The organism is Halalkalibacillus halophilus DSM 18494, assembly GCF_000423105.1.
Classification (GTDB): Bacteria; Bacillota; Bacilli; order Bacillales; family Alkalibacillaceae; genus Halalkalibacillus; species Halalkalibacillus halophilus.
Map to the genome: position 1 here is coordinate 1 of NZ_AUHI01000006.1, position 199548 is coordinate 199548.

The following is a 199548-nucleotide window of genomic DNA, read 5'->3' on the forward strand; positions in this document are numbered from 1 at the left end:
TTTCATAACAGTCTAGTAAATACTCATACACTGGTTTATCAACCTTTTCTTCATCAATATCCAATTGAAATGAAAAACCTATTTTCATAAAAAGATAAACAATTACAAATAAATCAATGGATTTAAACAGCACAATATCAGTATTTTTATAGTTTGAAATAATTGGATTAAGTTCAAACTGGTTCGCGAATTTGTTAAAAATGAATTGGATACTTTCTTCTATAGAGCTGGAATCATAACCTAATGGACTTTCCCATTCCATTTCTTCAATCAAATCTTTCGTGAATAGCTGCTTATCTTTTATAAAGTAATTCAAACCATGGAGAGAAGTTGAAATAAAAACTGGTGATTTAGTAACAACAAAAACTGGAATCTCTTCACTGTATTCAATTAGTAAGTTCTTCAACTCCATTTGCTCCTTAGGACTAAGATATGACTCTGGGTACATATAGAAGATTATTTTCCTCCCTTTAGTCACTATTTCAAGGTGTTTTTTAACAATTGGAAGCAAAATTTTGTTTTGATGCAAAAAATTATTTGTAACTCCTTGGTTATTTACTAGACCCATATCAATTTCTAACATTTTCATAAATGTATCTATTGTAAAGTCTTTGCTACGTATTGGGTACTCTAGTAAAGCTTGTTCAACTAAATCTTCAATTAAGGTATTAATCGTATTAAGGTACCCATCTGTTTCGATGTTATTTAACAAATCATGTTTAATTTGATTTTTTGTGTAAGACTTTGCTCCAAGGCTTATTTCTGCTAACAATAAATCATTTGATAACTTAAATGCCACCACTTGGTGATGGTTGATTTCTTCATAGTCATTTCCTACATCTTTTATGTGCATAACATCTTTCACTTTTGATCGTGGTTGCAAATAATCATTTAATACATTAATTAGATTTGTTTCATTTGAGGTATAGTTTACAAATAATGAACTATAATTAGCTATATTCAAATCATATCTCTCATCTTCAAAGTCAATTTTCCAATGATCTTGCATACAATCACCTCTAAAATTCTATCGTCCTGTTTTCTCCTAATATTTCAATATTCCGATCCTCTTCACCGACTAAAATTTTCATATTCTCAAATTGTTTTTCCGTAATAATCATAGAACGGATGTGACCATCTTTTGGTAAAAACCTCTTAACTTGATTTACAGTTCCTTGTGCCGCTTCTTTATTTATACAAGACTTTATATAAATGGAGTATTGCATCATCAAAAATCCCTGTCTAATAAGATTTTTACGAAACTTAGTATACGTTCTTACTTGAGCTTTTGTTTCGACTGGCAAATCGAACATAATCATTATTCTCACGAATCTATGACTCATACAACATAAATTTTTCTATACTCGGTAGTTTTAATTTATTAGATTCGCCAGTTTCAAAAAACTCAAATAGTGAATTAATAGAAATTTCGATTGCCCTAATAACTGTATGAGACTTTTGATCAATTAGTATTCTTGCATGCAATAAATTTATTAATTTAATTCTATAATCTTTAGTTAAATAATTTTCTGGAGGATTTTTAATCACAAAGTAATCCACTATAGGTCGAAAAGGTTCAATTAAATCAGATGCAAGGTTATTCGGATTTCTCGTTCCTATATGGTGCACACCAAGACCAGGTATTAATCCTTTTGCCACAATGGTCCGAGCAATTGCTGAATGCAAGATAGCATAACCGTAGTTCAATGCGGCATTTTCAATGAAGTCATCGTTATCTCGACTATAACCATCTGCAAAAAAACTATTGAAGTAGATTCTTGCAGCTTGCCCTTCCGAGTTATGTTGATCGCCTGTGACAACAGACTCTTTCAAAGCTATTAATTTTTCCACTCGACTCTTTTCCACTAAACTTTTCCTCATGACCAACATTTGATTATAAATTTTTTGTTTTATAATATTCTTCCAAGCTTCATCTTTTTCTTCTTCTGTCCACTTCAATTGTTTCATCATTTGTTGATGTTGACCAAAATGACCTGAGACTGGTTGTATAATGCATTCCGGGAGATAGTGCTGATTACATAATAAGACTAGAATGTTATTTCTCGATAACTCAACCATCAACCGGGTTGTTAGTTTACTAGAGAGGTCTTCTATAACTAAAGCAAAGATATCTCTGAGTGGGATTTTCACATCTAAATCCCCTTGAACTACTCTTAAGTTGTCTAGTTGCAAAGATAATTGATCAACCTTTGTGACATGTACAACTCTCCATCCCATAACATCAGACCTTTAAATTTATTTTTGATACATACTTTTAAACTTTTCAACCGAGTTAAAGTATACATTACCTAACACATCTGTATGAATCTTAATAAATTCATTTGTGTTTTTACTAATCCCTTTATAAATACGATTTTGTTTAATCTCATTTCTTTCAGCATAGTCCTTGTAATGATAATTAATTTTATTCATTTCTATCCTGTTTCCTTCATCATGATTAACCCCAATTAATCTAAAGTATTCTCCGTTAATTTTACATACATCATTTTTATAAAGTGAGAATACAAAGCCATCTTTGTTTGCAATTTTTTTATTAATAAGCTTTTGTAAATAAACATCATTGTTTATTCTGTAATTTTCTTTTTCTTCTATTAAATCTTTATAGGAAACGGTAACAAACTTATAAACACCATCATCTTCATAAACATCCATTCTGAAAGGTTTCAACGAAAGATTCACTACTTTTTTATCCTTAGTGTTAAATTTATGTGATACATCTTTATGCTCTTTTAAGCTATTACCATAATACTTAACACTTTTAATAATAGGTCCATTTCCTTTTTTGCTATATTTCCTTAAATATTCACCTGTCTCCTCATACATTTTATGAAGTGGGTTTTTTGCATCTGAATATTGTTCTATCGCACGTTCTATTTTTTTGTATGTCTGGGGATCGTGATGGTACATCAAAAGTTTTGTAGGGTCTTTTTTAATTTGTTTTACTAATTTGTCTTGGTCTTTATCATACAAATCCTTGATCTTTTCAATAACAAACTCCTTATCATCTACTTTTCTAGTAGAATAAAGTGTATCGTTCATTAATTGACGATTTGGTTTCATATCAACCTTGTGGGAATATTTATAATTCGGATAGTTTTTTATAGCCTTTACCTTATCCATTCTCTCTGTAAAAGAATTAACAAAAGTTTTCTCTTCTAGTATTTCCCCGGTTTCTTTATCAATGGTTTTTTCTTCACCATTTTTACCTTCTGTTAATAGGATGTTATGTTTCTTCAATTCCCGTTGATGTTGAAAAAGGTATCCTGCCATCGCAACAATTAACGCGTCCTCCGCATGGTGCTTGAAATCTGCCCCCCTGTCTTTTTTGAAATCCCAGGTTTTCCTTAAGAAATCTGTAAAAGCTCCATTAATTGCTTTAACTTTGACATCTTTATTATTTTCGCTAAAGAAAGTTGTTAATAAGGTTAATAACCCTCTTGTCGCATACCTTGTATCTACTAGATTCCGGTTTATAAATTCTTTCTGAATATCATATTTATTGATATCTCGTTCCTCTAATAAGTATTCCACTTTCTTTTTAGGCATTTTGTCTCTCGATTTTGCAAGTTGTAAGACATGAGATTTATATTTTTCATAAGATACATGCCCTTTTCCACTACTGAGGTATTGGTATGGAGTTTCATTACCTTTCTTCTGATTTTCTTCTGTGTGCACGAGCACCTTATTCTTCTGAGAATCATCGAAAGAAACAGAACGAGGTAAGATATGATCAATTTCATAATTAGTAGGGTTAGATAACAAATCTTCAATCTGGATTGGCTTTAATGAATACATGCACAATCCATCTTGTATGTGCCATAAGCGTAATTTATTAAACATACCTTTTTTAGGTTCTAGGTCTTTTGATTCTAACTTTTCCATAACAGCTTCATTAACTGCCCTGTTCTTCTTATTTAATTCTTTTAAGAAATTCTTTTTGTCATCGCTAGAATTCTCTCTAGCTAACTCTATGACGATTTCCTTTGGCTCTCCATATTGTTTTCTTATTTCATTAACTATTCGAATGGATTGTTTAAATGACCTTTTTACAACAGGGGAAAGAATCCACTCGTCTAAATGATGAAAAGGTATATATTTTTTACCTTCCAGTTTAATTTTCTTTGGTTTAATGCCGTTCTCAGTAAACAGTTGCATTTGGTTCTTTGGTGTGGCCCATAAGTCTGGTATTACTTGATGAATCAGTTTCAAACTAAGGGAGTGAGTTTGACTATAACTAGATAACTCGCTAATTGATTCGATATCAACTTTGTTTAAAGGTAAATCTAATTTTTCTAATTCTTCTTTTATATCACTAGGTGTTTGGTAAATTGTTAAAATCTCTGCGATCTCATCTAAAGCATCTTCGTCTTCTAACACTTCTTTTTTATCCGTAATTCCTAACAGGTCATGATAAATCTTCAAAGGTGTAAATTCAGCAGTTCCTTTGGAGGTAACTCGATACCCCTTAATATCATCTTCTTTGAGTTCAAGAACCTTAGCAATCTTATTCAATTTAGGACTCTTATACTTTTTAAAAACTTTCTCTACAAGTTCTTCCTTTTCTTCCGTTGATAACTTGTGATCTTCATCTCTAGTCAATACTAGATTGTTTAAATCATTCAATACATTAAACAACTGAGCAGAATAAGCTTCTTTAACTGATCGTAACTCTTCAGGGTAATAGCTACATCGACCCATCATTTGTTCATACCACTTCTGACGATCTTGCTCCCATCCGTATTCACTCCCAAATCCTGGGCCTTCATAATATTCTCTTCTTTTTTCAATCAATTCTAAATATTGGTCAATAAATTCATCTGTGACTTTTGAATGATACTTTTGTTGAATGGACAATAACTGCCTAGCCTCTGCGACATAATCCGAGGTCTTAAAGCGGTTCCGATGCCCCCTAACTTCACCTTCGTTTTCCAACCTATTTAATTGAACCTCACAAACATATTGATTCTTTAATGCCTTTGCATTTTGGTTTAGTTGATCTTTTGTTGAAAGCTCATTTCCTCCGGTTTCATCTTCAGCTACTTCAACATTATGTATCCCTCTCCTTTTACCTAGATGTAATAGGGCTTGGGATAGCTCTTCTTCTGAAAGTTTTTCGGTTAGTCCTTTTACTCTAATATGGTATGGTGTTTCTTCGGCATTAGCCTTATCTTGATTAGTTGGTAAATTTGCATTAGACAATAACATTTTAATTCTTTCCAACCGATGACGTCGTCTTCTTAATAATCTTCTCGCTCCACGAAATCCTCTTCTACCCGTATTATTATTAACGTCCGCTTCAGGGAAGAGTCTGACACCTGAATCAATAATGTTCTGGTCCTCATCAACTAAGCCCCAACCAACAGAACCAATTCCAATATCCAAACCTAACGTGTAGTTATTTTCGAACTGTTTCATTCCAATTCCTCCCCTTATTGTATAAGGTTAATTATATCTGAATTTTCAACAAATTTCTAGAAAAAATAAAAGAGCCTGCCAAAGATGGCAGACTCTTTTGGATCCTTAATTGGATCAAATCCGGTACAGAGACCTTATTTTAGCAGGTTCTGTGACCTTAATTATGAATGTAACTTCATCTTACAATAACTTTCTATACTTGTCAAACTATTCTTTTAATTAAACCCTCTGCCGCTTCAACCGCAACGAATTCGATACGACACTTACTGAACTAAACGCCATAGCCGCCCCTGCGACCCATGGAGCTAGTAGACCAAGTGCTGCGATTGGAATTCCTGCGCTGTTATATGCGAGTGCCCAGAATAAGTTTTGGCGAATGTTTCGCATGGTTTTTTTACTTAGTTTGATTGCTTTTGGTATATTGTTTAGATCTCCACTAACTAACGTGATATCTGCCGCTTCGATCGCTACATCTGTTCCGCTACCGATGGCAATTCCGATATCTGCGATTGCTAGTGCTGGTGCGTCGTTAATTCCGTCTCCAACCATTGCGACTTTCTTACCTTCTTTTTGAAGCTTCTCTACTTGGTCTGCTTTGTTCTGAGGTAATACTTCCGCAAATACATTTGATTCTGGTAAACCTACTTGTTTTGCGACAGCTCTAGCTGTGCGCGTATTGTCGCCTGTGACCATATAGACGTCAATGCCACTTTCTCGTAACGTAGCGATTGCTTCTTTGGAAGTTTGTTTCACTGTGTCTGCAATTGCGATGATAAATCTCAACTGTCCACCAATTGTTGCTAAAACAGCTGTTTTTCCTTCTTCTTCAAAGGTTTGTAGCTGTGATTCTGCTTCTGATACGTCTACGTTTTGTTCGATCATTAATTTACGTGTTCCAATTAATAGTTTCTTATCTTCCACATCTGCTACAATTCCATGACCTGAAACTGCTTCAAAGTTTTCCGTCTGTTTCACTTCTAAGTTGTGTTCTGTTGCATAGGCAACAATTGCTTCTGCCAATGGGTGCTCTGATTTCTTTTCTGCAGCAGCCACATAAGAGAAGTCACTTTCTTCACCGCTTAGTGTCACCACATCTGTTACGCGTGGCTTCCCTTCTGTAATCGTACCCGTTTTATCTAAAAGTACTGCCTCAATTGCTTGGGTTCCTTCTAGATACTCGCCACCTTTAAATAAGATTCCATTTTCTGCTCCTCTTCCGGACCCTACCATAATGGAAGTTGGCGTTGCTAAACCTAGCGCACACGGACATGCGATTACTAATACTGCAATAGAAGCTACAAGTGCAGATCCCCAAACACCAGGGTCTACTAAGAAAAACCAAACACTGAATGTCACTATGGCTATAACCACAACGATCGGCACGAAAATCCCGGAAATACGGTCCGCCATTCGCTGAATCGGAGCTTTAGAACCTTGTGCGTCCTCTACAATCTTAATGATTCCTGCAAGTGCTGTATCCTTGCCGACTTTTTCAGCTACCATTGTAATGGTTCCATTCTTATTTATGGTTGATCCGATTACTTTATCGTTTGAAACTTTATCCACAGGTATCGCTTCACCCGTAATCATTGATTCATCAATGGAAGTAGAGCCGTCAACTACCATACCGTCGACCGGTATTTTTTCTCCCGGCTTCACAATAATATGGTCTCCTTCGAGCACTTCTTCAATTGCAATCTGTTGTTCTATACCATCTCTAATCACAGTTGCTTCTTTTGCTTGTAAATTCACTAATTTAGAGATTGCAGCGGTAGTACGCCCTTTCGCCATTGCTTCCAAATACTTACCTAAAACAACTAGCGTAATCAAGATCGCACTTGTTTCAAAATACAACTCCGCATGCATCACTTGACCTGTTTGCCACAAGATCGACTGCACTAAGCTGTAGAAAAATGCTGCGGACGTACCACCTGCAACTAACACGTCCATATTGGCACTTTTATTTGCAAGCGAACGATAGGCACCTTTGTAAAACTGCCAACCTATATAAAATTGAACAATCGCTGCTAAGACAAACTGCGTCCAAGGATATTCAATCCATGCTGGAGCCGAGATATTCACATCAAACGGTATATGGCTGAGCATTGTCAAAAGCAATGGAGATGCTAAAATAGCAGAAATTATAAATTTGTTGCGTTGCTTTTGAATTTCTTTTTCCTTATTCGTCGACTTTTCTTCCCGGTCTTTCTTTACCATCGCTTCAAAGCCCATTTTCTTCACGCGAGCTTGCACTTCTTCAATAGATACCAACCCGGGGGTATATGTCACAGTTCCTGACTCTGTCGCTAAGTTAATATTTGCCTGATTAATTCCCGACATTCGAGATAGACCTTTTTCAATTCTCGTCGAACAAGCGGCACATGTCATTCCTTGAATATCTAGCTCCACTTGCTCCTGTTTCACGCCATACCCCAATTTATCAATTCTTTCGACTAAATCATCCGTCGTTACTTGGTCTTCATCATATTTAACATCCGCTCGCTCCATGGATAAGTTAACATTTGCTTCCACGCCATCCATCTTGTTGAGTACTTTTTCAATCCGTGTGGAACAAGCAGCACATGTCATACCAGTAACTTGTAACCTTGTTTCCTTCATAGTAAAATACCCCCTCTCTATTTAGTGAATTGCCTTACGACTTTCATTAATTCATCCATGTATGCTTCGCCGTCGCCCTCTTCAGCAGCTTTAGAAACACACATTTTCGCGTGGCGTTCCATCATAGAATAACCTACTTTTTCTAACGCATTATTTACTGCCGATATTTGTACGAGTACATCTACACAATACCGATCTTCTTCAATCATTTTTTGTAATCCACGTACTTGGCCTTCGATCCGTTTCAACCTATTTAGCATTTGATCTTTTTCCGTGTTTGTACGAGGCACTACTGGCTCTTCATCCATTACAAGCTTCATATCATCCTTGTTTTCATTAAATTCATCACTCATAACGAGCACCTACTTTCATTTTTTGCTTCTAAATATACTATACCCCCCTATAGTATATTTGTAAAGCTTTTCGGTTGTTAATGAAATTTATAAAATTAATTGGTATTTTTATGGTAAACTAAAAACAACAGAAAGGCAGATGTATACATAGTGGAATACTACAAATCTATTCATAAAAATAAACGAATGAGAGCTTGGTTTTTATGGGTTCTTCCAATAATGTTACTTTCAACTTTTCTTTTCATATTGTTACCAGTAGAATACCACAGGCTCCCTACTTTTCTTCCAATAGCAGCGATCATACTCTTTTTGGGGTGGATTCTGTTTCAAAAAATCCAAAGGGGCGTGAATATTTAATGAAGATATTAATGGTTCTCCTTTTTACTATTTTTTTGGCAGCGTGTAGTCAGCCAAAGTACGAAAAAGAAGATGTTGTAGCAATCTTAGATGGGGAAGAGATAACTGCTGAGGAAGTGCTTTGGCAGTATCCTTTAAATGATGAGCAGTCAGAGGAACATATTAAAAACTATTTGAAAGAAGAAATACTAGTTAAGGAAGCGATCGAAAGAGGTATAACCGTATCTGAACAAGAAATTGAAGAAAGCAAACAAGCGATGGCACCAGAAGCTGATGTTGAGATGCGGTATGAAATCCATAGTGAGGAAAACGACTTTTATGATAATCAAGCTGATACATTAGATGTATCTCCTATAACCTTTTATGAAATTTGGGAAGATAGGATATATACAAATCAATTGTACATTGATGAATACATTAATGAATTATTTGGTGAGCCAGAAGACGATAAGGGAGAGCAATGGGGACGAAATATAGATAACCACGTCGATGATTTGTACGATGAATATCTAGAAGAAGGGAGATTAATACTTAAGATTGAATGAGATATATAATTTCATATATAATAAAACACCAAAATACATCCGCGTAATTTGGTGTTTATTTTGTTACTGATTATTATGTGATTTGATCTTTTTTCCGAGTAGATTTACTTGTTAAGATTAACCCGATCCATAATCCAAATCCTCCGATAAAAATAACGGTAAACGAGGAGATCGCTATAAACATTTCACCAGTTGCAAGTCCCGCCATCATTCCAGTGAATAAGGCAAAAAGCATTGCCCCCACTGCTAAAGAATATAAACCTGCTCTTACTTTATTCATCGAATATAACTTCGTAGTTTCTCTAGTTAATAAGCTGTAAGTTAAAACAATTGCACCAGCTACCGCAAAGATACCCGTCCCCGGTACTGCTACTGGCTCAATTTCCATAAACATCATCCCGATTGACATCAGTACACCAAATAGAATAAGCATAGAACCTATCACAATCCCACCGATGGAAACTCGATTCGTCATCGAAGTATACACATGTTGTTTCGCTTCATCTTTTCCATGTTCGCGCATATCATCTACCAGTCCACTTAAGTCTCCCATAGAAACTTTTGCTTCTTTAAAAGCTTCCTCTTCGGTCATCCCTTTCGCCTGATAATCTTTGATTCGCTCTTCCATATTCGTACGTAATTCCTGTTTCAGATCATGTAATTGTTGACTTGCTCCAACGTCTTTGAATAAGTCATCTACATACTTCTTCACTTCTTTATTCACGTCCATCTGGATCCCCTCCTGTTATTAATTGATTTAATATATCCTTTGCGACTTCCCACTCTTTACGATTTTCTTCGTATTTCTCGATGCCGTTTTCGGTAATTCGGTAATACTTTCTTCTTCCACCCTGCGTTTCATCACCCCAATAAGAAGTTATTAGTCCATCTTTCTCTAGTCTTCTAAATGCTGTATATAATGTCGCTTCTTTTAGTTCATATTGCTGATCACTCAAATCGATAATGCGTTTATAAATTTCATAGCCATAACTATCACCTTGTCTAAGAACATTCAAAATAATCGTGACGGTATTCCCTCTAATCAAGTCGGTTGAAATTTTACCTGACACTTACCTCACCTCCTGAAATATATCATATACCACATTACTTCATCTGTCAAAGTAATATGTCCGGAATTTTTATTTTTTACATGAAACCTTTTGTGAGAAGAGCTTTTTTTGCCGGCAACACCTCTCCTATGCCGGCAAACTCATGCTGTTCACCTGTAAATACTATTTATTGCCGGCAACGACCGCACTTTACCTGAATCGAAGTAGTTTACGCCCGTATCGTCCTCTCCTCCGCCCGAATCCTCTTCTTTACAACACATTCAAAAAAATGTAACTCATGGTACAAAAAAAAGAGCACATTCCTTATCGGAAAATGCTCTACCTAACCCGCTAACATTCGCAAGATAAATTATCAAACTGAGACAGCTTTGAAGTGTTTTAAGTATACAAACTCATGCCTAGCAATACACCCACAATAAGACCAATTATTCCTACCCCTATCAACACGGAACCTTGTTTATCAACTTCATAATCTCTTTTTAAAACAATTCCCATACAAATAGCAACTGGTCCAAGAAAAATAGGAAAAAAACCAAATGATAATACTGCTGATAACCAACCAATAGTTAAAAGTATGACTTTACCATTCTTCTCTTCTTCGATCTTGTATCCCCCCTAAAATAATTCTTTCAATATTCTTCTTTAATGAGAAGTTAAATAACGTTCTTAACACATTTTACCATATTAATACCAATTATCCTTATAATTTTTTGATTAGTCTGCTATTTCATATGAAAAAAGTTCAGTTAAGGGTACAATTTGTTTTGTACACCAAAACTGAACTACTTAAAATAAATAGAATGGCTTGCAAATCCACGATGATTAAAACGTATAGTTAAGGCTGATAAATTTACGGTTTACCATGCCTTTCATTGCATATTTAACCCCTTCGAACCCATAACCAGAGTCATTTCTCCCACCGTATGGCATATGATCGAAACGTAAGGTTGGTAAGTCATTTACGAGAACTTGGCCTACGTCTAGCTCATGGCCAAAGGTGATTGCTTGGCTTAAGTTTTGTGTGAAAATCCCTGCACTCAATCCGTATTTCGTATCGTTCATTTCCATGAGTGCTTGTTCTCCATTTTTCACTGTGTTAATTATAACTACTGGTCCAAACACTTCTTCTGATAATATTTTTGCTTCTTTCGGAACATCTACAACAACAGTTGGCTCTATTCCATATTCGTGTTTCTTGCCACCAGTCACAATTTTCGCACCTTGTTCTTCCGCTTCTTTTAACCAATCTAAGATCCGCATCTGGGATTCCTCATCAATTAAAGCAGATACATCTGTTTCCTTATCTAAAGGGTCGCCGTACTTCAGATTTACGGTTTGTTTTTTAAATTCCTCCACAAATGATTCTGCAATATCTTCGTGCACATAAATCCGCTGCGTACTGATACAGACTTGTCCGTTAAATGCATATGCACCAACGACAGCCTTCCCAGCAATATCCTCTACTCGGTCCTTTTGTGTCGTATCTACATATACGGCAGAATTGTTCCCAAGCTCTAATGTCATTTTCTTCAGTCCAGCATCTTCTTTTAATTTCTTCCCTACTTCTGGGCTGCCGGTAAATGTTATCTTTTTAACTGCTTCACTTTCTAGTAGCACCTTACCTAAGGTTGACCCGTCACCTGTAATAACTTGAAATCCATCTTCCGGAAAGCCTGCCTGAATTACCGCTTCTCTTAGTAGAAAGCTTGAAAGTGGTGTTTTCTTAGCTGGTTTCACAATGATTGTATTCCCCGTCCCAATCGCTGGTCCCACTTTATGAGAAACCAAGTTAATCGGAAAATTAAACGGGGTGATCGCACCAATTACGCCAACAGGCTGATAAATTGTATAAGCGTCACGACCTTCTCCGTTCGGTGCAGCATCTAATCGAATCGTTTCCCCTTCCAGTTTCCTTGCTTCGATCGCGGAAAATTTAAATGTTTCCACGGTGCGATCGACTTCTGCCTCAACAAACTTCAAAGGTTTTGCAGATTCTTTTGCCATCGTTTCTGCAAACAACGTTTTATTTTCTGCGATAATTTCACTCGCACGGTCTAATATTTCTGAGCGTTCGTGTGAAGTCATGCTTTTCGTCTGTTTAAATGCCTGGTCCGCTTTTTCAATTGCTTGCTTCATTTGTTCCTCATTACACGTAGGCAACTCGCCAATCTTCTCACGAGTATGCGGGTTCATTACAGAAAAGCTATCTACTGTATCTTCAAAAAGTTCATTAATATAATTTTGATAATCTAACATGCTTTCACTCCTTTTTGTGCTTCTATTATCTATATTCCACGAAAATACAATTTTCTAACCTTTATTAGGCTTACCTTCCCATTCTGCATAAAATTCCGATAAAAAATCTTCCATATAAGCATGCCGCTTCTCAGCAATACGCCTAGCTTCATCGGTATGCATCGAATCTTTCAATGTTAATAATTTTTCATAAAAATGTGTAATGGCGCTAGAAGAATCTTCTTGCTCAGGATGATGAATGATATGTCCTTTTGAGCCCGCATACATAAACGTCCGGGCGATTCCTATTGCTCCGATCGCATCCAATCGATCGGCATCTTGAACGATTTTTCCTTCAAGCGTTTCTGGAATCATACCTTTTCGAAAGGAGATTGAATGAATGATGGATAATATTGCTTCAATATCAGACAATGAAATGTCATGTTCCCTTAAATAGAGTTCCACTTGTTGAGACGCTACTTCTGTTGAATCTACTATTTTGTCATCGATTAAATCATGTAATAAAGCACCCATCGTTGTCATAAAGTAATTAGCGGACTCCACTTTGCAAATATGCTGAGCCATTTGAGTTACCCGTTCAATGTGCCACCAGTCATGCCCAGTCCCTTCATTCTCAAGCTTATTTCGGACGAATTTTTTTGTGCTATTTACTATTTCTTCTTGTTCCAAGACGATCCCTCATTCCTTAAGGTTTACAAACTCTTATATATTTATTATTCTATAAGTATATCAAAACTGCATAACCGATTAATCACTAGGGGAGCTACTGTAACGTGGCTGAGAAGGCATCGCCTGACCCTTACTACCCGATCTGGATAATACTAGCGTGGGGAAGTGTAGTCTAGCTGAAGAATTATTCATTTAATGATAAAAAGCGAAACTGCATTCCCTCGGGAGTGCAGTTTTTTTATTAGCTCTGTTATAGTTTAATGTTGACTTTATTCAGTAAACTTCATATTGAGGAGAAGCGCGTGAAGCGGAGACGCCTGAGGGATCAGCGCAGCGCGAAAATCCATTTTTCCGGAATGATAATGGAGGAAAAATTAGTTGAGTGCAAGCCCCTAGGCAAGCTTCCGCTTCTAAGCGATTCGACAATATCAACCAACAATAGGCTTTAACAGAGAATTTATATTAAATAAAAAAATTTAGGAGGAGATTTTCATGACAGAAGTATGTGGAACAAGCAGAATCGCGGGGTGCCAATTTACATTATTTCCAATGAGTGATCAATTCGTTGACATCATTTTATCCTCGCTTGAAGAAGTAGATTCATCCAAGGTTTGGAAAGACACAGACGATGTTACCACCTGTGTTCGCGGAAAAATGGTGCATGTATTTGACGTCGTTAAAGCGATTTATTTACATGCAGCTAAAACTGGTGAACACGTTGCAATGAGCGGAACATTTTCCATCGGTTGTCCAGGAGACAATGAAGCGGACGTGTATATGGATGAAACAGACCAAGCAATTAACAAAGAAAAATCAGATACGATTTCTCAACCTGCAGGGTGCAAGTTTTCCCTATATCCAATGGGAAGAGAAGATTATATGGACAAAATTTACGAACAGATCGACCTTTCCAAAGCACGTGGAGTCGAAGTATCGGCGTCTCACTATGCAACTCGTTTAGATGGAGAAGTGAACGATATTTTCAATGCACTTGAAGAGTCTTTTGTGAAGGTTCAAGAAAAAGTGTCTCATGTAACGATGACATTTACGATTTCAGCAAACAGTCCATCAACAAAAAAATAAAAGGAGTCTAAAATAACATGACAAACCAATGGAAATTAAAAGAGATTGTTTTGATGTCGATTTTAGGTGTTGTTTTTGCGGCGATTTATTTACTGTTTTTCTTTTTCGGGCAAACGTTACGAAATGTGCTCATGCCATTTGGTCTCGGGGAGTTCGGTTATGAGATTATCTTCGGGATATGGTTTATTGTTTCGATTATAGCCGCGTATATTATACGGAAACCCGGTGTGGCGTTCACTTCTGAAGTGATCGCTGGGGTTGTTCAAGTACTCATGGGAAGCCCAGCAGGACCGATGCTTATCCTTACAGCTATGGTCCAAGGTGCAGGTGCTGAATTTGCCTTTGCTATTACAAAATGGCGGGATTACCGATTACGTATCCTTGTGTTGGCTGGTGTATTCGCAGCTGTCTTCAGTTTTGCATGGCACCTATATTCTTCCGGTAACATCACCCTTGCAGCTTGGTTAATCGTTGCTACCTTTATAGTCCGTGTCATCAGTGGAGCACTACTTGCAGGAGTATTAGGAAAATGGATTAGTGACCAACTAGCAAAAACAGGGGTCCTTCGTGGATATGCTCTTGGTAAGGAGATGCAAGAGGAACGTGAACGCGATGCAGCATAAAGTAAAAACAGGTTCCCCACTTTTAGAAGTGAAAGGTCTAAGCTTTTCCTATGAAAAAAAGGAAGCCCCTGTATTAAATCAACTAAACTTTCAGATCAATCAAGACGAATTTGTATTATTAATGGGTGCTAGCGGATCTGGAAAAAGTACGGTCTCGCTTTGTTTAAACGGGTTATACCCTGAAGCAGTAGAGGGTTTTCAATCTGGAGATATTTATTTTGAAGGTAAGCACATCGAATCGTTACCGAAAGGCGAGATCAATAAACAAATCGGCATTGTTTTCCAAGATCCTGAAAGCCAGTTTTGTATGATTAAAGTAGAAGATGAACTCGCTTTTACCCTTGAAAATAGAAATGTACCCACAGAAGAAATGGCAGAGAAAATCGATCATGTATTAAACCTTGTGAACATGAAAGCGTACAAACATGTTGCCATTCATGAATTATCTGGAGGTCAAAAGCAAAAGATTGCTTTGGCCTCCGTCTTATTGCTTGAGCCCACTCTATTAATTTTAGACGAACCGACAGCTAATCTGGACCCAGTATCTAGTTTAGAGTTCGTGAAGCTCATAAGGAATATTAGAGAGGAACATCAACTTTCCGTACTATTAATTGAGCACCAAGTAGACGATTGGCTTGAGGATATAAGTCGTGTGTTGCTTTTAGATCAACGAGGTTCGATTATCTTAGCTGATACACCAAACTCTGTTTTTCAATCAAATAAAAGTCTCATAGAAGAATTAGGTTTATTTATTCCCAGAGTTTATCAAAAGAAAAAAGAAAGCTTGCCTATAGCAGTTGCACAGACTTCAAAGGAAAACTGTTTACGATTAAACCAAGTTGCCTTTAAAAGGTGGAAAAAAGAAATTTTCAAAGAGGTAAATCTTACGCTGCAAAAAGACGAATTCGTAGCGATTGTCGGAGAAAATGGTGCTGGAAAATCAACTTTACTCCAACTGATGGCTGGTCTTTTAAAGCCTGCTGCTGGAGAAGTTTCTTTCTTAAACACGCCATTATCCAAATGGAAAGAGCAACAACTACGCAAACATCTAGGGTTTGTATTCCAAAACCCAGAGCACCAATTCATAACAGATACTGTTTATGACGAAATTAGTTTCGGAATGACGTTAAATGAAATCGATCCACAAACCATGAAAAAACGTACGGAAGATTTAATGGAGCACTTTCATTTAACAGCTCATAAATGGAAAAATCCTTTTTCATTAAGTGGCGGTCAAAAAAGACGACTAAGTGTTGCGACCATGCTGGATGAAACACCAGACCTCTTATTATTTGATGAGCCTACATTTGGCCAAGATGCAAAAACGTCTGAGGAATTAATGCGAATCATTCAGCAGATTCAGGCGAATGGAACAACGATTGTTTTTGTCACACACGATATGGAACTGGTTGATCAGTATTGTAAACGCGTAATTGTGTTAAATGATTTTTCTATCGCATTAGATGGTCGCCCAGAGGAATTGTGGGAACAAACTGAGCTATTAAAACAAGCACGATTAAGACCTCCAGCAAGATTAGAAGCTACTGAAAAAGTAGGTGCTACTCCATGATCGAACAACTTAATCCTACTTTAAAGGCATTTACCATTCTTGTTCCTGGTGTGTTATTAGGTTTAATGTTTGATATTTTCACGCCGCTTTTTTATTTAGTGTTTGTCATTTTAGTAACCTTTTTGTTCTCTAACATCTCGATGAAGAAATGGCTTCTCATATTTACACCCTTTGTTTTATTAGCAATTGGCTTTGCATGGATGCGGATGCTATACACGCGAGAATCGTTTGCTGGTGGTGAAGTGTTATTTAGTATTTGGCAATTTGACGTTACAACCGGAAGCGTGATGATTGCGATTAGTTTAGGACTCCGCTCCCTATGCTTTGTTGCTCTTTCTTTATTATTTATTTTAACTACAGACTCTACTAAATTTATGCTTAGTCTTATGCAACAATTGAAAATCAGTCCAAAAATTACGTATGGCGTGCTAGCTGGCTATCGCTTCTTACCTACATTCAGACACGAACTACAAGTATTACGTCAAGCACACCGTATTCGTGGGGTTGGAAGAGCACGTGGGATTAAGGGGAGAATTATTCAATTTAAACGTTACTCCATCCCTTTATTGGCTAATGCGATTCGAAAGGCAGAGCGTGTAGCGATCGCAATGGAATCAAAAGGGTTCACTGGAGAAAAAGAAAGGACATATTACCACCCAATGAAAGTTGGAAAGCGAGACTGGGTCTTCTTCTCTACAATGGTCGGTATGTTTTTCTTTATAGTTATTTTATCCTACTCTTTTGGATATTTAAATGTGTTTGGTAATCAATTCTAACTATATAAAATGTTATTTTTCAGAATTTTCGACAAACATCTATTCTTTGCAGGAATAAAGTATGATATAATTTCTTTAATTAACCTGTAAGGGGTGAGGTATATGGCGATGCTCAATGACCTATTAGTGAATATTTGTATTCTCATCACCTTTATCTTTGTATGGCATCAAGTCTTTCGAAAAATGCCCTTAACCTCTCAGTCTCCGCTTTGGATTAAGACGGCAGATGGTGCAATCGCAGGTCTATTAGGAATTATATTAATGCATTATAGTATTGTTATAAATGATATAACCATACTTGACTTAAGGCATGTACCAGTTGCAATTGTTGCTTTTTACGGTGGGGTTTTCCCTCCATTAGTTGCAGCATTTGTAATTACAGTTGGTCGCTACGCCATAGATATTAATTTCTCTTCCCATGTTGCTATGTTCATGATGCTATTTATAGCAATTGGGGTTGGGTTAATAGCAAAGTACATGATGATTGGTGCTTGGAAGAAATGGTTCATCATGCTCATTTATGCACAAGCAATCTTCTCCCTAGCATTTTATGTCGTTTCAAGCGATTATTCACTTGTATTTGGGACAGCTTTATTGCATGTGTTAATCACCCTGATCGGTGGAACATTAGCATTTTATTTCGTGCGTTATATTAAAAGAAATAGTGAATTATTTTTCCAATACCGTGACTTTTCTCGTAAAGACCCATTAACTGGCCTGTATAATGTTAGAGCTTTTCATCACTTTTATGAAAGTTTTTTAGCAAATGCAAAAATTAAAGGGACTCCATTTGTATTGCTACTTTTAGATATCGATCATTTTAAACAAGTGAACGATCAATATGGACATATTGCAGGAGATGAAATCTTAAAGCAACTTTCCTCTTTAATTGAAGAAATTGCTGGTCCAGAAGCAGTTGTTGCTAGAAATGGTGGCGAAGAATTCTCCGTTATGTACACTGGGATGGAGTTCTCTGATGTAGAAATGATTGCTGAAAGTATTCGATTGCAAGTGGAACAGCATGAGTTTACCTTACCTAACGAGACGCATCTTTCCATCACGGTATCAATCGGGGTGGCACAATATCAAAGTGATTTTCAAGAAGACTTTGAATTATACAAGTATGCTGACCACGCTTTATACCAAGCAAAAGAAACAGGACGGAATCAAACAATTCGGCTATTAGAAGAAATGGAATTGCATGTTCCACAATACGAAACGATTGAATACAAATAAAATAATTAATAACTCTTGACTTTTTTATAAACTTTAGATTATGATATGAATCAAATCAAAAACGGATTGGCATAGATGAAGAGGAGTACTTTGATGGAAGACTTCAGAGAGCTAGTGGTTGCTGTGAACTAGCGTCGACGATCAAAGGAATGGACTTCTGAGCCTCTAGTCTAACGTAACTTAGTTACTAGTATGACTGGCGAACGTCTCATCGTTACAAGAGACACATATTAGAGCAACTTGCTCCGATATGATTAAAGTGGGCTGATTAGTCAGTCAACGAAGGTGGTACCACGGGTTTCCCGTCCTTTTTATAGGACAGGAAACCCTTTTTTTGTACCTTAAATGCCAGTTTGATAACAATAAACACACATTTAAATAGATTAAATCGTTGAGTAAGAGAAGTAAGTATATAGGTGATTCGTTTCAGAGAGCTAACGATGGTGTGAAGTTAGTACGAATCCATATACTGAATGGACTTACGAGAGGATTCCTGAATTACAGTAAGGAATCTCGGGTTTCCACCGTTACCAGGATAGGATATAGGATAGGGTCTCCCCTTTAAAATTACCAATGCATTCCCCCTCTTCCCGTATCCGATTCAAGTGGGAAGGCTTAACCGTCTTCCAACAGAGGTGGCACCGCGACCCGTTCGTCCTCTACATACGCAGTTACGTATGTAGAGGACTTTTTTAATTTTATAGGTTATATCAAAAGTTTGCACATAGTTGTTGTATTGTGATTCGCGAAGGTGGCGACTCCTGTGGGATAGCACGAGTCTCGAGGCCCCGCAGGAAGTGCATTTCTTCCGAGGAGACTTGAGCCGTGCCCACGGAAAGCGTCCGCCAAAGCGAAACACAATTACAACAACGGACCTTAATAGTGCTTTAAACCCAAGGAGGAAATGTATATGAATCAGTTATTGCTTAAATTAACAGAAGGCCAAGAGCTTACGCATAAAGAGATGAAAGAAGTTACCCATAGACTATTAGCACAAGATACAACAAGTAGTGAAATCGCAGCAGTATTAACAGCCTTAAGAGTCCGTGGAGAAAGCGTTTCGGAAATCACAGCAATCGTAGAAGTACTAAGAGAAAAAGCAATGCCCGTACAAACAAATCTACCAGATATCATGGATAACTGCGGCACAGGTGGTGATGGGGTACACAGCTTTAACATCAGTACAATTTCTGCGTTTGTGTTAGCAGGTGCCGGCATTAAAGTCGCTAAACACGGGAACCGGAGCGTCTCTAGTCAAACCGGGAGTGCGGATGTGTTAGAAGAACTAGGAATTGCCTTGGATTTTGATGGCCTAGAAGTGGAACAGTTACTACAGTCCAATGGAATCGCCTTTTTATTTGCACCTCATGTACATCAACAGTTAAAACCAATCATGCAGGTACGAAAAACGTTAGGTGTCCCGACCATATTTAATTTAATCGGTCCGTTAACCAATCCTGTAAGCCTTCGCACTCAGTTTCTCGGTGTGTATAGACGGGACATGATAGAACAAATGGCTTCCGTCCTACACGAGTTAGGCCGTGAACGTGCAGTCGTTGTGAACGGGGCTGGATACATGGATGAAGCGTCCTTAGCCGGTGACAACCACCTCGTCTTATTAAATAAAGGTGTGCAAGAAAGATTCACGATTCACCCGCATGATGTTGGGCTCAACACTTATCCGAATGAAGCAATTAAGGGGGGCAACGCGAAAGATAATGCGGCAATCCTGTTAGATGTATTAAGTGGGAAAGAAAGTCCATTTTTCGAAACCGTATTATTCAATGCGGGAATTGGAATTTTTGCTAATGGGAAAGCGGAAACGGTACAACAAGGAGTCCATTTAGCGAGAAAAAGTATCAAGTCAGGAAATGCTTATCAATGTTTTGAAAACTTAGTCGAATACAGTAAGGAACGTAAAAGAAAGGGTGCAATCGGATGAGTGAAACTATTTTACAAAAGATCTTAGAAGTGAAAAAACTAGAAGTAGAAAAGTTAAGCGAAGAATCTTTTGATACGCAAAACAGGAAGAATGCTAGTAAAGCGAATCAACTTTATCAAAGTCTCAAGGATCCCTCCTATCTTTCTGTTATTGCTGAAATTAAGCGAGCTTCTCCTTCAAAAGGAGATATAAATATCCATATGGACCCCGCCCAGCAAGGCAAGCACTATGAAGATAGTGGTGCAAATGCCATTTCGGTGTTAACTGACCATTCATTCTTTAAAGGATCTTTTGATGACTTAGCCATTGTTTCCAAAACTACTAATGTACCTATTTTATGTAAAGATTTTATTATCGACCCCATTCAAATAGAAAAAGCAAAAGTATCCGGCGCAAATGTCATTCTTCTTATTGTGGCAGCATTACCTGAAGCTAAATTAAAAATGCTTTACGATACTGCATTAAAGCACGATTTAGAGGTAATTGTCGAGGTACACAATGAAGAGGAATTAGAGACAGCTTTAAAGATCAACCCAGATATTATTGGCATTAACAATCGTGATTTGAAAACGTTTGAAACGAATTTAAAAACTACTGCTACCTTAATAGAACACATTTCAAATGACCACATTGCCGTGATTAGTGAAAGTGGTATTCAAGATCAAGCGGATGCACGTACAGTACAGCAGTATGGAGCAGACGGAATACTTGTCGGGGAGAGTTTAATGAGAAGTGATTCCATACCAACCGCAATTCATGAAATGAAGCACGGCAATCAGGAAAGTAGGTGAGTTTATTATGACAAAAGTTAAGATTTGTGGCATTCAAAACACCCATGAAGCAAAAGATGCAGTTCGTGCTGGAGCTGATCTAGTGGGGTTTGTATTTGCAGAAAGTAAACGCAAGATCACACCAGAAAATGCACAAGAAATTGCCGCTTCTATTCCTAATCATGTTCAAAAAGTAGGTGTATTTGTAAACGAAAGCCCGGATGCCATTCATAAAATTGCTGAACAGGTTCCTTTAGATTACGTTCAGTTGCATGGAGACGAGACTATAGAAGATTCTAGCCAACTAAAAATTCCATTTATAAAAGTGGTTTCCCTAAAGGAAGAACTTTCTTCCGAGACAGTCCCTCTCGATCCATTAGCTTCTTACCATCTGCTAGATAGCGCAAAAGGTCCTTATCGAGGTGGCAATGGAACGACTTTCAACTGGGAGCTAATCAGTCAAACAAATATCCCGCTAGAAAGCCTAATGATCGCAGGAGGACTAAACGAAAATAATATTCAAAATCTGTTACAACGTGTCACGCCCGCTATAGTAGATGTGTCGAGTGGGGTTGAAACGGACGGTCGAAAAGACTCTACAAAAGTAAAACAATTCATTAAACGAGTAAAGGAGATGAAAGAATGACATATGAACAACCAACTAAACAAGGACAATTTGGAGTCTATGGCGGTCAGTATGTGCCAGAGACGTTAATGGAAGCAGTGAATGAACTGGAGCAAGCATATGAAGAAGCAAAAAATGATGATGCATTCAATAAAGAACTAAATCACCTATTAAGTACTTTCGTTGGAAGGTCTACTCCATTGTATTTTGCTAAAAACCTAACCGAAAAAGTCGGTGGTGCGAAAATTTACTTGAAAAGAGAAGATCTAAACCACACAGGTGCCCATAAAATAAACAATACCACTGGTCAGGCTCTATTAGCTGCAAAGATGGGCAAACGAAAAGTGGTAGCTGAAACTGGCGCAGGCCAACATGGGGTAGCGACCGCAACTGTCTGTTCTTTACTAGATTTAGAATGTGTGATCTTTATGGGTGCAGAAGACATGCGAAGGCAGAAACTTAACGTTTTTCGAATGGAGTTACTCGGCGCAAAAGTGATTGGCGTAGAACAGGGTACAGCAACACTTAAAGATGCTGTTAATGAAGCTTTACGCTATTGGGTTTCTAATATTGAAGATACGCACTATATTATGGGCTCTGTATTAGGCCCTCACCCATTTCCCGTAATGGTGAGAGATTTCCAAAGTGTCATTGGTACAGAAACGAAGGAACAACATATAGAGTTAGAAGGAAGTTTACCCGATGCAGTCGTTGCTTGTGTTGGTGGAGGAAGTAATGCCATGGGTATGTTCTATCCGTTTATTAACGACACAGACGTCAAACTATACGGAGTAGAAGCCGCTGGAGACGGTATAGAAACAAAACAACATGCAGCTACATTAACCAAGGGAACTGCTGGAGTGTTACATGGCTCAATGATGTATGTTCTACAAGATGCGTTCGGTCAAATCCAAGGAGCCCACTCGATCTCAGCAGGTTTGGATTATCCAGGAGTTGGGCCAGAGCATAGTTATTTGAAAGATATTGAACGAGTCACTTACAGAGCTGTTACGAATGAAGAAGCTTTGGACGCCTTTCAACAACTCGCAAAATTAGAAGGCATTATCCCTGCACTTGAGAGCTCTCACGCAGTAGTTGAAGCGATGAAGATTGCAGAAACGATGGAAGAAGAGCAATCATTAGTAATTTGCTTATCTGGGCGCGGCGATAAAGATGTAGAAACCGTTCGCGATCACTTAAAAAAGGAGGAATAATCATGCCAACTGTACACACACATGGTAAGGAGTATTTAGATACTATTTTTCACAATCACCTCAAACAAAATAAGAAGCTATTTGTGCCTTACATTATGGCGGGAGATGGAGGAATGGACCAGTTCATTGAAAATCTCCAATTTTTAGATCAAGCTGGTGCATCTGCAATCGAAGTAGGAATTCCTTTCTCAGACCCTGTTGCAGATGGGCCAACGATACAAGAAGCTGGGAAAAGAGCATTAGAGGATAACGTGACCCTTCCTGCAATCCTTGCTATAATAAAAGAACACAGATCAACAATTCAAGCTCCGATCATTTTTATGAGCTATTTAAATCCTATTTTGCAATATGGATTAGATATATTTATGAAAGATGCGAAGGATGCGGGGATCGATGGATTTATTATTCCAGACCTCCCATTTGAACAACAGTCACTTATTCAACCTCATCTTGATGAAAATGAATTAGCACTAATCCAAATCGTCTCCCTTACAAGTTCCACGCAGCGACTTCAAACGATTGCAGAAGCGTCACAAGGATTTCTATACGCCGTTACAGTAAATGGGATTACAGGCTCTCGGGACACTTTTGAGTCCACCTTGGAGCAACATTTTGCTCAACTTAAGAAATATAGCAACGTTCCAGTCCTTGCAGGATTCGGAATTTCAACACCTGAACACGTGAAGCAACTTTCCCAATATGCAGATGGAACTGTTGTTGGGAGTAAAATTATTGAACTGTTACAAACAAAGGATTTTCAATCAATAAAAGAATTAATCCAAGCGAAAGGCGAAGTATAAAACACCTGGAGAGATTGCATGAGTGAATTAATCATATTATTTTTTATAGGAATTGTAGCTACTATTTTCGGCACATTAGCTGGAGGCGGCGGGTTAGTTAGTCTTCCAGCTATGCTTGCTTTAGGTATTCCCGTTCACTCAGCAATCGGTGCCAATAAAGTTACCAACTCGATCAGCTCTTTTTTCAGTTTTCTACTCGTGTATAGACAAAAAGGCGTGACAATACAAGAGGGAATAAAAATCATTCCCATTAGCTTGGCTGGAGGGATTGCTGGTGGTCTCATAGCCTCCTCCATCCCAGCTAATGTTATGTACATACTTGCCCTAAGCTTACTCCTTTTTGCTTTCTTATTTTCATTTATTAGCAAAGGAACATTTGATGGAACGAACCATTTTCAGTTAAAAAGAAAAGGAACACCCCTTTTATTTGGTATTGGGATCTATGACGGAATGTTTGGCCCAGGTCAAGGAACGCTTATGTTCTATGTATTTTCTTATATGAAAATAGCCTATTACCGAGCTGTCGGACTGATGCGAATTGCGACCTTTGCAAGTTGCTTTGGAGCAGCAATAAGCTTCATTTCAGCTGGTCACATTATTTGGTCCATTACTGGGGTTCTAATCGTAGGCTCGTTAATCGGAGCAAAAATCGGAGTAGGATTAGCCGGAAAAATTAACCCTCATCAAGTTCAAATCCTATTGCGGATCGTGACTGCACTATTAATTCTTTACATCTTTACAAATGAATTCATACTCTAAATTGATGGAGGTTTTCTTATGTCAAAAGACGAACAGTTTCAGTATTTATTTACTCGTTTAAAAACAACACTTCAACAATACGAACATAACCTCGTCGTAAAAAAGGATGATGAATCTACTTATTATTTAGATTCGCCGAAAGATAACCCAATCAATGGTTCCCCCCACTTCTTTGCGTCTGTTTCTATAAAAAAGAACTACGTTAGCTTTCATTTAATGCCTGTTTATTATTACCCAGCTTTATTAGAACAAATTTCTCCTGAACTTAAAAAAAGAATGCAAGGAAAATCCTGCTTCAATTTTAAAAAGCATGACGAAGTGGTCTTAAGTGAATTAGAAGAATTAACGCATTCAAGCTATGAAAAGTTTAAGCAGGAAGAGATTATTTAATTACTTCTAAAGCCTAATAAATAAGGCATGATGCCAAATGACTTCATGCCTTAAATCGTTATTCTTCGTCTGTTTCCTCTTTCTCTATACGATCCCAATAAAAATGAACCAAATTCTCTTCAAAATCTGCTTCCACGTCAAAGTAACTAACTTCCGTACTCTCTATTTCTAAGTAAGTCAGGATTTCTTGCATCATGATATGAATAGATCTTTCTGCAGATAAATTAATTTCTCCTACCATTTCTTCGATAATTTCAGAGTGGTTATCATTTTCTTCTCCATAGGAACCTTCTATTTCAGCACCTTCACCTGAATAACTAAAATTCCAAGGGTCCTCTTCTTCAAAAAATTCCATTTGAAGATTAAATGTTTCTAGATTTCCATTCTCTTCTTCAGGCATACTGTTTATCTTAAAACCAAGCGTTTCTTCATTTTCGTAACTTGATTCATTATAAAATGTCTCAATTAACCCTTGAGAAAAATTCATCGCAGATAGAGATTCCTGCATCATAAAGCGAAGCGGCCTCATTTCATTTACAGACATATAAATTCGAATTTCTTCTAATTCAGCCCTTGCTTCTTCATCGGTTCTTTCTTCTAACAGGCCATTTACCGACCTAATTTCATAAATATTTTCTTCTATATCATAAACATAAATATATTCCGTATCGGAGGAGTAGTTCATTTGAAGTTGATAACTTGTCATGGAACCTCTTTCCATTTCTCGTCGAGATTCTTCTTCCTCTAACTGCTGCATAAGTTCCGGAATAACACTTTCTTCCGTTTCTTCCTCTTCTGATTCGACAGATTCATCTTGATCCGTGTTTTCTTGGTCCGCATTTTCTTCCACACGATCCGTACATGCAGTAAAAATAATAGGTAAAATAATAACAATTACAAGGATTAAGCTAAACTTCTTCATACTAGTCCCCCTTTCTTATAAAACTACATTAAAGTATTCCCTAAATCAAACACCTAAAAACGTACGGATATTCAAAAAAATGATAAATCATTACCATTTTTATGGTATTATAAGTTCATACATATGCTGGGGGTATAATAAATGAAAAAGAATTGGATTGGTCCATTACTTATTGTTGGGGTAGTTGTTTGTTTTATGGTAGTAACATCTATTTCTACAGATGGTCCAGAGGCAGAGTCTGAGCTTGGGGATTACCTTGAAGCCATAGAGCTACTTGATCCGGAAATGAGTCCTGAAGAAGTAATACATCTATTAGGAGAACCGCAACAAGATGAGAACTTTTATTCTACTGCTTACATTTATTATTTTGGAACAGATGAAGAGACCGATTTATCAGACCCTTATTTAGGCGCGGTTTACGTTGCATTAGAAGAGGGTAAACTTGATGCCGCTCTTGTGATTAATTGGAACGGAAAAGAGATTTCACAATTGAATGGTTATCATTACGATCCTGAGGAAGAAGCTATCATCGTGCATAATTCCCACTCTTTAGATCCAAATAATAGAAATGGAAATGTTGACTGGCCAACAGAAAGAGTGGAGCATGAACCATTAGATTCTCACACATTGTTTAACGAGCTACTTAACAGAGAAATTGTCCACGGTGCGATCTATTTAATTGAAACGATAGAGCAAGAAAGTTTTATAGTAGCAGAAAAATATAATGGTGAATTTTTTCTTCAGGAAGTTGACGACCATATTTTAGGGTACGTTTTGGGTGAGGAAAGAATCGATATTAGTTTGAAAGAAAATAACTCTCAACAAACTCAAGTTGAATTTTTAGAACAGAAAGACATTACACTCCATTTAGATCAAGGTGAAAATGAAGAAGAAGAAATGAATGACTTCATCGATACGGATTATACTTTTGCCGTTCAAGATAGCAACGGAGAAGATGTCATCCAGCAAATCGAGCAAATCAATATGATGCTTGATAACCGCTACTAACATAAAAGCGCACAGGGTTTATATTGAAGTTCCCTCGAATATATACCCTGTGCGTTATGTATTTTAATAAAAAATTCTGCCTTTTTTCTTTTGTTTCTTCATCATAAGGCTTCCAATTACTAAGACAATTACTCCTAACTGCCAAAAAACCCGCTCTGGCGCTTCAAAAAGTGTATATTGAAGGAAATCCAATACGGATGAAAAGTCATACCCTGGATAAATAAACAGAATAGGGATCACTCCTGCAAGTACCCCCACAACACCTACTATAATTAAGATCTTAGCAAACAATTTCAATGTAACTCCTCCGAGTAAAAAGAAAATTCAAACACTTATCTTTTTTAGCACAATATCACACTTTTCTGAAACTTACAATAGCAATGTGGAAATTCCATACAAAAGTTCATATAAAAAAGAAGCTACCCTGTTGGATAACTTCTATTTATTATGACTCCTCCGTTAATAGGAATTCCGTAATCGACTCGATTAACCCTTCACTTAAAGGCAAGGTAGGATCTTGATACGTTGATATATTTCCCTCTCTACTTTCAGGAGCATCTTTTAGCACATGATTCATTTCATCAAATTCCATATAATTTGCATTTGGCTGAGCTTCAACTAATTGTTCCGCATCCTCTAGTGAAACTTGTAAGTCGCGTCCACCTTGAATAACTAAAAGATCTTTTTGTAAATCTGCGACCACTTCATTCGGATGATGAGCCATCCAACTGATCAAAAATGGTTGAATGTCCCCTCGGAAAGTGGCGTGTAATTCAAGGCTTACCTCACTTACTGTTTGCCCATCCTTTAATTGTTCAATAATCGATTCTGCTTCTGCTAGTTCCTCGCCACTAAGTTCTTCTTCCATTTGTTCATACAACACTTCATCAATCGAACGACCAGCTCCAGCAAGTGAGACCACCTTAGACACATTTGATTGTTCAGCAGCTAACATACTCACAAGTGCTCCCTGACTATGACCAATAAGATAAATGTCCGTGAATCGGTCATCTTCTTCTAAAAGGTCCACCCAAGAAATAGCATCAGACACAAAGTGGTGGAAACGTAAATTTTGCTCGGAAATTAGAGCTTCCGCATTCTCTTTTACACCTCTTTTGCTGTAACGCAAGCTTGCAATGCCTTCTTCTGCTAACCCTTCTGCTATCATACGCAAACTATCATTATTACCACCAGCACCATTACCATTACGATCAGTAGGTCCTGACCCAGGTATAATGATTGCTACGGGACTAGGTTCCTCATCTACTTCAAGCAATTCACCTCGAAGTTCTCCATAATTCGTTTCTACAGAAAGGAATTCATCTTCTGCTTCTTCTTCATCCAATTCTTCACGTTCTCCGCGCACGACGTTGAATGGGAACGTTTGACTTTGTTGATTAAAAATCCCTTCAATTACTTCCTCATCTTCTATTAGTTCCCCTTCAAAATGTATATATTGATTAGGGTGATCCATTTCAAAAGAGATCTCGTTTTCATCCACTTCAAGCTCGCTAAGTGGGTAGTTCTCCAAATCCTGAGCAGGAATATGAATGAAACCACGAAGCTCTTCTTCGTCGTCATAATTTATTGTTATATCAATTTCTAACTCCTGATTCGGCACTTGGATGACTCCATGCCAATCATCGATAAACTTTTCAGATGCTAATTGTTCCTCTTCCTCCTCCTCAGATTCCTCTTCAGGATCTTCTTCAGGAGCAGACTCTGGATCATCATCTGAACATGCTACCATAACCAAAATTATAAGCATCCCGAATAATAATAATTTTTTCATCTCATCACCTATTTTAAATAATAATAACTACAAAGAACCAGATAATCATCATCGTGATTATAATAAATTTCGCGAAAGCTCCACTTAAAAATCCTAAAAAGGACCCAATAGAAGCCTGTACAGCCTCATCAAACGTTCTTCGTTGCATCAACTCTGTAATAAACACCGCAACAACCGGTACTATTAATATACCGAAAGGAGGAAAAATGAATGACCCAACAATAACTCCAATTGCTGCTACCCATTCCCCACGTTTGGAACCTCCATAACGTTTCACAAAGTAACTATTTGCAATAATATCAGCAACGATAACTATAATTGTTAATACGGCCATTGCTGTCCAAAACATCCAAGTCAGTTCATCCCCATTAATTGCAAAGTGATAAACTAAAAATCCTCCCCATAATACAAGAGGTGCAGGTATGATTGGAAAAATTATTCCTGCATAACTACCAATAAAAAGTGCTACAACAATAAGCCACCATATTACTTCCATCTATGATCCTCCAAATAATTCCGCAAGTATTCTTACTTTATATGTTATCACGTTTTACAATATTAAGCTTGCACAATTGTTCCGAATAATGTTAGAAATTGTTCATACAATTCAAACGCAAACGGATTCCTTTAAAAAACCGTTCGTGCTATAATATTGTATGGATAATAAAGATTCTAGGAGGATACACAATTGGGTAAAAGAATACTATTTTTCCTATTAACAAATATTCTAGTTCTAACAACGATTGTTGTTGTATGGAGTATCATTAGTACTTATTTCGGTCTTGGAGGAATTCAGGACGGTTCAGGACCTTACGGAATTAACTTACTTTCATTAGCAATATTCAGTATTTTAGTTGGTTTTGCCGGTTCCTTTATCTCCCTTGCCATGTCACGTTGGATGGCAAAGAAAATGATGAAGGTACAAGTGCTAGACCCGAACGAAAACTTATCTACAGCAGAACGTCAGCTAGTAGAACGCGTTCATAGACTTTCACGCTCAGCTGGTCTTATGCATATGCCAGAAGTGGGAATCTACAATTCAAAAGAAGTAAATGCTTTTGCTACTGGTCCATCTAAAAAACGCTCTTTAGTTGCCGTTTCAAGCGGTTTACTACAAAGCATGGACGATGACGCGGTAGAGGGTGTGCTCGCACACGAAGTTGCTCACGTATCGAATGGTGACATGGTAACGATGACGTTACTGCAAGGTGTCGTCAACACGTTCGTTGTCTTCTTCTCTCGTATCGCAGCGATTATCGTTTCAAACTTTGTAAGAGCGGAAATGCGTTTCATCGTTCAAATTGTCGCGATTATCGTATTCCAAATTTTATTCTCTATCTTAGGAAGCATCGTTGTGATGGGTTACTCTCGTTACCGCGAGTTCCACGCAGACCGCGGCGGAGCAGATCTTGCTGGGAAAGATAAAATGGCACACGCGTTACGTTCATTGCAAAACCAAGTAGCTAATATGGATGATCGTACAGACGATAGTGCGGTTCAAACATTGAAAATCAATAACAAAGGTGGAATGGCGAGATTATTCTCCTCTCACCCACCACTTGAAGAACGCATTCGTCGTTTAGAAGCTAAATAAAATAGGTAAAGGGTGGCGAGACAATCATTTCGCCACCCTTTTTTTATTTTTTCTTAATAGTCTATAACTTAATTCGTACGCCGCTCCATCAAATTAATCCCTACACCCATTAACAGCACTCCAATTAACAATAGAATGGCTAACGAATGTAAAACATCTGAGAGCTGTTCCCCAAACATAGATACACTTTTCAATGCATCCATCGCATACGTAACCGGTATAAACTGAGAAATCGTTAGCATGATTTCATTTTGTACTGCTTCCATTGGCCAAAAGGCGCCACCAATCATTGCCATACTTACCGTGATAATCGGTACGACAGCATTTAATTGTTCTAAGGAACTTACCAATCCGAGAATTAACATTCCTAAAGCAACGATCGTAAATACAAAACAAGCTACAATCAGTATAATCACAGGTAACCTGGCCCCTAACTCAAAATCAAAGAAGTAGTAAAATACACTAAAGATCAAAGCAATCTGGGTAAATCCTAATAAAAATGCAAAGCTCATATAGGAAGTATAAACATGAATTTTCCTAACTGGAGATAAGATAATTCGATCTAATGTACCTGTACGTTTTTCCGTTGCAATTTTAGATAAGCTAAAGATAATTGTGTACATGGCGAAGAATAAACTCATTCCAAATAAAGACTGTAATTGTTGATTATATCCCGTATCTTCAGCTGACTCATTTGCCGATTGCGCATTTACAGCTACCGGTGGGGAGGCTAACTCTTCCTGGATATCTTCTCGTAAACCTTGGTAATCCGTTTGTTCTTCCACATAAGTCAGCCGATTTTCTTTCATAAAGATGGGTTGCACCACTTGTGCTAATAGCATCGACTGTTCATTTTCAGCAAGAGTAAGGAGTTTGTAGTTATTTTCCTCAACCGACAAAGCCAAACTTTCATTACCAAGCGCAACATCCTCGGTTGCCTCAGATTCGGACACTTCTTCAAAAGAGTAACCATTAATTTCATTCAACCGCTCTAACCAAGTCGCTTTTTCTTCCTGACTCAATTGTTCATCAAAAACCGTCGGAACCTGAACCGAATTTTGGACATTGAATCCGCTCATTGCGAAAATAAATGCGAAAGTCATTAACGTCATTGCTAAAAACAAAATCGGTTCTTTCAAAACCCTCTGCCATTGCAGTAAAAACAATGCTTTCATTTAACCCACCTTCTTTCCGGGAAAGACTAACAAACTAATACAAAGGAAGAGCACAGATAATCCTACAAGTTTCCATAATAATGGAGTAATAAATTGAAGTGACAATCCTTGTGTCCACTGTAAAAATGCATTTAACGCAATTCCATTAGGTACCCAATTTCCAATTTCACTAATAACACTTGAGATCTGCGAAGTTGGGAAAAAGCTCCCGCCTACAAAAGCTAAAATACTAACAATACCAAATGAGAATATATTTGAAATCACTTCACTTTCCCCGCGCATCGATACTGCAGTAAGTAATGCAGCGATCGTGCCTACACAAAAAGCAAATAGAATAGTAATTAAGCCAACTCCTGCCCATTGCTCCATCCCTCGAATCGTAAATCCTGACAAAAAGGTTGAGGCAATGGTTATTAAAAACATCATTTGTAAGAACACCAGAATGGTTGTCGATCCAACTTTCCCAAGTAAATATTTTAATGGATGCTGTCCAGATAAAATAATCCGGTGAAATACGTGATAGTGATTTTCTAAATAAGCTTTACTAGAAATGGTTGAGGCAACATACAAAGCGAACATGACAGCCATCCCAAAAGCGTAATATTGAATAGAGGACAAAGGGTCTTGGTCCGTTACCGATTCTAACCCACCTAAATTCGAATTAGGCTGCTGCTCCATCATCGCAATAGCATCTTCACCCACAATTTGACTGATGGCTAACTCCATATTAAATTGCTCTGTTATTTGTACAACGACGTCTTCAAAAATAGTAGATAAAAACTGATTCTCGGTGCCGTGTTGAATTGTGATTTCTCCACCATCACCTTCATCTAAAATTCCTTTTTGAAGGACATCATAGGTGAATTCATCTGGAAATGTCAGAACCGCTGCTACTTCTTCCTCTTCTAATGCATCCTGAGCTTCTGACTTGCTAACGTATTCTACAGTGAGCATTTCTGCTAAATCCCCTGATTCAAACGCCGACTGGTAGATTTGAATAGGCTCAGCCTCGCTTAAGCTATCTGTTAATGAATCACGGTCTATGGTTGCTCCTGCCGATTCTAAATCATCAATGATCTGTTCGACCCCTGCATCCGCATCATCTTCCATGACAACAGCTACACGTAAATCTAAGTCACCTATGTCGCCTGCCATCATGCCCCTTAATGCAAACCCTAATATTACCGTAAGAATTAATGGCATTAGCAGTAAAACTAATAATTCCGTCCGATCTCTTACTAATACCGTCATGTCTTTTTTCAAAAATGGAAGCATCCGGTCCACCCCCTAGTCCCTTAATTTTCTTCCTGTAAGATGTAAAAACACATCTTCTAATGTCGGAACTTGAATATTAGCACTAACTATTTGAACCTCTTCAGATTCTGCTATGTTAAAAATTGATCCTAATAAGCGGCTCCCCTTAGGAACAATTAATTTTAACGAAGTGTCGTTTTCAATTACTTGCAGCACACCATCTAGGTTCTTCATTCGTTCAGTAAAAGATTGCTTGCTTTGGTCTAATGTCAGTAATACCGTCTCTTCACTTGATAAAATACTAATTAATTCTTGCTTTGTTCCTGTTGCAATAACTTTTCCGTGATCCATGATATAAATTCGGTCACATAATCTTTCTACTTCTTCCATGTAGTGACTCGTATATAGAACGGTCATACCTTTTTCTGTATTCAATCTCCGGACCATTTCCAGAATATGATTCCTAGATTGTGGATCGATCCCAACAGTTGGTTCATCCATAATAATGATTTGCGGGTCATGAATTAACGCTACTGCAATATTAATTCGTCGCTTCATTCCACCCGAATATTTCGAGACTTGCTCATTTTTTCTTTCTTCCAGGCCAACGATATCTAATACACTAGTAATTTTTAATTCCAACTCTTTTCCTTTCAAACCATAAAGCTTTCCAAAGAATTTCAGATTTTCATAAGCTGATAATTCAGGGTATAAAGCAATATCCTGTGGCACTACACCTAGTACATTCCTAATCTTATTTGGTTTTTTCAACACATTTTCGCCGTTCCATTTCACGTCGCCTGAAGTAGGGTCCATCAAAGTAGAAATCATCGAAATAGCTGTTGATTTACCAGCCCCATTCGGACCTAATAACCCCACCGATTCCCCTTCTTCTAAATAGAGATTAATATCATCTACAGCTACGTTCTTCTTAAATACCTTCCGTAATCCGACCGCTTCTAACATTTTAAAACCTCCCATTCCGATTAATTATATGTTCATCATAAAAAAATAAAGCCAGTGCGAACACTGCCTTCCGTCACTAACTTTATAAATCACCCATGACCTTAGTCACTTTTTAAACAATTTGATGTTTAATTGCGAAAATCGCAAGCTGGGTTCGATCCCTTAGTTCTAATTTATCTAACAGTACACTAATGTGATTTTTCACAGTACCAATAGATAGCGCCAATTCACTTGCGATTTCCTTATTACTTTTCCCTTCACCGATCTTCTTTAATATATCCATCTCTCTCTTAGTTACATTTTTAAGTTCCTCTTTTGAATGCTTTTGACGTTGGTCCATTAATTTAGGAATCACTTTCGCCGCTACTTCCCCTTGGATATGAAGGCCACCCTGCAAACAACTTTTAATCGATTTAATTAAAGAGCTCGCATCAGCATCCTTTAACATATAACCATGTGCGCCAATTCTCAGCGCCTCTAAGACATACTCATCGTCATTAAACGTCGTAAGCATTAACACTTTCATATTTGGCCATCTGTTCAATATTAATTCCGCAGCTTTTAACCCGTCCATCTCAGGCATACGAATATCTAAAATCGCAATATCAAACCATTGCTTTTCACATAATGCTATTGCTTCTTTTCCATTTCGTGCGATCCCCGTAACTTCAAGCTCTTCATCTGTTTCAATCATCATTTTCAAACCTTCTACTACAAGCGACTGGTCTTCAGCTAACAATACACGAGTCAACGTTCTCCACTCCTTTCTACTAAAGGTAAAGTTCCACGTACAATAAATTGATTTTGGTAGACTAAAAGGTCTAAAGTTCCACCAGATTGTTTCACTCTTTCTCTCATTGAAGTCAGCCCATAGCCTTCTCGAAAAGTAAATTGCTCCCTTACCGGGTTACTTATTTCAAACCGAAAAACACGTTCCCCAGGAGACTCAAATACTATATTCGCTTCACGCTCTTTACTGTGGCGCATCACATTGGTTAACGCTTCTTGAACTGCCCTATACGTTGTAACGGTCTGCTCCACATCCAAGTCAGCTGAAAAAGCGCGATTTTTAATCGAGAAATTGATTCGAATGAAGTTTTCCGCCTCAAGCTTTCGAATTAACCGGATGATTGCAGACAAGCCACCTACTTCTTCCTGACTCATTGCCTTAACAGCGTTTCTCGTCTCGTCTAAGCTTTGCTTGGCAAGTTCCTTTAACAAACGTATATCTTCGGTGTCTTGTTTGAGACGAAGTACTTCGATTTGCATTAACAGACTCGTTAATTTGTGACCGACCCTGTCGTGAATCTCTCTACCAATATGAGTGCGTTCCTCTTGTCTCACGTGCGTTTCATTAGAAGATACCGTTCTTTTCAACCTGCGATATTCATCCAATAAAGCCTCATGCCTGGACGATAAGTCTTCCCATTTTCCTTTTAAAATAAATGCAAGGATAAATAAGGTGCTTAGAACCACGATATAAAAGCTCGTAAACACAAACGATAAATTAGAAGTTAAAAATAATCCCCCTGCTGAAATAATTGATAGGGAAATAAAATAAAACTTTGGCAATCGAAAACCTGCTTCTGCAGCTATATATGTAAAAATAATCAATACGTATGGATTCGTACTTTCGCCTTGCGAAGTTGAAAATGTAAACCAAGTCAGTAATGCAGCGAGACTTAATAATATGAATATAGCAACTTTTTGATTATTAAATAATGAAATGAGGAAAATTACCGCAAAGAATGCAGCACTCGCAAACCACGTACTATAACCCACTTCTGCAAAGCTGCCATTGCTCGTATGCAATCCAAGTCCCCAGCTCACAAATAGAATACTTAGCCAAACCCATATTAAATGACGCAATTCCAATCACCAACTACCATTTTCTTTTATCATAACATTGATTATACCAAAAAATTCCCCTAAAAAATAAACTGCCTCCACGTGGAAGGCAGTTTGCGATTTTACCAAATCCACAAAGCTATTAACGTCGCTACAACTAAGCCCACAATTACAGGCAAAAAGTTTTTCCTTGCTAGTTCCATAACGGAAACACCACAGAAACCAGCCACCGCAACTAAAGAAGACCACGCAACCAGTGTACCTCCACCAGTCCAGATCGAACCTAGCTGCCCAATCGCGGCAAGCGTTGTTGCGTCAACTGTACCAACAGCCAGCGCTTCTGAAAGGGCGCCAGTTAAAGGCAAACCGGAAAACCCGGATCCATCTAATCCCGTAATAATTCCGATTAAAAGAATACCGAAAGCGGTCAAGAATGCACTTTCAGGAATCGCCGTTTGACCAGCTTCTACAAGGTCAAACAAGAATGCTGGTGGCGTTTCTTCTAAGGACAAAATGCTACCAGAAAACTCACCACTTCCTAAGAAAAAGAATCCCGCAATCGGAATAACAGGACCCATTGCTTTAAAGGCAAACACGAATCCATTCGTAATATGCTCCCCAATACGGTCAAGTGCATTAATCTTACCAAAAGCAATCGATGCCAGTGCAAGTAATAATACAGCAACTCCACCAATTAATGCAGCCCCGTCGCCGCCTTCAAATCCTCCAGATCTGCCACCATCAATCTTAGTGAAGATCATGAAAATCATTATCGCTAACATTGCAATTGGAACAATCACTGCAAAGACATGCTTCCACTTTTCATTAGAGGGAACGAGTTCTGTCTTAACTTCCTCTTGCCCAGGTAGTTTCTTTAATTCCACTAGATTTAAAGGATTATTTGATTTACGTATTTTCTTACGGTACATAGCGTAAACGATCCCTAACGCCACTCCACCAGTTATCAAAGATAATACCAGTGCTTGATCAGCAATAGCTCCTGCATCTAACCCTGTTGTAGAGGCGCTTAAAGTTGGAGCAACCTGCATGATATAATCACTTGATAAAGCCATCCCTTGACCCGCAAGTGCCACAACCATTGCAGCCGCCATAATTGGTAGTCCAGCCTTAACTGCAGCAGGCACAAGCAAAGCACATATTAATGGAACAGCTGGTGTCGGCCAGAAGAACAAAGATATAACAAAAGTAACACTAAGCAAAATCACAAAAGCCACATGACCATTTGTCATAAACTTTTGTATCGGGGCGATCATCTGCTGATCTGCTCCTAAATCTTTTAGCGAATGAAGTAATGCGACCATAAAAGTTATAATAAGGAAAATGCTAAATAGTTCAGTAGCTGCTGTCATATTCGCATTAAATACTGCCGTAAATCCGATCACTAAGCTACCCGTATGAACCCAGGCAACCAAAAACGTCCCAACGAGTGTTGGTAAAACGACACCCTTTCTTAAAATCATCGTTACAATTACAGCTATAGTAACAAAGGCATATAACCCATGCGCAAACGTTAAATCCATTTTGATGCCACCTCCCTGTGACATCATATGACGTTTGTTGTAAAAGGGTGTTTGCCTAAGTAACAAAGTGTTTTGCGATTTTGAGTCGGGTCGCATCATCATTCGGCAATTCCTATGTAGACTTCCTAATTAAATGATTCACGTTCGCTTTAAAACAACTAAAAAACCATATAACTTAATAACTAAGTTATATGGTTACCTATTAATGTCCTTCTTGTTCTTCTATATACGCTTGTTCTTCCTCTTTGGTCATAACTCCAGTAGCTTTACCTATTGTGCCACCTTGCATGTTCCATATGATATTGTGATCGACATCTGCTTGAGAGAAATCTCCAGCTTTCCACCGTTCTAAGATATCACGATATTCTTCTTCGTTCTCCCCTACATCTACTTGGTCGAGTCCATTTAATAGCCATTCAATTCGTCGGTCCGTAATTAAATAGAAACCCCACTTTTCATCAGCGTGAATCTTTTGGTGTGACATCCCGTGTATGTATTCTTGAAAATGACGATTGGCTAACTCGTCTTGCTCTGTAGTCCCACCAAATGGATTTAAGCCTTCCTCTTCATATCTCTCTACATCTTCTTCACTTTCGAAGGTCTCGGCTTGTTCTCTGTTCGCTACTAGGTCTTCCTCTTCCGTATCCTCCTGCATAGCATCATTGCCAAATAAGACATGGTAACCATACCACCCACCGTAACTAACCGCACCCACCACAACAATGGTTAGAATGATAAGTGAGCTTTTAAGAATTTTCGACATCCAATCCCCCTAGTATTTTACTAGGTTTATTTTCCCACACAAAAATACTTATTTCAAATAATTACATATTAAACCAATAATAGTTACATTGTTTCAAAAAAATAAAGCCCTTCTAGTAAGGGCTTTATTCCACATTAGTTACTTTTAAACTAATTCGATTAATTTTGAGATTAATTTTTCGTATCTATTAACTTCCGCTTCTGGAAGCACTAAATTATCATGTTCATCGAAAAGATCTCCTGCACTACTAACTAGTACGCGAGGTTGTGGTGGCACATGAACATTCAAGTGACTTAGTACTTCACGAAGGTGCAATTGCGCTTGAATGGTTCCACTATTTCCAGGGGTCGCTCCAACAATTCCAGCAACTTTACCACTGATCGAATTATTTCCACCTGGCCTCGTTAACCAATCGATGCCATTTTTCAGCACTCCTGGGAAAGAACCATTATATTGTGGTGTCGCGAATAAAACGATATCAGCAGACTCCACTTTTTCTTTGAAATTAGCTACTACTTCCGGTAAAGGGTTTTCCTCATCCTCATTAAATACTGGCACCTGCTTATAATCAACATATTCAAAACTTGCATTTTCAGGTAGGAAATCCTCTGCTCTTTCCAAAAGCTTTTTATTTACAGAATCCTCTCTTAAACTACCACTAATTCCGATTATTTTAATTGATTTTGACATCTAATCTTCCTCTCTAATCTATGTAGACAATACCTATCGTAAAAAAGATTGTCTTTCTAATCAAGAATTACGCATTCTTCTAACTATAACTACTCCTATGCCGGCAAAACAGTTTATACACCCGTATTACAGTTCCTTTGCCGGCATACCGAGCCATCCACCCGATTGGAGCTTCCAACCGCCCGAAAACATGTGCCGTTCGCCCGAATCACAACCCTCTTCGCCGGAAAGCAATTTCTTCATAGTCATCTAATGAAAAAACAAGGGGATTAATCCCCTTGTTTTTAGTGAGCCTTCATCTTTCGAATAAATTCCCATGCTTCTGAAAAATCTTCTTCTGTATAATTCTGCTTACTTTTTACGGTGAGAACTTTTTCCTCTACTTCTTCTTGCGTAAATTCTTCGAAATATAACATCGTAGATACAAGTTCTAAGAATTTAGAGCTTTTAGAGTCCATCTCCTCCATCAGCCCTGTCATATCTGATACACCTACGTCCGCTTCTGCTAGAAAACCTTCTCCTTGCTCGGTTAGGTAGTAACGATATTGAAAATAACCTTTTTCCTTTTCTTTCGCTTCGCCTATGAACCCGAGATTGCATAGTTCTTCTATACGCGTTGACAGTTCTTCAGAATAAGGTCCGTAAAAATGAAAAGAATATCTTTCGGAAAATGGGAAGCCGGATTTCTTTAAGATATACACCATCTTCTGCAACCTTTTTCGCCCCACGATTTCGTTTGCTTGTTTAAAGAACGCCATCAATTTCGCGTGATCCTCAAGCATGATTCCATCCCCTTTACCCTTTTAAAATTTCAAGTATACGTTGTTTCGCTTTCGAGTCATCTGGAAGCTCATGAATTAGATCTTTGGCATAATAAAGTTTGTGATCTGTCCGCTTCTTACCTGAGATTGCCTCTACAATTTCAGACTGTCTTGATAACTCTTTCAACTCACCACTCGGCAATTGCAAATGAATTGGAAGCCTTTCCTCTTCTTCCCCTGGTCGGTAAAAATCATAAGGTAAGTCGGAAGAAGAATCCATTTCTAAATAATAACTAGGATCAATTCCTGCTTCTATGAAACTCTCTTTTAAATCCATCAATTCACGGTACTGTGTCCCTGGGTTAAATTCTATATATTTAAATAAATCTCTATTAATAAACCGGCGACATAAATCAGCTAGAATTTCATCCGATTCTTCTTGCCACGTATGAAAATAATACATTACCACATTCTCATCGAGTTTTAAATAGTCCTTCAAGCTTACATCTTTGTGGAAGAAACTCTCAAAATGCTTAGGCTCAAATTCGAATGCATAATCGGAGGAGAAAAAAAGATCTCTAGCTCGATGAAGAATTTTTGAAAGGATCACTTCTGCACTTCTTGTCACAGGATGAAAATAAACTTGCCAATACATTTGATAACGACTCATAATATAATCTTCTACTGCATGCATACCACTTTCTTTAATTACTACTTGATCTTCTTTCGGCCGCATCACACGTAAAATACGCTCCATGTCAAAATGACCGTAGCTAACTCCAGTAAAATATGCATCTCGCTGTAAATAATCCATTCGATCGGCATCAATCTGACTTGATATAAGACTTACCACCAATTTATTGGAGTACGTTTTATGAATGACATCCGCCACATCTTGCGGAAACTGGTCACTTACTTTTCTTAATATCTGATTCACTTCCGTATCACCTAAAATAATTGCTCTCGTGAAATCTTCATGGTCCAAATCAAACACTTTTTCAAAGGAATGAGAATAAGGTCCATGGCCGAGATCATGTAGGAGGGCAGCACATAAACAAAGAATACGTTCCTCTTCATCCCAGTAGGTTTGGCCTTTAAAATTCTCTAAGATTCTTCTAACAATTTCATAGACACCTAATGAATGGTTAAAACGACTATGTTCTGCTCCGTGAAAAGTGTAAAACGTGGTACCAAGCTGTTTAATTCTTCTTAGTCGTTGGAACTCTGCGGTACTTACCAAATCCCAAATAATTCGATCACGAACATGTATGTAACGATGTACGGGGTCTTTGAATACCTTTTCTTCATCCAGTTTTTCATCCTGATAAGCCATGTTTACAGCCCTTTCTTCTTTCACGCCATTAGTTACCTATATTATATCTGTTTCGACAATTGAATAAAAGCATGTACACAAAATCACTTTCTCCAATCGCTAAGGATACTCTCCGCTTCTTTTAAAGTCACCTTTTTAAAACGAACAAGTCCCCCAGGTGGTAATTGAGCGAGTTTATAATGATCAACTGTGATGACGGTGCCTAACGTGGCATACCCACCAGTCGTTTGACGATCGGCTAATAAGATCATCGGCTGACCACTAGAGGGTACTTGAATCGTACCAAACGTAGTCACATTGGACACAATATCTGCCCCATCGAGATGCTTCAGTTGTTCTCCCGCTTCTAATACACAGCCCATGCGATCTCCCTTTTTCATCACATATTCAGCTTGATAAAAATAATCTATTGATGGTGCTGTAAATTTATCTGCATATGGACTTTCTATTACTCTTAAAGTAACTTCTTTTGTGTAAGTTGGAATATCTTCTATACTAGCTTTGTATTGAGCAATACCATTTGATTGAGATGCTACATGAATGACCTCTCCAGATTCTAACCGTTTACCAAATCCACCTCGTTCATAGGTTGATTGGCTTTCTAAGTACACTGGTGATTTCACCCCACCTGCAATACAGATATAAGCTCTCACCCCAGCCTTTGGTTGATTAAAGGTTAGTACTTGTCCTTGTTCAACATGTAGTAGGGCATATCTTTCCACGTCCTCACCATCTAACTGAACAGACAAGTCTGCCCCGGTGATTACTATCTCTAATGAATCTAAACATTCCAACTCTGCCCCTGAATAGGTTACCTCTAGTCCTGCAGCATGATCTTCATTACCCACCATTCGATTTCCTAAAATGAGCGCATACCGATCCAATGCTCCGGAAACTGGTACACCAATATCCTGATATCCTACCCTACCTAGGTCTTGAATTGTAAGCATTAATCCTGGTTCTATAACTTTTATAGCTCCATCGCTCATAGTAAACACTCCCAAGCTATTTTAAATGGATTTTATTGATATTCCTTGTTCCTTCAAGTAGTTTTTCACTTCATTTACTTGGTTTACAACATCTTCTCCATCCCCATGAAAACAAATCGTATCCGCATAAAGGTTAATGACACTTCCATCAACTGTGCTTACCTGTCCTTTGGTTACTATATCAAGCACTTGTTGTTGAATATGTTCGCGCTTTGTTAGAACCGAATTACTTTCACTTCTTGGACTTAAAAAACCTTCTCGCGTATAGGTTCTGTCTGCAAATGCCTCTGAAGCAACATTTAATCCTACTTTTTTTCCTGCTTTTAATAACTCACTATTCGCAAGCCCATAAAGCAATAATTCCCCATTATAATCATAGATTGCCTCAGCTATAGCTTCTGCTACTGCACTATCTTTTGCGGCCTGATTATAAAGTGCTCCGTGTGGCTTCACATGGTGTAAGGGCCAATCCGATACTTTCGCAAAACCATCGATCGCACCTACCTGATAGATCATCATATGGTATATCTCTTTTGGTTTCATATCGATTACTCTGCGTCCAAACCCCAAAAGGTCCTGGTACCCCGGGTGAGCACCAATTTGAACTTCATTTTCTTTAGCTAGATGAATTGTTTCAGGAATCGTCATGAAATCGCCTGCATGAAATCCACAGGCGATATTTGCAGAAGTAATTACTTTCATCAATCGTTCATCATCGCCCATTTGATAAGGTCCAAAACTCTCTCCTAAATCTGCATTTATATCAATTTTCATTACCGGACCTCCTCTGTCTTTAATTGGTATACACCACTTTTCACTTTCGATTCGATCATGTGAAAATCCGTTAAACTTACTGCTTGAAATTGCAACTGGTCCCCAATAGAAAATAAAGAAGGCTGTTCCGCATTCGCTTGAAATAAATTAATAGGAGTTTTCCCAATGATATTCCATCCCCCTGGAGAATCAATCGGGTATACTCCTGTTTGAGACCCAGCAATACCAACACTCCCTGCCTCGACATTTCCTCTTGGTTCTTCTAATCTTTCCGTTGCAATCGTTTCGTCCAGCCCTCCAACATAAGGAAATCCAGGTAAGAAACCAATCATATATACGGTATATACAACATTTGTGTGTTTTTTAATTACATCTTGCTCACTTAAATAATTTGTTTTTGCCACACGCGCCAAGTCCGGTGCCAGCACTTTTTCGTAACAAACCGGTAAGACGACTCGTTTATTTGCAGAAGGAACCGTTTTAGGTACTTGTTGTAACTTTTCTTCTAATTTAGACTTCATCGTTTCGTACGTTATCACTCGCCAATCGAAGTATACAGCTACGGAGTGATAACTAGGTACAACCTCAATTATATTTTCCAATTGATCTTCTATTAAATGATAATAGCAAGCTTTAACTTTTGCATGCGTTTCAAGGGAAATCGTATGGCCAAAAGTTATGCTTATGCCTTGATCACCAATGGGGCTAAATGTAGGTTTCATATTTGCCTCCTCCTTTACATATCTACATACAACTTAGGCAAACTCGAATAGACTGTATAAGGTCTTGTTGGGACCAACTAGATAGATTAGACTGTGTAACTGCAATCTCATGTGATGCCGGAATATGGATAAAACCTGATGGAATCTCAGGAGACTGACTTTTAGCATAAGTGAGACCTTGGTACATCACGTTATTACATAAATATGTACCTGCAGAATCGGAAATAGCTGCAGGAAACCCTGCTTCTTTTAGTTTCGTAACCATGTCTCTAATTGGTAAAGAGGAGAAAATGCCATCTGGCCCATTCTCTTCTATCTTTTCTCCACCTGGAATATATCCAGTATTATCAGCTGCCCCACCATCATTACAATTAACGGCAATCCTTTCAGGTGTAATTCTATTTCTTCCTCCCGCTAAGCCTAATGATATAATTGCATCTGGCTTTTCCTGATCTATTGCCTGTAATAGTTCCTTACCACTCGACGAGAAATCAACACTTAACGTTCTAGAGACGACTTTATATTCCCCAAACACTTGTCCATCTAGAGCTTTACTAATTTCCATAGTTGGATTAACCTTAAAATCTAAAAATGGCTCGAAGCTTGTAAGTAATAATTTTTTCAAAACAATTCCTCCCATTTATTATTACCATTATTCTAACATGAACGATCCTCCCTAACTTCCTTCTCATCTGCTATAATGAGAGCAGTTTAATAAAAGAGGTCAGATGATAATGAAACATCAACTATTACAAACAAATAAAATTCGCTTAATTGACCATAGTAAGCCAGAAGAAGCCGAGATCATATCTTCCTTTGCTACAGACGATGCACTATGCCTATCTGTCAGTGAAACAAAGCAATTAACTATGCGCTATTGGGTTCACCGCCCAACGATTGTTCTTGGTATCCCTGATAGTAGACTCCCTTATTTATCAGAAGGGACAAGCTATTTAAAAGAATTAGGGTATGAGGTGATGGTTCGCAATTCCGGAGGGTTAGCTGTTGTATTAGATAAAGGGATTTTAAATATCTCGTTAATATTCGCTGATTCCAAATCCTACAACCTACACGACGGATACGATGCGATGGTTGATTTTATTGATTTCGTATTTAGCGATATGGGGTTAAAAATAGAAGCTTATGAAATCACAGCCTCCTATTGTCCGGGGAGCTATGACTTGAGTGTAGATGGTAAAAAGTTCGCTGGTATTTCGCAAAGAAGGGTTAAAAATGGATCAGCCGTTCAGATTTATTTATGTGTAGAAGGTTCTGGCTCGGAGCGGGCCAATCATTTAAAAGCTTTCTATCAAAAATCGCTGAAAAACTCCACTACAAAGTTTACTTATCCAACGATAGATCCTTCTGTCATGATTTCCTTAGAAGAGCTAACCAATCAATCATTTTCTGTGCAAGAGACCATCGATATGATCGAGAGGAAACTAGAAGGACATGAGGTCAAGCTTAAAAAAGACGAATTAACGGAGAAAGAGTTTGCATGGTTTGAACAACGCTTAAAGTTAATGAATAAACGGAACCAGCACATTTAACAAAACGTTCAAACCCATTTTCCTTAATAACCGTATAGGCTTATGTTATATTAGGTAGTGGAGATTTGTATTGACAATGAAGGAGTGACATAACATGGCAGAAGCGGTTGAAACCTTAGATGGTTGGTATGTCCTACATGATTTTAGAACTGTTGATTGGACAGCCTGGAAAAAAGCCTCTAACGAAGAACGCGAACAAGCAATTAGTGAACTAAATCATTTAATGGCTTCTTGGGAAGATGTGGAAGCAGACAAACAAGGTAGCTTTGGATTTTATACGATTATTGGGCATAAAGCAGATTTAATGTTTATGAACCTTCGCCCTACGATGGATGAACTAACTGACCTAGAACGTTCGTTAGATAAAACAAAAATGGCTGAGTTTTTTCATAAAACATATTCCTACGCATCTATTGTTGAACTTTCAACATACATGGCACAAGGAAAAGACCCAGAAACAGACCCGGAGATTCAAGCACGCTTGAAACCAATCCTTCCTAAATGGGATCATGTTTGTTTCTACCCTATGGATAAACGCCGCCAAGGGAACGACAATTGGTACTCCGAATCTATGGAGACTCGTGGTAAGCTAATGTACTCCCATGGGATGACGGGACGCAAATACGCAGGTAAAGTACGACAAATCATCTCAGGAAGTATTGGTTTGGACGATTGGGAATGGGGCGTAACACTGTACGCACACGATATGCTACAATTCAAGAAACTTATTTACGAAATGAGATTTGATGAAGTAAGTGCACGCTTTGCTGAATTCGGATCATTCTACATTGGGCATCGTAAAGAAAGAGAACAACTAGAAGCAATTATGCAAATTTAAGTTATTATAAGCTAAACCGTTGGGAATTGGTTTAGCTTTTTCTTATCACTATTAAAGGGGAATGGCTATGTTCGAATATATATACCTAACTGCAATCGCATGGTTTCTTGGCTTTTTTCCTTTAACTGAAATCTATATTGCGATTCCTACTTCGATGATTATGGGACTAGATTCTGTATCTGCTGTGATTTGGGCGAGCATTGGAAACTTTCTCCCTATCCCACTCATTGTTTATTTCTACGATTCACTCATGAAATGGGAACCACTTGGTGTGTGGATGCGAAAACTTTCTAATAATCGTTACCGAGAAAAAATCGAACAAAATGGCTTTATCATGATTCTTCTCCTCACTCCAATCATTGGAGGCTGGGCAGTCGGTGTGATTGGTAGGGCAATTGGATTAACCAAATACAAATTATTTCTGTCCTCAGCTGTTAGCATTTTTTTCTACGGCATTATAATCGCATTCCTCACCTCTTATGGAATTGATTTCTTTAGATAACTAATCCATTACTTAATCATATTTTATGACCTCCCTCATATATATGAAATAGTGATGGATTTTCTTATGAGGTGGTGATTGTTTGGCAGTAATAGCAAGTACAGATGCTCAAGTTAGAGAACTCGCTCGATTAATGCGAGCGGAAGCTGAAGGAGAAGGTCAACTAGGAATGTTGCTAGTAGGAAATGTAGGTGTGAACCGCGTTATTGCAGATTGCCTTGACTTTGAAGATATCAGATCTCTTCCAGATATGATCTATCAATCACCTGGAGGTTTTGAAGCTACACAGGAATCCTACTTCTATCAGCGAGCACGCGAAAAAGATATTCGTTTAGCCAGAAGGAATATAGCTGGGGAACGATTTGACCCAGCAGAAAATGCTTTATGGTTCTTTATGCCAGAAGGACCATGTCCACCTCAATGGTATGGTCAATGGAATATCGGAAGATTTAAATCACATTGTTTTTACAATCCACTACCCGCTGACTGTCCAAATGTTTATTAATAAACTTGAAATAATTTAGGGAGGTCGATTTCTGTTGAGTAATTCGAATGAAAAAAATCAACAAGATCAACGTAATTCTGAACCAAAAAGAACAGCATCACCACAAGGAAAGGCAATACATCAGCCGGCAAGAGAACCATACCGGCCAGCGACACCACCAAAAAACTACTACCCAAATGACAAGGGGCCAACCCAACGAGCGAATGGACCAATGTATGCAAATCCACAACATAACAATGCCCCACATCAGCAATCACCATATCAAATGAACAATCAACACCAGCCCAAACAGAATTATTCAAATATGCAAACTAGTCCTTACCAGCAACAACCCAACTACATGAACAATTCTAATCCATACGGTATGCCTCAAGGGATGGGCAATCCATCTGCGATGCCGCAAAATCAAAATTGGCAAGGTGGACCATCTGGATATCCAAGTCAACCACCTACAGGAATGCAACCTATGATGGGTGGGGGAATGCCTAGTGGAGGATTACCAAGAGAAAGAAGTTATATTGAAAATATTTTACGACTGAATCGAGGAAAGAACGCAACAGTTTACATGACTTTTGAAAACAATGACCAATGGAATGCGGAAGTGTTTACAGGAATTATTGAAGAAGCAGGTAAAGACCATATCGTTTTAGCAGATCCCGAAACAGGAACTTGGTATTTACTATTAATGATTTATTTAGATTACATTACATTCAATGAAGAAATTGAATATGAATACCCGTTTAACGGATAGTTTTTTTAGAAGCTAACATTATTTGTTAGCTTCTTTTTTATTTTCTCACCCTTTTCATAACATAGAGCGATTATAGAAGTAAGAAATATTTCTTAATATTATTCACAAATAGCGTTTAAATGGCAATTTTTGCTTTTTTAAAACATATTTCAATTAAAAATGAGATTTAATTGGGATACCGCATTAAATTACGCCATGTGACACAGATCTACTTATTCACTATATTTAAACAAGCGCTTCTAATTGTTGGCCGGCCTCCATTAAAGGAGGATAAACGTTGAAAGTAAAATCAAATGAATACAAGAAATACGATGATTTTCAAGAATTACTATCAGATTATAATAAGATGATTCATTATCAAATCCATAGACTAGGAGTTCGAGATTATTATGGAGAGTTTTATCAAGAAGGCGTTACAGCTTTATGGGAAGCACACGAAAAATATGGTGATCATGAGACTTTCCCCAAATTAGCAACCATGTACATTCGTAATAGAATGATTGACTTAATTAGAAAGAAAAAGAAATACGAAGAATCAGAAGTAATGGAATCATTAATCTCTGACACCCCTGTACATAACAGTCAAATAGAGAGCTTTGATCCTTTATTTTGGAAAACCGTTCATCGTCATTTATCTGCAAAACAATGGATCTTCGTAAGAAAAAGAATTATTGAGGGATATTCTATTAAAGAAATAGCGGAAATGGAAAACACTACTGCTGATGCTGTAAAAGGTTGGGGAAAAGAAGTAAAGCGAAAGTTAAAGCCTATTATGAGTGACTTTATTTAACGTGTCCCTTGAAGTACTAGAGCTAATCGGTCTACAGGATGATGTGAAATCGACCTTTAAACCGTTAAAAACAAACCGCCTCCACGCTACAATAGAGTTATCATGAAACGGAGGCGATTTAAGATGTTTTTAGAACCTATGGTAAAAGAGGTTATGATTAAAGATCTTCAAGACAAATATATTTCAGCTTACTCACTAAAAGGCTACAAAAAATCTATTAAAAGAAAAAGATCTTGGAGAAAAATGCTGAAAAGAGCAGCATTTCATCTTCCTAATAAGCAAAACAAAAACACAAAAGAAGTAGCTTAAAGGGGGTATGAAAATGAGTTTCTCTCGAATTCTAGTAGAGTAAAAAAACGTTTAACATGTAGATGTTATGCGTTTTTTTATATTCAAACAAATTATTTGAATTTTCTAACTAAATATTTATAATTAGAGTAATACAGCTTCACTATAAAAGGAAGGTGTGGTCATCTTGAAGAAGTCTCATCTATTAAACTTAACTGCAATTGGACTTATTTCTGCTGCTACCTTGATTTCCATTTACCTTTATTTAAAGTTGCGTACCCCGCTTCAAATCCCATCTGTTTTAATAGATTTAAATTTATTTCACTAGAAAGCTTGTTTTGCTGTGTCCATCTTTATTTTTATAAACTTCTAAGATAGCTGGTATGGCTGTTTTTAATTCTTCCACATGCGAGATGATTCCTATCATTCTTCCCGACTTTTGTAAGTCGATCAAAGTGTCTACTGCCTTGTGTAATGATTCTTGGTCCAATGAGCCAAACCCTTCATCTATAAACATCATTTCAATTGAAACTCCACCTTGAAAGCTTTGTATCACATCAGACATACCTAATGCCAAACTTAATGCAGCATTAAACTTTTCACCACCGGATAGTGATTTTACATCCCGAGCTAATCCTGTATAAGCATCATAAATATCTAAACCTAGACCACTTTGCTTACCGCGGGTTTCTTGACGATCGCTTCTTTGTAGATGGAATTGTCCACTTGAAAGCTGTTGTAAGCGAATATTTGCAGATTCTATAATTTGCTCTAAATATTCTATTTGTAAGTATCTTTCAAATGAAACTTTTAATTGGTTCTGACCTCTTACTAAGTCATACAAATCTGTAATTTGAGCAACCTTTTCCTCTGACTCCGTAATATTGTCATTGATTTCGCTTAACTTTGAAAACAGTCTTGTAGCTTCTTTTCGCTTTTGCTTAAGACTATTGTATTCGCTTAGTAATTGCTCATACTTGTTTTCTTCCTGTTGTATTTTTTCCTTCAAACTTACTAGATCTATTTCTTGTGAATCCTTTAGTTCTATTTTCAGTTCCTTAATACGTAAAGTGAGTTGTTGAACTTCGCTATGGTATTCACTAATTTGTTGTTTTGCTTCATTCAATTCTTCCAGACTAATCTTAGCATTTTGGTAATCTTCTTCTGATCTGAATTCACTTTCCTCTAATACTTGTTTCCAGTTACTTTCTTCAGTCTGCTTTTTTTCTTCTGCTTTTATCAACTGTTCTTCGACATTCTTAAGGTTGGTAGAGACTTGTATATAATTTCGTTCTGCCGCCTGTAAATCTTTTTGAGCTGCTTTCCATTGTTCTTCTAACTGCTTATAAGTTTCTTCCTTGTTATGAAGCTCGTCTTTTATATAAGTTATAGAGTGTTCTTTCTCAGGTATATCTTCTTGTAATTTTTCTTTTCCGTTAATTAGAATTTGTAATTCTGTTGATACTTTATTCGCTTCCTCTTTCCATTCATCCTTTACTTTGCGTGCTTCGTCCAATTTTCCATTTGTTTCTTCCAGTTTCACTCTTAAATTCTTTAATTTAATTTCTTTTTCTTCCAGTGATTCTACATATGTTCTTAACTCTTTACCTTCATTACATAGATTTTTGTAATCTTCTGCTAAATTTTCTTGTTCTAAATTATAGGGCTTTATTTGATCCCATTGTTTACTTACTTTTTCTTTACTTACTTTCAAGTTGGCTTGTATTTGTTTATACGTCTCAAACTTCTTATTCATATCTCCTTGTAGCTGGTCTAATTCTGACTTACTAGGTATCTGGTGATTAGAAGAAGCCTTCTTAGGATGTTCCAAACTCCCACAGACCGGGCAGTTTTCACCAGTATGCAAATGTTCTGCTAATATGGTTGCCTGGCCATCGAACCAGCTTTTCAATTGATCATCATACCGTTCTTTTGCAGCTACATATATTTTTTCTGTTTCTATTTGTGAAATTTCTAATTCATCACTTTCTTGTTGATACTTCAAGTAATCCCTAATTAATTTTGCTAACTCAACTTTTTCATCCAATTTCTTCTGAAGAGATTTAAGTGGTTCAACTTCTTTTTCATGCACGGCAATTTCGTTTAATAAACTTGTCCTTTGATTTGATTCATTTAAAAGCTCTGATTCCTTTTCATCCAGTTTAATCCTCACTTTTTGATCTCTCGCCTGTTGTTCTTTTATTTTCTCTTCATAATCGTTTAACTCTTTTACTTTAGGAATCAATTCTTTCAATTTCTGTACTTGAACTTTTATTTCCTCACGCTCTGGTTCGCGTTTCTCTTCTTTTTTGTATATTTCAAGTAAATTGTCATGACGATTTTTTGCTTCTTCATTTGCTTCTTTAAGTGACTTTAATTCCAAATTCAATTCTTGCGCAACTTTGCGACGCTCTTTTAAATTAGTTTCATGCACTTTTAATAGGGTTGCGCGTTCTGCAAGCAAAACCTTCTTTTCTAGTTCTGAAATATGATGACTCTCTTGTTCAAGCTGCTTCAATCTTGTTTCCTTCTTATTCAACTCGTCGAACTGATCATTTCTATATTTACCTTGATTATAAGCATCATTAAGCTCATTTATTTTCTGTTTGTTTTTTTGTAATTGATTCTCCGTTTTCTCCTGCTCTATAAGTATGTCATCAGATAATTTACTCGTTTCCGATAAAATACTTTTCCAATTTTTATTGTTTTCTTGACTCATTATCTTTAGTGGAGATTCGTCATTTTCTATGAGTTTTGACGTAATCTCATTTAATATTAAACTCCGCTCATTTCTCTGGTTTTCGAATGTCTTTTCCTGGTCATCCTTTTTCGTTTTCAACCGCTCTATCATATGTCTGAATGGCTCTGTTTTAAAAATCTTCCGCAAAATCTGTTCTTTGTTTTCCGTTTCTGAGGTGAGTAATTTACGAAATTCCCCTTGTGGGAGCATGACAATTTGTATAAATTGATCTTTTGTTAAACCAATTAACTTTTCTACTTTCTCTTTCACATCGTTCTTGCTTTGACGATCTACACACGGAATTTCTTTCCCTTCTTTTAGTTGCATAAATTCAATTTTTTCACCTGTTGGTGTTTTGTTCCCTTTTTTAACATGACCTTGTTGTCTAAATAATTTATATGTACAACCATGCAGTTCAAACGTTAATTCAGCACTCGTATTAACGTCATCGTCAGCAAAATCACTTCGAAGTAATTTGGACTCTCCACGGTCTTCGCCACTAGCTGATCCATACAAGGCATAAGCAATGCCATCGAAAATGGAGGTTTTTCCTGCACCAGTATTACCTGAAATCACAAATAGTCTTTGTCCTTCAAGGTTTGAGAAATCAATCGTTTCTTGATCTTTATAAGGACCAAAGGCGGTTAAAGTTAGTTTTAAAGGTTTCACGGTAATCTCCTTTCTCTTGCTTATTTATATTGTTCTTCATGGAGCACATCATGAAGAACTTCTTCAATTAATTTCTCTGAATCGGCAGGAGCTTCAGCCTGATTGACTTCTTTATAGAAACTGCGAAATAGTTCTAAGTGATTCATTTGATCTCTTCTTTTTGTTACATCATTATTAGAGGTATCCAGTCTGTTTATAGGTTTCCTTTCCACATGTAATGCGTTTGGATATATTGCACGTACTTTTTCCATAGGATAAAGTACAGTATGTTCATTCAATAACCTAATAAAAACATAGTCTTCACTAGGATCATGATTCTGGATTTCTTCAATAGTTGCCTCGACAACTCTAAGGTCATGTTTTGGCTCCAGCAATCTTCGTTCTACATCTACTTCTCCCTTTTCATTGAGATTAACAATCAAGAAACCTTTATTATGTTTTTCTTCTGAAATGGAGTACTTCAGAGGAGAACCAGCATATCTGATCTTCTCAATTCCAAGGTGGTGCGCTTGGTGCAGGTGACCTAGTGCCGTGTAATGGAACCCCTCAAACAAACGAGCGTCGACATGTTCCGCTCCCCCTATGGCAAGTGGCCTTTCTGAATCACTTGTATTTTCTTTTTCTTCCCCGTGAGGTGTTGCAAACAAGTGACCAACCATTACATTCCTTACATTTTCCGATATATTTTCTTTAATCTTCTCTGTTATTTTCAATGCAGCTTGGTTATGATTTTTAATCGTGGAATCATCAAATATGCTTCTGATCACACTAGGATCACAAAACGGAACCAAATGGAAATGAACTTCTCCAAACTGATCATTTAAGATGACTGGTTCCATTTCAGTTGAAAGTTGTCCAACTAAGTGCAACCCATTATCTTTTAGTATTTTGCTAGCAAAGTGCAATCTGCTTGGACTATCATGATTTCCTGCAATTGCGACAACTGGAATATTCCTTTTTAAAACAATAGCTGCTAAAACTTCATCTAATAGCTCTACTGCTTCTGTTGGCGGTACCGCTCTATCGTACAAATCCCCTGCAATAATTATCACATCAGGTTTTTCTTCATCGATCGCTTCGATGAATCGATCTAGAATAAATCGCTGGTCTTCGGTCATGTAAACTCCTTGCACAAGCTTACCTAGGTGCCAATCAGCAGTATGAAATATCTTCATTTTATACACCTCTTTATAGAATCTACTTAAAGTATGGATTGTTTTACAAGTAGTTACAATGGGGAGTTTTTAAATAGTTGAGCATAGTGGATTTTAATCGAATGTTTGTTCGCTTTTTAATATTTTATCACGCTCTAACAGTATTGTCTAGTCCAATTTTTTAACTATTCTTTTATTCTGAAAATTTTAACAAGATGAAAAACTGAAAGCGGTTTTATTGTCAGAAAGTTTTATATAATTAAAATCTTTTTACACAAAGAAACTATTTTTCATATTTTAAGAACAAATTGTTTACAAATGCATATAATGTGGGTATACTACAATATGGAAACACATTAAGGGAGGCGAAATACATGTTTGATCATCAATTAATTCGTCAAGCAATCATTGAAGATAAACAGCGAGAATATATTCAGAACCGCAAACAAGATAAGAAAAAATCCGGTAATTCATTCTTGCAGTTTTTAAAAGTTCTTTAATACATTCATGATAAAGTCATCTAAAGATATAAAAAGGGATTCAGCTATATTGGCTGAATCCCTTTTGTTTTTTCCTTATAACAAGAAAGAATATTAATTAAATTTTCCCGATCTTAAAAAGCGATCTATATATACTGCGGTCTTTGCTTTATAATGCAATTCTGTATGGCTAAATGGAAGTACTTTAAAATCTTTTAACCCTTCATAAAAAACAGACTCAACTTCTACGATCCCATCATTTTCCCCTTTAATAATTCTCCCTAAAGGTCTATTAGAAACGTTACCTGCAATTGCTCCGATTTCCACACCAGTATCATCACGAAACTCGATGTTTTCTAAGTATTCTCTACTTAAAGAACGAACTGTTTTAAAAACAGTCGTATATCCTTTTACTCTATTAGCAAAATCGGCTAATTGACTTCCTCTATTGGGGGTTCCTAATAATACTGCTCTACCAATTTTCTCAATATGATTCGTTTCTGATAAAAGTTTTCGAATGACAAGACCACCTGTGCTATGACCGACTAAGTGCACCTTTTCATCTGGCTCCATTTCTGAATTGACTACACCGTTAACAATTTCATCTAATATGGAGACAGTTAAATCAAATTCTCTGAATGTCAGTGGCAGATCAGGTGTATAACTCTTATATCCTAATTCTTGCATATAAGCAGCTAGGGGCAGCATATCTTTGTCATTTCTTAAGAATCCATGAACTAAGATTGTTTTCATCTGCCCACTCCTTTCTTGACTAAATGTATCCTAATCACTAGAAACTATACCCGTTCCTTTTGATCCTCTAACTTAACATTATATTAGTATATTAATAGGATCGCAAAAGTGTTACTTAAAAAGCAAATAAAATATGATATGCTTATATTAGGAGGGGTTGAAATGTTTTATCCGTCTAAGAAAGATATATTATTTACGGGGTTACTCTATGGTATTGCAATCTTCGCTTTAGTATGGTCATTCATGTATAGTGACTTATTTTCACAAATCGTAAGTGTGCTTTTTACTATAGCAATTGTATGGCTATGGTTCTCAACAAGTTACCGAATTGATGGGGAACATATACATATAAAATACGGGCCTTATAAAAGAAAAGTTCCTATCTATGATATTGAAAAAATTCGTCTTGTAAAATCTATCACTGTCGCTCCTGCTCTAGCGATCGATCGTATTGAAATCACTTATGGATTCGACTACCGTGTAATAACTATTTCACCTAAATCTAAAGATGATTTTGTTAGACAGTTATTTGCTCGAAATCCAGAAATAAAAATGGGAAAATAGTAAAAAGGCTTCTTACCAGGTTAACCTGATAAGAAGCCTTTCCTTATTTCTTCACAACATAGGATGTTAATTCTTTAATTTTTCCTTCTTTATGCTTATTCAACTTATACACATCACAGAAGCCATATGTTTTCACTTCATCACTTCCGGCATGCTTTACCTTAATAGTTCCATCTACAGAAGCTTCTAACCCATGCGTGATGGTATGGTGGATTTCAAGTTCAAAATGACTAGAATCTCCCATGTTAGATAATGCCTCTTTCAAATCTTCCTTGCCTTCAATGGTGTCTTGACCAACCATCGTCCATGTAACATCATCTGTTACACTTTCTAAAATGAATTCGATATTTCCAGTCATGAATGCCTTATTAAATTCTTTAAAAAACTCTGCCTTTGGGTTGTTCATTACAGCTCTCCTCCTTCATTTTCTGTTAAGTCTTTCTGTTCCTTTTTACGAATATGCTCCATATAAATCGCTAATCCGAGTCCAATAATACAAATGATACCCGCTAAGAAGAAAGACGCGTTCACACCTCTTAATTCCCCAGCGACACCTTCACTTGGAACTGCTAGCGTTACCATAATCGTAACCATTAACGCAGTACTGATTGCACCTGACATTTGCCTTAACGTATTATTCATAGCTGATCCATGCGAAATTAATCTTTCTGGCAGTTCGTTTAATCCTGCTGTAGTAGCAGGCATCATTACCATTGCTACACCGAGCATTCTAAAAGCATTAACTGTCGCTAAATAAGTGAAGCTCGTATCAGGAGTTAAAACCGTAAACAAGAATGTAGAAACGATTAACAAGGTTAATCCAGTATACAATAACCATTTTGGTCCATAACGATCAAACAATCGACCAGTGATTGGATTCATCGTACCCATTAGAACAGCTCCTGGAAGCAACATCAGTCCTGCCTCAAACGCTGTAAACCCGAGCGAATTTTGCATCATCAATGGCAAAATAATTGCGCCACCAATCATGGAAAAGAAAGCAACCATACCAATACCAGTTGTGATCGCAAAAATCTTATATTTAAAAATACGAAATTCTAAGATAGGTTCTCGAAGCTTGAATTGGCGATCAATAAATACAAATAACGTAATCGCACCGATGATTAATGACCCGTATACTTCTAAATGTGTCCATCCTAAGTTTCCTGCAACACTGAATCCATAAAGTAAGCCACCAAAACCAATCGTCGATAAAATAATCGATAAATAATCTACCTTTGGAAAGTTACGCTTCGTTACATTCTTCAAAATTATATAAGCAACGATTAAATCTATGATTGCGATTGGTAAAATCACATAGAATAAACTTCTCCATACAAATTGTTCTACTAACCAACCTGATAGAGTAGGACCAATTGCTGGTGCAAATGCAATCACCAACCCAAACGTCCCCATAACTGTTCCTCTTTTTTCTATAGGGAAAATCAAGAAGATGATCGTTTGCATTAATGGTAAGATAATTCCCGCACCAGCTGCTTGTAGTACTCTCCCACCTAGTAATACAGAGAAGTTAGGGGCAATGGCACAGACAAGTGTTCCAATCGTAAAGGACATCATTGCTGTTAAAAATAAGGCTCGTGTCGTAAATCTCCCAATTAATAAGGCAGTAACAGGAATCATGACTCCGTTAACTAACATAAAAATGGATTGCAGCCACTGGGCAGTAGATTCGTCTATCTCAAGATCTCGCATCATATGTGGTAATGCTGTTCCTAGTAGTGTTTGGTTAAGTATTGCAACAAAAGCCCCTGACATCAACACAATCATCAGAGGCACTCGTTTTATTGGTTCAGATCGTTCTTCTTGATCTTCACTAGGTTCTTGCGCCATAGTTTGCCTTCTTTCTTAGGAAGTTCAGAGTTGTGTTAGGAATAAAATAGATTGGCTAGAAATGGTTTCATCAATGTAGTCATTTTGATCCATAAACGTGAAAATGCCGTACGTGATAAACGCCATTATAATCACAATAATAATTATAAAAAAAACGATTTTCTTTCCATCGAAATTTGAATTCAAGGTGATGCCTCCAATTTGAACATGATTACTTTATTATACGCTTTTCAAAAAGGTAAGAAAAATAATATGAAATGTATTTATTTCTTTCTGTTAAATTTACTTCCAGAGCTTTTTTTTCGTAATCTAGAAAGACGATCAGCGGTGGATGATTTCGCCTCTTTTGTCTTTTCATAATTGATTTCGTATTTGGTTGGACGATCATTTTCAAAAGTTACTACTAACCAATCTCCTTCCTTATGTTCAGGAGGTAGCTGCTCAGAAGGAACAATTAACTCTTTCTCTTCTTCCTCTATTAATATTACTGCTTTCATATTGTCTTCCACGCGATCAATTACACCATGTTTACGTTCCATTTAATCACCTACACATGCTATATTTTCATCCAAGATATCACCTATTCGACCATCGCCTATTCCGTTGATTCTAGTCATATGATTCACTTGATCAAATGGGCGTAATTCAATTATTTGATTAGCCCGATCTGGTCCAATATGGGTGATTGTTTGTAATTCTTCAACCGACGCCTCATTAATATTTATACATGATTCTGTTTCAGGAGAATCCTCCGGGGGTTCATTATTCGTTTCTTCCCCACCTGTACCAGGAATCACGTCCCCTTCATGCTGCGTGGTTAAGTCGATAGAATCTCCGTCTGTTATAACAGAAATGGTGCCATGCACATCTGTTCCATAAACCTCTAGATCTCTTGCTAATACATCATCTATCACTTCTTCATGCGGGTGACCATAACTATTATTTGCGCCAGCAGAATAAATAACAATCGAGGGATCAACAACATTTAAAAATTCAGATGTATTTGACGTGCTAGAACCATGATGCCCAAGTTGAAAAACATCTGCATTTAAAGGTGCTTCACGGTTAACCATTTCACGTTCTCCTGCTGCTTCTACATCACCTGTAAATAGGAAGGAACTATCTTCTAGGCTAATTTTAACGGATATCGAGTCATCGTTATAATCCCCGGTTAATGACTCCGGGTGAAGCACCTCTACTTCTAACCCATTTAAATCATAACTTTCCCCTGCACGCGGTTCATGATAATTTGCCTGACTTTCTTCTATTGCTGCCAACGCTCGGTCGTATGTTTGCGATGCCCCTTCATTTCCCGTTAACCAAACTTCTTCTACAGTAAATTGTTGAATGACTTGGTTAAGTTGTCCGATATGATCTGCATGGACATGCGTTCCAATGAGTAGATCTATAATTTCTATATCATAATCATTTAGGTAATAAGATAAATCCTCGCTTTGCCAATCCCCGGTATCTATTAAGATATGACTTTCTTCTCCGTCATTCTCATAGTTTAGTAACGTCGCATCAGCTTGTCCAACATCTAGAAAATGTACTTCTAAAGACGCATCTTCTATTGTAGATGAGGTTTCTGAGTTGGTTTTAGATTGGTTATTCTCTGCTTGGTCTTCGTTCTCTATTTCAGGTTTTGATTTGCTCGGGACATCTTGATCGGAATTTCCGAAATCTTGAGTGTCGCCTTCATCCCCTGCCCCACAGGCAACCAGTACGAGAAGTAAACTCGTTAAAATAACAAATAAATAGCTTCTTCTCACCTTCATCCACCTCCTCATGCTTTATAATACTCTATTATGACTTACTTTTAAAATCGAAAAAGACTTAAGTTGATGATCAACTCAAGTCTTTTTATCTTCGTAAATTTTGTACCATTTTAATGATAGGGGTGGATACTACTTCGGATTCCAATTCTTTTAAATCTTTATGATAGAACGTAAATGTATTTCTCCCTTTTTGTTTTGCGAAATACATCGCTTGATCTGCTTGGTCAATTAGCTCATGTAGATCCTCTGACTCACTAGGGTACATGGTTATTCCAATGCTCGGCGCAATCGACACTTCATGTTCTTTGATTATTGCAGGCTCTAATAGTAACTCTGTTATCCTGCGAGCTACCTCTTCTGCATATTGACGAGTAATATCTTCTAACACAATAATAAACTCATCGCCACCGTGCCTTGCTACAAAGTCCTCTTCACGTAAGCTTTTTCCAAACCTTTTAGCCACAATTTGTAGTAATAGGTCCCCAACTTTGTGACCTAACTGATCGTTTATTTTTTTAAATCCATCTAGATCAATAAAAAATACCGCTAACTCTTTATCTTTCCGTTCCATACGGGCAATGGCTTTTTTCATATGAAGCTCCAGTGATTTACGATTCGGTAACTGTGTCAGCTCATCAAAATACGCCATATGCTTTAGTTGTAATTCCAGATGTCTTCTTTCTGTAATATCTCTGGAAATCAACAGTATATTTTCTGGAACGATCACTGATGATGTTTGGTTTTCAGTTGACATAACTGGAGAGCCTTTAATACCTAACCAAACGTAACAGCCTTCTTTTGTTTTTACCCGTACTTCTATTTGTTGAGAAATACCTGTCATTAAAATATCATCATACAAACGATGCAATTGACCTTCGTCGTCTTCATGAACAAATTCTGAAGTATTACTGCTTTGCACTTCTTCTTGTGTAAATCCTAATAAACTTTCATGTGAAGGAGATGCATACGTGATTTGACCTTGCTTATTCACAATTACCACTAAGTCATTCATGTGATTCGCTATCATTTCGTAATGACGTTGTGTTATATCAAGTTGTGCTTCAATTTCTTTTCTTTTCGTTATATCCCGGTCAATCGTTAAAATGCTTTTTTCGCCATTAAATGTAATAGGGACCCCTATCGACTCTACTTCTATTATTCTTCCATCCAGTGTTTTCAATTTTTGTTCTACTGGTTCGGGTACGACACCTTCTTGGTGGAAAGCTAGTAAATGTTCATAACCCTTTTCAATAAATTCGTAAATTGACTTCCCTAGAATTTCAGAAGATTGAGATCCACCTAATAACTGTGCACCTTGGTCATTTGTATAAATAACTATGTTATCACGCTGCACAATAACTGCATCTGGAGAGAGCTCGATAATTTTACGATATTGATCTTCGCTTTCCTTTAACTCGTTTTTCGCTTTTTCCCTTTCAATAATACTCTTCTTCATATTTTCTAAAAGATAGTAGACAATCGGAGCTACTATTAATAATAAAAATAAAAGATCAAATATAACTGGCCAAATACCATTCAATAACGTTTCATTAAATATATAATAATCAATAATGTAACCAAAGAATTGACCAACAAATAACAGTGCTAGAATAACTAGAAAAGCACTGCTAATAGATTGATTTAGTTTATTTTTGATAAATTTATGTCTCATTGATTTCACCTTTTACAATCATTCATTTACACTACTTAAGAACTAGGTCTAATGTTACAAATACCCTAATTGATCTCATTCAAACATGTTAGTGTGTAGAACTTTGAACAAGGTATGTTTTGAAACTAGAAACACGTTTATAGAAGAATTGTACGAGTGGCCCAATTCCAAAAGCAATGATGAATGTCCCTACTCCAATCGGACCGCCAATAATAAACGCGATAATCAATATCACAATCTCGATACTTGATTTAGAAAACGCTAAACTTTTACCAGTTCTGTAGTGCACCGCCATCATTAAGTTATCTATAGGATTTTTGGCATAATTGAATTGTAAATACATCGCAATCCCTGCACCCATACACATAATCCCAAATGTTAATAAAGCAGTTCTAAGCACTAAATCACTTAATATGACACCATCAAAAACTATCAATACCCAAAAGTCGATAAAAATACCAATAAGAAAAATCGTTATAATTGCAGAGAAATCAAACTTTTCCCTAAGCAAATAACTATTTAAAATTATTAGTAAGATCCCGACGATAAAGATCCATGAACCTACAGTTAATCCGAGTAGTTCAAATAGGCCTACGAATAAAGCGTCCCATGCGCCCACTCCTAGATCCGATAATATTAACATGGAAATACCGAATGATAACGTTGCCATACCTAAGAGATAAAATACAACGGAAAAAGTTAAATCTTTCATTTGCTACACCTATACTTTCTACTATTATGTAATGAACCTTCATATCTTATCATGCGAGTATTTGACCAACAATATATTTGCATTAATTGAGATGGAATTGTCATGATATTAGATAATATTACAAGTTCCTTCAAACAATATAGTAGGAAAAGTCGTCCATTGTACTTTCTTTTGTTAAACTATCATTATATATGATTTAGGAGGTTTTTATGATGCGAATTATTTCCATTGAACCAACACCAAGTCCTTATTCAATGAAAATTAATATAGATGAAAGTTTAGCTGACGGAGTGACGGAAAGTTTTCAAGCAACAGATGATTTAACAGATACCCCTACCTACGCGCAAAAGCTGCTTCAAATTGAAGGGGTAAAAGAATTGTATCGAGTCATTGATTTTATCGCGCTAGAAAGAAATCCTAAGGTAGAGTGGGAATTAATCCTTCCAAAAGTTAAAGAAGTAATGGATACTGCAGAAGAAGTAGACCCTACCTCGGAAAAACAACCTGCAGAAGTAGAGGATGGCTATGGGGAAATCCACGTTTTCATCCAAATGTTTAGGCAAATTCCGATGCAAGTCAAATTAGAGCAAAATGAAAATGAACAGCGTTTCGGCCTGGCTAATCGTTTCACCGAAGCTGCTATGGAGGCTTCTAAAGATGGGGCTAACATGCTTGAAGAACGTAAATGGACCGAACAAGACGTAAGATATGGTGAAATGGAAGAAGTAGGACAGGTCGTTGTAGATGAAATAGAAGCTACTTATAATGATACTAGATTAAGTACACTTGTGAAGCTTGCTCAATCAGGAGAAAAGGCTGGACAACAATCTGGCAAGGTTCAAGAGAAATTGACCTTTGAAAAACTAGAACTAGATAATTGGAAAGAACGATACGCAGCATTAGATCGTATGCCCGACCCTACTTTGGACGACCTTGAGATTTTAGGAAAAGCTTTAGAAGATGAAAAAATGTCGATCCGAAGACTAGCGACAGCATATCTTGGTATGATCGAGTCGCCTCAGACCTTACCTTATTTATATAAGGCTTTAGAGGACCGGACTGTCACTGTTAGACGTACAGCTGGCGATTGCTTATCTGACCTCGGTTATAAAGAGGCTATTCCAAATATGATAGATACTCTAGACGACAAAAGTAGGATTGTTCGCTGGAGAGCTGCTATGTTTTTATATGAATACGGGGATGAAACAGCATTACCAGCTCTTGAGAAGGCACTAGAAGATCCTGAATTTGAAGTACGGATGCAAGCGAAAATGGCTTTAGCTAGAATAAAAGAAGGCCAAGAAGCACAAGGATCCATTTGGAAACAGATGACGGAAATGACGAATAAGAAAAACCAGGAGGAATAATTATGCATCAAGTAAGAGAGATCCAATCAGATGAACTAAGACAAAAAATAATTCTGGAACAGCAGGCTTATACAGCATATGCTGCTGAAAGCGATGAAGAAATTGATAAAGCACTAAAAAAAGAAAAAGAAGCTTTAAAAGAAATTGAAGGCCTTCATGCATACGGGGTATTTGAAGGGTCTCAGCTAATCGGCTCGATGTCGCTGTTAGATTTTCAGATGAACATCTTTGGATCCTATTTACCTGTTGGTGGGTTAAGTGATGTAGCTGTCGATTTGCTGCATAAAAAACGTCGCGTAGCTAAATCACTAGTTGATTATTACTTGGAGCATTACGACCGCCAAGGATATGCGCTAACTGCTTTATATGCTTTCAGACCGGACTTTTATTACCAAATGGGCTTTGGATACGCTGCCAAGAAAGATGTTTATACGGTATCACCATCTGCGTTCCCAAACTTTGGGGAAAAGTCGGACTTAACCTATGTCTCTAAAGATGAAGAACAAATGCTTCTTGATTGTTATCATCGTTATGCAGACAAGCATCATGGCGTTATGAAAAAAGTCCCTTTCCAATATAAAAGGACCTTTGAGAAGTTCGGCATAAAAATCGTCGGTGTGAAAAAAAATGGTCAATTAACTGGTTATGCTATTTTTTCTTTCAAAAAGCGCGAAATCAATAACAGCTTATCAAACAACATGACCATTCATGAATTTGTATACAATGATAAAGATGCACTGCAACAATTATCAACATTTTTCCATTCGCAAAAAGACCAAATCAACCGAATTACTTTTCCAACTCAAGATCCCTGGATGCATCACTTTTTCTCCGATCCGCGTGATGGGACAGATGAAATGTTACCGTTCGTTTATCATCAGACGAACCAATCAGGCGTTGGGTTTATGTACCGAATCATCAATGTTAAACGTCTATTTACGCAGTTAAGTAAGCATAACTTTAACAACATGACGCACACGGTTACCTTTAAAGTCAATGACACCATGTACCCTGCCAACGCAGGTGACGTCACTGTTGCGTTTAAAAACGGTAAGCCAACCGTCGTAAATGGTGCAAAAGCAGATACGGAAATTACGATTGATATTGCTGATCTGACTAGTCTTGTATTAGGCGTTGTTGGGTTTAATAAACTTCATTTGTACGGAAAAACTACCGTTTCAAATGAAGACCATGTCGATACGATTGATAAATTGTTTTTCGCTAAAGAGCAGCCAATTACGCTTACTAATTTTTAATATCATTTCTTTTGAATAAGAAAGAAAGTGGAGGACTCAAGGGTGTTTCGAAACTTTGAAAAACCTTTGAGACCATCTCCACCATTCCATTATTCTATTTCATGAATTTGAACTGCATCACCAGCTGCATTCACTTCTAAACTTTCCGGAACCCTTAACACCACTGCATTTGGGTATAAATCATCATACTCTCTTCTTATTAAATTACTTCCACTTATTCCATTAGAAATAAAACGATTGGTGTAACTTTTCTCAAAGGAATATTTCGATATGCTAATTTCATTAGGTAAATTAATTTGTAATCGGCCACCTGAAATAATCATTTCCCCGATTTCTGGGTATTTTTCATTCATTTCATAAGGTCCTAACATCACTTTGGAGGGAACAAACACTTGAAGGACAAGTTGCTCTTCTTGCCCCTCACTTCTTTGAATGAAAATAGTTGTATTAAAATGATGATTGCCTGATACTTCAATTATTAACTCTTCTTGAGCATAATCTATGCGTTTTTCCTGTTGAAGATCAACTCCATCTAACTGTGCAAAGTCTAATGTCTCTCCCCCAAACCCTTGTGCATCTCTTATCTTTTCTGTTGCTTCTTTCAAATCACCTAAAGTTTCACTCGCTTCCTTACCACTTGCATGGTTCACAACACTAAAATACACTATAGACCCTATAAATAAAATAGTTATAAAAGTGTAAAGCAAGAAGACGTCAGATTTTTGTCTTATTTTCGAAGAAGTATATTTTTCTCTTCTCTTAAATAAATAGTTTATAATTAATCCAATTAAAATTAATACCAAAATAGGTAGGATGGATGCCATGATCTCTAACCTCATTTCTTCACCTCTCTACTAGCAGTGTAAAAGATTGTTGCTCCGAACAAAAAAGCACTTGTGAGAGTTATTTTGATTATAAATAGTAGCAAATTGTTTTCTAGAAAATAAAAGCTAGCTACCTTTGAAATTGGTGTAGCAAAACTTATCATGAATAAACCAAATAAAACGACTGGTATGATTACTTTTAATAAAATATGAATGGAAGCTAAATGCCAAATAAAGTAAGTAAATGCACCCGCAAACAATAAGTACATAAAAATCACTAGTACACTGATAATCGTCTCAAAGAACGTATATGCCTCAATGATTGCCACACTTTCTGATCCAAATATTAAATAATAGCTCGCTTTCAATGTAAATTCCGCCATCACAGTTGTTATCGTCGCAATAAAACTAACGATCACTAAAAAGCCGCCATTAGCAAGGTGACTCGTCGTTCGACTGGAAACAAAAGTATGATCCATATCTATTGTTGACGTACGTATAATACCTACGGTGACCGCGATCATCCATGCTACTGTAAAGAAAAAAATAATATCTCCAGTAATCATACTAATATTTAAATTAAAGACACCTCTAGTAGTGCCAGAACTCCCGGTACCTTGAAAGGAGATAAACATCGCAAATAATTGGATAAAAACTAACGTTGTAAATAAACCACTGAAAACGCTTAGTTTAAATCTAATTTGCTTCTTCACATTATCCCAGTGGTTAACTTCTGTTAAATACATCGTCGATCCCTCCTTTTTTGCTTGTTGTCAGGTACATCGTTAAATCTGCTGATGCCACACTAGAAGTCGCTAGCCCTTCCTGATTAATGTACTGTAGCTCGGCGGTGGTTAAATCATTATTAATAACAACATATTGTTGCTCTGAGGAAATTTCTCGTTTATAAATTACTTCTCTTTTTTCTATAAGTTGGGTTAACTTAGATGATGACCCCGTGATCCCAATAGTATAAGACTGCAATTGATCGATAGAAGAGTGTAGTTGGACTTTCCCATTATCCATCAACAGAATATTTTCTAAGAAATCTTCTAACTCATTAAAAAGGTGTGTAGATATAATGATCGTACGAGGATGAGCTATATAGTCCTTTAAGATAGTTCGGTAAAATTCTTGTCGCACTGCATAATCCATCCCAGTAGTAGGTTCATCAAAAATCGTTAAGGGGCATCTTGCTGCAATTCCTATGATTGTTTGAAAAGTCATTTTCCTTCCTTTAGAAAGCGATTGTACTTGTTCATCACTGTGAAATTCATGATATTGAAACAGCTTGAGAGCAAGCTCGTGGTTCCAATTCGTATAAAAAGATTTTGCGAAATCTAGGATATTAGATAGTGGAACATCTTGAGGCAGGGTCATATAATCATCAACATAAATGGCATTGGCAGAAACCTTTAAAGAATTAAAGGGATTTTCTTCAAACACTCTCACAGAACCGCTAGAGGGCTTAAAATATCCCATAATAGTTTTAAGTAATGTTGTTTTACCAGCACCATTTCTTCCAATCAACCCCGTAATCGTGTTCTCTTCAATCGTGAAAGTTACATCATCAACTGCAGCAAATTTTTTATACCGCTTTGTTAGATTCTCGCATTGAATAGCTTTCAATTTTATTCACCCTTTCTCACTTCATCTAATAATCTAATTAATTCCTCTCGACTCACATTTAAGTAATCCGCTTCTTTTACAACATCCTCGATCAAATGCTTAAGATTCTCACTTTTTCGCTTTTCTAAAATGATGGATTTAGCTTCCGAAGTCACGAACATGCCTAGCCCTCTTTTTTTGTATACAATTTGATAATCAGCAAGAAGATTAAGTCCTTTGGCTGCTGTAGCTGGATTTATATTTAGTAAATCGGCCAATTGATATTGGGAATATATTTTGTCATCTGCTTTCAAATTATCATTTAGTATTTCTGTTTCTAACCATTCCGAAATCTGGACGTAGATTGGTTTCATGCTATTCGGATTAAGGACCATTCATTCTCACCTGCCTACTTTATGTAAGTCAGTGCATTAGTGATGTAATGCACTAGTTTTATTTTAGTATAGCACGTCATTTCCAAAAGTAAATATAAATATTAAAAAGCACTTTCACCGGATGGCGAAAGTGCTTTTATGGAGCTGGTAACCTAAGTGTTTTCCAATTGGTTTTTATTATATTTTATACTGACTAACCAATTGGTTTAGCTCTTCTGCTAATTTAGAAAGGTCATCTGCACTAGCAGATACTTCTTCCATGGAACTTGAAGATTCTTCTACAGAGGCTGATGTTTGTTCTACACCTGCTGCTGATTCTTCTGAGATCGATGCAATCTCTTCAATAGCTGTATTCATTTCTTGACTATCATTTGCTATTTCCGTTAGGTTCACTGTTACGTCTTGGATATTTGTTGCCATACCTTGGACGGCTTCTTTAATTTGTGCAAACGTTCCTTCCGTTGTTTGCATGCTTGCTGTTCCTTTTTCCACTTCATCGTACCCTGATTGTAGAGCACTAGTTACTGCTGTTGATTCTCTTTGTATGCCATCGACAATATTTGTGATGTCTGAGATCGAATCACCGACTTGTTCAGCTAGTTTTCTAACTTCATCCGCGACTACAGCAAAGCCTTTACCGTGTTCGCCAGCTCTTGCTGCTTCAATGGCAGCATTTAATGCAAGTAGATTGGTTTGTTCCGCTATGTCTTTAATCACTTTTACTAATTTTGAAATTTCTTGTGACTGTTGATCAAGTCCAGTTACTTTTTCAACTGCGTCCCGTACAATTCGATCAATCGCCTGCATCTGTTGAACCGATTCGGTCATTATTTCACTACCATTATTCGTTTGAGTTAATACTTGTGAAGAGGTTTCATAAACTTCTCCACCTCTTGTGTTTGCTATGTTAACCTTTTCTGTAAAGCTACCCATTTTCTCAGAAAGCTCACTCGCATGATTTGCTTGAGATTCTGATCCAGATGAAAGTTCTTGCATCGTGCTTGCTATTTGTTGAGATCCTGATTTCACTTCATCCGAGCTTTGGGTTAATTCTTCACTCTGGGCTGATACAGATTGAGAAACGTCACGAATTTTTGTTAACATTTGACGGTTCTGTTCCGTCATATCATTCGTTGACTCTACTAATTGACCAATCTCGTCATTCGTCTTTTTCTCTAGGGGTTCTTGACTTAAGTCACCCTCGGAAACGGCTTTCATTCGATTCATTACTTGTTTAATTGGATTGGTAATCATATTTGCCATGGCTAAGGCGATTACAATTCCTAAAACTAATACTAACCCTGAAATCGCAAGTCCAATCCACATAATCATATTTCCTGCATTAATCGCATCTTGCCCAGTTTGACTAATAATGTCTCGTCGTTCTGCTGCTACACTTTCAAAACCATCCATAATCTCTCTTGCTTCCGTTTGGGCATCTTGCCTTAACATTTGACTAGCAACGGTTTCGTTTCCATTATCATACGCTACAAAGATTTCTTCCGTAATTAATTGCTCCCACTCTTCACTACGAGTAATCAGCTCTTGTAATTCTTGTGAGTTGGTTGCAGATAATATGTATTCTTCATGAGCGATACTACTTTCTGTATACATATCAAATCGTTCTTTAAGTTCTTCATCACCATACAGCACATATGCTCTTGCAAGTGCTATTCGTTGAGCCATATTAAAGGCTAATCCCTCGTCCGCTTCCATTAATGGTAATTCTTCATTTACAATTTCGTCTGTGTCATTATTGATTGTATTAACCGCATAAAAGTTAAATGCTCCTAAAGTTAATACTAAAAATATCACACTTAAAAAGCCCGCTAAAATTTTTGCGCGCACACTTTTCAACGCTAACTTCTTTTTCATCTTCTTCCTCCTAATTATGTGAATCTAAGTTGAAAAAACATATTATACAATGTTTAATTCTTCAAAGTGAATCACTCGGTCTAAATCTAGTAATACTAATAACTTCTCTTCGTAATGAGCGACACCAGTTATGTATTCCTTATGCACACCTGAAATCATCCCAGGTGGTTCTTCAATTTCATCATCATTAAGGTCTATCACTTCTGTTGCACGATCTACTATTGTTCCAACTTGTTCTTGGTCAATAGTTAAGATGAGCACGCGTGTATCTGCTTGTTGTTCTGTCGTACCCATTTCTAATTTTTCTTTTAGGTCTATCACAGGTGTAATTTTCCCGCGTAACTCGAAAATTCCTTTCATGGATACTGGCATTTGTGGCATTGATGTAAGTTCAGGAACCTTCTCAATCGAACGGACTTGTTGAATATTAATCGCAAATCGTTCATTATTTAACTGAAAAACGATATATTTAGAAGTAGCTTCCATGTTGGTCCTCCTTTCCTTGTTATTAACTTAAAAGCACATGCCTCTTTTCTTATTATCGACAATTCTGTACATATTTTTACCTAAATCTTTATAACTAATTTGAATGAGGTGTATTTATGAAAATTTTCATTGACGCAGATGCCTGTCCAGTAACTAATGTCGTAATAGAAGAAGCATTTAAGCGGGATATTTTAGTAACTCTTGTGAAAAGCTATGCCCATTTTTCACCAAATGATCAACAGCCAGGTGTAGAAACAATTTATGTAGACTCCGCTTCTGAAGCTGCAGATTATAAATTAATCGCATTAGTAAAACAGGGGGACATGATTATCACGCAAGACTACGGTTTAGCCTCATTAGGATTAAATAAAGGCTGTCATGTGCTTCATCATAAAGGTTTTGTATACACGCACGATAATATTGACCAACTATTACAGTCGCGCTATCTAAGTGCAATGGCAAGAAAAAGCGGTCAACGCACAAAAGGTCCTAAGGCGTTTACCAACCAGGATCAAGAAAAATTTCGCAACAAGTTAATAGAAGTTTTGGAACCATAAAATTAGACCCGTTCAGCGCTTACGCCAAACGGGTCTTCCACAGAGTTGATCAGTTCTACAAATTCTTTCCTTAGCGTCAGTATTGAAATTTGTAACGGCTTATCAGACTTAATATTACTTTATCGAACTTTACGGCTGCTTTATCAGACTTAATTTTTCTTTAATGAACTTCGTAGCTACTTTTCCAACTTTCCACTTTTAAAATTACGTCACTCTTTTTCTATCCACAAATAATTTTAGTTTCGGTAAAGGATTTTATATTGATCCCACCATGGATAGGCTTGTTCGATTTGGCCGGCTAGTTGGAATAGGAGGCTTTCACTTCCTAGTGGTCCAGTAAATTGCATTCCAACCGGCAAGCCGTTCTCAGACCAATGAACAGGGACACTCATCGATGGTTGGCCGCTAATATTGGTAAGTGGTGTGAAACTACAGTAATCAATGAAATTTCGGTAGAATGCATCTTCACTTGTATGATTAGCTTCTCCAGTTTTTAAAGGTAATTTATTTAGCACTGGTGAGAGTAGTAGGTCGTACTGTTCATGTAGTGCGATTAGTTTTTGTGAAGCAAAGTATAACTTAACTCTAGCTTCTTCATACTGTTGTGCAGACATTTCTTCCCCTCTACGAAGCACCATCTCAGATAGCTTTTCCAAGTTTTCAGAAGAGGGTTTCACTTGCATCATTTGGGCTAGGTGTTTGATTACAACGGAGCCAGATCCCATCCAGACATCAATAAAACTTTTGGCGAATTCATCTAGGTTAAAATCTACTTTTACTTCCTCGACTTCATGTCCGAGTTTCTCTAACATTGCTACTGTCTTCGCATGGGCTTTTTTAGTTTCTGAATCTACATACGCTTGGCCATTCCAATCGATTGTAGTAGCAATCTTTAACTTGTAAAAAGGCCTGTTAATCGCGTCAACATAGCTTTCTTCACCCGAAACACTTGGATATAACTCATATGGCCCCTTCCCTTTTAATGCATCTAATAACGTTGCACTATCACGAACCGATTTCGTAACAGCATGACTGGTTGCAATCTGATTTACGTATGGAGAATATGGGAGTAATCCTCTTGATGGCTTCAACCCAAATAAACCAGTACAAGAGGCTGGGATTCGAATCGAACCTCCACCGTCACTTGCATGTGCAAACGGCACCATACCTGCTACTACGGCTGCTGCTGCTCCACCGCTGGAACCGCCTGGTGAAAATGCATGATTCCACGGATTCAAAGTTGGACCAAACAATTCAGGTTCTGTTGTTGGCAGGAAGCCGAACTCTGGTGTGTTAGTTTTACCAAGAAACACTAAGCCTGCTTTTCTAAACCGTTCCACAATCAGATCATCTGCTTCCGCGACATAATTCTGTTGTAATTTAGACCCATTTGTATAAGGATGGCCTTTTACTGGATTCAGATCTTTTACCGCGAAAGGAAGACCTCGCAGTGGCCCTGTTTGGGTGGCATTTTCCCCTGTTTGTGCACGTGCTTCTTCAAACATCGTGTGGACAAAAGCATTGATTTTCGGATTTAATTTTTCTATTTGACCGATATAATGTTCTACCACTTCTTCTTGTGTTATTTCCCTTTGGTCTATTAACCCTTTTAGTCCTGTTGCATCATAGTTTGCAAACATCGAATATCTCCTTTACTCCGTTTTGTCTACTACTTCTTGTAAGTTGTAAAGTGTTCGTCCACCTTTTCCAGTCACTGTTTCAGCTAATTGCATGGAATGAAGGATTGCTTCTTCTGTTGCCTCTACGGTAGCTTCGAAGGCTTGGTCAAGGTCTGCTTCCGGTATACTATGTAAAATGTTCAATCCTTCTTCCTCACCTTTGCCCTTGTTCGCTGTTGAGAAACCAATTGCGAGATCACCGCTACCATTGCCTAAAAAGGAGCCTGTACGACTTAAACCCACTCCTGTGCGCTTAATGATTCGATTCAGCTGGCTTTGAGTTACCGGTAAATCAGTTGCAACAACCATGATGATGGAACCTTGCTCGCTTTCTGATTCCAATATTTCTAATGATTTTTTCAAACGCTCACCGATAGGGTCTCCATTCATCACAAATGAAGAGAGCTTTCCGAAATTGGTTAAGGTTAAAATTCCAATTGTATAATCCCCATGCGAATAAGACACAATTCGCGAACTGGATCCAACTCCGCCTTTTAAATCGAAACACTTCATGCCTCTTCCTGCACCCACACTGCCCTCTTCAAAATCCGCGCTCGCATTGTAGAGTGCTTCTATTACATGGTCTGATTTAATATTCATTTTACGAATGTTGTTTAAACTCATATCATTACATTCAGCAACAACCGGATTCACTGTGCCAGTTGTTTCGCCAATCTCTGGATTTGAATGCAGCATATAGGTAGTTAGCCCTCGGTAACAGTCTCCTACACTTAACGTATTCGTTAATATAATCGGAGTTTCTAATGTTCCTAGCTCATCTATTTGAATCAATCCGGTTGTCTTTCCAAATCCATTGAAGACATGACTAGATGCAATGACTTTTTCTTTAAATATGTTTCCTTGATGGGGTTTAATCGCTGTGACGCCTGTTTGAACTTCCCCATCGTTTAAAGTAACATTTCCCACAGTAACACCATGTACATCGGTGATTTTATTGTGTTTTCCTCGTTTGAATGAACCTATTTGAATACAGTCTTTTTTCAGCATGCTGCCTCCACACCTCTAATTCCAACCATTTTCTTTTAGTTTCGCGATTGCTTCAATTCGATTGCTTACTTCTAATTTATCAAAAATTACAGAGATATAATTTCTGACAGTACCATACGTTAGGTATAAAGACGCTGCAATTTCTTTTGTGCTCTTGCCTTCTGCGATCAGTTGAAGAACTTCAAGCTCACGCGCAGTCAATGGGTTCGCGTCTTCATAAGCGAGATCAATTAATTCTGGGGCATACACACGCCTTCCATTTCTAATCGTTCGAATCGCATGTGCCAATTCATCACTGGGACTATCTTTAAGTAAATAACCATAAACCCCAGCCTCTCGTGCGCGGTTAAAATACCCCGATCTTGCAAACGTCGTTAAAATGATTACTTGGCACGGGTGATCTTTTAAATTCTCCGCAGCTTCTAAGCCAGTTTTAATCGGCATCTCGATATCCATAATACAAATATCCGGTTGTAATTCTTCTACCAGAGCTAACGCTTCTTGGCCGTTCTGTGCTTTTCCTACCACTTCCAAATCGTCTTCCAAATCAAGCAATGACCCTAAAGCGCCCAGCAACATCCCCTGGTCCTCCGCTAAAACAATGCGAATCATGCTTCTCCCTCCACTTGTTGTGACTTTAATATTTTCGGTATGGAAATAAGAACTTTAAATCCTTCCTCACGATCAATGGAAAGTGTTCCATTAACGAAGTCCAAACGTTCTCGCATACCACGCAATCCATTTTCCTTTTCTAGTACGGACCCTGGTGTCTTACCAATTCCATTATCACTAATTTCAACTTTTAAACCATCTGTAGCTTCATCTATGATTACTTTACAAGTTGATGCCTGGCTATGTTTTACAACATTCGTTACGGATTCTTTTAAACACATACAGACTATGTCTTCTACTAACGTTGGGGTTTCTAATAATTGCTGATCTCCTTGAAGGTCAAGCGTGATCTCTGCTGCGTTTAGAATCTTTGAAACATGAATGAGTTCATCTTCTAGTTTGGCACCCCTCATGTTTGTAACCATCTCCCGCACTTCTTTTAAAGCCGTACGGGCCGTTTGATTAATGTCGTCTAGTTCTACTTGCGCTTTATCTGTATCTTTCACGATTAATTTACTTGCCAAATCACTTTTCAAACCGATCATAGAAAGTTTTTGTCCTAGTGTATCGTGGAGGTCGCGAGCGATTCGTTGACGTTCTTCAAATACAAGAAGTTCAGAGATTTTCTCATTGGCGAATCGAAGCTCCCCTTCCAACTTTTCACGTTTGATTCGGTTATATGTATTTATAGGTAATAGAATAACCCCTAAAATAGTGATCATAATAAACGGAAGTTGTGCGTAAAACATTTCGGTTTGTGTATAAAAGCTACCGTATACAGCCCCTATTGTTGTTGTTAAGTGGATAATATAAAGTGTTAGAAATCCTGATTTCTTTTGGACATTACCTATGAAATACGCTAAAAATAACGACACATACACATAACCATAAAATAAGGTCATTCCTATACTAATAACCATTTTAATCGATGCCCACACATAAACAGACCAACCATCAGACAAGAAGGATAGTCGATAAGCTAAAAAAAATGTAAGAATCAATACAATTCCTAACACAATTTCAATGGTTGAGTTTGACCTAAAAATAAAGAAAAACGGAAGAAAACTAAAGATAATCCATACATATATATTTAAACTTAAATTTCTCGGAATAATATTGAACCAATTTTGCATCTTGTTGTCCCACCAATCTTGACTTGTCACTTTATCATAACACTAATTCACACAGCATAATAAAAACTGCGCCTCCATTAGTTAATGTTTTAACATGGAGGCGCAGTTCAAATAGTTATTGATTATTGGATTGCTTGTCGATCTTTTATTAAGTGACGAATTGCTTTAAAACTAACAAATGTCTTTTTGTTTTCATCATATAACCGGAAACGAATCGATTTTAAACTCGTTTTAAGTGTAATGGTAGTTGCATCTTGAAGTGGTGGCGTCTTTTCGTGTACCTGTTCCAAATTATAATTAGGTACTTTTGGGCTGAGATGGTGAACATGGTGGTAACCAATATTCCCTGTCAACCATTGCAACACACGTGGTAGTTTATAATATGAACTACCGTCAATTGCTGCCTGGACATAATCCCATTCACTCTCATCTTCAAAGTACGAATCTTCAAATTGGTGTTGGACATAAAATAACCAAATACCAAGAGAGCCTGATACGAACAAGATAATTCCTTGAATAATCGCAAACGCCGGTAAACCTACTAGCCAGATCATTGCTAGAGAGAGTGCTACGATCGCAATATTTGTAAGATACGTATTTTTACGTTCTTTCTTTTTGGCATCCTTACGATTCATTCGATTAGTAATAAAGAACATATAAATCGGGCCGAAGCCGAACATTACAAGTGGATTTCTGTATAAGCGGTATTGCAGTCGCTTGAATGGAGAAGATTTAACGTATTCTTCCACCGTCATAATCCATACATCCCCTGTTCCACGCTTATTCAAATTACTACTTGTAGCGTGGTGGATCGCATGCTCTCTTTTCCATTTTTCAAAAGGAAACATCGTGAGGATCCCTGTTATCGTTCCAACCGTGTTATTTAATTTTCTATTTTTATAAAATGAACCATGACAACAATCATGGAAAATAATAAATATTCTAATGACGAAACCTGCTGCCACAATTGCAAGAGGTACAGTTAACCACACGGACAGACTTAAACTGAAATAAGCAAGTGTCCATAAGATTAAAAATGGTGGTAGGGTATTTAATAGCTGCTTTGTGCTAGCTTGTGCATCCGCATCTTCGAATGGCTTAATTTTCTTTTTCAATTCCATTAATTTTGCATTTGCCATAAGATCACCTCTAATATGTAAATCATTTTTAGTATGCGCTGAATTACTCTAAGTATAAGGGGATTTAAAATTAGTACCTAGTCATGAATGTCAGAACTATCACATGACAAATGTCACATTTATTCACATGTGGTTCTTTAAATGTTCAAAAATCACGGCCGAATTCAAGCAACGTTATGATATATTTTGATTAGTACAAATAAAGGAGTTTTTATAGATGAAAAAATTAATACCATTTATTTTATTCATTAGCATGATGCTACTTGCTGCTTGTGGAGATGAGGACACGGAAGAAAGTTCTGAAGCTGATTCCCTAACTCCATTAGAAGCAGAAGTTTTAATTGATGAAGAACTCGAAGTTGGGGAAGCTTCCTTAGAAGTACGCGTAACCCACGGCGACGAGCAGGTAGAAGATGCCAACGAAGTAATGTTTGAAGTATGGGAAAATGGGCAGAAAGATGCTAGTGAAATGTTAGAAGCTGAGCATACAGAAGAAGGCATTTATCAAGTAGACTACTCATTTGAAACAGACGGGATTTATCATGTTCAACCACATGTGACCGCTCGCGACCAACATGTCATGCCGCGACATGATATTGCAGTTGGCGATGCTAATCTAGAAGATATGGGCGAAGTAGAAGAAACGCATGATATGGACGACATGGACGATGAGGATCACAGTCATGACGACGAAGATGATCATTAATATGTATAAAAGGAGATGCAGCGTTTATGCTACATCTCCTTTTTATTTACCCTTGTAAATTGACACCTGGGTTCGATATATTTGAAAGGGCTTCGCCTGCTTCATTTCGGTAAATATCTTGTCTAGCAAGGTCCCCGATCGATAACATCCCAACGAGTTGTCCATTTTCTACTATTGGAAGTCGTCTTACTTGATGTTGCGCCATAATTTGAGCTGCTTGATGTACATCCATTCCAGCCTCACACGTGGTCAATTGATCGCTCATGCAATTTCCAATTGGACAGTCCGCTTGGAAACCTTGTGCAGTTGCTCTTAACGTAATATCACGATCCGTAAGAATACCTCTTAACTCTCCATTTTCCACTACTGGTATTGCACCAATATCATGTTGTGCCATAAGTGTTGCCGCTTCTTGGACAGTTTGGTTCGGTGTCACACTCAATACATTATTCGCCATCAGCTCACGAATTTGTTGATTCATTATGCATTCCTCCTTAACAATTCTCTTTTTATCATGCGCAAATTAATTTATATTATGTTATTTGTAACAAGTATTTGCTTCCACTTACATAAAATGCAGTGGAAGGGGGATTTATTATGAACTATGATGATACGCTAAGCGAATGGAACAAACATCCACCCTCTAACCTGGTGGACGATTTACTACATGCACTAACTATAGAAAATAATGCGATCGAACAATACACTAAACTAGCTGATATAGCTCCTAATAAAATAATTCAGGATCAGATTCTTCTTATAAAAGGTGCTGAAACGATTCATTATCGTCACTTTTCTCATTTTTACACACAAATGACTGGCGAAATTTACACACCGCAAATCCCCCTGGATATATCCACTTCTTATACGGAAAGCTTGCACGATGCATTTAAAGAAAAACAGAATACCGTGACGTTCTATTATGATTTAGCTGAACGCTCTAACAATCCATATGTAAAAGAGAAGTTTAGGCGAGCAGCAGTAGATGAACAAAATCATGCGGTATGGCTTTTGTATTTTTTGAATCATAGTTAAGTGGGGATAAGTGGATATTTCTAGATATAATAGGCGTTTCGTGATATGCGGATACTTTTCTGGAAATAAGTACAAGTATTCTGGATATCCTTTCGACTTTTCTTGATATATTTTAAAGCTCGTGGATAAGACTAATTATTTCTGGATATATGCCAACAATTCTGGATATCCTCCCTGACGATCACTACCTACGCGAACATAAAAAACACTTCCCAAAACGCGTTTCAGGAAGTGTTTGCCTATGTTCTATCCTTTCAAGTCTCTCCTAGCAAATAAAATCAAGCCAATGACCATAAAAATCAACGCTTCGATCGTCAAGCCGCCCCAAGCTAGCCACGAGAAATCTTCTATTGGATATTCTGAGATATACGAAAATGGGGAGAACCATTCTACCCATTCAGGTAATTGCAATAAGTTACCTAGATACACCAGTGCAAAGGTGTATCCGAGGTAAAGCCAGACAAACCCTTTCCATTTCCCAATCCCCACAAATAACACAGCAACACCGATCATCATCCAAGTAGCCGGCATGTAATTGATCAATGCTAAATAAATCTCTGAAAAAGTCACTCCACCATCAGTTGTTGAAATTCCAGCTACAGCCATTCCGATCCCAGCTAGTGACAACATAATAAAACTTGTGAGAAATGCAATCGAGATATATGTTAGAAAGATTTTCGTCTTGGAGATTGAACCTGCATAAATTGATTCCAGTCGGTTAGCCTTCTCTTCTTTAGAAAGTCGAAAAACTGCTTGAATCATTGGAATTGTTGCGAAAATAGCAATGATTACTGCTAAATATGCGACGAACTGATGGATGAGATTACCTGCACCAGCTCCGTCAAGTATTTGTCGCATCACTTCAATTTCAGCAACATACGTCTCTGTTTCAGAAAGCACAGCTCCGTAAGTCCCTCCGAAAATAAATAATGCTACACCCCAAGAGATGATTTGGGTTCTTTGAAGTCTAAGGGAAAAGCCAAATGGAGTTTGCAAAAAGGAAGATGCCCCGTCCTTTCCAGCTTTCGTCGGTAGAAAACCTGCCTCTGAATCGCGAATCGCATGTAAATAAAAAGCGATGACCATTATAACTACAGCTACACCTAAAGTAAGAAAAATCGTCCACCAATAATTATTTACATATACTTGTGACTCAAGAATCCACCCAAACGGAGAGAACCACGAGATCGTTTCATTAGTGACATCTCCAATTGCTCTTGTTAAATAGGCAATGCCCAATATTGCAAACGCAAGCCCGACAGTTCCTCGAGAAGTTTCTGCAAGTTGGGAAGTCAAAGCAGTAATCGCCATGAAAAATATCCCCGTTGTTGCTAAAGCAGCGCCATATAGAAATGACCCTTCCATTCCAACACTTTCTACTCCTAATGCAGATAGTAAAGCTCCCAATAATATCCCTAACACGAAGTAACTTATTGATAATAAGAGCATCGTAGCAGTCAAACTAGCTAGGCGACCGGTTGGTAACGCTCGAATTAATTCCAGCCTCCCGATCTCTTCATCTTCTCTCGTATGCCTAGCGACTAGAAGAATGCTCATTACCCCAACCACTAAAGCTGTCATGGCTAACATTTGGTGAGCCAAAATTGCTCCAAGTGTATAATCTTCTATGCCATAAACTTTTCCTAACAAAGCAATCATCGCAGGATTAACTAATGTTTCAACGATTTGCTGGCGCTCTGCTGCAGTCGGATAAACGTTTTGAAAAGCAACTAGAGAGAGGATGGTTGCAGCAATAAATGAAACGATCCAAATAGGAATACGGATTCGATCTCTTTTGGCCTGTAAACGCAGTATCGTACCCGTTCGATGCCACCACGCATGAATCATCTCACTTCACCACCTGTATCATAGTGACGCATGAATAAATCTTCTAATTTAGGCGGAGCGCTTTCTATCTTTAAGACTCCGAAAGTAGAAAGGGAACGCATAACATCATCTAATTTTTCTGTATCTACTTGAAACGCGTATCCGTCTCCCTCTTGCTCAAATTCATGAACGCCATCCTGATCTGAAAGGTCCATCTCTTTGCTCGTTTCTACATATAGATGCGTACGAGTTAAATGGCGCAATTCACTTAAGGAACCACTTTCAATAATTGTTCCATTTCGAATGATCCCAATGGTGTCACACAATCGTTCCACCTCAGATAATATATGACTAGAAAGAAGCACACTCTTCCCTTCCTTCTTAGCTTCCATAATCAAATTTTGAAACGTTCTTTCCATTAAGGGGTCTAATCCTGACGTTGGTTCATCTAAAATATAAAGGTCCGCATCCGCTGCAAAAGCAGCGACCAATGCCACCTTTTGTCTGTTTCCTTTAGAATAGGTGCCGCACTTCTTCGTTGGGTCTAATTGAAATCTTTTAATTAATTCTTGTTTACGATCTTGGTCCACTTGGTCGCCTCTTAAACGGATAAAGTAATCAATCACTTCTCCACCCGTAAGATTTGGCCAAAGATTTACATCACCTGGAACATAAGCGATCCGTTTATGAATCGAAACCGCGTCTGTCCAGGCATCTTCGCCAAAGATCTCAACGTTTCCACTACTCGCTTTTAAAATTCCAAGAATTATTCTTATCGTTGTCGATTTACCAGCACCATTTGGACCAATAAACCCAAAGATCTCTCCTTCTTTCACCTCAAAATCTACTCCGCCCAAAGCTTGAAAATCACCAAAATTCTTTTCCACTTTGTTAACTTTTAATACCGCCATCTTCATACCCCCTATTTATAAAAGCTAGTTCGCAACACATTTAAATATTCATCAAACTCTTTCAAGTATGGTTCTAGATCTATTTCCGTCATCTTCTTTCCTTCTAGACGAGCGCTTAAATTTTGTTGATATCCTTCCATGGACCATTGAATCAATTGCAGTGCTTTATCTGCATCAACATCATCACGAAATAAGGAAAAATCTATATTTTTATAAATACTTTCATAAGCTACCGCCCGCATTTCCTTTATGCGCCTTCTTATGTCTTCTGGCATTTGATCATCAGCAACAAGTAAGACGGTCCCTAAGAAATTAAACATATGCGGATGATTGGAGAAAAACTCCATCTTAAGTAAAGATGTTTGTTTAAAGCGTTTAATAAAATCTCTTTCCTCCATGTTTAACTTCTCAATGAACTGCTTTTTCATCTTATGAAAACTATAGTTAATCAAATAATGGTACAACTCTTGTTTATTATTAAAGTAGTAAAATAACATCCCTTTACCAATTCCAGCTTGCTTAACAATAGCGTTGGTGGAGGCCTGGTCATACCCCTGAGAGCCGAATTCCTCTAAGGCAGCATTAATAATTCTAGATTGCTTTTCTTCGGTTAGGTTTTTAAACGGTTTTGGCATATGCAACCCTCTTATCAAATATAATTAGACCATGTTGGTCGACTTCATTATATAACTTTAGACCAGTGTGGTCAACTTTTATTTTTGTAATTTTTAACCTGAAAATTTATAAAATATGGTATGATGAAGTTGTAATAATTTAGGGAGGGAATACAGATGATCCGAAAGTTAATAATGGTAGTGTTAATCGCTACATTAGCAATTCTTGCAGCATGCGGAGGAGAAAGCCGCACGAACCAAGAAGTAGTAGTTGATTCTTTTGATAATGTATTAGAAGCAGAAAGTTATGAAGCTTTTTCCACCATTGATCTTAATTTAGATATGGATTCTAGCGACCCTTTTATGGGACCTTACATTCAAATGATTAATGATATGGATTTATCAATGTCGCAAATCTATGACAAGGAACGCGAAATGCAACAAGCAACCTTGCATGTAGAAGCAAGCATGGCACCAATGACATTTAATATCGACATACCTTTTTTACAAAATATGAATACACAGATGATGTACGTAGAAACAGATAGCTTAATGGAAAACTTCGGAGCATTTTTAGGCTTGCCATCAGAGGCTGAAGGAAAATTACTTGAGATTGATGTAAATGAATTGGATGACGAGCTGGCTAGTATGGACCAACAAGACATCAATAACCGTGTGCAAGCCATTACAAAAGATATTCTTCAAAATAAAGACGAAGAAGACTTTGAAGAAGGGGAAGACGGTCAATATATTGTTCACTTCCACGAAGAAGACATCCGTGAATTGCTTGACCGTATTATGAGAGAATTTGATGAAGTTTCTAACGAAGAATTAGAACAAGCGCAAGCAGACTTAGATGAAGCTTTCGACCATGTAACGTTCAATCAATTTGAAGTACACACAACTGTAGATGGCGATACAATTGAAAGCCAGGCAGTACATGTAGATGCAACGATGGACGATAACGGGGAAGAGTTCAACTTTGCTTTCTCCATGGACACCACATATGAGAATATGAATGGCGATGTAGAGTTCACCATTGACCCTGAGAATGCAGACACCATGACAATGGAAGAATTTGAAGAACTAATGATGGAATCAATGGGCTCCATGCAAGGATTCTAAAATAGGTCCAGAAGCAACTTAGGTATTATGCCTAAGTTGCTTTTTATTTTGACCACAGGTAGGTGACATGCTTTAGGTTTAATGAAACGATATTTCGGATATTTAATGATTAGAAGGAGGTTTTTATAATGGCTAAAAAAGTATTAATGGTTGTCACAAACCATGCAACAATAACAGATGATCACAAAACAGGATTATGGTTAGAAGAATTTGCAGCACCTCATTCCGTATTTAAAGAACAAGGATATGATATAACAGTAAGAAGTATTTCAGGTGGAGAAGTTCCACTTGATCCTAATAGTGTAGAAAGTGAAGATGATTGGAAAGAAGCGCAAGATCTATTGAAGGATACGAAAAAACTTTCAAAAGATGAAGCGGAAGGATACGACGCAGTATTCCTACCTGGTGGACATGGTACCATGTTCGATTTTCCAGATAGCAATGACCTTAAATATGTCTTACAAACATTCGCAGAAGATCGCAGAGTAATTGGCTCTGTTTGTCACGGACCTGCAGGGTTAGTGAACGTTATGTATCGTAACGGTGTATCCATTGTAGATGGAAAAACGGTTACGGCGTTCACAGATGATGAAGAAAAAGAAATGCAGTTAGATAGCTATATGCCGTTCATGTTAGAAACAACATTGAAACAGCGTGGCGCTATCTTTGAACGTGGCGACAACTGGGCTGATTTCGCTGTAAGAGATGGATATCTTGTAACTGGTCAGAACCCACAATCAAGTAAATCTGCTGCACAAAAAGTAATTGAAGCATTAGAGGAATAAATTATACGAAGAAAAGTTCGGGCTATTGATGCCCGAACTTTTTTTAATCTAATGTGAACTCAACGGCCAGGTAATACCTCTCATAGTCACCAGGCTCTTTGATATCTAGGATATCTTTTACAATACGATAATCACCTGAATCCAGACTACCATATAGCCACTCCCAATCCACCTTCCACTCACTAGTACCATTGGGTTCCAATCCATATCCGATATCATTGAACCCATAATCCCCATCAATTGTAATTGGAACTTGCACCCAATGATCTTCTACCTTTTTTTCCAGAGAAAAATATTCTCCATAGGTATATCCTTGTTCACGCGAATTCTCTAATATTACGGTTAACCCAATGGCGGAAACCGTCCCCTCTTTAACATGCATCGTAACCCCATCAAGGGTGTTAACATCTTCGTATTCTGTTGGTTCCCATTCTGTTTCGTCATTTGAAGTATTATTAGAAGTTCCACATCCCGATATGAATAACAAACTCAACATGACACCTAATATAAAAGTAGTTTTTCCCATAGCAACTTCTCCTTTACAATGAGACGTATCATTTCTAATATAGTGTCATTTGGAGCTATAATTACTCTTTTAATGAATAAAACTTCGAATAGGATGATTTCACTTATTCCAATAGAAAAGTGTATGAGTTTCCTCATTATATGCTAAAATGACATTACTCACCTTACTAGGTAAAGGAGCAGCTTATATGAACCTGGATTTCATCACCCAATATATCAGTTTAAACGAACTAATAAATATAGGCATCGCATTTGCTATTATTTTATTTGTACTATTTCTAAGAAAAATATTCACTAAGTATATATTTTACTTCTTTAAAAGATTAGCAAAAAAAGCAAAGTCTGAATTGCTCGATTACATATTCGATGCATTCGAAAAACCTATCAGATGGTTATTAATGATTATCGGGATTTATATAGCAGCATATTACTTCCCTTACCTTAACCAACAATCTGAATTATTCACAAGTTTAATCAAAGTATTTATTATTGTCGTATTCACTTGGGGTGCGTTTAACTTAGCATCGAGTTCTTCTTTGCTATTAATGAAAGTAAATGAAAAAATCAATTTTAAAATTGATCAAATACTCATCCCCTTCCTCTCTAAAGCTATACGGTTTGTAGTCATCGCAATCAGCTTAACCATCATTCTTCAAGAATTTGAATATGATGTATCTGGTTTTATTGCTGGTCTCGGCTTAGGAGGTTTGGCATTCGCGTTGGCTGCACAAGAAGTGATCAAAAACTTCTTTGGTGGGATCGTCATTATCACAGAGAAGCCATTTACGATTGATGATTGGATTGAAACTCCTAGTGTGGAAGGGATTGTCGAAGATATTTCCTTTAGAAGCACTATTGTTAGAACGTTTTCAGAATCACTTGTAACGATTCCAAATGCGACTCTTTCAAATGAGCCTATCACGAATTGGAGTGAGATGGGTCGAAGAAGAATTTACTTTGAACTAGGTGTGGAATACATTACTCCAAGGGAAAAATTAGAATCAGCCGTTTCAAACATTCGTGAAATGCTTGAAAATAATGATGACATTCACCCAGAGACTCTGCTTGTTCGTTTTCATAACTACAATGAAGGCAGTTTAGATATTATGATTTACTGCTTTACGCACACTATTGCTTGGGAAGAATGGATGGCTGTAAAAGAAGAAGTGAACTATAATGTAATGGACATATTAGAGAAAGAAGGCGTCTCCATTGCCTTCCCAACACGAAAGCTTTTCTTAGATGCAGAGGATTCTGTTTGGCAGAAAACTCAAGACACATTAAAATCAGATAACCCTGAAGAATAAAAATGCCACCCATTATGTGAAAAAATCATACACATAATGGGTGGTTTTAATTATAGCTTACTTAAAACAGTCGCAATCTCTTCGTCACCTGATAGTAAGTCAAAGTCTTTATTAATTGTATTCTTTTCATCAAGTGCAGCTACTAATGTCTTTGCTACATCTGATCTTGAGATTTGACCCATTCCTAGGTCTTTTGCTGCCTGGATTTTCCCAGTCGCTTCATCGTTTGTTAGTCCGCCGGGGCGAACGATTGTGTGAGATAGTTTACTATCTAATAAAACTTCATCTGCATAATGTTTTGCTACATAATAATGTTTAATCTGTTCATTCCAATTGTCTCGATTGTGAGCTTGAAGCGCACTAACAATTAAAAATCTCTCTACGCCCGCTTTTTCTGCGGCATGAACCATTTTTATTGCACCATCTAGGTCAATTAATAATGTCTTATCTGCTCCAGTACCCCCCCCAGAGCCTGCAGCAAAGATAACTGCTTCACAACCTTTAGCCGCTTCTGCTAAATGATCAACAGAACCTTCTAAATCTGCTACGGTTGTTTCTATAGATTCTTTTTTGAATTTATCTGCTTGATCCTTGTCACGAATCATCGCAAGTGGGCTATGATTATTATTTTCTTTTAATAATGTTGCTACTTGGCTTCCTATTTGTCCATTTGCTCCAACAACTAGTACTCTCATTTCATAACACTCCTTCTGTTAATAATCTTTCACATTAAAATTATTTCACAAAAATGACTTGCATTCAAAGATCCTGTTTGAGATTCACTCAACACACAAAAGCCCAAGAACAAAATCGTTCTCGAGCTTCTATTCTTCTTTTAATACTGTATAAACCGCTAGTCTCTCTTCGTGATCTTGAGTTTCGTGATTGTATAAACCTGTACATGTTAACACGTTTAATCTTTTATCATTTGAAGGACCAAATATTTCTCGTATAGGTGCATCATCAGCAGGATAAGATTCAATCTTTTCCACTTCAAAAACGAGGATTTCTCCACTTAAGCCAGTAATTTCAATCTCATCACCAGGCTGTAACTCTTTCAAGTCAAAAAAGACAGCTGGACCAGTATAATCATCTACATGTCCTGCTAAAACTGCATTCCCTTGTGCCCCAGGAGAACGACCCGGCTCAAACCAAGCAACTTCATACCCATTATCAGGTACGACCATTTGCTTTTGTTCATTTAGTCCTGTTGAAATAATTGGTGCATCTACCGAGATCGCAGGTATAGAAATTCTTGCTGGAATGATTGCCGTATCTTTCTCACTATTATCTATTTCCTGTTCTTCTTGTTTATAAACAAATCGTTTCATTTCCGGTTGGGAGAAGCTTAACTTGTTCTCACTAATTGTATACTCTTCCCTCTCTTGCGCCTGAATGGAAGATAAGATGGCAGAAGCCCCTCCTAAAATTAGGAGGAGCGAAACAACCATCAAAGCATTGAATTTTTTCATCTTTATGATTGGTATGCGTTTCTACGTTTAATGGAAATACCAGCAAGCGCAAGACCAAACATAAGAGTTGCAAGACCAGCTACTAACGTCATGTTCATACCAGTCGAAGCACCACCTAGGCCAGTCTGTGGCATTTCACCTGGTGCCATCGTATAGTCTTCTAAAACAAGGACTTCAAGATTTTCTGCGTTGTTAATTGCGAAAACACTATAAACTGTATTTTCTTCTAGTGTAGTTCCTGATAAATCAAGCACCTGTGTTCCGTCTTCTGTACGGATTTCTAAATCATACGTGTCAGCATCTAACTCTTGATAGTCCGTTACAGAAGGGAAAGTAGCTCCAGCAAATAGCGCGTCTCCGCCAATTAATCCTACATCAACTGTCGGTGCATCTGGTGAAAAGTGACCCACTCTTACTTTTGTCATTCCTTCTGTTACTTCCATCGAATCTTCAGCTACTTGTAAATCTAAGTTCTCTAATTCTCCAACAGCTGCAACAGTGTAAGCCCATCCAGCTTCAACCGATAAAGTTGTTGAAATAACTGGATCACTATCACCATAAGTACCAGCAGCATAGATTTCAACTTCATGATCTCCTGCAGGTAAATTCAGGTAATCAGTAGCGTCTGAGAAGGCAGCACCTTCAACCGCAGCCTCACCATTTACATAAACATCAACCTCAGGTGCATCTGGTGAAGCATGTACAACTCGAACCATAGCATCATCTGAATCATGATCGTCTGCAGCTACCCCCGCTCCAAACACAGTGAACACAAACACAGCAACAATCAACAATGAAAAAATCTTCTTCACTCAATCCATCCCCTTTTTGTATAGTATTTGTATAACTATTATAAAGGATACCCGGTTAATTACTTTTGAAACCTTTTTTAGTACATTTTTTTAATTTTTATTAATAAAAAGATATAAAAAGTTGCTACACCAACGATTCCGACATGATGAATCCATGGAAAAATAATTAGACCTAACATCATTACGAAGGATGAAACAAGTAACCCGACACCTACTTTTATCGATTTAAAATAACAGCCTAAACCCAACAAAATAAAACTAATTGGAAAACCTAGCGATAAAACCCCGATTGGGAGCAGAAAATTTTTGGTCGCCAATAGTTCAGGCTCTGGATTCACTATTTCAGCTAAGTAGAGTAAAGATACAAATTGACTGATCATTAGGAAGGGAGTAGAAATCCACAAGGTATAAAACGAAATTTCTATAAGGAGGTTACGATTATTTTCAAGTTTTCTAAATAGCCAGATTGAACTGATCATCATTAGTACAAGTGAAAACAGTAAGATATATACTAATAAAGGATTGGATGAACCTGTTCTCCCACTTTCATTAAAGCCGATGAGAGCTGGCACCATGAATAAAAATGCTCCAAATATTCCTATTCTCTGTAAAACATCATTCATAATGTATCACCTTTGTATAATTATTTGTTTGTATTTACTATATCATATAGAAGAAAAGCTAGTCCCTTATAGAGACTAGCTTTTCTGGTTATTGCTTCCATTTCTCTGTAAACCGATCTACAAACAATGCAATGGCTCCGTCTCCGGTTACGTTTGCAGCTGTTCCAAAGCTATCTTGTGCCATATAAAGCGCAATCATCAAACCAATTGCCGCTTCTGAAAATCCAAGCATAGATGATAGTACTCCAATCGCAGCCATAATTGCTCCACCAGGAACACCAGGTGCTGCGATCATGATTACTCCAAGCATCATGATAACTGGTAGCATCTCCAAAAAGGATGGAATGCTATAACCATCTAGTACAGCCATCACAGCAACTGTACAGCTGACAATCGTGATCACACTACCTGACAAGTGTATGGTAGCACTAAGCGGAACACTAAAATCAGCTACATGGCCTCTTACATTGTTTTGTTTCGACTGTTTAAGTGTGACAGGAATAGTGGCAGCACTACTCATCGTTCCTAAACCTGTAAAATATGCTGGGAGCATGGTTTTCATTAACGTAAATGGATTTCTTCCTACAAAGGCACCTGCCGCGGTGTATTGTAACGTAATCCATGCCCAGTGCGTAGCGATTGCGACAACTAATACAACTCCAAATACTTGAAGGGTATCAAAGACCGTTCCTTCTTCCGCTAAACCAGCAAATATTCCTGCGATATAATACGGAAGTAATGGGATAATTACTTTTAATATAACTAATTCTACAATTGCTTTACCCTCGTCAAAAGCAGGAATTAACGTTTTGCTTTCTAGCTTTGCCATAGCAATTCCAAATGTGAAAGCTAAGACAAGAGCTGTAATTACACCCATTAGAGGGTCAATCTCTAAGTCCAGAAAGCTTGTTAATCCCTCTCCCTCTTCTGGGGCTGCTCCTTCTGATGCTAAGTAAGGCATAATAAAAGTCGCTATGAAGAAAGCGGCTATACCTGCTAAAATCGTCGAAGCATAAGCAGTACCAACAGTTAAACCTACTAACTTCCCTGATTCTTTTCCTAACTTTGAAACACCAGAAGCAATGAAAAATAATATAATTAGCGGAATCATAAATTCAATAAATTGCCCAAACACTGATTCAAATGTAACAAATAAGCGTGTGAGCCACTCAATACCAGTTAAGCCTACAATAATACCTAAAATAATACCTGCAATTAATTTTAATATAAGTTTCAATCTAGCAACTCCTCACTCATGATGTTTAGATATAATCGCTATGTTATTACTCTTTTCAGAAAAGAGCAATAATCTGTAGATAAGTTTGAATTTTGCAATAATATCAAATTCGTATAGATGGGAGTTTTATCTATTTTTTATCGAGATATTCGCTTCTTTGGACCTAAAATCTACCCCTTGATAATACACATCTTTTACTAATACATTTGGACCTAAACATTTCGCCACCGGACAATGGCAGTTAATGGACTGGGCGAGCTTGGTTTTTTGAAAGCGGTCAAACGCATTAAGCATTGATGTATTTTCAACATTCCCTAAGCTTGGCTCATCCCCGAAGTCAGTGACAGTTATTTCGCCGTTGAATATATTAACATTTAAACGCGATCTACCATCAGGGTCATTTCTCACGGTTACATTCTTAGCATCATCTAACTTCTTTAGTAACTGAAGTTCTTGTTCAGAATTACTACAAGGATAAAATGGTAACGTTCCAAATAGCATCCATAACTCCTGATCTCGATAGTTCAGTAACCTCTCGATCCCATCCTGCATTTCTTCAAGCGTCAACGTCTGTAAATCACTTGCAAAATCTACTGGATACATCGGGTGAATCTCATGCCTAGCACACTTCATTTCACGAATATGTTCATGAATTTCCTCTAAATGAGGATAGGTTCTTTTATTTAACATTGTTTCAGCAGAAACCATCACACCTGCCTCAGATAAGCGTTTGCTGTTTTCTACCATGCGGTCAAAATACTTTACACGATTTTCATAACTCGGTTTTCGTTCCATTAATGCAAAGCCCGTTTCCGCAAATTCTTCCGCAGTGCCCCAATTATGAGAAATATGTAATACATCCAAGTAAGGAACAATTGCTTCATATTTGTTATAAGGTAACGTTAGATTCGAATTTATCTGAGTTCTTACCCCACGTTCATGAGCATACTTCAAAAGTGGCACCACGTATTGATCTACGGATTTTTTCGATAGCATCGGTTCTCCACCCGTAATACTCAATGTTCGTAGATTCGGAATTTCTTCTAACCTGGAAATAAATACTTCAAGGGGTAAAGCATCAGGATCCTTCTGAACTAAAGTCTCCCCAACCGCACAATGGCGACAGCGCATATTGCACAGATGCGTTGTCGTAAATTCTACATTGGTCAAAGTCATTTCACCAAAATCTTCAACATCCCTGTAAACTTCCCATGGATCATTCTCAGGAGATAGTTTTTCTTTATGTATATTCATACTTTATACCTCATTTCTACAAACCACCTATCACAGTTTAACATATAGGCAGACTAAGTATGAATGCAGATTCAAGGTAGAAAAAAATAATGACAGCCAGTTCGGCTGTCATTAACATATTTTAGGACGGAGAAGGGCAATCATTTGAGTAATACTCTTCGATAATACTCATATCAGAATGCGGGATTTCCTCACCTTTAATAATTTGAGAGTCATTAATACAGCCACCAGTGAAAAGAACTAAGTCCCCTTCACCTGATAATTCAAGTGCTCTTCTAACTCCCTCTCCACGAGTAAGTGTGCGGTGTATATGAGGTGAAGTAGGATTTAAAAATCCAGTCAATACTTGATCCACGATGCGGTTAGGATCCAAATAGCCCGGATGATCTACTGTAACCACAATTTCTTCTGCTTTACCTTCTATTACCCTTGCCATTTTAGGCATTTTGTTAAAGTCACGAATTCCAATTCCTGCAATCATTATTATTAAACGATTATAGTCTAACTTTTTTACTTCTTCTAATAATCGTGTCAAAGCAACAGGTGTGTGAGCATAATCCAGGATTACCGTTTGATTCTGTGGCTTACGAACCACTTGAAACCTTCCTTCAGGTATTTCTAAAGTTGGCAACACTTCTAATATATCTTCTAATTTGAAATCTAAATGTAAGGCAGCGCCGATTGCAGATAATACATTTGCTACATTATAGTCACCGTGTACCGGTGCAAACACTTCACATGTTTGTCCTTTAAAAGAAAGGTTAAAAGTACTTCCAAGTTCACTCACATCAATGTCACCAGCAACCAAGTCCGCTTGCTCATTACCATATATGCTGTAGGTGATCAATGGCCCTTGATATCTCCTAAGGATATCTTCTGCCATACCCTCATCATCTATATTAACTACAGCTGCTTTTGTTTGATCAAATAAACGAAGCTTACATTGTCTATAATGATCTAATGTTCCATGGTACTCTAAATGTTCTTCTGAAAGGTTGGTATGAATAGCTACATCATACTCTATTCCGTCCACCCGGTACTGATCAAGCGCTATTGAAGATACTTCCATCACCGCAGCTTCATTACCTGCATCTAACAATTGTCTTCCGATGCGATAAACGTCTAATGACTCTGGAGTAGTCGGAGTGCTTTTTTTGTATTGTAATTTTTCGTTGTGAGACCATATTCCAGTCGTACCGATCGAACCGGTTGGCATATTGAGAAGTGTGAGTAAGGATCTTACATATCCAGCTACTGTAGTTTTCCCATTAGTACCTGTTACGCCTATAGAATATAACTTTTCATACGGTTCTTTATAGACATGCTTCGCCAGACGGGCCATCGATTGTCTAATATTTTCAACAACGATAAATGTAATATACGTAAAGGTTTCACTATATGTTTGTAGCGTTTGGTGATCTGTACCAACAATCGTGGTCGCACCAGAATCAATTGCTTCCTGTATGAAGGCATGTCCATCACTAGTTTCACCTTTTATACAAAAGAATGCTGAAGAAGTTTGAACTCGTTCAGAGTGGAAGCTAAGGTCCACGACATGTTGACTCTTTGGGCCCCATAGATGCTTTATATTAAGTTGTTGTACATTGTTGAATGTAATTTCCATGGTTTTTCCCCGCTTTTAAGTCTATATTAATCGACTATTTTCGACATTATTATAATATATATCAGTATGTTTAATTTACCACAATATTCGTTGCTCAAAACATTTATTTGGTGGTCAATATCTGGCAAATCACTTTATTCCTTTATCAGGGAGAAATGTAAGCGATTAAAAAACCCTCTTAACCAACTAAATGATTAAGAGGTTTGAACCATTTTTACGCGTGTGATTTTTCTTCGTTTTCTATTGCTTGAAGCTTCTCTTGTACTTGTTTCTCGGTTAATGTGTATTCTTCAATGTAACGATTACGAGGATGATTACGACATTCTTTCGAACAACTTCTTAGGTAAAAATGTTCATTTTCTTCAGAACACAAAATTTGTTCATTACAATCAGGGTTGGCGCAATTAACATATCGCTCACATGGCTCCCCTGTAAAGTAATCTTTTCCAACGATTTTATGTTCTTTTTGGTTAATTGGGACTGTAATTCGTTCATCGAACACATAACACTGTCCATCCCATAACTCCCCTTGAACTTCAGGGTCCTTCCCATAGGAAACAATGCCACCATGTAATTGACCCACATCCTCAAAACCTTCTTCCTTGAGCCAACCAGAGAATTTTTCACAACGAATGCCACCGGTGCAATATGTTAATACTCGTTTCCCTTCGAGCATTTCCTTATTTTCTTTCACCCATTCCGGTAAGTCTCGGAAATTTCTGATGTCTGGACGAATCGCTCCACGGAAATGACCAATATCATATTCGTAGTCGTTTCTAGCATCTAAAACGACTGTGTCTTCCTTTTGTAACTCTTTATAGAAGTCTTTTGGTTCTAGATACTCTCCCGTGACTTCATTGGGATTAATATCAGCCTCTTCCAAACTTAAGTTTACAATTTCAGAACGATGACGAACGTGCATTTTCTTGAAAGCGTGCTCTTCTGCTTCATCAATTTTAAAAGTCATATCAGCAAAGCGAGGGTCCGCCTGTAATGCCTCCATATACTTATTTGTTTGTTCAACTGTTCCTGAAACGGTACCGTTAATTCCTTCTTCCGCAACAAGAATACGTCCTTTTAAGCCTAATTCTGAGCAAAATTGTAAGTGCTCTTCACGAAACGTTTCCGGATCATCGATCGTTACGTATTTGTAATATAGCAACACTCTGTAATCCATATTTCTAACCACCTTGCTTATATATTTAAACTTTATTTATTATCGAAATCAACACTGTATTATACAATAGAATGACACATCCTTCAACGTTCCGACTTTTATATTCAACAGTTTGTCACAAGTTTAGAAATGGTTTGAACTGGGAAGTTTCACAACACTAAGTTAAAATACTGTAAAGGAGTGATTTGTATGGACAAAGACATTCAACAATCTTTTGATAACCTTCAATCGAACGACGCTGACTTGCGTTATCAAGCTTACTTATACTTACACGAAGTGACGGAAAATCCGGTTAATTGGGCTTATGAAGTATGGGATGATTTAGTCGCCGATTTTAAACATAAAAACAATCATCGCCGGGCTATTGCAACTCAATTAATCGTTCAACTAGCAAAAAGTGATCCTGACCAACTAATTTTTAATGATTTCCCAAAATTAATGGAAGTAACGAAGGATGAAAAATTCGTTACTGCTAGGCATACCATACAAGCCTTGTGGAAAGTCGGCATTGAAAGTAAAGAGCATCAACAATTAGTACTTAATCATACAGAACAACGATTCAAAGACTGCGAAGGGGAAAAAAACCATACTTTAATTCGATATGATTTAATAGTAGGTTTACGAAACTTGTACAATGAAGTGGAAGATGAAGAAATTAAAGAACGTGCAGAAGCATTAATGGAGCTAGAGACCGACGAAAAATACCAGAAAAAGTATAAGAAGGAATGGAAGTAACGAACTTGAGCCCACCATTTGCGTGGGCAATTTATATACTTAAAGGCGGTACAATTATGAAACAAGTACATAGCGAAATCCTTACATTTAAGGGCACTCATTTTGACTTTGGTAAATATAACGGAGAGCAGTTAAAGAAGTCATTAACTACGTATAACCGAAAAAAACATTGGAAAATAAGACGTCCTCGCTTTCAGATCGATGTGAAAGAAGCTGAAAAGCAATTCAAACAATTTGTACCCGCAATGTGGGATGAAATTCTTGGATTAAGTGAAGGACTACAGCAGCCTTTAGAGGAAGTTTTAAAAGACTACGGCGGCTACCGTGTCGAAATTGACCGCAGTGGTTGTTCAGTCATGATGGAACCTACATTCATGATTCGAAATTATGATTATCAGCCACAAACATATGAGGGGCGTTTCAGTTTATTTCAGCCTACGGATGCAGGTTTCGCATCGATCGGACCAAGCTCTCGTATCACTGGACGAATGGACGGTATGAATGAAAAAGGATTAGCAATGGCATACAACTTCACCCACAGGAAAAGTCCTGAAAGTGGATTTGTATGCTATATGATTGGAAGAATGATCTTAAATTCCTGTTCATCTGTGGAAGAAGCGATTGATTTGTTGAAAGAAATACCACATAGAAACGCATTCAGTTATATGGTGATGGACACTACAGGAAAAAGATATGTCATTGAAGCCGGTCCAAGGGGAGTAGCTGCTCGAGAAGCCACTGTATGCACAAACCACTATGAAATTTTAACAGCTGAAAATAGAAACCATCTTGGAGACTCCCATAAGCGTATGGAAACAATTGAGAATAATCGATATACAGGCATTAGCGGAGAGGAAGCTTTCCGAATGCTGAACGACACAGACGGAGGAGTATTCTCTAAAAAATACAAGGGTTGGGCTGGAACCATTCATACATCAGCCTATTTCCCTCAAGAACTTCAAGTTTGGTTCGCAATCGGCGGCGATCAAACGCCTAGAGTGTTTGACTTTAAAAAATGGTTAGCCGGAGAATCTATCTCGAGTAAATATATTTACGGAGAAGTCGATACAACCTTACCTTTTGCGCATATGGATTAGGGGTCGAAGCGGGCTGAATCCTGATTGGACACTTTGATTCGAGAGCGCAATCCAGTCATAACAAGAAAAATGGATCTTTATCCAGAAAAGCCGCTCGATATCCAGAATTCTCCTTGTTTATCCACGAGAATTTTTTTATATCCAGAAATATGAGCAGGATATCCAGAACCCTCTCATATATATCCATAAAAAGTAATCTTTATCCAGAAAACTCACTTTATATCCAGAAATCTCTTATGTCCTCCATAGTAACTTTTAATTGTATAAAAAATCTGCCATAGAATACAGTTCTATGGCAGATTTTTTCCTTACTTATTGTAATCCTTCATGTAATAATTTTGACAAGGGCTCGTAATCGGTTGGTGATTTGATCATGACTTCGAGCATTTCGTCGCCATTGAAGCAATTCCAGTCGATTTTCCATCCGGCGTATAAGGCAAGTAAGCGGATAAACTCTCTGATTGTCCTTCCGTTCCCTTCTCGAAAAGGGTGGAGTGCGTTTAGTTCGGCCATGAAAAAAGCAGCTCGTTCACAAAACGTATCTAGGGGTAAATTGCTTAAATAGCATTCTTCTTTTAATTGATTAAATATTTGAGTTGCTGCGGGGATGATAAATGGTGCAGCTGCAAAGGAGAATGAACCTTTCGCCAAGTTTTCGGTGCGAATCTTTCCTACGAAAGGGTAAATATCTTGAAAAATATGAAAATGTATCGCTTTTAAATGTGTTAAATCAAATTCACCTTCTAAAGGGTGATGCTCTAATTCCATTAATCGATTCGTCGTTAATATACCTTCCACTAAATCGAGTTTTTCCTGTTCCTTTAAGTCAAAATAATTTACCAACACATCCGAATTAGGATACAACGAAGATGATTGATAATCAGTCATTTTTATATACCTGCCATGCGCAAAGCTTTATTTCTAAATTCTTCATTCGAAATGGCTCCTGATTGTCTTTTCATAATCAATTTCTCCATTTGTTCTGTAACTTCAAAGCCCTCCATCTCTACGGATGCTTTTGCGGACCTAAAATACTTTTGCAACTCAGCAGTCATATAATCCACCTTTCTCAAACCTAATACTCTTTCTCTATTATACCATATTTCAGGGGATAAATCCTTTATGTAGCAGTACTTCATACTCATTTTTATATATAAAAATTTATAAAATGTTTACGTTTTATAAAAATAGGGGAATTTAAATACCAACAGTTCAAAAGGATGGTGTTAAATATGCTTCGTACAATTTTAATGGTTATTGGTGCGATTGTTGTTATCAGTTGGATTATTACAATGCTATAATACGTTATCATATTTTAAAGAGCCCCCTAATATTAGGTGGGCTCTTTTGCTGTATGCACAACTTGAAACTCTTCGCATACTACCGGCATTGTTTCTTCAAAGGACCGATCAATTTCTTTTAATGCTTTCTCCCAAAACTCTTGATGGGCTTCACGCCAATACTTCAAGCTTCCGTCCCCTTCTCCTTCTCTTGCTGCGAAGGATTCCGTTACTTGGTTAAAAGGACGAATGGAAACAGAAATTGTTTGAATGATACATCCTGCCACACCTTCTGCATCCGTAACGATTGAATAGTCTCCTACTTTAGGTAATGGTTCGTCGAAATGTTCATATTCCCAGTAGGCAGATGCCGTCGCTCGTTTTTTTCCTTGTAAAACAAGCTCTAGTAATTCATCTGCCATTTCTTCGCCGGCACCAAATGCGAATACTTCTTTTAACTCCGGACGTTGAGAGACTTTCGTATGCTTCACAAAATCATTCCATAAATATTCTACAGATGGCTCCGTCATCATCATCGCTCCGTTCTCTTATTTTTTCTTAAAAAATTCTTCCGCTTCTTGTAAGTATCGATCTTCTCCAGGCATCAGCTCAAAATCTTCCACAATTGCTTCTACAGGACAAACCGAAACACATGCACCACAGTTTATACAGACGTCGGGATCTATATAAAATTGGTCTTTTCCTTCTTCGATGCAATCGACTGGACAGACTTCGACACACTCTCCTGCCTTTTCCGACTGACACGGACTTGTAATTACAAATGCCATTAGATCCCTCCTATTGATTATTCTATTATTTCGTATCCATTATGTATTCGCAATAGTTTCGATTTTATTACTTCAAGATATAAACATCTTTATATTTCATTGCAAGTAAAAGGCTTCTTTATTGACTTCGCTCCCCTCCGAAGATACAGTTATATATATGAGTATATGACCGTAGCACAATAGATGGTTGAGGTGGTGAAGAAAATTGAATCATACATTTGATAATGACCGTCCGATTTTCATTCAAATAAGAGATCGTATTGAGGATCAAATCGTTAACAATCAATTACTTGAAGAAGAACAGGCCCCATCGACAAATCAATTAGTAAATTTTTATAACATTAATCATGTAACTGCAGCAAAAGGAATCAATCAATTAGTTGATGAAGGTATTTTGTATAAAAAGCGTGGCATTGGTACCTTTGTAAACAAAGGAGCAAAATCAAACCTAATTAACAAACGAAAACGAGCATTTGTTGACGATTACATCACACCAATGGTTCAAGAGGCAAATCACTTAGAATTCACTGAAGCGGAACTAATAGACTTAATTAAACATACACAGAGGAGTGATGCCAAATGAGCGATATATTAACACTGCAAAACGTAAGCTTAAAATATGAAAATGACTTTTCGATTAAAAATATCAACTTAGAGTTTGAAACAGGTAAAATTTATGGACTGTTAGGAAGAAATGGTGCAGGAAAAACTTCGCTTTTGTCGTTAATGGCTTCTTTTCAACCAAAGTCTGGCGGCTTAATTAAGATGAATGACGAGAACATTTTTGAAAACCCAAATGCCATGCAACATATTTCTCTCATTTATGATAAGGATTACCGAGAAGAATCCACGAAGGTTGAGCAGTTCTTGAAATTCGAAGAGCGCTATCGCCCCTACTATGACCCTGATTATGCAGATTATCTAATTAAGAAATTCAGTCTTCCTGTAGATCAGCCTTTAAATAAACTTTCGAAAGGGATGCAGTCCACTTTCAATGTTATCATCGGTTTAGCTAGTCGAACGCCTCTTACCATTTTCGATGAATCTTATTTAGGGATGGACGCACCTACTCGAGAAATTTTTTATGAAGAACTTTTAGAAGACCAGGCAAATCATCCGAGAATTATCATTGTTTCTACACACTTAGTATCTGAAACGGACCATTTGTTTGATGAAGTGATCATTCTTCACCAAGGTGAAATATTACTTCAAGAGTCTTACGATAACTTACTTATTAAAGGAACTTCTGTCACGGGTGCTACAGAAACCGTAGATGCGTTTATTCAAGACCGTAGAATAATTCATGAAAAACAGCTCGCTGGCTCTAAAACGGCAATTATATTTGAAAGATTAACGTATGATGAACGTACATTAGCAAAAGAACAAGGATTGAAGACTGGTAAAGTAAATTTACAAGAATTATTCACTCACCTGACTAAGGAGGGGGAAAAAGAGCATGAGTCGTGATCGTATGGTATTTATTGATTTGTTCAAGGAACAGCTAAAATGGTCTGTCTGGTTCCTTGCTATCATATTCACTTTGAGAATCATTCACCTTGGCATTATATTAATCTTTGATGAAGGTGGATCCACATTAGGTGGGTTCTTAAACTTTTCCCACCAATCAGCTAAGATTTATATGTTAATCGTTGGAATAGTAGCTTTATTTGTATTCTTAACTTATGCTGTACAACACGGTATTACCCGTATGGAATATATAAAAGGTGGTGCACTGGCGGCTATCGCATTATCCTTAGCTTTAGCATTCATATCCATGGTATTCGCCGGAAGTGAGTATTTATTAGTTTGGCTCACAGGGTTGTCGATTGATGTGCATACCGACTCCCTACTCGGGGTGAACGCAAATTGGCTTGTTTTATTCTTCATATATACGATTAGTGTTTTACTTTATTATCTCCTCGGTTGGTTGATTGCTTCTGGTTTCTATCATTCCCCGAGAAGAGGTTTTTGGTATATTGCATTAGCAATTGGATTATTATTTATTGATGACTTCATGTGGGGGACGCAAGTGACTTTGTTTGCCTTATCATTTAGTTGGGCATCTGTCCCGTGGATAGTCTCCATCGCTGTTTCAATTCTGATCATCTTATTTACAGGCTGGGTGATCAAGCAAACATTAAAAAACATTACAATTAAAATGTAAGACGGAAAGACGGGTTTCTAAACAGTTAGAAATTCGTCTTTTTACGACAATAATTTTCAAAATTTTTAAACATTTATGGTATGATTAAAAGTATCTATATTAGTTGAATTTCCTTTTAATACATCCAAAGAAAGCGAGGAAAAAGTTGTGTTTAAAAATTATGATCCTAGTAAATTTTACGATGAAATGCTTGAAAGCACGGAAAAGCCTAAAAACCATTACAAATCTTTTTACAATATTTTAGCTAACTTTTCAAACCATGAACTATACGAAAAACATGAAGTCGCACAACTTAGCTTCTTAAGACAAGGCATCACATTTACCGTTTATAGTGGAGAACAAAGTACGGAAAGAACCATGCCATTTGATTTTCTACCAGTAATTATTCCTACAGATGAATGGTCACGTGTCGAAAAAGGCATGGTTCAACGAGTAAAAGCGTTAAATTTATTTCTAGAAGATGTCTATCACGACCAGCACATCTTAGATGACGGGATCGTGCCAAGAGATTTAATAGAAAATAACCCTTACTACTACCAACAACAGGCAGCTGGGATCAAGATTCCTTTAGATAACCATATTTTCTTAGCAGGGATTGATCTGATTAAGGATGAACACGGGGAATACCGTGTACTAGAAGATAATTTGCGAAACCCCTCTGGCCTCTCTTACGTTTATCAAAATCGATTTGTCATGAGACGTGTTTTCCCTGAATTTTTTAATCAACATCAAATTCGTACGTTAGAACATCAAATGTCGTTATTACATGATAGTTTAAAGAGCCATGTACCTGACCATTCAGAGTCTCCACACAATCCAACCATGGTATTACTCACACCAGGCCAGTACAATTCCGCCTACTATGACCATGTATTTTTAGCACAACAAATGGGAATCGAATTGGTTGAAGGAAGAGATTTACTCGTACGAGATGACGTTGTATATATGAAAACGATTCACGGATTACAACGTGTAGATATTATTTACCGGAGAATTGATGATGATTATCTAGACCCAGAAGCGTTTAAGCCTGAATCTATGCTAGGTGTAAACGGACTTCTGAAAGCATATCACAAGAAAAATGTCGCTATTTTAAACGGGATAGGAAATGGTGTGGCAGATGATAAAGCCATTTATGCATATGTACCAGCAATCATCAAATATTATTTGGATGAAGAGCCTATTTTGAAAAATGTAGAAACGTATTTACTAGAAGAAGAACAGTCACGCAACTATGTCTTAGAAAATCTCGAGAAGTTAGTTGTCAAAAATGTAGGTGCTTCTGGTGGGTATGACATGTTGATCGGACCGCATGCTTCTGAACATGAGATTGAAAGTTTTAGAAAGAAAATTATAGAAGAACCACATCAATACATCGCCCAACCGACGATTAAACTGTCCCGTATGCCTGCGTTTCAAAATAACAAATTCTACCCTTGTCATATTGACCTAAGAGTTTTTGTAATGAGTGGGGAGAAAACGAAAGTGCTTCCTGGTGGCTTGTCTCGAGTAGCGCTAAAAGAAGGATCGCTTGTTGTAAATTCCAGCCAAGGTGGCGGTGGAAAAGATACATGGGTAATAAAAGAAGGAGGCGAATAGGATGTTAAGCCGTGTTGCAGACTCACTATATTGGATGGCCAAAAATATTGAGCGTGCAGAAAATAACTCGAGAATTATCTCTACACGTTTAATAAATGTTTTGGAAGCGGATGACTCTGAAGTAATCGCAAATAGAGATTGGGGAGAAATCATTGATATCTGCTCCTCATTTGACGATTATGTCGCTACTGACTATACACAAAATCCCGATACAGTCATTCAGTACTTGGCTTTTCAATTAGAAAATCCAAATGCTTTACTTAAATCAATTGAAGTAGCTCGGGAAAACGCCAAATCAACAAGAGAAATCATCCCTTCTGAATTATTCGAAACATTAAATGACTGTTATTGGGCGAGCAAGCAAGTAGATGATAAACAATGGAATTATAAAGATGTAGATCAACTTCTGAAGCAAATCATACAAACATCCTTCACGACTCAAGGAATTATTGAGTCCTCTTTAACTAGGGATGATAGTTATGCGTTCATTCAAATCGGGAAATGGTTAGAAAGAGCAGAGAAAACATCTCGAATCCTCACCATGATGTGCGAAAAGATGATGGAAGACCACGTGCAACCGACAGAAAAGTTTTATTACGAATGCTTACGAATATTACAGTTCGTCAACGGACACGAAGCGTTTTTAAAGAAATATCCACCTTCCATCAAAAGCGCAGACGTTTTAGAATTTTTAATAGTGGATAATTCTTTTCCAAGATCAATTTTATATTGTATTGAACATGTACAAGATGAAATATCTACAATGGAAGACGGTCAGGTATCCATTTATTCGGAAGCATTATTTACCATTTTAGAAAAAGCTACGGATGATTTAGCCAGCATTTCTACACATGATGCCACAATGTTAGAGCTGTTCGATTTCTTACAGAAGTTCCAAGGACATTGTAATCAGATTGGCGAAATTTTCTCTAAAACATATTATTTAGTAGACCCATCATTATCTGAGTCTTATCAAAATCAGTCCTAGGGAAGGAAGACCAACATGAAGTACCAAATAGAACATATCAACAAATTCCACTACGAAAACAACGTCGACCAAAGCATGAACCATATACGATTAAAGCCTAAAACGGACGAATGCCAGCGACTACTCACTTATCGCACGGACATATCTCCTGAGTCTGTAATCAAAGAATATGTCGACTTGTGGGGAAATACAGTGGAAACCTTTTTCATACCGGAAATGCACGATAAGTTGGAAGTGAAAACTAGTTCCGTTGTCAGTATCCAGCGAAGCCCCTTTATTCATAGAGTCGAATATTCGCCAGAAATGCGTAATATTTATCATTCTAAGCTATTTCGCGACCATTACCTTGCCTATTTAAACCAAACATCCTACACCTACTTGGAACAGGAACAAGTAGACAAGGTTGTAAATATAGTAGGTGATAATTCGAACCCCGTGGAGTTCGCTTTAAATGTGATGAATTATGTGTATACAAACTACGCATATGATACAGAGGCCACACATGTAAATACGTTCGCTCAAGAGGGAATCGACCTTCACGGGGGCGTGTGCCAAGACTTTGCCCACGTCATGATTGGCATACTACGTGCTAATCTCATCCCTGCTAGATATGTCAGTGGGTACTTATATGTTGGGGAAGACTCTGCCCTTGTAGGGGATGCAGCAACACACGCGTGGGTAGAAGTAATGGTTCCCGGTATTGGCTGGTGTGGACTAGATCCGACCAATAATGTAGAAGCACTCGAAAACCATATCCGCGTAGGAACAGGTAGAGATTACAATGACGTAAGTCCCGTGCAAGGCGTTTATCGTGGTGGCGGCCAAACATTGGATGTAAAAGTAAGTTGTACGTTGTTAGAATCATAAGAAAAGCCGTAACAGCTTTTGATCAGCTGTTACGGCTTTTTTCTGTAGGTTGATATATTTTCACGGGCGCTGATATATTTCGAGATCGGTTGATATATCTTCGCGACCGCTGATATATTCCGAGGTCGGTTGATATATCCTCACGACCGCTGATATTTTCCGAGATCGGTTGATATATCTTCTTGACCGTTGATATATTTCGAGGTCGGTTGATATATTTTCACGGGCGCTGATATATTCTTGTGGACACTGATATATCCTCGTGGGCGCTGATATCTCCGCTGGAACGCTGATATATTCTCGCGGACGCTGATATATTCTCGCGAGCGCTGATATCTCTTCGTGAGTGCTGATATTTTCCGATGTCGGTTGATATATCCCCACGACCGTTGATATTTTCCGATTACAGCTGATATCCTTCGCGGGGACCCTCGCTAATTGTCACCCTCTAATCTAACTCCCCGTGGAAATAATCCAATTCTTGAATATAGGATTCTTTGATATCTGCTACAACTTCTTTTGACACTTTTTCCGTATATAAAAAATAGACGAGGTTACGTCGGTTATCCATTTTCAACCAGGTGCGAACGTTCTGTATAAAGGGGCGATTGTGGAGGTATTTAACTGCCTCTCTTCGGTTATATTTTTCACCTATTTCTTCCTCGGCAATTTCTTCGATCACGGTAAATGCATGTTCTACTGTCATCTCAAAGAAATGGATAAATCCCGCTCGTTCTAAATCACTTTTCAAAGCGTCTCCTTCATATTTCTTCAACAAATAATAGCTTTGCTCGAACTTATCAAACTGTTCTTTTAATCGTCCTTTTAGTACATAGCTCATTTTTAGTGCTCCTTCATCAAACGATTTAAATCGTTCCATAGATAAATCAATAGGCGTTGTTCTGTACCCGCGATGTTAATTTCTTTTTCCTCATAGAGTTCTGCTCCGAGTTTTTCGTAAAACTGTTTGGACTGATTATCATCAAGCACTTCCACAAAGGCTTTTGTATAGTTTAGGTCCCTCAACCTCCCAAACAATGTTTTGGTTAATTGCTTTCCTATCCCTTCTCCTTGAACGTTTTGTAATAGATAAATCGCAGTGAGGTCTCCTGCACCTTCTACTTGGTTCTCATCTCTCTTACCTCCGCAGACAAACCCGACTACTTCCCCACCCTTTTCATATACAAAAATATGATTGTTGGGATCAGCAATATTTGCGGTCCAAATCTTTTCACGGTGTTCATAGGATAGTTTTTCTAAGAAGGTAGAAGGTAGTATGTCTTTGTATGTAGTTTTCCAGCTGTCCACATGAACTTTTGCTATCGATTGCGCATCTTCTTGATTTGCTTCCCTAATCATCAGACGTCCCCCTCATCATCTTAATAATCCCCATTCTATCTATTCCTACTTCAAATGAAAAGTTAAAGCAATTTTCACAATTATAGATTCCTTTATTTTCTATTATGTTAAACTGAAATTACTAGTACATAAGTAAGGTAGGGGTCGTATGAAAGCATTTATTATAGCTTTAATAATCGGAATTTTTTTATTATCTACTCCATTTATTATTTGGTTCATGCAAAGTGATGAACAACTAGACGTTTTAGTTTTAAATAAAACGGTACCAGATGAATCTTACCGCGAACACCAAGGATTATATTGGTTGTTGAATCACAGTAAATACACCCCATCTGATAAAGAACGGTACGAAATGAATAATGATTATTACGGATTTTTTCCGGACGAGGAAGCAGAAGCCTATAGCACCCGATCACTACCTAACGAAATAACCGATACCGATTTAATTTATATTGCTGACACTTATGGGGTTAGTGCGTCTGATTTAGCATGGGAAGATTCTTCGGACGATCAGAACGAGTTAATTTACGGAGGATTACAAGAAGAGGAATGGCAGACGATTGAAAATAGAATCAACTCTACTCCTACTGACCTTGTGATGGAATTCAATTCCTTTGCCTCTCCAACTCACGAAAATGTCCGAGAGCAAGTAACCGACTTCCTACAATTGGATTGGACGGGGTGGACCGGAAGATACTTTCAAGAATTACATCCATCTGAGTCAGAGGTACCTGCTTGGATTGTCGAACGATATGAAAGCAATCAACAAAGCTGGGATTACCAAGGGGAAGGGTATATTCTTGTGGATGATGCTACCGAGGATGTCATCGTATTATCTCAAGAAAAAGGAGGCTTAAACGATTCTAAACTTCATATGGAGTTCACCAGTGCAGGAGAAGAATTATTGGGTGTGAAAGATTCAACGGCTTATCAATATTGGTTTGATATTGTGGAACCGGAACATGAGGAGCAAACGATGGCTACTTTTTCTCTTAATGTGACAGATGAAGGAGACGATTTGCTTAAAGAAAACAATCTTCCACATGAGTTTCCGGCAGTATTGCATCACCAAAAACAGGATTCTAACATTTACTATTTTGCAGGAGATTTTGTAGACCTTGAAAACATTCCTACTGTGTACCAATATGCAGGTTTAGATACCATTCGCTCGCTTCTGTCCTTTGAATTTATCAATCCCCAGACTAGCTTTTTCTGGAAGACCTATAGACCGATGATGGAAAATATTTTGGCAAAAGCCAGTGAGACTCAAATGGATGTGGATGAGGTGAGTACAACAGAGACGAACAATCAAGCCCAATTAAATGACAACAAGTATCCATCAAGAATTGCAGGAGAACATTTTGAGGTTTATCAAAACGGGGAATGGAAAGATCTAACTATTAAAGGTGTTAATTTAGGGATGGGCAAACCTGGCGCATTTCCGGGACAGGCTGCGATTTCAAAAGAGGAATATGAACGATGGTTTCAACAAATCGGACAGATGAATGCTAATGCAATTCGCGTTTACACCTTACATCCTCCAGCATTTTATGAAGCTTTACTAGAATATAACCAGTCAGCAGACAATCCAATCTATGTCTTCCATGGTGTCTGGATTGATGAGGAACCTTTAGAGGAAACTCTCGATGCTTTTCAACCTGAAAGTACGGAAACCTTTCAAAAAGAAATGAGAAATATTGTTCAAGCAATGCACGGGGATGCTACGATCGATCCTCAGCCTGGGCATGCTTCTGGGCACTACCATGCAGACATATCCCCCTATGTTATTGGTTGGATTATTGGGATAGAATGGTACCCATTTATGGTAGAACATATGTCGGAAGCGTATGCTGATCTAGGCGATTTCGACGGTAAGTATATGTACACAGACAATGCAAACCCAATGGAATATTGGTTAGCTGAGCAATTCGACTATCTGATGGATTATGAAGTAGAAAACTACCAGTCGATGCGGCCATTAAGCTTCACAAATTGGGTAACCACAGATAATATCGACCAACCTGCTGAACCATTAGAACAAGAAGACCTTGCAACGGTGGATCCTAACCATATCCACACGAAAGAAGAAGCTTCCGAAATTGGAATGTTTGCTTCCTATCACGTATATCCATATTATCCAGATTTCTTAAACTTGGAAGAAAAGTATACGGAGCATATTGACCACCGAGGAGAAAGAAATAATTATGCAGGATATCTTGAAGATCTTAAATCAATACACGATATTCCGATTTTGATAGCCGAGTTTGGGATTCCTGCATCAAGAGGCATTACACACAAAAATCCATTTGGTTGGAATCAAGGATTTATTTCAGAAGCGCAGCAAGGTCAAATTGTGAGTCGTTTATATGAGGATATTCTAGAACAAGATATGCTCGGTGGATTGATTTTCACCTGGCAAGATGAATGGTTTAAACGAACATGGAACACAATGGATTATGATAATCCAGATCGAAGGCCTTTTTGGTCCAATGCTCAAACAAATGAACAACACTTTGGCTTAATGAGTTTTGACCGTTTGAAAGTAAAATTAAACGGCCAAGACGATTGGGATTCTGGTGATGAATTGTATTCTAACTCAAGGGATATGGTAAGGACTTTTACCGCTGATCACGATGAACGTTATCTTTATTTAAAATTCGAACTAGAAGATGCAGTTGAAGAAATTTTTAAAGACCATTCGTTGGAAACTCATTTTAGTATTCGTTCCAATGGGGGAGTGGAAATTTCTGATGAAATCGACTTCCTATCCGACTTCCGATTAACGCTAAACGGAATGGATGGAAAGCTAGAAGCGGCTGGTGATTATGATTCGTTCTACTATGATTATACCGAACGTCTCGATATGTTTGAATCAACGGAAGAAGAAATGAACCAAAAAGAAGAAAGCTTTCACCCGTTACGCCTTGCTTTAAATAAGGGATTAGTTCGTCCTGACACAGGAGAAGAACTCCCCTTCGAATATGTAGAAACAGGGGAATTGAAATATGGCATAGGTGACCCAGATCACGAAGCTTATGATTCTTTATCTGATTATTATTACGAAGATAAAATCATTGAAATAAGAATTCCTTGGATGATGCTTAATGCAAGAGATCCAAGTCAATTAGAATTCATTGGTGATATGTGGTCGGAAGGAATCGAAGCCTCCATTGAAATAGAAGGAATTGATCTGGTTACCGTTTTTCAAAATCAATCTTCAAATGAAGTTTCTTTCGTATCTCCTGTTGCAACATACACATGGGAGAAGTGGGATGATCCTCAATATCAGGAAAGACTCAAGCAAAGTTATGACTATATTCAGAAACTGTTTTCTGATGTGGAATAAGATAAAAAGTAGCCCATCACATAGATGATGAGCTACTTTTTTGTATTACTTCTTATCATTTTTATACTGCATATACACTACTTGGGTAACAAGGAAATCTTCCATTCCATATTTGCCATCTGTTCCACCTAAACCAGATTTACGCATGCCGGCATGATACCCTTGAACCGCTTCGAAATTTTCACGATTGACGAACGTTTCTCCGAATTTCAGTTCATTAACAACTCGCATTGCTTCATTTAAATCATCTGTATAAACAGACGACGTTAAACCAAATTCTGTGTCGTTTCCTTTTTCAATCGCTTCATCTAAGGTTTTAAAGGTGTCGATCGGGATTACGGGGCCGAATATTTCTTCTCTCATAATATCCATATCATGTGTCACGTTAGTTAAGATTGTTGGTTCATAGAAGAAACCTTTATCTTTCGAAGCTCGCTTACCTCCTGTGACAACCTTTGCTCCTTGATCTACTGCCTCATTCACCATCTTTTCTACTTCTTCTAAGCGGTCCGCACTAACTAATGGCCCAACATCCGCTTCTTTATTTTCACGCGGATTATCGATGGTTAAAGCTCTAAACTTCTCTTCTAGCTTATTTACTAAGTCATCTTTTAAACTTTCATGCACGTACACTCTTTCTGCGTTTGTACATGCCTGTCCATTATTGGCAAGTCGTGATGTGACAATGCTATCTACTGCTACTTCTAAATCTGCATGTTGCGTGACGATCGCTGGTGCCTTTCCTCCTAGTTCTAAATTTACTTTTGTAATATTTTGAGCTGCTGCTTCCATTACTTTGGTTCCTGCTGGTACGCTTCCTGTCATAGAAATCATCTGCACTTTTGAATGACTTGCTAAAGCATTACCTATTTCAGAACCTGTTCCAGTGATGAGATTATAAACACCTTTAGGAATTTCATCCATCGAGTCAATTATTTTCGTGAATTCCATTGCCGTATTTGGGGTTTGTTGACTCGGCTTCAAGACAATCGTACAACCTGTCACCAAAGCTGTCGCAACTTTACGCGCCAAAATGAAAACAGGGAAATTCCATGGAACTATTCCTGCTACGACACCAATCGGCTTTTTATAAATAAAAATGTTTTCATTCTCACGATCACTCGGTACCACATCGCCTTCGATTCGACGAGCCCATTCGGACATGTAACGGAAATAATCAATCGCAAGGTCTACTTCTCCACTTGCAAGCTCGTAGTCCTTACCTTGTTCCTCTTGAAGTAAATCGATAAAAGTTTCACGATTTTCTTCAATTTTATCACCTAACTTACGAACAATCTGACCACGTTCAATATTAGGGGTTAATTCCCACCCTTTTTGAGCTGCTTCTGCCGCTTCAACTGCTCGGTCAACGTCTGCCTCATTACATTTCGGGGTCCTCGAAATCACTTCTTCTGTTGCAGGATTTATAATATCAATCCATTCATCGTTTTCAGAATCTACGTACTTACCATTTATATATATTTGATGTTGCTTCACAATTATCTACCTCCATTTTCTATATCCATCTTATTCCACCAAAATCGATTAACTAAACGAAAGTAAGAAATAAACTTTGCTTACAATAATATATTTTGTATATAAATTTTTTTCTGTGTTAAAATTAATAGGTTAATAAAAAGGATGGATAAACATGAGTTTAAAAAATGAAGTAAATAAACGAAAAACATTCGCGATTATTTCGCACCCCGATGCTGGTAAAACAACGTTAACGGAACAAATTATTGTATTCGGTAATTTGATACGTTCAGCAGGTACCGTGAAAGCGAAGAAGTCCGGTAAATTCGCAACGTCAGACTGGATGGAGATTGAAAAACAACGTGGAATCTCTGTCACCTCAAGTGTGATGAACTTTCCTTATAAAGATTTTCAAGTGAATATTCTCGATACTCCTGGTCACGACGATTTCAGTGAAGACACCTACCGTACATTAACTGCCGTGGATAGTGTGGTCATGATTTTAGATGCAACAAAAGGGATCGAAACGCAAACGAAGAAGCTATTTAAAGTTTGTCGGATGCGCGGAATTCCAATCTTCACCTTCATTAATAAAATGGACCGAATTGGGAAAGAACCATTTGATTTATTGGAAGAAATCGAAGAAGTATTAGATATCAAAACCTATCCAATGAACTGGCCAGCAGGGATGGGTAAAGAATTCTTAGGTGTATTTGACCGACAAAATGACCAGTTTGTTAAGTTTAATCATAGTGAAGAAGAAACCTATATTCCAAATCAGGAACTAACAGCCGAGAACTATCCAGACCTAGTCAACCAGCCTGACTTCACCTCTGCCCAAGGGGAGCTAGATTTACTCGAAGAAGCTGGGGATGATTTAGATATAGATACTGTATTGGACGGGGAACAAACGCCTGTATTCTTCGGTAGCGCCTTAGCACCATTTGGAGTACAAACATTTTTCGATACATTTATCCATATGGCTCCTTCTCCAACACCAAGAAAAACACAGACTTCTGTTGTGCAACCTGAAGAAGAATCTTTGTCTGGATTTATCTTTAAAATCCAAGCCAATATGAACCCGCAGCACCGTGACCGAATCGCATTTATGCGTGTGTGTTCGGGTAAATTCGAACGTGGCATGAGCGTGCAACTCGCTCGCACTGGTAAAATCATCAACTTATCACAGTCCCAACAATTCGTTGCTTCTTCTAGAGATACAATTGAAGAAGCGTATGCTGGAGATATTATCGGGATTTATGACCCGAATATTTATCGAATCGGGGACACCTTAGTAGAAGGGAAAGCCGATTTTGAATTTGATGAATTACCAAAATTCCCACCAGAAATGTACAAACGTGTCGCCCCGAAGAATGCCATGGCTGGGAAGCAGTTCAACAAAGGAATCGAGCAGCTCGTACAAGAAGGTGCGATTCAATTATTTAAACAACATCAAACACATTCATTAATTATTGGCGCGGTTGGGGAACTCCAGTTTGAAGTATTCAAATACCGTATGGAAAATGAGTACAATTGTGAAGTAACCCTTGATTCTATGGGAGAACGTGTTCCTAGGTGGCTTAAATCGGACCAAGTAGATCAAAGCCTATTCGATAACACAAATATTTTATGCGTGGATCGTGAAGGTCAATTTGTAGTCCTATTTAAATCAGCCTTTAACGAACGCTGGTTTAAGGATAAGAATCCAGACATTGAACTGATCGACCTCATGCAACAGTAAGCATATGTGCGTAGAATGATGGTTTCTGGATAAAGCGAGTGATTTCTGGATAAATGCTTGAATTTCTGGATATAATTGTGACTATTCTGGATATCCTCTCGACTTTTCTGGATAAGTTAAAATTCTCGTGGATAAGCTACTGCTTTTCTGGATATCACACTACTTTTGTGGATATAATTTTTATAAAAGCCGAACTTCTTTTTAAAAAGGAGTTCGGCTTTTTGTATTAGTTATTCATTTGATTTTGACTTTGACCGTTTTGCTGACCTTGACCAGTCATACCAGTAATCATCGGCATAACTTGTTGAAGTTGACCGCCTTTACCAGTCATCATACTGTAGGTCGCAGCACCAATTCCAATCGAAGCAATCATCGGAATCCATTGAATATTTTTCCCTTGCATATCCTCACATCCTTTTCTTTTACTCGTTCCTTAGTATTTAATTCACACACAAATTTATGACCCTAAATAATTTCCAATTAAAATTCTCATGAAATTCTAATCTTCTCATCAGAGGAAATTCATTTAAGCGAGGTATTCTATAATTGAACAAACAGGAACGGAGAGGTGAACAATAGTGAAAAAATTATTATTTATTTTAGTTGCAGCGCTATTTTTAGCGGCTTGCGGTACAGATGTTGAATCAGAGGAAGATACAACAGGTAACCAAGCAGATCAAGAAACAGAAGAACAGACAAACAATGAAGAGGAAAACAACACCGAAGAACCCTCTTCTGAAGAAGCAGATGAGAACGAAGAAGCATCAGAAAATGAAGAAACAACTTCAAATGAAAACCAGGAAGCTTCTGGCGATTACGATGTGAGTAGTGTTCACGAATTCGACCTTCAAATCGAATTTACAGATGATACAGAATGGGAATATGAGTATGAGCGTAACGATATGGAAGATACAGAAATCGAAAAAGACGGTAAAGAAACTGTAAAAGGAGAAGCCGCAGCAGAAGAAATTGAGTCTTTAATGGCTGAATTCAACATCACTACTGACAGAACATTAGTGGAAATGAAAGAAGAGGTATTGGCAGCATTAAACCTTTCCCAAGATGAGGTAGAAGATTTCGATCTAGAAATCAAATTTGAATCAGGCGAAGAAATCGTATTTGACCATGAATCTGTTCAAAATGAAAATCAAGGAAATGTTAGAGAATTCGACATGGACATTGACTTCTTCTCAGGAGACGACTGGGAATATGAATACGAAGCAGACGATCAAGAAGCCGAGATTGAACGTGGAAACGAAGAGATTGAAGGTTCAGCTGCTATGACTGAAATCGAGGAATTACTAAGTAACATCTCGATCACAATGGACCGCTCCATCCAAGAAATGAAGCAAGAAGTTCTAAATGCACTTGATGTAAATGAAGATGACGTCAAAGACTTTGATATAGATGTAGAATATGAAAATGGCGAAACAGTTAAATTTAAACATGATGTAGAATAACGAGGAAAGCTTCCGCTTATATATGGCGGAAGCTTTTTTAGTTGCAGGTCTATCAGTTGTTAGGGCGCTCTATCAGTCGTTAGCACGTTCCAATCAGTTGTTAATTTCCCCTATCAGTCGTTAGCGCGTTCCAATCAGTCGTTAAATTCCCCTATCAGTCGTCAGCGCGTTCCAATCAGTTGTTAAATTCCTCTATCAGTCGTCACGAACCTTATCGATCGTTAGTCCAACTTCCGACGATAACCATTATATAACCAGGCAGCGACTATTCCGAGTAAAACTGCTGTAGACAATGGCACAACCCATAACAAATCAGATCCGACAATAAATTCAATGAATAGAACCACAACAGAAATGACTGGTGCCATCACATAATATCCCTTAGCATTATAAAACCAGCCATATGGGAAAAAGTGCGCCCCAACAATAATTGCGAAGAATACAACCGCTTGTTCAGGACTGACGGAAATCGCCCAAACGATTACCGGAAAATACATTAATTGAGCAACATTCAGAATCACTCCCAAATTCGCAAATGGGTTATTCTCCAATTTCCAATCCGCTTTCATGACACTCGAAAATAAAATCGCTAAAGGAAACATTAATCCTGTTGAAAATAACATCGCTATATTTTGGGTATGTAAATCAAGTGGCAATAAGAAAATTACAGTAACAATCGACCATATGATAATAGCAGCTAGTATGAAAGGGATGCCATTTTTCCCGCGTATGCTTAAATCTTTTCTAATTTCATTTAAATCGTTAAAAGATTGACTCACTTCAAGCTCCCCCTCCATCTATGGACTTTCTTCTTTCTCATCATCCTCGTCTGGATCATAAACCGTTTTTCCAATAGCAGGTAAGGCACACATCAACGCTAAAAATGCATAAACCCATATGGGAAAGCTCAATAAATGACCGCCTAATTCACCAATAGAAATACTGGAATAATAATATACTTGATAAGCAAGTTGTATAATCAAATATGTAACAATAGTTCCAACTGGCGCGACCCACCAACTACGTTTATACAGATAAAACGCTAATACACCTGCAACGATTGAGCACAGCGGAATAATTACCAAGAACAATATAAAACCCATTGAAAAACCTCCAATTAGCTCAGACGTTTATTTTCTTTCTGTTTGAACCAATACCTAATCCCTCTACCTGCATACGGTTCATCTTGAAACCTTGGAATCACATGTAGATGAGCATGTCCTATATGTTGTCCTGCCACACTTCCACTGTTCCAACCTATGTTATAACCATCCGGCTGATGTTTTTGGTCCAAATGTTTCTTTACTTCTTGCAACAAGTCATAAGTCGCAATCCACTCTTCTTTCGTTAACTCAAATGGGGTAGCTCCATGATGTACCGGTACAATTAAACCTGAACCTTCTAAAACACCTTGGGGAATCTGAACAAAACGACAGAATTTATTTTCTAAAACAACACGCTGGTCGTTCCGTAATTCTATGTCGCAAAGTACACAATCTTTCATAATCCTCACCCTTACTGATATTCGTTCGACACCGTTCCTTGATGAAAACTCATTTGCCATTGTCCGTTATTATGTTTCCAAATCGATGTACGTAAGGTTTCAACTTGGCGTTCCTCGTCCCATACTTTAAAATGACAAATTACACATTCTGTAGATAGTTCCTTCACTGTATAATCCAACATCTTTAAATGACGAGGTCCAACTCCACCAGGTTTCAAGCATTCTTTCTTCCCAAATACCTTTCCAGAGCTTCCGTATTCCAAAAAATCTTCAGCAAGCAGTTGGTCAAGCTTCTTTAAATCCGTCCTCACTTCAGGGGATAAAAGCTGTTGTTCTAAGTCTTTAATGTGTTTCGAAAAAGATTGATCCATAATCCTACCCTCCTAACGCCACAATTGTTTGTGAGATTAATGTATATACAATTGGAATAACAATTAGCACAAAAGCAACTGCTAGAGCTCTACCAGTGAATTTCTTAGATAACTGTTCTCCGCTACCTTGAAATCCAAAGCGTGTGAATTGAATCTTGTTTTGATCAATCAAAAACACCAAAATAATTGCTCCCAAATAACGTAGCTGTCCAATTGTATCCCGGTTCACACCGAACTTTTCATATATGTATAAAGTGGTTCCCACAAAAAAAGTACCTATAATAAATAACACTACACTATATCTAAGAAAGTGAAGGGCTTTTTTCAACTTTTACAACTCCTTACGTTTCATCATAATATTTTTTGAAGTTTGAATTTAATACTGCAATCGCAAATAACAAAGTAAAAACGAGCATGGTAATGGCTAAGAAACCGATCGTCTGACGAAGCGGAATGAAGTCACCTACCACACCTACACCTAGCACGAATAGTACTTGTAGCGCACTTTGGATCAGTTGAAAAATACTAGTCACACGCCCCATGACGTTCACAGGAATATTATTTTGATAAAAGGTGGTTATTCCTGCATTTAAAAAGACTAAAAAGAAACCTAATATGACAAAACCAACCGTGATGGAAAGAAAGGACCACGAAAAGGCATAGATCACGTAACCGATAGAGCTTAGTACAACTCCAATCACGATCATAAACCGTAGCGAAATATAATTAGTGATCATCGCAAGTATAACTCCGCCTGTAACGGAACCAACCCCAGTAATACTTACTACTAAACTATACTCCGTTTCGGACAAGCCTATTACACGTTGGGTGAAAACCACTTCTTGAGCATCCATCGCAAAGGTAAAAATCATAATAAATATAAAACTTGAGTAAATAACGGTAATGTACTTATATTTGTTCATAAATGCTATTACTACCGTGAAGTCTTTCCTAACTTGAGAAAAAGTTAAGTTTGGAATCGTTGCCTTATCAATTTTTTCTTGTTCAGGAAGCTTATTTAGCAATACAGCTGCAAGAACGAAAAATACCGCATTAACTCATAACGTCACATCTGTATTCGTAAGGTAAATTAATCCCCCACCAATCGCAGGACCTATAATAAATGCCCCGGACGTCGCAAAGGATCGTATGGAGTTGAATCTTTTACGCTGCTCTTTTGGTATTAACATAGTTATGTACGTAGTGGAAGAAGGACCAAAGAAAGCCTTCGCTACACTCAATAGGACAAGTAATATGTAAATCGCTATGATATTTGGTGCAAAAGGGATTAAAAAGATAAAAAAGCTCCGAAATAAATATGTATAAATCATAATCGAACGCTTACTTCGATAATCGATATAGCTTCCAGTCCAAAACTTTAAAATAATATTTGTCAACGGACCGATTATCCACAAAGCAGCAACAGCAGCTGCCGATCCAGTAAGTTGATAAACGATAATATTTATTGCTACTAAATAAATAAAATCACCAAAACTAGCAATTCCAATTGAAGATAATAAAATTAGCGGGTTTTTCCATTCGTTTTTAGCTTTCAAACAGACTCCCCCTAACCTCACATTTCGAAAATTTCGACAGTATAATTGTACCACTTTTGTGTTGCATAATCAGTACCATTTATACGCAAGCTTATTTTGAGTTTTAAATAAGGTTGGAGATGAATAAATTATGTCTGATATTCTCCCTATAAAGTTCGATACTCCTGAATTATGTCTGATTTCCTCATCTTAAAGTTCAATACTTCTATATTATGTCTGATTTCCTCCTAATAAGGTTGGATAACTTTAAATTAAGTCCGATTCCCACCCAACAAAGTTCGATATCTTCATATTAAGTCTGATACTTTCCTCATGAAAACGAATAAATATCTATACGTCCCAATAAATTGTGACGATCATTGATCCACCTGGATAATATTCCATGAATAAGTAAGTTAAAAATCACTCAAATTAGGGAACGGATAGGCATGTTAGATTTTGAGGAGACAATATATTATGAGTAATCAAAATAAAAAATCGGAAGAACAGTATTCCAATCCACAAAATATTATTACGATTGTCTTTTTCCTGATTACGGTTGCTCTAGCTTATGGAGCTTACCATTACTCTGGTTGGCAATTTGTTGTATTATTTATCATTGGTTGGTTGATTGGGTATACCTTATTCCACGCTAGGTATGGTTTCGCTAGTGTTTATAGGCAAATTGTTGAAACCGGAAATACCGAAATGTTACGCGGACATATGATTAAACTGATCATCGCAACGACTTTATTTGCACTTATTATTAATTTAGGAATTGGGTTATTTGGAGTCGTTCCTGCAGGTGCATTATCACCAATCACCGTAGGGTTAGTTGTCGGTTCCTTTTTATTCGGTTTTGGAATGGAGTTTGGAAGTGGCTTAGCACCAGCATCGATGCGTACTGCTGAAGGGGGACGAACGGCTTCTGTATTTACAGTATTAGGTTTCTTAATTGGAGCTACAGTCGGCGCCTTCCACTTTCAATTCTGGAACGATACCTTACCTAATCGTCCAGAATTTTCATTGATCCATGATACACCACTTGGATTCTGGGGTTCTCTAGCATTACAAACTTCTATTTTTGTAGTAATTGCAATTGGGACTTATATTTATAATAAAAGCAAGAGACCACCTGACCTACCAAAGATGCCAAGAGGTTCAGGTTGGGCAAAGTTTTTATATGGAACGTGGCCGATCTGGGTAGGTGCTGTCGTCATTGCAGTCTTAAACGCCGCTGTACTAGTTGTCCAGGGTAGCCCGTGGAAATTAACGGCAGCCTTTACCACTTGGGGATCTAAAATTGCGGATAACCTTGGATTCGATGTATCTTCATGGGGGTATTGGGGTGAGCAAGAACCACTTGGTACTTTGAGCGATGTGGTATTCACTGATGACTTAAGTGTTCTAAACTTTGGGGTAATCAGTGGCGCACTAATAACAATGTCTATTGCAGGACTAATACGCTTCAGTAAAATCCCTCCCCACCTGATGATTGCCGCTTTAATCGGGGGACTGTTAATGGGATACGGAGCAACGATTTCGTTCGGCGCAAACGTCGGTGCTTACTTTAGTGGATTAGCCTCATTAAGTTTACACGCTTGGATCTGGGCACCAATGGCGATTGCAGGTGTTTATGTCGCCTACTATACTGAAAAAAAATTCGGGTTTCTTCGAGCCGGATCTAAAGGTTTAGGGAGTTAAGATCGAATTGAAGAGTAACCAGAGCCTTTTCCCAATTTGGGGAAAGGCTTTTTAATACGTGCATCGCATACGGACTAGTCGAGTCGAATTCACCTTCTAGTTTCTCATAACCTTGATTAACTAAAGCGTTCCACTGAGTGACTATTACGTAATCCAACAAGTCAAAAGAATTAGCAGAATCAGCTCCAACCCAACCAACCTCAACTGTCTGTGTATCAATATGATGTAACAAGGAAAAAGCTTTAATTGCACCATCTTTTACACTAGTAATGACATAGCTATGATCTAATAATGTATCCTCAGCGAAAATCAATCGTTCCCATACATCGTTTGAAAAATTTGCAGGCGGGTTTGCTTGATAGGTACGAATATATGTATCATGAATAAATTCGATCGCTTGCCCCTTCTCAAAAGCATTAGTGAGGTCTGCCAACGGAATTGCATTATAATCATTATTCCATTCTTTATTAATGCATTTTTTCCTCAGAGCTATTGTCGGCATATACGTTCGCCGTACCTCTATTGCCCCCACTTCTTTAAAAACATTCACTAATGGGTCTGTTGAACAAAAAGAGATCTGCATCCTGTTTTTCATTTCCGACTCTTCCGTTTTCAATTGCTCCAACATAGGAACAGCAATCGATTTTAGATTAAATGTAGGATCAATTATCATAGACATATATGTTATATGAGGATGAAATGTGTTATGCCAAGTGTGAAGGACACCTATGATCTCATGACCTTTCCTTACCGCTAAGGAAACTGTATTTGATGAGTTTGTTAAACCATTTAGAAAAAAATCCTTCGACTGTTCCGGACTGCTTAAAGAACGCACAAACAGTTCAATTTCATTTTTATTGTTTATACGGTCAAAGTACATTTTAATTTACGCCCCTTTTTAACATAAACAAAGCTAATGCTATTAAAAATGAAAGTGTAAACTCCAAAATTAAGATCTACTATTCCTAAAGGTTCTTAAACTTTTTTTCCGTTATTCGAGAGTACCTCTATCACCAGCCAAGCAATTACCATGGTTATTATAGTTTGTAATATATTCGCTTCCCAGTTAATTGTATTTTTGAATACATAATCGTTTATACACAATAAAACATACAGAGCCACGCCTAAAGTTATTCTAATTTTGTTATTCATAACGAAAACCCCACTTTAAAGCAAAATTCTAACCCCTACACCTTTCACAGTTCTTTCATAAGCCTGTTCATTCATATTCTCAACTATCTTAGAAACTTCTGAAGCACGCTTGATCGTACCTTCCACTTTAACGGCTGGATCAATCATACGAACTTTGTTTTTCCTATAAATGTCCGATTTTTCTAAGGTTGTTTCCAAATGTACATTAGAATGAATCTGATGAAGAGTATCTATTAACTTTTCGTTTCCATTTTCTCTTACCTTCGACAATAATTCTTCGTCGGTTCCCATAAAATCATCCATATTAATTACTTCACCCTGCACAGCTCCTCGCAAAACCTTGGTTAACTGGTCATTCGCATAAATATTAAGCGGGTCCATGAAGTAATCAATAACTTCTTTATAATAAAGTTCAACGAAAAGTTCTGCACTTTCGGTATCTTTAAAAGCAACCACTCCATGTTCCACCGTTAGGTTTGTTAGTATCTGTTGCACCTCTGTATCAGTGATTGTTCCATGTCTATGTAAGTCCCTTAATGTATAATCAATCCGATCTGCACACAAGTGTGGCGCAGGTTGTTCGAGGATTCTCCAATTCGAATCATCCAATAAACTCGAGTAATCATTGTATCCGTATTTCTTTAAAATAGTAGGAATCGTAGAACTTTCAATTACGCTTAAAAAAATATCCTCATGATAAGATTCGTCCTGGTTTTTTGTTACAAAATCAACCACATGAGAAAATGCGGTATGCGACACGTCATGTAAAAGTCCTGCGATTTGTTCCTCAAGACTTCCTCCGAGGGTACGAACGAGCAACATAACCCCAACGGAATGTTCGTAACGCGTCAGATTCCACCGAGAGTTCACAAGATAACTTGCTCCACCTTGATGAACACCATGCAGCCTTTGAATAGCGTTGCTTTTTAACAGTTCCTCCAATACAGGTTCGATTTCGAATGTGCCATATAACTCATCTTGAATAATCATCGACTTCCCCCAATAATTTTCGAACTACAAATGTCTTAGAAAACGTTCTGGATGATTTAAAAAGTCCCGTGTCAGTGTCACGTGTTCCAGGTCATCATATTGCTTTTTAACGAGTTCGCCCTCTTCTATTGCTAAGATTTGAGCCTCAGGTATAGCCATTAAAATAGGAGAATGCGTCGCAATAATAAATTGAGCGTCCTTTTTAACCATCTCTTTAATCATTGAAATTAATGACAATTGTTTTAAGGGTGACAACGGAGCTTCCGGCTCATCTAAAATATAAAGCCCGCCTGGTTTGAACCTAGCTTGGAATAAATCCAAAAAGCTTTCTCCATGCGAACGAAACTCTAATCCATCCCCATATGATTGTTGTAGGTCGCTTAGAGTTCTAGCATAAGGTAGAACCTCTAAACTATTTGGATCCCTCTTCTTAATTTCCTCTAAGCTTTCAGCAGATTCCTTTTTGATTTCACTCAATTTCTCTACAAACTTCACAAAATCTGTTGCACGAAAAAAGAAGCCTGTTTTTGTGCGTAACTTCCAAATTAGCTTCATCTGCTCCGCAAGTTTCCTTGCATCTTCGAGGTCAGGCTGGTCATCAATATGTTCCCCGCCAATTAAGATGCTACCGATTTCACTCGCAATCGCTTCTAATAACGTTGATTTCCCCGTTCCATTATCACCCACTAAAATAGTTACTGGTTTCTCTAGTTTTAAGGCATCAAGCTGCTTCACCAGAGGTAAATTAAAAGGATATTCTTCTAGATTCGTGGAAGGTTTCATTTGAATATGCGTTAAATTGACCACCATAACCCCTCCAGTTTATAAATTTTCACCATTATAATTAAGAATCGCAGTTGTTTCCTGCGAGTATCCTTTTCGAACAGCAGCCAGAATTTCTTCTTTACGTTTACTTGCCTCTTCTTTCGGAAGCGTTAGTTTAATATCCTCTACATCATGCGGACCGATTCGCCAATGCCCTATTACAGCTCCTTTGAATTCACCATCAATGAGTAAGTACTGTAAGATTTCCTCTCCTTGGAACAGTTCTTTCAATACATGTAAGTTCGCTCGCACAAGGAAATCTGATTTATCCAGCATAAAGACCGACGCATCTATTTGATTATGTGTTACAGATAGATCCTTCACTAGCATGTATCCCTCACCAAGTTCTTGAGCGTCTACTTGTTGCGCTTCCCCTTCCTCTACCAAATAATCGAGAGCCTGCTTCAATGTCGTTTTTTTCAATTGCGACCATTCTTTAATTTCATCAAAGCTTGCAAAGACATAAGCCTCTAAAAATCGTTGCACAATTTTTGCCGCAGCTTTTTCCAAAGGTTCGCCTAAATTAATTTCAAACCACTCTGTTTCAAAATCAAACCACCCTGTATTCCAATCTGTGTCGATCTGATCTTCATACACTACAAAAGCTTCCTGTAGCTTCTTTAATGCTGGATTGATTTCTTTTGATGGATAATCCAAAGCTTCCCTCAACTGTTCTTTATCGATCCCACCAGATTGTTTAATCAACATATGGATCTCGTCATAAGTCTCTTTATGTTTCTGAATCGGCTTCCGGTAAACTCCTGCATATAAATTCAAATATTCCGCCACCACGTAAGCAATCCGCCCACCTTGAAAGCGAGCTTTCACCGTGTGATGTTTCTCCCTTAATTTTTCAGACAACAACTCATCATTAAAAGTTGTACGATGAACGAGCTTAGGAGGATTTCCTGGTCGACCAAAATGCACTGGTGCAACGGGTTGTAATTTTTTTAGTAGTTCTAGATAAGCTGTTTCATCATTTGGATTAGTCAGTGGCTTAAGCAAACCTTGTCTTAATAAACGTTCTTGTAAAATCGACGTTTTATCCATCGGCATAGCTCCTTTGTCATCAGAATAGATCTTTTACTCCACCCTTTTCTCACAGACATCCTCCAAAGGACATCTTTCACATATCGGTTTGGACTTACAGTGAACTTTCGCATGCTCAACAAGGAGAGCATGATACTCATTATAAACCTGCAAATCATCAGGTAGTTCCTTCTCTATTTCCTTCCGAAAGGCATCATAAGAGCTTGGTAATTCATACCCCACACGGTTAAAAATTCGTTGTGCATACGCATCCACTACAAATACTGGATAGTCCAATGCATATAACAAAATAACATCAGCAGTCTCTCGCCCAATCCCATGAATGCCGATGAGCTCATTTCTCAACTCTTTTCCGTCTACTTGCCTCGCGTTTTCAAGATCATAATCATAACCTTCAAACCACTTTAAAAACGACTTGATCCGCTTCGCTTTAATATTAAAAAATCCACTCGAGCGGATTAACTGAGCGAGTTCATCTATATCCATCTCGGCCATTTTCTCTGGTTCCAAATAAGGACGGAGCTTCTCGAATGCCAAGTCAACATTTTTCCAGCTTGTGTTTTGAATAAGAATCGCGCCAATCATCATTTCAAAATCAGAATCGGCAGGCCACCATTTTTGTGCTCCATAGCGGTTATAAAGTTTTTCATATAAGTCCATGTATGTGGGTTTCATGCTGTACTCCTTCTTCATCTTTTAACTATCTATTCCCTGTTTTATAGATTCTTAATTAGAACCACTCTCGTAAAAAATTTAAAGGTCCCAAAAACAGTTTAGACTTTGAAGACGTAACGACTTTTGGACCCCTAATCTATTTTACTATCAACTGCTAAATCGCCTTATCTGTAACATCCGCTTCTGCCTCAAATTTTTGTAGTTCGATCACTCCACCACAATGAGATATGGGATAAAATTCACTTGCACAAAAGGCTTGAAGCGATGGCTGAAGCTCTTCATAAACAAAATAATACTCCTCCTCATCCCAATGGTGTGCATTCTCCAACTTACACGCATCATGTTTCGCTCTCGTTTCAAACGCGACATCGCCGATCAGAAGTTTCCCGTTTTTTCTAAGCATACTCATTAAACGTTTGATTAAATTTACTTTAGCTTGGTCATCTAAGTGATGAAGGGCATACGTGCTAATAATAGTGTCATATGCCTGCTCAGCTAAATTCTGCGGTACTCCTTCCGTTAGATCTGCTTGATATAAAATAGCTTGAGGCATTTTCTCCTGAGCAATCGCTAACATTTCCTTTGAAAAATCCACACCAAAAATCTGGTGACCTTGTTTGTATAATTGACTCGTTAAAACGGCCGTACCAAAACCTAAATCCAATATACGAGAGTCGCTATGACGCATCGCTTCATTATAAATGGTGTTCAAAATATCTTTATAGCCCGCAAACGGATAAGAATCGCTTTCTTCACTTAACTGAACAGAACGGTCGTACTCATTCGCCCATAAGTCGAATCCTTTATTTGATAACATCTAATTGCTCCTTTTTATAACAGGTTAAATTCTTTTATCTCTCTGATTATGATATTTATTTATATAAGTCATTCTCATCACCTCATACTTCATTATTCAACTTCTTTTCAGTAATTTCCTTTCAAAAAAGGTTAGGAAATAATATAAAAGGGGATTTATTATGGAGGAGTTGATTCAAATGGCATTCGATTACAACATGGATTTTGATAATATAGATTTTCGTAAAGAACCCGACAAATATAGAGTTGGACGTGGGGAGCAAGGCGTTTTAATGGTGGAACCGTATAAAGGTGAGATCCTTCCACACTGGCGATTTAAAACACCCAAAATCGCAAAAGAATCCTCAGAAAAAATATATGAAATGTTTGAAGCGTATAAACGAAACGGGGATTTTGTTGGCATGGATATGGCACGGAAGTTTATCCAGATGGGCCACACACGTGCACGAAGATACGCTAATTATAAAGGCGGAAAGAAATACGACGAGAATGGGGAAGTCAAGGAACGGGATATTGATGAGGAGAAAGCAGAAGCTGCGCGGATTTTCGAAGAGAAGTGGAAGATCGTACGTAACGACGAAGAGTACCTGAAACAAAAGAAGGCTCACCAGAAAAAGTATGGATGAGCCTCTGCCTTTAAGGTCTTTTTTCCCAAGGTTCTATGGTTCCTACAATGGTCACTTTTTGCTTAGTCTCAATCGCTGAAATTACCCCTTTTGAGATTTCAATATGGTTGAGCCAGCGAGAATCTTCATTTTCAAGAATAAAGCCTAGGATAATTTGATGGTAAACAGCTTGTTCACTTATCTTCGGTTTTTCTTTAGGAATCTGTTTAGTACTTCCTTTAATATGATATAACTCATAGGTAGAAACAGACTTACTAACGACACCATCCACGACCTCTAAGGCATCAGGTGCAGAAGAGTGAATCCAAGCTACGACGACATCGATTGGACCATGTTCATTAATCGCTTGTTGAATATGTCGCTTCAATTCTTCCGAGTCACGGTAATCGACTGAGATTAGTGTGGCGGCCTCTGCTTGGACATCCCCATTTAATACTTTTTCAAGCTTTTTCCGCTTCCGTCCGATAATTGAAGTATGTTCGGCACGAGTTGTTAACCAACGGGACGCTTCTTTAAGCATTCCAGACCCTCCGATTATTAACACATGTTTCATTGCGATCACCTCTTTTTAATTACTAAGACTTAACCTTTACCTTTTAAAGACTTCATATAACAAACAAGTTGATGTTTTCGTTCAAATCCTGACTTCAAATAGAGCCCAATTGCGCCTTCATCCTTAGCATTAACACATAAGGCCACGGAGTTAATTTCTTCAAACGATAACATCCAAGCTAACGCCTCTTTCATGAGTTGTTTCCCAATTCCTTTACCTCGTTCTGAAGGATCCACAGCAAAAAATTCAATACTCGCATCACTCACTTCAGGTTCAACCTCGACATAAATATAACCGATTAGTTGACCTTCCTCATTAAGTTTCACAAATACTTTACGATGTTCGTTCATACGTTCAATAATTTGGGCACCGTTATAATATGTTTTCGGAAATTCTTGATCATGAAGGGTGATGAAGTTGTGATGTTGCTCAGCAGAAAGCTCATTGTGGTCTGTGTTCGAAGCATCCTCTACCTCAGAATAAGTTAAAATAAGCTGTTCACTATGTTTTTGGAAATCAGCCTCACGCGCCAGCTGATTAACCACTTCATTTTGGTGATTTGGAAACAGCTCCAAAGAGTCAATACCATCTGGAATATAGGAAAGCATACCCTTCCACAATTTATGTCGCCACTCTTCATAACCATCCTTGATAAACGGACCCCAAACTTCAGCATTTTTATTTGAAAAATCGGCATCAAACCCAAGGACTCCTACAAGTTGATCCTCATCATAGGTAACAAGAAAACTTTCAGTGTATGCCAAATCCAATTCTGATTTCATATCATGTTTAATAGATTCGACTTCTTCCCCACAGAAACCGATATGTGTATGATCCTCACGATTATGCTTAGAGATAAATTCGCTTACTAAATCTAACTCCGATTCCTTCATCGTTCTTATTTTCACTTTTGTCTCTTCCTTTCAAACTACTAAATAGCTTTATCCTTTTACTGCTAGCTGGTGAATACACGCTTCTCTAATCTTCCAAATTTCATCAGGTGTATATTTAGGTTCTAACCCATTCTTTTTTATCCAGTGAGAAATATAACTTTGATGATACTCTTCTTTGTCTGCGCCGATCTGCCATGGTCTAATTGCCTTCTCATCCAAAAAGTAGCTAATTTCGTTCTCAGAGGTTTCACTTCTAGTAAAATCATAATGTTGCCCCTCATACTTCAAATAGCAGTGTGCTTCTGGAAGCGCCTTCAGATTATACTTTTCTAATACCTCTCCTATACCAGGCGTATTAATCCCATCCATTTCGTAAATCCCAGTAAACAGTAGAATATCTTCTACGTTTTGCTCTTCACATAATTTAGCCAGGGCCGCATGTTTAGTACTACACGTACCAACCTCTTCTTTAAACATAAGATAGTAATTACTTCGATCAGAATTCCTACCATACGGTAAGTTCCCGGCATAGTGAATAGCCTGATGGAAATCTTGTACACCTATTTTATAAAAGCAATCAGAAACGGGGCCTCTGTTTTTGATTGTGAAGTTTGGTATTTCATTCATTCCTGTCACGCTCCTTAATACTTGAGAGCTAAAGTTCCAGTCAATTCATTTAAACTTGTTATAACATAATCAGCTTTTTTCATCTCTTCTGGTTTCGAAAAATCAAATGAACAACCAATCGCAACTAGTCCGTTATCTTTAGCCGCACGTATATCTGACAGACGATCGCCAACGACAGCACCACTCGTCACCTTATTCTCCTCGATAATCTTCTCTACTAAATCTGATTTATTATTAGATGATATTAGCTCAATGCTGTAGACCCCTTTAACCCATCGATTAAGCTGATAATAACTGACAATCGAGTCTAAATAGTCTACCAACCCGTTGCTTGCTATAAAAATATCATAACCCTGATCATGCAAATCCTTTAATAGATTTTCTGTCCCTGAATAGAGCGCGCCTTTACCTTTTTCAATACTCTTTACTAGATTCGCTAAAAATAATTGATCTACCTTTTTTTGCGTCTCTTTATTTTGCTTTGGTAACAACGTCTCCCATACTTCTGGAAGAGGAACCCCCATAATATTTTGGTACTCTTTTAATGGAGTTTCTCCCTCCCACTGGCCGTTTTTACGTAAATACTCAAACGTTTCTTCAAGGGCACTTTCCAATACTTGATTAGTTTGAAATAACGTCCCATCCATATCAAATATAACTGCTTGATTCATTGCCACGTCTCCTAGCTGTAGAATTCTTATTTTGACTAAATAATTTTCACTTCTAAGTTAGTTATTCACCCAATATTCCGTGCAATCTTTACTTCGATCCATAAACCCGTACTCAATTAAATACCGACGAATGGTAGCGAAGTCGTCGTGGGCTTGTTTTAACTGTTCATTCACTTCTTTTTCTGTATAGGTCTTACCTTGATCAAAACGATTCATAATTTCTCTTAATACGACTAATTTTCTCTTCTCTTTACTCGGAAAGTTTGATAATTTCCCATCTAAACCATCCTTAAAATAAGTGGAGAGAATTTTCTCCCGTTCCTGTTCCGTTGTTGCGTAACGATCATCCACCATAGTTGCCCCCTTGTGATATGGAATGAATTCTTCTTCCTTCTTTTCTAGTAGATTCATAATCGATAAAAATGCTTTAGCCTGTTTCTCTTTTTCTCTTAATTTAAAACGGTGGTTACGGATGGTAGATGCACTGCCACCTTCTAGTGAATTCACGATCTCTTTATCTGATTTTCCTTGCTTAAAATAATGTAAGAGTTCTTTTTGGTGATCGGACAAACCATTCCACTTTTTGTCTAGACTAATAAGATAATCAAACATCGAGCCGTGTTGTTCATGAATGTGAGCTTTCATCGCTTTTTTCGCTTCACACCAAAGCTCACCAAAAGGGTAAATCACACCCTGCTCATATGTTTGACCACATATTAAACACGAAAAAATTTCTGTAACCTCATCAAAAATATAACCTGATTGCATTTCTTCAACCGACGCCGTCCAAAACTCTTCTGATTTCTCCATAAAATAAACACACCTTATTAAAGTTTGTTTAATTATAAACATATTTTATTTTTGTTTGCAAATTACATTAAATTAAATGGATTGGTAACATAGTCTTCGTGAGGGAAAATTAAGGGGTTAACCGGATGAGGTAAACTATCAAACATTAATATATCAACGGTCGCAAGCCTTTATCAGCCGTCACTTTCATATATCAGCGGTCGTTATCACTTATCAGCCGTTACCACCATATATCAGCAGTCGCTACCACTTATCAGCCGTTACATCCATATATCAGCAGTCGCGCACACTTATCAGCCGTTACATCCATATATCAGCAGTCGCGCACACTTATCAGCCGTTACATCCATATATCAGCAGTCGCGCACACTTATCAGCCGTTACATCCATATATCAGCAGTCGTTACAACTTATCAGCCTCACAACAATTTATCAGTCATCGCATCCTCATAATCAAAGTAATGTGGTAAAATAAGGATAAATTAAGGAGGAACGTTCATGATCTATACCTCTCAACTTTCACAAAGTATTAAAGTCTTTTTAAGTGTTTTGATCATAGGCTACTTAGTAGTATTATTTTTATCACCAAGCTTAAACCCAATTTCTTACCTTCTTATTCTGCTTATCATCATTTCTTTAAGCTCTAAACGTGAAATAATATTTGACCATTCTAACAAACGGTTTTCCAATAAATTGTTCCTTGGATGGGTGCCGGTATATCAAAAATGGATTCAGTATGAGGAAATCGAAAAGGTCAGTTGTAAACGCATTAGATGGAAAACGAAATATATGAAAATTCACGTGAAGAGTGGGTGGAATGTGCCCTTAGGTGATTTTACGAAAAAGGAGTTTTTCGAGGAATGGGAGAGGCTTGCAGAAGATCGAAATATTCCTGTAGAAAAATCAAAGGATTATCAAGTGTTAGAAAAATTAAATTAGGGAGCTAGATTCCCACTCCCATATTCAACTTTATTTTTATTCTTCTTCCCCTTTTAAAATCACATGTTCAATTTGGCCGAAGTGGTGGTGGTCATGTTGAATTAATCCTTCAAAGTATTCGACTAAGGACAATTGCTTCGTGCCTAACTGCAGATCTTGTTCCCAGTAGTTATCCGAGATTTCAGACAAACTTGTAATTAGTTCGTTTCGCATCTCAACGAATCTATTTATCGTTTCTAATTGGTCTTCTTTCTGAGCACGTTCGGCCGCTTCTGAATTTATTGCTTCCACTTCTGGTGCCGATGGAAGTTGCGTATCGCTATTTAAATATGGCAAACGGTCATTGTTAATAAAGGAATCCCAAGGGACGAAATGACTGACAATCTCCGCAACAGACCATTTCCCCTCGGCAATCGGCTGTCTCCATAAATGTTCATCCATCTCTTCTAATTGTTTTACAAATACGATGGATGCCTCATAATGTTCTAGAACTTGTTCCTTAAATGGATTCATTATTATTCCTCCTATTTTGAATGGTACGCCATTCATCTTCTAATAAACTCATCTCCCAAAGATCCCAGTACTCCTCGCCAAAGCGTCTAGCATCTCTGAGTAACCCTTCTTTCACAAACCCGAACGACTCATAAGCTTTAACAGCAGGTTGGTTATTATCAAACACACCCAAACTGACTCGATGTAAGTTTAACTCATCAAAAGCAACAGTTAATGCTTCTTCCATAACATACTTCGTGAACCCTTTCCCACGAGCATTTGGTGAAACAAGAACCTTTCCAACTCTAGCAATACCATGGAAGTAATCGATTTTCCCTAATGAAACATGTCCGATCACCTCTTCCGTTTTCGTATATACTACATTATAGACATAACGACTACTTCCGACTTCATTCGTTTCCTCTGTATACTCATCCAACTGCTCCTTCGTTAAAGGGAAAGTAAAACCGGGCCCTCCCCATTTCATCATAAATCTCGCTGATTCTACCCAGTTAATTAAACGGTCATAATCTTTATTTGTAAAATATTCTAACCTAATCATTTCAATTCCTCCAAAACTGTTACTCTATCTAAATTCGACATTTGATTACTTTCTTCCTTTTAAATCCATATATTGTTATATTAATATTAATAAATGCTAGGAGTGGTTTTATGGAATTAGACAATACTCGTCTTTTAGTAACTAAGTTTGATGCTTGTTTTCAATTTTATAAGGAAATACTAGAATTAAATGTTACATGGGGAGAAATTGGTAGTGGGTATGCAAGTTTTGAAGCAGGTAATGGAAAGATATTTGCGATTTTCAGTAGAAAAGAGATGGCAGAAGCAGTACATACTGAAAATCTTCCATCCACACCTCCCGCACAGGACCGTTTTGCATTGATTTTCCGTAAAGAAAATGGCATAGAAAAATTAGTTGAAAAACTGCGCAAGGAGGACGTGACGATCGTAAATGAATTAACCGAACGCCCTGATTGGGGGATTAAAACTATCCATCTTCGAGATCCTGATGGGAATTTGCTAGAAATCGTAACAGAGCTTCCAAAAGATAACTGGAGCCCCCACTTATTAGAAGAAGATGAAAAATTTTAATACTATTTCTAGGTTTTTAGCCTCTCAAATATGTCACCAGTGATTGAGAGGCTTTAGAATTTGCACACTTAAGAGCCAAAATCAATCTCCTGATCAACCAAAATTCCTTGCTTCACATATTCAATCAATTTATTCGATTCACCAATAATCCGTTCTCTTCCCGCTCGGTTTAAGAACCAATTATCTTCTCTACTATTCTGATCATTCACTGGACATAAAGTAAAATCCACCCAACTCGGCATGTAAGTTTGTAAGGTTAAATGGAGCCGTCTCATATGATAGGCGGATGTTACGACTAGCAAACGATTCACTTGATTTAAATAAAACTCTCGGTCTAACACAAGTAAAGAGGCTAATACATTCTCCTTTGTATGAGTCGATTGATTTTCCACTAAAATATCTTGTTCAGGTATACCCATTCTTATCGCTTCAGCCTTTAACATATTGGCTTCTGTCGCAGGATTCTCCGGCCAGGTCACTCCACCGGAAAACAAAACTTTGTCCGCTCGCCCAGCGTGGTATAGTTCAACAGCTTTCGGGAGTCGGTAAACCGTAGCTTTACTGCTTCCGACAACGAAAATACAATCTCCACTTCTACCATCGTCTTTTATCCCATGAAATAAAAGCTTCGTTCGTTGTTCATCAGTTAATTTAGATCCATCTAATTCGGATATATGCATCAACAGTCCCTCTCTTTTCGGACAAAAAGTAGTCGTATTACTATTTAGATTAACATATATATCCATGATTATTTATGTAAGTGTTCCAGTTAGCCAATCAATCCACTAACTGGAACTTTTTTAACATAACTGTGGTGGAATATGTGGGTTTGTATTAAACGAATAAGGTGGAGCAGCTTGTAAATGCGGAACCCCGCCCAAAGGTTTAGGATTCTGAATGTACTTAAACGTACTGCAGCCATCGATGCTAGGACCATGAGCCCAACGACCAGCACTACTTTCATCCCCTAATGATAAATTATAAAAATCATAAGCTACGGATTTATTTTCATCTTCAGAAGGGAATGTCGATGGAACGATGACCCCTTCTTTTTCTTCTAGCTCTTGTAAGGCAGCTAACCACATGTTTTGGTGCATACGGTCTCTAGCAATGAGGAAGGATAACATATCTCGAACACCACGGTCAGAACTTGCTGCATATAGTCGACTAGCTTGAAGCCTACCTTGAGACTCTGCCATGACATTCGCTCGAAAATCAGCAATTAAATTTCCACTCGCACCGATATAATCAGCTGACCAACGATTGCCAACACTATCTACTGGCATTGCGCCGAATCCAGAGACAATCGCATGTTGAGGGTTCATCCCACCTAAGATAGCTGCCATTGCCGGGTCTTGCGAAGCTTCCTCTAGGTCTCCTATCGGCGCGTCATCTAATAAACGCGCAATCATAGTTGCTAGCATCTCTACATGAGCCAACTCTTCCGTTCCTACATCCATCAATAAATCTTTATATTTACCATCCATTCGAACATTAAAACCTTGGAACAAATACTGCATCGCAACAGAAATTTCACCATACTGTCCACCTAAAATTTCTTGGAGTTGCTTTGCGAATAACGCGTCTGGTCGATCTGGTTTAGCTTCATACTGCAGATCTTTAACATGATAAAACACTTGATCACTTCCTAGTTTGGGATAAATAACTAAGAGTAAGGTATGCTTAGTTTCTATATAACGTTAATACCCCTCCAAACTTTGTTAGAGGGGTATTGCATAATTATGTTTGGAACTTTTTAATTAATTGATCTAATTCTTCACCAGACTCCTGTAAATTTTCTGCAGAAGTAGTAAGGGAGCGCAGTGCCTCTAATTGCTCAGAGGCAGACGCTTCTACCTGGTCAGCCGATGCTGCATTTTCTTCTAATATAGCAGCAATATGGCTAATTGACTCCACCACGTGTTCTTTGAAAGAATCTACGTTTCCTAGTTCTTGGACAATTTCTTCGATAGATTTTACCATTTCATTGTTTTCAATGGATATCGATTCTAACGCTTTCATCGATTCATCCGACAATGCTTTTTGCTCGTCAGAAATTTTACGAGAGGTGGTAATCCAAGTCACCGCTTCTTCTGATTCCTGTTGAACACTTTCAATATTGCGACGGATATCCTCTGTTGAAGCTGAAGTTTCCTCTGCTAATTTCCTTACCTCTTCAGCTACTACCGCAAACCCTTTCCCATGCTCTCCAGCTCTAGCAGCTTCAATAGAAGCATTCAGTGCTAACAAATTGGTTTGATCAGAAATATTGCTTATCGTTTGCACCACTTTACCGATTCGCTCCATTTCAGTGGATAATTTGTGGATAACTTTCTCAACAGAGTGCACTACATCAGTAGATTCTTCTGATTTTTCGCTAAGTAATTTCATTTGATCCATTCCATCACTATTCACCTGTTGAACTTTTTCTGATAGATTAGCTAAATAATTTGTCTGACTAACAATGTTAGACAATTGGTTGGAAAGTGATAAAGCAGATTCATTCGTACGCTCTGCATAGCCAGCAGCTTCATTTGTTCCTTTCGCAGATTCTCCCATCGCTCGACCGATCTCATCGCTTGTTGCAGTGGTTTCTTCAGACACTGCGCTTAGTTGTGATGTTGCATCACTTACTGTGTGAACAGATGATTTTACAGAGGTAACCAAATCACGTAATCCACTTACCATCTCATTAAAATTGGCTGTAAGTTGGCCCACTTCATCTGTTGAATTCGACTCGATATGTACAGATAAGTCCCCTGAAGCCACTTTATTAACCTCTTCATTTAATGATTTAATAGGCTTCGTTAACTTTCTAGCAAAAATCACTGAAAAAGCTGTAAATAATGCAACGACTATTAGTGACAATGTGATAATTTGTATAAGTAAGTCATTTAACGTTGCGTATGCTTCGCGGTCAGGAATCACCATACCTAATGTCCATCCTGTTCTAGGTAGAGTTTCATAATAAACACTAGCATCCCCATTTGCTGTTTCAATAGAGTGTACACCTGAATTTTCACTTTCTATTACTGTGGAAAGCGCTTGAAGTTCTTCGTCCTCTTCAAGTTGCATATCCAAACTATTATTTTCTGAAGGGTGAACAATAAACTGGCCTTCCGCGCCAATGAGAAAGCTTTGCCCACTGTATCCAGTGTCTATCGTTCGAACAACTTCTTGTAATTGACCAATATCTATATCACTAGAAATTACACCACCAGTCTGATTATTCTCGCCTGTGAACGGAATACTGGTTGTGATCAACACTGTATCAAGAGCCTCATCATAATAAGGTTCTGTCCATGCAAGTCCATCAGATTCCATTCCTACCATGTACCAAGGTTGCGTTGGGTAATCATAACTAGAATCCTCATATTCATCGGTAAAAACGGTTTCTTCGCCATCTTTATAGCTATAAGGGCCAAAATACTCTTCATCCGATTCATAGCTATAAGGTTCATACCAAACCCCCATACCAAACGTATCTTCATTCAAATTCAAAAATCTCTCAAACAAATCTTCGTATTCACTTTGATCCATTTCCATCCCTGAACTAGATACCACTGAACTTAATGTTTCACCTAAACGTTGGTGACCAATTAACCTGGAATCCATTTCTAGTATTACTTCATTAGATAAATAATCCATCTTATCATCTATTTGTTCTTCTAACTCACTTTTAGCAAACGAGTAGCTGAAGTACGATAATATAGCGATAGCTATGATCATAAATGGAACGAATATCAAAATTTTCTTCTGAATACTTCCTTTCTTTCTCAAAAAAATTACCTCCTTCTGCATGCTTTCATTCAAACATTAGTAATATCGTCATCTTATTACCTATATTTAGTCTTTATATAAGTAAAAGGTAATGTTTAAATAGTCACAAAAGTGAGGTAATTTAATTTAGTTATTAAGTTAGTATTCACTTAGATAATTTCTTCTCTCACACCATACTCAATTAATTTTTCAAATGGATCACCATCTAAGCCTAGAACTCTACAAAAGGCAGCTTCCGTATTATACCCCTGTTCTTTCAATTGAATAATATCTTCTTTTATACTAGGGTCCCTTTTTAGTAATTCCTTTTCAATCAACATGTGTACATAAGCTTTTTGTTCTTCTACAGGTTGATTCTGTGCGAACAATTCAATGTCAAATCCATTTTCTATAAAATTAACCTTCAGAACATCCCTGTTCCTAATAACCTTCGAATGAATCGAGAAGCCCTTTTTCATATGGTACAATGCTTTTACTTTTTGTTCGTATATTGTGAAGTGATCTACTTCTAAAATAATATCCAAATCTGAGCCATTTATATGAATGCCTAATGGATATGTGCCACATAATGTCGGGTTATATGTCGCCAAATCTTTAAATAAGCAGCTTTCTTTCAACACTTCATAGGCAGAGCGCTGTTGTCCATCCCCTGTCTTCAAAACATGAAACGAGTCCCACATACACAAGTCTCCTTAGTTACGCTTCCTCTTGCATGTTTTCAATGATATCTTCCATAAACGCTTTTGCATCTTCTTCGGTTTCACCGTCCACTAAGTAATATTCTACAATATAATGTAAATCGTTAAAGGAGGTTCCAAAAATCGCCACTTCAAAGTCTTCTGCTTCATGGATCATAAAATCTACTTCTTGATCGTTCAATTCAATAACTTGTGCGTCTTGAATATAGTCGTGTGGTTCTGTCAGCACAGATAATAAAATATCTTCCCTGTCTTGATGAAGACTCCCGTATACTACTTCCGATTGGGCCATTTCTTCCCAATCAGCTTGTTCCTCGTCACTAACCGCATCTGGTTCCCCTGATCGTAAATAAGTAACATTCATTTCAGTTGGGTCGCCATCTGGTGATGTTTCTTCATTTTCCCCTTCATCAGGAAAACCATTTCCTACTGTTGCAACACCGACAGTCAAATCATCAGGATCTGGAATATATGCATCTACATTCATATGATTTTGTAGTTCTTGTTCCAGCTCATTCTGCTCCGCACTTTCTGATCCCTCTTCTGATTCTCCTTCTGTTCCTTCTGACTCTTCTTCTGTTTCTTCTACATCCTCTTCCGTTTCATCCGTCTCCTCAGCCGCATCATCTTGACAAGCCGCCAATATTAATACAAAAGCTATCATGCTTATAAATAAAAGTCTTTTCATCTTAACACCCTTCTTTTCTATGTAAATTTTTATATAGACTTATTTTAACTGACAAATCGTTATCTGAATACACAAAAAAATCACTTTAGTCATTTTCTTTGAAGATTGACTTAAAACTGTCAATGTTTGATACGAACTAATCGTAAGAGCATGACTGTTACAAATAATATAACAACAGAACCGAATATTACTGCTACACCTACAGATACCAAGTGTGAGAGGAGTGCTATTAAAGCTGTCATAAAAATAATACAAACTGCTTCCACTAACCCATATAAACTCCGGATTCGCCCCATCTGTTCAACCGGAATATTGTTTTGATAGAAAGTCTGATAACCAGTATTGGCAAACGCATTAAAAAAAGCTAATACAAAAAAACCGGCACTTGCCATCAAAAAAGTATTAGAAAAGGCAAACAAAATATAACCAACGGATACCATAATCGAGCCAATCCCCATTAAAAACGGAATCGATAGCTTGCTTACCATAACCACATTAACCCCTGCACCAATTAGAATCCCAGCTCCAGCAATACTTACTAGAACACCATATTGATAATCTGTTAAACCAACGACCTCTTTAGAAAATGCTACTTCCAAAGAATCAATTGCCGTTTGCATCACTACAAAGATTCCGAACAGTAAATAAATCAACGTTATGAAAGAATAAAGGCGACTAAAAATAACTACTTCCTTCCAATCATGTTTCAACATCTTCAAAGTAAGGCGTTCCATTGTGGTTTCCTTCGTTAGATGCTTTTCTACGTTAGGCATCACAATCGTCACAATAGCGGATATGAAAAAGGTTCCAGCGTTGATATAAATCGCGAATATTGGGGAACCAACCGTTAATAATATTCCTGCAATCGCAGGTCCTAACAGAAAGGCACCTGAATCAAGCAAACTTCTTAATGCATTGAAACGTTGACGTTGCTCTCTTGGGATCAAACGAGTAATATAACTGGAGGAAGCTGGACTATACAATGTTTCTATCATAGTTAACACAAATACCACACAATAGATGACAGGTAGATTCGTAATAAATATAACCATCAACAACAGAAACAGAGATTGTAAAACATCTAACACAACCATCACATATTTTTTATTTACTCGATCTACTAAACTTCCACCCCAAAAATTGGTACAAATAGCCGCAAACGGACGAATGATATACAAAGCGGCAACAGCCATAGCTGATCCAGTCATTTGAAATACAATTAAATTAAGTGCAATAAAATAAATCCATGATCCAATAGAAGATAACCCAATCCCAAACAGTAAAATTGCAGGAAATTTCCAACTAGAAAACAACTTCATGACTCGACATCGCCACATACTAAAAACACCCCCAAGACTTTAGTAGTCTCGAGGGCGAACGAATGTCGCGGTGCCACCTCAATTTGATTAATTGTTGCCAAGTAATCCTCATCAGGTACGGCAGGAGAAACTCCTACTTATACCTTAGCTTTATAACGTAAGCAAACGATGTACAATCCCCGATTAAGGTTCCCATACATAGCTCCAAGACTTGTTTCAACATAAAAGGTCACTCACTCCTTCTCAGCTCACGGAGTTCTCTGTCAGAGTCCTTGCATGTTTACTCTTCTTATCACAGCTTTTAAGATTTTAAGTAGTATAACACTTTGATAGATGGAAGTAAAACTTTCTTTTCATGGATAAATTTCTCTTCCTAGTACTATTATGTTATTTTAAAAATAAAAGAGTTGGAGATGCTTCTTTGAAAAGATTTTTAGCTGCTTTTTTAACACCAATTATACTTTATATACCACTTATACCTAATATATTAATAAGCGGTGAGTATGTTTATTTACAAATTTTTGTTCCCATTTATTTTATAGTAACATTTGTTTATATTATAGTTGGTATTCCTGTTTCTTTTATCGTAGATCATATTAACGTAGGTTCACGAATTTTAAGGTACACGATAGCCGCAACAATTATAGGAATAAGCGAAAAATTATACGCTCATTTTTCTTCCGATTACCACCTTTTATTTACAAGCATAATTTTTTATATTTGCGTGACTTGGGTTTTCTTACTTACTTTAAAGCTAGTAGAGTTGTCACTTTCCCATATTTCAAATAAAATTGAGAATATGAAGTAGTCAGATTCACCAAAAGGAGAATGAGTATGAAACGCATGAACCTCATTGTTATTATAACTGCACTTGCTATTATAGGATTGATGTCCGCTTTATTAGGATCAACCGGATTTCTTTTTAGTTTATTGATTGTAGGAGTAGGAGCTTGCATTCCATTAGTCATCAAAGCTTTCACATCGGGATCCGTGCCACGACCGACAATTTATGGTACATCTGCTCCTGGAAAATTAACCACAGTTGGTTCCAATCAAGCATCAAAACCTGAATCCAAACAAACAAGCACATTTAATCCTTTCTTGTTAGCAGCAATAGGGTTCGCTATGCTAGGGATGTTTTTTATTGTAGCTCTGTTTATGTATTAGAGGGCATTATCCCTTAAGAAAGACCTGGAAAAGACCACCCGGCACCATTCTTGCTGACTGCTTTTTATACGATAGATTTGATGTCTGACAAGCACACAGATTCCGTTTCGGGCGAATGGACCTCGTATTCAGGTATATAAGCAGCTTAATCAGGTGGACTGCTCCCGTTTCGGGCGGAGGAGCGCCTTATTCAGGTGAACATGACACTTATTCAGGTAAACAGAGCTATTTGCCGGCAAATAGCTCATCACACCATCATGGCTATGACTTCCCCTTAATACGAGAGCACCTACTCCTTTAAGACTCCCACTACCACTCCACCTACTTACTAATCCCCTTTATCCTTCACCCTCTTTCCCTCTAAACCAACCCTTTTCAAGCACGAATGCTGTTACCCAAGCTGTAACAGGAATAATGATAGCAACACCAGCCCCTGCAAATAGCACGGTAATTAATTCTGCACTTAAGACCCTGGCATTCACCACGTCACCAAAACTATAAGAAAGGTCTTTAAACCAGACGAGTAAGGCGAGAAAACTACCAAAAAAGGCAAAGAAGATTGTATTAGCACTTGTTCCTAATATGTCCTTTCCAATAGCCATCCCTCTTCGAAATAGCTCTTTGCGCTTAAGGTTAGGATGGTAACGGTGTATTTCATTCATTGGAGATGCAATGGAAATAGCATTATCAATGATCGCACCAATAGTACTAAGTATAATAACTGAGGCCATGAGTTGAACGAAATCAATTCCAATCATTACTGATAAAGCCGCAATCTCTTCTCCTTCTTCCTCCCCAAATCCTTGAATGTGGGTTAATTCAGTTATAAAATAAATCCCGATCATCAACACGGCAATTGTTAGCATGGACGATAGGAAAGCAGCTTTTGTTTTGACATTATTTCCATTCAGGAAAAATAAATTAACATACCCAATCGTTACACATGCTAATAAAGCTAATATAACAGGGTTTCTAGCAGGATCAGCCATAAATATAATTGCTACGATGATAATGGAAAAATTGAAGAAAATCGTAAAGAAAGATTTCACACCTTGTTTTCCACCTACCCAATACATAAGACTAAGAAGGATCAGCGCCAAAAGCCATAGTACATTCATGATCTCACCTGCTTTCGGCTAATCAAATAATTGATAATGTAGATTGCAATAGGAATGGTCACTACAATACCAATCCCACCAGCAAGTGCTCGAGCAATATCTAAGGAAATCGTATGGGAAAGAGCAAAAGATAAAGGTACTGCATTTTTAATATAAATTATAATAATCGGAATGGACCCGCTAATATAAACAAAAAATAGAATGTTCGTCATCGTACCCATAATATCTTTTCCAATCGCTTTTCCAGAAGAATTCAGCTGTTCCAACGTTATTTTATTATTCTTTTCAAAAAGGTTGTATAAAGATGAAGTTATCGTAATCGCAACATCCATAACTGCACCTAAAGCTCCGATTAATACTCCCGCCAAAAAGATTACTTCCGGATGCCTCGTTAAAAATTGCATCTCTTCAAACCTTAATCCAGTGCCTCCTGTTACGTATAATAAAATAGAGGTAATCGCCAAAAGAGCTAACATTCCAGAAAGTGTGGCGAAGATTGCCGCATATGTTTTAATCGAACGCCCATTCACCATCAATAAGGAAATCACTGTAAATAAGACAATACAAATGAGAGAGACAAACAGTAAACTAACGTTCGACGTTTGAATAAAGGCATCCAAAGCAAATGATAGAATCAAGGAATTGATTGCCAAACTAAGCAAAGCCATTAACCCCTGTTTTTTTCCAACTAATAATAATGCAAAGATGAAAAACCACGCAACATAAACTAAATAATAGTCCCTTTTAACTCCTTCTACCCTCGCCTCTTCACCATTTATAGAGAGAAATAATTGGTCTCCGGTCCGGTAACGATCTCCTGTTGCTTTGGAACCAGTAAATTCATCTATTACTGTGACTTGTTCGCCTTTTTGATTGCCATTTTGTAACTTTAAATAGAGTTCTTGTTGACCTCTAGTATCTTCATTGCCTGCTCGGTCTGTCGTAGGTTCTTCATTTATGAGGTTTACCTCCGTTACAACTCCAATCGGTTTATCATAAAGCCCATGATTGTGATGCACGAAAACGATAGATGCAATGACAATGAATAACACCGTGGTGTAAAAGATATAGTTTTGCTTTTTCATCGTTTTTAACTGCATCATCACTTTATTCACGACTTACCTCCAGACTAGTTGTAACACTCTGATTAAGTTAAGTGAGCAACCTTTATATATCATTCAACTAAAATAATTATCCACCAAAAAAGAAGTCAATCACATTGGAACTTGCCGAAGCTTTTTTGTTGTATAACTCCGAATACCCACAATTGGTACAAAATACCACTACAAAGTGATTGTGTTGCACATCAAACATTTTAGAAAGCCCGGTGCCTGATGCAGCAATTTCCTTTGTATCCGCTTCTGTTCCTCCACATTTAATACAGCCTTTTTCTTCCATTCAAAACACTCCTTTTTATGATTTATTACCTATTTTAACTGAAAATTCTTTCAAGGAAAATATTCACCTAGATTGATTACCTCTCTCTCATAGGAAACTATTTTGCAAGTGATTTTTCATGTAATAATATATAATTAAAAAAAAGGGGGGGATTTATGACTGATGCACGCTCTTATAGGACTAGAAAAAACTTACAAGATGCCTTGATTATTTCATTGAATGAGGAGGGATTTGATTCGCTGACTGTACAATCCATTGTGAAGAAAGCTGGTATTAGTCGCAGTACTTTTTACCGCCATTTTCAAGATAAAGAATCTCTTCTTTTTGATTTAGAGCAAGACCAAATTAAAGGTTTAATTAAGGCATTTAGAGCGCCTTATATCTATGCTCGCCATTATAATGTCGCAAACATTTCCTCCTCATCAATCGCAATTTTTCAATATATTCTTGAGCACAAGGATTTCTTTAATTTAATTGTTCGTTCACGCTTTTTATCCAAGTTTCAGCAAAAAATGATAGATGAGATGACAACTTTGCTCAAAGAGGATTTAAAATATTTAATGCCTTCTACTAAAGAGAAAACAAATTTGTCTCAATTCATTATTTTCAGAGCATATGGTATTTTCGGGATAGTTATCGAGTGGATTAAGCGCGGCTTTCAAGAGTCTCCTGAATACATGTCACAGCAGCTACTGCGAGTTATTAGTTTCACACCAGCTGCTGTGTATAAAAGAGATTCTTAGTTTGGAGTCATTCCTCCATCTACTGTGTAATGACTTGAGGTCACATAGGAAGCACCGTCAGAAGCTAAGAATATTACAACATTAGCAATCTCTTCAGCTTCCGCATAACGTTTTAATGGAATTGAATTGGAGTACTCCGTCTTTACACTTTCTGAGTCGTCAGGGTTCATATTCGTCTCAATTGCTCGCATCATATTTGTGTCCACTGGGGCAGGACAAACAGAATTAACCCTAATTCCTTCACCAGCTACTTCGTTGGCGGCAGTTTTTGTTAAGCCAATAACAGCGTGCTTCGATGCCCCATAAGCTGCCATTCCAGGAGTCTCAATCATTCCTGCTAAAGAAGCAGTGTTAACTACTGCGCCACTACCTTGCGATTTCATTTCTTTTAAAACGTATTTTAATCCATAGAATACACCTTTCACATTCACATCAATTACTGCGTCGAAATCTTTAGATTCAAGCTCTGTTATCATGTTAAACGGCCCGTTGATTCCAGCATTATTAAAGAATATATCTATTTTACCAAATACTTCTTTTGCGTAATCAACATAAGCTTTCACTTCCTCTTCTTTAGAAACATTCGCTGAAAATGTATAAACATTATCAGCGTTATTAAGCTTTGATTTTGCCTCTTTCAACGCCTCATCTTTTAAATCTACTAACAACACCTTTGCTCCACCGGCTAAAAATTGCTGGGCAGTAGCTAGTCCAATTCCACCAGCACCACCAGTAATTACAACAAACTTTCCTTCAAAACTCATTAGATCATCTCCTTTTCTTGTATTAGTTTCAGATTAACTAACTATGAAAGCGCTATCAATTTTGTGCATTAAGTTTTGCTACAATTCGATCAAAACTGTCTTATATCTATTAAATTAATACTTCAAGAAGATGTCTTATTGCTTGTTCTAAAAAAGTTTAGATTTTTAAAACCTTATTACTTTCTGTTTAGGTCATTATTTATTATAATTATAAAGTGAGAATAAATCTTGTTGTTAGAAAACTAACAGGATTTAAAATATATCTTTTTTATTCAGAAAGGGGAATTTTTGCATGGCGAACAATGAAAATGTTGAGAAGTGCCCAGTAACACATCAAGAAATGCCTTCTAATCCAACTGGAGGAACGAAAAACCACGAATGGTGGCCAAGTCTATTAAATTTAAATATTCTACATCAGCATGATACAAAAACGAATCCTCTAGGAACTGATTTTGATTATGCAGAGGAATTTAAAAAGCTAGACTATGATGCATTGAAACAAGATTTACATGACTTAATGACAGACAGCCAAGATTGGTGGCCTGCCGATTACGGACATTATGGACCATTTTTCATTCGTATGTCATGGCACGCAGCTGGTACGTACCGCATGCAAGACGGTCGCGGAGGCGGCGGAAGCGGTTCACAGCGTTTTGCCCCATTAAATAGCTGGCCAGATAACGGTAACCTTGATAAGGCGCGTCGCTTACTATGGCCAATTAAACAAAAATACGGAAATAAAATTTCTTGGGCTGACTTACTTGTCATCGCAGGGAATGTTGCAATTGAATCCATGGGTGGAAAAACAATCGGATTCGGAGCTGGACGTGAGGATATCTGGCATCCAGAAGAAGACGTCAACTGGGGTCCTGAAACAGAGTGGCTCGGTGACGAACGTTATCATGGAGAACGCGAATTAGAAAATCCTCTTGCCGCAGTGCAAATGGGATTAATTTATGTTAACCCAGAAGGTCCAAACGGTGAACCAGATCCAAAAGGAAGTGCGTTTGATATTCGTGAAACATTCAAGCGTATGGGAATGAATGATGAAGAAACTGTAGCTCTTACAGCTGGTGGACACACGTTTGGTAAAGCACATGGTGCAGGCGATGCAGGCCATGTAAGCTCAGAACCTGAAGGCTCTCCTATTGAAGAACAAGGTCTTGGTTGGAAGAGTACACATGAAACAGGTAATGGCCCTTACACGATTACAAGTGGTATTGAAGGTGCTTGGACTCCAACACCAATCACTTGGGATATGTCTTACTTTGACATGTTGTTTGGCTACGAATGGGAACTTACAAAGAGCCCAGCCGGAGCTTATCAGTGGGAGCCAGTGAATCCTGACGAAGATCACTTAGCACCAGACGCTGGTGATACAACAACAAAAGTTAAGACAATGATGACAACTGCTGATATGGCAATGCGTGAAGACCCAGATTACGCTGCAATTTCACGTCGTTTCCATAACAACCCGGACGAGTTCGCAGACGTATTCGCTCGTGCATGGTTCAAATTACTTCACCGTGATATGGGACCTAAAGACCGTTATCTTGGACCTGAAGTTCCTGAAGAGGACTTCATCTGGCAAGATCCAGTACCAAAAGTAGATTATGAACTAACAACATCTGAAATCGAAGACTTAAAAGCGAAGATCTTAGACTCTGGATTAACAACGAGTGAACTTGTGAAAACAGCTTGGGCTTCCGCAAGCACATTCCGTGGTTCAGATAACCGCGGTGGTGCCAATGGTGCTCGTATTCGTTTAACTCCACAAAAAGACTGGGAAGCAAATGAACCAGATATGCTTGAAAAAGTCTTGAATGTATATGAAAAGATTCAAGCTGACTTTGATAAAAATGTAAGTATCGCTGACTTAATCGTCTTAGGCGGTAGTGCAGCAATTGAAAAAGCAGCTAAGAATGCTGGTCATAACGTAACCGTACCGTTCACACAAGGACGCGGAGACGCAACTCAAGAACAGACGGAAGAAGAAAACTTCGAAGTCTTAGAACCTGTTGCTGATGGCTTCCGCAACTATCAAAAGAAAGATTACGCGGTTAGCCCGGAAGAACTTCTTGTAGACAAAGCACAGCTACTTGGACTATCAGCACCTGAAATGACCGTACTAATCGGAGGTATGCGTTCACTTGGCGCTAACTATGGCGACAAAGAACACGGCGTATTCACCGAAAATGTTGGCGCACTATCCAATGAGTTCTTTGTTAACTTATTAGATATGGATGTAGAATGGAAGCCAGTTGAAAATAACCTATACGAAGCTCGTGATCGCCAAACGGGAGAAACCGTTCGCACAGCAACTCGTGTAGACCTTATCTTCGGTTCACATTCCGTACTACGTGCCATTTCTGAAGTATATGCACAAGCAGACAACGAAGAAAAATTCGTCAATGACTTTATCAATGCTTGGGTGAAGATCATGGACGCAGATCGTTTTGATGTGAAATAAAACTTAAGCATACAAAAACCGTTCAGCTAAGAAGCTGAACGGTTTTATTTATATATCGATGATACAAACGATAATTATTATTTCGCTATTTTTTCAATGACCAATACTTTCAAATAATTACTTGGTTTATAAAGCTTATGCACCGTAAAATCTCTTGGCAAGCCAAATTCTTCTTTGATGCGATAAGCTTGTCCCGCTTCTTTAAAGCCTTTATCCACCATCTTCTTGAACTGGTCCATTCCAAATGAAGCATTGTTTGTAGAAGCGATTATTATGCCATTTGATTTCGTGATCTCAACAGAATTCGTAATCAAAGAAGGATAATCTTTTGCACTAGAGAAAGTCTTTTTCTTCGAACGTGCAAAACTAGGTGGATCCAAGACGACCATATCATATTTCAAATCATGTCGCTTGGCATATTTGAAATAGCTGTATACGTCCATCACATATAGATCCTGCTTCTCAATATCAATGTCGTTCAAACTCAACTGTTCCATTGTTTTCGGTTCACTACGTTTAGCTAGGTCAACACTAGAAGTTTTCTTTGCTCCACCTAAAGCTGCTGCCACGGAAAAAGCACCTGTATACGAGAACGTGTTAAGCACATGCTTTCCTTTCGCATAACGGTCTCGGATTGCTCGACGAACATCCCTTTGATCCAAGAAAATTCCGGTCATTGCACCATCATTCAAATCAACCGCAAAATTCATACCATTCTCTTTGATGATCAATGGGAATTCCGCGCGTTCGCCTGAAACGAAGTCATCATCGTCAATATACTTCCCTTTCGTATCAAACCGCTTCTTTTCATAAATCGACTTACACTCACCATACTCCTCTAAAACGGTAACCACGAGATTTTTAAACGAATAAATTCCATCGCTATACCAATTGATTAAATAGTGCCCGTCATAATAATCAATTGTCAAACCACCGATTCCATCTCCTTCTCCATTGAACAAACGGAAAGCAGTAGTTTGTGGATCATCATAAAACCCTTTTCTTTTATTGATAGCAGATAAAATTTTACTCCGAAAGAAAGATACATTTATCTCCTCATCCGGATTATGCGTCAAAACCCAACCAAGGCCTTTATTCTGGTTGCCGTAATAGCCCTTAGCAATAAATTTCTGACTCGAATCGACTAAATGAATAATTTCTCCTTCTTCTTTAAGCTCATTCGCGTTTCGAATAGCCTCTCTATGAATTAAAGGATATTTATTTTCAAATTGTTTTATAAATTTTTTTTCTATGATCAACTCAACCATGTTTGTAACGTCCCCTCTCATTGTATTCACTATTATCACACATCTAATATACAAAAGTAAAAAAGATCATGAGACTACAAGTTAAAGAAAAATTACTGGGTCCTCTAAAGACTTTCTGGTTAATCATTAGACTCTTTTTTCTTTGATAGACCCAACTCCTCAATTATACGAGGATGTTCTATCAAAATAAGATGAACGACAATTACCGATAGCAAGTAAGAAATGGTCGGATCAATCGTGCCTAACATTCTGCTAACAATGACATAGAGTACCATCGAACCAATAAATAATACTAAAAAGTAAGCTCCAAGTTTTGACACTTTAACACTCTCCTTAATTTAGTCAAGCTCAATAGGCTCCAACTCATTCACCGACTTATTCCCATTTTTAAATCGAACCGTAATCAGACACCCTAAGAATAATAATGCCGCACAAATTCCAATCGCAATTTGTGGTCCTACCCATTCCGATACACTACCTGCAAATAGGTTTCCTATAATTGCGACTGTACCTGCCAGAAGCATTCCACCCCCACCAATTCGTGCTAAATAATGGTTTGGCGTAATCGCCTGTCTAGCAGATCCGTTTACCACAAAAGCCATAGACAAAGCACCATCAAACAAGAACATTCCAAGCATTAACAACAGGAGTAAATCTGTTGAAAGTAGCAAAACTAAGCCAAATCCTGAGACAGCCATTAAAAAAGCATAAAGTAATCTCCATGGCTTGTCTTGGACTTTTTGAAGAATAAACACACCTACTAGATTACCTGCTCCAGCTGCAGACAACACTAATCCCGTCTGCCACTCACTCATTCCCAGTGTTTGATTTGTATAAATAATAACCGTTAACGTGACCGCTGTTGTAGTGAAGTTTAAGATCCCCATATGAGAAGAGGTAAACCTTTGATACTCATTTTTGAATAATAACTTGATGTTAGCTAAAGAGCCTACATAGGACTGCATATATGTTTTCTTTATGGGATCAACTTTTTTCTTCTCCTTATAACTAAGAAATAAAATCCCTAGAAAGGAAATCAAATAAGTAGTCGCATCAATACTCAATACCGCCGCGACCCCATATGCAGATAAGACAATTCCCGCCAAAGTTGGACCAAATAAAGTACTTACTGCATCCGCACCTTCAAAGCTATTGTGAGCTTTCACGAGATTATTTCTCCCGACCACTCCTGGTACCATAGCTCCAAACGAAATTCTAAAAAACAACCCAGATGCACCTAGAATAAGTAAGCTCCCTGCCAGCATCCAGATCGTTAACTGATCCGTGACCACAAATAGGACAAGAGCAACCATGGTCATAAAACTAATCGCTTCTGAAAGCAAAGCAACACTTCTCTTACGCTGGTTTTCAATCCAACTACTTGCTGGTAACGACAAAAACAGTGGAGCAAGTTGCGAACAAACCACCACTAACGCTGCATGCCACGGAGAACCCGTTAACTGCAAAACAATAAGCGGAATCGCAATTTCACTAAATCGATTCCCAAATATAGTCGCCAATTGACCAAACCATAATACTTGAAAGTTTCTCTCTTTATATAAACTCATTTTTATCACATCCCTAATTCTTTCTATTTACATTTAGGGATTTAATCACATTGGAAACACTCCTTGGCTTTCACATTTTTGATGTTTTTTCCATTTAAGCATTGTTATTCTGTTTGGTCAAATTCGTTTAAGAAACTCTAACATCTTTTTATTCGAAAACATCTCAGTATCAAAATAGACTCTATCTTTCTTCCTCCACAAATATTTTAGAGGTAGGTTGTTCTAAAGAGCTTATCAACTGTTCTAACTCTTTTTTGTATTGCTTCATTTCGGCATCAGTCCAGTTTAGTAAATATGCCATACATGCGATCACTTCATTTTTCCACCTCTTCACCCAGGCCACATCAAATAAAAGCGCACTGGTACGCCGCATAAAGTAGTCAATCGGGGTTGCTGTCATTTCATATTGGATTCCATAAACAACTGATAAATAAATATCTGCAGGTAGTTTGAAGTTTTCACTTGGTTTGGTCTCTAAATTTAACAAGGTATCCACATTTGATCCATAAAGATCTACTAACCAACGACTCTGATCTTCCGTTAAACCACTATTCATAGCTAATTCTAATTTTTTGTCTTTAAAGTTTTGAAAATTATCTGCTCCTCCTACATCTCCTCCAGAAATAGGCAGACTTTTTGTTTGAGATTTCACTTGAAGCGTCGGGAATGTGAAATCTATTACTTTTTCAGCCATTTTTCGATAACCTGTTAATTTACCACCTGCGATTGTAACCAAGCCTGAGCTCGATTGCCATATTTCATCTTTGCGAGATATTTCTGAAGGATTCTTTCCTTTTTCATGTATTAATGGCCGAATACCTGCCCAATTAGATTCTATCTGTTCGACAGTAATACGGATGCTTGGGAACATATAACCAATAGCACTTAATATATAATCGATTTCTTCCTCAGTAATAACTGGCTCCGTTTTATCTCCTTGGTAGAATGTATCGGTGGTCCCAACATATACTTTGTTTTCCCTTGGGATCGCAAACAGCATTCTTCCATCTGGTGCATCAAAATAAACAGATTGTTTCAAAGGAAAATGCGATTGATCGATAACAATATGAGCTCCTTTAGTTAAAAGTAAGTTCTTTTCCGTTTCGTTTTCTACTTGATCTATCTTTCGAATGTCATCCACCCATGGTCCTGTTGCATTAACTACCTTTTTCGCATTTATGTTAAAGAGATTAGTCGATAATTGATCTTCAATAACCGCTCCAGCCACTTGATCTTCTTTATATAATAGATTTGTTACTTTTACATAGTTGAGTACTTTTGCTTCATGAAATACTGCTGCTTTGATTACTTCAAGAGTTAATCGTGCATCATCGGTACGGTATTCCACATAACAACCACTAGCTTTTAGTCCTTCTTCTTTTATTAACGGTTCTCTTTGTAAGGTTTCTGATTTCGATAACATTTTTCGTCGTTCTGCCTTTTTTACCCTCGCCAAGAAGTCATACACTTTTAAACCTAATGACGTGCTAAATTTTCCAAAAGATCCATTTACGTGTATAGGGAGCATCATTTCTTCCGGTTTTGTTACATGTGGGCCATTTTCATATACGATTGCCCTTTCTTTACCTACATCAGCAACGAGTCCAACTTCTAATTGCTTTAAATAACGCAATCCCCCATGAACTAGTTTTGTCGATCGACTAGATGTGCCAGAAGCAAAATCTTGCATCTCAATTAACGCAACCTTCAGCCCCCTAGTCGCTGCATCTAAAGCTATACCCGCACCAGATATCCCCCCTCCAATAACTAGTAAATCATATGTTCCTTCTGACATTTCATTGATTATTTTATTTCTATTTCGTGTAGAAAACTGATTATTTTCCATTTAAAAACTCCTCCCTCGTACAATCTAAATATAAAAAAGACCACACGAAAAACGCTAAGGGAATTATCCCTTATGTTTCGTGTAGTCTCTCCAAGTCTCTGACCAATTTATTAACTTATTTATATCGAATACAATCGTTTATTTAAAAATCATCGTTGCTTGCACTGCTTTCTTCCAGCCACTATAAAGTTCATTACTGATTTTGTTTTTAAGCAGTGGCCGAAATTCTCTAGCAATTTCTACTTGTCTAGTAATGGTATCTAGATCTTTCCAAAAACCAACACTTATACCAGCTAAACATGCAGCTCCAAATACAGTCGATTCACTAACTTCAGATCTTTCAACTGGCACTCGTAATAAATCGCTTTGAAATTGAATAAGAAAATTATTTTGTGCAGCACCGCCATCCACTTTAAGTGATTGCAAAGTTATATTAGAATCATTTTCCATGGCTGTTACGACATCTTTTGTTTGAAAGGCAATTGATTCTAAAGTTGCGCGAATTAAGTGTTCTTTTGTAGTACCTCTAGTTAACCCAAAAATGGCACCACGCACGTCACTATCCCAATAAGGTGTACCTAAACCAACAAATGCCGGAACCATATAAACACCCTCAGTCGATTCTATACGTTGAACATGACGGTCCGTATCTTCTGCTCGTTCGATTAACTCTAACCCGTCTCGTAGCCATTGAATTGCTGAACCAGCTACAAATATACTGCCTTCTATGGCGTACGTCACTTTTCCATCTATTCCCCAAGCTATAGTCGTAAGTAATCCTGAGGTCGTTTGAATAGCCTCTTCGCCAGTATTCATCAGCATAAAACACCCAGTTCCGTAAGTGTTCTTAGCCATCCCTTTTTCAAGACATGCATTTCCTATTAGTGCAGCTTGCTGGTCGCCCACTGCGCCAGATATTGGTATGGAATGACCAAAAAAAGCATTTGGATCTGTCCTAGAATAAATTTCAGATGAAGAAGTTACTTCAGGTAACATGGAAGACGGAATACTAAGAAGATCAAGTAGGTGACTATCCCATTTTAATTCATGAATGTTATACAATAACGTCCTTGAAGCATTTGAATAATCTGTTACATGCCTATTACCACCAGTTAATTTCCAAATTAACCAAGTATCCATTGTACCAAAAATTAATTGCCCATCCTCCGCCTGTTTATTAGCGCCTTCTACATGGTCAAGAATCCACTTGATTTTTGTAGCTGAAAAATATGGATCTATTTTTAATCCAGTTTTTTGACGAAAAATATCTTCCAGTCCATCCCTTTTCAAATCTTCACAGATCGCTGAAGTTTGTCTAGATTGCCAGACAATAGCATTATATATCGGAATCCCCGTTTGTTTATCCCATACGAGCGTTGTTTCTCTTTGATTAGTAATTCCAATCCCTGCAACTTGTTCTGCTGACACTCCTGATTCTAATAAGCAGTTTTCTATCACGGATAAAATCGATTCCCATATTTCATTCGCATCATGTTCAACCCAACCCGGGTGAGGAAAGTGTTGGTTAAACTCTTGTTGAGCAGAATAAACCACTTCCCCCTGTTTGTTGTATAAAAAGGCTCTAGAACTAGTTGTCCCTTGATCTAAAGCTAAAATATAAGTGTTCATTACATAACTCCCTCTAATTGAATCAATGTTACCTTAAAGCACGCACATGATTTACTGTTCAAAATGTTTCCAAAGGTTAATATCAGAAGTTGTAATCGCAGTAGCACCCGCAATTAATGCTTGATTGACTTCGTTAGGTGTATCAATTAATCCCCCAGCAAATACTTCGGTTTTAGTTTCCTCATGAATCTCTTGAATAATCTTTGGAACTAGTCCTGGAAGTATTTCTATGTAATCAGGTTGAGTCTTCTTCACTTGAGCCACACTTCTTTGCAAAGCATTGGAATCAAGGATAAATATTCGTTGAATTGCCTTTATCCCTTTTTTCTTAGCAATTAAAATAACACTTGCTTTCGTAGAGACTAACCCATAAGGTTTGACCTCTTGACAAAGATACTCCGCAGCATATTCATCATTTTTTAAACCTTGAATTAAATCCACATGTAAGAACATTTTCTTGTTGTGCTGGTTCGCTAACTTCATTACAGGTTTAACTTGAGAAATGTGCAATTCTAAAAAAACACCATACTTATAATTACTCTTTAGCATACGTTCAAAATCTTTCATACTCTTTATAGCAGGAAGAATTTTCTGCTCTTGTAAATTCATATATTACCCCCCTACGAACTGACTTTTGAGAATATTACTATGAATAAGAGTAGCTCATTCAATGCTAAGAGGCAATTCATCTACTCACTATATCGAAATAATTTAATTCCCCTCAGCAAATGAACTGCCAAGGGGATTAATTTTTATATTTGCATCGCTTGACCTGCAACAATATACCATGTGATTAAGAATGCGTTCACAAGTGCTGCAGCATAAATTGTTCCAGTCTTACGGAATAAGAATGTGGAAACGAAAGCAACGATTAAATTCACAAATACGAATTGGTAAGCAACTATTGTGAGTAGAGGTTTCGCCCAAAGTAGTTCTCCTGTACTAAATAAAGTCACATACTGGATAACAAGCAAACCAACAATCCCTAATGCATTAATTGCAAAGTTAGCACTAAACCATTTCCAGAATGTTTTCTTTTCAGACGAAGAGTCTTTTAAACGAAGTTGGCCGTGTAAAATCACTCCATTTACAAGGAAGAAAATCAAGAATGGGATAAAGTAAGTTAATACTAATCCAAACTGAGTTAAACTCATCGGTTTAAATGCCATAACCCAAATTCTAAAATCAATTCCGAAGAATAATGCAGCTGCTGAAACTGTCACGTATAGTAACCCTACAACAGTCAGTGCATAAACAACTGATTTCCCGAGCGATTTACCATCTAATATCAATCCGTAATTTTGCATTGTTCCACCGTTATTTTTATTTCTAAAGTGGAAAATGGTTAACAATGCAGCTGCAATCACAGCATTTAAAATTGCCCAAACGGCAAGACCAGTGGTAATATTTTGTCTTAACACTTCACCTGCTGGGAGCCAACCTTGACCCAATTCTTGAAAATAAATGAAAGTCGCTGCCGGTATAATTGTTGCAATCAAAGCTCCGATTATCCAACCAATCATTGTTGGTTCCGCCTTAGATTCAGGCATTGATCTAACTAATGAAGAGAAAAATGGAGCTCTTAATAAGTTACCTAATAAAGCAATCAATAACATAATCGCACCAATCAAAGCTACAAGTGTAGATAGCTCCTTAGCCTTCCATGATTGATCAGAAGCATCAATCGGAGTTGGTGCAGGCATTGCTTGATCCATAAATTCGATAACATGCCCAATTGATTCATTAGACCAATGTGTGCCTGGATGAATGACAGGAGGTGCATAAAATACACGTGCTGATTGGTCATCAAATGACCCATAGACAACTTCTTGTTCCACAGGTTCATCAACACCGAACACTTTTAACATCTTTTCAGAAGTATTTACATCAGAGGCTTTTGGTACACCCCACATTGTCAATGCAAATTCATCATATTCACTAAATAAAATCCCGTAGTTAAAAGCCGTATCAGCCGTAACTTCTCCAGAACCAAAAGTCTCTGTGGACGAGCTAATTTGGAAAACGGAATTAACCAAATCCGGATTTGTTGTAGCAGCATGTAAAGCTGACCAGCCTCCCATGGAATGTCCTGCTAACCCAACTTGATCATTATCAACAAATGGTAAATTGTGAGCGTACAATAATCCCGAAGTCATACCTCTGCTTAAATCAGAGGCAAATTGTTCGGAATACCCGTGACCGGTCATATCCATAGTTAGAACAACATACCCTCGCTTAGCAAGCTCAATACTAAAAGGAGCTTGCGCTTCTCTTGAATTTATATATCCATGCGTGTTCACTATTGTAGGATATTCTTCTTCCGGGTTAAAATTCGCAGGTTTATACATTTGTGCACTATGTACAATCCCGTCTTCACCAGTAAATCTTAAATCAGATATCTCCATCTCCCCTCCATCTGTTTGCACTTGGTAGGCGACAAAACTTCCAATCAAGATAATTACCATGGAAATAATTATTGCTAATGGTTTTGAAAAAAATCCTTTCACTTGTTCCATTGTTTCTCCCCCTTTTATAGTATGCTAATAATCAGTGAAGACAATTGAATACAAAAAAACACATACAATCCCCTGGATACAGTGATTATATGTGCTTCTCAATAGTCTCGGCACTAATATTAACTTTTAAAAACCAGTATATATGTTTTTGAAAGCGATTTCAACAATTTTTAGACAATTAAAGCCAATTTTTATAGTTTATTGTGAATTCTCTATTTCAAAACAACTAGTTTGAGAAACTTGTTTTATACAATCTATGCGTCGAATACGAAAACATGAAAAAAGTTTTTATTTGTTTTCTCGATCATCCGGGACATACTCCATAATATCCCCAGGCTGACAATCTAAAGCCTCGCAAATTCCTTCCAATGTGGAGAACCGAATTGCTTTTGCTTTTCCGTTTTTTAATATAGATAAATTGGCCATCGTAATACCGACACGCTCTGATAGTTCGGTTACACTCATTTTTCGCTTTGCCAACATCACATCGATATTTATGATAATCGCCATTCGTCTCACCTCAGATTGTTAATTCATTTTCCGCTTTAATATCAATCGCACTTATTAATAACTTCTGTAATAGAGAGGCAAACACTGCAATAACAAACGATCCAAAGATCACAGCCATCCCTATTGCGATTACTCCTGGTGCATCATCACGTTCTCCAAATATAAAGATAAATGGCATCATCAATATATAAATAAACGTAATCCACAGCCCACACCACTTAATACCTTTCAAAGATTGAACGGTTCGATTCGTAAATGCATCCCCTCGGTCAATATAACGCAACAATTTCATCACTTTGAATAAAGCAATATAAAAAGGAATCGCCGCCAAATACATCCCCACTATAATTGAATACATCACTACTTGGACAAAACTCCGGCTGTCTAATAAATCTATCATTAACATCGGTAATACGATGGCGCAAAGGGCAAGCACCCCAAGTCCAAGCAGCACTGCTACCATTCGCAAAAACCATATAGTACCTTTTTGCATACCCTCACCTCTTCTGACACAGACTTTTACACAGTCAATTCATTTTCTTTTTTACTATTCACTACATCATCTAACAAGCTTTGTAAAACAAACGCAAAAGCGGAGATAACGATGGAGATTATAATAATCACACTGCCAGCAATGACAATTTCAAAGGCGTTATGTACAGAGCCCATATAAACCACTAGCGGCATGGCGATTAAAAACATCCCTGCAATCCAAAAGCCACAAATCTTAATGACTTTTAAAGCATTGATAGCTTGATCTGAAAACGTTTCTTTCCCGTCTATTAAGGTCAGCAAGCGGTAAGATTGAAACAAAGCTAAAAAATAAGGAAACGTGATTACATATAAATAACCCATCACTAACACTTCTAAGGTTCCTATCTGTGGAAAAGACTCTGCAACCGCTTCTGCTATAAAAGGGAAACCGAAAATAGCTAAAGCAATGATGGGTAGACTCAATAAAATAAGGACTATTTTTAAAAAGAAAGACGAGTTTAAAAACTTCATAACAGGAACACCTCCCTAATCTATGAATACTTACTTTGAATACGTTTTAGAGTAGAAACTATTAAAAAACTAACAATAACCAACAACAACCACGAACTCAATTTTCCCCAGTCGACTAGCTGCCACGTCTCTGCTTGATGCGGATAACTCCATGCTTCAAAGAACGTCGCTATATTTTCAGCAATCCATATGAAAAATCCAATCAGAATAAAGGAAAGCACGACAGGCATAGAGTAACGAATTTCCCCTACTTTAAAACCTACCCACGTTTTCCAAAATAACAGAATCACAAAGGCACCTAACCACCATCTAAAATCCATCACATAATGATGCGTGAAAAAATTCAAGTAGATCGCAACCGTTAACGGAACAACTAAGAGATACGGTGGCCAATTCATTAACTTCACATCTAGTCGCCTCCACGCCTGGCAAAGGTAACTTGCCACACTCGCATACATGAAACCACTATATAAAGGTACCCCAAAAACTTTCGTAAATCCTTCTTGCGGATACGACCACGACCCCATATGCACTTTATAAATTTCTAAAGTTAAACCAATTACGTGAAATAACGTGATGACCATTAATTCACTCTTTGTCTCTAACCCAGAACGAATCATCCACCACTGAGCAAGTAAACAGATGATTAGTAACCAATCATACCGAGGTAAAAACGGCAACTCGATCCACTGCGTAATGGCTAATGAGACAAAAATAATAACAGGAAACACACAAGCCAACGCCTGCTGCCACCCAAAACGAAAGAGTTGTTTGATTGCCATTGTTTAATCTCCTAAAAAGGAATTTGAAACTGTTTCTTAAAAATTTAATGTTTCTTTTTATTGATTATAAACATTTTTTTATTGATAATCAATAAATAAATGACAAATATTGAACTTCCATTCTTTGTATTAAGCTAAAAAATATATTAAAATCGATAATATATTTTAAAAATTTGCAATAAGAATGAATTTTTGAAGGGGTCTCAATAATTTAATTGTTGGAGGTATATATAATGAAGTATCAAGTTCGAATAGCAACTTCAGAGGATTATGAAAAGATTAAACCTATACATAAAGAAGTTCATGACTTACATGTGGAAGGTAGACCAGATAAATATAATCCAACGAAAAATACGTTAGACAAAGAATATTACTTAAATCTAGTAAATAACAATGAGGGAAGAGTTTATGTAATTGAATATGATAAGAAAATAATAGCCTTTACCTTTTTAAGAAAAAACATCGCCTCCGATCGTGAAACAGTTGTTAAACATTCATATGTTTTTATGGAAGACTTTGGAGTAAATAAGAATTATAAAGAGAATGGATTAGGTCGTTTATTATTTGATAAGGCACTTGAATTCACAGAGGAAGTAAATGCAACTAGTTTGGAACTTGGCGTTTGGGAGTTTAATGAAACTGCTATAAAGTTCTATGAAGCTATGGGGATGCAGACACAAGCAAGGAAAATGGAAATCAAACTGCAGAAAGAATAGTATTATATGTAATCATATCTTTAATCATTGTTTTTGCAGCTATCCAAATATAAATCACCGATCCACAAAAGCACACTCTAGTATTTCTTGATATAATTCATCCCATTTATGATAATACTCAGTTACAGCAGAGGGATTTATTAGCATCCTTTCTGCTGACTCAAATCTAGCTTGAAATTCATGTAATTCATCTATATCCATACGGTAAAAAACCTGATAGCCTACTTTGGGATAAGGGCTTTCTGGATTCCAATGAGGATTTTCGTTATGATCTACTGTAATGTGTCCTAATAAAGAGCATTTTCCAGTAACGTAACCTTCCTCATAAGCTTCCCTTTTAAAGCATTCTTCAGGTGTTTCTCCATCTTCCACATGTCCCCCAGGAAAATCCCAGCCCCTATTCAACTTCACCAACATCAATTTTCCATCCTTAAAACAGAATCCATGTACACTTGTGATTAAGTTTCTAGGTGGAAGTTCATGATCATGATTCCACGTTAATTTTACTTTCGCTTCTCCCCACTGTACGTATTTCGTAGTCACGCTTTTTCCCCCTCTCATATTCTTTCTTAAATGCTTCTAATCTTTTAGTCCAGTAGTTACTTAATTTAAAACCTGCCATTCTTCATACGATACTGGTCCAACACCTAACTCTTTGGTTCTAAGCCATTCAAAAGCTTTTAAAACAAGCGGGGAAGCATTATTCAAAGAGACACCTTGCTCAGACACCCACAGTGCTCCAAGTGAATCTTGCCCTTCAAACTGTTTTGGAACCCTCAATTCACCGCCAATTTTATTAACAACATAGAAGCCTGCGATATGATGCACATCTGTGAAATCCCTCCACGAGGAAGGAAACTTAAAATCTATAAGTCCAATGTTTTTCTCAATTTCGATTTCAATACCGGTCTCTTCTTTAAACTCTCTCTTCATAGCAGTAGATAAAGATTCGCCCTCTTCTAAGCTTCCACCAGGGAGGTCGTAACGATTAATATATGGTCCTCCATTTTTATTTATCACCAATAATTGATCGTCTACTCCATAGAGTCCGTACACACCGAAAGCTCTGTGATAATTTTTAGTTTCCATAATTACTTCCCTGACTTTTATACACTTGTCCCATCATATGCGTTACTGTCCTCCACAAATTTTTTATAGTTATTCAACTTTTGAAATACCTATGTAATCTGTTAACGAGATCAAGTTTACTTTTACATCTTCCTTCTTAAAAGACACATAAGCACCTTCTCTTAGTCCCTTTTCCCAGCCATAAGCTTTAATTACTATTTCGTACCTTAAAGGAATTCCGCTTTCTTCTCTCGCAGGTGACCACTCATAACTATATCCTGTAGGATCGATACGACTTTTTTCTTGTTCATCGTTATCTCTTCTCTCTGTTACTATTAATTAAGAAATACCTAGCTCTACTCACCGTACAATGAAGATAGATAATCAAACAGCTCGTTTTGGTCATCTAACACCTTATATTCTTTACGGTCATTATCAGTATCTCTAGCAAAAACACTTTCCTTATCTATATGATATACATGTACATCTCTTACATCAAAATGAATACGAAGTTCAAATGATTGGCTATTATTTTCAATTCTTCCCCCGTTGTAAATGCGAAGATCACTGTTTAATAATTCATAAATTTCATCTTTATTATCTATCGTAATCATTCGATCATCCTCGGGAGGGATATATTCCAAGTTTTCATCCATTGTGCCATCTTGGCGAACTTCTAATTATTCAACCTCGTCGAATAACTCTTGATTTGCTAAATTGTCTTTAGTTGCTTCTGAAAACGTAGTAGGCAAAGAAGTTAATGAGATATTAAAATACTCTACGGTTAAGAGGGCTACACACAATAAAATAAGGAAGATATTGAGTGGTTTTTTTCTTATTTTTGACATACGCATACCACCTTTGCTCCTGCTATTCTTTGAACATAAAAACTTTTCCATATGACTAACAAATCAATAACCAATACTTGGAAAACACCTTTTGAAATAGTATAATTTTTCCTATATGCAATTGCAACCTTTGATCGCTATTGAAGGAGGGATCAAGTGTGTTTGGACTTATATTTCGTGGGATGGCTGTTGGTGTAACTGAAATGGTTCCTGGAATTAGTGGGAGCACAGTTGCCATGATACTTGGAATCTATCAACGGCTCCTCTATTCCATAAGTATGTTGACAACCAGCAAGAAGAAAGAGGTTCTCCCTTTTCTATTGATGTTTGGTTTCGGTATGGTGATTGGATTTGCCAGTACCCTTTACATAATTGACTATTTATTAACAAACTATCGAACACAAACGTTAATGTTTTTTGTCGGAGTCATTGTTGGATTTCTACCATACCTTTGGAAAGAAGCCCTTAACCAATCTAAATCCACATTTCAACCAAAGCATTTCATAATTATGGCGATATTTTTTGGGTTAGTTATAATCGGCCAGATTTTAGGTGGGGCCAATGAGTTAAACGTAATTAATTTATCATTGGCGGATTACATCTTTTTAATTACTTCTGGGTTCATTGCAAGTACAGCTCTTGTCCTACCTGGCATTAGTGGGGCGTTAATCCTTACTATATTGGGACTCTATGAGCTAGCAACTTCTTCACTTATTGCACTTCACTTTCCTATAATTATAGCAATAGGCTCTGGGATAACCTTAGGCGTATTGATAACAAGTAAATTAATCCGCTTTTTATTAGCAAATTATTCTTTGGGGACATATGCTGCAATGATCGGATTGGTCAGTGCTTCGATATTTGCAATCATGCATGAAATAGAAGGTGCTATAAGTACGCAAATCATGTATATGTCTTTTATAACCTTTGTAGCTGGAATTGTGGTTGTTATTGGTTTAAAAAGAAGTCAAAGTTAACATGCCGAACTGGATTGACACGATTTCATGAAGGAACCTCTTTCAAGCATGGCTGCACCTATTCTTTGTTATTAGAGAATAAACATAAATTATAAAGTTTGTTTAAGTAGAATTCCCTAAATCCCCTATTGATAAGGAGGTTTTATATATTGAGTATGAGACGTTTTAAATATCCATTATATTAGGAGCAATTGCTTTCTTATTCATATTAATATTAACCCTAATTATCGACTCTTTATATCTTTCGCAAGCTTATTTGTTATGTTTTTAATTTTTTTTGAATTAAGTTATTACTTTTACTTCAACAAGCACACGTGGAAAACAAAATTATAATCTCTTGTCCGCTTAACACCTATTCGACTGAACTATTACTTCCTTATTAAATCTATCTCCCACACCATATGATCTGCACCTTTCCCCCAACAATCCTTCACCACATGAATAGGGTCACCAAGTTTTTTCATCCAATACGCTTGAGACGACTTAAATCCCGCATCTAAGCTCGACTTGGTCATGTTGAGTTTGCGCGCTTCGTCAAATATATTAGTTAGTAGAAAGCGACCGACTCCTTGGCTTTGATTTGATACTTTTATGTATACACAACCTATTTCCAAGACCTCGCTCAGCTCTGGACAATGGTTTCTAATAATTTCACCTGGAGGGGTAATCGCAATCGTTCCCAGGAGCTCGTCCTGTTCTTCAGCGACAAAGAAGTAGGTTTGGTCCTTGTTGAATGAATCCTCTACCACTTGCATCAAACGTTGAACTTCATCATTTGTTGAGACTACGTCAGCTAAACCTTCTACTTCAACCACCGTTGAAATCGTTTCTTGAAACAATTCGTGCAATTGAGGCAAATCTCTTTTCTCCACATGCCTGAAAATCACTTTTACCCACCTACCTTCTATTTCTTCTCAGCAACTACATAAGCGTAATCTCCTAGATGACTACTGTAGTTACGCATCACGTTTTCTATATGTCCACTTTCTATGTCTTGCTTGAGCTTTTCGCAACCCTGCGATATTTCCTTTTCTGAGGCCAAGTTGGCAAAAGTCGAAATGCCTGCCCTAACATGTTCATCTAAGTACATACGTGGGTCATACTTACCGCTATAAAGGAAGAAGTCTTGCAAGTTAGGTTGGATGATAAATGTTTCTGCTCCCACTATGTCAAAACCCGCTTCTTTCAGCTGGTCATTGACGACTGATAACGCTGGCATCTGTTCAGCGGATTCTTTCAATGCTATTGGAAAATATTCGTTTAACCAATAGTTATTCATCTGTTCAGGAGTTGAAGTGAAAATCACAAATCTTCCCTTACTCAGAACGCGATAGACTTCTTTAAACGGAGTTAATAGATTTTCAAAGTGATGGATGGATAGTGTGCACGTCACTCCGTCAAACACCCCGCTCGGATACGGAAGATTACTGACATCAGCTACCTTCCACTCTACATTACTAGTTTTAAGCTCGGCCTTATTAATCATTTCCTGAGAAAGATCGCTAGCACTCATGCTTAAACCCGTCTTCTCCATCGCAATCGTATAATTACCAGTCCCACAGGCGACATCAAGAACCTTACTTTTATCAGCTAGTTGCAAGTGCTCGCGTAGTCGGCGGGTGATTTCAGGATCTGCTTTACGCGTGGTATCATAAGTCCCGCCAATCTTGTCGTATAAAGGCTTCATATTTCATCCCTCCACTATTCATTATTTTCAATCACCAATCCAATCTAGTGCCCTTTTCTCAATTTCTTTTGCATAACTTTCTTTGCCACTTATGTAAGATTCAATGTCGTCAGGAAATCGCATAGCTAATTCTTCTTTTAAGTCTCCGTATCGTTGCTTGGGCTCTGGGTGAGCGCGTAAATAATCTCGAAAAGCTAAGTGCCGATCAATTTCTGGAGAGCCAACTTGATAAAAATGAACATGATGTGAGCGTTGATCTCCCCCTTTTTGAAAATATCTCCTGCCCTTAATTCCATTCTCACCTTTAGACTCGTAACCCATTTGTTGCATTTCGTCATTAAAGGAATCGACCATAGATATATCCTGCACAATCGGCATCATATCAATAACTGGTTTAGCCTTAAGTCCTGGCACAGAGGTACTTCCAATATGATGTATAGTTACTATCTCCTTTCCAAAAAGAGCCCGAAGTTTACCAGCCTCTTTCTCGAACAATTGAGGCCATTTTTTGCTGTATGGAATTACTTCTACTTTTCTTGCCATTTCATCATTCCTTTAGATTTCTTTATCTATTAATAGCATATAACATTATATCTTTACAAAAGATTATATCGTATACTAAGATATAATTATCATTTACGATACTATAAGGAGCATTTATATGAACAATAAAAAAATAATTAAACAAATCAATCAAGACTGGACAGATATTTACCATCATTTACATGTAGTGCATCAAGAGAATATTTCACATCAGGCTGTTCGTGCACTACAGTTTATAGAAAAATCGGAGAGTGTAACAGTGGGTGACTTATCCAATCACCTAAAAGTATCTCATAACACAGCTTCTGAGCACGTTAAAAGGCTAATAAAAAAGGGTTACATAGCAAAGATACGAAGTACAGAAGATGAAAGAAAAGTATTCGTGGTGTTAATAGAAAAAGGACATGAAGTATTAAATAAACATACACGTTTAGATGAGCAGAAATTAGAAATTTTATTAGAAGATCTGAGTGCTGATGAGATTGAAAAAATTGAATCTACTTTCACTCTTCTATCTAGGAGTGCCAAACATGTATCTGATAACTAAAATTCTTTTATCAGCAATAGTTATTGGGATCGTTACTGAGATTTCAAGAATCTTTCCTAAATACGGTGGGGTCGTCGCGGCATTACCATTAGTTAGTTTACTCAGCTTAATTTGGCTTAATATCCAAGGTGAAGAAGCAGCTAATCTAAGCAAATTTGCTTTAGGTGTTTTATGGGGTTTCCCTGCCACGGCAGTAATGCTGATCATTGTCGCAATTTCTCTTAAAGCCTCCATACCGTTATATATATCTATTGGACTTGGAACGGGAGGGTGGCTAATCTTCTTATTACTTCAAGATGCAGTAGTGAAAAATGTAACCACCTATTTTTAGTGACATTCCCTTACCTTACTTAAATTGATATGCTGTGCTTAAAATTTGCAGTAACAACACATTCCTATCTACTTACTCAAAAGCTCGATTCATCAACACGATTCTCCAACCATCAGGGTCTTCAATCGTGATCCCTTCTTCTTTCCAATACCCATTTTCGGGCTCTACTGCATGGTATCCCATATCTTGTAGTCGCTCTTGTACATGGTTAATTTGATTTTTATCCGTTATATAAAATACTAATAAGTTATCTTTGGTTGGCGCTGGGCATGGACTTCCCTCTTCGTGACGCGTGAACTCCAAGTGATAATCGGCATTCGGCAAGCCAATAATGACACCTTCGTATCCCCGATGTCCTTGGAACTCTCCGATCTTCTCAAGCCCTAATCCATGTACATAAAAATCAATGACCTCTTCAAATCTATCTGTTGGTCTTGCTACTCTTATTTGAGCTGCTGCAAAGTCTTTAAATTCCATTGGATATTCCCCTATCTGACTATTAATCTAACTTAATATTACGACTTTTCTTTAGTTAAACAAATTATTCTGCCTATCTATTTAACGTTGAATTATAGCCCGATTTCAGTATTTTTAATAATAAATGGTAGAATAAAAATACATTCTAGTGAAGGAGGAGATTTATCAATGACAATCAAGGGTCTAAATCACTTTCTATTCTCTGTTTCCAACTTAGATCAATCTATTAAATTTTATAGAGAAGTCTTAGATGCTAAGTTGTTAGTTAAAGGGCGCACCACTGCTTATTTCGACTTAAATGGAATGTGGCTTGCGCTAAATGAGGAGAAAGAAATTCCGCGTAAAGAAATAGAACAATCTTATACACATGTAGCTTTTACAATTGAAGAAGATCAATTTAACAATATGTACGACAAACTAGTTAATTTAAATGTAAATATCTTATCTGGTCGACCAAGAGATGAACAAGATAAAAAATCAATCTATTTCACAGACCCTGATGGGCATAAGTTTGAATTTCATACGGGGACGCTACAAGATCGCATTGACTATTATAAACAAGAAAAGCCGCATATGGACTTTTTTGACTAAGGCTTGGAGGGGTTTTATGAAGATAAAAGACGATTGGTTTACAGTAACTCAATTGGATGAAAATACTTTTGCTATAAGTGAGTATGGACACTGGGAGAAGGTACATTCTTTTTTAATAATTGGCAAAGATCGCGCAGCACTAGTTGATACAGGGCTTGGAATTGATAATATTAAAAGAGTAACAGACCAGCTTACTGCTTTACCTATCATCGTATTAACTACGCATGTTCACTGGGACCACATTGGAAGCCACGGGGAGTTCGAACATATATATGTACATAAAGCAGAAGAAGATTGGCTAATCAATGGCATTAAAAAACTGCCTATTGAGCAAATAAGGAAAGATGTAAGCCGGGATATTACTAAGCCAACTCCTGATTCCTTCAACCCAGAAACTTACCGACCTTTTCAAGGGAAACCAACTGGATTGTTAAGTGACGGCGAGATTGTTGAGTTAGGTAATCGAGATCTAACCATCTATCATACGCCAGGTCACTCTCCCGGCCATATAGTGATCTTTGATCAATCAACTGGTTATCTCTTTACTGGCGACCTACTTTACGATGAGACACCAGTTTACGCTTTTTTTCCTACGACCAGCCCAGATGATTTAGTCGATTCACTAGAAAAGATTTCAAATATTCCTGGAGTTAATAAAATATATGGTGGCCACAATTCAGCAGGTATCGAAGCTAGTATACTTAGTGAAGTGAAAAGAGGGGTAGATTATTTAAAGCAGAATAAACTGGTTAAATTCGGTACAGGGGTGCATGAATTTAAAGGGTTTAGTGTTAAGTTTTAATAGTGAAGTATAGGTGGTTTAGAAAATGAGTTATAAGTGGAAGACATGTCCGCTAGAGATAAAACTTTTTGTTGAAGAGTTTAAAAATAGTATTAAGAACATTTTAAACGATAACTATGTTGGTTTTTATTTGCACGGTTCACTAGCTATGGGAGGCTATAGCCCTTCCAGGAGTGACCTAGATATTTTAGTCGTTACTTATACCACATTAACAGAGGAGAATCATCGCTGCTTAGCTCGACTCTTAATAGAAAAATCGAATAAACCGACACCTATTGAAATAAGTATTCTTTCTGTTCATCAATTAAATCAATGGAGGCATCCTTCCCCTTTTGAATTCCATTATAGCGAGGACTGGAGGGGTGAATTTGAAAGTATGTTTTTAAACAACAATTCATTTATACCTTCCAATGAGAAGGTTACTACAGACCCTGACTTATCTGCTCATATTACTGTAACTATTCACAGAGGAGTATGCCTCGATGGTGAACCTATTGAAGATGTTTTCCCGATAATACCTGAACGTGACTATATATCTGCGATCATGGGGGGACTATAATGAATGTCTTAGAAACATTGAAAACAATCCGGTTTATTGTTCATTAAATTTAATAAGAGTGTTCTGGTACCTTAAAGAACAACAAATTATCTCTAAACTTGAAGCGGGAAATCTAGCAATACAAACGTTTCCAACTAAATATGAAAGTGTAATAAGGAAATTGTTAGCCCAGTACCAAGGCAAAGTTAATTCCTTACCCAAAAATTATGAATTAAACTCATTAAGAGTTTATATTGATAATGAAGTTCAACGCATTTTAAAGTCAAATTAAGGAGCACACCCATGAAAAAATTTTACATAGCTTCAAGCTTAAAAAACATTAACACTGTGCGCGAAGTAAGCCAGGACTTAGTTAACAGAGGCTTCAATCATACGTATGATTGGACTCTAAATGATAAGGCTTCGACACTTGAAGAATTAAAAACAATTGGGCAATTAGAAAAAGAGGCTGTCAAAGAGGCAGATTTCGTAATTGTCCTATTACCCGCAGGAAAGGGAAGTCATATTGAATTAGGGATAGCATTAGGACAAGGCAAAAAAGTGTACCTCTATTCCCCGAATAGTGAAGTATATAATGTGGAGACAACCAGTACATTCTATCATATTCCTGAGGTTGAAATTTTTGAAGGTACGCTCGATGAACTTATTAAGTTTGTAACATACAATGAGTAGAAACGTGCAATGATAATGCCCCTTACAATAATGAAGAGACGATCTCGAATCCCCGAGATCGTCTCTTTACATTTATTTATATTATCCTGCCATGAACGTCGTCACGGCATCTACCAGACTATAAATACCAAGACCACTAACAATCAAAACAATTACTCCACCGATGATGTTTAGCTTCAAGGAGTTTACATATTCACCCATAGCATTCTTATTATTCAAGACAATCAATAAGAAAACGGCTATTATCGGCAAAATCAATCCGTTTAAAGCTTGTGCAGTTAAGATCAGTTGCATAGGTTCAAAACCGATTGCTGAAGTAATAATGCCTATCCCAATGACAGTACTGAAGATCGCTTTAAATTTCCAACTACTAAAGCCTGAACCCCAACCTGTTAAGCCACCGATTGTATAAGCAGCACCTAAGGGAGCCGCCATTGCTGAAGATAGCCCTGCTGCCAACATACCGATGCTTATAAATGCTACAGACCAGCCACCAAGTGTCGGTTCTAATGCTGTTGCTAGAGCTTCCACCCCAGCCGCTTCTGTTCCACGAATGACAGCGCCCGCAGTAACAATCACTGCGATCGTGATTAATCCTCCAACAGCTATAGTCAAAATAGTATCCCAACGAGCCTTTTTAAGATCAGCAGGGTCTTTCCATCTTTCCGTCGCTCCTGAGGCGTGCATGAAAAGGTTATAAGGGACAACGGTGGTTCCAATTAAAGCAACAATAATTACAATTGACCCTGACGGAATAGTTGGAACGAATGCCCCTTCCATCACTGCAAGCACATTCGGTCGAATGACGATCATGGTCGTCAAGAAGGTAATGCTCATCACAATAACTAATCCGATTAATATTTTTTCAAACATCTTATAAGTTCCTGTTAAACCTAGAATTAAAATTACAGTACCTATAATTGGCGCAATATAATTTTGAGGGATTCCAGTTAATAGAGAGATTCCTAGAGCTCCACCAGTAAGGTCGCCTGCCATATAGGCGGCACACCCTATACCGATTGAAAGCCCGATTAAAATAACTGCCCCATACTTCAGAACAGGCCTTTCAAACTGACTCCGGACAGCTTCACCTAATCCATTTCCTGTGATAATCCCTAAACGTGCTGCCATCTCTTGCAAGAAGATCGTCGTTATTATAGCAAAGACAATCGCCCAGATCAGCGCATACCCAAACGTTGCACCCGCTTCAGTAGCTGTAGATACAGTACCTGGCCCGATAAAGGATGCCGCGATGATCGCTCCTGGTCCAATTACCTTTAATTTTTCTTTCATCCTCTTCCAAAGTGACTCTTGCTTCATTCAGACAACCCCTTAAAACCTTTATATCGCTACTTCTCATCTCTATTTGTTCGTCTTCCCCTTTCAAAAAACATGCAAACTACCTTCAATAACTTATTTAAAAATAGTCGTTGACAAAAAAGAAAGAAGGGTTTAATCTATAAATCGTAATCATTACGATTTAATTCAGATAAAGAGGAGAGGAAGAAAATGAAAAGATTACGATTACTTTTTAGCTTAGCAATATTAGTCCTAATGAGTTTTTACTTAGTAGCATGCCAATCTTCAGACGAGGAACAAGCTGAGGAAACTGGTGAAGAACCAACTGAAGAAGAGCATGATCACGAAGAAGACGACCATTCTCATGATGAGGATCAAGATCACGACGAAGATCATGATCACGATCACGACCATGATGAGGAAGAACATTCTCATGATGAAGAAGATCACGATCATGATCACAGCCATGACCATGACGAAGAAAGCCAGGAAATTTACGATGGATATTTTGAAGATAGCCAAGTTGAAAATCGCGAATTATCTGACTGGGAAGGCGATTGGCAATCCGTTTACCCATACCATGAATCTGGAGAATTAGATGAAGTCTTTACACATAAAGCAGAAGAGGGCGACATGACAGAGGAAGAATACAAAGAATATTACGAAGTAGGATATGAAACAGATGTTGATCGTATTATTATTGATGAAGGACATGTGACTTTCTTTGAAAACGAGGAGGAGTACTCAGGGGAATACACCTCTGATGGATATGAAATCCTTACTTATGAAGCTGGAAACAGAGGGGTAAGGTTCATTTTTGAATTAGTGGAAGGCTCGGGCGAGATGCCTCAATATATTCAATTTAGTGACCATAATATCTATCCTACAGATGCTCACCATTACCACCTATACTGGGGTGATGACAGAGAAGAGTTACTGGAAGAAGTTACGAATTGGCCTACGTATTACCCTTCTGACTTAGATGCAGAAGGAATTGTACACGAAATGATTGCCCATTAAAAAAATCTCCCCCTTGTCTTCACTTGTTGCACTCATGAGAGCAGACAAGTATAAGAACAAGGGGGAATTATATTTTACTTCTTACTAGTAGATAGAAACAACGAGGCATCCTGATTCATAAATATTTGCTTCCCGTGATGGAAGGTTCTAATATCATTTGGTTGAAAACCCACTTCCAATAAAGAGTTTTTAAGTTCTGCATGGACAAAACCATTATGAACTTTCGGATGATTAATTTGTTCATTTTTATCAAAATCAACGATCAATAACTTGCCACCGTCATTTAAAATCCCATGTAGTTCCTTTAAAATCTTTACAGTATCCGGGATATGAAGTAAAACGAGCGAGACCAAAACAATATCTGCTTTTATATTTGGAGTCTCTTGGGTCAAATCAGCACAAAGCACGTTAGCATTGCTGAGCCCTCGCTGTGATATTTTTGCATCTGCAACTTCCAACATACCCTGTGAAGAATCCACTAATAATACTGAGTTTACTAAGTCAATCAGCTCTAATCCGACTAAACCAGTTCCACTCCCATAATCCATGAGTGATTCAGATTCACTATCTTGTAATTCAGATCTTACTTCTTTTAATATGACTTCAGCTAATGCTTTTCTTTCTTCTGTATCATAGCGTTGCGCCATTTCTTCAAATACATTTTCGTCCATGTTAGAACTCCTTTTTGTAATAAAATTTTTATTGCAGATATAGTACACTAATGTTAGTCGTATTGCTACTTTGAAAAATTAAGTAGTTTTGATAAAGTACCTATTAAAGGAGAGAATTTGCTTGTCTTTCAAGGGACATATATAGAAATGAGGGGTGCGAGTTGTTAAAAAGAAAATATGGTGATCATCATGGCTGGAAACGTGTACTAAAAAAGAGCTTTACAAAGACTTTCTTTCACACAAATGAATTTAATGGGCATGCGTCTTTAATACATATTCAAGAGGTAAGTGAGCCACTATCAAAAACATATGGTAACAAGGAAATCTGCATTGTAGATAATGGTTATTCCTGGCTTCATCATTACCCTACAAATGAATACCACTCCGTGACTACTATGTTCAATTCAAATGGAGAAATTGTTCAATGGTATATAGACATTTGCTTACAAAATGGTGTGGAAGATGGCGTACCTTGGATGGATGATCTATTTTTAGATATTGTAGTCTTACCCTCAGGTGAAATTATGCTGCTTGATACCGATGAACTCGAGGAAGCATTTGAACAAGGGGTTATTTCCGAGTATCAATATAATTTAGCCCATAAGGAAGCAAGAGAAATAATTGAACTTGTACATAAAGATGAATTTAATTTAATAAAATTAGCAAATGAGCACAAAAAGATTTTGGCTCAGGAACTAAAGTAATCTTGAAATAGATATGAATATTCATTATCAAGCTTTTCCTATTTAAAAGAGTTGGAAAGAAAAATACGTGAATTCCTATTTGAATTCACGTATGAAATAATATGTGATCGATAAATTAAGGCAAGTCAACCTTCTAACTGATCACAAAGCTCTTCCCATTCATGCTCTAAGTCCTCTTTTTCCTTATATAGCTGTTGTAGTAATTCTAAGTCTTCCACTTCCAATAATCTTTTGTCTAGGTCCGCAATTCTTTCCTCTAAATTGACTAAACTAATTTCCAAGTTTTCATTTTGCATGTGTTGATTCTTTTTCGGTCGTTTCTGAGGTAAAGGAACTTCTTCCTTTTCCTTCATTTCTATTTGTCCTGTGTCTTCTTTTAATTGCGTCATTTTTTCCTTGGCCCAGGTATAGTTCCCCTCAAAGCAATGAACTCTCTTTGATTCGATCCAATAAACCTTTCCAAATAATTTATTTAGAAAATACCTGTCGTGCGACACGGCTACTAAGCTACCTTTAAAGTCATCAAGGGCTTCTTCCAGCACTTCTCTTGATTCAATATCTAAATGGTTCGTTGGTTCATCTAAAATTAACACATTAATATCTTGATACATCAATTGGGCTAACCTTAAACGCATCCTCTCTCCACCACTGAGCTGAGAAACTTTCTGGAAAACAGCGTATCCATAAAACATGAATCTTGCTAAAATACCTCTTGCCTCTCCCTCTGTTACTTTCACTTCTTCTCTAAACGTCTCTATCACTGTTTCGTCTTCAATGGAAGAGAAAATACGTTGAGATAGGTATCCGATTTTAACGTTACGTCCGACCCGCACCTCACCTTCGTCTGGTTCAAACTGGTCCAAAATTAACTTTAGTAAGGTTGATTTTCCTGTTCCGTTTTCTCCTATGATCGCTACTCGGTCTTGGTAGGTAATATGCATATTTACATCCTTAAATAATAAGTTGTCACCAAAGCTCATTGCGACACCTTCAAGCATAATAACATCATTCCCACTTCGATCAGAAGTCTCCATCTCTAAGTTCATTTTCTTCCGGTTTAGGATCGGTCGATTCAGTTTTCTCATTCTCTCTAATGCCCTTTCCATGTTTCTTGCTCGTCGATGAAGTGCTGCATTTGGTGGGTTGGCTCTGTTGGCCCAATCTCTTAAGCGTTTTATAGCTTCCTTCATTTTTTTAATCTTCTTTTGCTGCTCTTCATAGGCTTGGAATTCCCTTAGGAGCTTTTCTTCCTTTTCTTTGACAAAGCCTGAAAAGTTGGAGTGATACGTATATACTTCCCCATCTTCCAAGTCAATCACCTTGTTAACCACTTCATCGAGAAAATAACGATCGTGTGAGATGACGACAACTGTGCCACTGTACTCTTTTAAGAAATTCCCTAACCATTCCACCGCCATTAAATCTAAATGGTTCGTTGGCTCATCCAACAATAATAAATCAGGTTGTTTTAATAGCAGCAGCCCTAGTCCGACCTTCGTTTTTTCCCCACCACTTAATCGAGAGAAGGGCTGATCAATTAAGTGTTGAATATTCAAACCGTGAACTATTTTTACAATACTAGATTCGGTTTCATAACCACCATTATTCGTATATTGATCTTGTAAATCTCCATATTCACTGATGAGATTTTGTAGCTTTTCAGGGTTTGTCTCGCTCCCCATTTCAGTCTCTAGCTTTTTCATCTTTTCTTCCATTAGAATTAAAGTAGAAAACGCTGATCTTAATATATTTTTTGTCGTCGTTACATTATAGTAATCCGGGATCTGAGTCAGATAACCAATGACAGCACCTTTCTTCCAATGTATTTGACCAGTATCTGGCGTTTCCATATCTGCGAGCAAACGAATTAACGTTGTTTTCCCGCTACCGTTTCTACCAACTAAACCAACTCGTTCTTTTTCTTTTATTTCAAACGATATATCTTCAAAAATAGAGTTTCCTCCATACATCTTTGCAATTTTATTTACGCTACATATAATCACGTTAATTCCTCCTTATAAATACAAAAAAGCCATAGGAAGACATATCCTCCCATGGCTCAGGTTTAGAAGAACACTAAAGATACTCGATCAGTGTTCTATTCCATAAAAAAAGGAATGCATGAAAATGCACTCCTTCAACCGTCTTTCAATCATGTGGGTTAAGAGATGTTTTTCACTGTTTTAGTTTGCTATGGAATTGTTAAAAAAGGACATACCTATCCCGTTAACAATTACAGCAGCAAATTTTGCACGGTATAAATAAAGGAACTCAACCCAATATCCGTGCACTAAAACAGTTTGATTAAACATCTTACCCCACCCCCGCTTCTTTAAAGCTAGCTTTATCTTAGCACTTAGAGAGTTTTTAATCAATTGGTAAAATTGAGATTTTTCATTATTGGTCTACTAAGTGGCTAGGCATCTTTCCAACGTACTTAGATTGCGGCCGGTAAATTCGATTGTCTTCTGCTTGTTCGATTACATTTGCTGTCCAACCAACCACGCGGCTAGCAGTAAATGTTGGTGTGAACAATTCACTCGGCATTTCTACAGCACGCAATACCGCAGCTGCGTAAAATTCTACATTTGTATATAATTTGCGTCCTGGTTTATACTCTTCTAATAGCTCTATAGCAAGATCTTCCACATAGTTCGCTAGGTCCAGCCAGTGATCGTCGACCGTTAAGTTTCGCGTAACTTCTTTTAATGCTTCGGCTCTAGGGTCTTGTGTTTTGTATACACGATGGCCAAAGCCCATTAACTTTTTCCCTGATTCTAGTCGGTCTCTTAGCCAAGGTTTTGCATTTTCTTTCGAACCAATTTCATTCAACATTTCTGTTACTTCAGTCGGTGCCCCGCCGTGTAAGGGCCCTTTCATCGCTCCAACAGCTCCTGTTATTGCGGAGACCATCTCAGACTCGGTTGAAGCTATAACTCTTGCGGCAAATGTGGAGGCATTCATGCCGTGTTCCATCGTTAGAACGGTATAGGCATTTAATGCTTTTACATGCGCTTTCATTGGTTTCTCACCGTTTAGCATATACAAATAATTTGCCACGTGACCAAGTTCCTCATTAGGTACCACTGGTTCCAGCCCATTTAGTTTTCTAAAACGAGTTGCTATGATCGTAGGTACGAGAGCTGTTAACTTAATAGCTTGCTCCTTTGTTGGTGGCCATTGAATCGTTTCATCTCCCAATGCAGACAAACTAGTACGAATCACGCTCATCATATCAACATTCCGAGGAAGATGCTCTATTATGTCACGAACATGATCAGGTAACTCTCTATTCTTCTTAAATGTTTGGTTCAAACTCTCGTATTCTTCTTCAGTTGGAATCTTTCCATACCAAAGTAAATAACAAACGGATTCGAAATCATATTGAATGGCAAGATCTTTCGCACTATACCCTCTATAAATAAGAATCCCTTCATTCCCATCAATATGGCTAATATTAGTTTCAGCTGCCACCACTTTTGTTAATCCTTTATCTATGGACATATCCTCACTCCTATAATTTAACTTATTTTTATCATATAGGAATTATTTGATTATTAAAAATAGTTATTTTTGTTATAATTGATTAATAAATTTAATTAATTGAAGGTGAAAATGATGAACACATCGTGGTTACGTACATTTGTAGTTGCAGCAAAATATGAAAACTATCACAAAACCTCAGAAATTCTCTTTTTATCTCAACCTACTGTATCTGTGCATATTAAACAATTAGAAAAAGCAGTAGGCGTGAAGTTATTTAGTAAGTCTGGTCGAAATGTTCATTTGACCCCCTATGGTAGAGAATTTCTAAACCATGCCAAAAGTATTTTAAATATCATGGACGATAGCCTTGTAACGATCGATCGTTTACGCCAAGGTTATTTTCAGGAATTAACGGTCGCCGTCTCTCCACTAGTTGCCGCCACTTATTTACCTTATTGGATGAAACAATTTGTGAAGGCTCATGCTCAAATAGAAGTCGTCATAGAAGTGATGGAGTCAGAGATAATCCCAGATGCCATTGTCCAAGGTAAGGCTGATTTAGGTTTATCTAGAATGGAAAGTAAGAGACTAGAGGTGACATGTGAGAAGTTATACGAGGAACCGCTAAAAGTCGTATGCCCTCATGATGGCGGAGATGCCGAATCAAGTTTACCGATTGATTTGGAACAGTTAATGCGAGAAGAACTTCTTTTGACACATAATCACCCTGAATACTGGGAGAACATGATGATAGAAATTAAGAGTATTTATCCACATGTCAAAACAATGAAAGTTTCCCAAGTGCATGTGACAAAACGATTTATTGAAGAAGGAATCGGATTTTCATTTCTACCAAGATCGATCGTCAAAAAAGAGATTATCGAAGGGAGAATCCTTGAAGTGAAACCCGCTCCCTTATCCCTTCCCAAAGCAGCAACCTACGCTATCACAAAGCATAAAAGCGAAGAAACTTCTAAATTTATTGAGACGGTTAAGAGATTGGTTTAACTAGACTTGAAACGAAACTTCTTAAATTACGTCTAATTAAATAAATTGGGGTGATTTGTTATTAAATTTATACCGTTGAGTGTAGTAATTATTATCACTCTATTAGTAGGGTGTAACAATCAAACTGAATTGGAAGATGGAAGTGTAGTTCACGACGAACAAACCTCAGCAGACAACTACAACTTCGGAGATAAGGTTATAGAAATAGCGGATAACATGGAGGACTATGAAAAATGGTGGGATCACTTTAATTATAGTGAGAGTCGACCTGAAATTAATTTTGAAGAATCCTCGTTAATCTTCCTACAAACTACTGAAAATTCTTGTCCTAAAGAAATTGATATTATTGAAGTCGACGAGGAAGATAGATTGATTATTGAAACTGCTCAGCCGGGGACTTACTGTGACGATATTGGTTTGGAGAGGAGTTTTGTATTAGAGGTTGAAAAAGATACATTAAAAAAGGTTGAAAATATATGGTTTGAGGGAGAAGCTATTCAAAAATATTAACTACTTCTCCCTCTAAAATATGTCCTTCTGCTAAATCACTTAATCTTCCTTCACTACCGTCCCTGAAAAACGATCATGTGGAAAAATCGCTCCAGTATTACCTTCGAATTCTTTAGGGTTTTTCAAATAATTAAAAGTGCTCACGGTATCCCTATAACCCATGCGTTTAAAGAGTTGTTTTGATGAAAGTTCCGATCCATTTTCACTTTCTAAGAGCAATCCAGCTTTTTTGTAACCAAGCGTTTGTCCGCATTGACGTAACTGCGCATACTCAAGTGACCACATGATGACGGTTGGTGTCACTAAACTACGAACTGCTTCATTTTTCACTTGTTTCTTCAATAAATAATCAACACTCGCAGTCAATACACTTGAAATTGCAACGTCAATTAAATAAGCCTTAAAGCGTTTCTTTGTGATGGGTTCCATTACTGATCCTCCTCGAATTTCTTCTTATTCTTTTAAAATAGAATGCTTTTGATAAGCTTTATAGTAACTGATACCAAAGATAATAGCCATGAAAACGGGAAGCAGCTTCAATAGTACAAACGGTGTTTCAAATATCAATGCTTTACAAAACAAGGAACCTTCCATGCTCCAAAGACCATCAAAGTACAAAGTCGGTTGATCACTGAAGAGCATAAAGGAATATATTAAACAAAACATACCCAACACTAAGCAATAATTCATAACCCTTTTGTAATAATTACCCTTCGATTGACGATCGGAGAAGATTTCATTGTGATTCCCCGCTTCTTTTTGCCAATATCGAATGCCACCTAACCACGATCCTTTTAGATAGGTCCAACCAAAATCCTCATGAAGCCCTATGTACTCCTCGGATTTTCTCTTTGACATATATTCCTGGCAATCTAAGCGAATCACATAGCTATTGTCGGTTTCTTCGAAAGTATATATTCCGAATCCGTTAATATTCGTACAACGATAACCTTTTTGTAATTGTTCATTCAGCCACTTCTCTTCTTTTTCTATATCAAAGAACATTTTAATTATTTTCATTTGGTTCACCACCTTCGTACAATGACACTATATGAGATAGCCTCTCATTTTCCCTACTCAAAATTTCTTTTCCTTCTGTAGTGATCACATAAAATTTTCTCCGGCCGGAATTCCCAACAGGTTCAATCCAACCATGTTTATTCAAATTTTCAATTGCTCCGTATAATGTACCAGCTGCTAAAACCACCGTGCCGTGACTTAAATTTTCTACCTTTTGCATCACAGCATAGCCATGAAGTGGTTCACGCAGGGCTAATAAAATGTAATGCATCGTTTCAGACAACGGTAATAATTTATGTTGTTTCATATTCTCACCCTTTATTAAGTTCAACTATATAGTCTGACTGTATAATAATATAATACAGTTCAACTGAATAGTCAAGGCTTCTACTAATTCATAATAAAACGACTCACTCTTTATGAGTAAGTCGTTTGCAAATTTATATTTATTTCGGCATCTCTTCTTCCTTAACCTCTGCGTAAGTCATAACTACATCATTCTTCAAAGTGAGTTGAACATAAGCTCCTTCTCTTAATTCACTAAGTGCAGTAAATTCTACGTCTTTTTGTTCGCCATCTTCATTTACTGCAGGAAGTTCATAAATGACGGATTCTCGTTCTCCTCCGATGATCCCTGCTTCATCAATCTGGACATACCAATACTCTTCTTCTATAAAAGGATTGAGATTGGCTTGGGTGGTTGCTGGCAAAGTAGAATAAATCCAAGTAAAAATTACTCCAACCAACAATATTCCCAGAAAAAAGATACCTGTCTTTTTCATTTTTTCCCTCCTAAACATTACTCCGCTCATCCTTCAAATGACACGTTGCAAGTTATTTTATATACTCCTTTTCACTACTTTCTTGTAATACATGAGGGAGATCAGTGCGAATATGGAATATAATGTGATGTAGACTCCCATAACCGTTAGCATTGGTGTCCATATTTCATTACCAAATAAGAACCCGCCTGCATTTACTGCGAAGTATGTGTGCAATAGCCCGATTAATAATGGGATCCCGAATGTGACAACCATTTTAATAGTAAGACCTTTTAGAATTTCGTTTTCAGTAAACCCTAGCTTTCTTAGGATGTTGTAGCTTCCCTTTTCATCTTCACTTTCTCCGATTTGCTTAAAGTAAAGGATACACCCTGATGTTAAAAGGAAGGCAAACCCTACGAATCCAACGATAAACATCACCAAACCTGTACCCTGCATTTGCATATTATACTGGTTTATTTTTGATTCGAATTGTGAATAATTGTCTTCATTCATGAGTTGATAAATGCTCTCGCTGTCTTCTCCAGTAATATCAATCGCAAATCCTTCACGAGGTTGGTTCATTTCCTCATCATAATTATGATTTTCCTCAAGTTCTTCGTATACTTCATTTGAAACAATAGCTTGAGGAGATCCGTAAGTGACAAAGGATGACAAAATTGCATTCTCACCCATCGATACTAATTCAACATCACGTTCATAATCATCGCTGATCAGCGTGATGGTTTCGTTAAGTTTGAATTCAATGTAGGAGTCTAGAAAATAAGGGACACCAGTGATGATGATTTCATCTCCCTCGACCTCAAATCCATCGACATGTTCTTCACTAACCATACTTAAAGCTAGGGCTGTATCGAATCCCCCTGGAGCCTCTGCATCAATCGCGATCGCGTCACCTTCCACATCATAAGAGACGGTTGGAATATTGACTGTTTCGTGTTCAATATCATTTTCATTTAACAAATCACTGTAGTACTCCATGTCTTCTTCTTCATAAAAAGTATAGTCATTCGGTACAGACGCCTCAATCGTGTCCTCCACCGAGTAGTAGGAGATATACGAGAGTGACATTAAGCCCATACTGATTGCACTAACTACACTAATTAAGGTAAGCAGGAAGGCATTTGACTTCATTTTAAACATAATGCTCGTAAGTGAGAGCACGTCATTCACATTAACATGACCATTTTTAGACTTTCTGAGCATATTCAAAAGAAAGGCGACAGAAAACTTAAAGGTAATATACGTTCCGGCAATCGTTAGGAATAAGACCCCGAACATTAAAAATATAAGGGCATTCGTAAAGTTCATCATACTCGCTGACAACCAATAGCCGGAGATAATCATAACTAGACCAAGCGTGCCAAATAGAACCGTTACTGCACCCATCCCTCTATAACTCGCTTCACTCGATTGCTCTAGTTTAAGCATCTTTATGAGACTTGTTTTCTTTAAAAAGATATAGTTTTGTGCCAGCAACAGGGCGAAAATAAATATAAATAGTAAAGCAGTCTGAATCACAGCTTCGATGGAAAAGGTCATTCCAACAGATAGATCGATCTGCATCAGGCGAAGCAAGACCATCAGTAGCATTCTGTACACTAAAAAGCCGAGTGCAATACCTATAATTAAGCTCCCGAAATAAATCACTGCGTTTTCTACAATCAGCATTCTAAATATTTTCTCACGAGTCATGCCAATCAATTGAAACAAGGCAAGCTCTCTATTTCTTCTTTTTAAGAAAATCGAGTTTGCGAACATGACGAATGTTGCGATAATGACAATTAAGAGCACAGAGCCAACGATAAATCCTGTCGACATTAATTCACTCGACGTCAGCTCCTCGGCTACCCCATCATCCTGAGACATTAAAACAAATGAAAAATAAAGTGCCACACTAAATACTAGCGCAAATATATACAGTGTATAGTTCTTAAGATTTTTAAAGAAGTTCTTCAAAATAACCGAGTTAAGACTCAACGCCGACACCACCAAGCACACTTTGCGTATTCATTATTTCTTTGTAATATTCTTCTTGCGAACGATCCCCTTTTCTAAGCGTGGAATAGATTAGACCATCTTTTAGAAAAATTACTCGACCTGAGTAACTTGCTGCAGTGGCGTCGTGAGTTACCATCATGATGGTAGAGTTACTTTTGTCGTTTAACTGTTGAAGTTTCCTTAAAAGGTTGCTTGCTGCCTTAGAATCAAGCGCACCAGTCGGCTCATCAGCAAAGATGATTTTCGGCTGGTGGATATATGCTCTTGCCGCACTCGTCCGTTGTTGCTGACCACCAGAAATTTCACTTGGGTATTTCCCTTTTAGATCATAAATTTCAAGCTCTTCAGCAACGACTTTGAATTGTTTTTCAACTTCTGCTTTCTTCATACTTCTAATAGAAAGTGGTAGTAGTATATTTTCTTTCACAGTTAAGGTGTTAAGTAAATTGTACTCTTGGAACATAAAGCCAAGGTCGTTCTTTCTGAATTCTGCAAGTTTCTTATCCTTTAGAGCAGTAATATCTTGACCTTCTATGAAAATATGACCACTTGTGACTCGATCGATCGAACTCAGCACGTTTAGTAATGTCGTTTTACCTGAGCCAGATGCCCCCATTATAGAAACGAATTCACCTTGTTCAATCGAAAGGTCAATTCCTTTTAAAACTTCTGTTCGGTTCACTCGCTTGCCATAAGATTTTTTAATCCCTTTTGCTTCAAGAATCATCACGGTCCCTCCATTGATTTGATAACTTCATTTTACCCTGTTGCTCCTTCTATTTCGTTTGATTCTTGTGACGAATACACAAAACCATGTGACATTGTTGTCACATGGTCTTCACCTGTTGAAATGTATTCTTTTTAGGGAAAGTAAGCGTGATTGTCGTGCCTTCCCCATAGATAGATGTTATATCGATCGCAATGTCCATAGCATTCGCCGCTTCTTTCGTTAAATACATCCCCATACCTGTTGCTCGCATATCCCCGTGATCACTAGTGGAGGTAAAGCCGGCTTCAAATACGCGTGGAAGATCTTCCGCTTTGATTCCACGTCCATAGTCGGTTATTTCAAGCTTCGCCCATCCTTCGCTTACATCACTCGAGATCGTAATGTCACTATCACGAGAATATTTAACACTGTTTCCGATAATTTGATCGACCATAAAGGAGAACCACTTTAAATCAGTTTCTATATGAGTGATATTCAATTCAATATCAAACCCTATTCCTTTTTCGATACAAATCGTCCGTAATTTTCGAATCGTATTAGATAGGATCTCCTCGATATCGACCGTTTCGATATATAAATCATTGCTTATGTTTACGAGTCTTCTTTCAAAAAGCATTTCATTTAAAGTCGCATCAAGCCTAAGCCATTCCTCTTCCAGCCTTGCCCCTTTCGATCTATCCAAGTCATCAATCAACAACTTCATCGTCGTCATTGGCATCTTCATGTCATGAATCCATCTCGTCAGCTCATCTAGATTTTCAGCAGTCTTCTTAGATTCGCTTTCCAGTATCTGATTGTGGTGTCTCTTCATGACTGACAGTTGATCGTTGAGTCGTTGCTGATAAGGGGTTTCCGGTTCCGGCAAACTGTCCGTTTCATCAATTTTTTCTATTTTCATTAACTCTCGCCAATAATTTCTCCCTCTTGAAAAGTCCCAAAGCAGGAATAGAGATAAGATGACAGTGTTCATGATCACGATATAGATCACAGAGAAATTCGGAATATCTGTATCCAGCAAGCCAAGTAGCAAGATAGAAAGATTGAAGCCAATAAAGAGAATTAGCCATGGCAATATCTGTTTCATGTACATGGCCCTCACTCCTTAAGCATGTAGCCGAGACCTGTTTTAGTAATGATCGCGTCTTCCAGCCCAATATCATCAAGCTTTTTCCTAATTCTATTCACATTGACAGTTAAGGTATTATCGTTAATAAATCTAGAATCATCCCACAGCTTTTCAATGAGTGCTTCTCTCGTTACTGCCTGATTGATCTCATTAATCAAGACAGATAAAATAAAAGACTCATTTTTTGTCATGTTCATTTCCGCTTCATTTCTTACCACAGTCAGTTTCTTAAAATCGATCACGGCATCTCTAAATTTCATCACGTGTATATCTTGATTTTGATATTGATAGGTACGCCTTAGCAAAGCTTGTACTTTCGCCACCAACACATCAAAATTAAATGGCTTCTGCACATAATCATCACTACCCAGCTGCATACTCATCACCATATCAGAAGGATGGTTCCTAGAAGATAAAAAGATAATCGGAAGGTTTGAAATATCACGGATCCGTCGACACCAGTAAAACCCATCGTATTTGGGAAGCGTAACGTCAATTATAACTAAATCCGGCTCGATCCGAATAAAATCATTTAATATATTGGCGAAGTCAGTGACACCGTGCACAATGTAATCCCACTCTTCTAATCTCTCTTCAAGTTCCTTAAAAAGTGACTCGTCATCTTCAATTATAAATACTTTTGACATATTCGTTTCAAACCTCCGCTTCTTATGTAAATGGTTTATTTATTACCTTTTTCCAGTACTCACTAAGCCAGCCATTTCTTCATGATATGTTTGAATGACCTCAAATGACTCTTCCGCTAGTATTCCTCCCGTGTAACTATGTACGCGCTGGTCAATATAATCGTTTGACTTAATAAAAGGTTTCATATTCATATATTTATCCTCTACAGCATACACAATATGACGTATGTTGGTCATCACAATGGTGGATAAACACATAATACAAGGCTCGAGGCTTGTATAAATCACGCATTCCCTTGCATGCTGTTGCCAAAAGGCTGCATGATTATTAATTGCCGACATCTCTGCATGTAAAGTCCTGTTTTGATTTGTTTTAGTACTATTATTCCCGCGTGAGATGATTTTTCCTTCGTGCACAATTACTGCGCCAACTGGTAAGTCGCCACGTTCGCCAGCAATTTTGGCTTCTTTAATCGCTTCACTCATAAAATATTCATGGTCCAGCTCTTCCGGGTTTACCATCGCTTTTCCTCCAGTATCATATTATTTTAGCTTCTTCTATTTGAAGAATGATAAGGGCAGCTTTTCACGTGATCGTCCACCATGCCGATCGCTTGCATAAACGAATACATTGTTACCGGGCCAACAAATTTAAACCCTCTCTTCTTCAAATCCTTACTGAGCTGTTGAGATAGTGATGATTGAGCAGGGATTTCTTCATCAGCATCCCAATGATTGATTAATGGCTTGTGACTAACATAACTCCATAAAAAGTTTGAAAAGCTATCAAATTCTTGTTGGATCTCGATGACTGCCTGTGCATTATTTCTCACAGATTGAAGCTTCGAAAGATGTTTAATAACATTATGATGCTCTTTAACATTCTGCAAATCTTCGTCCGTCAATTTCGAACAATAATTTATATCAAAGTTGTGAAAAGCTTCTTGATAAGCCTCTCGCTTCGACAATACAATACTCCATGACAATCCAGCCTGTGCCCCTTCTAAAGTCAACATTTCAAATATATAGTTGTCGTTAGAGGTTGGTATACACCACTCCTCATCATGATATAGTTCCATGAGTTGATTATTTCCTGGCCAAGCACATTTCATCTTTTATTCCACCTTTTACACCTACTTGAGCAATCGTTCCATATTCTTACTTAAATATTATCATACTTCATTTTAAACGACGGAATAATTCATTCGATTTCCCATAACATGAAGTTAGGAATTCATACTTGTGGTAAAATAAGTTAAATTGAGTATATTTAGTGGGATACATTGGTTGAGAGTTAATAGTTCGTGGTTAAATCTATGAAAGGAGTAAAGTGAAATGAAATATCAAAACAATTTCAAGAATATCAACTGGACAATTTTTTCAATCCTTCTGTTCGTCGGTGCTATGTTTTTGGTCTATACGATTTACAATCTGTATAGTACCGCACACATTACTACGGGGGAAGAAGCACAATCTCGTGCAGGATTACGGTGGGGTTTTCTACACACCATCATTGCATTTATTATAGTTTTACTTTCTTCTTATTTAGCTTTAGGGTGGAAACGGATATTTCCTTTTAACGTGCCGATCGCTATCATAATAGCTGGATTGAGTTATATGTTGCTTTTTCTAACGTTCACGATTGGATGGATTGGAATGCTAGGAATGATGGGATTTCTTGTTTCTTTCTTAATCGGGCTTGTCCTGATGGTCTCTTACATAGTATTCTTTTTATTGAAATGCGTAGGCAGAAAAGGATAAAAACTATGTAAATTAAACCACCTCCATAAAGAAGATGGTTTAACTGAACTGTTTATTATTCAGGAAGCAAGACTACTTTCCCTAACTTCCCTGCTTTTTTAAAATAAGTTTGTGCTTCTCTCGCTTCTTCTAAAGGGAATGTACGATCAATCACCGGTTTGACTTTCCCTTCTGAAATAGCTTTTAGCATCTGTTTAAATTCTTCCCTTGTCCCCAATACGGAACCATAAAGTGTAATATGCTTTAAATATAACGTTCTGAAATCGAGCTCAGTCTTTTAGCCACCCGCTGATCCTGAAATGCAGTATTTCCCGCCTTTCTTGAGTACGTGAAGGGCTGTTGAAAACAATGCATCTCCTACCACATCTAACACAGAATCAATTGGGCCACCATTCACTTCTAATATGTCCTCCGCAAGATGATCTGATTTATAGGATAATACATGCGTAGCACCTAGTTCCTTTAACTTATTTTCCAAGTCTAAATCACCAACAATTGCTATAACCTTTGCTCCAAATACTTTAGTGGCAATTTGAACATTTAAAGAACCAACGCCTCCATTTGCTCCCGTTACCATCACCGTTTCTCCAGGTTGAACTTGAATTTGTTCGACCATATGCCATGCCGTCAAGCCACTTACACTGAAAACAGCACTTTCTATATAGTCTGATAGAGGCATATCAAAACAAAGATCCGCCGGCCACACCACATATTCGGCGTAACCACCATCATATTCTGATCCGATGAACGACATATCCTCCGAAATATGTTCCAAACCTTCTTCACCTGATGAAGTAAACGGGAAAAGAACAACATCTTTGTCTAGCATAGACTTGTCCACTGATTGTCCAGCTTTGACGACGATACCAGTTATATCTGAACCAGGTGTGCGTGGAAACCCGACTCCTTCAGGTCGCCACCCAGACTTGGATCCCGTCCCGTAAGCCCCTTCTCTCATCCAGATTTCTGTATTATTTATGGAACAGGCCTTTACCTTAATTAACACTTCATGTTCTTTAGGCTCGGGAATATCTTTTTCGATGACTTTCAATTGATCAACATCACCGTATCCTGTTACTTGAACAGCTTTCATAAGCGTTCACCCTCTTATTTTTGAATTATTATAAGTATTACACATAATAGGCATTGATTATAAATAATTAGTATCAGAAAGTAATGAGGTGGTTTTGTGAAAAATACTCCTTCGGCTATGAGACTATTAGAATCTATTCGTTCATTACTTTATATTCTTGGTATTTTTGGTGGAGTATTAGCATTTGTCAAACAGGAGTGGACGATGTTTGGTCCAAGTGTAGCAATTGGATTAGGTATTGAATCAACTAATAAGAACCGTTTAAGTATTCTTAAACCATACAAGTAAAGGTTTGGAGAAGGCAAAAGGCATATTTAATGTCTTCTGTCATTTTTAATAAAAAACTCAATGGAAAGGATATTGTTACTGTGACAACGCTAATAAACACACTTATGAAAGAAGATAATGGTTAAACTATAAAATAAGTAAAAAAAAGTCTCGCACAAATTTTTGTGCGAGACTTTTCGCTTATAGTGTAGCAGCTTGTTCAATGTCTGAACTTTTTTCTTTTAGTGAAAACTCTAAATCAAGTGCTTCAGTAAGTGTAATCAATGTACTCATTTTGGGTACATCCTTACCACTTTCAATTCTTGAAATTGTTTTTTGTGGGATTCCGGATATCTCTGACAATGCTCGTTGGCTTAATCCTTTTCGCTCTCTAGCTGCTAAAATTTTACCTGTAATATTAAGTATTACAATTTCCTTGTCGCCCTCTTCCATTAACTCTTGACGAAAGTCATTAAAGTTTTTCATGAAAATATCCTCCTTTAAGTTTATAAACATTAAATTCTTTAAAGTTATTGTTTGTTGTGCTTGGACATCCATTCATTTTGTCTCTTTATTGCCCGCTCAATTTGGTTTTTAGGGGTCTCATTCGATTTCTTTTTAAATTGATTTGTTAGTACTATCGAATCAGAGCTGAAGTAAAAAAACAATACACGATCATCTTTTACTCTAAGTTGCCAAATTCCTGACCTTAGAGGTTTGATATCTTTCCTTTTTACTTCACCACTTCTGATTAAATCACCATTTTTCATCTAGATATGAAAACATAATGATTGTTTTTCGATATACTTCAGGTTCTCTTTTTTTAATTTTCCTTAGCCACTCGTCAACGGGCTGTTTTCCTCGATGATCGGCATAATAGAATATATCCATGCCTCCGGCTCACCTCTTTATATAGTATTATTACCTTCGGCATTTGATAACATACATGTTATTAAGTATTATGATAACTTATATGTTATCGTAATGCAAAGGTTTTATATGTTTTTATAGTTTTAGTTTATGATTCACCTTGTCAAGGTTTTAGTCGATTTGGGAAGCGATTAGGTGGAAATGAGGAAGATAAATCACGCTGCTCACTAATGTGGGAAACTTTTCTTTTGAGTAAGCTGCTACAGTTCCTATGGCAGGATTTCTAATTTTGACATATGTATCCTCCAATAATTTTCAGAGTTAAAATTATAAATTTCTATTTAAACGAATAAAGTCATTTAGAAGTTTCATAGATATTAATTATTATTTCTTATATTGATGGTTTCGGTAATCGCGCTTTGATAATAGAATGTCCTTCGAATATTTACCAAGAGAATATTTTAGCTAATATAAACATCACAATCCATAAAACTACACCCACAGAGACAAATAGGAGGAAAATTTTAAAAGCATCCAATATAGAGGAAATTTCAAACCAACCACTTAACAATAGAATCGGATAAACGGTTATTAGCATGATTAAAAAATGTACACCACTTTGCTTAGTAAAACTCCAATGATCTATGTTATAAATAACAGTTGCTGCACCCACAAAAAAAGCTATTAGGCTTGCAACAAATGTTCCTTTAGCATCATAAAACCTACCTTGAAAATATAAAATTAAGGCAATACCTCCCATAATAACAAGTGGTATGCCTCCCCTTAAAAGAGCTTGTGTAATTAACATTTTTGAAACCTTCTTTCCAAAAATATTCTTAGGGACAATGGTCTGTTCGTAGTATAACTCTTAACCTACAAAACACCCCTTCAGATAATCATATCCAAAGGGGTATAGTTTCGCAAATTTATTTTGAAACTTGATTTGTTTGTTTTCACTTCACAAAACTTACTCCACCGTCACACTCTTCGCAAGATTTCTCGGTTTATCCACATCACAATCACGATGTAGTGCTGCATAGTAAGAAATCAGCTGCAATGTCACGACAGATGCAAGTGGTGTTAACAATGGATGCACATCAGAGAATGTGAAGGCGTCTCCTTCTTTGTAGAGGTCTTCTGGGCTGATGATACATGCATTGGCTCCACGGGCAACGACTTCTGAGACGTTACTGCGGATCGAACTGCTTACGTGCTCTTGTGTTGCAAGGGCGATTACTGGTGTACCTTCTTCGATTAAAGCAATCGTACCGTGCTTCAACTCCCCGCCTGCAAATCCTTCTGCTTGGATATAAGAGATTTCTTTTAGCTTCAATGCGCCTTCGAGTCCGACGAAGTAGTCTAGACCACGTCCGATGAAGAAGCAGTTACGTGTTGTTTGCAAGTATTCTTGTGCGATCTTTTCGAGTTGATCTTTTTGATCGCATAAAGCTTCCATTGCGTTCCCGACAATTGCTAGTTCTTTTAGTGGGTCGAAGTCGAGTGTTAGACCTTTTGCTCTTGCTGTATCTACAGCTAGAATGACTAAGACTGCCATTTGTGCTGTGTACGCTTTGGTCGATGCAACGGCAATCTCTGGGCCGGCATGCAAATGTAGCGTGTAATTTGATTCACGAGAAAGAGTGGATCCTGGCACATTGGTCATTGTTAATGCTGGGTGTCCTAATCTATTTACTTCCACTAATACGGAACGTAAATCTGCTGTTTCACCGCTTTGGGAAATAAATACGAATAATGGCTTTTCAGATAATAATGGCATGTTGTAAGAGAATTCACTCGCAATGTGTACTTCTGTTGGTACTTGTGCGATTTTCTCTAAAAATTCTTTACCAATTAGCCCAGCGTGATAACTGGTTCCTGCAGCAATAATATACACACGATCACAGTCAGCCATCGCTTGACGTACGTCTTGATCTAGTTTGATCTGGTCATTTTCATCTTGATACTCTTGGATGATTTTACGCATGACAAATGGTTGCTCGTCAATTTCTTTTAGCATGAAGTGAGGGTACGTACCTTTTTCGATATCACTAGCATCGATTTCAGCTGTGAATGGTTCACGAGTAACCTCTTCTCCATTTAGCTTTTGAATCTTGACGTGATCTTTCGTAACTAAAACAACTTCTTCGTCCATTAGCTCAACGAATTGATCTGTTACTTGTAGCATTGCCATGGAGTCACTTGCTACCACGTTGAAATTGTCACCAAGTCCAACGAGTAATGGGCTTTTATTTTTCGCTACATATACTGTATCTTCTGCATCGTGATCCAGTACGGCTAATGCATAAGATCCGTGTAAAAGTTCAATCGTACGACGGAATGCTTCTAGCGTGTCGTTCGTATCTTTTTCGAAACGTTCCATTAGCTGCACGATTACTTCTGTATCTGTTTCACTGACGAAATTAACGTCACTTAGATATTCATCTTTAAGTTCTTGAAAGTTCTCTACCACTCCGTTATGCACAAGGGTGAATCGTCCTGTTGTGCTTTGGTGAGGGTGTGCGTTTGTTTGATTCGGCTGTCCGTGAGTTGCCCAGCGGGTGTGCCCGATTCCTGTCGTTGCTGTAACGTTTGAATCGACTGCCTCACGCAAAGTCGCAATTCTTCCTTTTACTTTAAAAAGGTCCGTGTTGTCCTTCGATCGAACAGCTACACCTGCCGAGTCATAACCGCGGTATTCCAACTTCTCAAGTCCTGTTAATAAAATTTCTTTCGCATCGTCATTTCCTATATATCCTACAATTCCACACATATGTGTTACCTCCTAGAAGAAAGAGGTAAACAAATCCATACCTAATTTAGGGGCTTTGTTTACCCCTTTCTCGTATTTTAATTTCGTTCACCTTATTTGTATGGTTTGTTCATCAAGTCGCCTTGATGGTTTGCCATGACAAATATGTCGGTTGAGGTGTAACAACCGGGAGGCATCCGCCGAAAGCTCGATGAACCTCCTCCTCGTCAACTACTCATCTTTTACCGTTCGATCAGTAGTCCTGGCGCTTTTTGTTGATTGTAAAGCCTACTATGCTCCTTTCCATTCTTGAATCAAACTAATCACATTTTACTTACATTCCTATCAAAGGTCAATAGGAGAGTTGGGTATACAGCTTCCTTTAAGTGAGGTAATCGAAAATTGACATGCATCCTACGTGAATGAGATCAATATCTCATTTTAAATAGCAGAATGTAAGTCAATTTTCTAATCCACACAGTTCATAGGATGCCTTACTCTATTCTATTCATCATGCAGTCCATATGTTTGGTCAATGAAGTCTGCAATTTGCCTTACGTACTTTTCGCATTCATCTTTGGTAGGTGCTTCTACCATGACGCGAACGACTGGCTCTGTTCCTGATGGGCGCACAAGTACGCGGCCTTTGTCACCAAGGGCATTCTCCACGCGATCGATCTCATCTTGAATCGCTTGATCGGTTTGAACTTCTTGTTTATTGATGACACGCACATTTTCTAATACTTGTGGGAACTTTTCCATTTCCTTCGCAAGGTCTGATAATGGTTTACCTGTCTCCTGCATCACATTTAGTAATTGAAGACCGGAAAGCAGACCATCACCTGTTGTATTATAATCTAGGAAAATAATATGACCAGATTGTTCGCCACCTAAGTTGTAGTTATTCGCACGCATTTCTTCCATCACGTAGCGATCACCTACAGCTGTTTTGATATTAGCAATTTCAAGTTCATCAAGCGCACGGTAAAGTCCGATATTGCTCATGATTGTTGTGACAATCGTGTCGTTACGAAGGCGGCCTTGGCTTTTAAGGAATTTTGCACAGATGTACATAATTTTATCGCCATCGATGATATTTCCTTCTTCATCAACAGCAATTAGACGATCTCCATCTCCGTCAAAAGCTAAACCAACATCAGCCCCTTGTTCTCTAACAGTTTGCTGCAACAACTCGGGATGGGTAGATCCACAATTTTCGTTGATATTTGTTCCGTCGGGCGAAGACCCAACAGAATGAATGTCCGCTTCTAAATCAGCAAATAGATGCGAAGCTAATGTAGACGTGGCTCCATGGGCACAGTCTAAAGCAACTTTTAATCCATCAAAGTCTGTATCTACTGTCTGTTTCAAGTGTTGTAAGTATTTTTGACCTGCTTCAAAATAATTGATTGCCTGACCTACGTCTGAACCGACTGGACGTGGTAGTTCATCTGCTTCTGCATCAAGTAAATCTTCAATTTCCTTTTCTTGTGCGTCTGACAGTTTAAATCCGTTTTCTGAGAAAAACTTAATCCCGTTATCTTCGACTGGGTTGTGTGAAGCAGAGATCATCACTCCAGCTTGTGCGCCAGAAGCCTTCGTTAAATAAGCAACACCAGGTGTAGAAATGACACCTAATCGCATTACTTCTACACCAACAGATAGGATTCCAGCTACAAGAGCGCCTTCTAACATTTCTCCAGAAATACGTGTATCTCTTCCAACTAGTAATTTTGGTTTTTCTACTGCATCTTTTGTTAATGTATAGGCTCCGAAACGTCCTAGTTTAAAGGCCAACTCTGGTGACAATTCCTCATTCGCAATGCCACGGACTCCGTCTGTTCCAAAATATTTACCCATGCTTACACTCGCTCCTTCATTTCTCGCGTCTATAATATTCGTTCTATTTTAATCGATTCTGACTCGAATACGGTCATTTTCTGCTTGCAATCGGATGTTGTCAGGACCTTCAAATTGAACCGTTGCAAAGAATTCCCCTTCTACATAACCATCGACATCAATCCATACGCGAATATCATCACGATCAAGGTCTTCTAAGTCCTCTTCTGTTCCAATGACTGTCACATCTATTTCAGGGTCTTCTGGGTCTAAGAAGGTAATCTCTTGGTCATCTTCTAAGTTCTCTACTTCGACTTCCATTTCCTCGTACACTTCTTCAATCGCTTCTTGCACGGTCACTTCTATTTCTACCGTTTCTGGTTCTATTTTTGTCGTACCAGATGGAAGTGGAAGATCAGCTTCAATCGTTGTAGACTCTTCAATTTCAGATAAATCTACTGATATCGCTTCTAGCATATTTATCTCCTCTAATCGTTCCGTGGTACCAAAAAGAGTTGCTGATACTGGGTCCACTGAAATTCCTTCAAGAACTAAATCTTCACTTAATTCACCTGTAGTCTCATGGCGAATCGGATAGCGTTTATCACTCACTGACACGTCTGCTTCTATTTCAACAGTAGAAGGATTAACAAAAACGTTCAGCTCATTTCCATCTGAGTCATAAACCCTTACTGGTGTATTCGTCGCAATACCATCTTGAGAGAGTTCTGCAAAGCTAACAATCGCTTTTACCATCGCAATTGACTCGACTTCTTCACTGGAACCAGTTACTTCCACCTCTTGTGGGGACACCACTGGAGCACTTGCGAAAACTTCTGACTCATCTATGTCGTTTCTACCCACATAATCAATTTCAACGGGCAAAGTAACCGTGGAACGCTCTTCAATAATAACTTCAATCATCCGCGGTTCTATATAAACTTCTAACTGATTTGGTATACCACTATGCTCAACCTCAACTTCATGTTCTCCAGGTCCCAAATCATTTAAATCTATTTGAATGTCAAAATTCCGCTGCCTAACCGTTTGTGTAATCACACTTCTTTGACCTTCGACAGTCACATTTACCGTATCCGGTACTCCACGCACCACATACTGTTCATCATCTAATATAACTTGTAAAGGCACATTCTCCATCATTTCCGACTCACTTGAATTAGACGGTAAAAATGTGTCATTAGAGCGAGATGTATTTGCTTCATCTACTGCAACCGTCACATATAATAATAAGGCAAGAAACAAAGAAACAATTCTTGTGAACCAAGGGCTTTTAATCAGATTGTCCATTTCGCTTCCCCCTAAAACTCCAAGATTTAGACGTGTTTGTTTGATCTGTTGGATTCAATTCTTTCTGAAGCATTTTACGTAACGACTCTTCATCAAGCTTACGATGCAATTCCCCATTTTTGGTACAGGAGATGCTACCCGTTTCTTCTGATACGATAATAGTAAATGCATCCGTTACTTCACTGACACCCATTGCAGCTCTATGCCTCGTCCCTAATTCTTTAGAGATAAATGGACTCTCACTTAATGGCAAGTAACAAGCTGCCGCCACTATTTCATCATCACGAATAACTACTGCACCATCGTGAAGAGGTGCATTCGGAATGAATATATTTGTTAAGAGCTCACTAGATAATCTTCCACCAACTGATACTCCAGTTTCAACATAGTCACCCATACCTGTTTCACGTTCGATCGAGATTAAAGCTCCAATTCGACGCTTACCTATATAATTACAAGAACGAATAATTGCTTCTATGGAATCAGAGATCGCTTTTTCTTGTGAGGATGTATTTCTAGCAAAAAAGCTTCCTCTTCCTAATTGCTCCAGTGCTCTTCTAATTTCAGGCTGGAATAAAATAATAACTGCAAGAAAACCCCATGTAATAGCCTGGTATACTAACCACTGCACCGTCTGTAATTCTAATATCGAACTGAAAAACCAAATACCTAATATAACAAAGATTCCTTTAAGTAACTGTACTGCTTTTGTCCCCCGTATAACTGAAAATAATTTATATATTACAAACCATACAAGGGCAACGTCTACTACAATTCGTAAAAATTGCAGGAAGTCGAATTCCTCAAAACTCATGCCCACACGCCCTTCACATCACTGTATTAAGAAAAATATATAATAAAATTATATGAATTCAAATTTAAAACAATCATAGCCATTATAGCATATTTCCTGCTCTGGATAAGGATAGGAATTGTATTTTATTTCTTATTTATAAAAAATAAAACGTTGCCCCTAGTCAAACAGACTCGATGCAACGTGTGGATTGGAAATAATTAGTTTGTGTAAAGCTTGCTTACTTCTGTGTAGATGCGTTTTAACAGTACCAACTGGAAGAAATAATGCTTTGCTTATATCTTCTAAACTATAGTCCTCGCAATACCTTAGAAAAATAACTGCTTGGTATTTTTCTGGTAGTTGATAGATTGCTTCACAGATCAGTTTTCTCTTTTCATTTTTCGCACACTCTTCCTCTGGCAAAGGTTCTTTACTTCTGAGCTGATCGGTGTACGTTATATCCTGGCAATCTTTAATTTCGTCATCCAATATGACGGACGGTTTCTTTTTACGCATATAATCGATTGTTACATTCGTCGCTATTCGGTGCAACCACGCTTGAAACTTCTCATGGTCTTGGCAAGAGTTTATATTTTTATAAGCTTTCAAAAAAGTCTCCTGGGTGAATTCCTCCGCATCATGACGATTTCCAATCATTCGATAACAATGACTGTAGATCATTCCTTCGTATTGATGCACAAGCTCCTCAAAAGCATTTTCATTCCCATCTTTAAAAGCTGTAACCCGTTTCCCAACTGCCTGGTTCATACCATTTCCCCCGCAAACTCAACACCAAAATTTTTCTGAAATAATAACTGTCTCATCATTATAATACATCTTCCAATAAATGAGAACTCCATATTCAAAATTTTTCAATTTATTGTTAAATTCGATGGAAATTTTGTGTGGGAAGGGGGTTGAGTGGGGGTTAAAAAATGGTGGGTGGTGATTGGGCTTCCTGACGAGCGATTGGAACGTGCTGACAGGCGATTGGGCTTCCTGGACAGGCGATTGGGCTTCCTGACGAGCGATTGGATCTCGGAGAGTGGGTTCCAAAATTGATATATTATGCTAATCGCTGAAATTCTCATTTGAACGCTGATATAGTTTCATGAACGTTGATATCTTCATCTAGAAGTTGATATAAATTTCTAACTGCCGATATACCTTCCTTAAAATTGATTTACACTAAAAACCAGGCTACCTTTTATAAAGTAACCTGGACTTAGCGAGTTTAGATATATTTTTTTCCTAAAAAGGCAGCGATCATTTCAGCTGCTACTATTGCTGTTTTGTTTTTGTAATCTAATAGTGGGTTCACTTCCACAACTTCTGCAGATGTTAAAATACCTGCATCATGTAGCATCCGCATAGCATAATGCGTTTGCTTATAGGATACTCCTCCATCTACTGTCGTGCCTGTTCCTGGGGTGTGTATTGGATCAATGCCATCTACATCTAAGCTTAAATGAACATGATCAGTTCTTTCCTCCAAGTAGTTAATGGTTTCTCTCATAACTACTTCCATCCCCATCTCTTCAATTTCATGCATGCTGTAAACTTTAATACCTTTTTCCTTAATTAACTTTTTCTCCCCGTCATCAATAGATCGCGCACCTATTATAACTATATTCTCTGGGTCAACCTTAGGAAAATTCCCTTTAATGGAAGTAAGTCTATCATGACCTAGCCCGATACTAGCTGCTAAAGACATACCATGTATGTTTCCAGAAGGTGATGTCTCAGCCGTATTCAAATCAGCATGTGCGTCATACCAAATTACTCCAAGCTTCCTTGTTTGGTCCGAAACCCCAGCAATCGTTCCAATCGCGATACTGTGATCTCCCCCTAGAATTAATGGGAATTCATCTTTGTTATAAATTTCATTTACTTTATTGGCAATTTCAATATTTCCTTGAGCAACTTGATCTAAGTTTCTCAAATTAGTTTTTGGGTCAATACTATGATTTCTAGTATTTTCAATAGAAACATTTCCATAGTCAGACATATCCAAATTCAAAGCTTCCAGATGTTTATGTAAACCAGCATAACGGATTGCATCTGGTCCAAAGTCTACACCATCATTCGGTTGTGCAACTGTTAGTGGAGCCCCTATGATTCCTATCATTTTATTCAAATTAATAACCCCTTTCTCCACTAGCCATTTTATACCTTTTTCAAACTATGACTCAACTGCACAAAATCGTGAATAAATATGCACATATGAAACCGCTCTCATCATTGAGTGTCTCTATAATTGGATAAAACATGCATGTAAAGAAAACTTTGTTTCAAACACAAAAAAACACTTCCTAATAGAAAGTGTGCGTTTGATTCATATATGGTGGAGCCTAGCGGGATCGAACCGCTGACCTCCTGCGTGCAAAGCAGGCGCTCTCCCATCTGAGCTAAGGCCCCAAATATGAAAAAAGAGTGAGCCATGAAGGATTCGAACCTTCGACCCTCTGATTAAAAGTCAGATGCTCTACCAACTGAGCTAATGGCTCAATGTACTATATGAAAAAATAATGGCTGGGCCAGTAGGATTCGAACCTACGCATGACGGCACCAAAAGCCGTTGCCTTACCGCTTGGCCATGGCCCAATAATGGTGGAGGGAGTAGGACTCGAACCTACGAACCCGATGGGAGCGGATTTACAGTCCGCCGCGTTTGGCCAACTTCGCTATCCCTCCAGTTGTAAATGGTGCCGGCCAGAGGACTTGAACCCCCAACCTACTGATTACAAGTCAGTTGCTCTACCAGTTGAGCTAGGCCGGCAAATTGTGCATGGTGGAGGATGCAGGGCTCGAACCTGCGACCCCTTGCTTGTAAGGCAAGTGCTCTCCCAGCTGAGCTAATCCTCCCGAGCACATATTAACAAATGTGCTAAAAATGGTGATGACCCGTACGGGATTCGAACCCGTGTTACCGCCGTGAAAGGGCGGTGTCTTAACCACTTGACCAACGGGCCGTGTAAATAATAATACCCTTCATCAGAAAAGGACAAGTTTTATTATATACACATTTAAAAGCTTTGTAAAGCGACAAAATAAATTCAAAATTTTAAAACAATTACCTCCACTTTATATCAATTTTTTTACAAAAATTCAGTGAAATTTCAAATTAATTAAATTTATTTTAAAAAGTTTTAATCTTCTTTATCCACTGATATAAGCACAATACATAGATCTTAGGTCTTAAGAATTAGCTATTTCAATTTGACTTCTCTAGGAACTCTGATTACGCTAGTAAATGTCGTTAATTTTATTAATTTTGTTAAGTTTTTTTAAAACAAAGTTAATATGCCGCAATTTAAGATACTTCAATATTATTATTCAAAGTTGAAAGGAGGATTTCATATTCATGTAACTATTCACGACCATCACTTTGAAGCAGATACTATTTTATTTGATAAAGACGGCACGTTAATTGATTTTTATTCGGTTTGGGGCAATTGGGGAGAAGTTATCCTCCAAGAGATCGATTCCCGTGTAAAGGACAGAATACCTTTTAATAAAAATAAAGCTGCTCACATGATTGGTTTAAATTTAGAAGCCGAAACATGGGACCCAAAAGGCCCTTTAGCTATCGGCGGCACAGGTGACTTAATTACACTACTTACACATTACTTATATCAACATGAGATTCCTTGGAATGATGCTTTAACACATATAATAGAAAGTTTTGAAGCAGTTAATAAGAATTTCAATTGGAATAAATACATTAAACCAATTAATGGAGTCATTGACTTCCTATCAGAAGCCAAAAGTAACGGGATTAAAATGGCAGTAGTTACCTCTGATTTAACAGAGGATGCCATACTTCACCTAAAACTCTTAGGGATAGATGAATATTTCTCCACAATCTTAGGCCATGATTCAGTCTCTAGAGGAAAACCATTTAGTGATATGGCTGATTTAGCGTGTGAACAGTTAAATGCGAATCGTGATAAAACAATTGTTTTTGGTGACTCGAATGGAGATATGAAATTAGCAAAAAACGCGAATCTTAAAGCTGGTATTGGGGTCACACCTAATAGTGTTGAGAACGCGTCCTATTTACAAGATGCTGAACTCATTATAAACAACTACAACAGTTGTTCTATAAATAAATAAAAAATAAGGGGAGAAATTTAAATGAAAAAGTTAACATTAGCAACAATTACACTACTTACTATGCTAATAGTTGCTGCATGCGGTGGCAGCTCGGACTCTGATGGAGAGCCGTTGCAAGTTTATACGCACAATGATTCTGAGGAAATGGATGCAATGGTTGAAGATATTGAAGAAAACACAGGAATCGAAATGGACGTTCTTCGTTTATCTAGTGGAGAAGGTTGGAGTCGTATTGAAGCTGAAGCTCCTGATGTAGGTGCTGATATGCAAATTGGTATGCTTCACGGTTTTGGTATGAAAGCTGAAGAAGCTGGTTACTTATTACCACATGAATCAGAGGAATGGGAAGACGTACCAGATCAATTTAAACAAGAAGATGGAGAATGGTACGGTACATCATTCTGGTATAACATGATTGCAGTTAATGAAGACATTATGGAAGATAAAGGTCTTGATGTTCCTGAATCTTGGGAAGATTTATTAGACCCACAATATGAAGGTGAAATTGTACTACCTGACCCAGGTACTTCAGGTACAGCATTTTTAGTTACATCTACTATTATGCAGCTAATGGGTGAAGAAGCTGGTTGGGAATACTTTGAAGATCTTGATGAAAACGTAGCCCAGTATACGAAATCAGGAACGGCACCTGCACAAATGGTAGCTCAAGGTGAGTATGCTATTGGAATCACATGGGACCAAGCTGTCTTTGACTATATTGACCAAGGTTACCCTATTGATAGCGTGTTACCAGAAGAGGGTGTTGGTTATAGTTTAGACGTTGCTTGGATTTTTGAGAACACGGAACAACCTGAGAAAGCGAAGGAAGTAATGGATTACTTAGGTACACAGGATTTCATGGAGTTATCAGCGGAATACCGTTCAATGGTAACAAAACCTGGTATTACTGAGGATGAAGGTTTAGAAGAAAGCTTTATCGATTATGATGCCCAATGGGATGCAGATAACCGTGATCGTATAATGGAAGAATGGCAAGACAGATTCTCTAATTAAACCACTTGACCAGCGTCTATAACGTCGCTGGTCTATCAATATTCAATGTACATATAACTGAGGTGATTCTATTTGAGTACAAAAGCATCAACGCAAACGAAAACTAGTAAAATGATTTCTGATTTTCGTAACTTCTGGTCTGAGCCTTGGTTTGCTATTTTGACCTTGGTTTTAGCGGGGGCCATTCTATTATTCATTGTAGTCCCTGTTTTTGCTGTTCTATTTAAAAGTTTTGGAATTGGATCTGGTGAAGTAACCCTAGAATACTATCAAAATTTTTTCGCGAGGTCATATTATTTTGAATCACTAGTCAACAGTGTAAGTGCAGCGATTCTCTCTACGCTAATCGTTGTCTTTTTAAGTGTTTGTATATCTTTGTATGTTACAAGAACTACAAGCTTTCTATCCAAATTTTACCGAGGGGCTGCATTATTACCACTTGTAGCACCACCTTTCATCTTTTCCTTATCCTTAATTATTTTATTCGGTAGAAATGGCCTTTTCACACAAGTCATGAATAGTGCCTTCGGTTGGGAATTCAGTATTTACGGCTTCTCAGGGGTTGTCATTGCACAAGTCCTTGGTTATTTTCCAATTGGTTATATGTTAGTCGAAAGTACGATGCGTAATATGAACCCTAGCTTAGAGCACGCATCAAGTGATTTAGGAGCTAAACAAGGAAGAACATTAAGAAAGATTACACTTCCTTTATCTCAATCTGGGATTGTAAAAGCAGGACTGCTTGTTTTCGTTATGGCATTAGCTGACTTTTCCAATCCGCTGATTATTGGTGGTGGAGAGCCGTTCTTGGCTTCTGAAGCTTATTTACTTGTTGTGGGTCAACAAAATCTAGAACAAGCAGCTGTACTAGGTGTATTCTTAATAGTCCCTAGTTTACTAGTATTTATCTTTCAAACTTATTTCTTGAAAGATACTGGATTAGAAACAATTAGTGGGGAGTCTGGTGCTTCTAATGTTCCACTTTCTCCAAAAGTAAAAGCAATAGTTATGACGATAAACACAATATTCGTCTCATTTATTGTCTTAATGTTCGTCATGGTTGTACTTGGTGCTTTTGTACGAATTATTGGGATAGATAATACGTTCACTTTAGAGCACTTTACAAATAGGAGTGGTTGGGACTCCCTTTACATCAGTATTGTCGTATCATTCTTAGCAGCTATTCTCGCAGCTACAATTGGTATGCTACAAGGTTATTTATTTGCTAGAAAAACGATTCCAGGAAAGAAAGTCTTAGAGTTCTTAACATTATTCGGTCTTGCTGTCCCAGGTACTGTTATGGGTATTGGCTATGTACTAATTTTTAATGGACCACCATTCTTCTTAACAGGAACCGTTTTACTGATTGTTTTAAATATGACGTTCAGAAAAATTGGTGTTGGACTTGAAGCAAGCATTAGTAAGATGCACCAAATTGATACTTCGATGGAAGAAGCCTCAAGTGACTTAGGTGCAGGACCTTATCGGACATTTGGAAAAGTTGTTGTACCATTATTGAGTCCAGCGTTTGTAGCTGGTTTCGTTTATACCTTTATGACAGCAATGGTTTCCATCAGTTCTGTTATATTCTTAATTGCACCAGGGACAAACCTTGCTGCTGTTTATATTTTAAACCTTGCAGAACAAGCACGCGTTGGTATGGCATCCGCAATGTCCTTTATTCTAATACTAATCGTACTATCTTGTATGGGACTACTTAAATGGATTGAGAAGAAAACTGGTGTGAATATATAATTTCCCCTTTACAACAAAGAAAAATGAAGGAGTGAACACTATGAGTAATCAGTCAAATTATCTAGCCTTAAATAATTTGTATAAATATTTTGATAAAATTACAGCTGTTAATAATATTTCGATTGATATCGAACAAGGTGAACTGATTTCCTTTATTGGACCAAGTGGTTGTGGTAAAACTACACTTCTTAGAATAATTGGTGGCTTCCATAAACAGGATGAAGGAACAATTAATCTAGATGGTCAACAAATTGACCACTTACCACCAGAAGAACGTTCTACGGGAATGGTCTTCCAGAACTATGCGTTATTTCCGCACATGTCGGTTTTTAAAAACGTTGAATACGGATTAAAAGTCGAAAAAGTAAAGAAAGAGGAACGTAATAGAAGGATCAAAGATGCGCTAGCTCAAGTACAGCTTGAAGGTTATGAAGACCGAAAACCTAGTGAACTAAGTGGCGGGCAACAGCAACGTGTTGCCATTGCTAGGTGCTTGGTACTTCAACCGAAAGTTCTACTGCTTGATGAACCACTTTCTAACTTAGATGCTAATTTAAGAATGATTATGCGTGAAGAGATTAGACGACTGAAAGAAGAATTAAATTTAACTATTATATTTGTTACACACGATCAGGAAGAAGCTTTAAGTATATCTGACCGCGTCATTGTATTAAAAGATGGAAAGATACAGCAACTTGATCGACCGGACAATGTTTATAACCAACCACAAAATGAGTTCGTTGCAAACTTTGTCGGCCATACTAATATTTTAGAAGGTCAATTTGAAGACCATGACAACAAAACGCTATTCAAGACTGAACATTTTAGTTTTGAGGTTCAAAGTAAATTTTCCAATTCGTCTAAAAACGGAAAAGCCGTTGTAAGACCTGAGAGAATATCCATTATGCCTAATGGGGATGTGGAAGGTAAAATTTCTAAAATCGTTTATAACGGAAGCTTTACTCGTTATTTTGTATTAATCTCTGGTGAAGAGATTATGGTGGATGACTTCAACGCTCATGGTTTAGGTCATTATAAAAGAAATGACCCTATCAAACTAGCATTTCCTACAGATCCACATTTTATCAATGAAAACTAAAAGGAGGATTTTATTTTAATGAGAAAAGTACTATCTACTCTTATAGTTGTATTAATGTTAGCTACACTATCGCACAACCAAGTCCATGCAGAGCAAGAAACAGATCATCAATATAATACAGATCTAGAGATTATGGCTTACAATGTTTATTTTATGTCTAGCGTTCTTCATCCAAAATGGGGACAGAACCAAAGAGCTGAACTACTTGGGGATGTAGAGTTTATGTACGAGCAAGATATTATCATTTTAAATGAGTTATTTGATGGTCAATCATCTGATTTACTATTAAACAATTTGAGAGATGCCTACCCTCACCAGACTCCTATTTTAGGTAGTACAACATCTGGTTGGGACGATACTCAAGGTAGCTATTCTTATGTTGTTCCAGAGAATGGCGGAGTGAATATTATTAGTAAATGGCCAATTGAAGAACAAATCCAGTATGTATTTGAAGATGCATGTGGTCCTGAGGGGATGAGCAACAAAGGTTTTGTTTACACCAAGGTAATGAAAAATGATGATCCGTACCACATTATTGGTACACATATGCAGTCTACAGACTCAAACTGCTCTGATGGGGAGCCAGCAGAGGTAAGGGCGTCACAAATGAATGAAATAAACCAATTTGTTGACGAACATAATATACCTACCGAAGAAATGCTAATTATTGGTGGGGATTTGAATGTGATCAAGGGGTCAAACGAATATGATTCCATGCTAAATCAACTAAACGTTTCAGAACCTGCATACTCTGGGTTTGATGCGACTTGGGATCCTCAAACAAATTCCATTGCAGCTTATAATTATCCAGAGTATGAAGCCCAATTTCTTGATTACATCTTTACATCTAACAACCATCAACAACCTAATTCTATGAACCTTCATGCGGAGGATGTAAAATCTCCATTATGGTCAGTAACATCTTGGGGTACAACTTACGAATATAATGATTACTCAGATCATTATCCTGTTTTTGGAACAATTGAAAACTAAAGTTCAATAGTATAGTTGTAACATTTAGAACGACCATCATACACTTACATTGCCTCTCTTGATAATACTTTCTTAATCAACTTGAGTATTATAGGAGGTGGTGATGGAGTGTATTTTTTGATACTTTAGTTTTAAATTTCTATTATAAGTTGTTTAATACATCCTTACTAAAACAATATGATTACCTCTGTTAAGGTAATTGCTACCACTCGCTATGTTTAACGTTACAATGTTTTAATGCTATAAATACAAAAAATCTGCCTAGACATTTTATCAAAAGTTTTATATACTTCCGATCGTCGTTGTGGCTTTTGTTGATATAAGATTGAGTTAAGAAAAATTTCATTTCTATTTGTCTGGCCAGTGCAAATCATGCTCCTCTACACTTGTTATCTCATTCTTTTCATCAACGAATACTACTTTAGGTTTTAAATACTCGATTTCATCATCTGTGAAATGTCCCATACTTAAAATGATAACTATATCATCTGGTGAAAATAAGTTAGCTGGCGGGCCGTTTAAACAAATTCTCTTCGATCCTTCAGGCGCAGGGATCGCATATGTCTTCCACCTAGCTGCATTTTTTATGTTCGCAATTTGAACCATTTCGTATGGTTTAATATCTGCTTCCTTCATCAATTTATAATCAATCGTGATACTTCCTACATAATCTAGTTCTGCTTCTGTTACGGTTGCTCGATGAATTTTACCCTTACACATTAAGCGTTGCATGAAACATCCCTCTCTCTAATCAATTATTTCACCTCGGGGTTAAGTATAAGGTAGTTAGTTTGAATATTCAAATACGTCATAGGAGAGGCTTAGCAGATCGACTTGGGATAATAACCATAGGCTGAACATACGTTGAACAGGCAAATGACTCATTACATTAAATGAAACTTGTTTTAATTAGATTCCATGCACTTCATATATGTTTATATATTTTCATAAATTCAACCGCCCAAACCTATCAACCTGTAGCTAGTTTACAATAAAAAAATAACGCTATTCACTGGAGAATAGCGTTACAAAAACATTTGTTTAAGAGAGCTTCCTACCGGATTTGAACCGGTGACCTCATCCTTACCATGGATGCGCTCTACCTGCTGAGCTAAGGAAGCATTTGGCTCCAGCGGCAGGATTCGAACCTGCGACCAATTGATTAACAGTCAACTGCTCTACCACTGAGCTACGCTGGAATGGTATTATTATGTCTAAAAAAAATTAAAATATATTGTTAATATATTTTAATTGCTAAATAAAAACTATTCAAGTTTAACATTTATAACAGCCCGGCAGCGTCCTACTCTCACAGGGGAAGAACCCCAACTACCATCGGCGCTAGAGAGCTTAACTGCTGTGTTCGGCATGGGAACAGGTGTGGCCTCTCTGCCATTGCTACCGGATCGTGTTACTTTTTTAGAAGGAATGTACCTTCAAAACTAGATAAGAGTTTATAACCAAGCATCGAAACGTTTCACGTTCGATCGAAGTTAAGTCCTCGATCGATTAGTATTCGTCAGCTCCACGTGTCACCACGCTTCCACCTCGAACCTATCTACCTCATCGTCTCTGAGGGATCTTACTTGCTTGAAGCAATGGGAAATCTCATCTCGAGGGGGGCTTCATGCTTAGATGCTTTCAGCACTTATCCCGACCACACGTAGCTACCCAGCCATGCCCTTGGCAGGACAACTGGTACACCAGCGGTGTGTCCATCCCGGTCCTCTCGTACTAAGGACAGCTCCTCTCAAATT

At 37.6% G+C, this 199548-nt stretch carries 213 protein-coding genes, 9 tRNA genes, 2 rRNA genes, 2 pseudogenes, 1 riboswitch and 3 other annotated features; of the genes and pseudogenes, 72 read left to right on the plus strand and 154 right to left on the minus strand.

Annotated features, from left to right (window positions below):
- The 6 genes from G532_RS0103660 to G532_RS0103685 all read right to left on the minus strand — a co-directional run.
- Positions 1–1009: hypothetical protein (locus tag G532_RS0103660; RefSeq protein WP_027963580.1), on the minus strand; the 1009-nt coding region annotated here is incomplete at its 3' end.
- Between the two features lie 10 nt (positions 1010–1019).
- Positions 1020–1319: a CRISPR-associated endonuclease Cas2 gene (gene cas2 / locus G532_RS0103665; RefSeq protein ID WP_245570112.1), complete on the minus strand. Its 300-nt coding sequence runs from the start codon at positions 1317–1319 to the stop codon at positions 1020–1022.
- A 13-nt stretch (positions 1320–1332) separates the two neighbouring features.
- A complete protein-coding gene (gene cas1 / locus G532_RS0103670; protein ID WP_027963582.1) occupies positions 1333–2238 on the minus strand; it encodes a type II CRISPR-associated endonuclease Cas1 in 906 nt (301 codons plus the stop codon).
- Between the two features lie 18 nt (positions 2239–2256).
- Positions 2257–5436, minus strand: coding sequence for a type II CRISPR RNA-guided endonuclease Cas9 (cas9, locus tag G532_RS0103675; protein WP_035512507.1), 3180 nt, complete (start codon positions 5434–5436; stop codon positions 2257–2259).
- A 219-nt stretch (positions 5437–5655) separates the two neighbouring features.
- Complete coding sequence (locus tag G532_RS0103680; protein WP_027963584.1) at positions 5656–8055, minus strand: heavy metal translocating P-type ATPase; 2400 nt, start codon at positions 8053–8055, stop codon at positions 5656–5658.
- A gap of 17 nt (positions 8056–8072) precedes the next feature.
- Positions 8073–8408, minus strand: coding sequence for a metal-sensing transcriptional repressor (locus G532_RS0103685; RefSeq protein WP_281170524.1), 336 nt, complete (start codon positions 8406–8408; stop codon positions 8073–8075).
- Positions 8409–8764: 356 nt separating this feature from the next.
- Between G532_RS0103685 and G532_RS0103690 the strand changes: the two genes are divergently transcribed.
- The gene (locus G532_RS0103690) at positions 8765–9310 is read left to right on the plus strand and encodes a hypothetical protein (RefSeq protein ID WP_027963586.1); all 546 of its coding nucleotides are present in this window, start codon (positions 8765–8767) and stop codon (positions 9308–9310) included.
- Between the two features lie 73 nt (positions 9311–9383).
- On the opposite strand, the gene G532_RS0103695 is transcribed toward G532_RS0103690, so the two are convergent.
- From G532_RS0103695 to G532_RS0103710, 4 genes are all read right to left on the minus strand, one after another.
- A complete protein-coding gene (locus G532_RS0103695) occupies positions 9384–10040 on the minus strand; it encodes a permease prefix domain 1-containing protein (RefSeq protein ID WP_027963587.1) in 657 nt (218 codons plus the stop codon).
- Positions 10027–10380 (minus strand): PadR family transcriptional regulator, encoded by a 354-nt coding sequence (locus tag G532_RS0103700; RefSeq protein WP_027963588.1) that lies wholly within the window; start codon positions 10378–10380, stop codon positions 10027–10029. The genes G532_RS0103695 and G532_RS0103700 overlap by 14 nt, the downstream gene beginning before the upstream one ends.
- 822 nt (positions 10381–11202) lie before the next feature.
- Positions 11203–12636 carry an aldehyde dehydrogenase family protein gene (locus tag G532_RS14700; protein ID WP_035512509.1) on the minus strand — a complete coding sequence of 478 codons (1434 nt, stop codon included), beginning with the start codon at positions 12634–12636 and terminating at the stop codon, positions 11203–11205.
- A gap of 54 nt (positions 12637–12690) precedes the next feature.
- Entirely contained in the window at positions 12691–13305 is a 615-nt protein-coding gene (locus G532_RS0103710) for an HD domain-containing protein (protein ID WP_027963589.1), read from the minus strand.
- 77 nt (positions 13306–13382) lie between these two features.
- Positions 13383–13486: riboswitch (TPP riboswitch) on the plus strand.
- A gap of 311 nt (positions 13487–13797) precedes the next feature.
- On the opposite strand from G532_RS0103710, the gene G532_RS0103715 reads away from it, so the two are divergent.
- The 12 genes from G532_RS0103715 (at position 13798) to G532_RS0103770 (ending at position 25093) form a co-directional block, all read left to right on the plus strand.
- The gene (locus G532_RS0103715) at positions 13798–14388 is read left to right on the plus strand and encodes a YkoF family thiamine/hydroxymethylpyrimidine-binding protein (protein WP_027963590.1); all 591 of its coding nucleotides are present in this window, start codon (positions 13798–13800) and stop codon (positions 14386–14388) included.
- A 17-nt stretch (positions 14389–14405) separates the two neighbouring features.
- Positions 14406–15011, plus strand: a complete 606-nt coding sequence (locus G532_RS0103720) for an ECF transporter S component (protein ID WP_027963591.1) — start codon at positions 14406–14408, stop codon at positions 15009–15011.
- Positions 15001–16581, plus strand: coding sequence for an ABC transporter ATP-binding protein (locus tag G532_RS0103725; RefSeq protein ID WP_027963592.1), 1581 nt, complete (start codon positions 15001–15003; stop codon positions 16579–16581). Before G532_RS0103720 ends, G532_RS0103725 begins: the two co-directional genes overlap by 11 nt.
- Complete coding sequence (locus G532_RS0103730) at positions 16578–17357, plus strand: energy-coupling factor transporter transmembrane component T family protein (RefSeq protein WP_027963593.1); 780 nt, start codon at positions 16578–16580, stop codon at positions 17355–17357. Before G532_RS0103725 ends, G532_RS0103730 begins: the two co-directional genes overlap by 4 nt.
- A 102-nt stretch (positions 17358–17459) precedes the next feature.
- Positions 17460–18593 (plus strand): GGDEF domain-containing protein, encoded by a 1134-nt coding sequence (locus G532_RS0103735; RefSeq protein ID WP_027963594.1) that lies wholly within the window; start codon positions 17460–17462, stop codon positions 18591–18593.
- 63 nt (positions 18594–18656) lie between these two features.
- Positions 18657–18906, plus strand: a binding site (T-box leader).
- Between the two features lie 69 nt (positions 18907–18975).
- Positions 18976–19256: a binding site (T-box leader), on the plus strand.
- A 247-nt stretch (positions 19257–19503) separates the two neighbouring features.
- Positions 19504–20535, plus strand: coding sequence for an anthranilate phosphoribosyltransferase (gene trpD / locus G532_RS0103740; protein ID WP_027963595.1), 1032 nt, complete (start codon positions 19504–19506; stop codon positions 20533–20535).
- Positions 20532–21326, plus strand: a complete 795-nt coding sequence (trpC, locus tag G532_RS0103745; protein WP_027963596.1) for an indole-3-glycerol phosphate synthase TrpC — start codon at positions 20532–20534, stop codon at positions 21324–21326. Before trpD ends, trpC begins: the two co-directional genes overlap by 4 nt.
- A gap of 7 nt (positions 21327–21333) precedes the next feature.
- Positions 21334–21951, plus strand: coding sequence for a phosphoribosylanthranilate isomerase (locus G532_RS0103750; RefSeq protein WP_027963597.1), 618 nt, complete (start codon positions 21334–21336; stop codon positions 21949–21951).
- Positions 21948–23144: a tryptophan synthase subunit beta gene (gene trpB, locus G532_RS0103755; protein WP_027963598.1), complete on the plus strand. Its 1197-nt coding sequence runs from the start codon at positions 21948–21950 to the stop codon at positions 23142–23144. Before G532_RS0103750 ends, trpB begins: the two co-directional genes overlap by 4 nt.
- Positions 23145–23146: 2 nt before the next feature.
- Entirely contained in the window at positions 23147–23944 is a 798-nt protein-coding gene (gene trpA / locus G532_RS0103760; protein WP_035512510.1) for a tryptophan synthase subunit alpha, read from the plus strand.
- An 18-nt stretch (positions 23945–23962) separates the two neighbouring features.
- Positions 23963–24703 (plus strand): sulfite exporter TauE/SafE family protein, encoded by a 741-nt coding sequence (locus G532_RS0103765; protein WP_027963600.1) that lies wholly within the window; start codon positions 23963–23965, stop codon positions 24701–24703.
- 18 nt (positions 24704–24721) lie between these two features.
- Positions 24722–25093 carry a DUF1801 domain-containing protein gene (locus tag G532_RS0103770; protein ID WP_027963601.1) on the plus strand — a complete coding sequence of 124 codons (372 nt, stop codon included), beginning with the start codon at positions 24722–24724 and terminating at the stop codon, positions 25091–25093.
- A 58-nt stretch (positions 25094–25151) separates the two neighbouring features.
- On the opposite strand, the gene G532_RS0103775 is transcribed toward G532_RS0103770, so the two are convergent.
- On the minus strand, positions 25152–26015 hold the full coding sequence (locus G532_RS0103775; RefSeq protein ID WP_027963602.1) for a hypothetical protein: 864 nt from the start codon (positions 26013–26015) through the stop codon (positions 25152–25154).
- 141 nt (positions 26016–26156) lie between these two features.
- On the opposite strand from G532_RS0103775, the gene G532_RS0103780 reads away from it, so the two are divergent.
- Positions 26157–27023 (plus strand): hypothetical protein, encoded by an 867-nt coding sequence (locus G532_RS0103780; RefSeq protein ID WP_027963603.1) that lies wholly within the window; start codon positions 26157–26159, stop codon positions 27021–27023.
- A gap of 63 nt (positions 27024–27086) precedes the next feature.
- Here the strand turns inward: G532_RS0103780 and G532_RS0103785 are convergent, their stop codons facing one another.
- The 3 genes from G532_RS0103785 to G532_RS0103795 form a co-directional block, all read right to left on the minus strand.
- Positions 27087–27320 (minus strand): hypothetical protein, encoded by a 234-nt coding sequence (locus G532_RS0103785; RefSeq protein WP_027963604.1) that lies wholly within the window; start codon positions 27318–27320, stop codon positions 27087–27089.
- Positions 27321–27468: 148 nt separating this feature from the next.
- Positions 27469–28815, minus strand: a complete 1347-nt coding sequence (locus G532_RS15590) for an alpha/beta hydrolase (RefSeq protein WP_051189045.1) — start codon at positions 28813–28815, stop codon at positions 27469–27471.
- A 13-nt stretch (positions 28816–28828) separates the two neighbouring features.
- Positions 28829–29311: a DUF456 domain-containing protein gene (locus G532_RS0103795; protein ID WP_027963605.1), complete on the minus strand. Its 483-nt coding sequence runs from the start codon at positions 29309–29311 to the stop codon at positions 28829–28831.
- Between the two features lie 192 nt (positions 29312–29503).
- Between G532_RS0103795 and htpX the strand changes: the two genes are divergently transcribed.
- Complete coding sequence (gene htpX / locus G532_RS0103800) at positions 29504–30409, plus strand: protease HtpX (protein ID WP_027963606.1); 906 nt, start codon at positions 29504–29506, stop codon at positions 30407–30409.
- A 68-nt stretch (positions 30410–30477) separates the two neighbouring features.
- Here the strand turns inward: htpX and G532_RS0103805 are convergent, their stop codons facing one another.
- From G532_RS0103805 to G532_RS0103875, 14 genes are all read right to left on the minus strand, one after another.
- Positions 30478–31584, minus strand: a complete 1107-nt coding sequence (locus tag G532_RS0103805; RefSeq protein WP_027963607.1) for an ABC transporter permease — start codon at positions 31582–31584, stop codon at positions 30478–30480.
- Entirely contained in the window at positions 31585–32859 is a 1275-nt protein-coding gene (locus G532_RS0103810; RefSeq protein WP_027963608.1) for an ABC transporter permease, read from the minus strand. It abuts the gene before it with no gap.
- Between the two features lie 12 nt (positions 32860–32871).
- Positions 32872–33804 carry an ABC transporter ATP-binding protein gene (locus G532_RS0103815; RefSeq protein WP_027963609.1) on the minus strand — a complete coding sequence of 311 codons (933 nt, stop codon included), beginning with the start codon at positions 33802–33804 and terminating at the stop codon, positions 32872–32874.
- A gap of 112 nt (positions 33805–33916) precedes the next feature.
- Complete coding sequence (locus G532_RS0103820) at positions 33917–34555, minus strand: response regulator transcription factor (RefSeq protein WP_027963610.1); 639 nt, start codon at positions 34553–34555, stop codon at positions 33917–33919.
- Positions 34552–35673, minus strand: coding sequence for a sensor histidine kinase (locus G532_RS0103825; RefSeq protein ID WP_027963611.1), 1122 nt, complete (start codon positions 35671–35673; stop codon positions 34552–34554). The genes G532_RS0103820 and G532_RS0103825 overlap by 4 nt, the downstream gene beginning before the upstream one ends.
- A 101-nt stretch (positions 35674–35774) precedes the next feature.
- On the minus strand, positions 35775–37193 hold the full coding sequence (locus G532_RS0103830) for a hypothetical protein (RefSeq protein WP_027963612.1): 1419 nt from the start codon (positions 37191–37193) through the stop codon (positions 35775–35777).
- Positions 37194–37395: 202 nt separating this feature from the next.
- Positions 37396–37956, minus strand: coding sequence for a DUF6241 domain-containing protein (locus G532_RS15595; RefSeq protein WP_051189047.1), 561 nt, complete (start codon positions 37954–37956; stop codon positions 37396–37398).
- A gap of 144 nt (positions 37957–38100) precedes the next feature.
- Positions 38101–38646, minus strand: a complete 546-nt coding sequence (locus tag G532_RS0103840) for an NADPH-dependent FMN reductase (protein WP_027963613.1) — start codon at positions 38644–38646, stop codon at positions 38101–38103.
- A 284-nt stretch (positions 38647–38930) separates the two neighbouring features.
- The gene (locus G532_RS0103850; protein WP_027963614.1) at positions 38931–39428 is read right to left on the minus strand and encodes a YwgA family protein; all 498 of its coding nucleotides are present in this window, start codon (positions 39426–39428) and stop codon (positions 38931–38933) included.
- A gap of 13 nt (positions 39429–39441) precedes the next feature.
- Complete coding sequence (locus G532_RS0103855; RefSeq protein ID WP_027963615.1) at positions 39442–40740, minus strand: HD domain-containing protein; 1299 nt, start codon at positions 40738–40740, stop codon at positions 39442–39444.
- Positions 40741–40823: 83 nt separating this feature from the next.
- Positions 40824–41729 (minus strand): 5-oxoprolinase subunit C family protein, encoded by a 906-nt coding sequence (locus G532_RS14715; protein WP_035512512.1) that lies wholly within the window; start codon positions 41727–41729, stop codon positions 40824–40826.
- A gap of 21 nt (positions 41730–41750) precedes the next feature.
- A complete protein-coding gene (locus G532_RS0103865) occupies positions 41751–42503 on the minus strand; it encodes a LamB/YcsF family protein (protein ID WP_027963616.1) in 753 nt (250 codons plus the stop codon).
- Positions 42503–43225, minus strand: coding sequence for a 5-oxoprolinase subunit PxpB (gene pxpB, locus G532_RS0103870; RefSeq protein ID WP_027963617.1), 723 nt, complete (start codon positions 43223–43225; stop codon positions 42503–42505). Before pxpB ends, G532_RS0103865 begins: the two co-directional genes overlap by 1 nt.
- Before the next feature lie 22 nt (positions 43226–43247).
- On the minus strand, positions 43248–43850 hold the full coding sequence (locus tag G532_RS0103875) for a pyroglutamyl-peptidase I (protein WP_027963618.1): 603 nt from the start codon (positions 43848–43850) through the stop codon (positions 43248–43250).
- A gap of 109 nt (positions 43851–43959) precedes the next feature.
- On the opposite strand from G532_RS0103875, the gene G532_RS0103880 reads away from it, so the two are divergent.
- The 8 genes from G532_RS0103880 (at position 43960) to G532_RS15985 (ending at position 48777) form a co-directional block, all read left to right on the plus strand.
- Positions 43960–44775, plus strand: a complete 816-nt coding sequence (locus tag G532_RS0103880; protein ID WP_027963619.1) for a lipoate--protein ligase family protein — start codon at positions 43960–43962, stop codon at positions 44773–44775.
- Positions 44776–44869: 94 nt separating this feature from the next.
- Positions 44870–45613: a hydrogen peroxide-dependent heme synthase gene (gene hemQ, locus G532_RS0103885; RefSeq protein WP_027963620.1), complete on the plus strand. Its 744-nt coding sequence runs from the start codon at positions 44870–44872 to the stop codon at positions 45611–45613.
- Positions 45614–45680: 67 nt separating this feature from the next.
- Entirely contained in the window at positions 45681–46115 is a 435-nt protein-coding gene (locus G532_RS0103890; RefSeq protein WP_027963621.1) for a small multi-drug export protein, read from the plus strand.
- Between the two features lie 82 nt (positions 46116–46197).
- A complete protein-coding gene (locus G532_RS0103895; protein WP_027963622.1) occupies positions 46198–46620 on the plus strand; it encodes a cell wall hydrolase in 423 nt (140 codons plus the stop codon).
- A 265-nt stretch (positions 46621–46885) separates the two neighbouring features.
- Complete coding sequence (gene gerQ / locus G532_RS15805; protein ID WP_084500544.1) at positions 46886–47371, plus strand: spore coat protein GerQ; 486 nt, start codon at positions 46886–46888, stop codon at positions 47369–47371.
- Between the two features lie 277 nt (positions 47372–47648).
- Complete coding sequence (locus G532_RS0103905; protein ID WP_027963623.1) at positions 47649–48161, plus strand: sigma-70 family RNA polymerase sigma factor; 513 nt, start codon at positions 47649–47651, stop codon at positions 48159–48161.
- A 123-nt stretch (positions 48162–48284) separates the two neighbouring features.
- The gene (locus G532_RS0103910) at positions 48285–48470 is read left to right on the plus strand and encodes a hypothetical protein (protein ID WP_027963624.1); all 186 of its coding nucleotides are present in this window, start codon (positions 48285–48287) and stop codon (positions 48468–48470) included.
- A 166-nt stretch (positions 48471–48636) separates the two neighbouring features.
- Entirely contained in the window at positions 48637–48777 is a 141-nt protein-coding gene (locus tag G532_RS15985) for a hypothetical protein (RefSeq protein ID WP_156882528.1), read from the plus strand.
- Here the strand turns inward: G532_RS15985 and G532_RS0103920 are convergent.
- The gene (locus tag G532_RS0103920; RefSeq protein ID WP_027963625.1) at positions 48766–51858 is read right to left on the minus strand and encodes an AAA family ATPase; all 3093 of its coding nucleotides are present in this window, start codon (positions 51856–51858) and stop codon (positions 48766–48768) included. The two genes, G532_RS15985 and G532_RS0103920, sit on opposite strands and share 12 nt — an antisense overlap.
- Before the next feature lie 20 nt (positions 51859–51878).
- The gene (locus G532_RS0103925) at positions 51879–53033 is read right to left on the minus strand and encodes an exonuclease SbcCD subunit D (protein ID WP_027963626.1); all 1155 of its coding nucleotides are present in this window, start codon (positions 53031–53033) and stop codon (positions 51879–51881) included.
- Positions 53034–53386: 353 nt separating this feature from the next.
- Here G532_RS0103925 and G532_RS16285 point away from each other — a divergent pair, with 353 nt between their 5' ends.
- A complete protein-coding gene (locus G532_RS16285; RefSeq protein ID WP_281170525.1) occupies positions 53387–53512 on the plus strand; it encodes a hypothetical protein in 126 nt (41 codons plus the stop codon).
- Positions 53513–53605: 93 nt separating this feature from the next.
- On the opposite strand, the gene G532_RS0103935 is transcribed toward G532_RS16285, so the two are convergent.
- On the minus strand, positions 53606–54244 hold the full coding sequence (locus G532_RS0103935) for an alpha/beta fold hydrolase (protein WP_027963627.1): 639 nt from the start codon (positions 54242–54244) through the stop codon (positions 53606–53608).
- Between the two features lie 162 nt (positions 54245–54406).
- On the opposite strand from G532_RS0103935, the gene G532_RS0103940 reads away from it, so the two are divergent.
- A complete protein-coding gene (locus G532_RS0103940; protein WP_027963628.1) occupies positions 54407–54808 on the plus strand; it encodes a PH domain-containing protein in 402 nt (133 codons plus the stop codon).
- Between the two features lie 43 nt (positions 54809–54851).
- Here the strand turns inward: G532_RS0103940 and G532_RS0103945 are convergent, their stop codons facing one another.
- The 7 genes from G532_RS0103945 to G532_RS0103975 form a co-directional block, all read right to left on the minus strand.
- The gene (locus tag G532_RS0103945) at positions 54852–55214 is read right to left on the minus strand and encodes a nuclear transport factor 2 family protein (protein WP_027963629.1); all 363 of its coding nucleotides are present in this window, start codon (positions 55212–55214) and stop codon (positions 54852–54854) included.
- The gene (locus G532_RS0103950; RefSeq protein ID WP_051189048.1) at positions 55214–56659 is read right to left on the minus strand and encodes an MDR family MFS transporter; all 1446 of its coding nucleotides are present in this window, start codon (positions 56657–56659) and stop codon (positions 55214–55216) included. The genes G532_RS0103945 and G532_RS0103950 overlap by 1 nt, the downstream gene beginning before the upstream one ends.
- Positions 56660–56683: 24 nt before the next feature.
- Positions 56684–56845, minus strand: a complete 162-nt coding sequence (locus G532_RS15990) for a hypothetical protein (RefSeq protein ID WP_156882530.1) — start codon at positions 56843–56845, stop codon at positions 56684–56686.
- Between the two features lie 77 nt (positions 56846–56922).
- Positions 56923–57198 (minus strand): DUF3006 domain-containing protein, encoded by a 276-nt coding sequence (locus G532_RS14725; RefSeq protein ID WP_035512514.1) that lies wholly within the window; start codon positions 57196–57198, stop codon positions 56923–56925.
- A complete protein-coding gene (locus tag G532_RS0103965; protein ID WP_051189049.1) occupies positions 57199–58431 on the minus strand; it encodes an MBL fold metallo-hydrolase in 1233 nt (410 codons plus the stop codon).
- 91 nt (positions 58432–58522) lie between these two features.
- Positions 58523–60109 carry a sensor domain-containing protein gene (locus G532_RS0103970; protein ID WP_027963632.1) on the minus strand — a complete coding sequence of 529 codons (1587 nt, stop codon included), beginning with the start codon at positions 60107–60109 and terminating at the stop codon, positions 58523–58525.
- 88 nt (positions 60110–60197) lie between these two features.
- Entirely contained in the window at positions 60198–60821 is a 624-nt protein-coding gene (locus G532_RS0103975; RefSeq protein ID WP_027963633.1) for a YczE/YyaS/YitT family protein, read from the minus strand.
- A 209-nt stretch (positions 60822–61030) separates the two neighbouring features.
- On the opposite strand from G532_RS0103975, the gene G532_RS0103980 reads away from it, so the two are divergent.
- Together G532_RS0103980 and G532_RS14730 are read left to right on the plus strand one after the other, a co-directional pair.
- Complete coding sequence (locus G532_RS0103980; RefSeq protein WP_342662644.1) at positions 61031–62188, plus strand: conserved virulence factor C family protein; 1158 nt, start codon at positions 61031–61033, stop codon at positions 62186–62188.
- Between the two features lie 2 nt (positions 62189–62190).
- The gene (locus G532_RS14730; RefSeq protein WP_051189050.1) at positions 62191–63444 is read left to right on the plus strand and encodes a GNAT family N-acetyltransferase; all 1254 of its coding nucleotides are present in this window, start codon (positions 62191–62193) and stop codon (positions 63442–63444) included.
- An 89-nt stretch (positions 63445–63533) separates the two neighbouring features.
- On the opposite strand, the gene G532_RS0103990 is transcribed toward G532_RS14730, so the two are convergent.
- The 6 genes from G532_RS0103990 to G532_RS0104015 form a co-directional block, all read right to left on the minus strand.
- On the minus strand, positions 63534–64283 hold the full coding sequence (locus tag G532_RS0103990) for a hypothetical protein (RefSeq protein ID WP_027963635.1): 750 nt from the start codon (positions 64281–64283) through the stop codon (positions 63534–63536).
- Positions 64280–65014, minus strand: a complete 735-nt coding sequence (locus G532_RS0103995) for a hypothetical protein (RefSeq protein ID WP_027963636.1) — start codon at positions 65012–65014, stop codon at positions 64280–64282. Before G532_RS0103995 ends, G532_RS0103990 begins: the two co-directional genes overlap by 4 nt.
- On the minus strand, positions 64995–65897 hold the full coding sequence (locus G532_RS0104000; protein ID WP_027963637.1) for an ABC transporter ATP-binding protein: 903 nt from the start codon (positions 65895–65897) through the stop codon (positions 64995–64997). Before G532_RS0104000 ends, G532_RS0103995 begins: the two co-directional genes overlap by 20 nt.
- Positions 65898–65899: 2 nt before the next feature.
- Positions 65900–66271, minus strand: a complete 372-nt coding sequence (locus G532_RS0104005) for a GntR family transcriptional regulator (protein ID WP_027963638.1) — start codon at positions 66269–66271, stop codon at positions 65900–65902.
- 177 nt (positions 66272–66448) lie between these two features.
- Positions 66449–68146, minus strand: coding sequence for a methyl-accepting chemotaxis protein (locus tag G532_RS0104010; RefSeq protein ID WP_027963639.1), 1698 nt, complete (start codon positions 68144–68146; stop codon positions 66449–66451).
- Between the two features lie 42 nt (positions 68147–68188).
- Complete coding sequence (locus tag G532_RS0104015) at positions 68189–68632, minus strand: chemotaxis protein CheW (RefSeq protein WP_027963640.1); 444 nt, start codon at positions 68630–68632, stop codon at positions 68189–68191.
- Between the two features lie 116 nt (positions 68633–68748).
- Between G532_RS0104015 and G532_RS0104020 the strand changes: the two genes are divergently transcribed.
- Entirely contained in the window at positions 68749–69189 is a 441-nt protein-coding gene (locus G532_RS0104020) for a YaiI/YqxD family protein (protein ID WP_027963641.1), read from the plus strand.
- Positions 69190–69425: 236 nt separating this feature from the next.
- On the opposite strand, the gene G532_RS0104025 is transcribed toward G532_RS0104020, so the two are convergent.
- From G532_RS0104025 to desA, 5 genes are all read right to left on the minus strand, one after another.
- On the minus strand, positions 69426–70829 hold the full coding sequence (locus G532_RS0104025; protein WP_027963642.1) for an amidase: 1404 nt from the start codon (positions 70827–70829) through the stop codon (positions 69426–69428).
- A gap of 12 nt (positions 70830–70841) precedes the next feature.
- Positions 70842–71876, minus strand: a complete 1035-nt coding sequence (locus G532_RS0104030) for a DmpA family aminopeptidase (RefSeq protein WP_027963643.1) — start codon at positions 71874–71876, stop codon at positions 70842–70844.
- Between the two features lie 15 nt (positions 71877–71891).
- On the minus strand, positions 71892–72488 hold the full coding sequence (locus G532_RS0104035) for a response regulator transcription factor (RefSeq protein WP_027963644.1): 597 nt from the start codon (positions 72486–72488) through the stop codon (positions 71892–71894).
- Complete coding sequence (locus G532_RS0104040; RefSeq protein ID WP_027963645.1) at positions 72485–73621, minus strand: sensor histidine kinase; 1137 nt, start codon at positions 73619–73621, stop codon at positions 72485–72487. The genes G532_RS0104035 and G532_RS0104040 overlap by 4 nt, the downstream gene beginning before the upstream one ends.
- Positions 73622–73743: 122 nt before the next feature.
- Positions 73744–74760 carry a Delta(5) desaturase DesA gene (gene desA, locus G532_RS0104045; protein WP_027963646.1) on the minus strand — a complete coding sequence of 339 codons (1017 nt, stop codon included), beginning with the start codon at positions 74758–74760 and terminating at the stop codon, positions 73744–73746.
- Positions 74761–74977: 217 nt separating this feature from the next.
- On the opposite strand from desA, the gene G532_RS0104050 reads away from it, so the two are divergent.
- A complete protein-coding gene (locus tag G532_RS0104050; protein WP_027963647.1) occupies positions 74978–75466 on the plus strand; it encodes a FixH family protein in 489 nt (162 codons plus the stop codon).
- 46 nt (positions 75467–75512) lie between these two features.
- Here G532_RS0104050 and G532_RS0104055 read toward each other — a convergent pair whose 3' ends face one another.
- Positions 75513–75947 (minus strand): CBS domain-containing protein, encoded by a 435-nt coding sequence (locus G532_RS0104055; RefSeq protein WP_027963648.1) that lies wholly within the window; start codon positions 75945–75947, stop codon positions 75513–75515.
- A 116-nt stretch (positions 75948–76063) separates the two neighbouring features.
- Between G532_RS0104055 and G532_RS0104060 the strand changes: the two genes are divergently transcribed.
- Positions 76064–76501, plus strand: a complete 438-nt coding sequence (locus G532_RS0104060; RefSeq protein ID WP_027963649.1) for a ferritin family protein — start codon at positions 76064–76066, stop codon at positions 76499–76501.
- 246 nt (positions 76502–76747) lie between these two features.
- On the opposite strand, the gene G532_RS0104065 is transcribed toward G532_RS0104060, so the two are convergent.
- The 3 genes from G532_RS0104065 to G532_RS0104075 are packed head-to-tail and all read right to left on the minus strand — an operon-like array spanning position 76748 to position 79874.
- The gene (locus G532_RS0104065) at positions 76748–78349 is read right to left on the minus strand and encodes an ABC transporter permease (RefSeq protein WP_027963650.1); all 1602 of its coding nucleotides are present in this window, start codon (positions 78347–78349) and stop codon (positions 76748–76750) included.
- On the minus strand, positions 78346–79239 hold the full coding sequence (locus G532_RS0104070) for an ABC transporter ATP-binding protein (protein WP_027963651.1): 894 nt from the start codon (positions 79237–79239) through the stop codon (positions 78346–78348). Before G532_RS0104070 ends, G532_RS0104065 begins: the two co-directional genes overlap by 4 nt.
- 11 nt (positions 79240–79250) lie before the next feature.
- The gene (locus G532_RS0104075; protein WP_027963652.1) at positions 79251–79874 is read right to left on the minus strand and encodes a TetR/AcrR family transcriptional regulator; all 624 of its coding nucleotides are present in this window, start codon (positions 79872–79874) and stop codon (positions 79251–79253) included.
- A 156-nt stretch (positions 79875–80030) separates the two neighbouring features.
- Here G532_RS0104075 and G532_RS0104080 point away from each other — a divergent pair, with 156 nt between their 5' ends.
- Complete coding sequence (locus tag G532_RS0104080) at positions 80031–80978, plus strand: DUF6612 family protein (RefSeq protein ID WP_027963653.1); 948 nt, start codon at positions 80031–80033, stop codon at positions 80976–80978.
- A gap of 128 nt (positions 80979–81106) precedes the next feature.
- Positions 81107–81763 carry a type 1 glutamine amidotransferase domain-containing protein gene (locus tag G532_RS0104085; protein WP_027963654.1) on the plus strand — a complete coding sequence of 219 codons (657 nt, stop codon included), beginning with the start codon at positions 81107–81109 and terminating at the stop codon, positions 81761–81763.
- A gap of 43 nt (positions 81764–81806) precedes the next feature.
- Here G532_RS0104085 and G532_RS0104090 read toward each other — a convergent pair whose 3' ends face one another.
- Positions 81807–82289 (minus strand): immunoglobulin-like domain-containing protein, encoded by a 483-nt coding sequence (locus tag G532_RS0104090; protein WP_027963655.1) that lies wholly within the window; start codon positions 82287–82289, stop codon positions 81807–81809.
- Between the two features lie 187 nt (positions 82290–82476).
- Between G532_RS0104090 and G532_RS0104095 the strand changes: the two genes are divergently transcribed.
- The gene (locus tag G532_RS0104095; protein ID WP_027963656.1) at positions 82477–83595 is read left to right on the plus strand and encodes a mechanosensitive ion channel family protein; all 1119 of its coding nucleotides are present in this window, start codon (positions 82477–82479) and stop codon (positions 83593–83595) included.
- 50 nt (positions 83596–83645) lie between these two features.
- On the opposite strand, the gene G532_RS0104100 is transcribed toward G532_RS0104095, so the two are convergent.
- The 8 genes from G532_RS0104100 to trhO form a co-directional block, all read right to left on the minus strand.
- A complete protein-coding gene (locus tag G532_RS0104100; protein ID WP_027963657.1) occupies positions 83646–84290 on the minus strand; it encodes an SDR family oxidoreductase in 645 nt (214 codons plus the stop codon).
- A gap of 129 nt (positions 84291–84419) precedes the next feature.
- A complete protein-coding gene (locus tag G532_RS14735; RefSeq protein ID WP_035512546.1) occupies positions 84420–85067 on the minus strand; it encodes a class F sortase in 648 nt (215 codons plus the stop codon).
- 2 nt (positions 85068–85069) lie between these two features.
- Positions 85070–85879 (minus strand): DUF4397 domain-containing protein, encoded by an 810-nt coding sequence (locus G532_RS0104110; protein ID WP_027963658.1) that lies wholly within the window; start codon positions 85877–85879, stop codon positions 85070–85072.
- 77 nt (positions 85880–85956) lie between these two features.
- Entirely contained in the window at positions 85957–86502 is a 546-nt protein-coding gene (locus tag G532_RS0104115) for a hypothetical protein (protein WP_027963659.1), read from the minus strand.
- 88 nt (positions 86503–86590) lie between these two features.
- On the minus strand, positions 86591–87739 hold the full coding sequence (locus G532_RS0104120) for a dicarboxylate/amino acid:cation symporter (RefSeq protein WP_027963660.1): 1149 nt from the start codon (positions 87737–87739) through the stop codon (positions 86591–86593).
- A 126-nt stretch (positions 87740–87865) separates the two neighbouring features.
- Complete coding sequence (gene yfkAB / locus G532_RS0104125) at positions 87866–88993, minus strand: radical SAM/CxCxxxxC motif protein YfkAB (protein WP_027963661.1); 1128 nt, start codon at positions 88991–88993, stop codon at positions 87866–87868.
- 121 nt (positions 88994–89114) lie between these two features.
- Positions 89115–90617 (minus strand): UDP-N-acetylmuramoyl-L-alanyl-D-glutamate--2,6-diaminopimelate ligase, encoded by a 1503-nt coding sequence (locus G532_RS0104130; RefSeq protein ID WP_027963662.1) that lies wholly within the window; start codon positions 90615–90617, stop codon positions 89115–89117.
- A 214-nt stretch (positions 90618–90831) separates the two neighbouring features.
- Positions 90832–91794 carry an oxygen-dependent tRNA uridine(34) hydroxylase TrhO gene (gene trhO, locus G532_RS0104135; protein ID WP_035512516.1) on the minus strand — a complete coding sequence of 321 codons (963 nt, stop codon included), beginning with the start codon at positions 91792–91794 and terminating at the stop codon, positions 90832–90834.
- A 189-nt stretch (positions 91795–91983) separates the two neighbouring features.
- Here trhO and G532_RS0104140 point away from each other — a divergent pair, with 189 nt between their 5' ends.
- Positions 91984–92529: a hypothetical protein gene (locus tag G532_RS0104140; RefSeq protein ID WP_027963664.1), complete on the plus strand. Its 546-nt coding sequence runs from the start codon at positions 91984–91986 to the stop codon at positions 92527–92529.
- A gap of 56 nt (positions 92530–92585) precedes the next feature.
- Positions 92586–93626 carry a C45 family autoproteolytic acyltransferase/hydrolase gene (locus G532_RS0104145; protein ID WP_027963665.1) on the plus strand — a complete coding sequence of 347 codons (1041 nt, stop codon included), beginning with the start codon at positions 92586–92588 and terminating at the stop codon, positions 93624–93626.
- A 312-nt stretch (positions 93627–93938) separates the two neighbouring features.
- Here the strand turns inward: G532_RS0104145 and G532_RS0104150 are convergent, their stop codons facing one another.
- From G532_RS0104150 to G532_RS0104165, 4 genes are all read right to left on the minus strand, one after another.
- The gene (locus G532_RS0104150) at positions 93939–94514 is read right to left on the minus strand and encodes a Fic/DOC family protein (protein ID WP_027963666.1); all 576 of its coding nucleotides are present in this window, start codon (positions 94512–94514) and stop codon (positions 93939–93941) included.
- A gap of 2 nt (positions 94515–94516) precedes the next feature.
- Positions 94517–94681: an antitoxin VbhA family protein gene (locus G532_RS15995; RefSeq protein WP_156882531.1), complete on the minus strand. Its 165-nt coding sequence runs from the start codon at positions 94679–94681 to the stop codon at positions 94517–94519.
- Between the two features lie 278 nt (positions 94682–94959).
- Complete coding sequence (locus tag G532_RS0104160) at positions 94960–95442, minus strand: ASCH domain-containing protein (RefSeq protein WP_156882532.1); 483 nt, start codon at positions 95440–95442, stop codon at positions 94960–94962.
- A gap of 12 nt (positions 95443–95454) precedes the next feature.
- Positions 95455–95694 carry a DUF362 domain-containing protein gene (locus G532_RS0104165; RefSeq protein WP_027963669.1) on the minus strand — a complete coding sequence of 80 codons (240 nt, stop codon included), beginning with the start codon at positions 95692–95694 and terminating at the stop codon, positions 95455–95457.
- Between the two features lie 205 nt (positions 95695–95899).
- Here G532_RS0104165 and G532_RS0104170 point away from each other — a divergent pair, with 205 nt between their 5' ends.
- From G532_RS0104170 to G532_RS0104195, 6 genes are all read left to right on the plus strand, one after another.
- Positions 95900–96277 (plus strand): GntR family transcriptional regulator, encoded by a 378-nt coding sequence (locus G532_RS0104170; RefSeq protein ID WP_027963670.1) that lies wholly within the window; start codon positions 95900–95902, stop codon positions 96275–96277.
- Positions 96274–97161: an ATP-binding cassette domain-containing protein gene (locus tag G532_RS0104175; RefSeq protein ID WP_027963671.1), complete on the plus strand. Its 888-nt coding sequence runs from the start codon at positions 96274–96276 to the stop codon at positions 97159–97161. Before G532_RS0104170 ends, G532_RS0104175 begins: the two co-directional genes overlap by 4 nt.
- Positions 97151–97858, plus strand: a complete 708-nt coding sequence (locus G532_RS0104180; RefSeq protein WP_027963672.1) for a hypothetical protein — start codon at positions 97151–97153, stop codon at positions 97856–97858. Before G532_RS0104175 ends, G532_RS0104180 begins: the two co-directional genes overlap by 11 nt.
- Positions 97859–98005: 147 nt before the next feature.
- Positions 98006–99457, plus strand: coding sequence for a circularly permuted type 2 ATP-grasp protein (locus tag G532_RS0104185; protein ID WP_027963673.1), 1452 nt, complete (start codon positions 98006–98008; stop codon positions 99455–99457).
- 1 nt (position 99458) lies between these two features.
- Positions 99459–100445: an alpha-E domain-containing protein gene (locus G532_RS0104190; RefSeq protein WP_027963674.1), complete on the plus strand. Its 987-nt coding sequence runs from the start codon at positions 99459–99461 to the stop codon at positions 100443–100445.
- A 15-nt stretch (positions 100446–100460) separates the two neighbouring features.
- Positions 100461–101312: a transglutaminase family protein gene (locus G532_RS0104195; protein WP_027963675.1), complete on the plus strand. Its 852-nt coding sequence runs from the start codon at positions 100461–100463 to the stop codon at positions 101310–101312.
- Between the two features lie 448 nt (positions 101313–101760).
- Here G532_RS0104195 and G532_RS0104200 read toward each other — a convergent pair whose 3' ends face one another.
- Both G532_RS0104200 and G532_RS0104205 read right to left on the minus strand, forming a co-directional pair.
- Entirely contained in the window at positions 101761–102153 is a 393-nt protein-coding gene (locus tag G532_RS0104200) for a nucleotidyltransferase substrate binding protein (protein ID WP_027963676.1), read from the minus strand.
- A gap of 2 nt (positions 102154–102155) precedes the next feature.
- The gene (locus tag G532_RS0104205) at positions 102156–102671 is read right to left on the minus strand and encodes a GNAT family N-acetyltransferase (RefSeq protein ID WP_245570108.1); all 516 of its coding nucleotides are present in this window, start codon (positions 102669–102671) and stop codon (positions 102156–102158) included.
- A gap of 148 nt (positions 102672–102819) precedes the next feature.
- Here G532_RS0104205 and G532_RS0104210 point away from each other — a divergent pair, with 148 nt between their 5' ends.
- Positions 102820–106017, plus strand: a complete 3198-nt coding sequence (locus tag G532_RS0104210) for a hypothetical protein (RefSeq protein ID WP_027963678.1) — start codon at positions 102820–102822, stop codon at positions 106015–106017.
- Positions 106018–106062: 45 nt separating this feature from the next.
- Here the strand turns inward: G532_RS0104210 and aldA are convergent, their stop codons facing one another.
- The gene (gene aldA, locus G532_RS0104215; RefSeq protein WP_027963679.1) at positions 106063–107514 is read right to left on the minus strand and encodes an aldehyde dehydrogenase; all 1452 of its coding nucleotides are present in this window, start codon (positions 107512–107514) and stop codon (positions 106063–106065) included.
- A gap of 154 nt (positions 107515–107668) precedes the next feature.
- On the opposite strand from aldA, the gene G532_RS0104220 reads away from it, so the two are divergent.
- Complete coding sequence (locus tag G532_RS0104220; protein WP_027963680.1) at positions 107669–109234, plus strand: peptide chain release factor 3; 1566 nt, start codon at positions 107669–107671, stop codon at positions 109232–109234.
- Between the two features lie 226 nt (positions 109235–109460).
- On the opposite strand, the gene G532_RS16175 is transcribed toward G532_RS0104220, so the two are convergent.
- The gene (locus G532_RS16175) at positions 109461–109637 is read right to left on the minus strand and encodes a hypothetical protein (RefSeq protein WP_169513894.1); all 177 of its coding nucleotides are present in this window, start codon (positions 109635–109637) and stop codon (positions 109461–109463) included.
- 175 nt (positions 109638–109812) lie between these two features.
- Here G532_RS16175 and G532_RS0104230 point away from each other — a divergent pair, with 175 nt between their 5' ends.
- Positions 109813–110694: a YusW family protein gene (locus G532_RS0104230; protein ID WP_027963681.1), complete on the plus strand. Its 882-nt coding sequence runs from the start codon at positions 109813–109815 to the stop codon at positions 110692–110694.
- Positions 110695–110915: 221 nt separating this feature from the next.
- Here G532_RS0104230 and G532_RS0104235 read toward each other — a convergent pair whose 3' ends face one another.
- From G532_RS0104235 to G532_RS14740, 6 genes and pseudogenes are all read right to left on the minus strand, one after another.
- Positions 110916–111473: a DUF7010 family protein gene (locus G532_RS0104235; protein ID WP_027963682.1), complete on the minus strand. Its 558-nt coding sequence runs from the start codon at positions 111471–111473 to the stop codon at positions 110916–110918.
- Positions 111474–111491: 18 nt separating this feature from the next.
- Positions 111492–111797 (minus strand): hypothetical protein, encoded by a 306-nt coding sequence (locus G532_RS0104240; protein WP_027963683.1) that lies wholly within the window; start codon positions 111795–111797, stop codon positions 111492–111494.
- Between the two features lie 14 nt (positions 111798–111811).
- Positions 111812–112198 (minus strand): HIT family protein, encoded by a 387-nt coding sequence (locus G532_RS0104245; protein WP_027963684.1) that lies wholly within the window; start codon positions 112196–112198, stop codon positions 111812–111814.
- 11 nt (positions 112199–112209) lie between these two features.
- The gene (locus G532_RS0104250) at positions 112210–112569 is read right to left on the minus strand and encodes a nuclear transport factor 2 family protein (protein WP_027963685.1); all 360 of its coding nucleotides are present in this window, start codon (positions 112567–112569) and stop codon (positions 112210–112212) included.
- A 4-nt stretch (positions 112570–112573) separates the two neighbouring features.
- Positions 112574–112897 (minus strand): hypothetical protein, encoded by a 324-nt coding sequence (locus G532_RS0104255; RefSeq protein ID WP_027963686.1) that lies wholly within the window; start codon positions 112895–112897, stop codon positions 112574–112576.
- 13 nt (positions 112898–112910) lie between these two features.
- Positions 112911–114179 (minus strand): annotated as a pseudogene (locus tag G532_RS14740) (MFS transporter).
- A gap of 402 nt (positions 114180–114581) precedes the next feature.
- Here G532_RS14740 and G532_RS0104265 point away from each other — a divergent pair.
- Positions 114582–115808, plus strand: coding sequence for a YeeE/YedE family protein (locus tag G532_RS0104265; protein ID WP_027963687.1), 1227 nt, complete (start codon positions 114582–114584; stop codon positions 115806–115808).
- On the opposite strand, the gene G532_RS0104270 is transcribed toward G532_RS0104265, so the two are convergent.
- The 6 genes from G532_RS0104270 to G532_RS0104300 all read right to left on the minus strand — a co-directional run bounded on the left by G532_RS0104270 (position 115789) and on the right by G532_RS0104300 (position 121317).
- The gene (locus tag G532_RS0104270; protein WP_027963688.1) at positions 115789–116688 is read right to left on the minus strand and encodes a hypothetical protein; all 900 of its coding nucleotides are present in this window, start codon (positions 116686–116688) and stop codon (positions 115789–115791) included. The two genes, G532_RS0104265 and G532_RS0104270, sit on opposite strands and share 20 nt — an antisense overlap.
- A 287-nt stretch (positions 116689–116975) precedes the next feature.
- Positions 116976–117950, minus strand: coding sequence for an HD domain-containing protein (locus G532_RS0104280; RefSeq protein ID WP_027963689.1), 975 nt, complete (start codon positions 117948–117950; stop codon positions 116976–116978).
- Positions 117951–117974: 24 nt separating this feature from the next.
- Positions 117975–118757, minus strand: coding sequence for an AAA family ATPase (locus tag G532_RS0104285; protein WP_245570109.1), 783 nt, complete (start codon positions 118755–118757; stop codon positions 117975–117977).
- Between the two features lie 15 nt (positions 118758–118772).
- Positions 118773–119825 (minus strand): DNA glycosylase AlkZ-like family protein, encoded by a 1053-nt coding sequence (locus G532_RS0104290; RefSeq protein ID WP_027963691.1) that lies wholly within the window; start codon positions 119823–119825, stop codon positions 118773–118775.
- 33 nt (positions 119826–119858) lie between these two features.
- Positions 119859–120500: an endonuclease III domain-containing protein gene (locus G532_RS0104295; protein ID WP_027963692.1), complete on the minus strand. Its 642-nt coding sequence runs from the start codon at positions 120498–120500 to the stop codon at positions 119859–119861.
- A 154-nt stretch (positions 120501–120654) separates the two neighbouring features.
- On the minus strand, positions 120655–121317 hold the full coding sequence (locus G532_RS0104300) for a class I SAM-dependent methyltransferase (protein ID WP_027963693.1): 663 nt from the start codon (positions 121315–121317) through the stop codon (positions 120655–120657).
- Positions 121318–121495: 178 nt separating this feature from the next.
- Between G532_RS0104300 and G532_RS0104305 the strand changes: the two genes are divergently transcribed.
- Complete coding sequence (locus G532_RS0104305; RefSeq protein WP_027963694.1) at positions 121496–121942, plus strand: DUF4385 domain-containing protein; 447 nt, start codon at positions 121496–121498, stop codon at positions 121940–121942.
- A gap of 10 nt (positions 121943–121952) precedes the next feature.
- Here the strand turns inward: G532_RS0104305 and G532_RS0104310 are convergent, their stop codons facing one another.
- The 5 genes from G532_RS0104310 to G532_RS0104330 are packed head-to-tail and all read right to left on the minus strand — an operon-like array spanning position 121953 to position 125496.
- Entirely contained in the window at positions 121953–122495 is a 543-nt protein-coding gene (locus G532_RS0104310) for a short-chain dehydrogenase (RefSeq protein WP_027963695.1), read from the minus strand.
- A 29-nt stretch (positions 122496–122524) separates the two neighbouring features.
- Positions 122525–123403: a GNAT family N-acetyltransferase gene (locus G532_RS0104315; RefSeq protein WP_027963696.1), complete on the minus strand. Its 879-nt coding sequence runs from the start codon at positions 123401–123403 to the stop codon at positions 122525–122527.
- Between the two features lie 33 nt (positions 123404–123436).
- Positions 123437–124015, minus strand: a complete 579-nt coding sequence (locus G532_RS0104320) for a hypothetical protein (protein ID WP_035512519.1) — start codon at positions 124013–124015, stop codon at positions 123437–123439.
- A gap of 14 nt (positions 124016–124029) precedes the next feature.
- Complete coding sequence (locus G532_RS0104325; RefSeq protein ID WP_027963698.1) at positions 124030–124686, minus strand: HAD hydrolase-like protein; 657 nt, start codon at positions 124684–124686, stop codon at positions 124030–124032.
- 57 nt (positions 124687–124743) lie between these two features.
- Positions 124744–125496 (minus strand): DUF2087 domain-containing protein, encoded by a 753-nt coding sequence (locus G532_RS0104330; RefSeq protein WP_035512520.1) that lies wholly within the window; start codon positions 125494–125496, stop codon positions 124744–124746.
- A 498-nt stretch (positions 125497–125994) separates the two neighbouring features.
- On the opposite strand from G532_RS0104330, the gene G532_RS0104335 reads away from it, so the two are divergent.
- Entirely contained in the window at positions 125995–126435 is a 441-nt protein-coding gene (locus tag G532_RS0104335) for a hypothetical protein (protein ID WP_027963700.1), read from the plus strand.
- A gap of 36 nt (positions 126436–126471) precedes the next feature.
- On the opposite strand, the gene G532_RS0104340 is transcribed toward G532_RS0104335, so the two are convergent.
- Positions 126472–126948, minus strand: coding sequence for a DinB family protein (locus tag G532_RS0104340; protein WP_027963701.1), 477 nt, complete (start codon positions 126946–126948; stop codon positions 126472–126474).
- Positions 126935–127489 (minus strand): GNAT family N-acetyltransferase, encoded by a 555-nt coding sequence (locus tag G532_RS0104345; RefSeq protein ID WP_027963702.1) that lies wholly within the window; start codon positions 127487–127489, stop codon positions 126935–126937. The genes G532_RS0104340 and G532_RS0104345 overlap by 14 nt, the downstream gene beginning before the upstream one ends.
- Before the next feature lie 110 nt (positions 127490–127599).
- On the opposite strand from G532_RS0104345, the gene G532_RS0104350 reads away from it, so the two are divergent.
- Complete coding sequence (locus G532_RS0104350) at positions 127600–128040, plus strand: VOC family protein (protein ID WP_027963703.1); 441 nt, start codon at positions 127600–127602, stop codon at positions 128038–128040.
- A 68-nt stretch (positions 128041–128108) separates the two neighbouring features.
- On the opposite strand, the gene G532_RS0104355 is transcribed toward G532_RS0104350, so the two are convergent.
- From G532_RS0104355 to G532_RS14745, 6 genes are all read right to left on the minus strand, one after another.
- Positions 128109–128720: a YdcF family protein gene (locus G532_RS0104355; RefSeq protein ID WP_027963704.1), complete on the minus strand. Its 612-nt coding sequence runs from the start codon at positions 128718–128720 to the stop codon at positions 128109–128111.
- 120 nt (positions 128721–128840) lie between these two features.
- Positions 128841–129677 (minus strand): manganese catalase, encoded by an 837-nt coding sequence (locus G532_RS0104360; protein ID WP_027963705.1) that lies wholly within the window; start codon positions 129675–129677, stop codon positions 128841–128843.
- Between the two features lie 103 nt (positions 129678–129780).
- The gene (locus G532_RS0104365; RefSeq protein ID WP_027963706.1) at positions 129781–131820 is read right to left on the minus strand and encodes a methyl-accepting chemotaxis protein; all 2040 of its coding nucleotides are present in this window, start codon (positions 131818–131820) and stop codon (positions 129781–129783) included.
- 149 nt (positions 131821–131969) lie between these two features.
- On the minus strand, positions 131970–132500 hold the full coding sequence (locus G532_RS0104370) for a DUF4269 domain-containing protein (protein ID WP_027963707.1): 531 nt from the start codon (positions 132498–132500) through the stop codon (positions 131970–131972).
- Between the two features lie 16 nt (positions 132501–132516).
- Complete coding sequence (locus G532_RS0104375; protein ID WP_027963708.1) at positions 132517–133206, minus strand: hypothetical protein; 690 nt, start codon at positions 133204–133206, stop codon at positions 132517–132519.
- Between the two features lie 119 nt (positions 133207–133325).
- The gene (locus tag G532_RS14745; protein WP_156882534.1) at positions 133326–134543 is read right to left on the minus strand and encodes an MFS transporter; all 1218 of its coding nucleotides are present in this window, start codon (positions 134541–134543) and stop codon (positions 133326–133328) included.
- A 29-nt stretch (positions 134544–134572) separates the two neighbouring features.
- Positions 134573–134830: a binding site (T-box leader), on the minus strand.
- 116 nt (positions 134831–134946) lie between these two features.
- Between G532_RS14745 and G532_RS0104385 the strand changes: the two genes are divergently transcribed.
- Both G532_RS0104385 and G532_RS0104390 read left to right on the plus strand, forming a co-directional pair.
- Positions 134947–135333: a hypothetical protein gene (locus G532_RS0104385; protein WP_027963709.1), complete on the plus strand. Its 387-nt coding sequence runs from the start codon at positions 134947–134949 to the stop codon at positions 135331–135333.
- A 26-nt stretch (positions 135334–135359) separates the two neighbouring features.
- Positions 135360–135692, plus strand: coding sequence for a hypothetical protein (locus tag G532_RS0104390; RefSeq protein WP_027963710.1), 333 nt, complete (start codon positions 135360–135362; stop codon positions 135690–135692).
- Positions 135693–136030: 338 nt separating this feature from the next.
- On the opposite strand, the gene G532_RS0104395 is transcribed toward G532_RS0104390, so the two are convergent.
- From G532_RS0104395 to G532_RS0104405, 3 genes are all read right to left on the minus strand, one after another.
- Positions 136031–136810: a YibE/F family protein gene (locus tag G532_RS0104395; protein ID WP_027963711.1), complete on the minus strand. Its 780-nt coding sequence runs from the start codon at positions 136808–136810 to the stop codon at positions 136031–136033.
- A complete protein-coding gene (locus G532_RS0104400) occupies positions 136807–137925 on the minus strand; it encodes a YibE/F family protein (RefSeq protein ID WP_245570110.1) in 1119 nt (372 codons plus the stop codon). The genes G532_RS0104395 and G532_RS0104400 overlap by 4 nt, the downstream gene beginning before the upstream one ends.
- Before the next feature lie 76 nt (positions 137926–138001).
- Positions 138002–138208, minus strand: a complete 207-nt coding sequence (locus G532_RS0104405) for a zinc ribbon domain-containing protein (RefSeq protein ID WP_027963713.1) — start codon at positions 138206–138208, stop codon at positions 138002–138004.
- Positions 138209–138363: 155 nt separating this feature from the next.
- Here G532_RS0104405 and G532_RS0104410 point away from each other — a divergent pair, with 155 nt between their 5' ends.
- A complete protein-coding gene (locus G532_RS0104410) occupies positions 138364–138951 on the plus strand; it encodes a TetR/AcrR family transcriptional regulator (RefSeq protein ID WP_027963714.1) in 588 nt (195 codons plus the stop codon).
- Here the strand turns inward: G532_RS0104410 and G532_RS0104415 are convergent.
- Positions 138948–139715 carry an SDR family NAD(P)-dependent oxidoreductase gene (locus G532_RS0104415; protein ID WP_027963715.1) on the minus strand — a complete coding sequence of 256 codons (768 nt, stop codon included), beginning with the start codon at positions 139713–139715 and terminating at the stop codon, positions 138948–138950. The genes G532_RS0104410 and G532_RS0104415 overlap by 4 nt on opposite strands.
- Positions 139716–140007: 292 nt before the next feature.
- On the opposite strand from G532_RS0104415, the gene katG reads away from it, so the two are divergent.
- Positions 140008–142185, plus strand: a complete 2178-nt coding sequence (gene katG, locus G532_RS0104420; RefSeq protein ID WP_027963716.1) for a catalase/peroxidase HPI — start codon at positions 140008–140010, stop codon at positions 142183–142185.
- A gap of 77 nt (positions 142186–142262) precedes the next feature.
- On the opposite strand, the gene G532_RS0104425 is transcribed toward katG, so the two are convergent.
- The 11 genes from G532_RS0104425 to G532_RS0104475 all read right to left on the minus strand — a co-directional run bounded on the left by G532_RS0104425 (position 142263) and on the right by G532_RS0104475 (position 153309).
- On the minus strand, positions 142263–143474 hold the full coding sequence (locus G532_RS0104425) for a class I SAM-dependent rRNA methyltransferase (protein ID WP_035512556.1): 1212 nt from the start codon (positions 143472–143474) through the stop codon (positions 142263–142265).
- Positions 143475–143572: 98 nt separating this feature from the next.
- Positions 143573–143773 (minus strand): hypothetical protein, encoded by a 201-nt coding sequence (locus G532_RS0104430; protein WP_027963718.1) that lies wholly within the window; start codon positions 143771–143773, stop codon positions 143573–143575.
- 18 nt (positions 143774–143791) lie between these two features.
- Positions 143792–145021 carry an MFS transporter gene (locus G532_RS0104435; RefSeq protein WP_027963719.1) on the minus strand — a complete coding sequence of 410 codons (1230 nt, stop codon included), beginning with the start codon at positions 145019–145021 and terminating at the stop codon, positions 143792–143794.
- Between the two features lie 181 nt (positions 145022–145202).
- The gene (locus G532_RS0104440; protein WP_027963720.1) at positions 145203–146867 is read right to left on the minus strand and encodes a glycerol-3-phosphate dehydrogenase/oxidase; all 1665 of its coding nucleotides are present in this window, start codon (positions 146865–146867) and stop codon (positions 145203–145205) included.
- Between the two features lie 138 nt (positions 146868–147005).
- On the minus strand, positions 147006–148496 hold the full coding sequence (glpK, locus tag G532_RS0104445; RefSeq protein ID WP_027963721.1) for a glycerol kinase GlpK: 1491 nt from the start codon (positions 148494–148496) through the stop codon (positions 147006–147008).
- A 51-nt stretch (positions 148497–148547) separates the two neighbouring features.
- Positions 148548–149105 (minus strand): glycerol-3-phosphate responsive antiterminator, encoded by a 558-nt coding sequence (locus tag G532_RS0104450; protein WP_027963722.1) that lies wholly within the window; start codon positions 149103–149105, stop codon positions 148548–148550.
- Between the two features lie 143 nt (positions 149106–149248).
- Positions 149249–151012 carry an alpha/beta hydrolase family protein gene (locus tag G532_RS0104455; protein ID WP_051189054.1) on the minus strand — a complete coding sequence of 588 codons (1764 nt, stop codon included), beginning with the start codon at positions 151010–151012 and terminating at the stop codon, positions 149249–149251.
- 288 nt (positions 151013–151300) lie between these two features.
- Positions 151301–151522: a helix-turn-helix domain-containing protein gene (locus G532_RS0104460; protein ID WP_027963724.1), complete on the minus strand. Its 222-nt coding sequence runs from the start codon at positions 151520–151522 to the stop codon at positions 151301–151303.
- 10 nt (positions 151523–151532) lie between these two features.
- Complete coding sequence (locus G532_RS0104465) at positions 151533–152015, minus strand: DUF2975 domain-containing protein (RefSeq protein ID WP_027963725.1); 483 nt, start codon at positions 152013–152015, stop codon at positions 151533–151535.
- A gap of 26 nt (positions 152016–152041) precedes the next feature.
- Positions 152042–152527: a DUF2975 domain-containing protein gene (locus G532_RS0104470; protein ID WP_027963726.1), complete on the minus strand. Its 486-nt coding sequence runs from the start codon at positions 152525–152527 to the stop codon at positions 152042–152044.
- A gap of 20 nt (positions 152528–152547) precedes the next feature.
- On the minus strand, positions 152548–153309 hold the full coding sequence (locus G532_RS0104475) for a DUF817 domain-containing protein (RefSeq protein WP_027963727.1): 762 nt from the start codon (positions 153307–153309) through the stop codon (positions 152548–152550).
- A gap of 233 nt (positions 153310–153542) precedes the next feature.
- Between G532_RS0104475 and G532_RS0104480 the strand changes: the two genes are divergently transcribed.
- Positions 153543–154025, plus strand: a complete 483-nt coding sequence (locus G532_RS0104480; RefSeq protein ID WP_051189055.1) for a GNAT family N-acetyltransferase — start codon at positions 153543–153545, stop codon at positions 154023–154025.
- A 54-nt stretch (positions 154026–154079) separates the two neighbouring features.
- On the opposite strand, the gene G532_RS0104485 is transcribed toward G532_RS0104480, so the two are convergent.
- The 3 genes from G532_RS0104485 to G532_RS0104495 all read right to left on the minus strand — a co-directional run bounded on the left by G532_RS0104485 (position 154080) and on the right by G532_RS0104495 (position 155707).
- Positions 154080–154568, minus strand: coding sequence for an NUDIX hydrolase (locus G532_RS0104485; protein ID WP_027963729.1), 489 nt, complete (start codon positions 154566–154568; stop codon positions 154080–154082).
- A gap of 60 nt (positions 154569–154628) precedes the next feature.
- A complete protein-coding gene (locus G532_RS0104490; RefSeq protein WP_425402120.1) occupies positions 154629–155117 on the minus strand; it encodes an NUDIX hydrolase in 489 nt (162 codons plus the stop codon).
- A 332-nt stretch (positions 155118–155449) separates the two neighbouring features.
- Positions 155450–155707, minus strand: coding sequence for a hypothetical protein (locus G532_RS0104495; RefSeq protein ID WP_156882535.1), 258 nt, complete (start codon positions 155705–155707; stop codon positions 155450–155452).
- Between the two features lie 392 nt (positions 155708–156099).
- Here G532_RS0104495 and G532_RS14750 point away from each other — a divergent pair, with 392 nt between their 5' ends.
- Complete coding sequence (locus tag G532_RS14750; protein WP_051189056.1) at positions 156100–156918, plus strand: DUF368 domain-containing protein; 819 nt, start codon at positions 156100–156102, stop codon at positions 156916–156918.
- A gap of 368 nt (positions 156919–157286) precedes the next feature.
- On the opposite strand, the gene G532_RS0104510 is transcribed toward G532_RS14750, so the two are convergent.
- From G532_RS0104510 to G532_RS0104520, 3 genes are read right to left on the minus strand one after another with little or no spacing between them, the layout of a single operon-like run.
- Entirely contained in the window at positions 157287–157805 is a 519-nt protein-coding gene (locus tag G532_RS0104510) for a GNAT family N-acetyltransferase (RefSeq protein ID WP_027963732.1), read from the minus strand.
- Between the two features lie 17 nt (positions 157806–157822).
- Positions 157823–158605 carry a class I SAM-dependent methyltransferase gene (locus tag G532_RS0104515; protein ID WP_027963733.1) on the minus strand — a complete coding sequence of 261 codons (783 nt, stop codon included), beginning with the start codon at positions 158603–158605 and terminating at the stop codon, positions 157823–157825.
- 27 nt (positions 158606–158632) lie between these two features.
- Positions 158633–159148 carry a GrpB family protein gene (locus tag G532_RS0104520; protein WP_027963734.1) on the minus strand — a complete coding sequence of 172 codons (516 nt, stop codon included), beginning with the start codon at positions 159146–159148 and terminating at the stop codon, positions 158633–158635.
- 118 nt (positions 159149–159266) lie between these two features.
- Between G532_RS0104520 and G532_RS0104525 the strand changes: the two genes are divergently transcribed.
- Complete coding sequence (locus tag G532_RS0104525) at positions 159267–159695, plus strand: MarR family winged helix-turn-helix transcriptional regulator (RefSeq protein WP_027963735.1); 429 nt, start codon at positions 159267–159269, stop codon at positions 159693–159695.
- Positions 159679–160026 (plus strand): DUF3147 family protein, encoded by a 348-nt coding sequence (locus G532_RS0104530; RefSeq protein WP_027963736.1) that lies wholly within the window; start codon positions 159679–159681, stop codon positions 160024–160026. The genes G532_RS0104525 and G532_RS0104530 overlap by 17 nt, the downstream gene beginning before the upstream one ends.
- A gap of 72 nt (positions 160027–160098) precedes the next feature.
- Here G532_RS0104530 and G532_RS0104535 read toward each other — a convergent pair whose 3' ends face one another.
- Positions 160099–160503 carry a VOC family protein gene (locus G532_RS0104535; protein WP_027963737.1) on the minus strand — a complete coding sequence of 135 codons (405 nt, stop codon included), beginning with the start codon at positions 160501–160503 and terminating at the stop codon, positions 160099–160101.
- A 168-nt stretch (positions 160504–160671) separates the two neighbouring features.
- Between G532_RS0104535 and fosM the strand changes: the two genes are divergently transcribed.
- The 5 genes from fosM to G532_RS0104555 are packed head-to-tail and all read left to right on the plus strand — an operon-like array spanning position 160672 to position 163127.
- Positions 160672–161094 carry a FosM family fosfomycin resistance protein gene (gene fosM, locus G532_RS0104540; RefSeq protein WP_027963738.1) on the plus strand — a complete coding sequence of 141 codons (423 nt, stop codon included), beginning with the start codon at positions 160672–160674 and terminating at the stop codon, positions 161092–161094.
- A 16-nt stretch (positions 161095–161110) separates the two neighbouring features.
- Positions 161111–161896, plus strand: a complete 786-nt coding sequence (locus G532_RS0104545; RefSeq protein WP_027963739.1) for an MBL fold metallo-hydrolase — start codon at positions 161111–161113, stop codon at positions 161894–161896.
- A gap of 25 nt (positions 161897–161921) precedes the next feature.
- Complete coding sequence (locus tag G532_RS14755; RefSeq protein ID WP_051189057.1) at positions 161922–162455, plus strand: nucleotidyltransferase domain-containing protein; 534 nt, start codon at positions 161922–161924, stop codon at positions 162453–162455.
- The gene (locus tag G532_RS16225; protein ID WP_245570111.1) at positions 162421–162726 is read left to right on the plus strand and encodes an aminoglycoside adenylyltransferase domain-containing protein; all 306 of its coding nucleotides are present in this window, start codon (positions 162421–162423) and stop codon (positions 162724–162726) included. Before G532_RS14755 ends, G532_RS16225 begins: the two co-directional genes overlap by 35 nt.
- A gap of 11 nt (positions 162727–162737) precedes the next feature.
- Entirely contained in the window at positions 162738–163127 is a 390-nt protein-coding gene (locus tag G532_RS0104555; protein ID WP_027963740.1) for a nucleoside 2-deoxyribosyltransferase, read from the plus strand.
- An 81-nt stretch (positions 163128–163208) separates the two neighbouring features.
- Here G532_RS0104555 and G532_RS0104560 read toward each other — a convergent pair whose 3' ends face one another.
- Positions 163209–164447, minus strand: coding sequence for an Nramp family divalent metal transporter (locus G532_RS0104560; protein WP_027963741.1), 1239 nt, complete (start codon positions 164445–164447; stop codon positions 163209–163211).
- A 189-nt stretch (positions 164448–164636) separates the two neighbouring features.
- On the opposite strand from G532_RS0104560, the gene G532_RS0104565 reads away from it, so the two are divergent.
- Positions 164637–165446, plus strand: a complete 810-nt coding sequence (locus tag G532_RS0104565) for a metal-binding protein ZinT (protein WP_027963742.1) — start codon at positions 164637–164639, stop codon at positions 165444–165446.
- Between the two features lie 74 nt (positions 165447–165520).
- Here G532_RS0104565 and G532_RS0104570 read toward each other — a convergent pair whose 3' ends face one another.
- A complete protein-coding gene (locus tag G532_RS0104570; RefSeq protein ID WP_027963743.1) occupies positions 165521–166117 on the minus strand; it encodes a class I SAM-dependent methyltransferase in 597 nt (198 codons plus the stop codon).
- A gap of 161 nt (positions 166118–166278) precedes the next feature.
- Here G532_RS0104570 and G532_RS0104575 point away from each other — a divergent pair, with 161 nt between their 5' ends.
- Positions 166279–166821 (plus strand): ribonuclease FAU-1 family protein, encoded by a 543-nt coding sequence (locus tag G532_RS0104575; RefSeq protein WP_035512524.1) that lies wholly within the window; start codon positions 166279–166281, stop codon positions 166819–166821.
- Between the two features lie 125 nt (positions 166822–166946).
- Here the strand turns inward: G532_RS0104575 and abc-f are convergent, their stop codons facing one another.
- From abc-f to G532_RS0104590, 3 genes are all read right to left on the minus strand, one after another.
- A complete protein-coding gene (gene abc-f / locus G532_RS0104580; protein ID WP_027963745.1) occupies positions 166947–168824 on the minus strand; it encodes a ribosomal protection-like ABC-F family protein in 1878 nt (625 codons plus the stop codon).
- Positions 168825–169004: 180 nt separating this feature from the next.
- Positions 169005–169133, minus strand: a complete 129-nt coding sequence (locus tag G532_RS16290; protein WP_281170526.1) for an RAxF-45 family protein — start codon at positions 169131–169133, stop codon at positions 169005–169007.
- An 85-nt stretch (positions 169134–169218) separates the two neighbouring features.
- A complete protein-coding gene (locus G532_RS0104590) occupies positions 169219–170325 on the minus strand; it encodes a citrate synthase/methylcitrate synthase (RefSeq protein WP_027963746.1) in 1107 nt (368 codons plus the stop codon).
- Positions 170326–170439: 114 nt separating this feature from the next.
- Between G532_RS0104590 and G532_RS0104595 the strand changes: the two genes are divergently transcribed.
- Together G532_RS0104595 and G532_RS0104600 are read left to right on the plus strand one after the other, a co-directional pair.
- A complete protein-coding gene (locus G532_RS0104595; RefSeq protein WP_027963747.1) occupies positions 170440–171315 on the plus strand; it encodes a LysR family transcriptional regulator in 876 nt (291 codons plus the stop codon).
- Between the two features lie 75 nt (positions 171316–171390).
- Positions 171391–171825 (plus strand): hypothetical protein, encoded by a 435-nt coding sequence (locus G532_RS0104600; protein ID WP_027963748.1) that lies wholly within the window; start codon positions 171391–171393, stop codon positions 171823–171825.
- A gap of 39 nt (positions 171826–171864) precedes the next feature.
- Here the strand turns inward: G532_RS0104600 and G532_RS0104605 are convergent, their stop codons facing one another.
- The 10 genes from G532_RS0104605 to G532_RS0104650 all read right to left on the minus strand — a co-directional run bounded on the left by G532_RS0104605 (position 171865) and on the right by G532_RS0104650 (position 179243).
- Positions 171865–172254: an RDD family protein gene (locus tag G532_RS0104605; protein ID WP_027963749.1), complete on the minus strand. Its 390-nt coding sequence runs from the start codon at positions 172252–172254 to the stop codon at positions 171865–171867.
- Positions 172255–172278: 24 nt separating this feature from the next.
- The gene (locus tag G532_RS0104610; protein ID WP_027963750.1) at positions 172279–172845 is read right to left on the minus strand and encodes a DUF2812 domain-containing protein; all 567 of its coding nucleotides are present in this window, start codon (positions 172843–172845) and stop codon (positions 172279–172281) included.
- Entirely contained in the window at positions 172832–173152 is a 321-nt protein-coding gene (locus G532_RS0104615) for a PadR family transcriptional regulator (RefSeq protein WP_035512527.1), read from the minus strand. Before G532_RS0104615 ends, G532_RS0104610 begins: the two co-directional genes overlap by 14 nt.
- A gap of 139 nt (positions 173153–173291) precedes the next feature.
- Positions 173292–173627 carry a YxeA family protein gene (locus G532_RS0104620; RefSeq protein ID WP_027963752.1) on the minus strand — a complete coding sequence of 112 codons (336 nt, stop codon included), beginning with the start codon at positions 173625–173627 and terminating at the stop codon, positions 173292–173294.
- Positions 173628–173684: 57 nt separating this feature from the next.
- Positions 173685–175607 (minus strand): FtsX-like permease family protein, encoded by a 1923-nt coding sequence (locus G532_RS0104625; protein ID WP_027963753.1) that lies wholly within the window; start codon positions 175605–175607, stop codon positions 173685–173687.
- Positions 175597–176358 (minus strand): ABC transporter ATP-binding protein, encoded by a 762-nt coding sequence (locus G532_RS0104630; protein WP_027963754.1) that lies wholly within the window; start codon positions 176356–176358, stop codon positions 175597–175599. The genes G532_RS0104625 and G532_RS0104630 overlap by 11 nt, the downstream gene beginning before the upstream one ends.
- A gap of 97 nt (positions 176359–176455) precedes the next feature.
- Positions 176456–177448: a sensor histidine kinase gene (locus G532_RS0104635; RefSeq protein WP_027963755.1), complete on the minus strand. Its 993-nt coding sequence runs from the start codon at positions 177446–177448 to the stop codon at positions 176456–176458.
- A gap of 5 nt (positions 177449–177453) precedes the next feature.
- Entirely contained in the window at positions 177454–178131 is a 678-nt protein-coding gene (locus G532_RS0104640) for a response regulator transcription factor (RefSeq protein ID WP_027963756.1), read from the minus strand.
- A 42-nt stretch (positions 178132–178173) separates the two neighbouring features.
- Positions 178174–178653, minus strand: coding sequence for a nucleoside deaminase (locus G532_RS14760; RefSeq protein ID WP_051189058.1), 480 nt, complete (start codon positions 178651–178653; stop codon positions 178174–178176).
- Positions 178654–178679: 26 nt separating this feature from the next.
- On the minus strand, positions 178680–179243 hold the full coding sequence (locus tag G532_RS0104650; RefSeq protein WP_027963757.1) for a DNA-3-methyladenine glycosylase I: 564 nt from the start codon (positions 179241–179243) through the stop codon (positions 178680–178682).
- 223 nt (positions 179244–179466) lie between these two features.
- On the opposite strand from G532_RS0104650, the gene G532_RS0104655 reads away from it, so the two are divergent.
- Positions 179467–179892 (plus strand): hypothetical protein, encoded by a 426-nt coding sequence (locus G532_RS0104655; RefSeq protein WP_027963758.1) that lies wholly within the window; start codon positions 179467–179469, stop codon positions 179890–179892.
- Between the two features lie 55 nt (positions 179893–179947).
- Here G532_RS0104655 and G532_RS14765 read toward each other — a convergent pair.
- Positions 179948–180985 (minus strand): annotated as a pseudogene (locus tag G532_RS14765) (zinc-binding dehydrogenase).
- Positions 180986–181081: 96 nt separating this feature from the next.
- Here G532_RS14765 and G532_RS0104665 point away from each other — a divergent pair.
- Positions 181082–181273, plus strand: a complete 192-nt coding sequence (locus G532_RS0104665; RefSeq protein ID WP_027963759.1) for a hypothetical protein — start codon at positions 181082–181084, stop codon at positions 181271–181273.
- Between the two features lie 180 nt (positions 181274–181453).
- Here the strand turns inward: G532_RS0104665 and G532_RS14770 are convergent, their stop codons facing one another.
- From G532_RS14770 to G532_RS0104755, 16 genes are all read right to left on the minus strand, one after another.
- The gene (locus tag G532_RS14770; protein ID WP_051189059.1) at positions 181454–181738 is read right to left on the minus strand and encodes a helix-turn-helix domain-containing protein; all 285 of its coding nucleotides are present in this window, start codon (positions 181736–181738) and stop codon (positions 181454–181456) included.
- 44 nt (positions 181739–181782) lie between these two features.
- Entirely contained in the window at positions 181783–182022 is a 240-nt protein-coding gene (locus tag G532_RS16370; RefSeq protein WP_035512531.1) for a type II toxin-antitoxin system RelE/ParE family toxin, read from the minus strand.
- 545 nt (positions 182023–182567) lie between these two features.
- Positions 182568–182930 carry a DUF3021 family protein gene (locus G532_RS0104685; protein ID WP_027963761.1) on the minus strand — a complete coding sequence of 121 codons (363 nt, stop codon included), beginning with the start codon at positions 182928–182930 and terminating at the stop codon, positions 182568–182570.
- Positions 182931–183089: 159 nt separating this feature from the next.
- Complete coding sequence (glmS, locus tag G532_RS0104690; RefSeq protein WP_027963762.1) at positions 183090–184892, minus strand: glutamine--fructose-6-phosphate transaminase (isomerizing); 1803 nt, start codon at positions 184890–184892, stop codon at positions 183090–183092.
- Positions 184893–185375: 483 nt separating this feature from the next.
- Positions 185376–186731, minus strand: coding sequence for a phosphoglucosamine mutase (gene glmM, locus G532_RS0104695; protein WP_027963763.1), 1356 nt, complete (start codon positions 186729–186731; stop codon positions 185376–185378).
- A 48-nt stretch (positions 186732–186779) separates the two neighbouring features.
- Positions 186780–188018 carry a CdaR family protein gene (locus G532_RS14780; RefSeq protein WP_051189060.1) on the minus strand — a complete coding sequence of 413 codons (1239 nt, stop codon included), beginning with the start codon at positions 188016–188018 and terminating at the stop codon, positions 186780–186782.
- On the minus strand, positions 188002–188832 hold the full coding sequence (gene cdaA, locus G532_RS0104705) for a diadenylate cyclase CdaA (protein WP_027963764.1): 831 nt from the start codon (positions 188830–188832) through the stop codon (positions 188002–188004). The genes G532_RS14780 and cdaA overlap by 17 nt, the downstream gene beginning before the upstream one ends.
- A gap of 159 nt (positions 188833–188991) precedes the next feature.
- Entirely contained in the window at positions 188992–189582 is a 591-nt protein-coding gene (sigW, locus tag G532_RS14785) for an RNA polymerase sigma factor SigW (RefSeq protein ID WP_051189061.1), read from the minus strand.
- Positions 189583–190048: 466 nt separating this feature from the next.
- A complete protein-coding gene (gene rocF, locus G532_RS0104720) occupies positions 190049–190951 on the minus strand; it encodes an arginase (protein ID WP_027963765.1) in 903 nt (300 codons plus the stop codon).
- A 205-nt stretch (positions 190952–191156) separates the two neighbouring features.
- A tRNA-Ala gene (locus G532_RS0104725) sits at positions 191157–191232 on the minus strand.
- A gap of 16 nt (positions 191233–191248) precedes the next feature.
- Positions 191249–191321, minus strand: a tRNA-Lys gene (locus G532_RS0104730).
- A 22-nt stretch (positions 191322–191343) separates the two neighbouring features.
- A tRNA-Gln gene (locus G532_RS0104735) sits at positions 191344–191418 on the minus strand.
- 4 nt (positions 191419–191422) lie between these two features.
- Positions 191423–191508, minus strand: a tRNA-Tyr gene (locus G532_RS0104740).
- A gap of 9 nt (positions 191509–191517) precedes the next feature.
- Positions 191518–191593, minus strand: a tRNA-Thr gene (locus G532_RS0104745).
- 10 nt (positions 191594–191603) lie between these two features.
- A tRNA-Val gene (locus G532_RS0104750) sits at positions 191604–191679 on the minus strand.
- A gap of 35 nt (positions 191680–191714) precedes the next feature.
- A tRNA-Glu gene (locus G532_RS0104755) sits at positions 191715–191786 on the minus strand.
- Between the two features lie 370 nt (positions 191787–192156).
- Between G532_RS0104755 and G532_RS0104760 the strand changes: the two genes are divergently transcribed.
- The 5 genes from G532_RS0104760 to sph all read left to right on the plus strand — a co-directional run bounded on the left by G532_RS0104760 (position 192157) and on the right by sph (position 197791).
- Entirely contained in the window at positions 192157–192930 is a 774-nt protein-coding gene (locus tag G532_RS0104760; protein WP_169513895.1) for an HAD family hydrolase, read from the plus strand.
- Between the two features lie 21 nt (positions 192931–192951).
- Positions 192952–193944, plus strand: coding sequence for an extracellular solute-binding protein (locus G532_RS0104765; RefSeq protein ID WP_027963767.1), 993 nt, complete (start codon positions 192952–192954; stop codon positions 193942–193944).
- Positions 193945–194016: 72 nt separating this feature from the next.
- Positions 194017–195699, plus strand: a complete 1683-nt coding sequence (locus G532_RS0104770; protein ID WP_027963768.1) for an ABC transporter permease — start codon at positions 194017–194019, stop codon at positions 195697–195699.
- Between the two features lie 40 nt (positions 195700–195739).
- A complete protein-coding gene (locus G532_RS0104775; protein ID WP_027963769.1) occupies positions 195740–196798 on the plus strand; it encodes an ABC transporter ATP-binding protein in 1059 nt (352 codons plus the stop codon).
- Positions 196799–196816: 18 nt separating this feature from the next.
- Positions 196817–197791: a sphingomyelin phosphodiesterase gene (sph, locus tag G532_RS0104780; RefSeq protein WP_035512533.1), complete on the plus strand. Its 975-nt coding sequence runs from the start codon at positions 196817–196819 to the stop codon at positions 197789–197791.
- A 348-nt stretch (positions 197792–198139) separates the two neighbouring features.
- Here the strand turns inward: sph and panD are convergent, their stop codons facing one another.
- From panD to G532_RS0104805, 5 genes are all read right to left on the minus strand, one after another.
- Positions 198140–198523, minus strand: coding sequence for an aspartate 1-decarboxylase (panD, locus tag G532_RS0104785; protein ID WP_027963771.1), 384 nt, complete (start codon positions 198521–198523; stop codon positions 198140–198142).
- Between the two features lie 316 nt (positions 198524–198839).
- Positions 198840–198912: transfer RNA gene (locus G532_RS0104790), tRNA-Thr, on the minus strand.
- Between the two features lie 3 nt (positions 198913–198915).
- A tRNA-Asn gene (locus tag G532_RS0104795) sits at positions 198916–198990 on the minus strand.
- Positions 198991–199081: 91 nt separating this feature from the next.
- Positions 199082–199197 (minus strand): 5S ribosomal RNA (gene rrf, locus G532_RS0104800).
- A gap of 83 nt (positions 199198–199280) precedes the next feature.
- Positions 199281–199548 (minus strand): 23S ribosomal RNA (locus G532_RS0104805); the annotation flags it as partial.

Coding starts and splice junctions, on each gene's coding strand:
- gerQ (WP_084500544.1), top strand. CDS start 46,886: ATGAACAATCAACACCAGCCCAAACAGAATTATTCAAATATGCAAACT.
- hemQ (WP_027963620.1), top strand. CDS start 44,870: ATGGCAGAAGCGGTTGAAACCTTAGATGGTTGGTATGTCCTACATGAT.
- katG (WP_027963716.1), top strand. CDS start 140,008: ATGGCGAACAATGAAAATGTTGAGAAGTGCCCAGTAACACATCAAGAA.
- G532_RS0104305 (WP_027963694.1), top strand. CDS start 121,496: ATGGCATTCGATTACAACATGGATTTTGATAATATAGATTTTCGTAAA.
- pxpB (WP_027963617.1), bottom strand. CDS start 43,225: ATGAAACCTACATTTAGCCCCATTGGTGATCAAGGCATAAGCATAACT.
- G532_RS0104295 (WP_027963692.1), bottom strand. CDS start 120,500: ATGAAACCCACATACATGGACTTATATGAAAAACTTTATAACCGCTAT.
- G532_RS15595 (WP_051189047.1), bottom strand. CDS start 37,956: ATGTCGAAAATTCTTAAAAGCTCACTTATCATTCTAACCATTGTTGTG.
- G532_RS0103910 (WP_027963624.1), top strand. CDS start 48,285: ATGTTTTTAGAACCTATGGTAAAAGAGGTTATGATTAAAGATCTTCAA.
- G532_RS0103735 (WP_027963594.1), top strand. CDS start 17,460: ATGGCGATGCTCAATGACCTATTAGTGAATATTTGTATTCTCATCACC.
- G532_RS0104615 (WP_035512527.1), bottom strand. CDS start 173,152: ATGAAACAACATAAATTATTACCGTTGTCTGAAACGATGCATTACATT.
- G532_RS0104650 (WP_027963757.1), bottom strand. CDS start 179,243: ATGAAATGTGCTTGGCCAGGAAATAATCAACTCATGGAACTATATCAT.
- G532_RS0104200 (WP_027963676.1), bottom strand. CDS start 102,153: ATGAGCTATGTACTAAAAGGACGATTAAAAGAACAGTTTGATAAGTTC.
- G532_RS0104390 (WP_027963710.1), top strand. CDS start 135,360: ATGAAACGCATGAACCTCATTGTTATTATAACTGCACTTGCTATTATA.
- G532_RS14745 (WP_156882534.1), bottom strand. CDS start 134,543: ATGTGGCGATGTCGAGTCATGAAGTTGTTTTCTAGTTGGAAATTTCCT.
- G532_RS0104090 (WP_027963655.1), bottom strand. CDS start 82,289: ATGGGAAAAACTACTTTTATATTAGGTGTCATGTTGAGTTTGTTATTC.
- G532_RS0104570 (WP_027963743.1), bottom strand. CDS start 166,117: ATGGACGAAAATGTATTTGAAGAAATGGCGCAACGCTATGATACAGAA.
- G532_RS0103880 (WP_027963619.1), top strand. CDS start 43,960: ATGAAACATCAACTATTACAAACAAATAAAATTCGCTTAATTGACCAT.
- G532_RS0104115 (WP_027963659.1), bottom strand. CDS start 86,502: ATGAATGATGTTTTACAGAGAATAGGAATATTTGGAGCATTTTTATTC.
- G532_RS0104395 (WP_027963711.1), bottom strand. CDS start 136,810: ATGAATGTACTATGGCTTTTGGCGCTGATCCTTCTTAGTCTTATGTAT.
- G532_RS0103830 (WP_027963612.1), bottom strand. CDS start 37,193: ATGGATTTAACGTTTGCGCATGGGTTATATGCCTTTGTTACTATAGCT.
- G532_RS16175 (WP_169513894.1), bottom strand. CDS start 109,637: ATGCAAGGGAAAAATATTCAATGGATTCCGATGATTGCTTCGATTGGA.
- G532_RS0104635 (WP_027963755.1), bottom strand. CDS start 177,448: ATGTACATGAAACAGATATTGCCATGGCTAATTCTCTTTATTGGCTTC.
- G532_RS0104565 (WP_027963742.1), top strand. CDS start 164,637: ATGAAAAGATTACGATTACTTTTTAGCTTAGCAATATTAGTCCTAATG.
- yfkAB (WP_027963661.1), bottom strand. CDS start 88,993: ATGAATATACATAAAGAAAAACTATCTCCTGAGAATGATCCATGGGAA.
- G532_RS0104070 (WP_027963651.1), bottom strand. CDS start 79,239: ATGGCGGTATTAAAAGTTAACAAAGTGGAAAAGAATTTTGGTGATTTT.
- G532_RS0104250 (WP_027963685.1), bottom strand. CDS start 112,569: ATGGATCAATCTTTTTCGAAACACATTAAAGACTTAGAACAACAGCTT.
- G532_RS0104610 (WP_027963750.1), bottom strand. CDS start 172,845: ATGAAAATAATTAAAATGTTCTTTGATATAGAAAAAGAAGAGAAGTGG.
- G532_RS0104520 (WP_027963734.1), bottom strand. CDS start 159,148: ATGGCAAGAAAAGTAGAAGTAATTCCATACAGCAAAAAATGGCCTCAA.
- cas1 (WP_027963582.1), bottom strand. CDS start 2,238: ATGGGATGGAGAGTTGTACATGTCACAAAGGTTGATCAATTATCTTTG.
- glmM (WP_027963763.1), bottom strand. CDS start 186,731: ATGGGTAAATATTTTGGAACAGACGGAGTCCGTGGCATTGCGAATGAG.
- glmS (WP_027963762.1), bottom strand. CDS start 184,892: ATGTGTGGAATTGTAGGATATATAGGAAATGACGATGCGAAAGAAATT.
- G532_RS0103730 (WP_027963593.1), top strand. CDS start 16,578: ATGATCGAACAACTTAATCCTACTTTAAAGGCATTTACCATTCTTGTT.
- G532_RS0104370 (WP_027963707.1), bottom strand. CDS start 132,500: ATGTGGGACTCGTTTCATGTTTTGAAGACAGGGGATGGACAACAGCGC.
- G532_RS0104160 (WP_156882532.1), bottom strand. CDS start 95,442: ATGATGATGACGGAGCCATCTGTAGAATATTTATGGAATGATTTTGTG.
- G532_RS14780 (WP_051189060.1), bottom strand. CDS start 188,018: ATGGACAATCTGATTAAAAGCCCTTGGTTCACAAGAATTGTTTCTTTG.
- G532_RS0103685 (WP_281170524.1), bottom strand. CDS start 8,408: ATGAGTGATGAATTTAATGAAAACAAGGATGATATGAAGCTTGTAATG.
- G532_RS0104130 (WP_027963662.1), bottom strand. CDS start 90,617: ATGGAAATTACATTCAACAATGTACAACAACTTAATATAAAGCATCTA.
- G532_RS0104290 (WP_027963691.1), bottom strand. CDS start 119,825: ATGGATAAAACGTCGATTTTACAAGAACGTTTATTAAGACAAGGTTTG.
- G532_RS0103690 (WP_027963586.1), top strand. CDS start 8,765: ATGAAGATATTAATGGTTCTCCTTTTTACTATTTTTTTGGCAGCGTGT.
- G532_RS0104165 (WP_027963669.1), bottom strand. CDS start 95,694: ATGGCATTTGTAATTACAAGTCCGTGTCAGTCGGAAAAGGCAGGAGAG.
- G532_RS0104495 (WP_156882535.1), bottom strand. CDS start 155,707: ATGATTACGATAGATAATAAAGATGAAATTTATGAATTATTAAACAGT.
- G532_RS0104075 (WP_027963652.1), bottom strand. CDS start 79,874: ATGCCAAAACCGTTTAAAAACCTAACCGAAGAAAAGCAATCTAGAATT.
- G532_RS14735 (WP_035512546.1), bottom strand. CDS start 85,067: ATGAAAAAATTCAATGCTTTGATGGTTGTTTCGCTCCTCCTAATTTTA.
- G532_RS0103970 (WP_027963632.1), bottom strand. CDS start 60,109: ATGAGACATAAATTTATCAAAAATAAACTAAATCAATCTATTAGCAGT.
- G532_RS0103890 (WP_027963621.1), top strand. CDS start 45,681: ATGTTCGAATATATATACCTAACTGCAATCGCATGGTTTCTTGGCTTT.
- G532_RS0104440 (WP_027963720.1), bottom strand. CDS start 146,867: ATGGAAAATAATCAGTTTTCTACACGAAATAGAAATAAAATAATCAAT.
- G532_RS0104455 (WP_051189054.1), bottom strand. CDS start 151,012: ATGGAACAAGTGAAAGGATTTTTTTCAAAACCATTAGCAATAATTATT.
- G532_RS14715 (WP_035512512.1), bottom strand. CDS start 41,729: ATGAGCGATGGAGCTATAAAAGTTATAGAACCAGGATTAATGCTTACA.
- G532_RS0104530 (WP_027963736.1), top strand. CDS start 159,679: ATGTATCTGATAACTAAAATTCTTTTATCAGCAATAGTTATTGGGATC.
- G532_RS0104080 (WP_027963653.1), top strand. CDS start 80,031: ATGATCCGAAAGTTAATAATGGTAGTGTTAATCGCTACATTAGCAATT.
- G532_RS15995 (WP_156882531.1), bottom strand. CDS start 94,681: ATGACTGCTGAGTTGCAAAAGTATTTTAGGTCCGCAAAAGCATCCGTA.
- G532_RS0104545 (WP_027963739.1), top strand. CDS start 161,111: ATGAAGATAAAAGACGATTGGTTTACAGTAACTCAATTGGATGAAAAT.
- G532_RS0104590 (WP_027963746.1), bottom strand. CDS start 170,325: ATGTCCATAGATAAAGGATTAACAAAAGTGGTGGCAGCTGAAACTAAT.
- G532_RS0103815 (WP_027963609.1), bottom strand. CDS start 33,804: ATGTTAGAAGCGGTCGGATTACGGAAGGTATTTAAGAAGAACGTAGCT.
- G532_RS0104655 (WP_027963758.1), top strand. CDS start 179,467: ATGAAATATCAAAACAATTTCAAGAATATCAACTGGACAATTTTTTCA.
- trpC (WP_027963596.1), top strand. CDS start 20,532: ATGAGTGAAACTATTTTACAAAAGATCTTAGAAGTGAAAAAACTAGAA.
- G532_RS0103810 (WP_027963608.1), bottom strand. CDS start 32,859: ATGCTTCCATTTTTGAAAAAAGACATGACGGTATTAGTAAGAGATCGG.
- G532_RS0104065 (WP_027963650.1), bottom strand. CDS start 78,349: ATGATTCATGCGTGGTGGCATCGAACGGGTACGATACTGCGTTTACAG.
- G532_RS0103680 (WP_027963584.1), bottom strand. CDS start 8,055: ATGAAGGAAACAAGGTTACAAGTTACTGGTATGACATGTGCTGCTTGT.
- G532_RS0104480 (WP_051189055.1), top strand. CDS start 153,543: ATGAAGTATCAAGTTCGAATAGCAACTTCAGAGGATTATGAAAAGATT.
- G532_RS0104020 (WP_027963641.1), top strand. CDS start 68,749: ATGAAAATTTTCATTGACGCAGATGCCTGTCCAGTAACTAATGTCGTA.
- G532_RS0104060 (WP_027963649.1), top strand. CDS start 76,064: ATGAACTATGATGATACGCTAAGCGAATGGAACAAACATCCACCCTCT.
- G532_RS0104330 (WP_035512520.1), bottom strand. CDS start 125,496: ATGGAGAAATCAGAAGAGTTTTGGACGGCGTCGGTTGAAGAAATGCAA.
- trpB (WP_027963598.1), top strand. CDS start 21,948: ATGACATATGAACAACCAACTAAACAAGGACAATTTGGAGTCTATGGC.
- G532_RS0104560 (WP_027963741.1), bottom strand. CDS start 164,447: ATGAAGCAAGAGTCACTTTGGAAGAGGATGAAAGAAAAATTAAAGGTA.
- G532_RS16370 (WP_035512531.1), bottom strand. CDS start 182,022: ATGAAAAATGGTGATTTAATCAGAAGTGGTGAAGTAAAAAGGAAAGAT.
- G532_RS0104050 (WP_027963647.1), top strand. CDS start 74,978: ATGAAAAAATTAATACCATTTATTTTATTCATTAGCATGATGCTACTT.
- G532_RS0104150 (WP_027963666.1), bottom strand. CDS start 94,514: ATGACTGATTATCAATCATCTTCGTTGTATCCTAATTCGGATGTGTTG.
- G532_RS16285 (WP_281170525.1), top strand. CDS start 53,387: ATGTTTGATCATCAATTAATTCGTCAAGCAATCATTGAAGATAAACAG.
- trpD (WP_027963595.1), top strand. CDS start 19,504: ATGAATCAGTTATTGCTTAAATTAACAGAAGGCCAAGAGCTTACGCAT.
- desA (WP_027963646.1), bottom strand. CDS start 74,760: ATGGCAAATGCAAAATTAATGGAATTGAAAAAGAAAATTAAGCCATTC.
- G532_RS0103995 (WP_027963636.1), bottom strand. CDS start 65,014: ATGTATTTAACAGAAGTTAACCACTGGGATAATGTGAAGAAGCAAATT.
- G532_RS0104605 (WP_027963749.1), bottom strand. CDS start 172,254: ATGGAACCCATCACAAAGAAACGCTTTAAGGCTTATTTAATTGACGTT.
- G532_RS0103840 (WP_027963613.1), bottom strand. CDS start 38,646: ATGTCAAAATCAATTAAAATAATCGGAATTAGTGGTAGTTTAAGAGAG.
- G532_RS0104180 (WP_027963672.1), top strand. CDS start 97,151: ATGAGTCGTGATCGTATGGTATTTATTGATTTGTTCAAGGAACAGCTA.
- G532_RS0104325 (WP_027963698.1), bottom strand. CDS start 124,686: ATGAATCAAGCAGTTATATTTGATATGGATGGGACGTTATTTCAAACT.
- sph (WP_035512533.1), top strand. CDS start 196,817: ATGAGAAAAGTACTATCTACTCTTATAGTTGTATTAATGTTAGCTACA.
- G532_RS0103925 (WP_027963626.1), bottom strand. CDS start 53,033: ATGAAGATATTTCATACTGCTGATTGGCACCTAGGTAAGCTTGTGCAA.
- G532_RS0104555 (WP_027963740.1), top strand. CDS start 162,738: ATGAAAAAATTTTACATAGCTTCAAGCTTAAAAAACATTAACACTGTG.
- G532_RS0104025 (WP_027963642.1), bottom strand. CDS start 70,829: ATGTTTGCAAACTATGATGCAACAGGACTAAAAGGGTTAATAGACCAA.
- G532_RS0103695 (WP_027963587.1), bottom strand. CDS start 10,040: ATGGACGTGAATAAAGAAGTGAAGAAGTATGTAGATGACTTATTCAAA.
- G532_RS0103975 (WP_027963633.1), bottom strand. CDS start 60,821: ATGAAAGATTTAACTTTTTCCGTTGTATTTTATCTCTTAGGTATGGCA.
- G532_RS0103990 (WP_027963635.1), bottom strand. CDS start 64,283: ATGAGGTTAGAGATCATGGCATCCATCCTACCTATTTTGGTATTAATT.
- G532_RS0104525 (WP_027963735.1), top strand. CDS start 159,267: ATGAACAATAAAAAAATAATTAAACAAATCAATCAAGACTGGACAGAT.
- G532_RS0104470 (WP_027963726.1), bottom strand. CDS start 152,527: ATGAAGTTTTTAAACTCGTCTTTCTTTTTAAAAATAGTCCTTATTTTA.
- G532_RS0104205 (WP_245570108.1), bottom strand. CDS start 102,671: ATGATTAGGGAAGCAAATCAAGAAGATGCGCAATCGATAGCAAAAGTT.
- G532_RS0103795 (WP_027963605.1), bottom strand. CDS start 29,311: ATGGAAGTAATATGGTGGCTTATTGTTGTAGCACTTTTTATTGGTAGT.
- G532_RS0104350 (WP_027963703.1), top strand. CDS start 127,600: ATGGAATTAGACAATACTCGTCTTTTAGTAACTAAGTTTGATGCTTGT.
- G532_RS0104310 (WP_027963695.1), bottom strand. CDS start 122,495: ATGAAACATGTGTTAATAATCGGAGGGTCTGGAATGCTTAAAGAAGCG.
- G532_RS0104010 (WP_027963639.1), bottom strand. CDS start 68,146: ATGAAAAAGAAGTTAGCGTTGAAAAGTGTGCGCGCAAAAATTTTAGCG.
- G532_RS0104410 (WP_027963714.1), top strand. CDS start 138,364: ATGACTGATGCACGCTCTTATAGGACTAGAAAAAACTTACAAGATGCC.
- cas9 (WP_035512507.1), bottom strand. CDS start 5,436: ATGAAACAGTTCGAAAATAACTACACGTTAGGTTTGGATATTGGAATT.
- cdaA (WP_027963764.1), bottom strand. CDS start 188,832: ATGAGTTTTGAGGAATTCGACTTCCTGCAATTTTTACGAATTGTAGTA.
- G532_RS0104465 (WP_027963725.1), bottom strand. CDS start 152,015: ATGCAAAAAGGTACTATATGGTTTTTGCGAATGGTAGCAGTGCTGCTT.
- G532_RS0104345 (WP_027963702.1), bottom strand. CDS start 127,489: ATGATTAGGTTAGAATATTTTACAAATAAAGATTATGACCGTTTAATT.
- G532_RS0104140 (WP_027963664.1), top strand. CDS start 91,984: ATGGACAAAGACATTCAACAATCTTTTGATAACCTTCAATCGAACGAC.
- fosM (WP_027963738.1), top strand. CDS start 160,672: ATGACAATCAAGGGTCTAAATCACTTTCTATTCTCTGTTTCCAACTTA.
- G532_RS0104100 (WP_027963657.1), bottom strand. CDS start 84,290: ATGAGAGTACTAGTTGTTGGAGCAAATGGACAAATAGGAAGCCAAGTA.
- G532_RS0103935 (WP_027963627.1), bottom strand. CDS start 54,244: ATGAAAACAATCTTAGTTCATGGATTCTTAAGAAATGACAAAGATATG.
- trpA (WP_035512510.1), top strand. CDS start 23,147: ATGCCAACTGTACACACACATGGTAAGGAGTATTTAGATACTATTTTT.
- G532_RS0104335 (WP_027963700.1), top strand. CDS start 125,995: ATGATCTATACCTCTCAACTTTCACAAAGTATTAAAGTCTTTTTAAGT.
- G532_RS14730 (WP_051189050.1), top strand. CDS start 62,191: ATGCATCAAGTAAGAGAGATCCAATCAGATGAACTAAGACAAAAAATA.
- G532_RS0104095 (WP_027963656.1), top strand. CDS start 82,477: ATGAACCTGGATTTCATCACCCAATATATCAGTTTAAACGAACTAATA.
- G532_RS0104030 (WP_027963643.1), bottom strand. CDS start 71,876: ATGCTGAAAAAAGACTGTATTCAAATAGGTTCATTCAAACGAGGAAAA.
- G532_RS0104535 (WP_027963737.1), bottom strand. CDS start 160,503: ATGGAATTTAAAGACTTTGCAGCAGCTCAAATAAGAGTAGCAAGACCA.
- G532_RS14755 (WP_051189057.1), top strand. CDS start 161,922: ATGAGTTATAAGTGGAAGACATGTCCGCTAGAGATAAAACTTTTTGTT.
- G532_RS14725 (WP_035512514.1), bottom strand. CDS start 57,198: ATGGAACGTAAACATGGTGTAATTGATCGCGTGGAAGACAATATGAAA.
- G532_RS0103720 (WP_027963591.1), top strand. CDS start 14,406: ATGACAAACCAATGGAAATTAAAAGAGATTGTTTTGATGTCGATTTTA.
- glpK (WP_027963721.1), bottom strand. CDS start 148,496: ATGAACACTTATATTTTAGCTTTAGATCAAGGGACAACTAGTTCTAGA.
- G532_RS0103770 (WP_027963601.1), top strand. CDS start 24,722: ATGTCAAAAGACGAACAGTTTCAGTATTTATTTACTCGTTTAAAAACA.
- G532_RS0104015 (WP_027963640.1), bottom strand. CDS start 68,632: ATGGAAGCTACTTCTAAATATATCGTTTTTCAGTTAAATAATGAACGA.
- G532_RS0104280 (WP_027963689.1), bottom strand. CDS start 117,950: ATGATTATTCAAGATGAGTTATATGGCACATTCGAAATCGAACCTGTA.
- G532_RS0104765 (WP_027963767.1), top strand. CDS start 192,952: ATGAAAAAGTTAACATTAGCAACAATTACACTACTTACTATGCTAATA.
- G532_RS14700 (WP_035512509.1), bottom strand. CDS start 12,636: ATGTTAGATTATCAAAATTATATTAATGAACTTTTTGAAGATACAGTA.
- G532_RS14760 (WP_051189058.1), bottom strand. CDS start 178,653: ATGGTAAACCCGGAAGAGCTGGACCATGAATATTTTATGAGTGAAGCG.
- trhO (WP_035512516.1), bottom strand. CDS start 91,794: ATGGATTACAGAGTGTTGCTATATTACAAATACGTAACGATCGATGAT.
- G532_RS0103945 (WP_027963629.1), bottom strand. CDS start 55,214: ATGAACAACCCAAAGGCAGAGTTTTTTAAAGAATTTAATAAGGCATTC.
- G532_RS0104210 (WP_027963678.1), top strand. CDS start 102,820: ATGAAAGCATTTATTATAGCTTTAATAATCGGAATTTTTTTATTATCT.
- G532_RS0104415 (WP_027963715.1), bottom strand. CDS start 139,715: ATGAGTTTTGAAGGAAAGTTTGTTGTAATTACTGGTGGTGCTGGTGGA.
- G532_RS0103940 (WP_027963628.1), top strand. CDS start 54,407: ATGTTTTATCCGTCTAAGAAAGATATATTATTTACGGGGTTACTCTAT.
- G532_RS0103715 (WP_027963590.1), top strand. CDS start 13,798: ATGACAGAAGTATGTGGAACAAGCAGAATCGCGGGGTGCCAATTTACA.
- G532_RS0104475 (WP_027963727.1), bottom strand. CDS start 153,309: ATGGCAATCAAACAACTCTTTCGTTTTGGGTGGCAGCAGGCGTTGGCT.
- cas2 (WP_245570112.1), bottom strand. CDS start 1,319: ATGATTATGTTCGATTTGCCAGTCGAAACAAAAGCTCAAGTAAGAACG.
- G532_RS0103850 (WP_027963614.1), bottom strand. CDS start 39,428: ATGCTTGAGGATCACGCGAAATTGATGGCGTTCTTTAAACAAGCAAAC.
- G532_RS0104405 (WP_027963713.1), bottom strand. CDS start 138,208: ATGGAAGAAAAAGGCTGTATTAAATGTGGAGGAACAGAAGCGGATACA.
- G532_RS0104195 (WP_027963675.1), top strand. CDS start 100,461: ATGAAGTACCAAATAGAACATATCAACAAATTCCACTACGAAAACAAC.
- G532_RS0104640 (WP_027963756.1), bottom strand. CDS start 178,131: ATGTCAAAAGTATTTATAATTGAAGATGACGAGTCACTTTTTAAGGAA.
- G532_RS0103865 (WP_027963616.1), bottom strand. CDS start 42,503: ATGAAAATTGATATAAATGCAGATTTAGGAGAGAGTTTTGGACCTTAT.
- G532_RS0103855 (WP_027963615.1), bottom strand. CDS start 40,740: ATGGCTTATCAGGATGAAAAACTGGATGAAGAAAAGGTATTCAAAGAC.
- G532_RS0104055 (WP_027963648.1), bottom strand. CDS start 75,947: ATGAATCAACAAATTCGTGAGCTGATGGCGAATAATGTATTGAGTGTG.
- G532_RS0104265 (WP_027963687.1), top strand. CDS start 114,582: ATGAGTAATCAAAATAAAAAATCGGAAGAACAGTATTCCAATCCACAA.
- G532_RS0104340 (WP_027963701.1), bottom strand. CDS start 126,948: ATGAATCCATTTAAGGAACAAGTTCTAGAACATTATGAGGCATCCATC.
- G532_RS0104515 (WP_027963733.1), bottom strand. CDS start 158,605: ATGAAGCCTTTATACGACAAGATTGGCGGGACTTATGATACCACGCGT.
- G532_RS0104175 (WP_027963671.1), top strand. CDS start 96,274: ATGAGCGATATATTAACACTGCAAAACGTAAGCTTAAAATATGAAAAT.
- G532_RS0104450 (WP_027963722.1), bottom strand. CDS start 149,105: ATGAATTTACAAGAGCAGAAAATTCTTCCTGCTATAAAGAGTATGAAA.
- G532_RS0103780 (WP_027963603.1), top strand. CDS start 26,157: ATGAAAAAGAATTGGATTGGTCCATTACTTATTGTTGGGGTAGTTGTT.
- G532_RS0103725 (WP_027963592.1), top strand. CDS start 15,001: ATGCAGCATAAAGTAAAAACAGGTTCCCCACTTTTAGAAGTGAAAGGT.
- G532_RS0103750 (WP_027963597.1), top strand. CDS start 21,334: ATGACAAAAGTTAAGATTTGTGGCATTCAAAACACCCATGAAGCAAAA.
- G532_RS0104190 (WP_027963674.1), top strand. CDS start 99,459: ATGTTAAGCCGTGTTGCAGACTCACTATATTGGATGGCCAAAAATATT.
- G532_RS0104270 (WP_027963688.1), bottom strand. CDS start 116,688: ATGTACTTTGACCGTATAAACAATAAAAATGAAATTGAACTGTTTGTG.
- G532_RS0104085 (WP_027963654.1), top strand. CDS start 81,107: ATGGCTAAAAAAGTATTAATGGTTGTCACAAACCATGCAACAATAACA.
- sigW (WP_051189061.1), bottom strand. CDS start 189,582: ATGAACCAGGCAGTTGGGAAACGGGTTACAGCTTTTAAAGATGGGAAT.
- G532_RS0104435 (WP_027963719.1), bottom strand. CDS start 145,021: ATGAGTTTATATAAAGAGAGAAACTTTCAAGTATTATGGTTTGGTCAA.
- G532_RS16290 (WP_281170526.1), bottom strand. CDS start 169,133: ATGTTTAATCAAACTGTTTTAGTGCACGGATATTGGGTTGAGTTCCTT.
- G532_RS0103805 (WP_027963607.1), bottom strand. CDS start 31,584: ATGAAAGCATTGTTTTTACTGCAATGGCAGAGGGTTTTGAAAGAACCG.
- panD (WP_027963771.1), bottom strand. CDS start 198,523: ATGCAACGCTTAATGTGTAAGGGTAAAATTCATCGAGCAACCGTAACA.
- G532_RS0103765 (WP_027963600.1), top strand. CDS start 23,963: ATGAGTGAATTAATCATATTATTTTTTATAGGAATTGTAGCTACTATT.
- G532_RS0104595 (WP_027963747.1), top strand. CDS start 170,440: ATGAACACATCGTGGTTACGTACATTTGTAGTTGCAGCAAAATATGAA.
- G532_RS0104040 (WP_027963645.1), bottom strand. CDS start 73,621: ATGCAAAATTGGTTCAATATTATTCCGAGAAATTTAAGTTTAAATATA.
- G532_RS0104005 (WP_027963638.1), bottom strand. CDS start 66,271: ATGGTCCTTAATCCGAATAGCATGAAACCAATCTACGTCCAGATTTCG.
- G532_RS0104685 (WP_027963761.1), bottom strand. CDS start 182,930: ATGTTAATTACACAAGCTCTTTTAAGGGGAGGCATACCACTTGTTATT.
- G532_RS0103950 (WP_051189048.1), bottom strand. CDS start 56,659: ATGGCGCAAGAACCTAGTGAAGATCAAGAAGAACGATCTGAACCAATA.
- G532_RS0104355 (WP_027963704.1), bottom strand. CDS start 128,720: ATGCATATATCCGAATTAGATGGATCTAAATTAACTGATGAACAACGA.
- G532_RS0104320 (WP_035512519.1), bottom strand. CDS start 124,015: ATGAATGAAATACCAAACTTCACAATCAAAAACAGAGGCCCCGTTTCT.
- G532_RS0103980 (WP_342662644.1), top strand. CDS start 61,031: ATGATGCGAATTATTTCCATTGAACCAACACCAAGTCCTTATTCAATG.
- G532_RS0104375 (WP_027963708.1), bottom strand. CDS start 133,206: ATGAAAAGACTTTTATTTATAAGCATGATAGCTTTTGTATTAATATTG.
- G532_RS0104035 (WP_027963644.1), bottom strand. CDS start 72,488: ATGATTCGCATTGTTTTAGCGGAGGACCAGGGGATGTTGCTGGGCGCT.
- G532_RS15590 (WP_051189045.1), bottom strand. CDS start 28,815: ATGAAAAAATTATTATTATTCGGGATGCTTATAATTTTGGTTATGGTA.
- G532_RS0103775 (WP_027963602.1), bottom strand. CDS start 26,015: ATGAAGAAGTTTAGCTTAATCCTTGTAATTGTTATTATTTTACCTATT.
- G532_RS0104425 (WP_035512556.1), bottom strand. CDS start 143,474: ATGAGAGGGGACGTTACAAACATGGTTGAGTTGATCATAGAAAAAAAA.
- G532_RS0104460 (WP_027963724.1), bottom strand. CDS start 151,522: ATGGCGATTATCATAAATATCGATGTGATGTTGGCAAAGCGAAAAATG.
- G532_RS0104220 (WP_027963680.1), top strand. CDS start 107,669: ATGAGTTTAAAAAATGAAGTAAATAAACGAAAAACATTCGCGATTATT.
- G532_RS0104145 (WP_027963665.1), top strand. CDS start 92,586: ATGAAACAAGTACATAGCGAAATCCTTACATTTAAGGGCACTCATTTT.
- G532_RS14770 (WP_051189059.1), bottom strand. CDS start 181,738: ATGAAAAACTTTAATGACTTTCGTCAAGAGTTAATGGAAGAGGGCGAC.
- G532_RS0104300 (WP_027963693.1), bottom strand. CDS start 121,317: ATGTTATCAAATAAAGGATTCGACTTATGGGCGAATGAGTACGACCGT.
- G532_RS0104245 (WP_027963684.1), bottom strand. CDS start 112,198: ATGAAAGATTGTGTACTTTGCGACATAGAATTACGGAACGACCAGCGT.
- G532_RS0104240 (WP_027963683.1), bottom strand. CDS start 111,797: ATGGGTTTTATATTGTTCTTGGTAATTATTCCGCTGTGCTCAATCGTT.
- G532_RS0104620 (WP_027963752.1), bottom strand. CDS start 173,627: ATGAAAAAGACAGGTATCTTTTTTCTGGGAATATTGTTGGTTGGAGTA.
- G532_RS0104775 (WP_027963769.1), top strand. CDS start 195,740: ATGAGTAATCAGTCAAATTATCTAGCCTTAAATAATTTGTATAAATAT.